The sequence below is a fragment of the Arsenophonus endosymbiont of Aphis craccivora genome (assembly GCF_013460135.1).
GTDB lineage: Bacteria > Pseudomonadota > Gammaproteobacteria > Enterobacterales > Enterobacteriaceae > Arsenophonus > Arsenophonus nilaparvatae.
Genome location: NZ_CP038155.1, coordinates 1494841 through 1725526 on the forward strand (window position 1 = coordinate 1494841; position 230686 = coordinate 1725526).

Annotated in this window: 163 protein-coding genes, 4 tRNA genes, 3 rRNA genes, 57 pseudogenes and 2 riboswitches (2 of these 229 running past the window's edge); of the genes and pseudogenes, 97 read left to right on the forward strand and 130 right to left on the reverse strand. The window is 40.1% G+C overall.

What is annotated here, in order from left to right:
* Positions 1-296: pseudogene (queD, locus tag E3U36_RS07665) on the forward strand (6-carboxytetrahydropterin synthase QueD) (it extends 68 nt beyond the left edge of the window).
* 42 nt (positions 297-338) lie between these two features.
* On the opposite strand, the pseudogene queE reads toward queD, so the two are convergent.
* A pseudogene (queE, locus tag E3U36_RS07670) lies at positions 339-1013 on the reverse strand (7-carboxy-7-deazaguanine synthase QueE).
* A 171-nt stretch (positions 1014-1184) separates the two neighbouring features.
* Here queE and E3U36_RS07675 point away from each other — a divergent pair.
* On the forward strand, positions 1185-2558 hold the full coding sequence (locus tag E3U36_RS07675) for an amino acid permease (RefSeq protein WP_180816110.1): 1374 nt from the start codon (positions 1185-1187) through the stop codon (positions 2556-2558).
* Positions 2559-2652: 94 nt separating this feature from the next.
* Here the strand turns inward: E3U36_RS07675 and E3U36_RS07680 are convergent, their stop codons facing one another.
* The 7 genes from E3U36_RS07680 to E3U36_RS07710 all read right to left on the reverse strand — a co-directional run bounded on the left by E3U36_RS07680 (position 2653) and on the right by E3U36_RS07710 (position 10554).
* Positions 2653-3441 carry an endonuclease/exonuclease/phosphatase family protein gene (locus E3U36_RS07680; RefSeq protein WP_180816111.1) on the reverse strand — a complete coding sequence of 263 codons (789 nt, stop codon included), beginning with the start codon at positions 3439-3441 and terminating at the stop codon, positions 2653-2655.
* A gap of 334 nt (positions 3442-3775) precedes the next feature.
* Positions 3776-3891 (reverse strand): 5S ribosomal RNA (gene rrf, locus E3U36_RS07685).
* A gap of 154 nt (positions 3892-4045) precedes the next feature.
* Positions 4046-6949: ribosomal RNA gene (locus E3U36_RS07690) — 23S ribosomal RNA — on the reverse strand.
* A gap of 336 nt (positions 6950-7285) precedes the next feature.
* Positions 7286-7361: transfer RNA gene (locus E3U36_RS07695), tRNA-Ala, on the reverse strand.
* A 67-nt stretch (positions 7362-7428) separates the two neighbouring features.
* A tRNA-Ile gene (locus E3U36_RS07700) sits at positions 7429-7505 on the reverse strand.
* Between the two features lie 66 nt (positions 7506-7571).
* Positions 7572-9116: ribosomal RNA gene (locus E3U36_RS07705) — 16S ribosomal RNA — on the reverse strand.
* The 16S, 23S and 5S rRNA genes sit together here with 2 tRNA genes alongside, the layout of an rRNA operon.
* Positions 9117-9630: 514 nt before the next feature.
* Positions 9631-10554: an IS5 family transposase gene (locus tag E3U36_RS07710; RefSeq protein ID WP_180816040.1), complete on the reverse strand. Its 924-nt coding sequence runs from the start codon at positions 10552-10554 to the stop codon at positions 9631-9633.
* Positions 10555-10835: 281 nt separating this feature from the next.
* On the opposite strand from E3U36_RS07710, the gene purH reads away from it, so the two are divergent.
* Both purH and purD read left to right on the forward strand, forming a co-directional pair.
* Positions 10836-12425 (forward strand): bifunctional phosphoribosylaminoimidazolecarboxamide formyltransferase/IMP cyclohydrolase, encoded by a 1590-nt coding sequence (gene purH / locus E3U36_RS07715; RefSeq protein ID WP_180816112.1) that lies wholly within the window; start codon positions 10836-10838, stop codon positions 12423-12425.
* 16 nt (positions 12426-12441) lie between these two features.
* Positions 12442-13725: pseudogene (purD, locus tag E3U36_RS07720) on the forward strand (phosphoribosylamine--glycine ligase).
* Between the two features lie 5 nt (positions 13726-13730).
* Here the strand turns inward: purD and E3U36_RS07725 are convergent.
* From E3U36_RS07725 to E3U36_RS07745, 5 genes are all read right to left on the reverse strand, one after another.
* Entirely contained in the window at positions 13731-14321 is a 591-nt protein-coding gene (locus E3U36_RS07725; RefSeq protein ID WP_238337426.1) for a DUF1481 domain-containing protein, read from the reverse strand.
* A 98-nt stretch (positions 14322-14419) separates the two neighbouring features.
* Positions 14420-14692 carry an HU family DNA-binding protein gene (locus E3U36_RS07730; RefSeq protein WP_119711947.1) on the reverse strand — a complete coding sequence of 91 codons (273 nt, stop codon included), beginning with the start codon at positions 14690-14692 and terminating at the stop codon, positions 14420-14422.
* Positions 14693-14913: 221 nt separating this feature from the next.
* Positions 14914-15501 (reverse strand): YjaG family protein, encoded by a 588-nt coding sequence (locus E3U36_RS07735; RefSeq protein WP_180817584.1) that lies wholly within the window; start codon positions 15499-15501, stop codon positions 14914-14916.
* A 74-nt stretch (positions 15502-15575) separates the two neighbouring features.
* Positions 15576-16244, reverse strand: a complete 669-nt coding sequence (gene nfi / locus E3U36_RS07740) for a deoxyribonuclease V (RefSeq protein ID WP_180816113.1) — start codon at positions 16242-16244, stop codon at positions 15576-15578.
* Between the two features lie 64 nt (positions 16245-16308).
* Positions 16309-16497: a hypothetical protein gene (locus E3U36_RS07745; RefSeq protein WP_180816114.1), complete on the reverse strand. Its 189-nt coding sequence runs from the start codon at positions 16495-16497 to the stop codon at positions 16309-16311.
* On the opposite strand from E3U36_RS07745, the gene E3U36_RS07750 reads away from it, so the two are divergent.
* Positions 16491-17414, forward strand: coding sequence for an IS5 family transposase (locus E3U36_RS07750; RefSeq protein WP_180816115.1), 924 nt, complete (start codon positions 16491-16493; stop codon positions 17412-17414). The two genes, E3U36_RS07745 and E3U36_RS07750, sit on opposite strands and share 7 nt — an antisense overlap.
* Before the next feature lie 45 nt (positions 17415-17459).
* Here the strand turns inward: E3U36_RS07750 and E3U36_RS07755 are convergent, their stop codons facing one another.
* Positions 17460-18020, reverse strand: a complete 561-nt coding sequence (locus tag E3U36_RS07755) for a PhoPQ-activated protein PqaA family protein (RefSeq protein ID WP_180816116.1) — start codon at positions 18018-18020, stop codon at positions 17460-17462.
* Here E3U36_RS07755 and E3U36_RS07760 point away from each other — a divergent pair.
* Both E3U36_RS07760 and tus read left to right on the forward strand, forming a co-directional pair.
* A complete protein-coding gene (locus E3U36_RS07760; RefSeq protein WP_180815895.1) occupies positions 18014-18937 on the forward strand; it encodes an IS5 family transposase in 924 nt (307 codons plus the stop codon). The two genes, E3U36_RS07755 and E3U36_RS07760, sit on opposite strands and share 7 nt — an antisense overlap.
* Before the next feature lie 330 nt (positions 18938-19267).
* Positions 19268-20047 (forward strand): annotated as a pseudogene (tus, locus tag E3U36_RS12680) (DNA replication terminus site-binding protein); the annotation flags it as partial.
* A gap of 52 nt (positions 20048-20099) precedes the next feature.
* Here tus and fumC read toward each other — a convergent pair.
* Complete coding sequence (fumC, locus tag E3U36_RS07775) at positions 20100-21497, reverse strand: class II fumarate hydratase (protein WP_180816117.1); 1398 nt, start codon at positions 21495-21497, stop codon at positions 20100-20102.
* Positions 21498-21665: 168 nt separating this feature from the next.
* Here fumC and manA point away from each other — a divergent pair, with 168 nt between their 5' ends.
* The 4 genes from manA to E3U36_RS13555 all read left to right on the forward strand — a co-directional run bounded on the left by manA (position 21666) and on the right by E3U36_RS13555 (position 26106).
* On the forward strand, positions 21666-22841 hold the full coding sequence (gene manA / locus E3U36_RS07780) for a mannose-6-phosphate isomerase (protein WP_180816119.1): 1176 nt from the start codon (positions 21666-21668) through the stop codon (positions 22839-22841).
* 89 nt (positions 22842-22930) lie between these two features.
* The gene (locus tag E3U36_RS07785) at positions 22931-24523 is read left to right on the forward strand and encodes a YdgA family protein (protein ID WP_180816120.1); all 1593 of its coding nucleotides are present in this window, start codon (positions 22931-22933) and stop codon (positions 24521-24523) included.
* Between the two features lie 346 nt (positions 24524-24869).
* Entirely contained in the window at positions 24870-25793 is a 924-nt protein-coding gene (locus E3U36_RS07790; protein WP_180816122.1) for an IS5 family transposase, read from the forward strand.
* 82 nt (positions 25794-25875) lie between these two features.
* A complete protein-coding gene (locus tag E3U36_RS13555) occupies positions 25876-26106 on the forward strand; it encodes a hypothetical protein (protein WP_500784361.1) in 231 nt (76 codons plus the stop codon).
* 29 nt (positions 26107-26135) lie between these two features.
* Here E3U36_RS13555 and E3U36_RS07795 read toward each other — a convergent pair.
* Both E3U36_RS07795 and E3U36_RS07800 read right to left on the reverse strand, forming a co-directional pair.
* Positions 26136-27076, reverse strand: a pseudogene (locus tag E3U36_RS07795) (bile acid:sodium symporter family protein).
* A 48-nt stretch (positions 27077-27124) separates the two neighbouring features.
* Positions 27125-28086: pseudogene (locus E3U36_RS07800) on the reverse strand (Gfo/Idh/MocA family oxidoreductase).
* A 252-nt stretch (positions 28087-28338) separates the two neighbouring features.
* Here E3U36_RS07800 and rsxA point away from each other — a divergent pair.
* From rsxA to E3U36_RS07845, 9 genes and pseudogenes are all read left to right on the forward strand, one after another.
* On the forward strand, positions 28339-28920 hold the full coding sequence (gene rsxA, locus E3U36_RS07805; RefSeq protein ID WP_180816124.1) for an electron transport complex subunit RsxA: 582 nt from the start codon (positions 28339-28341) through the stop codon (positions 28918-28920).
* A complete protein-coding gene (rsxB, locus tag E3U36_RS07810) occupies positions 28920-29534 on the forward strand; it encodes an electron transport complex subunit RsxB (protein ID WP_180816126.1) in 615 nt (204 codons plus the stop codon). Before rsxA ends, rsxB begins: the two co-directional genes overlap by 1 nt.
* Positions 29527-31287 carry an electron transport complex subunit RsxC gene (gene rsxC / locus E3U36_RS07815; protein WP_180816128.1) on the forward strand — a complete coding sequence of 587 codons (1761 nt, stop codon included), beginning with the start codon at positions 29527-29529 and terminating at the stop codon, positions 31285-31287. The genes rsxB and rsxC overlap by 8 nt, the downstream gene beginning before the upstream one ends.
* 26 nt (positions 31288-31313) lie before the next feature.
* Positions 31314-32399: an electron transport complex subunit RsxD gene (gene rsxD / locus E3U36_RS07820; RefSeq protein WP_180816130.1), complete on the forward strand. Its 1086-nt coding sequence runs from the start codon at positions 31314-31316 to the stop codon at positions 32397-32399.
* 9 nt (positions 32400-32408) lie between these two features.
* Complete coding sequence (gene rsxG / locus E3U36_RS07825; protein WP_180816132.1) at positions 32409-33035, forward strand: electron transport complex subunit RsxG; 627 nt, start codon at positions 32409-32411, stop codon at positions 33033-33035.
* Between the two features lie 5 nt (positions 33036-33040).
* The gene (locus tag E3U36_RS07830) at positions 33041-33775 is read left to right on the forward strand and encodes an electron transport complex subunit E (RefSeq protein WP_180816134.1); all 735 of its coding nucleotides are present in this window, start codon (positions 33041-33043) and stop codon (positions 33773-33775) included.
* Positions 33768-34409, forward strand: coding sequence for an endonuclease III (gene nth, locus E3U36_RS07835; RefSeq protein WP_180816136.1), 642 nt, complete (start codon positions 33768-33770; stop codon positions 34407-34409). The genes E3U36_RS07830 and nth overlap by 8 nt, the downstream gene beginning before the upstream one ends.
* Before the next feature lie 140 nt (positions 34410-34549).
* Positions 34550-36499: an exoribonuclease II gene (locus E3U36_RS07840; protein WP_180816138.1), complete on the forward strand. Its 1950-nt coding sequence runs from the start codon at positions 34550-34552 to the stop codon at positions 36497-36499.
* Positions 36500-36687: 188 nt separating this feature from the next.
* Positions 36688-36881, forward strand: a pseudogene (locus E3U36_RS07845) (YMGG-like glycine zipper-containing protein).
* Between the two features lie 59 nt (positions 36882-36940).
* Here the strand turns inward: E3U36_RS07845 and E3U36_RS07850 are convergent.
* Positions 36941-37045 (reverse strand): annotated as a pseudogene (locus E3U36_RS07850) (stress response translation initiation inhibitor YciH); the annotation flags it as partial.
* A gap of 77 nt (positions 37046-37122) precedes the next feature.
* Between E3U36_RS07850 and E3U36_RS07855 the strand changes: the two are divergent.
* Positions 37123-37977, forward strand: a pseudogene (locus E3U36_RS07855) (IS5 family transposase).
* A 57-nt stretch (positions 37978-38034) separates the two neighbouring features.
* Here E3U36_RS07855 and E3U36_RS12685 read toward each other — a convergent pair.
* The 4 genes and pseudogenes from E3U36_RS12685 to E3U36_RS07870 form a co-directional block, all read right to left on the reverse strand.
* Positions 38035-38255, reverse strand: a pseudogene (locus E3U36_RS12685) (SUI1 family translation initiation factor); the annotation flags it as partial.
* Positions 38243-38980: an orotidine-5'-phosphate decarboxylase gene (gene pyrF, locus E3U36_RS07860; protein ID WP_180817587.1), complete on the reverse strand. Its 738-nt coding sequence runs from the start codon at positions 38978-38980 to the stop codon at positions 38243-38245. The pseudogene E3U36_RS12685 and the gene pyrF, both read right to left, overlap by 13 nt.
* A gap of 44 nt (positions 38981-39024) precedes the next feature.
* Positions 39025-40194: a lipopolysaccharide assembly protein LapB gene (lapB, locus tag E3U36_RS07865; protein ID WP_180816139.1), complete on the reverse strand. Its 1170-nt coding sequence runs from the start codon at positions 40192-40194 to the stop codon at positions 39025-39027.
* Positions 40195-40200: 6 nt separating this feature from the next.
* Complete coding sequence (locus E3U36_RS07870) at positions 40201-40518, reverse strand: LapA family protein (protein WP_180816141.1); 318 nt, start codon at positions 40516-40518, stop codon at positions 40201-40203.
* Between the two features lie 535 nt (positions 40519-41053).
* Between E3U36_RS07870 and ribA the strand changes: the two genes are divergently transcribed.
* On the forward strand, positions 41054-41656 hold the full coding sequence (ribA, locus tag E3U36_RS07875; protein WP_180816143.1) for a GTP cyclohydrolase II: 603 nt from the start codon (positions 41054-41056) through the stop codon (positions 41654-41656).
* 64 nt (positions 41657-41720) lie between these two features.
* Here the strand turns inward: ribA and acnA are convergent.
* The 7 genes and pseudogenes from acnA to E3U36_RS13475 form a co-directional block, all read right to left on the reverse strand.
* Positions 41721-44336 (reverse strand): annotated as a pseudogene (acnA, locus tag E3U36_RS07880) (aconitate hydratase AcnA).
* Positions 44337-44379: 43 nt separating this feature from the next.
* Positions 44380-45303: an IS5 family transposase gene (locus E3U36_RS07885; protein WP_180816144.1), complete on the reverse strand. Its 924-nt coding sequence runs from the start codon at positions 45301-45303 to the stop codon at positions 44380-44382.
* 64 nt (positions 45304-45367) lie between these two features.
* On the reverse strand, positions 45368-46003 hold the full coding sequence (locus E3U36_RS07890; RefSeq protein WP_180816146.1) for a heme ABC transporter ATP-binding protein: 636 nt from the start codon (positions 46001-46003) through the stop codon (positions 45368-45370).
* 10 nt (positions 46004-46013) lie between these two features.
* The gene (locus E3U36_RS07895; RefSeq protein ID WP_180817588.1) at positions 46014-47000 is read right to left on the reverse strand and encodes a FecCD family ABC transporter permease; all 987 of its coding nucleotides are present in this window, start codon (positions 46998-47000) and stop codon (positions 46014-46016) included.
* Positions 47000-47823: pseudogene (locus E3U36_RS07900) on the reverse strand (heme/hemin ABC transporter substrate-binding protein). Before E3U36_RS07900 ends, E3U36_RS07895 begins: the two are co-directional and overlap by 1 nt.
* A 20-nt stretch (positions 47824-47843) precedes the next feature.
* Positions 47844-48314: pseudogene (locus E3U36_RS13470) on the reverse strand (ChuX/HutX family heme-like substrate-binding protein).
* An 84-nt stretch (positions 48315-48398) separates the two neighbouring features.
* The gene (locus E3U36_RS13475) at positions 48399-48896 is read right to left on the reverse strand and encodes a ChuX/HutX family heme-like substrate-binding protein (protein WP_238337428.1); all 498 of its coding nucleotides are present in this window, start codon (positions 48894-48896) and stop codon (positions 48399-48401) included.
* 415 nt (positions 48897-49311) lie between these two features.
* Between E3U36_RS13475 and E3U36_RS07910 the strand changes: the two genes are divergently transcribed.
* Entirely contained in the window at positions 49312-50235 is a 924-nt protein-coding gene (locus E3U36_RS07910; protein ID WP_180816040.1) for an IS5 family transposase, read from the forward strand.
* An 884-nt stretch (positions 50236-51119) separates the two neighbouring features.
* Here E3U36_RS07910 and E3U36_RS07915 read toward each other — a convergent pair.
* Complete coding sequence (locus tag E3U36_RS07915) at positions 51120-52076, reverse strand: IS5 family transposase (protein ID WP_180816148.1); 957 nt, start codon at positions 52074-52076, stop codon at positions 51120-51122.
* Between the two features lie 110 nt (positions 52077-52186).
* Here E3U36_RS07915 and fadA point away from each other — a divergent pair.
* A pseudogene (fadA, locus tag E3U36_RS07920) lies at positions 52187-53359 on the forward strand (acetyl-CoA C-acyltransferase FadA).
* A gap of 72 nt (positions 53360-53431) precedes the next feature.
* On the opposite strand, the gene fre reads toward fadA, so the two are convergent.
* From fre to pepE, 3 genes are all read right to left on the reverse strand, one after another.
* Positions 53432-54133, reverse strand: coding sequence for an NAD(P)H-flavin reductase (fre, locus tag E3U36_RS07925; RefSeq protein ID WP_180816150.1), 702 nt, complete (start codon positions 54131-54133; stop codon positions 53432-53434).
* Positions 54134-54143: 10 nt separating this feature from the next.
* Complete coding sequence (gene ubiD, locus E3U36_RS07930; protein WP_180816152.1) at positions 54144-55616, reverse strand: 4-hydroxy-3-polyprenylbenzoate decarboxylase; 1473 nt, start codon at positions 55614-55616, stop codon at positions 54144-54146.
* A 117-nt stretch (positions 55617-55733) separates the two neighbouring features.
* Positions 55734-56459, reverse strand: coding sequence for a dipeptidase PepE (gene pepE / locus E3U36_RS07935; RefSeq protein WP_180816154.1), 726 nt, complete (start codon positions 56457-56459; stop codon positions 55734-55736).
* 148 nt (positions 56460-56607) lie between these two features.
* On the opposite strand from pepE, the pseudogene rfaH reads away from it, so the two are divergent.
* Positions 56608-57093 (forward strand): annotated as a pseudogene (gene rfaH / locus E3U36_RS07940) (transcription/translation regulatory transformer protein RfaH); the annotation flags it as partial.
* Between the two features lie 22 nt (positions 57094-57115).
* Here rfaH and tatC read toward each other — a convergent pair.
* From tatC to E3U36_RS13000, 19 genes and pseudogenes are all read right to left on the reverse strand, one after another.
* Positions 57116-57880 carry a Sec-independent protein translocase subunit TatC gene (gene tatC / locus E3U36_RS07945; protein WP_180816155.1) on the reverse strand — a complete coding sequence of 255 codons (765 nt, stop codon included), beginning with the start codon at positions 57878-57880 and terminating at the stop codon, positions 57116-57118.
* Between the two features lie 9 nt (positions 57881-57889).
* Positions 57890-58420: a Sec-independent protein translocase protein TatB gene (gene tatB / locus E3U36_RS07950; RefSeq protein ID WP_180816156.1), complete on the reverse strand. Its 531-nt coding sequence runs from the start codon at positions 58418-58420 to the stop codon at positions 57890-57892.
* Positions 58381-58722 (reverse strand): annotated as a pseudogene (tatA, locus tag E3U36_RS13480) (twin-arginine translocase TatA/TatE family subunit). Before tatA ends, tatB begins: the two are co-directional and overlap by 40 nt.
* A 111-nt stretch (positions 58723-58833) precedes the next feature.
* Positions 58834-60471, reverse strand: coding sequence for a ubiquinone biosynthesis regulatory protein kinase UbiB (ubiB, locus tag E3U36_RS07960; protein WP_180816158.1), 1638 nt, complete (start codon positions 60469-60471; stop codon positions 58834-58836).
* Positions 60452-61099 carry a ubiquinone biosynthesis accessory factor UbiJ gene (locus E3U36_RS07965; protein WP_180816159.1) on the reverse strand — a complete coding sequence of 216 codons (648 nt, stop codon included), beginning with the start codon at positions 61097-61099 and terminating at the stop codon, positions 60452-60454. The genes ubiB and E3U36_RS07965 overlap by 20 nt, the downstream gene beginning before the upstream one ends.
* A gap of 1 nt (position 61100) precedes the next feature.
* Positions 61101-61856, reverse strand: a complete 756-nt coding sequence (gene ubiE / locus E3U36_RS07970; protein ID WP_180816160.1) for a bifunctional demethylmenaquinone methyltransferase/2-methoxy-6-polyprenyl-1,4-benzoquinol methylase UbiE — start codon at positions 61854-61856, stop codon at positions 61101-61103.
* A gap of 88 nt (positions 61857-61944) precedes the next feature.
* Positions 61945-63282 (reverse strand): DNA recombination protein RmuC, encoded by a 1338-nt coding sequence (gene rmuC, locus E3U36_RS07975; protein WP_180816161.1) that lies wholly within the window; start codon positions 63280-63282, stop codon positions 61945-61947.
* A 123-nt stretch (positions 63283-63405) separates the two neighbouring features.
* Positions 63406-63936 (reverse strand): DedA family protein, encoded by a 531-nt coding sequence (locus E3U36_RS07980; protein WP_180816163.1) that lies wholly within the window; start codon positions 63934-63936, stop codon positions 63406-63408.
* 378 nt (positions 63937-64314) lie between these two features.
* Positions 64315-64425 (reverse strand): annotated as a pseudogene (locus tag E3U36_RS07985) (uridine phosphorylase); the annotation flags it as partial.
* 58 nt (positions 64426-64483) lie between these two features.
* Positions 64484-65407 carry an IS5 family transposase gene (locus E3U36_RS07990; protein WP_180816165.1) on the reverse strand — a complete coding sequence of 308 codons (924 nt, stop codon included), beginning with the start codon at positions 65405-65407 and terminating at the stop codon, positions 64484-64486.
* Between the two features lie 126 nt (positions 65408-65533).
* Positions 65534-66247, reverse strand: coding sequence for a 4'-phosphopantetheinyl transferase family protein (locus E3U36_RS07995; RefSeq protein WP_180816167.1), 714 nt, complete (start codon positions 66245-66247; stop codon positions 65534-65536).
* A 338-nt stretch (positions 66248-66585) separates the two neighbouring features.
* Positions 66586-66810 carry a hypothetical protein gene (locus tag E3U36_RS08000; RefSeq protein ID WP_180816169.1) on the reverse strand — a complete coding sequence of 75 codons (225 nt, stop codon included), beginning with the start codon at positions 66808-66810 and terminating at the stop codon, positions 66586-66588.
* Positions 66810-67148 (reverse strand): hypothetical protein, encoded by a 339-nt coding sequence (locus E3U36_RS08005; RefSeq protein WP_180816170.1) that lies wholly within the window; start codon positions 67146-67148, stop codon positions 66810-66812. Before E3U36_RS08005 ends, E3U36_RS08000 begins: the two co-directional genes overlap by 1 nt.
* Positions 67149-67187: 39 nt before the next feature.
* Positions 67188-67790, reverse strand: coding sequence for a phosphopantetheine-binding protein (locus tag E3U36_RS08010; protein ID WP_180816172.1), 603 nt, complete (start codon positions 67788-67790; stop codon positions 67188-67190).
* 39 nt (positions 67791-67829) lie between these two features.
* A complete protein-coding gene (locus E3U36_RS13245) occupies positions 67830-69323 on the reverse strand; it encodes an SDR family NAD(P)-dependent oxidoreductase (protein WP_369412970.1) in 1494 nt (497 codons plus the stop codon).
* 6 nt (positions 69324-69329) lie between these two features.
* Positions 69330-75728 (reverse strand): annotated as a pseudogene (locus E3U36_RS08025) (AMP-binding protein); the annotation flags it as partial.
* Positions 75658-77271 (reverse strand): annotated as a pseudogene (locus tag E3U36_RS12995) (alpha/beta fold hydrolase). The pseudogenes E3U36_RS08025 and E3U36_RS12995, both read right to left, overlap by 71 nt.
* Positions 77187-79223, reverse strand: a pseudogene (locus tag E3U36_RS12710) (AMP-binding protein). Before E3U36_RS12710 ends, E3U36_RS12995 begins: the two co-directional pseudogenes overlap by 85 nt.
* Before the next feature lie 1124 nt (positions 79224-80347).
* The gene (locus tag E3U36_RS13000; RefSeq protein WP_255479073.1) at positions 80348-80473 is read right to left on the reverse strand and encodes a hypothetical protein; all 126 of its coding nucleotides are present in this window, start codon (positions 80471-80473) and stop codon (positions 80348-80350) included.
* On the opposite strand from E3U36_RS13000, the gene E3U36_RS08055 reads away from it, so the two are divergent.
* Positions 80467-81390 (forward strand): IS5 family transposase, encoded by a 924-nt coding sequence (locus E3U36_RS08055; RefSeq protein ID WP_180816184.1) that lies wholly within the window; start codon positions 80467-80469, stop codon positions 81388-81390. The genes E3U36_RS13000 and E3U36_RS08055 overlap by 7 nt on opposite strands.
* Positions 81391-81683: 293 nt before the next feature.
* On the opposite strand, the gene E3U36_RS08060 is transcribed toward E3U36_RS08055, so the two are convergent.
* Positions 81684-81778: transfer RNA gene (locus tag E3U36_RS08060), tRNA-Sec, on the reverse strand.
* Positions 81779-81976: 198 nt separating this feature from the next.
* Between E3U36_RS08060 and prlC the strand changes: the two genes are divergently transcribed.
* Positions 81977-84019 (forward strand): oligopeptidase A, encoded by a 2043-nt coding sequence (gene prlC, locus E3U36_RS08065; RefSeq protein WP_180816186.1) that lies wholly within the window; start codon positions 81977-81979, stop codon positions 84017-84019.
* Positions 84020-84487: pseudogene (locus tag E3U36_RS08070) on the forward strand (class I SAM-dependent methyltransferase); the annotation flags it as partial.
* Here E3U36_RS08070 and E3U36_RS08075 read toward each other — a convergent pair.
* The 4 genes and pseudogenes from E3U36_RS08075 to E3U36_RS08090 form a co-directional block, all read right to left on the reverse strand.
* Positions 84424-85495: pseudogene (locus tag E3U36_RS08075) on the reverse strand (phage baseplate assembly protein). The pseudogenes E3U36_RS08070 and E3U36_RS08075 overlap by 64 nt on opposite strands.
* Positions 85492-86813: pseudogene (locus E3U36_RS08080) on the reverse strand (DNA circularization protein). The pseudogenes E3U36_RS08075 and E3U36_RS08080 overlap by 4 nt, the downstream one beginning before the upstream one ends.
* Positions 86814-87033: 220 nt before the next feature.
* Positions 87034-87282 carry a hypothetical protein gene (locus tag E3U36_RS08085; protein ID WP_180816189.1) on the reverse strand — a complete coding sequence of 83 codons (249 nt, stop codon included), beginning with the start codon at positions 87280-87282 and terminating at the stop codon, positions 87034-87036.
* On the reverse strand, positions 87254-87403 hold the full coding sequence (locus E3U36_RS08090; RefSeq protein WP_180816191.1) for a hypothetical protein: 150 nt from the start codon (positions 87401-87403) through the stop codon (positions 87254-87256). Before E3U36_RS08090 ends, E3U36_RS08085 begins: the two co-directional genes overlap by 29 nt.
* Between E3U36_RS08090 and E3U36_RS08095 the strand changes: the two genes are divergently transcribed.
* The gene (locus E3U36_RS08095; protein ID WP_180816192.1) at positions 87397-88320 is read left to right on the forward strand and encodes an IS5 family transposase; all 924 of its coding nucleotides are present in this window, start codon (positions 87397-87399) and stop codon (positions 88318-88320) included. The genes E3U36_RS08090 and E3U36_RS08095 overlap by 7 nt on opposite strands.
* Positions 88321-88384: 64 nt before the next feature.
* Positions 88385-88588 (forward strand): annotated as a pseudogene (locus E3U36_RS08100) (SlyX family protein); the annotation flags it as partial.
* A gap of 68 nt (positions 88589-88656) precedes the next feature.
* On the opposite strand, the pseudogene slyD reads toward E3U36_RS08100, so the two are convergent.
* The 3 genes and pseudogenes from slyD to E3U36_RS08115 all read right to left on the reverse strand — a co-directional run.
* A pseudogene (gene slyD, locus E3U36_RS08105) lies at positions 88657-89211 on the reverse strand (peptidylprolyl isomerase).
* Between the two features lie 89 nt (positions 89212-89300).
* Positions 89301-89504, reverse strand: coding sequence for a YheV family putative zinc ribbon protein (locus tag E3U36_RS08110; RefSeq protein ID WP_032116374.1), 204 nt, complete (start codon positions 89502-89504; stop codon positions 89301-89303).
* Between the two features lie 26 nt (positions 89505-89530).
* Positions 89531-90184 (reverse strand): annotated as a pseudogene (locus E3U36_RS08115) (NAD-binding protein); the annotation flags it as partial.
* Positions 90185-90268: 84 nt separating this feature from the next.
* On the opposite strand from E3U36_RS08115, the pseudogene E3U36_RS08120 reads away from it, so the two are divergent.
* Positions 90269-91192: pseudogene (locus E3U36_RS08120) on the forward strand (IS5 family transposase).
* Between the two features lie 244 nt (positions 91193-91436).
* On the opposite strand, the gene fabR reads toward E3U36_RS08120, so the two are convergent.
* Positions 91437-92078: an HTH-type transcriptional repressor FabR gene (gene fabR / locus E3U36_RS08125; protein WP_180816194.1), complete on the reverse strand. Its 642-nt coding sequence runs from the start codon at positions 92076-92078 to the stop codon at positions 91437-91439.
* A 211-nt stretch (positions 92079-92289) separates the two neighbouring features.
* Between fabR and sthA the strand changes: the two genes are divergently transcribed.
* Entirely contained in the window at positions 92290-93687 is a 1398-nt protein-coding gene (sthA, locus tag E3U36_RS08130; RefSeq protein WP_180816195.1) for a Si-specific NAD(P)(+) transhydrogenase, read from the forward strand.
* 35 nt (positions 93688-93722) lie between these two features.
* Here sthA and oxyR read toward each other — a convergent pair whose 3' ends face one another.
* Positions 93723-94625 carry a DNA-binding transcriptional regulator OxyR gene (gene oxyR / locus E3U36_RS08135; RefSeq protein ID WP_180816196.1) on the reverse strand — a complete coding sequence of 301 codons (903 nt, stop codon included), beginning with the start codon at positions 94623-94625 and terminating at the stop codon, positions 93723-93725.
* Between the two features lie 623 nt (positions 94626-95248).
* Here oxyR and argE point away from each other — a divergent pair.
* Positions 95249-96349: pseudogene (argE, locus tag E3U36_RS08140) on the forward strand (acetylornithine deacetylase).
* 158 nt (positions 96350-96507) lie between these two features.
* Here the strand turns inward: argE and E3U36_RS08145 are convergent.
* Positions 96508-97425: a LysR family transcriptional regulator gene (locus E3U36_RS08145; RefSeq protein WP_180816197.1), complete on the reverse strand. Its 918-nt coding sequence runs from the start codon at positions 97423-97425 to the stop codon at positions 96508-96510.
* A gap of 742 nt (positions 97426-98167) precedes the next feature.
* Here E3U36_RS08145 and E3U36_RS08150 point away from each other — a divergent pair.
* Together E3U36_RS08150 and yfbR are read left to right on the forward strand one after the other, a co-directional pair.
* Positions 98168-99383 (forward strand): annotated as a pseudogene (locus E3U36_RS08150) (pyridoxal phosphate-dependent aminotransferase).
* A gap of 116 nt (positions 99384-99499) precedes the next feature.
* Entirely contained in the window at positions 99500-100081 is a 582-nt protein-coding gene (gene yfbR, locus E3U36_RS08155; RefSeq protein WP_032114680.1) for a 5'-deoxynucleotidase, read from the forward strand.
* Between the two features lie 65 nt (positions 100082-100146).
* Here yfbR and E3U36_RS08160 read toward each other — a convergent pair.
* The 4 genes and pseudogenes from E3U36_RS08160 to yfbV form a co-directional block, all read right to left on the reverse strand.
* Positions 100147-101976 (reverse strand): annotated as a pseudogene (locus E3U36_RS08160) (SLC13 family permease).
* A 95-nt stretch (positions 101977-102071) separates the two neighbouring features.
* Positions 102072-102737: pseudogene (locus E3U36_RS08165) on the reverse strand (sugar phosphatase).
* Positions 102738-102755: 18 nt separating this feature from the next.
* A pseudogene (locus E3U36_RS08170) lies at positions 102756-103251 on the reverse strand (YfbU family protein).
* Positions 103252-103432: 181 nt separating this feature from the next.
* A complete protein-coding gene (gene yfbV / locus E3U36_RS08175) occupies positions 103433-103888 on the reverse strand; it encodes a terminus macrodomain insulation protein YfbV (RefSeq protein ID WP_180817590.1) in 456 nt (151 codons plus the stop codon).
* A gap of 418 nt (positions 103889-104306) precedes the next feature.
* Between yfbV and E3U36_RS08180 the strand changes: the two genes are divergently transcribed.
* The 7 genes and pseudogenes from E3U36_RS08180 to E3U36_RS08220 all read left to right on the forward strand — a co-directional run.
* The gene (locus E3U36_RS08180; RefSeq protein ID WP_180816198.1) at positions 104307-105509 is read left to right on the forward strand and encodes an acetate kinase; all 1203 of its coding nucleotides are present in this window, start codon (positions 104307-104309) and stop codon (positions 105507-105509) included.
* Between the two features lie 73 nt (positions 105510-105582).
* On the forward strand, positions 105583-107721 hold the full coding sequence (pta, locus tag E3U36_RS08185) for a phosphate acetyltransferase (protein WP_180816199.1): 2139 nt from the start codon (positions 105583-105585) through the stop codon (positions 107719-107721).
* A gap of 450 nt (positions 107722-108171) precedes the next feature.
* Positions 108172-108792, forward strand: a complete 621-nt coding sequence (locus E3U36_RS08190; RefSeq protein WP_180816200.1) for a hypothetical protein — start codon at positions 108172-108174, stop codon at positions 108790-108792.
* Positions 108793-108974: 182 nt separating this feature from the next.
* On the forward strand, positions 108975-109892 hold the full coding sequence (locus E3U36_RS08200; protein ID WP_180816201.1) for an RHS repeat protein: 918 nt from the start codon (positions 108975-108977) through the stop codon (positions 109890-109892).
* 1 nt (position 109893) lies between these two features.
* A pseudogene (locus E3U36_RS13485) lies at positions 109894-110103 on the forward strand (RHS repeat-associated core domain-containing protein); the annotation flags it as partial.
* 400 nt (positions 110104-110503) lie between these two features.
* On the forward strand, positions 110504-110647 hold the full coding sequence (locus E3U36_RS08210; RefSeq protein ID WP_180816202.1) for a hypothetical protein: 144 nt from the start codon (positions 110504-110506) through the stop codon (positions 110645-110647).
* A 333-nt stretch (positions 110648-110980) separates the two neighbouring features.
* A pseudogene (locus E3U36_RS08220) lies at positions 110981-111781 on the forward strand (toxin TcdB middle/C-terminal domain-containing protein); the annotation flags it as partial.
* Between the two features lie 175 nt (positions 111782-111956).
* On the opposite strand, the gene E3U36_RS08225 reads toward E3U36_RS08220, so the two are convergent.
* From E3U36_RS08225 to E3U36_RS08235, 3 genes and pseudogenes are all read right to left on the reverse strand, one after another.
* The gene (locus E3U36_RS08225; RefSeq protein ID WP_180816203.1) at positions 111957-112880 is read right to left on the reverse strand and encodes an IS5 family transposase; all 924 of its coding nucleotides are present in this window, start codon (positions 112878-112880) and stop codon (positions 111957-111959) included.
* Between the two features lie 227 nt (positions 112881-113107).
* Positions 113108-113182, reverse strand: a tRNA-Arg gene (locus tag E3U36_RS08230).
* A gap of 141 nt (positions 113183-113323) precedes the next feature.
* Positions 113324-114247 (reverse strand): annotated as a pseudogene (locus E3U36_RS08235) (IS5 family transposase).
* Between the two features lie 489 nt (positions 114248-114736).
* Here E3U36_RS08235 and mlaA point away from each other — a divergent pair.
* The gene (gene mlaA / locus E3U36_RS08240; protein WP_238337429.1) at positions 114737-115507 is read left to right on the forward strand and encodes a phospholipid-binding lipoprotein MlaA; all 771 of its coding nucleotides are present in this window, start codon (positions 114737-114739) and stop codon (positions 115505-115507) included.
* 280 nt (positions 115508-115787) lie between these two features.
* On the opposite strand, the pseudogene fadL reads toward mlaA, so the two are convergent.
* A pseudogene (fadL, locus tag E3U36_RS08245) lies at positions 115788-117075 on the reverse strand (long-chain fatty acid transporter FadL).
* A 361-nt stretch (positions 117076-117436) separates the two neighbouring features.
* On the opposite strand from fadL, the gene E3U36_RS08250 reads away from it, so the two are divergent.
* The 4 genes and pseudogenes from E3U36_RS08250 to sixA all read left to right on the forward strand — a co-directional run bounded on the left by E3U36_RS08250 (position 117437) and on the right by sixA (position 122173).
* Positions 117437-117733, forward strand: coding sequence for a YfcZ/YiiS family protein (locus tag E3U36_RS08250; protein WP_180816205.1), 297 nt, complete (start codon positions 117437-117439; stop codon positions 117731-117733).
* A 248-nt stretch (positions 117734-117981) separates the two neighbouring features.
* Entirely contained in the window at positions 117982-119280 is a 1299-nt protein-coding gene (gene fadI / locus E3U36_RS08255) for an acetyl-CoA C-acyltransferase FadI (RefSeq protein WP_180816206.1), read from the forward strand.
* A 2-nt stretch (positions 119281-119282) separates the two neighbouring features.
* Positions 119283-121454 (forward strand): fatty acid oxidation complex subunit alpha FadJ, encoded by a 2172-nt coding sequence (gene fadJ / locus E3U36_RS08260; protein ID WP_180816207.1) that lies wholly within the window; start codon positions 119283-119285, stop codon positions 121452-121454.
* Positions 121455-121703: 249 nt separating this feature from the next.
* A pseudogene (gene sixA, locus E3U36_RS08265) lies at positions 121704-122173 on the forward strand (phosphohistidine phosphatase SixA).
* 53 nt (positions 122174-122226) lie between these two features.
* On the opposite strand, the gene smrB reads toward sixA, so the two are convergent.
* Positions 122227-122775, reverse strand: a complete 549-nt coding sequence (smrB, locus tag E3U36_RS08270) for an endonuclease SmrB (RefSeq protein ID WP_180816208.1) — start codon at positions 122773-122775, stop codon at positions 122227-122229.
* Between the two features lie 223 nt (positions 122776-122998).
* Here smrB and prmB point away from each other — a divergent pair, with 223 nt between their 5' ends.
* The 5 genes from prmB to E3U36_RS08295 all read left to right on the forward strand — a co-directional run bounded on the left by prmB (position 122999) and on the right by E3U36_RS08295 (position 126517).
* Positions 122999-123931: a 50S ribosomal protein L3 N(5)-glutamine methyltransferase gene (gene prmB, locus E3U36_RS08275; RefSeq protein ID WP_180816209.1), complete on the forward strand. Its 933-nt coding sequence runs from the start codon at positions 122999-123001 to the stop codon at positions 123929-123931.
* A gap of 82 nt (positions 123932-124013) precedes the next feature.
* Positions 124014-125096 (forward strand): chorismate synthase, encoded by a 1083-nt coding sequence (aroC, locus tag E3U36_RS08280; RefSeq protein WP_180816210.1) that lies wholly within the window; start codon positions 124014-124016, stop codon positions 125094-125096.
* 6 nt (positions 125097-125102) lie between these two features.
* Positions 125103-125645: an elongation factor P hydroxylase gene (locus tag E3U36_RS08285; RefSeq protein WP_180816211.1), complete on the forward strand. Its 543-nt coding sequence runs from the start codon at positions 125103-125105 to the stop codon at positions 125643-125645.
* A gap of 30 nt (positions 125646-125675) precedes the next feature.
* Entirely contained in the window at positions 125676-125951 is a 276-nt protein-coding gene (locus tag E3U36_RS08290) for a YfcL family protein (RefSeq protein WP_180816212.1), read from the forward strand.
* Positions 125952-126022: 71 nt separating this feature from the next.
* Positions 126023-126517 carry a GNAT family N-acetyltransferase gene (locus E3U36_RS08295; protein WP_180816213.1) on the forward strand — a complete coding sequence of 165 codons (495 nt, stop codon included), beginning with the start codon at positions 126023-126025 and terminating at the stop codon, positions 126515-126517.
* 27 nt (positions 126518-126544) lie between these two features.
* Here E3U36_RS08295 and E3U36_RS12720 read toward each other — a convergent pair whose 3' ends face one another.
* The 3 genes and pseudogenes from E3U36_RS12720 to mnmC2 form a co-directional block, all read right to left on the reverse strand.
* Positions 126545-126838 (reverse strand): hypothetical protein, encoded by a 294-nt coding sequence (locus E3U36_RS12720; protein WP_238337430.1) that lies wholly within the window; start codon positions 126836-126838, stop codon positions 126545-126547.
* Between the two features lie 63 nt (positions 126839-126901).
* A pseudogene (gene mnmC1, locus E3U36_RS12725) lies at positions 126902-127861 on the reverse strand (FAD-dependent 5-carboxymethylaminomethyl-2-thiouridine(34) oxidoreductase MnmC1).
* Complete coding sequence (gene mnmC2, locus E3U36_RS08305) at positions 127855-128493, reverse strand: tRNA (5-methylaminomethyl-2-thiouridine)(34)-methyltransferase MnmC2 (RefSeq protein WP_180816214.1); 639 nt, start codon at positions 128491-128493, stop codon at positions 127855-127857. The pseudogene mnmC1 and the gene mnmC2 overlap by 7 nt, the downstream one beginning before the upstream one ends.
* Between mnmC2 and E3U36_RS08310 the strand changes: the two genes are divergently transcribed.
* Complete coding sequence (locus E3U36_RS08310; protein WP_180816215.1) at positions 128487-129410, forward strand: IS5 family transposase; 924 nt, start codon at positions 128487-128489, stop codon at positions 129408-129410. The genes mnmC2 and E3U36_RS08310 overlap by 7 nt on opposite strands.
* A gap of 44 nt (positions 129411-129454) precedes the next feature.
* On the opposite strand, the gene E3U36_RS08315 is transcribed toward E3U36_RS08310, so the two are convergent.
* On the reverse strand, positions 129455-129637 hold the full coding sequence (locus E3U36_RS08315; RefSeq protein WP_180816216.1) for a hypothetical protein: 183 nt from the start codon (positions 129635-129637) through the stop codon (positions 129455-129457).
* Positions 129638-129842: 205 nt separating this feature from the next.
* Here E3U36_RS08315 and fabB point away from each other — a divergent pair, with 205 nt between their 5' ends.
* Entirely contained in the window at positions 129843-131063 is a 1221-nt protein-coding gene (gene fabB, locus E3U36_RS08320) for a beta-ketoacyl-ACP synthase I (RefSeq protein ID WP_180816217.1), read from the forward strand.
* Between the two features lie 92 nt (positions 131064-131155).
* Here the strand turns inward: fabB and E3U36_RS08325 are convergent.
* A pseudogene (locus E3U36_RS08325) lies at positions 131156-131713 on the reverse strand (DMT family transporter); the annotation flags it as partial.
* Positions 131714-131823: 110 nt separating this feature from the next.
* Here E3U36_RS08325 and pdxB point away from each other — a divergent pair.
* From pdxB to E3U36_RS08375, 10 genes and pseudogenes are all read left to right on the forward strand, one after another.
* Positions 131824-132954: a 4-phosphoerythronate dehydrogenase PdxB gene (pdxB, locus tag E3U36_RS08330; RefSeq protein ID WP_180816218.1), complete on the forward strand. Its 1131-nt coding sequence runs from the start codon at positions 131824-131826 to the stop codon at positions 132952-132954.
* A gap of 33 nt (positions 132955-132987) precedes the next feature.
* A pseudogene (locus E3U36_RS08335) lies at positions 132988-133998 on the forward strand (aspartate-semialdehyde dehydrogenase).
* Between the two features lie 26 nt (positions 133999-134024).
* A complete protein-coding gene (gene truA, locus E3U36_RS08340) occupies positions 134025-134813 on the forward strand; it encodes a tRNA pseudouridine(38-40) synthase TruA (protein WP_238337555.1) in 789 nt (262 codons plus the stop codon).
* Positions 134814-134871: 58 nt separating this feature from the next.
* Positions 134872-135552 carry a DedA family protein gene (locus E3U36_RS08345; RefSeq protein WP_180816220.1) on the forward strand — a complete coding sequence of 227 codons (681 nt, stop codon included), beginning with the start codon at positions 134872-134874 and terminating at the stop codon, positions 135550-135552.
* A gap of 109 nt (positions 135553-135661) precedes the next feature.
* Positions 135662-136615: an acetyl-CoA carboxylase, carboxyltransferase subunit beta gene (gene accD, locus E3U36_RS08350; RefSeq protein ID WP_180816221.1), complete on the forward strand. Its 954-nt coding sequence runs from the start codon at positions 135662-135664 to the stop codon at positions 136613-136615.
* Between the two features lie 4 nt (positions 136616-136619).
* The gene (gene folC / locus E3U36_RS08355; protein ID WP_439647293.1) at positions 136620-137909 is read left to right on the forward strand and encodes a bifunctional tetrahydrofolate synthase/dihydrofolate synthase; all 1290 of its coding nucleotides are present in this window, start codon (positions 136620-136622) and stop codon (positions 137907-137909) included.
* Position 137910: 1 nt separating this feature from the next.
* The gene (gene dedD / locus E3U36_RS08360) at positions 137911-138528 is read left to right on the forward strand and encodes a cell division protein DedD (RefSeq protein WP_180816223.1); all 618 of its coding nucleotides are present in this window, start codon (positions 137911-137913) and stop codon (positions 138526-138528) included.
* A gap of 192 nt (positions 138529-138720) precedes the next feature.
* Entirely contained in the window at positions 138721-139224 is a 504-nt protein-coding gene (cvpA, locus tag E3U36_RS08365) for a colicin V production protein (protein WP_180817594.1), read from the forward strand.
* Positions 139225-139237: 13 nt separating this feature from the next.
* Positions 139238-140747 (forward strand): annotated as a pseudogene (gene purF, locus E3U36_RS08370) (amidophosphoribosyltransferase).
* 95 nt (positions 140748-140842) lie between these two features.
* Positions 140843-141415 carry a UbiX family flavin prenyltransferase gene (locus E3U36_RS08375; RefSeq protein WP_180816224.1) on the forward strand — a complete coding sequence of 191 codons (573 nt, stop codon included), beginning with the start codon at positions 140843-140845 and terminating at the stop codon, positions 141413-141415.
* On the opposite strand, the pseudogene E3U36_RS08380 reads toward E3U36_RS08375, so the two are convergent.
* A pseudogene (locus E3U36_RS08380) lies at positions 141408-142168 on the reverse strand (TIGR01777 family oxidoreductase); the annotation flags it as partial. The gene E3U36_RS08375 and the pseudogene E3U36_RS08380 overlap by 8 nt on opposite strands.
* A 558-nt stretch (positions 142169-142726) precedes the next feature.
* On the opposite strand from E3U36_RS08380, the gene E3U36_RS08385 reads away from it, so the two are divergent.
* A complete protein-coding gene (locus E3U36_RS08385; protein WP_180816040.1) occupies positions 142727-143650 on the forward strand; it encodes an IS5 family transposase in 924 nt (307 codons plus the stop codon).
* Positions 143651-143796: 146 nt separating this feature from the next.
* Here E3U36_RS08385 and recD read toward each other — a convergent pair whose 3' ends face one another.
* From recD to rppH, 13 genes and pseudogenes are all read right to left on the reverse strand, one after another.
* Positions 143797-145635 carry an exodeoxyribonuclease V subunit alpha gene (recD, locus tag E3U36_RS08390; protein ID WP_180816225.1) on the reverse strand — a complete coding sequence of 613 codons (1839 nt, stop codon included), beginning with the start codon at positions 145633-145635 and terminating at the stop codon, positions 143797-143799.
* Positions 145635-149252 (reverse strand): exodeoxyribonuclease V subunit beta, encoded by a 3618-nt coding sequence (gene recB / locus E3U36_RS08395; RefSeq protein WP_180816226.1) that lies wholly within the window; start codon positions 149250-149252, stop codon positions 145635-145637. The genes recD and recB overlap by 1 nt, the downstream gene beginning before the upstream one ends.
* Positions 149236-152136 (reverse strand): annotated as a pseudogene (gene ptrA, locus E3U36_RS08400) (pitrilysin). The gene recB and the pseudogene ptrA overlap by 17 nt, the downstream one beginning before the upstream one ends.
* 4 nt (positions 152137-152140) lie before the next feature.
* Positions 152141-155533 (reverse strand): exodeoxyribonuclease V subunit gamma, encoded by a 3393-nt coding sequence (recC, locus tag E3U36_RS08405; protein ID WP_180816227.1) that lies wholly within the window; start codon positions 155531-155533, stop codon positions 152141-152143.
* Positions 155511-155903 carry a prepilin-type N-terminal cleavage/methylation domain-containing protein gene (locus E3U36_RS08410; protein ID WP_032114550.1) on the reverse strand — a complete coding sequence of 131 codons (393 nt, stop codon included), beginning with the start codon at positions 155901-155903 and terminating at the stop codon, positions 155511-155513. Before E3U36_RS08410 ends, recC begins: the two co-directional genes overlap by 23 nt.
* Before the next feature lie 38 nt (positions 155904-155941).
* Positions 155942-156367 carry a DUF2509 family protein gene (locus E3U36_RS08415; protein WP_180816228.1) on the reverse strand — a complete coding sequence of 142 codons (426 nt, stop codon included), beginning with the start codon at positions 156365-156367 and terminating at the stop codon, positions 155942-155944.
* A complete protein-coding gene (locus E3U36_RS08420) occupies positions 156364-156837 on the reverse strand; it encodes a hypothetical protein (protein WP_180817662.1) in 474 nt (157 codons plus the stop codon). The genes E3U36_RS08415 and E3U36_RS08420 overlap by 4 nt, the downstream gene beginning before the upstream one ends.
* Positions 156838-156849: 12 nt before the next feature.
* Positions 156850-157029 carry a prepilin-type N-terminal cleavage/methylation domain-containing protein gene (locus E3U36_RS13255; RefSeq protein ID WP_180816229.1) on the reverse strand — a complete coding sequence of 60 codons (180 nt, stop codon included), beginning with the start codon at positions 157027-157029 and terminating at the stop codon, positions 156850-156852.
* A complete protein-coding gene (locus tag E3U36_RS08430) occupies positions 157023-157328 on the reverse strand; it encodes a hypothetical protein (protein WP_180816230.1) in 306 nt (101 codons plus the stop codon). Before E3U36_RS08430 ends, E3U36_RS13255 begins: the two co-directional genes overlap by 7 nt.
* 84 nt (positions 157329-157412) lie before the next feature.
* Positions 157413-157502, reverse strand: coding sequence for a prepilin-type N-terminal cleavage/methylation domain-containing protein (locus tag E3U36_RS13260; RefSeq protein ID WP_180816231.1), 90 nt, complete (start codon positions 157500-157502; stop codon positions 157413-157415).
* A 267-nt stretch (positions 157503-157769) separates the two neighbouring features.
* Complete coding sequence (locus tag E3U36_RS08440; protein WP_180816232.1) at positions 157770-158621, reverse strand: thymidylate synthase; 852 nt, start codon at positions 158619-158621, stop codon at positions 157770-157772.
* Positions 158622-158687: 66 nt separating this feature from the next.
* The gene (lgt, locus tag E3U36_RS08445) at positions 158688-159587 is read right to left on the reverse strand and encodes a prolipoprotein diacylglyceryl transferase (protein WP_180816233.1); all 900 of its coding nucleotides are present in this window, start codon (positions 159585-159587) and stop codon (positions 158688-158690) included.
* A gap of 236 nt (positions 159588-159823) precedes the next feature.
* Positions 159824-160354, reverse strand: coding sequence for an RNA pyrophosphohydrolase (gene rppH, locus E3U36_RS08450; protein WP_180816234.1), 531 nt, complete (start codon positions 160352-160354; stop codon positions 159824-159826).
* Positions 160355-160466: 112 nt separating this feature from the next.
* Positions 160467-160578, forward strand: a riboswitch (TPP riboswitch).
* A gap of 87 nt (positions 160579-160665) precedes the next feature.
* Here rppH and thiB point away from each other — a divergent pair.
* From thiB to thiQ, 3 genes are read left to right on the forward strand one after another with little or no spacing between them, the layout of a single operon-like run.
* A complete protein-coding gene (gene thiB, locus E3U36_RS08455) occupies positions 160666-161667 on the forward strand; it encodes a thiamine ABC transporter substrate binding subunit (protein WP_180816235.1) in 1002 nt (333 codons plus the stop codon).
* Positions 161640-163244: a thiamine/thiamine pyrophosphate ABC transporter permease ThiP gene (thiP, locus tag E3U36_RS08460; RefSeq protein ID WP_180816236.1), complete on the forward strand. Its 1605-nt coding sequence runs from the start codon at positions 161640-161642 to the stop codon at positions 163242-163244. The genes thiB and thiP overlap by 28 nt, the downstream gene beginning before the upstream one ends.
* Positions 163237-163938 (forward strand): thiamine ABC transporter ATP-binding protein ThiQ, encoded by a 702-nt coding sequence (gene thiQ / locus E3U36_RS08465; RefSeq protein WP_180816237.1) that lies wholly within the window; start codon positions 163237-163239, stop codon positions 163936-163938. Before thiP ends, thiQ begins: the two co-directional genes overlap by 8 nt.
* Before the next feature lie 175 nt (positions 163939-164113).
* On the opposite strand, the gene E3U36_RS08470 is transcribed toward thiQ, so the two are convergent.
* Positions 164114-165037: an IS5 family transposase gene (locus E3U36_RS08470; protein ID WP_180816238.1), complete on the reverse strand. Its 924-nt coding sequence runs from the start codon at positions 165035-165037 to the stop codon at positions 164114-164116.
* Between the two features lie 512 nt (positions 165038-165549).
* Here E3U36_RS08470 and rapA point away from each other — a divergent pair.
* Both rapA and rluA read left to right on the forward strand, forming a co-directional pair.
* Positions 165550-168456 (forward strand): annotated as a pseudogene (rapA, locus tag E3U36_RS08475) (RNA polymerase-associated protein RapA).
* 51 nt (positions 168457-168507) lie between these two features.
* A complete protein-coding gene (gene rluA, locus E3U36_RS08480; RefSeq protein WP_180816239.1) occupies positions 168508-169155 on the forward strand; it encodes a bifunctional tRNA pseudouridine(32) synthase/23S rRNA pseudouridine(746) synthase RluA in 648 nt (215 codons plus the stop codon).
* A gap of 40 nt (positions 169156-169195) precedes the next feature.
* On the opposite strand, the gene djlA is transcribed toward rluA, so the two are convergent.
* Positions 169196-170014: a co-chaperone DjlA gene (djlA, locus tag E3U36_RS08485; protein WP_180816240.1), complete on the reverse strand. Its 819-nt coding sequence runs from the start codon at positions 170012-170014 to the stop codon at positions 169196-169198.
* A gap of 182 nt (positions 170015-170196) precedes the next feature.
* On the opposite strand from djlA, the gene lptD reads away from it, so the two are divergent.
* From lptD to apaH, 6 genes are all read left to right on the forward strand, one after another.
* Positions 170197-172536, forward strand: a complete 2340-nt coding sequence (gene lptD / locus E3U36_RS08490; protein ID WP_180817595.1) for an LPS assembly protein LptD — start codon at positions 170197-170199, stop codon at positions 172534-172536.
* Positions 172537-172619: 83 nt separating this feature from the next.
* A complete protein-coding gene (surA, locus tag E3U36_RS08495) occupies positions 172620-173921 on the forward strand; it encodes a peptidylprolyl isomerase SurA (RefSeq protein ID WP_180816241.1) in 1302 nt (433 codons plus the stop codon).
* 5 nt (positions 173922-173926) lie between these two features.
* Positions 173927-174922: a 4-hydroxythreonine-4-phosphate dehydrogenase PdxA gene (gene pdxA / locus E3U36_RS08500; protein ID WP_180816242.1), complete on the forward strand. Its 996-nt coding sequence runs from the start codon at positions 173927-173929 to the stop codon at positions 174920-174922.
* Positions 174915-175724 (forward strand): 16S rRNA (adenine(1518)-N(6)/adenine(1519)-N(6))-dimethyltransferase RsmA, encoded by an 810-nt coding sequence (gene rsmA, locus E3U36_RS08505; protein ID WP_180816243.1) that lies wholly within the window; start codon positions 174915-174917, stop codon positions 175722-175724. Before pdxA ends, rsmA begins: the two co-directional genes overlap by 8 nt.
* Before the next feature lie 23 nt (positions 175725-175747).
* Positions 175748-176125, forward strand: coding sequence for a Co2+/Mg2+ efflux facilitator ApaG/CorD (gene apaG, locus E3U36_RS08510; protein WP_180816244.1), 378 nt, complete (start codon positions 175748-175750; stop codon positions 176123-176125).
* Between the two features lie 2 nt (positions 176126-176127).
* Positions 176128-176946, forward strand: coding sequence for a bis(5'-nucleosyl)-tetraphosphatase (symmetrical) ApaH (gene apaH / locus E3U36_RS08515; protein WP_180816245.1), 819 nt, complete (start codon positions 176128-176130; stop codon positions 176944-176946).
* A 258-nt stretch (positions 176947-177204) separates the two neighbouring features.
* On the opposite strand, the gene folA is transcribed toward apaH, so the two are convergent.
* The 8 genes and pseudogenes from folA to nudF form a co-directional block, all read right to left on the reverse strand.
* Positions 177205-177699 (reverse strand): type 3 dihydrofolate reductase, encoded by a 495-nt coding sequence (gene folA, locus E3U36_RS08520; protein WP_180816246.1) that lies wholly within the window; start codon positions 177697-177699, stop codon positions 177205-177207.
* A 217-nt stretch (positions 177700-177916) separates the two neighbouring features.
* Positions 177917-179332: pseudogene (ftsP, locus tag E3U36_RS08525) on the reverse strand (cell division protein FtsP).
* A 209-nt stretch (positions 179333-179541) separates the two neighbouring features.
* On the reverse strand, positions 179542-180276 hold the full coding sequence (locus E3U36_RS08530) for a 1-acylglycerol-3-phosphate O-acyltransferase (RefSeq protein ID WP_180816247.1): 735 nt from the start codon (positions 180274-180276) through the stop codon (positions 179542-179544).
* A 50-nt stretch (positions 180277-180326) separates the two neighbouring features.
* Positions 180327-182582, reverse strand: coding sequence for a DNA topoisomerase IV subunit A (parC, locus tag E3U36_RS08535; protein WP_180816248.1), 2256 nt, complete (start codon positions 182580-182582; stop codon positions 180327-180329).
* A 36-nt stretch (positions 182583-182618) separates the two neighbouring features.
* Positions 182619-184514, reverse strand: a complete 1896-nt coding sequence (parE, locus tag E3U36_RS08540; RefSeq protein WP_180816249.1) for a DNA topoisomerase IV subunit B — start codon at positions 184512-184514, stop codon at positions 182619-182621.
* Between the two features lie 96 nt (positions 184515-184610).
* Positions 184611-185194: pseudogene (gene yqiA, locus E3U36_RS08545) on the reverse strand (esterase YqiA).
* Positions 185194-186033 (reverse strand): 3',5'-cyclic-AMP phosphodiesterase, encoded by an 840-nt coding sequence (gene cpdA / locus E3U36_RS08550; RefSeq protein WP_180816250.1) that lies wholly within the window; start codon positions 186031-186033, stop codon positions 185194-185196. Before cpdA ends, yqiA begins: the two are co-directional and overlap by 1 nt.
* A 104-nt stretch (positions 186034-186137) precedes the next feature.
* A pseudogene (gene nudF, locus E3U36_RS08555) lies at positions 186138-186784 on the reverse strand (ADP-ribose diphosphatase).
* A 220-nt stretch (positions 186785-187004) separates the two neighbouring features.
* Between nudF and tolC the strand changes: the two are divergent.
* The 3 genes from tolC to E3U36_RS08570 all read left to right on the forward strand — a co-directional run bounded on the left by tolC (position 187005) and on the right by E3U36_RS08570 (position 190493).
* Positions 187005-188390 carry an outer membrane channel protein TolC gene (gene tolC, locus E3U36_RS08560; protein WP_180816251.1) on the forward strand — a complete coding sequence of 462 codons (1386 nt, stop codon included), beginning with the start codon at positions 187005-187007 and terminating at the stop codon, positions 188388-188390.
* 217 nt (positions 188391-188607) lie between these two features.
* Positions 188608-189327: a DUF1190 family protein gene (locus tag E3U36_RS08565; RefSeq protein ID WP_180817596.1), complete on the forward strand. Its 720-nt coding sequence runs from the start codon at positions 188608-188610 to the stop codon at positions 189325-189327.
* A 5-nt stretch (positions 189328-189332) separates the two neighbouring features.
* Positions 189333-190493, forward strand: coding sequence for a glutathionylspermidine synthase family protein (locus tag E3U36_RS08570; RefSeq protein ID WP_180817597.1), 1161 nt, complete (start codon positions 189333-189335; stop codon positions 190491-190493).
* Positions 190494-190715: 222 nt separating this feature from the next.
* Here E3U36_RS08570 and E3U36_RS12730 read toward each other — a convergent pair whose 3' ends face one another.
* The 8 genes and pseudogenes from E3U36_RS12730 to E3U36_RS08595 form a co-directional block, all read right to left on the reverse strand.
* On the reverse strand, positions 190716-191867 hold the full coding sequence (locus E3U36_RS12730) for a phospholipase D-like domain-containing protein (protein ID WP_238337431.1): 1152 nt from the start codon (positions 191865-191867) through the stop codon (positions 190716-190718).
* 41 nt (positions 191868-191908) lie between these two features.
* Positions 191909-192064, reverse strand: coding sequence for a hypothetical protein (locus E3U36_RS12735; protein ID WP_238337432.1), 156 nt, complete (start codon positions 192062-192064; stop codon positions 191909-191911).
* 65 nt (positions 192065-192129) lie between these two features.
* On the reverse strand, positions 192130-192396 hold the full coding sequence (locus E3U36_RS12740) for a phospholipase D-like domain-containing protein (protein WP_238337433.1): 267 nt from the start codon (positions 192394-192396) through the stop codon (positions 192130-192132).
* Positions 192397-192671: 275 nt separating this feature from the next.
* Positions 192672-193325, reverse strand: coding sequence for a 3,4-dihydroxy-2-butanone-4-phosphate synthase (gene ribB, locus E3U36_RS08580; RefSeq protein WP_180816252.1), 654 nt, complete (start codon positions 193323-193325; stop codon positions 192672-192674).
* A 120-nt stretch (positions 193326-193445) separates the two neighbouring features.
* A riboswitch (FMN riboswitch) is annotated at positions 193446-193611 on the reverse strand.
* Between the two features lie 56 nt (positions 193612-193667).
* Positions 193668-194621: pseudogene (locus E3U36_RS08585) on the reverse strand (IS1595 family transposase).
* A gap of 69 nt (positions 194622-194690) precedes the next feature.
* Positions 194691-195272, reverse strand: a complete 582-nt coding sequence (locus E3U36_RS08590) for an AMP-binding protein (RefSeq protein ID WP_238337434.1) — start codon at positions 195270-195272, stop codon at positions 194691-194693.
* A gap of 13 nt (positions 195273-195285) precedes the next feature.
* Positions 195286-195429, reverse strand: coding sequence for a hypothetical protein (locus tag E3U36_RS12745; protein ID WP_238337435.1), 144 nt, complete (start codon positions 195427-195429; stop codon positions 195286-195288).
* Between the two features lie 547 nt (positions 195430-195976).
* Positions 195977-196900: an IS5 family transposase gene (locus tag E3U36_RS08595; protein ID WP_180816253.1), complete on the reverse strand. Its 924-nt coding sequence runs from the start codon at positions 196898-196900 to the stop codon at positions 195977-195979.
* Here E3U36_RS08595 and E3U36_RS08600 point away from each other — a divergent pair.
* Entirely contained in the window at positions 196894-197037 is a 144-nt protein-coding gene (locus tag E3U36_RS08600; RefSeq protein ID WP_180816254.1) for a hypothetical protein, read from the forward strand. The two genes, E3U36_RS08595 and E3U36_RS08600, sit on opposite strands and share 7 nt — an antisense overlap.
* A 4-nt stretch (positions 197038-197041) precedes the next feature.
* Here E3U36_RS08600 and rpmG read toward each other — a convergent pair whose 3' ends face one another.
* The 3 genes from rpmG to E3U36_RS08615 form a co-directional block, all read right to left on the reverse strand.
* Positions 197042-197209, reverse strand: a complete 168-nt coding sequence (gene rpmG, locus E3U36_RS08605) for a 50S ribosomal protein L33 (protein ID WP_180816255.1) — start codon at positions 197207-197209, stop codon at positions 197042-197044.
* Between the two features lie 11 nt (positions 197210-197220).
* Positions 197221-197457, reverse strand: coding sequence for a 50S ribosomal protein L28 (rpmB, locus tag E3U36_RS08610; RefSeq protein ID WP_032115801.1), 237 nt, complete (start codon positions 197455-197457; stop codon positions 197221-197223).
* A gap of 245 nt (positions 197458-197702) precedes the next feature.
* Positions 197703-198272, reverse strand: a complete 570-nt coding sequence (locus E3U36_RS08615) for a JAB domain-containing protein (RefSeq protein WP_180816256.1) — start codon at positions 198270-198272, stop codon at positions 197703-197705.
* 193 nt (positions 198273-198465) lie between these two features.
* On the opposite strand from E3U36_RS08615, the gene coaBC reads away from it, so the two are divergent.
* The 3 genes from coaBC to slmA all read left to right on the forward strand — a co-directional run bounded on the left by coaBC (position 198466) and on the right by slmA (position 200830).
* Positions 198466-199680 carry a bifunctional phosphopantothenoylcysteine decarboxylase/phosphopantothenate--cysteine ligase CoaBC gene (coaBC, locus tag E3U36_RS08620; RefSeq protein WP_180816257.1) on the forward strand — a complete coding sequence of 405 codons (1215 nt, stop codon included), beginning with the start codon at positions 198466-198468 and terminating at the stop codon, positions 199678-199680.
* Positions 199658-200116: a dUTP diphosphatase gene (gene dut / locus E3U36_RS08625; protein WP_180816258.1), complete on the forward strand. Its 459-nt coding sequence runs from the start codon at positions 199658-199660 to the stop codon at positions 200114-200116. Before coaBC ends, dut begins: the two co-directional genes overlap by 23 nt.
* A 114-nt stretch (positions 200117-200230) precedes the next feature.
* A complete protein-coding gene (slmA, locus tag E3U36_RS08630; RefSeq protein WP_180816259.1) occupies positions 200231-200830 on the forward strand; it encodes a nucleoid occlusion factor SlmA in 600 nt (199 codons plus the stop codon).
* Between the two features lie 70 nt (positions 200831-200900).
* Here the strand turns inward: slmA and pyrE are convergent, their stop codons facing one another.
* On the reverse strand, positions 200901-201566 hold the full coding sequence (gene pyrE, locus E3U36_RS08635; RefSeq protein WP_180816260.1) for an orotate phosphoribosyltransferase: 666 nt from the start codon (positions 201564-201566) through the stop codon (positions 200901-200903).
* A 73-nt stretch (positions 201567-201639) separates the two neighbouring features.
* Positions 201640-202356: a ribonuclease PH gene (gene rph / locus E3U36_RS08640; RefSeq protein WP_180816261.1), complete on the reverse strand. Its 717-nt coding sequence runs from the start codon at positions 202354-202356 to the stop codon at positions 201640-201642.
* Between the two features lie 118 nt (positions 202357-202474).
* Between rph and E3U36_RS08645 the strand changes: the two genes are divergently transcribed.
* From E3U36_RS08645 to E3U36_RS08655, 3 genes and pseudogenes are all read left to right on the forward strand, one after another.
* Positions 202475-203338 (forward strand): YicC/YloC family endoribonuclease, encoded by an 864-nt coding sequence (locus E3U36_RS08645; RefSeq protein ID WP_180816262.1) that lies wholly within the window; start codon positions 202475-202477, stop codon positions 203336-203338.
* A gap of 425 nt (positions 203339-203763) precedes the next feature.
* Positions 203764-203985 (forward strand): type II toxin-antitoxin system Phd/YefM family antitoxin, encoded by a 222-nt coding sequence (locus E3U36_RS08650; protein ID WP_180816263.1) that lies wholly within the window; start codon positions 203764-203766, stop codon positions 203983-203985.
* Positions 203982-204376 (forward strand): annotated as a pseudogene (locus tag E3U36_RS08655) (type II toxin-antitoxin system death-on-curing family toxin). Before E3U36_RS08650 ends, E3U36_RS08655 begins: the two are co-directional and overlap by 4 nt.
* 847 nt (positions 204377-205223) lie before the next feature.
* Here E3U36_RS08655 and E3U36_RS08660 read toward each other — a convergent pair.
* Positions 205224-206147 carry an IS5 family transposase gene (locus E3U36_RS08660; RefSeq protein WP_180816265.1) on the reverse strand — a complete coding sequence of 308 codons (924 nt, stop codon included), beginning with the start codon at positions 206145-206147 and terminating at the stop codon, positions 205224-205226.
* A gap of 110 nt (positions 206148-206257) precedes the next feature.
* On the opposite strand from E3U36_RS08660, the pseudogene E3U36_RS08665 reads away from it, so the two are divergent.
* Positions 206258-207007: pseudogene (locus tag E3U36_RS08665) on the forward strand (helix-turn-helix transcriptional regulator).
* Here the strand turns inward: E3U36_RS08665 and E3U36_RS08670 are convergent.
* Both E3U36_RS08670 and E3U36_RS08675 read right to left on the reverse strand, forming a co-directional pair.
* Positions 206978-207641: pseudogene (locus tag E3U36_RS08670) on the reverse strand (acyl-homoserine-lactone synthase). The pseudogenes E3U36_RS08665 and E3U36_RS08670 overlap by 30 nt on opposite strands.
* 354 nt (positions 207642-207995) lie before the next feature.
* Positions 207996-208919, reverse strand: a complete 924-nt coding sequence (locus E3U36_RS08675; RefSeq protein WP_180816102.1) for an IS5 family transposase — start codon at positions 208917-208919, stop codon at positions 207996-207998.
* Here E3U36_RS08675 and E3U36_RS08680 point away from each other — a divergent pair.
* Entirely contained in the window at positions 208913-209065 is a 153-nt protein-coding gene (locus E3U36_RS08680; protein ID WP_180816266.1) for a hypothetical protein, read from the forward strand. The genes E3U36_RS08675 and E3U36_RS08680 overlap by 7 nt on opposite strands.
* A 283-nt stretch (positions 209066-209348) precedes the next feature.
* Positions 209349-210326, forward strand: a complete 978-nt coding sequence (gene pfkA, locus E3U36_RS08685) for a 6-phosphofructokinase (RefSeq protein WP_180817598.1) — start codon at positions 209349-209351, stop codon at positions 210324-210326.
* Between the two features lie 70 nt (positions 210327-210396).
* Here pfkA and glpD read toward each other — a convergent pair whose 3' ends face one another.
* The 7 genes and pseudogenes from glpD to gntX all read right to left on the reverse strand — a co-directional run bounded on the left by glpD (position 210397) and on the right by gntX (position 216604).
* A complete protein-coding gene (gene glpD / locus E3U36_RS08690; RefSeq protein ID WP_180816267.1) occupies positions 210397-211893 on the reverse strand; it encodes a glycerol-3-phosphate dehydrogenase in 1497 nt (498 codons plus the stop codon).
* Between the two features lie 259 nt (positions 211894-212152).
* Entirely contained in the window at positions 212153-212911 is a 759-nt protein-coding gene (locus E3U36_RS08695; protein WP_180816268.1) for a DeoR/GlpR family transcriptional regulator, read from the reverse strand.
* Positions 212912-212928: 17 nt separating this feature from the next.
* On the reverse strand, positions 212929-213783 hold the full coding sequence (glpG, locus tag E3U36_RS08700; RefSeq protein ID WP_180816269.1) for a rhomboid family intramembrane serine protease GlpG: 855 nt from the start codon (positions 213781-213783) through the stop codon (positions 212929-212931).
* Between the two features lie 15 nt (positions 213784-213798).
* Positions 213799-214125, reverse strand: a complete 327-nt coding sequence (gene glpE / locus E3U36_RS08705; protein ID WP_180817599.1) for a thiosulfate sulfurtransferase GlpE — start codon at positions 214123-214125, stop codon at positions 213799-213801.
* 131 nt (positions 214126-214256) lie between these two features.
* A pseudogene (locus E3U36_RS08710) lies at positions 214257-215180 on the reverse strand (IS5 family transposase).
* A gap of 103 nt (positions 215181-215283) precedes the next feature.
* Positions 215284-215862 (reverse strand): Fe-S biogenesis protein NfuA, encoded by a 579-nt coding sequence (gene nfuA / locus E3U36_RS08715; protein WP_180816270.1) that lies wholly within the window; start codon positions 215860-215862, stop codon positions 215284-215286.
* Positions 215863-215920: 58 nt separating this feature from the next.
* On the reverse strand, positions 215921-216604 hold the full coding sequence (gene gntX / locus E3U36_RS08720; RefSeq protein ID WP_180816271.1) for a DNA utilization protein GntX: 684 nt from the start codon (positions 216602-216604) through the stop codon (positions 215921-215923).
* A 39-nt stretch (positions 216605-216643) separates the two neighbouring features.
* On the opposite strand from gntX, the gene bioH reads away from it, so the two are divergent.
* Positions 216644-217420, forward strand: coding sequence for a pimeloyl-ACP methyl ester esterase BioH (gene bioH, locus E3U36_RS08725; RefSeq protein ID WP_180816272.1), 777 nt, complete (start codon positions 216644-216646; stop codon positions 217418-217420).
* Between the two features lie 88 nt (positions 217421-217508).
* On the opposite strand, the gene E3U36_RS08730 is transcribed toward bioH, so the two are convergent.
* From E3U36_RS08730 to E3U36_RS08755, 6 genes and pseudogenes are all read right to left on the reverse strand, one after another.
* On the reverse strand, positions 217509-217748 hold the full coding sequence (locus E3U36_RS08730; protein ID WP_129109083.1) for a FeoC-like transcriptional regulator: 240 nt from the start codon (positions 217746-217748) through the stop codon (positions 217509-217511).
* A 4-nt stretch (positions 217749-217752) separates the two neighbouring features.
* Complete coding sequence (gene feoB / locus E3U36_RS08735; protein ID WP_180816273.1) at positions 217753-220074, reverse strand: Fe(2+) transporter permease subunit FeoB; 2322 nt, start codon at positions 220072-220074, stop codon at positions 217753-217755.
* A 59-nt stretch (positions 220075-220133) separates the two neighbouring features.
* Complete coding sequence (feoA, locus tag E3U36_RS08740; protein ID WP_032115822.1) at positions 220134-220370, reverse strand: ferrous iron transporter A; 237 nt, start codon at positions 220368-220370, stop codon at positions 220134-220136.
* A 315-nt stretch (positions 220371-220685) separates the two neighbouring features.
* Positions 220686-222103: pseudogene (locus E3U36_RS08745) on the reverse strand (helix-hairpin-helix domain-containing protein); the annotation flags it as partial.
* Between the two features lie 73 nt (positions 222104-222176).
* A pseudogene (locus tag E3U36_RS08750) lies at positions 222177-223116 on the reverse strand (IS5 family transposase).
* 103 nt (positions 223117-223219) lie between these two features.
* Positions 223220-224095: pseudogene (locus E3U36_RS08755) on the reverse strand (Tex-like N-terminal domain-containing protein); the annotation flags it as partial.
* 188 nt (positions 224096-224283) lie between these two features.
* Here E3U36_RS08755 and greB point away from each other — a divergent pair.
* The 7 genes and pseudogenes from greB to E3U36_RS08790 form a co-directional block, all read left to right on the forward strand.
* Positions 224284-224766 (forward strand): transcription elongation factor GreB, encoded by a 483-nt coding sequence (gene greB, locus E3U36_RS08760; RefSeq protein WP_180817601.1) that lies wholly within the window; start codon positions 224284-224286, stop codon positions 224764-224766.
* Positions 224767-224902: 136 nt separating this feature from the next.
* A complete protein-coding gene (gene ompR / locus E3U36_RS08765) occupies positions 224903-225622 on the forward strand; it encodes an osmolarity response regulator transcription factor OmpR (protein WP_180816274.1) in 720 nt (239 codons plus the stop codon).
* Positions 225619-226938: a two-component system sensor histidine kinase EnvZ gene (gene envZ / locus E3U36_RS08770; protein WP_180816275.1), complete on the forward strand. Its 1320-nt coding sequence runs from the start codon at positions 225619-225621 to the stop codon at positions 226936-226938. Before ompR ends, envZ begins: the two co-directional genes overlap by 4 nt.
* Before the next feature lie 271 nt (positions 226939-227209).
* A pseudogene (gene pstS / locus E3U36_RS08775) lies at positions 227210-228247 on the forward strand (phosphate ABC transporter substrate-binding protein PstS).
* Positions 228248-228343: 96 nt separating this feature from the next.
* A complete protein-coding gene (gene pstC, locus E3U36_RS08780) occupies positions 228344-229300 on the forward strand; it encodes a phosphate ABC transporter permease PstC (RefSeq protein ID WP_180816276.1) in 957 nt (318 codons plus the stop codon).
* Positions 229287-229904 (forward strand): annotated as a pseudogene (locus tag E3U36_RS08785) (ABC transporter permease subunit); the annotation flags it as partial. The gene pstC and the pseudogene E3U36_RS08785, both read left to right, overlap by 14 nt.
* A gap of 75 nt (positions 229905-229979) precedes the next feature.
* Positions 229980-230686: the 5' portion of an IS5 family transposase gene (locus E3U36_RS08790; protein ID WP_180816277.1), read on the forward strand. Its footprint extends 217 nt past the window's final position; only the first 707 of its 924 coding nucleotides appear in the window; its start codon is at positions 229980-229982; its stop codon lies beyond the right edge, outside the window.

Sequence of the window (230686 nt, forward strand, 5' to 3'; positions counted from 1 at the left end):
GCATAAATGTGGACGTTTACATGGGCACTCATTTATGGTCAGATTAGAATTAACCGGTGAAATTGATCAACAAACAGGCTGGATCGTTGACGTTAGCGATATTTCTAAAGCTTTTAAACCTTTATGGCAACAATTAGATCATCATTATCTTAATGACATAGAAGGATTAGAAAATCACTACTAGTGAAGTTATTGCACGTTGGATTTGGCATAAAATGAAACCCATTTTGCCACAATTAAGTTCGATAATGATTAAAGAAACTTGTAATGCAGGTTGTATTTATCGCGGTGAATAAACCCCGTCCTTTATTTTCAGCACCGATTGGTGCTGAGTACTATTAAGCGATATCTAGATATTTATGCATTTGAACCGATAACCGCCAATTACGTTTAATACAGGTTTCAATACAAAGCTGAGTCGCATTAGCATTTTGACTAATCGGTTGCAAACAAATATGTGGTGCAGGATGATTGGGCTAAAGCTGATTAATCAAAGATTCTAATGCATCAATATCTTTTTGGCGCCCGACAGGATGCTTAATTTCATTTGCTCGATTTAACTCTGCCGGCAATATACTAAAACCACCACGCATCGCCACTTTTGGTGATACAGTTACCCAAGTTTTTTCAGAGCAATAAATATTATGTGTCCCACTCGTCTCGATTTGGCATTGATAACCATTTTTTTCTAAATTATCAGTTCATTCGGTTAGATCATATAAACAAGGTTCTCCCCCTGTAATGACGATATGACGAGCGGTATAATTATTCTGTTCAAATAGATCAATAATTTGTTCTGAACTACACGCTGCCAACTCGTCACTTTCGATCTTTTTAGCTAAGATTATCGATAATGGCCGTTGTTGTTGCTTATTTTTAGCCCAAGTATGTTTAGTATCACACCAACTACACCCGACTGGACAACCCTGTAAACGAATAAAAATTGCTGCTACTCCGGTAAAATAGCCCTTTCCCTGTATTGTTTGAAAAATTTGATTAATTGGATAATCCATGACGTTCTCTAAAATAACTTAATAATTTGCATATTATTGCAGATATCTATCCCTAGAACACCTTTCTTTATGTTATGGTTAACAACTTGTGCTTTGTAGTTATCAAAACCATTTAGGTTGTGAACTGGGAGCATATCCAGCACATTAAAAAGAAAGATGGAAAGGCAACACATGAACAATACAAATCAACTTAAACGGGGATTGACTGGAAGGCATATTCGCTTCATGGCGCTAGGCTCTGCAATTGGTACAGGGCTTTTTTATGGTTCAGCTTCAGCAATACAGGCGGCCGGCCCAGCGGTACTGCTTGTCTATATGATTGGTGGAGCAGCAGTTTTTATGGTTATGCGAGCACTGGGTGAAATGGCCGTCGACCACCCAGTGCCAGGTTCTTTTTCTCAGTATGCTAGCCACTATATGGGGCCATTAGCCGGTTTTCTTACTGGATGGAATTATATCTTTGAGATGTTAATTGTCTGTCTGGCCGATGTAACTGCCTTTGGCACTTATATGCGCTTTTGGTTTCCTCAAGTTGAACAATGGATATGGGTATTAAGTATTGTCTTATTTATTGGCGCATTGAACTTGTGTCATGTGAAAATTTTCGGTGAAATGGAATTCTGGTTATCAATTATTAAAGTGATTGCCATTATTGCGATGATCATTGGTGGTGGTGCAATCATGTTATTTGGTTTTGGTCAAGGAACTGAACATCATGCAACTGGTTTATTTAACCTTTGGCAACATGGTGGCTTTATGCCTAATGGTGTAGAAGGAATTATTGCCTCACTAGCAATCGTTATGTTCGCCTTTGGTGGTATTGAAGTGATCGGCATTACTGCAAGTGAAGCTAAAGAACCAGAAAAAAATATCCCTAAAGCCATTAATGCTGTGCCATTGCGTATATTACTGTTTTATGGTTTAACGCTATTTGTCTTAATGTGCATTTTTCCTTGGAATCAAATTGGACAAAATGGCAGTCCATTTGTACAAATTTTTGCCAATTTAAATATCACTTCTGCCGCTAATATCTTAAATATTGTTGTCATTACAGCTGCTATAGCTGCTATTAACAGTGATATCTTTGGAGCTGGCCGTATGATGTATGGTATGGCCCAGGAAGGGCAAGCACCTCGTTCATTTATGAAAGTTAGCCTCACTGGTGTTCCCTGGATGACAGTAGTTGTTATGTCGGTAATTATGCTGATCGGCGTTTATCTCAATTATATTATTCCAAAAGATATTTTTGTAATAATTGCCTCTTTAGCCACATTCGCAACCGTTTGGGTTTGGTTAATGATCTTGCTTTCTCAAGTTGCTATGCGCCGTAAAATGAGCGCTGAAACGGCAAGCAAACTGAAATTTAAAGTACCATTTTGGCCGATTGGTCCATTCATCACCATCTTATTTATGGTGTTTGTCATCATGCTGTTAGGCTTTTTCAAAGAGACACGCGTTGCTCTGATCGTAGGAATGATTTGGATCGTCTGCTTGTCAATTACTTACTACTTATTTATTAAAAAAGAAAATATATCAATAAAATAGCATTGATAACTAACATCATTATCTGAGTGCAAACCTAATATTTAAAATAGAAATGCTAAATCAGCATTTCTATTTTTTTATTCTCTGATTAAAACTATTTGATACTAAACTTGGCAGAAATGGGATTATGATCAGAAGATTGCGTTTTAATCACTGCTGCATCCAGAAGGGTCAAACTACGATAGAAAACATAATCTAATGGGTAACCAAAGATGATAGTGCGTTCATCAGTGCCAAAATTGACTTCTTTCATCCGTAAACTGCGCGTAAAACGTTTAAGTGCATTTATACGTTGTCGACTCCAGGTATTAAAATCCCCAGCAAAAATCACTGGCCCTTGATGTCTTTTAATATGCTCCCCTATATTGTGTAGTTGCCGACTATAAATATCCACCCCAAAACTAAAATTAACCGCATGAATATTAATAATCATTAAATTTCGGCCATTATGTAATGGATAAACGGTAATTAACGCTGATTTCTGTAACCGAAGTAATGGCTCTTTTTCCCGCAATGGACAACAATAAATTGGATGAGATCTTGCTAACGTCATTACTCCAGAAGCGTGTTGAGGGAAAACAATTGCTGGCACTTGATCAGCAACTAAATGTTGAGATACGACAAAATCAATAAGTTGAGGTGAAGTTTGAGCTTCTTGTAACAGAATCAAATGTTTATCTATGACTAATTTATTTAAAACTGAATACCAGTTTGGGCGTTGCTGCTTATAAATATTCCATGAAACAATGCTTAATTCATCACTTTCTGAGAATAATGGCATCCCTATAGGTAAATCATCATCAAGCGTATATTCAGATACAGGTAAAATACGCTTTGCTGGCTGGCCAGCAATATAACGCAATGAATAAATTTTCTTTGTCACCTCAAATAACCCTTAAAAATCGAATATTTATTAATCTATCCAATACATAGATAATAGATAAAACTCATCATTTAGAAGCATAGTTGCATCTTAAAGTTCAAGAAAAATGAAAATAAAACAAATTTATAAAAATATTTATATATTTGACAAGTTTTTTAATAAACAACAAAAAGCCCTGTGATATCTTCACAGGGCTTACTTTCGATATTATTGGCGGTGCTGACGGTGCTCGAACCCGCGCCCCCTGCGTGACAGGCCGGTATTCTAACCAACTGAACTACCGCACCACCCGATTCATTTCACTAACGGTCTTTCCCATTATTATTAAATTAAAGTCTGGCAGCTCCCTACTCTCACATGGGGATACCCCACACTACCATCGGCGCTACGGCATTTCACTTCTGAGTTCGGCATGGGGTCAGGTGGGACCACCGCGCTATTACCGCCAGACAAATTCTTTTCTATTTATCCCGTCTTATTTCGCTGCCTTATAGTCTGCTCACCTACCTCAGTAGCGAACATACCTCGGCCTTCAGCAAAATCCGACCAGATTCAATCTCAAAACAAGCTAAAATTCTCTCTCTCAAAACACCTTCGGTGTTGTCAGGTTAAGCCTCTCGGGTCATTAGTACTGGTTAGCTCAACGTATCGCTACGCTTACACATCCAGCCTATCTACGTCCTCGTCTCGAACACCCCTTATAGGACATTACTGTCAGGGAAGACTCATCTTGAGGCCAGTTTCCCGCTTAGATGCTTTCAGCGGTTATCTCTTCCGCACTTAGCTACCAGGCGATGCCATTGGCATGACAACCTGTACACCAGTGGTGCGTCCACTCCGGTCCTCTCGTACTAGGAGCAGCCCCCCTCAATCTTCCTTCGCCCACGACAGATAGGGACCGAACTGTCTCACGACGTTCTAAACCCAGCTCGCGTACCACTTTAAATGGCGAACAGCCATACCCTTGGGACCTACTTCAGCCCCAGGATGTGATGAGCCGACATCGAGGTGCCAAACACCGCCGTCGATATGAACTCTTGGGCGGTATCAGCCTGTTATCCCCGGAGTACCTTTTATCCGTTGAGCGATGGCCCTTCCATTCAGAACCACCGGATCACTAAGACCTACTTTCGTACCTGCTCGCGCCGTCACGCTCGCAGTCAAGCTGGCTTATGCCTTTGCACTAACCTCACGATGTCCGACCGTGATTAGCCAACCTTCGTGCTCCTCCGTTACGCTTTGGGAGGAGACCGCCCCAGTCAAACTACCCACCAGACACTGTCCTCAGCCCGGATTACGGGCCTAAGTTAGAACATCAAACATTAAAGGGTGGTATTTCAACGTTGGCTCCATGCAGACTGCCGTCCACACTTCAAAGCCTCCCACCTATCCTACACATCAAGGCTCAATGTTCAGTGTCAAGCTATAGTAAAGGTTCACGGGGTCTTTCCGTCTTGCCGCGGGTACACTGCATCTTCACAGCGAGTTCAATTTCACTGAGTCTCGGGTGGAGACAGCCTGGCCATCATTACGCCATTCGTGCAGGTCGGAACTTACCCGACAAGGAATTTCGCTACCTTAGGACCGTTATAGTTACGGCCGCCGTTTACTGGGGCTTCGATCAAGAGCTTCGCCTTACTGCTTACCCCATCAATTAACCTTCCAGCACCGGGCAGGCGTCACACCGTATACGTCCACTTTCGTGTTTGCACAGTGCTGTGTTTTTAATAAACAGTTGCAGCCAGCTGGTATCTTCGACTGGCTTCAGCTCCGGATGCTAGACCCTTCACCTAATGCCAGCGTGCCTTCTCCCGAAGTTACGGCACCATTTTGCCTAGTTCCTTCACCCGAGTTCTCTCAAGCGCCTGAGTATTCTCTACCTAACCACCTGTGTCGGTTTTGGGTACGATTAATGATTACCTATCGCTTAGAGGCTTTTCCTGGAAGCTGGGCATCAACTACTTCACCACCTTGGTGGCTCGTCATCACGTCTCAGTGTTGTAGCAGTGCGGATTTGCCTGCACTACCCACCTACTCGCTTAAACCGGGACAACCGTCGCCCGGATAGCCTAGCCTTCTCCGTCCCCCCTTCGCAGTAACCATTAGTACGGGAATATTAACCCGTTTCCCATCGACTACGCTTTTCAGCCTCGCCTTAGGGGTCGACTTACCCTGCCCCGATTAACGTTGGACAGGAAACCTTGGTCTTTCGGCGAGCGGGTTTTTTACCCGCTTTATCGTTACTTATGTCAGCATTCGCACTTCTGATACCTCCAGCAGACCTCTCAGTCCACCTTCTACGGCTTACAGAACGCTCCCCTACCCAACAACATCTAAATGTCGCTGCCGCAGCTTCGGTGCATGGTTTAGCCCCGTTACATCTTCCGTGCAGGCCGACTCGACCAGTGAGCTATTACGCTTTCTTTAAATGATGGCTGCTTCTAAGCCAACATCCTGGCTGTCTAAGCCTTCCCACTTCGTTTCCCACTTAACCATGACTTCGGGACCTTAGCTGGCGGTCTGGGTTGTTTCCCTCTTCACGACGGACGTTAGCACCCGCCGTATGTCTCCCGTGATAACATTCTTCGGTATTCGTAGTTTGCATCGGGTTGGTAAGTCGGGATGACCCCCTAGCCGAAACAGTGCTCTACCCCCGAAGATGAATGCACGAGGCGCTACCTAAATAGCTTTCGGGGAGAACCAGCTATCTCCCGGTTTGATTGGCCTTTCACCCCCAGCCACAAGTCATCCGCTAATTTTTCAACATTAGTCGGTTCGGTCCTCCAGTTAGTGTTACCCAACCTTCAACCTGCCCATGGCTAGATCACCGGGTTTCGGGTCTATACCCTGCAACTTAACGCCCAGTTCAGACTCGGTTTCCCTACGGCTCCCCTATACGGTTAACCTTGCTACAGAATATAAGTCGCTGACCCATTATACAAAAGGTACGCAGTCACACCCTGTCGGGTGCTCCCACTGCTTGTACGTACACGGTTTCAGGTTCTATTTCACTCCCCTCGCCGGGGTTCTTTTCGCCTTTCCCTCACGGTACTGGTTTACTATCGGTCAGTCAGTAGTATTTAGCCTTGGAGGATGGTCCCCCCATATTCAGACAGGATAACACGTGTCCCGCCTTACTCTTCGAGTTCACAACACTTACCGTTTCAGATACGGGGCTATCACCCTTTATTGCTGGCCTTTCCAGACCCTTCTCCTGCGGTAAATATTGATGTTGACTCTGGGCTGCTCCCCGTTCGCTCGCCGCTACTGGGGGAATCTCGGTTGATTTCTTTTCCTCGGGATACTGAGATGTTTCAGTTCCCCCGGTTCGCCTCGTTTGACTATGAATTCATCAAACGATAGTGCATTAATGCACTGGGTTTCCCCATTCGGACATCGCCGGCTAATACGCTTCATATCAGCTTACCGACGCTTTTCGCAGATTAGCACGTCCTTCATCGCCTCTGACTGCCTAGGCATCCACCGTGTACGCTTCATTCGCTTAACCTCACAACCCGAAGGTGTCTTCTACTGTCTTTTTGTTGGGTTATGGATGCGCGTCCACCAATTCTGTGTTGGGCATTGCGCGCAATGCTCACGTACTTTAGTACGCTGCGCTTGCTGTGCGCTGGCCGCCTCGAATTGCTGACTGCTCGCTCATAACTCTTCATCATGACAACAAAAACCCAACTGATTGGAGTTTTGAGAGTTCTCCACACTATTTTTTTAATAATGTGTGTTTCAATTTTCAGCTTGTTCCAGATTGTTAAAGAGCATAATTATTCGCAGCATACTGTTGCCAGCCTGCTCTGAATAACTTTTTTTCTATTTTTATCTTGCAATATGGTGGAGCTAAGCGGGATCGAACCGCTGACCTCCTGCGTGCAAAGCAGGCGCTCTCCCAGCTGAGCTATAGCCCCATTAAGATTGTCGTATCATTACACCTTACTGCTAACCTTGCCTTTCAGCCACTTCCGTCAGCAATGTTGGTAGGCCTGAGTGGACTTGAACCACCGACCTCACCCTTATCAGGGGTGCGCTCTAACCACCTGAGCTACAAGCCTAATGATACATTCTGCTCAATCTTCATCAGACAATCTGTGTGAACACTCACATTCCATCTATCTAGGTAAGGAGGTGATCCAACCGCAGGTTCCCCTACGGTTACCTTGTTACGACTTCACCCCAGTCATGAATCACAAAGTGGTAAGCGCCATCCAAAAAGGTTAAGCTACCTACTTCTTTTGCAACCCACTCCCATGGTGTGACGGGCGGTGTGTACAAGGCCCGGGAACGTATTCACCGCGACATGCTGATCCGCGATTACTAGCGATTCCGACTTCATGGAGTCGAGTTGCAGACTCCAATCCGGACTTCGACGTACTTTCTGAGTTCCGCTTCCCATCGCTGGCTCGCCTCTCTCTGTATACGCCATTGTAGCACGTGTGTAGCCCTACTCGTAAGGGCCATGATGACTTGACGTCATCCCAACCTTCCTCCGGTTTATCACCGGCAGTCTCCTTTGAGTTCCCGACACTACTCGCTGGCAACAAAGGATAAGGGTTGCGCTCGTTGCGGGACTTAACCCAACATTTCACAACACGAGCTGACGACAGCCATGCAGCACCTGTCTCAGCGTTCCCGAAGGCACTCCTCTATCTCTAAAGGATTCGCTGGATGTCAAGAGTAGGTAAGGTTCTTCGCGTTGCATCGAATTAAACCACATGCTCCACCGCTTGTGCGGGCCCCCGTCAATTCATTTGAGTTTTAACCTTGCGGCCGTACTCCCCAGGCGGTCGATTTAACGCGTTAGCTCCGGAGGCCACAGTTTATGACCACAACCTCCAAATCGACATCGTTTACAGCGTGGACTACCAGGGTATCTAATCCTGTTTGCTCCCCACGCTTTCGCACATGAGCGTCAGTCTTTGTCCAGGGGGCCGCCTTCGCCACCGGTATTCCTCCACATCTCTACGCATTTCACCGCTACACATGGAATTCTACCCCCCTCTACACGACTCTAGCTAACCAGTCTTGAATGCCATTCCCAGGTTAAGCCCGGGGATTTCACATCCAACTTAATTAACCGCCTGCGTGCCCTTTACGCCCAGTAATTCCGATTAACGCTCGCACCCTCCGTATTACCGCGGCTGCTGGCACGGAGTTAGCCGGTGCTTCTTCTGTCGCTAACGTCAATTGCTAAGGTTATTAACCTTAACACCTTCCTCACGACTGAAAGTACTTTACAACCCGAAGGCCTTCTTCATACACGCGGCATGGCTGCATCAGGCTTGCGCCCATTGTGCAATATTCCCCACTGCTGCCTCCCGTAGGAGTCTGGGCCGTGTCTCAGTCCCAGTGTGGCTGATCATCCTCTCAGACCAGCTAGAGATCGTCGCCTAGGTGAGCCATTACCCCACCTACTAGCTAATCTCATATGGGTTCATCCGCAGGTGTGAGGCCAGAACGGTCCCCCACTTTGCTCCTTAGAGATTATGCGGTATTAGCCACCGTTTCCAGTGGTTATCCCCCGCCTTCGGCCAGATCCCCATACCTTACTCACCCGTCCGCCGCTCGCCGGCAAGGAAGCAAGCTTCCTTCCGCTGCCGCTCGACTTGCATGTGTTAGGCCTGCCGCCAGCGTTCAATCTGAGCCATGATCAAACTCTTCAATTAAAAGCTTGATGCTCAAAGAATGTTTTACTGACCGTAACGCCCTTTTGTTCAACCCGCTTTGCCGATGTTTGACCACCTTCGCCGCTGCCGTCCAAAATAACGTTACTGCATATTAGTTCATATATGAATTAACTGTTTGTCACTCTTCAAGACTTTAAAATCAAATATTTTTTGATGATGTCTTGCGAGTGCCCACACAGATTGTCTGATTAATTGTTAAAGAGCGTGCGACCTAGGCCGCGAGGTGGCGTATATTACGCTTTTCACCTGTAAAGTCAAGTAGTTATTTCTACTTTTCTTTACCATGCGTCAAGAAAATTCAATTCAATTGATTCGTTCTATACTGACTCAGTGGGGGCGCATTATAGGCAGTTTTACGCAGCTGGCAAGCTTAATTTTGCATAATTTTGTTTAATTGATTAATTAAACAGCAAAGCATTATATTATACCGAGGCTTTGTTGAATAAATCAGAATTAGCCGACAGGATGGCTCCCTCTGCTACACCTACACCTGTTATCCGATCCTGACGCTGTGTGGCATACCCAACAACGTCATACGGTTCAGCGCTTTGACCATCGCCATTGCTTCACCTACCTGAGCCTCATAGTCACGCAGCCTCAGATGGCCACCCAGCAAAGTTTTTATGCGGAACATCGCTGTTTCTGCCACTGAACGCCGGTGATAACCCACTTTCTTTTTCCACATATCATTACTCCTGCTCAGACGCTGATTCGCCACCGCATGGTTACGTTCATGGTACTTGTCCGGCCAGTATTTCGCTCCGCTTCGCGGCGGGATAAGGGGCCTGATTTTCTTTCTTAGCAACGCGTCGTGGCAGTAACAGGCGTCATAAGCACCGTCTGCTGACACTTCCCTGATTTTCCGGTGGGTTTGGTTAATCAGGCCCGGCAGTGCCTGCGCATCTGTCGTTCCGCTGAGCGATAAGTCGGCACAGATAATCTCATGAGTCACACTGTCTGCTGCCAGATGAAGCTTGCGCCACACTCTTCGTCTGTCAGCCCCATGCTGCCTGACTTTCCATTCACCTTCGCCAAAGACCTTCAGACCGGTACTGTCGATGACCAGATGCGAGATTTCACCACGCGTTGGCGTTTTTATGCTGATGTTGACGCTCTTTGCTCGTCTGCTGACCAGCGAGTAGTCCGGACAGCACAGCGGCAAAGACATGAGTTTAAAAATCGAATCAACGAAGCCCTGTAATGCCCGGAGCGACAGGTTAAACACACGCTTCATCATCAGGACAGTGGTAACAGCCATATCGCTGTAGTAAAGCGGCCGGCCACGACCTTCAGGCGAAGAACTGTCAGTCCATCCAGCGATGGCCGACTCATCAAGCCAGACCGTCAGGGAACCGCGTTGTCTGAGTGCCTTGTTGTACGCGGGCCAGTTGGTAATTTTAAACTTTTGCTTTGCCATGGGGACATGATGTTGAAACGAATTTAGCGATCAGATCCGCTAATCACCTAAAAGTTCGATTTATTCAACAAAGCCTTATACCGAATTATTAACAGAGTTATCCACAAAAATCAAATGACAAAAATTACAGCGAAATACGCAAACGTTTGCGTTACAATTGCGTTTGCGACAAAAAATATTTGATTAAAACTAGTTATTTTCGAATATCATTTGTAATAGCAAATAGCCATAAAATTTAATTAATGTTTTAAAACATTTTATTATTCCAAGGGATCTATTTCATGCCACAACTCCGCCCTATTCAGCGTGCTCTACTGAGTGTTTCTGACAAAGAAGGTATTGTTGAATTTGCTAAAGCTTTATCTCAACGTAAAGTTGAACTTATCTCTACCGGCGGTACAGCTAAATTATTGCTAGCGGCCGGGTTAACTGTTATAGAAGTTTCCGATTATACCGGATGGCCAGAAATGATGGCCGTCCGTGTCAAAACGCTTCATCCGAAAGTACATGGCGGTATTCTCGGCCGGCGCGGGCAAGATGACGAAATAATGAGACAACATCAAATTACGCCAATTGATATGGTTGTTGTTAATCTTTACCCTTTTGCAGAAACTGTTGCCAAGCCAGATTGTACGCTAGAAAATGCCATTGAGAATATTGATATTGGTGGGCCAGCCATGATCCGTTCTGCTGCCAAAAATTATAGAGATGTGGCGGTTGTGGTTAATAGTCAGGATTATCACAAAATCATCGAAGAGATGGATAATCAGCAAAACTCTCTAACTAACATGTTCCGCTTTAACTTGGCAGTTAAGGCTTTTGAACATACTGCCGCTTATGATGGGATGATTGCTAATTATTTTGGTAAGTTAGTACCTTCTTATTATGGTGAGATGAACCAGGCTTCAGGTAGATTTCCTCGTACATTGAACCTGAATTTTATTAAACATCAGGATATGCGTTACGGCGAAAATAGTCATCAAGCTGCGGCTTTTTATATAGAGAAAAATAGAGTAGAAGCCTCTGTTGCTACAGCAAGACAGCTACAAGGCAAATCGCTTTCTTATAATAATATTGCTGATACTGACGCAGCCTTGGAGTGCGTAAAAAGTTTTTCCAAACCGGCTTGTCTCATTGTCAAACACGCTAATCCTTGTGGTGTTGCGGTCAGTACTGATATCTGTGCGGCTTACGATCACGCTTTCAAAACTGATCCAACCTCTGCATTTGGTGGTATTATGGCATTTAATCGTGAATTAGATGCAAATACGGCTAAAACAATTATTGAGCGTCAATTTGTTGAAGTCATTATTGCACCTGCGGTTACTGAAGCTGCCCTCGCAATACTTGCAAGCAAACAGAATGTGCGTGTTCTGGCCTGTGGCCAATGGCATTCACCTATTGCAGGTTTAGATTTCAAACGGGTAAATGGTGGCTTATTGGTGCAAGATCGCGATTTAGGTTTAGTGACCAAAGCTGATCTACGTGTCGTTTCCAAACGTCAGCCAAGCGAACAAGAAATAGATAATGCCCTATTTTGTTGGCATGTGGCAAAATTTGTAAAATCCAATGCCATTGTTTATGCCAAAAATAATATGACAGTCGGTATTGGTGCGGGACAAATGAGCCGAGTTTATTCAGCGAAAATCGCGGCATTAAAATCGCAGGACGAAAATTTAGATCTTGTCGGATGTGCAATGGCATCTGATGCTTTCTTTCCATTCCGAGATAGTATTGATGCTGCCGCTACCGCAGGCATAACCTGTGTTATCCAACTAGGCGGTTCAATTCGTGACGATGAGATCATAGCCGCAGCTAATGAACATGATATCGCGATGATTTTTACTGATATGCGCCATTTACGCCATTAATTTAGGGAGCAATAACATGAATATTTTAATTATCGGCAATGGTGGTCGTGAGCATGCTTTAGTATGGAAAGCAGCACAATAACCTCTCGCTGACAAGGTTTATGTTGCACCCGGTAATGCCGGAACTGCACTAGAAAAAAATCTAACCAATATTAATGTTTCAATAACAGATATTACTGGATTAGTCGATTTTGCCAAAAATAATAATATTAGTTTAACGATCGTTGGACCAGAAACACCCTTAATTCTAGGCGTTGTTGATGCTTTTCAACATGCTGGTTTAACGATCTTTGGTCCCAGTCAAAAAGCAGCACAATTAGAAGGCTATAAAGCTTTTACGAAAGATTTTCTTACACGTCATCATATTCCGACCGCCACTTACCAGAATTTTACCGAAGTTGAACCCACACTCGCCTACCTAAACAAAATGGGCGCCCCGATTGTTATTAAAGCTGATGGGCTAGCCGCAGGTAAAGGCGTGGTTGTTGCTATGACTTTAGAAGAAGCCAAAAATGCTGTTCATGAGATGCTTGCCGGTAATACATTTGGCCAAGCTGGTCACCCTATCGTTATTGAGGAGTTTCTTGACGGCGAAGAAGCCAGTTTTATCGTAATGGTTGATGGTGAAAATGTCATTCCTATGGCAACAAGCCAAGATCATAAGCGTGTTGGTAATAATGATAGCGGGCCAAATACAGGTGGAATGGGGGCATATTCTCCTGCTACGGTTGTCACAGACATTATTCATCAGCGTGTAATGGATCAAATTATTTATCCTACGGTAAAAGGTATGGCGCTCGAAGATCGGCGATATCAAGGATTTTTATATGCCGGATTAATGATAGATAAACAAGGAAATCCAAAGGTTATTGAATTTAATTGTCGATTTGATGATCCAGAAACACAACCCATTATGATGCGCTTACAATCTGATCTGGTAGAACTTTGTCTAGCCGGCGCTAAAGGAGAATTAGCGGGTAAAACATCATGTTGGGATGAGCGCTGTGCCTTAGGTGTTGTCATGGCCGCTGAAGGTTATCCGGCCAATTATCGTAAAGGTGATATTATTGAAGGGAACAATGATAACCCAGCAGAAATGTGTAAAGTTTTTCACGCCGGAACAGAATTAAAACAAAACCAAGTCATTACTGCCGGTGGCCGTGTACTGTGTGTTACCGCGCTTGGAAAAACAATTCTCGATGCCCAAAAAGCAGCTTATCAGAAAGCAGAAAAAATATCCTGGACGGGTTGTTTCTATCGGGATGATATCGGTTATCGAGCACTTGCTCGTTTAAAATAAAAAATTTAAAGTTTCTTTTTTGTTGGCGCCCATAGACAGAAATTCTCATTGGCAACGAGCAATAACTCGTTGCCTTCTGGTGCTTCTAACCAGGCAATAGCCAAGTCATCTGAACTAGTCTTGGATCTTTGCAACAACCAATTTTCAGCTTGAGAGGTAAACGATGTATCACGTTTTTCACCACTACACGTTATAATTTGTCCTTGACGCCAATGACCTTGGTAAAGATGAACATTACCAGCAATAAGTGTGTTGCTCAATTCAATTAAACGCTCTGATTCAAATCGCCAGCGAAGAATATCATCCTTAGTTAAAGGAATTTTGTTATTATTTATTATGCGCTGCATAAAAATAATATGGTCATTTTGATCAAATCTTAGCTGTTGTTGCTGTTTATTTTTATAGTCAAAAGATTGATACCGAATTTGCCAAAGTTTATTTTGACGATATTCAAAGAAAGTAATGGTAGTATTTTTGTCTTGGTAAGGACTATATACAGCGACAATTACTTGATGGTTGCTTTTTTGATCATTTAAGCGCCATAACCTAACGACCCCGGCGTCAGAAATAAATCCACTTGCGCTAAATTCTGGCATTTTAGGTTTACTGGTGCAAGCGCCAAGTAAAATGAGGATGTGCCCAATCAAGAAAAGGGGTTGAATACCCCCTTTGAATATTCTCTTTCGCAACTGAATTACTTAACTGCTTCTTTCAGTGATTTTCCAGCAACAAATACTGGTACATTAGCGGCTTCAATTTTGAGTTCTGCACCTGTTTTAGGATTACGACCAGTACGAGCTGCACGATAATTAATCTTAAAAGTACCAAAACCAACGAATTGAACTTGCTCACCTTCTTTCAATGCATCTGTAATACATTCAATGACTGCTTCTAACGCACTTTTAGCTTGAGTCTTAGTCAAGTTTGCCTTTTGCGCGACACATTCAATTACATGACCCTTATTCATGTTCTTATTTACAGTCTTATTCATCAGTGATCCTTACACAGTGTGTTTATCATTTGCATATCATCGAGTACGTTGGATATGTAGAACCTATTAATTCTTAATATACGTCCCGAAAGTACTCCTCTCCACCTTCACTGTAGAGCATAGTATAGGCGAATGTGAAGCTTTAAAAGTCAGCATTTATGGTACCAAAGCACGTTTTTAAACACTATGAACGGAAATTAGGTAACCTTAATGCCAATATTGCTGATCCCTACTTCACGGAGGTCGGATTTTAATCCTTTAATCAGCGCTACATCCCGCTCTTCACAAGCGGCAAGTAAACGGTAAATCTCCCATTGAATATCCCATTCTTCTTCAATGGTAAGCAATTCTTTCAGTTCTTCATCAGACATCTCTTTACCTGTCTGAGTCATCTCAAACATTGCGATAGTTCGAATCAAAATTTTACTTACTTCAATAGCACTTTCTAATGTTTCCCCACTTAAGTAAGAATGAATTATTTCACTTAACGCAATACATGCATCAATAGCAGGATGAACTCCGTATATATCAAAATCATTTGCGACGGGAATAACTTCCTCTAACTTTTTCAACTGATTATCAAAATCAATTTTACTATCTTTAATAATCAGTGATTCCCAGATTAAATCTAAAATAATACGATAACGTATTGGATTTAAAAAGCTCGTTTGTTTACAAAACAATTGATAATTAGGATACATACGCTCACATAAACAGGCCATGAAAGTAATATGCCGCCAACTATCTAATTTTGCCAACCGCAAATGAATTGGGTTTCTTAACATTAAATTTCTACTCACTTACCTTTTACGCCGAAGTTTACCTGAAAATCAACAGGTTCCACATATTTTAAATTTAATTATGCCAAATTCTGTTTCATTCGATTAAAAAACGCTCTATTAGAAGAGATTCCATCAGCCCAACGAGTAGGTTCAGGTAAACGATAACCTTTAATACAATGCTTAACCCATAATAGTGAAGCATCTAAACTGATTTTATGGCCAGGTGAGATATACAGTGGTTTACATCTTTTTTTACTACGAAACACCCAACCAATTTGCTTATTATTATCATTCAATGGTTGGCAGCTTTCCACTATTTCATCTAAAGCTTCATGGTGACCACATAGACGACTTTTTGCTATACCTATCGTTGGAATATCTAATAAAAGACCCAAATGACTAGCTACTCCAAAACGACGAGGATGCGCAATTCCTTGGCCATCAACCATAATAAGATCGGGTTTATGTTGCAGTTTTTCCCAAACCGCCAGTAATGCAGGATACTCTCGAAAAGAGAGTAAACCTGGAATATAAGGAAATTCAGTCGGTATACGGGCAATATGATATTCAACAATAGCAAGTGAAGGCCAGTGCATAACAACCATTGCGGCTCGGGTTATAGTACCTTTTTCTTCCAATCCAACATCAGCACCAGCAATAAGATTAGGGGTAGCAAAATTATCTGTAAGAATAATTTGTTTAGCTTTTGTGGTCTGTTCCTGACGTAATAATTTGGTATCAATCATATTTATTTTTACTTAAAAAATTTTTATATAAATATATTTTATTATTTGTTTTATCACACAAAATTTAAAAAAATATATTTAAATAATTGTAAATATTTAATTTAGATTTAATAATAAATAAAAAAATATAACAATTATTATTTATCGGCATTTTATTTGTTTGGATAAACCGGCTTTGTTGAATAAATCGAACTTTTAGGTGATTGGCGGAGCTGATCGCTAAATTCGTTTCAACATCAGGTCCCCATGGCAAAGCAAAAGTTTAAAATTACCAACTGGCCCGCGTACAACAAGGCACTCAGACAACGCGGTTCCCTGACGGTCTGGCTTGATGAGTCGGCCATCGCTGGATGGACTGACAGTTCTTCGCCTGAAGGTCGTGGCCGGCCGCTTTACTACAGCGATATGGCTGTTACCACTGTCCTGATGATGAAGCGTGTGTTTAACCTGTCGCTCCGGGCATTACAGGGCTTCGTTGATTCGATTTTTAAACTCATGTCTTTGCCGCTGTGCTGTCCGGACTACTCGCTGGTCAGCAGACGAGCAAAGAGCGTCAACATCAGCATAAAAACGCCAACGCGTGGTGAAATCTCGCATCTGGTCATCGACAGTACCGGTCTGAAGGTCTTTGGCGAAGGTGAAAGGAAAGTCAGGCAGCATGGGGCTGACAGACGAAGAGTGTGGCGCAAGCTTCATCTGGCAGCAGACAGTGTGACTCATGAGATTATCTGTGCCGACTTATCGCTCAGCGGAACGACAGATGCGCAGTCACTGCCGGGCCTGATTAACCAAACCCACCGGAAAATCAGGGAAGTGTCAGCAGACGGTGCTTATGACGCCTGTTACTGCCACGACGCGTTGCTAAGAAAGAAAATCAGGCCCCTTATCCCGCCGCGAAGCGGAGCGAAATACTGGCCGGACAAGTACCATGAACGTAACCATGCGGTGGCGAATCAGCGTCTGAGCAGGAGTAATGATATGTGGAAAAAGAAAGTGGGTTATCACCGGCGTTCAGTGGCAGAAACAGCGATGTTCCGCATAAAAACTTTGCTGGGTGGCCATCTGAGCCTGCGTGACTATGAGGCTCAGGTAGGTGAAGCAATGGCGATGGTCAAAGCGCTGAACCGTATGACGTTGTTGGGTATGCCACACAGCGTCAGGATCGGATAACAGGTGTAGCAGAGGGAGCCATCCTGGCGGCTAATTCTGATTTATTCAACAAAGCCCAATAGATGCTAACCATGCAGTAAATCCTTGAGCTGACACACCAGAGACAATAAATTTTTTGATGTTCCATTTTTTTAATTCTTGTTTAGTAAACCGAATAGTTTGTAAAACAACGGCAGTCATAGGTATATCTAATGGTAATACCCTTCTTTCAGGATTATTCATAAATAACGACCAGTTCCGGGCAATAAAATCATATTGCTGATCATTTTCATTAAGAAATGTCTTGTCATCATTCGATATAACGTAGTTATTTACGATATTATTAATTGAAATAACAATAACATTAGTTCTTTCTGTAATATCAATCAGCATTTTTTTATTAAAATCTGGTGAAAAATTCTTATTATTATAACTATCTCCACTATTTATTATAATTATAATAAGAGCATATTTAGGCTTCGGTATTGTAGGAATGTATATATCAAGATTATGACGACATGTTTGTGGGGAAACTAGTTTTTCAGGGCTTTGTTGAATAAATCGAACTTTTAGGTGATTGGCGGAGCTGATCGCTAAATTCGTTTCAACATCAGGTCCCCATGTCAAAGCAAAAGTTTAAAATTACCAACTGGCCCGCGTACAACAAGGCACTCAGACAACGCGGTTCCCTGACGGTCTGGCTTGATGAGTCGGCCATCGCTGGATGGACTGACAGTTCTTCGCCTGAAGGTCGTGGCCGGCCGCTTTACTACAGCGATATGGCTGTTACCACTGTCCTGATGATGAAGCGTGTGTTTAACCTGTCGCTCCGGGCATTACAGGGCTTCGTTGATTCGATTTTTAAACTCATGTCTTTGCCGCTGTGCTGTCCGGACTACTCGCTGGTCAGCAGACGAGCAAAGAGCGTCAACATCAGCATAAAAACACCAACGCGTGGTGAAATCTCGCATCTGGTCATCGACAGTACCGGTCTGAAGGTCTTTGGCGAAGGTGAATGGAAAGTCAGGCAGCATGGGGCTGACAGACGAAGAGTGTGGCGCAAGCTTCATCTGGCAGCAGACAGTGTGACTCATGAGATTATCTGTGCCGACTTATCGCTCAGCGGAACGACAGATGCGCAGGCACTGCCGGGCCTTATTAACCAAACCCACCGGAAAATCAGGGAAGTGTCAGCAGACGGTGCTTATGACGCCTGTTACTGCCACGATGCGTTGCTAAGAAAGAAAATCAGGCCCCTTATCCCGCCGCGAAGCGGAGCGAAATACTGGCCGGACAAGTACCATGAACGTAACCATGCGGTGGCGAATCAGCGTCTGAGCAGGAGTAATGATATGTGGAAAAAGAAAGTGGGTTATCACCGGCGTTCAGTGGCAGAAACAGCGATGTTCCGCATAAAAACTTTGCTGGGTGGCCATCTGAGGCTGCGTGACTATGAGGCTCAGGTAGGTGAAGCAATGGCGATGGTCAAAGCGCTGAACCGTATGACGTTGTTGGGTATGCCACACAGCGTCAGGATCGGATAACAGCTGTAGCAGAGGGAGCCATCCTGGCGGCTAATTCTGATTTATTCAACAAAGCCGTTTTTCAGGTGACCACTCTTGAGATACCATTTTGTATTTTATAAGTTATATGTCGCCTATTGTCTCCTGCCTATATATAGAATATTTTAACGGATTGGAAGCTAATAATTGTTGATAATAGATAATAATATTTGAAAACTGAAAAAAATTTGCTGGTGATATCGAATGTTGCATATTTGAGGCAACGCTTTTAGTACAAAAACAAACGAAAAGAGTAAAAAATAGTTTTATAAGTTTTATTAATTACCTTTTGAGAACAACAAGAAAGGAGAAGAAAATAATGATATTAACCAAATAGCAATTAGCACTTTGACAGGAAAAGCTGCCTTAAACTTAGCATTAACAAACTACAATCGATTATTTATTCATGATAGCCCGCAACACATTAGTAATAAAACTGCAATAAGGTTACCTGGTGCCCTATGTTTTAATCTTTCAGTAGAAAATGATTTAGGCATCAAACAGCAACTGGAAACAATTAATAAGTTAAAAACAGAATTAAAAAATATTGTCACTCATCAATCTGGGATAAAAAAAGAGCAACGATTTGAATTTATTCACCAACAATTACATGGCTTAATTACTCTGAATGCCTATCGTAAAATCAATTATGTTGAGTCACCTAGTAGCATTAATTTTGGCTAGGCCAATAAAAATATCGTCAATAAAGTAACAAAAGAGCAAATCCTTGAGCGATTACATAAAAACTATCAATCTGAAAAAGCAATGTCGGCATATACTAAACAACAATGGCGTACTTTAATTGAAAAAGAGATCCAGGACTTAAATAGCATCTCTAATGCTGCCATATTAAAAATACAACGCCCCGTAAAAGTTCAGCCGATTGCCAGAGTTTGGTACGCGAATGAAAAACAACAAGTACAATACGCTTGCCCTCTTCCACTGTTATCATTTAGTAGTGATACAAACCATTTGACAACATTAGGTACGCTTACTGACTATGATATTAATAATATAAAAATAAAACATAAGCCAAAAAATAAAAAACTAAAATTAATTATTGCTCGATTACATCTTTATCAAGAAATTTAAGTAAAAAAACCGAGATTATTAACTCGGTTTTCTTTTTTTATAAATATAAAAACTACTTTATCATACTACTAACCATATTTTCAGGTCGCACCCAAATATCACACTCTTCGGCTGTTAAATAAGCCAGTTTTAATGCTGCTTGCTTCAGCGTCAATCCTTCTTTATGTGCTTTTTTAGCAATTTCAGCGGCTTTATCATAACCAATATGCGTATTTAGTGCAGTAACTAGCATTAATGATTCATGTAATAATTTATCTATCCGTTGGCGATTAGGCTCAATACCTTTAGCGCAATGATCATTAAAACTAAGCATACCATCCGCCAATAAACGAATTGATTGTAAAAAATTATCAATAATCATAGGGCGGAAAACATTGAGTTCAAAATTACCTGATGCTCCACCAATATTAATAGCAACATCATTCCCCATAACCTGAGCACAAAGCATAGTTAAAGCTTCACACTGAGTCGGATTAACTTTTCCTGGCATTATCGAACTACCAGGTTCATTTTCTGGGATCATAATTTCACCAATGCCACAACGCGGACCTGATGCTAACCACCTTACATCATTAGCGATTTTCATTAATGAAGCTGCTAAACCTTTTAAAGCACCATGGGCATGAACTAAAGCATCACAAGTAGCTAAAGATTCAAATTTATTAGGCGCAGTGACAAATGGTAGGCCGGATAATTTTGCAATTTTACTGGCAACTTTAATGGCATATTCAGGATGGGTATTTAAACCGGTACCCACCGCCGTTCCGCCTAATGCCAGTTCAGATAGATGCGGAATACTCTCTTCGATATGGCGGACATTATGAGCTAGCATTGCTCCCCACCCTGATATTTCTTGGCCTAACGTTAATGGTGTTGCATCTTGAAGATGCGTACGGCCAATTTTGACAATATCATTAAAGGCATCAGATTTTTGCTTAAAAATAGTTTGTAGTTCTTTTAATCTAGGTAACAGATGTTGATGTAAAGCAATAACAGCAGCTACATGCATTGCAGTAGGAAATACATCATTAGAACTCTGGCTTTTATTTACATCATCATTCGGGTGAATTAAGCGCTGCTGGCCTCTTTTCCCACCTAAAATTTCACTCGCTCTGTTCGCCAATACTTCATTTATATTCATGTTAGTTTGCGTACCAGAGCCGGTCTGCCAGACTGCTAATGGAAATTCAGCCATATGCTTATCCGCTAAGACTTCATCAGCTGCGGCGATAATAGCATTAGCCTTATCCTTTGCTATCAAACCTAAATCGCTATTTACTTCAGCTGCTGCTTTTTTAGTTAATGCCAATGCATGGATCAAGGCAACAGGCATTTTTTCCACTGAGATATGGAAATGGTGTAGCGAACGTTGCGTTTGAGCGCCCCATAGCCTATCTGCTGGGACTTTAATTTCACCCATTGAGTCTTTTTCAATGCGATATTCTGACATTATTATTATCTCCTTAGCATAAAATAATTGGATATGCATAATCCATCTTTGCAGATAAACTGATTGTACTTGAAATCATGCACTATTTTTAATTTAACATGTGAGAGATAAGCGAGTTTATTGCATTACAGTTAAAAATAAATTTTTATCAACTAAGAGCAGTATTATATGTTTAAAATGATCAATAAAATTCAACACTATGATTGGGGTAGTAAAGATGCCCTAACTAAGCTTTACCATATCAAAAATCCTCAGGATTTACCGATGGCTGAATTATGGATGGGAGCACATCCTAAAGCCAGCTCTATGGTTGCAGATTTAAATAGCCAGCAAAAAATATCGTTAGATAAACTAATCGCAACCGATCCAAGCTATTATCTCGGTGAAAAAATTGCTCAAAAATTTCATCGATTACCTTTTTTATTCAAAGTGCTCTGCGCAGCTCAACCACTTTCTATCCAGGTACACCCAGATAAAATTGCTGCCGAAGTTGGGTTTAAGCGTGAAAACGCAGCAGGAATTGCGCTCGATTGCCCTAATCGTAATTATAAAGACGATAATCATAAGCCTGAATTTATTTATGCTTTAACACCTTTCAAAGCGCTTAATTCATTTCGCCCTTTAAAGAAGATCACTAATTTATTGCTGCCGATTGCCGAAGCTTCACCAGTTATTCAACTATTTTTAAATACCCCAACAGAAACTCAACTGGCACAACTTTTTAAACATTTGTTAAGCCTGACAACAAAAGAAAAGCAGCAGCTACTTGCAGCCTTAAAATCTGTTCTACAGCAAGAAAAAGGGGAACCTTGGAACACTATAGAGAAAATGTTGCCATTATACCCTGAAGATAATGGATTATTTGCACCATTGTTACTGAATATTATTGAATTACAACAAGGTGAAGCGATGTTTCTCTATGCCAGAACGCCGCATGCTTATATTGAAGGTGTTGGTTTAGAAGTAATGGCCAATTCTGACAATGTACTGCGCGCGGGATTAACTAACAAACATATTGATATTGCTGAATTACTGGCTAATTTAGATTTCATTGCCAAATCCTGCGACACATTATTGCTACAACCGAATATACATAATAATGAATTTTGTTATCCTATTCCGGTAGATGATTTTGCTTTTTCCTTATATCTAATTGATAATCAATTGACTACGATAGCAAACAATTCTGCCACGATTTTATTTTGTGTTGAAGGTAAGATATCTATCACCTCAGAAAATCAAACTGACGAGATCCTATCTGGGGAATCAATATTTATATCTGCATCCGAAAGACAAATTATGCTCAATGGAAAAGGTAAACTGGCCAGAGTTTTTAATTATTAGCAAAAATTAAAATACATGCAAAGCTGTATATAATATATTTTATTAAATTTGATCACTTTTACCCGCTAAAATCCTTTAGGGATGGATATATGAAGAAATCGTTAGTAGCTGTAGGCGTCATTGTAATTGTTGCCGTAATTTGGACAATTAGCTCTTGGTATACCGGAAAAAAAATTGAGGGAGAGTTTGATACTTTCATTGAACGTACTAATACCACACTAAAAAATAATGCACCAGAAGCTGGTATTAATGTTAAAACAGAAAATTATCAGCGAGGAATTTTCACTTCTAACGCAGACATCATTATTGATATAAAAGAGAGCAGCGAAAGAAAAAAGACCATTGTTAAGTTTGCCACAAAAATCTTTCATGGCCCCTTTCCTATTAACAAAATAGTTAAACTTAATCTGTTACCAAGATTAGCCTCAACCACTATTGAACTGGTTAAAAATGCAACCACTGAAGAACTATTCAAATATACTCAGGAGCCAGCATTCATAACTGGTGATGTTGACGTCGGTTTTAATGAAGGCCTAGATGCAAATTTAAATTTAAGTCCACTAGACGGTAATCCTTATGGAAAAAATATAACTTTTAGCGGTGGTGCAATTAATTATGTGGGCAATACCGATCTTAAAGATATAAAAATTTCCGTTGTTAGTGATAATTTTGTTATCGGCAATAAAGAGAAAACGGAAAGCATGATCCTTAAAGGGCTCAATATCCAAAGTGATTTATCACTGACTCCGTTTAATTTCTACTCCGGCAAACAGACGCTTAATATTTCCGATATTAATGTTAATAGCGATGACATTAAATTTTCATTTAAACACTTTGCTATTAACTTAGATTCTGTACTAAAAGACGATAGCATTGACGGTAAAATTTCTTATAGCATTAATGATCTTATCGCTAAAGAACAAAACTTAGGTTCTGGAGAACTTACGTTATTAATCGAAAGAATGGATGCTAAAGCGTTTGGTAATTTCCTAAAAAGTTATAATGATGAAATTGCTCACAACTTAGCAAATGGCAACCCTCTTTATAATGCAGATACTATTTTCGCCCAGTTATTAGTTGAGAACTTACCTAGCTTGTTGAAGAATAGTCCGAGAATTGTCATCGAACCTTTTTATTGGAAAAATAGTGCCGGTCAAAGCGATATCAAAATAGATATCGATATGAAGCCTTGGACATTGAATCAACTCTCTGTTTATAGCCAAAATAACCAATACGATCAGGTCATTAAAGCACTATTCAATCATTTTAATATCAATGTTAATTTATCAAAATCGATGTTGATAGAAATGCTTACCCAAACAGAAATACTAGGCTCAGATGATAAAGTAACTACCCCGGAACAAAAAACATTATTTAGTCAGAAAGCAACTACACAAATTAGTGAATTTGAAAGTTCAGCTAAGCAAAATGTCTTTACATCACCAACAGAATACTTCCTAAGTGATGAGAAAAAAGCACAATTGAATGAAGATAGACCAATTTTGCCATGGATGCTGGTAACCAAAGATAATATGACGCTGGATATTCATTACGCCGGTGACGAACTGAAGATGAATAATCAATCATTTAAATTAGTTGAGTTTTTAATTAATATTGGCTTGATGGACAATCCATCGGCTCAGCCTGCAACAACGCCGAAAACTACCCCGCAATCAAATTAAACCTTAGTAAAATGACAAAAGCCAGTTAAGATACTGGCTCTTTTGTATCAATTTTTAATACTGAGGGTTTCTATGTTGAATAAAATTAATATCATAAAAGATCGACCTTTAATAAAACCTAGCCAGCAACATAATCAGCTAAAAACAAACTCATTAACTAGTAAAATAAAAAAAATAAAAAACTGTTTTGTAAAAAATAATATTCATATTTCAACTAAAATTGATTCAAGTAAGGCTAAATTTTATCACCAACTCATGTTACGTTTAAATCGGCTTTGTTGAATAAATCGAACTTTTAGGTGATTGGCGGAGCTGATCGCTAAATTCGTTTCAACATCAGGTCCCCATGGCAAAGCAAAAGTTTAAAATTACCAACTGGCCCGCGTACAACAAGGCACTCAGACAACGCGGTTCCCTGACGGTCTGGCTTGATGAGTCGGCCATCGCTGGATGGACTGACAGTTCTTCGCCTGAAGGTCGTGGCCGGCCGCTTTACTACAGCGATATGGCTGTTACCACTGTCCTGATGATGAAGCGTGTGTTTAACCTGTCGCTCCGGGCATTACAGGGCTTCGTTGATTCGATTTTTAAACTCATGTCTTTGCCGCTGTGCTGTCCGGACTACTCGCTGGTCAGCAGACGAGCAAAGAGCGTCAACATCAGCATAAAAACGCCAACGCGTGGTGAAATCTCGCATCTGGTCATCGACAGTACCGGTCTGAAGGTCTTTGGCGAAGGTGAATGGAAAGTCAGGCAGCATGGGGCTGACAGACGAAGAGTGTGGCGCAAGCTTCATCTGGCAGCAGACAGTGTGAATCATGAGATTATCTGTGCCGACTTATCGCTCAGCGGAACGACAGATGCGCAGGCACTGCCGGGCCTGATTAACCAAACCCACCGGAAAATCAGGGAAGTGTCAGCAGACGGTGCTTATGACGCCTGTTACTGCCACGATGCGTTGCTAAGAAAGAAAATCAGGCCCCTTATCCCGCCGCGAAGCGGAGCGAAATACTGGCCGGACAAGTACCATGAACGTAACCATGCGGTGGCGAATCAGCGTCTGAGCAGGAGTAATGATATGTGGAAAAAGAAAGTGGGTTATCACCGGCGTTCAGTGGCAGAAACAGCGATGTTCCGCATAAAAACTTTGCTGGGTGGCCATCTGAGGCTGCGTGACTATGAGGCTCAGGTAGGTGAAGCAATGGCGATGGTCAAAGCGCTGAACCGTATGACGTTGTTGGGTATGCCACACAGCGTCAGGATCGGATAATAGGTGTAGCAGAGGGAGCCATCCTGGCGGCTAATTCTGATTTATTCAACAAAGCCGTTTAAATCTTGACAGTTCAATTCAAATAAAGAATTATCATCTCAATTCACGACTTAATCAGGAATATAATTCCACGATAGAAAGTGTCGCCCTACAAGGATCGCCAAAAAACTTACATTCAACTGAAAGCTTGTCTTTACCTGTTTGCCCCTTTCTATTGAGCCAAAAACTACTACAAGTTAAGCCAATGCAATGTGAAGAAAAGACACAAAATGAGAGAGTTAAATTAAATGGCTATGTATCATCAATTAAATAAGCTGTATAATTTTCATATTAACGACTTTTTTAGCGTAGCGTTGTGCCAATAGATACCATTAATTGAATTTGATGAAAAATCATCACCGGCAGTAAAAGAATACCCACTAGATGAGCAGGAAAAAGTATATTAGCCATAGGGACACCATTAACTAAACTTTTCTTAGAGCCACAAAATACTATTGTGATCTCATCGGCTTTACTAAAACCAAAATAACGAGCGGTGTAAATATTAAATAAAATCACTATAGCAAGTAAAAAACCGCTAACAATCGCAATCATTAATAGCGACCAGCCATCAACTTTATACCATATCCCTTCAATAACCGCCTCACTAAAAGCGACATAAACCACTAATAAAATAGATGAACGATCAGAAATAGTAATTAATTTTCGATAGCGATTAATCCATTGTACCAGTAATGGCCTAATATAAATGGCAGCATAATTTGCAATAAAATAGCCCCAATATTTGACAACAACTCAATCTGTTGATGATTATCAATATCTATTAAGAAACTGACTAATATTGGCGACAAAAACACCCCTAACAAACTGGAAGCTGATGCGCTACAAATGGCAGCAGCAATATTGCCGCCGGCAACAGAAGTAAACGCAATCGCAGACTGCACTGTCGCAGGTAAGGCGCAAAGGTAAAGAAATCCGATATAAACAGTCGGTGACATCCACTCAGGTACTAACGGCTTTAACGCTAAGCCAATAATCGGAAACAAAATAAAGGTACTGCAAAAAATTAGCAGATGTAATCGCCAATGACCGATACCGGCAAAAATAGCCTGGCGTGAAAGTTTTGCGCCATGGAGAAAAAAAAGTAACTCAATGGCTATAGTCGTTAAATGTTGAAAGACGATTTTCACCTTACCTTGACAAGGAAAAAAGGAAGCAAGCATTATAGTCATTAACATAAACAGCAAAAAATAATCAATTTGTAAACGACGCCACCAACACATAACGCTTCCTTTAATATTTAAAAATATGAATAGACAAAATGAATAAAATTAAAGCGCCAGCTCTACTGTGTGTTGCATTTTTGCCGACTCGATTCCCGCTTCAATCAATTTCATCACCAAAATAGCTTCTTCGGCGCTAACTGGATTAGGTGCACCATTAGTAATTGCCTGACGAATAGCACGATAATAGAGACCATAATTACCCGGTTTAGTTTCTAATGGCTTAACGATTAGCTCACCATTTTGTAACAACGTCACATTTCCATCGTGACTATCCTTACCCCAATCTTTTGCTGTTGGTAATTGCCCTGCTTTTAAACACTCTTCTTGTGGATCGAGACCATATTTTACATAACTGCCTTCCATACCATGTAGTAGATAAATCGGCGACTCTGCTGCTGCGATGGTGGTGGCATGTAAAACAACCTTTAAGGTTGGCCAAAAAGTTGCAATACTTGATCAAGCATGTCAGGAGCCAAATCATACCATAGACCACTGCCCGCCTCTTTTGACTCTCGCCACCGTTGACGCACATCAGGCCGATAACGATCAAAATGCGATTCATAATATTTTAGCTCACCCAATATTTGATTTTCTAGCAACGATTTCACCGTTAAAAAACCTGAGTACCAGCGGCGATTGTGATAAACAGATAATAACTTACCTTTTGTTTGCGCTAATTGATGTAACGTTACAGCTTCTTGCACAGTCAAGGTAAACGGTTTATCGACGATTACATGTTTACCGGCTTCGAGTGCTTGTTTAGCCAATGGGAAATGAGTTTTATTTGGTGTTGGAATAACAATCAAAGAGACTTCTGGCTGCTCAGCCAAAAGTTGTTCAAGTGAAGCAAAAACAGGGACATTAGGCCAATCTTTTTTTACTTTTTGTTCATAACTACTTACAATAGCTGATAATTGAAATCCTTCTATTGTGGTAATAAAAGGAACATGAAAGGTTTTACAGGCAAAACCGTAACCAATCAAACCAACCTTAATCGGTTTATTCATAACTACCCCTTAAAACAATGACATATCAAACTTAAAACCATATATTACAACCAGACCAGCCGATGCATATTATTTAGCGTACCTTTTTATTTTTTAGCTGCAATCACTATTTTTCATTTTCTTAAAAATCATTAACTGACTAAAATTGACTTTCACACAAGATCGATAACCTATATGACTATCAGTTGCTATCATAGCCGACCATTTAGGTTTACAACTTCGACTGACTAAATAAAAAATTTAGGCGTTCAGATGACAGATTATTTTTTATTATTTATCGCTACCGTTTTGGTAAATAATTTCGTGCTGGTAAAATTTCTTGGATTATGCCCTTTTATGGGGGTTTCTAAAAAACTAGAAACCGCTATTGGTATGGGATTTGCTACAACATTTGTGATGACTTTAGCATCCATCTGTTCATGGCTAATGGATACATTGGTTCTAATACCGTTAGATTTAATCTATTTACGTACTTTAAGCTTTATATTAGTTATTGCTGTTGTTGTTCAATTTACTGAAATGGTGGTACGCAAAACCAGCCCGACACTATACCGTCTTTTAGGTATTTTTTTACCGTTAATTACCACAAACTGTGCAGTTCTTGGTGTCGCTTTATTGAATATCAATCAATCACATAATTTTTTACAATCTGCCGTTTACGGTTTTGCTGCTGCAGTAGGATTTTCTTTAGTAATGGTGCTATTTTGTGCCATCCGTGAACGTATCGCAGTGGCAAATGTTCCGGCTCCCTTTCGCGGTTCATCGATTGGTCTCATTACAGCCGGCCTAATGTCTTTAGCATTTATGGGATTTAGTGGTTTGGTAAAATTCTAATGAGTACTTTATTAATTGCAATCGGTGTTATTGCCGGATTTGGCCTTATTTTTGGTCTTATTTTAGGATTTGCCGTGCTTCGCTTTAAAGTAGAAGACGATCCAATAGTAGAAAAAATTGATCATATTTTACCACAAAGCCAGTGTGGCCAATGTGGCTATCCAGGTTGTCGCCCATATGCCGAAGCAATTGCCAATAATGGTGAAACCATAAATAAGTGCGCGCCCGGCGGCGAACAAGCTATGTTAAAAATTGCCGAATTACTTAGTGTAGAGCCACAAGCGCTTGATGAAGATAAATTAACACCAGAACGAAAAGTTGCTTTTATTGATGAAGCCAACTGTATTGGCTGCACTAAATGTATTCAGGCTTGCCCCGTTGATGCAATTATTGGAGCAACGCGCGCTATGCATACAGTGGTAGAAGATCTCTGTACCGGTTGTGATCTTTGTGTTGCCCCTTGCCCAACAGACTGTATTACGATGCTACCAATAAAAACCACCATCAAAAACTGGAAATGGGATCTCACCACTATTCCAGTAAAAAATATTACTACATCATCGAACTCAACACCGACCGTTACATTTGCTAGCAAGGAGCAAGCAAATGTTTAACTTTTTCAAAAAACTTACGTCAAATAAAGAAAAAATTTGGTCTTTTTCAGGTGGCATACATCCGCCTGAAATGAAAATACAATCAAGCCAAGTTCCGTTAGTTACGCTCCCTTTAGCTAATGAATTGATTATTACTATTCAGCAACATGTAGGCTCAGCGGGTGATATCATTGTTAAAACCAATGACTATGTTTTAAAAGGACAAGCATTAACTAAAGGTTGTGATCGTCAGATCCCTGTCCATGCTACGACTTCAGGTACTATTACTGACATAGCCCCTCATATAACCGCACACCCCTCCGGCCTAAAAGAGCTTTGTATTCGATTACAGCCAGATAGTAAAGATCAATGGTGTGAGCGCAAACCTCTACCCAACTACTTACAATATTCTGCTAAAGTCTTATTGTCACATATTGAGCAAGCCGGTATAGCAGGATTAGGCGGCGCAGGCTTTCCGACGGCAACAAAGTTGAAAAATGGCAATAAGTTAATTAATACGTTAATTATCAATGCCGCAGAGTGTGAACCTTATATAACCGCCGATGATCGATTAATGCAGGAGCATGCTGATGAGATTATCGAAGGTATACTGATACTGATACATATTTTAAAACCGAAAGAAGTCCTGATTGGTATTGAAGATAATAAGCCCGCAGCAATAGCCGCCTTAAAAGAAGCACTTTTAGGCCAACAAGCTATGATTAAATTACGAGTGATCCCAACAAAGTATCCTTCAGGCGGCGCTAAACAATTAACTAAGATATTAACCGGCAAGGAGATACCCAGCGGCGTTCACTCTTCGTTCATTGGTATATTGATGCAAAATGTTGGTACTGTGTTTGCGATTAAACGAGCCATTATCGATGGAGAACCATTAATTGAACGGGTGGTTACATTAACCGGCGATGCTATACAAAAGCCTGGTAATTATTGGGTTCGTTTGGGTACCCAGATCAATTTTCTATTACAACAGGTCGGTCTGGTGCCACAATCAGAGCAAATGGTTATTATGGGAGGGCCACTAATGGGCTTTACTTTGTCTGATTTAACCACTCCTATTGTTAAAATTAGCAACTGTATCCTTGCTCCTACCATAGCAGAAATCGGTGAACCTAATATTGAAGAAGCTTGCATTCGCTGTGGTCTTTGTACCCAAGCTTGTCCAGCTAATTTATTACCACAACAGCTTTATTGGTTTAGTCGAGGACAGGAGCATGAAAAAGCGGAACAATATAATTTATCCGATTGCATAGAATGTGGTGCTTGTGCTTATGTTTGCCCAAGTAATATTCCACTGGTCCAATACTATCGACAAGAAAAGGCTGAAATTAAATCCATTACTCAAGAAAAACAACGTACATCGGATGCTAAGCAACGGTTTGAGGCTAAAAAAAGCCGGCTTGAACGAGAAAAAATTCTGCATCAGCAACGGCATCATCAAGCGGCTGTTAAGCCCGAAGCAACCGACAAAGCCACAATTAATGCTGCATTAATGCGAATTAATGCACAAAAAAATCAGGCTGACAATAGTAGAACTGAACCATTGAATAACCAAGCAGCGATTGAAGCGCGTCAAGCCAGAAAAGCCCAACTGCGCACTATTCAAGCTGCCAGACAAGCAGCCGAAAGCCAATCAGTTGTAGCAACAGAAACAACAAGCGAGCAGCAGCCAGTTGATCCACGTAAAGCGGCCGTTGCCGCCGCTATTGCTCGGGCTAAAGCCAAACGTGATGCGCAGAGTAAAACTCCCTAATAATTGAACAATATATGAGCTGAAAAATGAAATTCAGACCAATACCGACTAATAGTCGGGTCAACCGATTAAAAATGACGACTTCACCCTTTACGCATGAAAACCAAAGTACCAGCAAACTCATGCTGGGGGTTGTTATTGCTGCCATTCCCGGTATTGCCTGCCAAATTTACTTTTTTGGTAGTGGAACGATTTACCAAATTTTACTCGCTATCATAACCGCATTTATTTGTGAGGCGGCAGCTTTACAGCTACGAAAATTACCGGTTATAACCCATTTAAAAGATAATTCCGCCTTAGTAACCGCCTTATTATTGGCTATTAGTATTCCAACATTATCACCCTGGTGGCTGGTAGTTTTAGGTACGGCCTTTGCCATATTAATAGCTAAACACATCTATGGCGGATTAGGCCAAAATCCATTTAATCCAGCCATGGTAGGTTATGTGGTATTATTGATCTCATTTCCTGTTCAAATGACAAGTTGGTTACCGCCGACAGAGCTTCAATCGATCCATGCCGATACTTTAGCTAGCCTACAAGTCATTTTTTCCGGCCATACCGATACAGGAGCAACTTTAAACCAATTAACGTTAGGTTTTGATGGTGTAACTCAAGCGACACCACTCGATAGCTTTAAAACGGGTTTACTAACACACTCAATTAGCCAAATACTGCAACAACCTATTTTACAAGGTTCTTTAGCTGGCATCGGTTGGCAATGGGTTAATATTGCTTATCTGTTTGGTGGCATTATTATGCTTTATCGCCGAATAATCAGCTGGCAAATTCCGCTGGCATTTTTAGCCACGCTAATATTCTGCTCATTATTGAGCTGGCTTATTATGCCATCACAATACGCTTCTCCTATGATACATCTGTTTTCAGGAGCAACCATGCTTGGTGCCTTTTTTATCGCCACTGATCCAGTTACGGCGGCAACTACACCGCGTGGTCGTCTTATTTATGGTGCAATGATTGGATTATTAATTTGGATCATTCGTGTTGATGGTGGTTATCCGGATGCTGTTGCTTTTGCGGTATTACTGGCCAATATCGCTGTACCGCTGATTGATCACTATAGCCAGCCGCGTGTTTATGGCCATAAATAAGGAGTGGTTATGCTAAAATCCATTAGACATCATGGCTTGATATTGGCTGTTTTTGCTGCCGCTACCACTGGACTGACAGCAGTGGTTTATACCATCACCAAAAGTACCATTAATAACCAGCTACTTATCCAACAACAAAAACTGTTTGATCAAATTATTGCTCCTGAATTTTATGATAATCATTTAACCAAAGAGTGTTACTTAGTAAGTAAAAATGAAGCATTAGGTAGCGAACTGCCCCATCATCTCTATATTGCCAGAAAAGAGGGAAAACCGATTGCTGCCATCATAGAAAGTATCGCACCAGATGGTTACTCAGGAGCAATAAAATTGCTAGTCGCAGCCGATTTTCATGGTAAAGTGCTTGGTGTTCGTGTACCTGAACATCATGAAACACCTGGATTAGGTGATAAAATTGATATTCGTATTTCAAATTGGATCAACTATTTCTCAGGTAAAAAAATTGACTCAGAACATAGTCCCCATTGGGCGGTAAAAAAAGATGGCGGCGATTTTGACCAATTTACTGGTGCCACCATTACACCAAGAGCAGTTATTAATGCCACTAAGCGTGCTGCCTGGTTTATACAGTCGGTGCCGCAAAAATTATCAACTTATCCAGCATGCGCAAATTAATTACAATGAATGAAACTAAGAAACTTTTTATCCAAGGATTATGGAAAAACAATTCAGCACTGGTTCAATTATTAGGTCTGTGCCCGTTGCTAGCGGTTTCTTCGACAGCCACCAATGCGTTAGGATTGGGACTGGCAACAACATTAGTGCTGTTTTTCACTAATATTACCGTCTCAACTTTTCGTCATTGGATCCCAAGCGAAATACGTATTCCAATCTATGTAATGATTATCGCATCGGTCGTCTCCTTTGTGCAGATGTTAAGTAACGCCTATGCTTTTGATTTATATCAATCTTTAGGTATTTTTATTCCGCTGATTGTTACTAACTGTATTGTTATTGGGCGAGCTGAAGCTTACGCCGCCAAAAATAATGTCTATAACTCAGCAATTGATGGCTTAGCGATGGGAGCGGGTGCCACGATAGCACTGTTTTTTTTAGGTGCCATGCGAGAAATTTTAGGTAATGGTACGCTGTTTGATGGTGCAGATTTGCTGTTAGGAGAATGGGCAAAAATATTACGTATTGAAGTTATTCATCTTAATTCTCCCTTTTTATTAGCTATATTACCCCCAGGGGCTTTCATTGGATTAGGTTTGATGCTAGCAGGTAAATATTTAATCGATGAAAAAGTAAAAATATATATTAGTCACAAACAACAGCAATCTGCGGTAAAATCGGCGGCTTTCCCCAATAAAAATCATTTAGCCAAGGATCGAGAGCAAATAAAATATGAATAAACAAAAGCGGATAGACATCCTGACTCGCTTACGTGACAACAATCCAACACCAACAACGGAGCTTGTTTTTAATTCGCCTTTTGAATTACTTATTTCTGTATTACTTTCCGCTCAAGCTACCGATATTAGTGTCAATAAAGCAACGGCAAAACTCTACCAGATTGCAAATACCGTTGAAAAAATGCTAGCCCTAGGCATCAATGAAATAAAGCATTACATAAAAACAATTGGCTTATTTAATACCAAAGCTGAAAATATTATTAAAACCTGTCAGATATTAATTGAGAAATATAATAGCCAGGTGCCAGAAAATCGCGAAGCCTTGGAATCCTTACCCGGTGTCGGCCGCAAAACGGCAAATGTGGTATTGAACACCGCCTTCGGCTGGCCAACAATTGCTGTTGATACCCATATTTTTCGCGTTTGTAATCGCACGAATTTTGCCCCAGGTAAGAATGTTATCGAGGTTGAACAAAAGTTAATCAAAGTAGTGCCGATTGAATTTAAAGTGGATTGCCACCACTGGTTTATACTACATGGCCGTTACACGTGTATTGCCAGAAAGCCACGCTGTGGCTCTTGTATTATTGAAGATTTATGTGAATTTAAAGACAAACAATACCCCACAACCTAACGATTAACTAACGAATTTTCAAGACAACTTTATATATGCCATTTATTGAAGTGACAAATATTATTATTCTGCTTGCCCATAGCACTCAACTTGAGCAAAATGTGGGTAAATTTTAATTTAACGACGCAAATACGGATAGTATGTTTCAAGATAACCCGCTGCTAGCGCAGCTAAAACAGCAATTACATGCCCAAACGCCTCGTGTTGAAGGGATTGTCAAAAGTACCGAAAAAGGTTTTGGTTTTCTTGAGGTCGATGGAACGAAAACTTATTTCATTCCACCGCCACAAATGAAAAAAGTAATGCATGGTGATCGAATTATCGCCACCATTCACACAAATAAAGATCGTGAAATTGTTGAACCAGAACAATTAATTGAGCCCTTTCTTACCCGATTTGTAGGACGTATTCAAAAAAGAAATAATGATAATCGGCTTTATGTGAAACCCGATCACCCAGTATTAAAAGAAAATATTTTTTGTCGTTCGGCGCAACATCTAGCTAATGATTTGATGCAAGATGATTGGGTAATAGCAGAAATCCGTCGTCATCCATTAAAAAATCAAGGCGGATTTCAAGCAGAAATAATCCAATATATTACCCATGGCGATGACCATTTTGCCCCTTGGTGGGTAACATTGAGTCGGCATCAATTAGCGCGCGAAGCGCCGGAAATGCAAAATTGTACCATTGAGGAGCAGACAGCAGAACGCCTTGATCTCACTCACCGCAACTTTATTACCATTGACAGTGCCAGTACCGAAGATATGGATGATGCGCTTTATATAGAGCGTATTGGCGATGATCAATTGCGTCTATTTGTTGCTATTGCCGATCCTACCAGTTATATCCCGGTAAACAGTGAGTTAGATACCATTGCCCAACAACGTTGCTATACCAATTACCTACCTGGCTTCAATATTCCGATGTTGCCACGTGAATTATCAGATAATTTGTGTTCTCTGCGTCCTAATGAGCGCCGCCCTGCACTAGTCTGTCAATTTGATATTAAACAAGATGGACAATTGGCTGATAATAGTCAATTTTGCCTGGCATGGGTTGAATCAAAAAATAAATTGGTATACGATGATGTCTCTGACTGGCTAGAACAGCAACAAGATAAATGGCAACCAGAAAATGAAATTATCAAACAGCAAATTTTATTGCTCAATGAAATGTGCGAAAAACGGGCCGCCTGGCGCCTAACTCATGCATTAGTATTTAAAGAGCGTCCTAATTATCGCTTTGTACTTGATGAGAATGGTAATGTCACGAATATATTGGCAGAGAAACGGCGGATTGCTAATCGTATCGTCGAAGAAGCGATGATTGCAGCCAATCTTTGTGCAACAAAAGTATTAAAAGATAAATTAGCAACCGGTATTTTTAATGTTCATAATGGCTTTGAACCCAGTCAAATTGATAACGTTGTTGCCATTTTGCAAGAACATGATATCGAACAAAATGCCCAAACACTGTTAACACTTGAAGGATTTTGTCGTTTATGGCGTTTATTATATGACCAACCCACTAAATTTCTAGATAGTCGAATACGCCGTTTTCAAGCTTTTGCTGAAATTAAAACTACGCCAGCTGCCCATTATGGTTTGGGATTTGATGCCTATGCAACCTGGACATGCCCTATCCGCAAGTATACAGATATCATCAATCACCGCTTTTTAAAAGCCATGATCCATCATGAGCAGCATAATATCACAAAACCTTCTGAAACTTTGATGGCAAAAATTACTGATCGCAAGCGCGCTAATCGTTTAGCTGAACGCGATGTCTGTGACTGGTTATATGCACGTTATCTAAAACCTTTCGCCAAAACTAACACTATTTTTGCTGCTGAAATAACCGACATTACTCGAGGTGGGCTCCGGATCCGTTTAACCGACCATGGCGCCAATGCCTTTATTCCGGCACCTTTTATCCATTCTGTGCGAGAAGAAATACAGTGTAGTCAAGAAGCAGGCGCTATAATTATTAAAGGTGTTGCTGTTCATAAACTTAACGATGTGATTAATGTTCAACTTGAAGAAGTTCGAATGGAAACCCGCAATATTATTGCACGACTGGTATCCTAAGGACATTTCACAGATAGCTTACTGATAATAAGCTATCTGTACAGAATAGCGGCTTTATTATTTTTGCAATTTCCTTTAGCTTGCCGAAAAATCTGATTAAAAAAAGTTGCTATCTAGGTTAATTTGAATTTAATTGATTATATCAATAGCATAGAAGAATGAAGAGTTCAAAAAAACACACATTACTGATGTTAATATCTGTCATTTCCCTCATGTCTATTACAGCCTGCTCTAATATGTCAAAACGCGACAAAAATACCGCTATTGGTGCTGGCATATGGGCAGTATAGGTGGTGCTATTCTGACTGAAGGTAGTGGATTAGGTACGGTAGGTGGTGGTGCTATTGGTGGTATAAGTGGTCACCAAGTCGGTAAGAAATAATCGCACCCAACAAACCATAATAGAGCCAGTTCATTATCTGGCTTTATTTATAAATATGATTAACCTCCGGCCAGTTTAACTTTCATTCCCTTTGCTTCTAATAATTGCTTAATAAGCTCGCGTTTATCACCCTGGATCTCAATATTGCCTTGTTTGATTGCTCCGCGGCTTTGTTGAATAAATCGAACTTTTAGGTGATTGGCGGAGCTGATCGCTAAATTCGTTTCAACATCAGGTCCCCATGGCAAAGCAAAAGTTTAAAATTACCAACTGGCCCGCGTACAACAAGGCACTCAGACAACGTGGTTCCCTGACGGTCTGGCTTGATGAGTCGGCCATCGCTGGATGGACTGACAGTTCTTCGCCTGAAGGTCGTGGCCGGCCGCTTTACTACAGCGATATGGCTGTTACCACTGTCCTGATGATGAAGCGTGTGTTTAACCTGTCGCTCCGGGCATTACAGGGCTTCGTTGATTCGATTTTTAAACTCATGTCTTAGCCGCTGTGCTGTCCGGACTACTAGCTGGTCAGCAGACTAGCAAAGAGCGTCAACATCAGCATAAAAACGCCACCGCGTGGTGAAATCTCGCATCTGGTCATCGACAGTACCGGTCTGAAGGTCTTTGGCGAAGGTGAAAGGAAAGTCAGGCAGCATGGGGCTGACAGACGAAGAGTGTGGCGCAAGCTTCATCTGGCAGCAGACAGTGTGAATCATGAGATTATCTGTGCCGACTTATCGCTCAGCGGAACGACAGATGCGCAGGCACTGCCGGGCCTGATTAACCAAACCCACCGGAAAATCAGGCCCCTTATCCCGCCGCGAAGCGGAGCGAAATACTGGCCGGACAAGTACCATGAACGTAACCATGCGGTGGCGAATCAGCGTCTGAGCAGGAGTAATGATATGTGGAAAAAGAAAGTGGGTTATCACCGGCGTTCAGTGGCAGAAACAGCGATGTTCCGCATAAAAACTTTGCTGGGTGGCCATCTGAGCCTGCGTGACTATGAGGCTCAGGTAGGTGAAGCAATGGCGATGGTCAAAGCGCTGAACCGTATGACGTTGTTGGGTATGCCACACAGCGTCAGGATCGGATAACAGGTGTAGCAGAGGGAGCCATCCTGTCAGCTAATTCTGATTTATTCAACAAAGCCTTGCTCCGCCTGAACCACATTTTTTCTTTAATTCAGCAGCAAGCATCATTAATTGATCTTTATTCAAATCCAAGCCAGTAAGCCCTTGCCTTTTCGGCCTGAGCTTTCACGTCTGATACGAACTATACCGTCGCCTTTGGTTGACACTGATTTTTTTTCTACTTCAACTATTCTGCCAGTTTCCGTCGAATAAACTAAACGCGAGTCACTCATGTTATCCATCCAATTGAACGATTAATTTGCGACAGCGTTAACACTGGATCGGCACTATGGGTAATAGGACGACCAATAACCATATAATTAACGCCAACATTAATAGCCTGCTCTGGCGTCATAATTCTTCGCTGATCATAGGATTCTGCACCAATGGGGCGAATGCCTGGCGTAATTGATAAGAAATCGCTACCACAAGCTGATTTCAGTGTTGCTACTTCGTGTGCTGAACAGACTACACCATCCAACTCACACTCCTTGGCTAATTTTGCTAGCTGCAAGGCGCGATCAGCCGGCAGTTGTGTAATACCAATCTGGTGCAGATCCGCTGGTTCCATACTGGTTAATATGGTAACCGCAATCAATAGTGGAGCATCTTTACCATATTCAACTATTGCCTCTTTAGCCGCCATCATCATTCTGAACCCACCACTGGAATGTACATTAACCATCCAAACCCCGATTTCCGCCGCTGCTTTAACAGCTTGCGCCACCGTATTAGGAATATCATGAAATTTCAAATCCAAAAAAACCTGAAACCCTCGGTTATGTAAAGTTTGAATAAATTGTGGGCCATATAAAGTAAACATCTGCATACCCACTTTCAGGCGGCAATCCTGCGGGCTGAGGTTGTCAACAAAAGATAATACCTTAGCCAGATCATGATAATCTAATGCAACAATAACCGGGGAATTAGTAGAGACAGGAAGTTTATTTTGCGTGCTGGCTATCATTTTTAACCTTTTTAAATTTAATGAATGCAATATATGTTAAGTTGTCACTGACCATCAAGGCCTTTTATTGGTTTGATCGTATCCCAAGAGCGGCATGAAGGACAATACCAATATAAAGAATGGGTAGTAAAACCACATTTGCGGCAACGGTAATCAGGTTTAGAGCGGATTTGCTCGCCAACCATATTGCGCAGTAATTCCAGACTATCTTTTGCTCTGCCTTCTTCTGCGTCTGCCAAATGATAATCGATCAGTTTATAAAACAATCGCATCGTTGGATGACGTTCAAGTTGCTGTTTAATAAATATTTGCGCTTTTTCTAGCCCTTTTCTTTTTTCAATTATTTCCGCCAGATAAAGCTGAGCAGTTGCGCCGCAATCGCCAGCAACACATTGTTGGATATAAGCTTCCCAATCATGCCAATTCGCTAAATGATGATAACATTCATAAAGCATGGTTAAAGTTTCACTGACTAAATCTCTATCTTGATCAAAAACTTGTTTAAGTACTGAAATGGCTTTTTCATATTCATCTCGGGCGATATGAATGCGCCCTTTCATAATAGAAACTCGAGTAGCGTTTTTATTTGGTTGAGCGGCTTTATTTAGTAAAAGAAATGCGCCATCAAGATCGTCACTACTCAGCTCCAATAGTGCCAGTTCGCAATAAAAATGAGCTATTTCTTGTTTAAATTGAGTATTGCCCATTTTGACTAATTTTTCGGCAACCTCGATTGCTTTATACCAATCGCTAGTTGCTTGATAAATAGTAAGTAAAGATTGTAACGCACTAAAGCGAAAATCTTGCTCATCAACTAGCTGCAAAAAAATATTTCGCGCCCGATCATAAACTCCTGCTGCTAAATAATCTCGCCCAAGCTGCTGTGTGGCTAATAGTTTCTGCTCAAAGGATAATGAGTTACTTTCAAACAAGGATTGATGAATACGGATAGCCCGTTCAATCTCCCCCCTTGAACGGAAAAGATTACCTAATGTCAAATGAGCCTCAAACGCCGAGCTATCTTCTTTAAGCATATCTAAAAACAGATCAACGGCTTTATCTTGTTGATTAGATAGCAAGAAATTGACACCAGCTACATATTCACGGGATAAACGATCAGCATTTTGTTGTTTATCTTGTTGAGCACTTCTGCGTCCCATATACCAACCATAGGCAGCGGCAATAGGCAGTAGCAGAAATAGCAGCTCTAACATAAAAAATTACCTTTTTTCATTTGTAACAACTGCCACAGTAGTATCGTGTTCACTTTGAGTTGATTCGGTTAATTGACTTTCTAAACGTTTAATCTTACGTCTTGCATTTGATAATGAAATTAATGTTTTAGCGTAAAACATCCCGCAAATAAGCCAACCCAGCAAGAATCCAACCGCAAAAAGGACGGCTAGTAATGTCGATATTGGATAGTCACCTTTAGCAATCAAATAATTAAATGTTACTATCTGATTATTGCTTGAGCCAAGTGTCACGGAAACAATAAAAATGGCTACAGCAAGTAATAACATTAAAAAATATTTCACATTTTTTCCTATTGTTGCTTAATGATAGAAAAGCGCTGGAAACACTTTTCGTTGCTTAACTTAGCATCTAAACCCAATAAAGAAAGTGAATTATATCAACACTCACCTTTTTATTTAAAATAAACATTTCAATGGTAGATAACATAATGAGTGACCACAAAAATTATCCTATAACATGTTAATGGTGCAAAAATATTTTTAATCAAAAAATTCCTTATTGAATTTATCCCATTTAACGCAATACTAGTGTTGCTGACTATTTTTTTCAATAAATGAAAAAATCTCAGAACATTTATTTATATTAGACACCGGTCTCAATCAGCAAACCTCAATCTAAATTAATAAACAAAATGTGCTTATAGTTAAAATAGTTAATTTTTTAATAATCATATTGTAGTAATATGAACATAAACTTATCTACTGATGATATCCACTAGCCTAGTAAAATATATAGGTAAAAATAATTTGATAACTATTTTTTAACGCGCTTTTCCTTAATTTTAAATCCAGAGTTTTGTTCATTATGTATAACACTATGCAGTTAAAACGTATAGCTGAAGCCAAATTACCTACTCCTTTTGGTGAGTTTCTACTTGTTGGTTTTGAAGAAATTGTTAATGGTAATAATCATATCTCACTTATTTATGGTGATATTACTAATGGAAAACCCGTTCTTTCCCGTATTCACTCGGAATGTTTGACCGGAGATGCCTTATTTAGTTTACGTTGTGATTGTGGTTTTCAACTAGAAGCAGCACTTAAACAAATTGCCGAAGAAGGTAGCGGAGTACTACTATACCATCGTCAAGAGGGGCGTAACATCGGATTATTAAATAAAATCCGCGCCTATGCTCTGCAAGATCAGGGGCTGGATACTGTTGAGGCCAATTTAAAACTCGGGTTCAAACCCGATGAACGTGATTTTACTGTCTGTGCTGATATGTATAAATTATTGGCAATAAATGAAGTTAGATTATTAACCAATAATCCTAAAAAACTAGAAATTATGAAAGAAGCTGGAATCAATGTCGTAGAACGAGTTCCTCTCATTGTTGGTCGTAATCCCAAAAATAGTGACTATCTCAATGTAAAAGCCAGCAAATTAGGTCATATTCTATCTGATAATGCGAAAAAATAATCAATCAATTATTATCAAAAACTGTCTGCTTTTAACAGAGCAGTTTTTGATGGTTTAAATCCGTTTATTTTAACATTTGACGAATAACATACTGCAGAATACCGCCATGACGAAAATATTCTAATTCAGTCATCGTATCAATGCGGCAACGCATCGCTATTGTCGTTTTCTGATCATTTTTATCAGTAATGGTTACTTTAATCATCTCGCCTGGGGTAATCGATTGCAAGCCTGCAATGTCAATTGTCTCATCACCGGTCAATTTTAACTTTTTACGGTTTACATTAGCCGGAAATTCTAACGGTAAGACCCCCATACCAATCAAATTAGAGCGATGAATTCGTTCATAAGATTCAGCAATAACCACTCTTACCCCGAGTAATAGGGTTCCTTTAGCCGCCCAGTCACGACTAGAACCGGAACCATACTCTTTGCCAGCAATAATTGCTAAAGGTATATTTTTTTGCTGATATTGCATGGCGGCATCATAGATTGCTAGCTGATTCTGTGTTGGTATATAGCGAGTAAATCCCCCTTCAACCCCAGGAAGCATCTCATTACGAATACGAATACGAATATTGGCAAATGTGCCTCTCATCATAACTTCATGATTACCTCGCCTCGAACCATACGAATTGAAATCTGTTGCTTGTACGCCATGGGACTGTAAATAATGGCCGGCTGGGCTATCCGCTTTAATATTTCCAGCTGGTGAAATATGATCGGTCGTAACATAATCACCCAAGATTGCAAGAATATGAGCAGCATGAATATCAGTGATCGGCGCCGGCGCAAGCTGCATGCCATCAAAAAACGGAGGATTACGAATATAAGTTGAATCAGGTTGCCATGAATAAGTGGCTGAACGTTTTACATCAAGTGCCTGCCATGCTTCATCACCATCAAAAACTGCATTATATTCTTTATGGAACATGTCAGATTTTACTAACTGTATTGCCTCAGCAATTTCCTGACTGGTAGGCCATATCTCTTTTAGTAAAACATTTTTACCATTTTTATCTTGTCCCAACGGCTCATCAGCAAGATTTACTTGCATATTACCCGCTAACGCATAAGCTACCACTAAAGGTGGTGATGCCAACCAATTGGTTTTTACTACTAGATGGATCCTACCCTAAAAATTTCTATTGCCTGATAGCACCGAACCTACAGTTAGATTATGTTTTTTGATTGCTTCTTCTATTGGCGCCGGTAGTGGCCATGAGTTACCAATGCAAGTGGTGCAGCCATAGCCAACTAGATTAAAAACTACTTGATTTAAATAATTAGTCAATCCCGCTTTAGCTAAATAATCAGTAACCACTTTCGAACCTGGCGCTAACGAAGATTTTACCCAAGGTTTACGCACTAAACCTTTTTCAACCGCCTTTTTAGCAAGTAATCCTGCCGTCATTAAAACACTTGGATTTGAAGTATTGGTACAGGAAGTTATCGCCGCAATAACAACCGCTCCCTCTTGTAACTGAAAATTTTTAACATCATAACTGACGGATGGCGCTGGCTCTTTGGTTGATTTATTTAATTCAAGCTCGACTGAATCTTTAAACGCATGCTGAACCTGGCTTAATTCAACCCGATCTTGAGGGCGTTTAGGCCCAGCCAGACTAGCTTCCACCGATGCTAAATCTAATACTAAGGTACTTGTAAAAATAGGCTCTTCACCTGGATGGCGCCATAATCCTTGTGTTTTAGTATAATTTTCAACTAAAGCAATTTCAGCTTCCGAACGCCCTGTTAACCGCATATAGCTTAAAGTGATTTCGTCAACCGGGAAGAAACCACATGTAGCGCCATATTCAGGATACATGTTGGCAATGGTAGCCCGATCCGCGAGCGGTAAATCAGCTAAACCATCACCGTAAAATTCAACAAATTTACCCACTACGCCATGTTTACGCAGCATTTGGGTGACAGTCAAAACTAAATCAGTAGCGGTGATCCCTTCGTTTAGTTTGCCAATTAATTTCAAACCAACTACATCTGGAATGAGCATCGAAATCGGTGGTCCCAACATTGCGGCTTCTGCTTCAATACCGCCCACTCCCCAACCTACAACTTCGAAACCATTGATCATAGTGGTATGAGAATCAGTACCAACCAATGTGTCTGGATAAGCAAACAATTTTCCTTCTCGTTCTTCATACCACACCGCCTTACCTAAATACTCCAAATTTACCTGGTGACAAATACATGTTCCGGGCGGCACAACTCTAAAACGATTAAATGCCTTTTGTCCCCAACGTAAAAATAGGTAACGTTCATGGTTGCGTTGCATTTCAAATTTTACGTTATCACTAAAGGCTTGAGGAGTGGCAAATTCATCGACCATAACCGAATGGTCAATAATTAAATCGACCGGCGATAATTGATTTACCTTATTAACATCACCACCTAATCGCTGCACAGCTTCGCGCATTGCAGCGAGATCAACCACTGCTGTCACACCAGTAAAATCCTGCATCAAAACTCGGGCTGGTTGATAGGCAATTTCACGCTCGGCATGCCCCGTATGCTGCCAATCAACCATAGTCTGCAAATCTTTTAATACAACAGATTTTCCATCCAGATGGCGCAGCAAATTTTCAAATAGTACTTTAAGTGATTTTGGCAGATTCAAAATATCACCTAACTGTTTGGCTGCAATAGGGCTTTGTTGAATAAATCAGAATTAGCCGCCAGGATGGCTCCCTCTGCTACAGCTGTTATCCGATCCTGACGCTGTGTGGCATACCCAACAACGTCATACGGTTCAGCGCTTTGACCATCGCCATTGCTTCACCTACCTGAGCCTCATAGTCACGCAGGCTCAGATGGCCACCCAGCAAAGTTTTTATGCGGAACATCGCTGTTTCTGCCACTGAACGCCGTTGATAACCCACTTTCTTTTTCCACATATCATTACTCCTGCTCAGACGCTGATTCGCCACCGCATGGTTACGTTCATGGTACTTGTCCGGCCAGTATTTCGCTCCGCTTCGCGGCGGGATAAGGGGCCTGATTTTCTTTCTTAGCAACGCATCGTGGCAGTAACAGGCGTCATAAGCACCGTCTGCTGACACTTCCCTGATTTTCCGGTGGGTTTGGTTAATCAGGCCCGGCAGTGCCTGCGCATCTGTCGTTCCGCTGAGCGATAAGTCGGCACAGATAATCTCATGAGTCACACTGTCTGCTGCCAGATGAAGCTTGCGCCACACTCTTCGTCTGTCAGCCCCATGCTGCCTGACTTTCCATTCACCTTCGCCAAAGACCTTCAGACCGGTACTGTCGATGACCAGATGCGAGATTTCACCACGCGTTGGCGTTTTTATGCTGATGTTGACGCTCTTTGCTCGTCTGCTGACCAGCGAGTAGTCCGGACAGCACAGCGGCAAAGACATGAGTTTAAAAATCGAATCAACGAAGCCCTGTAATGCCCGGAGCGACAGGTTAAACACACGCTTCATCATCAGGACAGTGGTAACAGCCATATCGCTGTAGTAAAGCGGCCAGCCACGACCTTCAGGCGAAGAACTGTCAGTCCATCCAGCGATGGCCGACTCATCAAGCCAGACCGTCAGGGAACCGCGTTGTCTGAGTGCCTTGTTGTACGCGGGCCAGTTGGTAATTTTAAACTTTTGCTTTGCCATGGGGACCTGATGTTGAAACGAATTTAGCGATCAGCTCCGCCAATCACCTAAAAGTTAGATTTATTCAACAAAGCCCTGCTAGGTTTAAATCATGTAATACACAACAGATGCCAATAGATTGTTCTCGATTTAATCGATGTAATAAACGTAAACTTTGCTGCTGATGATAGAGATCAAGTGCCGAGGTTGGTTCATCCAAAAATAAGTAGCTATTATTGGGCTCAGGCTGCCAAAGCTGAACTATAACTCGTGCTAGCTGAACACGTTGTTGTTCTCCGCCAGAAAGTTGTTGGTAATTTCGATAACGCAAGGCCAGGCAGTCTGTTTGTATTAATGCACTTTCGATAGCTTGATTGAAATAATAACTACCATAAGGAGTTCGTCCCATTGCCACAATTTCTTCAACGGTAAACGGAAAGTTGAGTTGGTTATGTTGACGCATTACCGCACGTTTACGCGATAATTTATTAATATCCCAGGTTGCCAGCGATTTCCCTTCTAATAAACAGTCTACAGTATGTGGTTTAAGAAAGCCGGTCAATAAACGTAGTAAAGTCGATTTTCCGGCACCGTTAGGACCGATAATAATACTTATTTGGTTGTGATAGAGTGACAGTGATAAATTATCAATAATATTTTGACTGTTTACGCTATAACAGAGTCGTTTTGCTGCAATAAAAGGTGGGGAAGAGCGGCACATAATTTTATTACTAACCTTGTGACTGTTTTAAAATAAGATAGAGAAAATAAGGGGCACCAATTAACCCGGTAACTGGAATTGCTGCCGGTGTGGCTATGGTACGAGCGATGGTATCAGCAGTAAGTAGTAAAGCGGCACCGGCTAAAGCACAAGCGGGTAATAACCATTTATGGTTGGTGCCAAAGCTTATTCTAATAAGATGCGGGACAACTAAACCAATAAAACCAATTATTCCACTTAGCGCAACAGCACAACCAATTAAAAGTGAGCTAAGTAGTAACAGGATAAATTTTGTTTTTTTTACTTTTAAACCGAGATAATGGGCCTCTTCATCACCTAATTGTAATAAATTAAGTTTCTTACTTTGTTGTAAGGTAATAAGTGTGGTCAGTGAGATGATGGTGGAGGCAATGGCTAATATGGCACCATTATTTTGACTTAAAGAGCCCATCATCCATAATGTAAAGCTGCGTAACTGTTGGTCATCGCTCATATAGCTAAGTACACCAATGAAAGATACGCATAATGTATTAATCGCTATGCCTGACAAAAGTAATGTTGTTAAATGGCCATTTGAATAATGGGTTAATGAAAAAATAACTATTGCAATAATAAAGCCACCAGCAAACGCGGCTATCAGATAACTATAGTCACTTAACAGTGAAGAACTGGGGAAGGGAAGAACAATAAAAAGCGCAACCCCAAGGGCTGCTCCGCTACTAATACCAAGTAAGCCTGGATCGGCTAATGGGTTACGAAATAGCCATTGCATAATAGCACCCGCAACGGCTAATGCACAGCCGACTAATAATGCCAGCAAAATACGTGGTAAGCGAATAGTTAACCAAATTTGCCAATGATTATCGGTTAATGGTAGTTGCCAAAGTGTGTTAAACGACAAAACCATTGCACCCACATTTGCCGCCAGTAAGGTAATTAAAATAACAATACAAAATAAAATGAATAAGCCCAATTTTGGATAAGCGAATTGTTGCATCATTTATTGGTTTTTTCCAAAGTATCACGTATTTTTTTCATAACGCTAGGCGTCGACAAGCCGAATCCGAGCAGCCCTAAATCATTAACGACGAGTAATGCTTTGTTTTTTCCGGCAGGTGTCATATTAATACCCGGTAATCGCTAGACTTTTTCTATTCCACCTAAAGAGCAGAGCCCTTCAAGGGTAATTAAAATCCAATTAGGTTGGCTGGCAATGATGGCCTCTTGAGAAAGTGGCAAATAACCATTAAAACCTTGCAATGCATTTTTGGCCCCGACCGTTGAAATAATACTATCTGCAGCGGTGCGTTGACCGGCGAATAGCGGTACAGTTCCATTATGGCTCAATATGAAAATGATTTTTTGTTGCAAAGGAGCAGTATTAATTAATGACAATTACTCATTAAATTTATCGATGAGTTGTTCACCTTTTTGTGGCTGGTGGATAGCGTTAGCAATGGTGCGAATTTTTTCTGGTATGGCTGCCAGAGAAGGTGTTCCTGTTACTTTTATTATTTTTACTCCTGTTTGTTGAATTTGTTTAGGACTAAATCGGGTTTAGCTTGTTCACTTGCTAAGATTAGTGTCGGGTATAGCGATAAAATGCCTTCAGCATTTAACATACGCATATAGCCTAAGTCAGGAAGCTTTAATACCGATTCTGGTTGACGACTGGTGCTATCTCGAGCAATAACCTGCTTTCCTTCATTAATGGCAAAGATAATTTCAGTAATATCCCCTCCAAGGGTAATAATGCGTTCATTTGCATGTGAATAAGGAATGAGTAAAAATATGATGATGTAGAGAAGCCCTAATTTCATATTAAGTTTAACTCCTGTCATTATATTTTAGTTAAGGTTGAAATTTGCTTTTGCCAATCTAATTGTTCAGGTTCTCCTTCGGTACGTTGACCAAATAGTTGAATGACTTGATTGCCATAGTGATCAAAAATTTCCAGGCTGGTGACTATACCATCCTTGGTTGGTTTACGTGTTACCCAACTGTTAGCGATGCCAGTTTCAATCACATTGAGGGAGAATTTTATATTTCAAACATTAATTTTTTGTAGCGCGCTTTGTTTGTCATGATAAGCCGCCAGTTTTTGAATACATCCGGTAAATATTTGCATGCATCCAAGGTTACCAACGAAGATCATAATTTCATTTTGTTGATTAAAGGCTGAGTGCAGGATGTGATAGAGAGAATGATTATTAACCTGATAAGCAAGTTCGTCGCTAACTGCGGCGAAGATTTGTTGCCGTTTGACATTATGTTTTTGCAATAATTGAAAAAATTGATGTAAATTGGTCATATTGCGCCAATCTGTTTCTAGTTGTTTTTTTACCGCTTCGTTAATATGTGGTGGTTGTTGATAGGCAGTAATAGGACGCAAATTTCATGGTGGATTGGCGGTCATTTGATATTGATTGATTAACTTATACCAAACAGCCATATTGGTTTTTTCAGTGGCATAGATCTTATGTACGGTATTACCATAATGATCAAAAACCTGAATACTGTGCTGTATATTATCTGAAAATGTCTCAGTTAAGGCAAAGCTGATTGCCCAGTGATCAAGAAAAATACGCAAATCCAGTTCTCTGGGATTAAGAACAATACCAGTCAGGTTGTTTAAACGAATATTTTTGAATTCACCGATATGGATATGAGTGGCATATTTATTATTGGTAATTGCTTTTATTTCACCTAGATTTGCTAATTCAGGTAATAATAGTGTTGGGTTTATATTTAACCGTTTAGCATCATCAGCATTTGCACATGCATAAATCAATTCTGCTTCTGTGACATTTAAATAGTTTGCCGATTCTGCCATTGATTGCAGATTATTCTGCTGTTTTGCCTGCTGGTAGCGGTTATAAAGTGAATCGTTCATACTTTCATTTCCTTATTAGGTATATTTATATTGTGTTGATCCATAATTTATTTATTACTATTACTAACCTGCTATGCCTAATGTTGGACATAGGTGTAAATTGTAGGGTCTCTCTAATTTATTAAATTTAAAATCCTGTTTGTCATTACTAATAGCTTAAATAGAAATCTTTAGCTCTATAAACCACTTGTTGCTGTAGATTGTCTGATTGTTATTATTTTGTGTGTTTTTTGCGCTAAAAAACGTATTTATAACAAAATTTTGATCTGATAGAGAGAGATTTCGCAATAAAATTAATTGCCATGAGTAAAATAAATAAGTAATTACTTATGACTTGCTAGGCTTTGTTGAATAAATCGAACTTTTAGGTGATTGGCGGAGCTGATCGCTAAATTCGTTTCAACATCAGGTCCCCATGGCAAAGCAAAAGTTTAAAATTACCAACTGGCCCGCGTACAACAAGGCACTCAGACAACGCGGTTCCCTGACGGTCTGGCTTGATGAGTCGGCCATCGCTGGATGGACTGACAGTTCTTCGCCTGAAGGTCGTGGCCGGCCGCTTTACTACAGCGATATGGCTGTTACCACTGTCCTGATGATGAAGCGTGTGTTTAACCTGTCGCTCCGGGCATTACAGGGCTTCGTTGATTCGATTTTTAAACTCATGTCTTTGCCGCTGTGCTGTCCGGACTACTCGCTGGTCAGCAGACGAGCAAAGAGCGTCAACATCAGCATAAAAACGCCAACGCGTGGTGAAATCTCGCATCTGGTCATCGACAGTACCGGTCTGAAGGTCTTTGGCGAAGGTGAATGGAAAGTTAGGCAGCATGGGGCTGACAGACGAAGAGTGTGGCGCAAGCTTCATCTGGCAGCAGACAGTGTGACTCATGAGATTATCTGTGCCGACTTATCGCTCAGCGGAACGACAGATGCGCAGGCACTGCCGGGCCTGATTAACCAAACCCACCGGAAAATCAGGGAAGTGTCAGCAGACGGTGCTTATGACGCCTGTTACTGCCACGACGCGTTGCTAAGAAAGAAAATCAGGCCCCTTATCCCGCCGCGAAGCGGAGCGAAATACTGGCCGGACAAGTACCATGAACGTAACCATGCGGTGGCGAATCAGCGTCTGAGCAGGAGTAATGATATGTGGAAAAAGAAAGTGGGTTATCACCGGCGTTCAGTGGCAGAAACAGCGATGTTCCGCATAAAAACTTTGCTGGGTGGCCATCTGAGGCTGCGTGACTATGAGGCTCAGGTAGGTGAAGCAATGGCGATGGTCAAAGCGCTGAACCGTATGACGTTGTTGGGTATGCCACACAGCGTCAGGATCGGATAACAGCTGTAGCAGAGGGAGCCATCCTGGCGGCTAATTCTGATTTATTCAACAAAGCCTGATTAATGATTAATGATTAATGATTAATGATTAATGATTATACTTAAATTATTTCAAATTTGTTGCGCTAAAAATTTTCCAAAATACCGATTAATACCGTACAATTAAATTTCATTAATTTTAACATTAGTATGATTAAATAATAATCTTATATAATTATACTATAAAGTGAAATTTTTATTGAGATAATTCTTAGTGATAAAACCTTAGAGTTATCTTAATATAATGCTTATAGATTAACCTCTTTATAAATTATTGGTTTCAATATTCCTAGCATTATTATGCAATAAAAAATCATGAAACCTACAGAATATTGCTGTGTGTAGTCCTTGCCTGTCAGCCCATGATAGGCTTTTTTTTCTATTGCAAATAGTAATATTAATGATAATCAATTGATTTATAATGATATTATTGACTTTTATTTATAAAATCTAAAGCGCATCTGCTATAAAGTAAGATACTTACCTATAAATATTCATATTTTTAATTAAACCTGCCAAATATTGATTAATAATAAAACATGCATAAACTTTACCTGTTATTCATTTACCATTCAATTGATTATCTAATACCATATATTATTATTTGATTTCTATTATATAACAGTAAATAAACCTTATTCTATATTATAATCTGGTCTGTCATCCGTCCAGCTATAATTAAACATATAATTTACAAATTTCAACGATGTTATTTTTTTTAACGTCACTGAATATAAATAAAATAGTAAAAATAACCTAAAGTTAACAATAAATAAGTGAATGGAATAACATGAAAATCAAATAAAAGTTTTGAACGATATATTGGCTTTGTTGAATAAATCAGAATTAGCCGCCAGGATGGCTCCCTCTGCTACAGCTGTTATCCATCCTGACGCTGTGTGGCATACCCAACAACGTCATACGGTTCAGCGCTTTGACCATCGCCATTGCTTCACCTACCTGAGCCTCATAGTCACGCAGCCTCAGATGGCCACCCAGCAAAGTTTTTATGCGGAACATCGCTGTTTCTGCCACTGAACGCCGGTGATAACCCACTTTCTTTTTCCACATATCATTACTCCTGCTCAGACGCTGATTCGCCACCGCATGGTTACGTTCATGGTACTTGTCCGGCCAGTATTTCGCTCCGCTTCGCGGCGGGATAAGGGGCCTGATTTTCTTTCTTAGCAACGCGTCGTGGCAGTAACAGGCGTCATAAGCACCGTCTGCTGACACTTCCCTGATTTTCCGGTGGTTTTGGTTAATCAGGCCCGGCAGTGCCTGCGCATCTGTCGTTCCGCTGAGCGATAAGTCGGCACAGATAATCTCATGAGTCACACTGTCTGCTGCCAGATGAAGCTTGCGCCACACTCTTCGTCTGTCAGCCCCATGCTGCCTGACTTTCCATTCACCTTCGCCAAAGACCTTCAGACCGGTACTGTCGATGACCAGATGCGAGATTTCACCACGCGTTGGCGTTTTTATGCTGATGTTGACGCTCTTTGCTCGTCTGCTGACCAGCGAGTAGTCCGGACAGCACAGCGGCAAAGACATGAGTTTAAAAATCGAATCAACGAAGCCCTGTAATGCCCGGAGCGACAGGTTAAACACACGCTTCATCATCAGGACAGTGGTAACAGCCATATCGCTGTAGTAAAGCGGCCGGCCACGACCTTCAGGCGAAGAACTGTCAGTCCATCCAGCGATGGCCGACTCATCAAGCCAGACCGTCAGGGAACCGCGTTGTCTGAATGCCTTGTTGTACGCGGGCCAGTTGGTAATTTTAAACTTTTGCTTTGCCATGGGGACCTGATGTTGAAACGAATTTAGCGATCAGCTCCGCCAATCACCTAAAAGTTCGATTTATTCAACAAAGCCCTTCAACAGCAAATAATAGGCTTAAGGTCGTGATCATGGAAAATGTTGTAATTATTGATAGCATACGCACCCCAATGGGGCGCTCGAAAGGCGGGGCTTTTCGCCAGGTCAGAGCAGAAGAGTTGTCCGCCCATTTAATGACGCAATTACTAAGCCGTAATCCTGCCCTCAATAACAATAAAAATGATATTGACGATATTATCTGGTGGTGTGTACAACAAACCTTAGAGCAAGGATTTAATATTGCTCGTAATGCTGCGCTATTAACAGATATTCCCCATACTGTACCCGCCGTAACGGTTAATCGGCTGTGCGGTTCTTCTATGCAAGCATTACATGATGCCGCCCGATTTATTATGTCAGGTGATGCCAATGTTGTGTTGGTCGGTGGTGTCGAACATATGGGACATGTTCCTATGACCCACGGCATCGATATCAATCGTAAACTTGCTATTCATATTTCTACCGATTCAGCTGCAATGGGATTAACTGCCGAGATGCTCGCCAGACAAAATCAAATCAGTCGCACTGAACAAGATGAATTTGCTTTACGTTCTCATCAAAAGGCAGATGAGGCAACTCATCATGGATGGTTTAATAATGAAATCGTAGCAACTGCCGGCCATGATATTGACGGCAATCTGTTTGCCATCAATCAAGATGAGGTGATTCGATTTTATGCAAATTTAGCCAGCCTGACGGCTTTACCTCCGGTCTTTGATCCTATTTCAGGCTCAGTTACCGCCGGAAATTCATCGGCGCTATCAGATGGTGCAGCCGCCATAATTGTTACCAGTGAAAAATATGCTAAAACACATGAATTAAGAGCAAGAGCTAAAATTCGATCTATGTCCGTTATTGGTTGCGATCCCACCATTATGGCATATGGACCTGTTCCTGCAACTAAAATTGCATTACAACGGGCTAATTTAACTCTCCAAGATATAGATGTTTTTGAAATTAAAGAAGCTTTTGCTGCACAAGCTCTGGCTTGTTTAAAAGATTTACAGCTTATCGATAAAATGGAAGAAAAAGTTAACATGCATGGTGGTGCGATTGCCTTAGGTCACCCTTTAGGGTGATCTGGTGCACGGATCATCACTTCTTTACTAAATATTATGGAACGGAAAGATGCTCAGTTTGGTTTAGCTACTATGTGTATTGGTTTTGGACAAGGCATCGCTACACTTGTTGAGCGGATTAAATAACTAGTCTACTCTTTATGGTATGTTGTTGCTATTTTCCCGCCCAGAAGGGAGGTTTTTTTTTTGTTATTATATTTAGATAAATTCGAATGCATCACCATAAAGATATTCAGGGCTGATCCCCCTTTCACTACAAAAACGTTCCCTCGCGATTTTTGCCATTTCAAAACGCCCGGCAATGTAAATTTCATATTTTGTAAGAGAACCAAAGTCATACAATACAGCACTCAAAACCGTACCTGTCCGTCCTAGCCAATCTGATTCAGGTTGTTCAACAACAGGAATCATTTTTACGTTGCGATATTGCTCTGAAAGAGACTGCAATTCACCCAAATCATAAAGGTGCTCTAATCTTCGTCCTCCCCAATAGAAGGTAATATCTCTATCAGGGTTTTCTTCTAATGCAGCATATAAAATAGAGCGGGTATAAGAAAATCCGGTTCCCCCGGCAATAAGAATTATTGGTTTTTTACTTCCCTGGCGAAACCAAGCTTTACCATGAGGAATATCAATATTGATACTATTTTGCGCAAAAATACGCTCCATCACCGCCATGGCATAAAGATTAAACTCTGACGCACCAATATGAAGCTCAATTAGTTTTTTTTCTGAAGGAATTGAAGCCAAGGAAAATGGACGCTTATCACGCTCATCCATAATGACCATTAAATATTGACCGGCACGAAAGGAAAATTGACCATCAGGTAATAAGCGAACGCGATAGACCGTATCAGTGATAGATTCTATAGAAACTACCTTACAACTTAATGTCGACATTCACATCCTCTCATAATTTAAAAATATCCAATTCATGCCAAATGTCATCTATCCGTTTTTTTATTTTTTCTGTCATAACAATTGGACGACCCCACTCTCGTTGTGTTTCACCCGGCCATTTATTGGTTGCATCAAGTCCCATTTTTGAACCTAAACCTGAGAAAGGTGACGCAAAATCAAGATAATCGATCGGGGTATTTTCCATCATAACGGTATCTCGTGCTGGATCCATTCTGGTTGTTATTGCCCAGATAACATCATTCCAGTCACGTGCATTAATATCTTCATCACAGACAATGACAAATTTTGTATACATAAATTGACGTAAATAAGACCAAGCCCCCATCATAACGCGCTTAGCATGCCCAGCATATTGTTTCTTTATTGTTACCACGGCAAGCCGATAAGAACAGCCCTCAGGAGGTAAATAAAAATCAACAATTTCTGGAAACTGTTTTTGTAATATAGGGACTAAAACCTCATTTAGTGCAGCACCCAAAACCGCGGGCTCATCAGGGGGCCGGCCGGTGTAAGTTGAATGATAAATAGCATCACTACGTTGAGTAATATGCGTAACGGTAAATACCGGAAATTTATCAACTTCATTATAATAACCAGTGTGATCACCATAAGGGCCTTCCGGTGCAAATTCTTCAGGATCAATATAACCTTCCAGAATAATTTCTGCACCCGTCGGTACCTCAAGCTCATTAGATATACATTTTACAACCGTTGAACGGTGTCCGCGTAATAATCCCGCAAATGCATATTCGGAAAGCGTATCTGGAATAGGTGTCACCGCGGCTAGAATAGTAGCAGGATCAGCCCCTAAAGATACTGCGACAGGAAAAGGTTTAGCGGGATATTTATTACACCATTCTTGAAAATCCAATGCCCCACCCCGGTGAGATAACCAACGCATAATCAACTTATTTTTAGTTAATAGTTGTTGCCGATAGATACCTAGATTTTGCCGTGTCTTATGAGGCCCTCGAGTAACCGTCAATCCCCATGTTATAAGTGGTGCGACATCTTCTGGCCAACAATGCATTATGGGAATACGAAATAGATCAACATCGTCACCTTGCCAAATCTGTTCTTGACAGGCTGCCGACTTTAACCTTTTAGTTGGCATATTAAGAACTTGCTTAAATTTTGGTAACTTGTCGATTAAATCAGCGAATCCATTAGGTGGATCCGGTTCTTTAAGAAACGCCAATAATTTGCCAACTTCATGCAATGCTTGGATATTTTCTTGCCCCATCCCCATCGCAACGCGTTCAACGGTCCCAAATAAATTACACAGAACTGGCATAGAAAAACCTTTAGGGTTTTCAAATAACAGTGCAGGCCCACCGGCCCGCAGAGTTCTATCTGCTATTTCTGTCATTTCTAAATAAGGATCGACTTCATAGCTGATACGCTTCATTTCTTTTTGTTGTTCTAATAATGATATGAAATCTCTCAGATCACGGTATTTCATTATATATTTTCTACTTTTTAATTTGCTGGAGCTTCATTATAAATTGTTCCATGCAGGTTACCAATCAAGGTTCAGTCTGTTCAGATTAGTGAATATTTTGAATTAATTACAATGCAATTAAATACATTGATAAGGAACCCATTTTTTTAATATTTTTGTATCAAATTGCTCTGGAAAATGTTGGTTATACTGAAAAATCTTAAATCCTTCATTTTTGCCACTAAAATAATGTAGTTCATTATCTTTAATCTGTAAGCCACTACCTTCACGTAAGGCAATAACAATTTCATGGGGATTGATCACACACAACTCAGCAATACGATCATCTCGAGTTTCTCCCATATGCCCACTAATATGACTATCAATATAGTGCGGATTAATTTGTATTGGAAATAGCCCCAAGGAAGGCATTACAACTACATTAGTTACAGGCATATCATTGGTGGTTCTTATACTAGGAGTGGCGACATTGCATCCTGCACTCCAGCCAATATAGGGAATATTACGTTCAAAAACAGCACGTTGAATAGCTACGATCAATCCATTTTCATGCAGGCATTTATTTAGCCACCAAGTATTTCCTCCACTAACTAAAATACACTCCGCTGACTCAATCGCCTCTACAGGCGACTCAAAGTGTTCAATCGAAACCACTTCAATACCTAATGATTGACTAAGCTCAGCCGCACGTTGATTATGATCACCGCGTAAGACAGCATAAGGAACTAATACTGCTTTGCGGATCTGACGACGTTGAAACATATCTTTTAAACGTGATGTTGAATAATTTAGCCATTGAGAATTCGTAGTTAATCGACCATTGCTAAGAAGAAAAATATCCATCTATCCCTACCTTTTATTAGATCATCATATAAAACTATATTAATTGAATCATAAAGAATTAATCATGCTGGTTCTGGCGACATATCTTAATAATTTATAATTTGATATAATGATAAAGTGTAATTTTATTTTTGAGTCATAACATGGAAATTGGTATCTTCTTTACTGTAACCGCGGGCAAATAGAGCGAGCAATAGAAAATCTAAAAAGACAGCATGTTATCTGCTTAACGCCAGAAGCTCAAATACAAAAAATGGTGCGAGGCAAACGCATCACAATTACTGAAGCATTATTTCCAAACTACCTTTTCGTTAAATGTAATCCTGAAGAAATCCATACCACAACGATACGTTCAACTAGAGGGGTTAGCCATTTTATTCGATTTGGCCTCTATCCTGTGATCGTACCAGATAATATTATTAATGAACTAAAATCCGCATCTAAACAAGAAATCGTGGCACCAAAGACTCCAGTATCAGGTGATACTATCATCATTACTGAAGGTATTTTTGAAGGCCCAAAAGCAATTTATTCAGAACCTGATGGTGAAAATCGTTCAGTTATTCTTCTTAATATCCTTAATCAAAATGTAGCTAAGCTAATAGATAATAAACAATTTAAGAAAAGTGATTGATTGTCATTAAAAAAATAGCGTTTTATTCTATTATTTCATTAGAATTGTTATCATCTGCTGCTTTGCGGCTCTTACCAACATAAAATCGTGACAACAACAAGCCCAATTCAAATAATAAATACATTGTTACCGCCAATATGGTCTGAGAAAACACATCTGGTGGTGTCAAAAACATACCTACAATAAAAGCACCCACAATAATATAAGGACGCTTACGTTTTAAAGAATTGGGCGTAATAACGCCTGTCCAGCAAAGTAGAATAATAGCAACTGGAACTTCAAACGCCGCACCAAAAGCCATAAAAAGTGTCATAACAAAGCTGAGATATTTACTAATATCAGGAATTAAATTCACACTTTCTGGTGTGGTTTTTACAAAAAAACCAAATGCTAAAGGAAAAACAACAAAATAGGCAAAAAGCATCCCCAGGTAAAAAAGTACACTACTGGAGACCAGTAAAGGAAACATCAAGCGCCGCTCATGCTTATAAAGGGCAGGAGCGATAAAAGCCCATAACTGATATAAGATCACTGGAATAGAAATAAATACCGCTACCATAAACGTCAGTTTAATAGGGGTAAAAAAAGTTGATGCCACATCAGTCGCACTCATGCGAGAACCGACGGGGAGCTGTTCAATCAAGGGTGCAGCAACAAAATGATAGATATCATTGGAAAAATAGACCAGAGCTAGAAAAACCACTGCAACTATAAATAAGCTATAAAGAATACGTCTACGTAATTCAATTAAATGGCTAATAAGTGGTTGAGGATCATCGATAGACATAGACTAATCTTAAACGTTAGTTTGATCAGAGCGCTTTTTTACTTTCTCTGGTGGAGATTTGAGCGTATTTTTACTTTTAGTAGGACTATCTGACGCGGTTACCAACTGATCAGTCTGTGCTGGCTGAGATGGTTCATTGGTTGTTATCGGTATTTCTTCATCTATTTTAGTTGTGCTATTTTCATCAAGATCGCTAGTAAATGCTTTTACTTTAGCCAATTCTTCTTCGATACGACTGTTCGATGATTTATAATTTTTCTTTAATAGCTCAGTAGATTCTCTCAATTCTTCCATCGATTGTTTAAGTTCCGGTGAAATGGTCTGTAATTGTGCTTTTTCTTCTGCCTTCCTCAAGGTTTCCTGCAATTCCTGCAATTTTAACTCTTGTGAGAGTTCATGCTGAACGTTAGCAACCAATGAACGCAACACACGTATCCAACCGGCAACCGTTTTGACGGCTATCGGCAAACGCTCCGGACCAAGAACCACTAGGCCAATAATCATAACCAATAACAGTTCACTAAAACCAATATCAAGCACGGTTTATACCTACTCTTTATTTTTTTACTTTCAGCCGTTTCTTTTGTCTGACTCGTCGTTGTTTTCTCAGTAATATTTTTGGGTTCAAAATCAGAATCAGTATGCTATTTTTCTGCTTTGTTACTATCATCAGTTTTACTGTGATCATCACTCATCGCTTTTTTGAAGTTTTTCAATGACTCCCCCAAATCTGAGCCGAGTGAGCGTAACTTCTTAGTACCAAAAATTAAAACAACCAGTAAAGCAATAATAAGAAGCTGACCGGGACTATCAAATGTAGCCATAGCAATTGTTGTTCCCATTGATATATACCTCTACGAAATTAGGTTCAACTATGTATAACCATATTATATACAACTAACTTTATATAAGAAACATGCAGAGCCTAAGATAAATATGTTTAAAGACAAACTTTAGCCAATTTTACCTGTTCGATACCATCCTATAGCCCATGAAATTATACCGAAACATATAAACCCAATAGCAGCAATTTTTGAATCGAAAATCTGCAATAAAGTACCACATAACAAGCAAGTTGCTCCAATTCCTAGCAAATATTGGCCTTGTCTTTGCTTTACTTGTCGCCCTTGTAGCTGTACTGCGAATTTATCGATACTATCTTGTAAATATTTATGCTGCTTAAGCGCTCCGTAAATAAGATCGGGAATTTCTGGCATTTTTTCTGCCCAATAAGGTGCTTTTTCCTTAAACGCACTAATAATCGCGGCTAAACCCATTTGTCGATGTAGCCAATCTTCAAGAAAAGGTTTAGCTGTTTTCCACAAATCTAGTTGAGGATAAAGCTGCCTTCCCAATCCTTCAATATAGAGCAAAGTCTTTTGAAGTAATACTAACTGAGGCTGAACCTCCATATTAAAACGACGGGCGGTATTGAATAAATTGAATAAAACATGACCAAAAGAAATTTCAGCTAGCGGTTTCTTAAAAATTGGCTCACAAACGGTTCGAATGGCAAATTCAAAATCTTCTACATTAGTATCTGCTGGTACCCATCCCGAATCAACATGTAATTCAGCTACCTTACGGTAATCACGATTAAAAAAGGCGATAAAATTTTCTGCCAAATAACGTTTATCTTCTTTATTCAGCGAACCGACGATACCACAATCAATACCAATATATTGCGGATCTTCAGGATGTTCTCGACTAATAAAAATATTACCAGGATGCATATCAGCATGAAAAAAGCTATCGCGAAAAACTTGGGTAAAAAAGACTTTTACTCCGCGTTCAGCTAATAACTTCATATTAATTCCCTGTTTCTTTAACGCGTTAATATCAGAAACTGGAATACCATAAATACGCTCCATAACCATCACATTTTCCCGACAGTAGTCTGAATAGACTTCAGGAATATAAAGCATGGAGCTATTTTCAAAATTACGCCTTAATTGGAGAGTATTCGCCGCCTCACGCAACAAATTTAATTCATCAATTAATGTTTTTTCATACTCTCGAACAACTTCTCGTGGACGTAAACGTCGTCCATCCGGGAAAAGAGGGAGCCAATTAGCCAGCCGATACATCAAGCCTATATCGGCTTTAATAACCGGCAATATATCTGGGCGAATAACCTTAATTACAATTTGTTTATTATTTTGTTTTAATTTTGCAGTATGTACTTGAGCAATCGATGCCGAGGCTAAGGGCACCTCATCAAAATCATCAAACCAGGTTTCAAGTGAACCACCTAATGACTGTTCTATATGTTGGCGAGCCAATCGGCCATCAAAACTAGCCACTTTATCTTGTAATAATGCTAACTGATCAGAAATTATCGTTGGAAAAAGATCGCGACGAGTAGATAACATCTGACCAAACTTAATCCAAACCGGGCCTAAATCTTGTAGAGCTAAACGTAAACGTTCACCAAGGGGTTTGTCTTTATGCTTATTTGATAACCAAAAAAAACAACGGCGTCCAATCCTTAAGGGTAAAGTAAATTTAATTTTGGGAATGAGTTCATCTAAACCATAATTTAGAAATACTCGAACGATAAAATAGAGACGTTTAATTTCTCCTGGTCTCATATTTTTCCTCCAATTTAGCTAAACGTTGTTCCAGTGCTGAAATATCTGCCACCACCTTCTCAACCTTATCAGCAAAACTGAGCACTTCCAATGTATTAGGAGACATTCGCCATTCTTCCACCAATACATTTTTAAACTGTTTTTTTTGTTGCGTTAGCAACCCATTTATTCCAACTATACCTTTTTTAACCCAACAACTCACAACTTCGGCAACAACATCACCGACATAAAGAGCAAGATCCCATTCAGTCGCATCTAGTAATGCAGACCAATGCTGCACAACTTGCATATCACCATCTATAACAACCCTACCGTCGTTGATCAGAGTCGAAAGTTGCTGTTTATCTTTAAGATGCCTCAAGGTCACTAACGCGGTTTTTATCACGCAATATGCCGGTGTTGGCCACTGGTTTACTACATCAACTCGTTGCTCAGAGAATATAAATATCAATGGTTGAGATAATTCTTTTAAATCAATCGCAAACACTTTGCCAACCAACCTTACTCTGGCTGATTTCAACGCCACTTCCTGATAAAAAAATCTATTCAACATAAGCTGTAAAAAGGAAGCAATTACGGCATATAATAGCGGCATTTTTGAATAGCTTCTGGTTGACGGGGTATCCATCTTAAAATTTGAACCCTCTGTGTAGGGCCACAATTCCACCACTCATATTGGTATAAGAAACTTGTTCAAAACCGACTAACTCCATCATTGCTTTTAAAGTGTCCTGATCCGGATGCATGCGAATAGATTCAGCCAGATAGCGATAGCTATCAGCATCTTTGACTATCATTTGACCAACTCGTGGTAAAATATGAAAAGAGTAGGCATCATAAGCTTTAGTTAATGCTGAAAAAATCGGTTTTGAAAATTCTAATACTAATAAACGACCACCAGGTTTTAACACCCTAAACATTGATTTAAGCGCTTTATCTTTATCAGTAACGTTGCGCAGGCCAAAAGAAATACTTATACAATCGAAGTAGTTATCAGGAAAAGGTAGTTCTTCAGCATTAGCCTGAACATAATTAACATTACCAACAATACCGCGATCGCGGAGCTTTTCGCGCCCCATTTTCAGCATAGAATCGTTGATATCAGCCAGAATAACCTCACCTTTTTCGCCAACTATTTTGGCAAATTTAGCGGTCAAGTCTCCAGTGCCACCAGCGAGATCTAAAATATGTTGCCCACGGCGTGCACCACTGGCTTCTATCGTAAAACGTTTCCAGATTCGATGGATCCCTAATGACATCAGATCGTTCATAAGATCATATTTGGCAGCCACCGAATGAAAAACAGCAGTAACCAAATCCGCTTTCTCATCCTTGGCTACTTTGCGAAAGCCAAAATCAGAGCTTTCTTTAATTGGATCTACCATAATTTGCGCTCATTTAATCATTATAATAATCGAAATTGTAATCATGTTTATTGTAAGATCTTATTTACGATCTAACGATTCTTCTTAATTATGATTTAGCAGTCTGTTTGCTAAATTCAATATCAATCGGGCGTTTAACTTCTATTCCTAATTCTTTTAAACTTTCCGCCTGGCTAATCAAATTACCTTTTCCTTCCGCTAATTTTTTGATCGCTGATTGATAATTCACCTGTGCTTTGTTCAAGCTCTGACCTAACACCTGTATATCATCGACAAATAACCGCATTTTGTCATACATTCTAGCAGCACGCTCGGCAATTACTTGTGCATTTTGACTCTGTCGTTCATAACGCCACAAATTATTAATTGTACGAACTGCCACCAATAAAGTTGAAGGACAAACGAGTAAAATATTATTTCTCAAACCTTCGTCAATAAGTTCAGGCGCTTCGCGTAAAGCAATCAAATAAGCCGGTTCGAGTGGAATAAACATTAATACATAATCCAGCGATCTTAACCCATTTAATTGATGATAATCTTTTCGGCCAAGTTCTTTTATATGATTGCGTACTGAATTAACATGCCCTCGTAATGCCGTTGCCCGCTGTTGCTCATCTTCGCTATTAAAATAGTGCTCATAAGCTGTCAATGACATTTTGGCGTCAATAACAACATCTTTACCTTGCGGTAGACGAATAATCACATCAGGTTGATAACGACTATTGGAGGTATTAATACTGACTTGAGTTTCAAATTCATGCCCCCGCCTTAGCCCAGAAGCTTCCAATATGTGAGAGAGAATTGTCTCACCCCAATTTCCCTGAATTTTATTATCCCCTTTTAACGCTTTAGTCAGATTAATCGTTTCTTTTGCCATCTCTGCATTTAATTGCTGAAGCTGACGAATTTCATGAGCTAGAGTATGGCGCTCACGCGCTTCCTGGCTAAAACTGTCATGTACCTGACGGCGAAAACCATCTAGTTGTTCGCGGAAAGGGGTTAATAGTGCAACTAAACTTTGACGGTTCTGCTCAGAAGCTCGACGTTCATTTTGTTCAAAAATACGATTGGCTAAATTCTCAAATTGAACATTTAACCGCTGTTCACTATTGAGTAACAGCCGCTGTTTCTCTTCAAAAGCCAGCCGTGTCTCTTCAAGCCGTGTCATGACTTCACGTAGTTCAACTTCTTGATTACGATTAATTTCCCTGTGTGACCTTAATTCTTGATCACGGTGCTCACACTCAATTTTCCAATATTCAAGATGGGTAATTTTTTCCTCATAGCTAGCTTGGATACTGTAAAAATCTCGCAATTCAGACTCTTTTTTATTCATTTTTTGCGCGATAATTAGCCAAATTAAACTACCACCAAAGAGTGTGCCGGTAAGAAAGCCAATAATTGCATATAATAACTGAATATCCACCTTGGTTTCCTTAAAATAGTCTTTATTTTATAAAATAACTTAGTGGTATACTGTATAAATGTCCAGAATAAATTTTGCTTATTTTGGTCAACAAATAGCACAGGATGAAATTTAACGGCTATTTTACCCCATCCACTGAGCAAGCCAAGATAAACCAAATACCCCTGGCGCTAAAATAGCAAATGCCCAGACCATAGCAGAAAGTAAATTAGCGAGTTGAAAATAATGTTTAGGCATAGCACAGATGCCCGCTACCAAAGGAATTACTGCCCTTAAGGGACCAAAAAAACGGCCGATAAAAACACTCCATACTCCCCAACGTTCCAAAAAAAGATGACCTCGATCGAGCATTTCAGGACGACGGGAAATTGGCCACATATGGCGTACACTGTTCTTATAATGAAAGCCAAACCAATAAGATAACCAATCTCCCAAAAAAGCACCACAGGCAACAGCTAACCATATTGGTAAAAAAGTGAGCCCATTATCACCAATTAATGCGCCTAAACCAAGCAAAAGCACTGTCGCAGGGAGTAATAATGAAATGAAGGCTAACGATTCGCCAAAAGCTAATATAAAAACAATAAAGATAGCTAATATTTGATGGTCGCGAGCAAATTCGGTAATAACATTAATAATCTCTGACAATGTCAATTTATTATTCCTATTTCAGTTAAAAATTCGTTATTATGCAGCCAATAATGTAAATTATTGTCAGATTAAAATATAATAATGCGGCAAATTTAACTTACAAAATGTTAAATTTAAGTTATTTTATTCTATGCTATTATCCGGCTATTAACATTCATTAGTTTACTAAAAAATACTAAATAACAAAAATTATCCGTTAATTTATCAAAATAAAAATTACTAAATACATTCGATAAAAAAATAAAACGAGAATTACTTAAGACAAATAAAAACAGCGATTAAATAAAAAAGATATAACAAATAAATTTATCTCTATTTTCATAAAAATAACAATTAGTTATCCTCGTTTTATCGAAAAATTAGCCAAACCTGCAGAACTTTTTAATTTAATAACCGGCGAGCAGCATCAACCACGATCCCTAAAACATTCCCTTCTGTTTGACGTAATAATGTTTCATCTGGTGTTTCTTGTTGTGTACGGTTAACAATCACGGGGCTTTGTTGAATAAATCAGAATTAGCCGCCAGGATGGCTCCCTCTGCTACAGCTGTTATCCGATCCTGACGCTGTGTGGCATACCCAACAACGTCATACGGTTCAGCGCTTTGACCATCGCCATTGCTTCACCTACCTGAGCCTCATAGTCACGCAGGCTCAGATGGCCACCCAGCAAAGTTTTTATGCGGAACATCGCTGTTTCTGCCACTGAACGCCGGTGATAACCCACTTTCTTTTTCCACATATCATTACTCCTGCTCAGACGCTGATTCGCCACCGCATGGTTACGTTCATGGTGCTTGTCCGGCCAGTATTTCGCTCCGCTTCGCGGCGGGATAAGGGGCCTGATTTTCTTTCTTAGCAACGCATCGTGGCAGTAACAGGCGTCATAAGCACCGTCTGCTAACACTTCCCTGATTTTCCGGTGGGTTTGGTTAATCAGGCCCGGCAGTGCCTGCGCATCTGTCGTTCCGCTGAGCGATAAGTCGGCACAGATAATCTCATGATTCACACTGTCTGCTGCCAGATGAAGCTTGCGCCACACTCTTCGTCTGTCAGCCCCATGCTGCCTGACTTTCCATTCACCTTCGCCAAAGACCTTCAGACCGGTACTGTCGATGACCAGATGCGAGATTTCACCACGCGGTGGCGTTTTTATGCTGATGTTGACGCTCTTTGCTCGTCTGCTGACCAGCGAGTAGTCCGGACAGCACAGCGGCAAAGACATGAGTTTAAAAATCGAATCAACGAAGCCCTGTAATGCCCGGAGCGACAGGTTAAACACACGCTTCATCATCAGGACAGTGGTAACAGCCATATCGCTGTAGTAAAGCGGCCGGCCACGACCTTCAGGCGAAGAACTGTCAGTCCATCCAGCGATGGCCGACTCATCAAGCCAGACCGTCAGGGAACCGCGTTGTCTGAGTGCCTTGTTGTACGCGGGCCAGTTGGTAATTTTAAACTTTTGCTTTGCCATGGGGACCTGATGTTGAAACGAATTTAGCGATCAGCTCCGCCAATCACCTAAAAGTTCGATTTATTCAACAAAGCCCTATTTACAGCTAAATTAAGCACTATTATCTGGAGATAAAACAATTATATTTCACTCAAATAAAGTAATAACTTGGTTGTCCCGCATTACATAATAACCTGCTATCTGGCTACCTTTTTTACGATTCTGGGTAAGTGTTTGTGTCAATTCCAACGTAATTCGTTGATGCAAAATGTCTATTTTACAAACCCTGGCTGCTTCAACACCAAAAAAATATCTGACCTCAGGGTAAAGCGCCTTGAATAAACTTTCTTTGGCAGAAAACGTAACTAATAATGCTATTTCATAATCAATACCACTATCTGCCAGCAGTGCTTGTTCATCCAACGAAGAAAAAAGATTTGCGGTCTGCCTTATTGTTAACGAAGAGAATGTCTCGATATCGACACCCGGTATCAGATCGGCTTCCTGTGGCGATACTAGTGCGATAGCATGTCCATCGGTATGGGACAGGCTACCACACCATCCTGATGGCCAAACTGGAGCACGATCCTGCCCAATACCGGGTGTGTTATTACATCCTGCAGTTCGTAGCAGTATTTTAGCCGCATATCTTACTGCAATATATTCCGCTCGACGTTTAACAACCGCTGCACTCAACGTTTGCGGAAAAGGAATAGCAAAATAGGTAAACAATGCGTCCTGATAACAGCGAATATCAAAATTGATCAAGCAGTAACGCAGACCAGGTAAAGAGGTAATCGTCCCCACCTCAAAAGATCGAATAAAAGGCAGCATTGAGCCTGTCGTGATTGCAGTGAACATTTAACAAACCATCGCTAATAACCAACAAATTAAAACGCCATAAAATAATTAATCCCGCTATTATCAATAGCAGGTTAAAAATGATTCATTTTTTATCTCCAGCGAAAGTTTTATGTTGCTTCACTATTTCTTTTCGGGTCAGCTGGTGTATGCTGCTCGCATTACTCTTTTTTAACCGATAGCCTTTCTTTCCTCTGTACTATTTGTAAGGCTGCATCCAGCGCTATATTTGCCGCGCAGAGCAAACCGTTTAGATAGCAAACCAGTGTTGCCGAGATTTGTTTTCACGTCTGCCGTCAACACTGATTGGTTTCCCAAGAAAGGCTATCCCTCGGAAGTTAAGTGACCGCATGCTCGATGCTAGGCGAATACACAGTCACGGCTCTAGCGTTGATGACAATGGCGATAATTCGGTTTAGTTGACTGAATAGTTCTTTCCCGTTGTTGCTGTTCAAAATTGAGTAGTGGTTACCTTCAATACAAATACATTCGGCGGTTTTAAGTTGCTGACGCCAGAACTGCATCGCCTTCTGGCTTTGACTAGCATAAAGCAGATAGGTCATTACTGGAGGTGGCAACCTGGAATGAAACTACGCAAGCAAGTGAGATTACGTCGGAAAGCTTGTAGCAGATTAGCTACATAATTCCGGGTAAAAGGTGGCAAATCCAACCCTTCGCTAGCTTTACCCATCATCAAAAGTTTCACCTGTGGCAGAGTAATATCATGCAGTTTGTAATTCAGTTCCTTGGCAAACCCATGCAATTGGGAGTCATCCGTTGGTGGCGTTTGCCATGAGTACGCAGCAGGCGGATCTATCATGATTAAAACCGGTTTTTTGCTCTGTAATTCTGACATAGCCACCATTTGATAGGCCAGAAGTGCGCCAAATGACCATCCCACAACTATCAGAGGACAGTTGTCTTTCAGCTGCGGCAATACCTAGCGGCAGTAAACTGCAGCTCGTTCAACAAGTGTATCTTTTGCTAGCACCTGTCCATCTAACATAGGATCCTGGATCTGAATAACACTGACCAGACTATCGAGCATCTTCAACATTTCCCTGTAGGCTAAGAGATCTCCGCCAATCGGGTGAAGTAAAACCATCTGAGCCCCAGCCATCTTGCTGATCTGCTGCGATGGTTTGGCGGTAGCCGTATCATCAGTAATAAAACGGTAAAGTGCCTCAGGTGTATCCAGTTGCATAAATTCAGCAAGTGTAAATGGGCGGGGAGATTGGGTATTCAATTCATCGAGTAAATCCAGCGCCTGCATACTGTCACCGCCCATACTCTCCCAGGAAGTATTATTGTCACTCTCTTCAATACCAAGATGTTCCGCGTACAGTTTTCGAATCAACGGTAATGAAAATTTATCCGCTAGATCAGAGCTGGCAGCCATAGATGGACGGGATGGTATGTGCTGTTGATAAAACCAGCGGGATTCAGTAAAACCGGTTGTACATACCAGTTGCTGAGTCTGCTGTGTACTCATGGTTTTATAGAGCATTTCAGCCCCTTCACGACGAGTGATACCAGTACTCAAATGCAGCAGATTATCATGACGACGCAGTCCAGCAGGAAGCTACTGCACTGCCATACCACCATCCTGCCAGATATCCCAGTTGATTGTTCGATAGCAACAGTTTTGCTGATTGGCGGCTTTGGCTGCTACCCATGCATCCAGATATCCGTTAGCACAAGCATAACTAAGCTGTCCAACACCACCATGGAGAGCCGACATAGAGGAAGCACAGATAATCCAACGCGGCTCAAGTGCTTGCAGAATTTCCAGCTCGTCGCAGATACGAATTTTTTCCTCAACAACGACAAAATCTTCAGCACTCTGATGACGCGCAATAAGCGCCCCGGCCGGCACGCCGGCACAGTGTAAAATCCCCTGTATATGGCTATAACGCTCTTGTAACAAGTGCGTTAGTGATTGTACCTCGGCGATGTTGGTGATGTCGCAACTCAGCGATTCGTACTCACACTGACCAGCTAAATGCAAAACGACAGGCTCTTTATTTACACAGCGTGAAACAAGAACAAATTGGCTATGTGGGGCAATGGCAGCAATGGCCTGTACCAATGCCTGACCGATGCCACCGCTGCCACCTAATACAAGATAAGTGCCTGATGGCAGCAGCGTAGATAACTGATGCAGTGGTTGCTCTGCCAACGGCTGATAGCTGAGCTTTAACCATCCCTTCCTGCGCCATGCATGTACCATGCCATGCTGACTTAGGCCATATCCGATAGCCACAGTCGGACTATCAGCAGAACAATCAAGAAAGGCACAATGTATCTGTGGGTGTTCCTGCATAATAACATTCAGTGCACTGGTTAACATCGCCTGTTCAGGTAGTACAGCCTCCCCCACTGCCGTACTCAATGCACTCACAGTGAGCAGATCCAATTCTAGCGTGCGATTCGACAGCCACTTGCTAGCAGCCTGTACGACATCAGTGAGACTCAACAACAGTTCAACAGCGCTCGCGCCAACAGAAGAAACCCACAGAATTTGTACATTACCTGCCGTGTTTGCTGCCTGCTGTAATAGTTGATCGGATTTTTCTTCTACTGATAACACCCGCACCTGACGAGCAGTCAGCTGTACATTATCGGGCAATCTGCCAATAACCAGACAGAGATCGGCAACCGCCATCTTATTCTGTACTGCCACTTGCCAGCAAGGAGTGTAACGCCATTGTTTAGTGGGTAGCTTTGCAGGAACTCCTGTAGGAAGTAACATAAAAGGTGCACAGACAAAGTTGGTAATAGAAAACTGCCAGCTTGCGGGATGATTATCTACCCGACTGATTGGCCAACTACTTTCCTCATCCAGCAACCAATCACGACACTGCTGAGCCTGAGTAGACGACAGCTGCTGGCTGTTTTGTAGTCTATCAATCCGCAGTAATATCTGCTGGCTATTTTGTCCCTGGGTTAACCAACTTTCCATTTCTGCCTGCGCTTTACCAAGTTCGTTCCATATACCAAGATAGCGTATTGATTGTGGTTTATGCAGTGATAAGCGTGCGCAGAGGGTAGATAAATCCAGTGAAGAGGTACGCATGACATTCAACAATTGAACGATCAGCCGTTGCAACGCCTGCGGCGTAGAAGCAGATAATGGCGCCAGACAGATCCCTGTTTGCTTAACTGAATGCGTACAGCGCTCCTGCTGTTGTGGCTCACGTAAGATAAGGTGCACATTGGTACCACCCATACCAAAACTACTAACACCTGCATAGCGTAGCTCTTCACTATTCCACTGGCGACTGGTGGCACTGGTAGTGAACGGTGTTTTATCTATTTCTAGCAATGAATTAGCGCGCTCGTAGCCTACGTTAGCAGGCAGTACTTGATGATAGAGCGCCAAAGCAGCACGGATCAGCCCTAAGATACCAGCAGCTGGACCAGCGTGACCGAGCTGACTTTTTACTGAGGAGATATGGCAGAAACCCGTTTTACTCGTTGTCGATCAGAATGCCCGGCTAAGTGCAGCAATTTCGATCAGATCACACAGCGGTGTTGCCGTGCCGTGAGCTTCAACATAACCAATTCGATCGGCAGCTATTCCGGCACGTGCGAGTGCCAAATTAATCACCTTTGTCTGACCAGCAACAGAAGGCGCGTTATATCCCGCTTTATCGCGACCATCATTGTTAATTGCACTACCGCTGATAACGGCATAAATGCGGTCATTATCGCGCCGAGCTGCCGCCAATGGTTTGAGGATCACTACGCCACACGCATTAGTCGCCAACGTGCCATCCGCCGTATCACTGAACGGATTAGTACTACCTTGTTTAGAGAAGATATGGCCAGGCGCCCATTTATATCCCTGTACTGCATCAGGATCGATATTGACACCAGCCACCACCATCATTTCAGCATCACCCATATTTAATGCATTGCATGCCTGATGCACTGCCACCAAAGAGCTTGAACACCCCGTTTGTACCGTCAGCGCCGGGCCCCGCAAGCCAAGATAATAAGCCACCTTAGTCGCCACAAAATCCTTTTGATAAGATAAACCCAAGGAAAAAGGATCGCTATTGTGATTTTCCGCACAATTTCTACGCTCTAACCAGCGTTGGTAAAAGGCATCACCTGTACTGGCTACGATGCCAACAGACACCAAATCTTCCCTGCTACTATAGCCGGCATTTTCTAACGCCTGTACTACACTCATCAACAAATGGCGTTGTTGTGGATCCATACGTTTCGCCTCTTGTGGCGAAATACCAAACCAATTTGGATCGAAGTCAAAAATACCTGATAAGGATGAACGTACTGTCACTTTACGCTCTTTATCTTCGCTATTAGTGATGATTGAAGCTCTGTCACGTTCCACCAACTCGCGAGAATCCATAACAGCACGCCAAAACTTTGCCAGATCAGCACATTGACTGACATTGATTGCCATGCCAATCTCCGCAATGGCTTCTTGGTCCGCTGAGGTTTCGTTTAATGTGGCTTGTTCAGTTACTGTCGATACGATTGAAGGTGGTGACATAGATTCACCGGCTAAAAAAGAGCTTAGCTCATCAATACTCGCATGCTCAAACAGATCATTAAGTTTGAGAGTACTAGCGCCGGCCTGAATCAATGCTACATGGATTTTTATCAGTCGTAGCGATGTTAAGCCCATAGCAAAAAATTTGGTCTGCCCACTGTTAGGCTTCCCACCAAGCTCTTTCTCTAATAAATAGTGCCAGTCTGCTACTAAGCGCTGATTTGTTGCTTTCCGTTTGATATTCGGCTGAGCACTAAGATTATCATCTGGCATCGGATACCATAACAGCCCGGCTAAACCAGCCCGGTCGATTTTGCCGCTCGGTGTCGTACTAAGTGCATCTACCACGCGGAATTCCATTTTTAAAGCACCTGCTGGCAACCACTGCTGCAATCGCTGATATAACTCCGTCGTTGACACTAGGGTCTCTGCCGATTTAAGACGCAAATAGGCTACTAATTTATCTTGCTGAGCCGTCACCGCCACTGAATGGAAATAGCCGCTTTCTAGCAGCAGTGTTTCCAACTGCCCGCATTCCACTCGGTAACCATTAATTTTGACTTGATAATCGCGTCTCTCAAGGTAATTAAGACGCCCCTGGTTATCATAATGACCTATGTCTCCGGTCAGATAAGCTAACTGATGTTGTCCGTTCAGTGAGAGCTGACAGAATTTCTGCTGATTAGCGCTGGGATTATTTTGATAGCAGGGCCATACGTGCATTCCAGTGATCGCAATCTGCCCGATTTGTTGTTGATCGGCCAGCAGTTGGTTGGTTTCATCAACGATATACACGCCACAATTATCTGTCGGATAACCGACCGGCACAGCTGTTGGCCAGTTATCATGCTCACCCTGCAAGGTATAGCTAGTGACGACGTGAGTTTCTGAAGTACCATACATATTAATAAGCCGGCAACCCGGTGATTTACGAAATAGATCCTTAATGGCCTCAGTACAAAAAAGCATCTCTCCAGCACTGACTATTTCACAAAGACAATCTGGCGCCATTTTCAACGCTTGCGCAGTCTCGGCTAAGGATTGCAAAACAATATAGGGAATATACAAGCGCTCAACGCGCTCAGTTTGTATAAATCGCAGTAAAGCATGATGGTCACGACGAAAATCCGGTGGAGGTAATAACAATGTACCGCCGGTACATAAGGTTGTGCAGATCTCATGATGAGAAATATCAAAGGAGAGAGAGGTAAACTGTAAGGTACGTGCCGGTTTGTCCAGCCCAATACCATTTTGCCACTGAATAATATTTAACATTAGGCTGTGGCGTGCTGCCAATTCTTTAGGCAATCCGGTGGAGCCAGAAGTATATACCTTATACATCAAGGTATCTGCATTAATAGCCTGATCTGGGGGCAACGGCTGCCAATTAGTCACTTGCAGATAACCGTCAATCGGGATTAACGGCAACTCGGGTTGAGCGGTTAATAATGGCGAAGCTGCATTGGCGCGATCAACCATCACGGCATCGATTCCTGCCGTGGTTAAAATATGTGGAATTAGTTTATCTGGGTAGTTCACATCCAAACCGACAAAACAAATGCCGCGATTGGCCATCGCTAAAATAGCAATAATTGCATGGCGGTCAGCATGAGTGTAGATCGCTACCACGCTGCCATAAGACAATCTCCACTGTTTACTAAGGAATATTTCCATGCGCGCTACCTGTTCCATTAAGTAGGAATAAGTTAGCGTCATCCCGTTATTATCAACCAATGCCAAAGCTTCGGGGGTCAGGTTCCTTTGATGATCAAGCCAGGCTCGCAACTTAGCAAAAGAGAGCGTCTGCTGCTGCCCCTGATTAGCAATAACAGAGGTAGCGAATGAAGGGGAAGAGGAAAACTGAGTTGAAAGTGTGTTCATAACAACTGGCTCGCAGGTTAACTTTTGTAACAGACTGATCCACTGGCTGGCAAAAAAATGAGCCTCCTCACGACTGAACAACGCCGTCTGATACTCCAGAATCACTTCTGTTGCCATCCCCTGTGGTGTCAAACAGACCAAAAATGGAAATTTGGCACTACCGATGTCTGGTACACTGCTTTTCATCTTCAGGCCTGGCAATTCAAGGCAACAAAAATCGGTATTCTCCATAACAAATACTAGGTCGAATAGCGTTTGTCCTGCCGCCTGCATAGTTGAAGCAAGTTCAGTTAAGTCTGCATAGTTCACCGTGTGATGACGGAAAATATTTTTCAGCTCTTTTCCCGAACGATCCAAGAAGCTAGCCAATGTGTCATCGGGCAATATCTGCTCATGCCATACCAGCGTATTAACTAACATACCAATGATGTTTTCACTACCTGGCAAAAAGCGACCGGCGTCAGGGAAACCAATAGTGACAGCACTCTGATTTTGCCATTGTCCCCAACTCCATCCCAACACACTGAGCAGCAATCCGGCAAACGTCATCCCTTGTTTTTTTGCCAGCACTTTAATGGCCTGAGTCGTCTGTTGGTCGATCATCAGCTGCTGACGCTCACCAGCCATATCAGCAGCGGGAATTAAACCATAGCGTCGCCGTATCGCCAGTATCTCTGGCAGCCTTGCGCGCCAAAAATTTAGGCTCTGCTTATAACTATCCTGCTGATAGTAAAGATTTAATGCTGCTGTATGGTGTAACAGTGAGTAATTTAGTGGCACAAACCCTGGTTGCTGGTTGCTGGTTGCTGGTTGCTGGTTGCTGGTTGCTGGTTGCTGGTTGTGCTGTAGCGCCGCATAACAGTGGCTCAGCTCACATAGTAAAATATTGATCGACTCACCATCAATCAGTGCATGGTGCATATTTAGCAACAGCACTCGCCGTTCACTCTCGATGGTGAGTAAACAAGCACGCAGAGCACACTTGTGACCTATATCGAAAGGATGTCTGAACCACTCTTTAGCCCAGTTGGACCAAGCAACATCGCTCACTTGTTGATGCTCAAGACTAAAATCACTTTGCGGAACAACACGTTGCATTAGCTGTTGCGAATTTATGTCAAACTCAAACAAGGTACGGAAAGCACCATGGCGTTGTACCAATATCTGTAGTGCCTGCTCAAGACTCTGCTCGTCCATCTGACCCTGAAATTCAAATTGAAAAGGCGTCGCATAAGCATAAAGACTGGGATCACGCTGCTGTAGAAACCACATGCGCAATTGTTCACTAGAAGCCACATGACTAATATCGTTATCAAGCACAATGGTTGCTTGCGCAGCAACTGGCTGTAACCTGGCTAATACCGCACTGACGTGGTTGGTATAAAGTAATTCAGCAGCTGTCACTGCCGCCTGACCTTGTGGCTCTTGCCAGGCTGATAACATTCTCATAGCTGTCAGCGAATCACCGCCATTTTCCAGTAAGGAAAGTTGCGGGTAGAAATTATCGTGGCGCAACAGACATCGCAGTGCAGCCTCAGCATCGTTTTCACTAAAAGGTTGTAACTCTTGTGACCGATTTTGCACAGCGAGTGATTGAAATAATGCCTGGCGATCAATTTTGCCATTTGGTGTCAAAGGCAGAGCTGGTAGCTTGTGCACTTGATGGGGGATCATCCAGCCGGGCACTCGTGACTTAAGAAAATCTATCAGTCGATCGACATCACCACTGACAAACGCGATTAACTCAATGGAAACCTCATTTTCACGCGTCAGCACCGCTGCCGCCTCAACATCCGGTGCCAAGAGAATATGCTGTTCCAGCTCATTGATATCAAAACGAAAACCACGAACTTTTACCTGATTATCAATCCGCGCCAACCACTCCAATTGATCCTGTTTGTTCCAGCGTACTTTGTCACCGGTGCGATAACAACTAACAGATGGTGCAGTAAAATGACCGTCGACAAACTTCTGCTGAGTGGCTTGTTCATCTGCGTAATAGCCTAGTGCCACGCCAGGACCAGAAAGATAAAGCTCACCACTTTCTACCTTGCTAACAAGTTCCCCTTCAGGTGTCAAAACCCAGCACTGAGTTTGTCCGATCCCTTGCCCGATCGGTAGCCGGTCACCTATGAAATTCTGCGGAACTGGCCAGGCAGTAGCAAAAGTGCTGCATTCCGTCGGTCCATAAACCTGGATCAGCTGAGGTGGATTTGGCATAAACTGACGGTAAAACTGGCGAACCGCTTTCGGTCTTAATGCTTCTCCCCCTACTAATAAGCAGCTTATTGAGGCCAGCAAAGGGGCGGTACCGACGACTAATGAATGAAATAGTGCAGAGGTGATAAATAACACATCGACTGGAGCAGCAGGTTTAAAATCACTGTCTGTTCCCTGATAACAGAGCATATCCGGCGTGATCATTACCGTATATGCCCCATTGGTTAATGCTGCCCAAAAATCGAAACTGAAAGCATCAAAAGCGGGAGTAGAAAGCTAGCCTCTCCCTTGGCCAGGGGCAATAGTGACATAATCTGGCTGCCAAGCCATATGCAAGCTCCCTTGGTGGCTAATTGCTACTGCTTTCGGTTTCCCGGTGGTGCCAGAGGTATAAAACAGGCAGGCACAAGTCTGCGGTGTTGAATGGTATCCCCAAAATGTAGAGATAGGACTAGCTTCAGGTAACTGACTGTAATCAATACAGCGTGTGGTCTGCGGTAAAGCACAATTTATGACAGATGATGTCAGTACCAGCGCCGGCGCTACATCTTGCAACAGTTGTTCTAAACGGGCTTTAGGTGTATCGGGTTCAACGCAAAGATAACTGGCTCCAAGCTTTACTACCGCCAATATAGCTATCGCCATATCGGCACCTTTTTGCAAATGCAGAACAATAATGTCGCCAGGTTTTCCAACTAAAACAGCCAATTTGGCCGCCAATACGCTACTCTTGTCCTCCAGTTCGCGGTAGCTCAAGCTTTGCTGTGTATCGACCCAAGTATTGGCTTCAGGCACCGCTTGAAGCCAATGGTGAAAAGCAGCAAGTAAATTTTGCGGTTTTTCGGTGTTCATATGCATACTTCCTCAACCATCTCCTGGCAATGTTCAGCCATGATATTTTCCACCATCGTCGCCACTTTTTGCACGTGAGGGGATCCATCAACGACCAATGATTACCTGAAGTGGGCAACGCAACTAATTGGGGAATAACCTGACGCCATGCTACGGCGGCACGTTCAATATCAAAGGTGTACTCTTTGTCGCGTACCTGAATTAACCAGGCACGGCCAGAAAAATGGGGAACATCAGTTATACCAGTAAGTAAGAGACGGTGATGATTGTATAAGCTGTGATAACGATCAATATCTTCTTCACGAATATCTGGAAATATACCATCAAAACGACATAATTTCTGTTTAAATTCGTCCAATCCCATTTGTGGGATACAGCGCACCATTTCGGGATAATGGTAGCCAGTATCAAACATAATAATTTTGCTATGGTGAAAACCTCGTTGTTGAATCTTACGCGCCATTAATAATACCATCAGCCCCCCTAATGACCAACCGCATAGTATATGAGGCTGACTAAGCAGATGTTCAATTTGAGTCAGTTAGTGGTCTGCCATAGCATCAAAACTGGGTAAAAATGATTCTCCCTCTTTTACACCTTGCGCCTGAATACCATGTATGCCAAGGTCACGATTGAGAGCATTAGCTAGTTTTAGATAGCAATAAGCGGTACCGCCTCCAGGATGTATACAGATAAGATGGCGCTTGCCGTCACGAAAGTTCATTAAATTGTCTGCCCGCACATTTTGCTGCTGGCTACCTCTGGTGCGTATACGTAGTAAAACCGCTAATTGCTCAATAGTTGGATAACGAATTAATTCAGTCAGTGAAAGAATTTGGCCAATCTCTTTTTCAACCATATTTACCAGTCTTAATGCATCCAGCGATGAACCACCAAGTTCAAAAAAGTGGCTATGGATATCAATCGTTACGTTAAGAAAAAGCTGCGAAAAAAGAGTATACAACTTCATCTCAATATCATTACGAGGCGCAATAAATTTGTCATTGCGCGGCAGATCAATCACCTCCATAGCCTCTAGCGCCCGCAAATCAAATTTACCGTTCACCGTCAGTGGCATTTTTTCAATTTGCTGCAGATAACGTGGAACCATATATTCTGGCAATTTATCAGCTAGCTCTTTACGTACTTGGCTGCTATCCAACGGATTATTACTAATATAAAAACCATGTAGTTCCCGATGACCGGCTTCTCCAGGCGCTATGACCACCCCAAGAATGACACCCGATACAGCTTCCAGTGCCAGGCGCACCTCTTTTAATTCAACACGATAGCCCCTGATTTTGACCAGATCATCACGCCGTCCGACAAAAATCAATCCCTCTTCACTCCAAAAACCGTAATCACCACTGCGATAAGCTCTAACCTTTTCTTTCTTAGAACCGGGAAGGCTAATTTCAACAAATGCGTTTTCATCTAAATCTGGCCGATGATGGTAACCACGCGCTAATCCCTGACCGACAAAATAGAGTTCACCAATGGCGCCATCAGGAACATGTTGCTGCTGCGAATAAAGAATATAGACCTGCATGTTGTTGGAAACCCAGCCAAGAGGAACAGGGCCCCGTTGATTTGGCGACGTACCGCATAAGCAAAACTGTAAACACACGTTTCCGCCGGACCATAGATATTAAACAAATTTTTGACCCCAGCCTGCTGGGCAGCACGCACCGCTGTAGGGTTCACAACATCACCACCAAAAATCACCGTATTAACTGTTGAAAAAAGCGCGGTCTTAACAGACTGCATGTAGCTATCAAATAATCCCGTCGCTAAGAAAATATTATCTGGTTGATAATTATCAATCAGCTTCTGCATTCGCTTTCGATCAGCAATGGCTTTTCTTTCTGGGGTAATGACCGTCGCACCATGGATCCAAGCTGACCACAACTGCAACGTTGCACAATCAAAAGTTTCATTCGCAGAATAGAGAACACGCTGTGAGACTGGCAGGTGTCGAGGCTGATATAAGGTACTCATCACTGACTGATGAGATAATGCCACACCTTTGGGGGTGCCTTTGGTACCGGAGGTAAAAATTATGTGACTCAGATCTTCAACCGACCCTTTTGGCCTCTGGCTCAAGGGAGATATGGCATCAAACAAAGACGTTTGAGCCTACTCCAGCAGAAGTGATATCTCTAATTGCGGTAATGCCAGAGCAAACATTTGGGGTTGATCGACTAACAGTAAATCGGGCTGTACCACCCCCTTCATCACTGCTTTACGCTCCTCAGGTGCACTACGATCAATACAGTAATAAATCATTCCTGCATACTGTACCGCCAAAATAGCAATCACCAACTGCGCCAGAGGTTCAATATGCAACATGACAATCATTTGACGCGGATCAGTAAACATGGCATTTAAATGATTAGCGATATGGGTTGCAATCTGGTGAAGTTGGCCATAACTCCACTGTTGACCGGTCACATCATCAATAAGCGCAATATGGTCAGGTTGTTCTAACACATGAGTATAGAATTGTTGTGCCAAAGTATGGTCAGGCCAAGCGACGGCGGTAGCATTACGTTGATCTATCTTCGCTATCATAGCCGGTGTAAGCAGCGGTAAATCGATGATACGCTGATCAGAATTTACCAACACTGTCTCTAACGCTGTTTGATATTGCACCATAAAAGCGTTAAATAGCCCATCCTGATTAATGGTTGGCGCGATATTTAACCGTAAATGGATTTCACCATTTTCTGCCTGGCAATACAGTAGTTGTAGGTCATTACTACTTTCGATAAATTCATAATTTTCGCAGACGGTGACGCCATCACTGAAACGATAGCTGTCGTTTAATGCCACCGTTTCAGCAAACATCAGATTGAACCTTTCTAATGAATGTTCTTTTTTCTGTTTACGCAACGCATTAATGATATTTGCCAAAGGGATATGTTTTGCCGCTTTCCAGCATTTACGTTGCAAAATGATTTGTTCAAATAAGTTAGACCAACTCAAATCTGCGGTAAAATGGTGACCTAAAATGACAGTGTTGACCCAACATCCGCCTTCTTCGCCGCGAGAGATCGGGCGCATACTCACTGGCGAGAGCATGAAAATATCATTTTGACCCGATAAACGGTGAAGTAAGCCAACAAATAGTGCCTGTAAAATAATATTCCGGGTTGCATTATGCTTATCCGCTAAAACCTGGATACTTTTAATAAGAGTTTCAGGTAACGATAACATTTTACTTTCTACCTTTTCATTCTTATACGAACTGTGAGGTAGCATTAATTGACACGGGTGCCCAATTAAATCTTGTGCACGTTGTTCCGCCAGCGCCAATTCTGATTGAGTTAAACTGTTTTCTGGCTGTTGATTGATGAAATAACATTCTGGCGATGCCCATTGCGGTAATGGTTGAGACTCTATTAATAATTGATAAAAGCGCTGGACATTAAACATAAACTGACGAAATGAGGTACCGTCAATAATTAGATGATGAATAACAAGATTTAATACATTCTCCATCTGCTGATCGTTTTTACCCAGATAGCATAAGCACAATTTAAATAATGGTGGCACACCAGGGATCAATAGATGTTGGTAAAGGGCATTAAGATTATCTTGGCCAGACTGCTGCGGTGAATCGTGTTGTGAAAAATCATAATATTCACCTTGTGTCGGTACCTCAAAATGGCATTTTTTTAATTCGTTTTGCTATAAAAACGTCCACTGAAAACTTCGTTGCTTTAGTGCATGGGACAGAGCCAACATAAAAATGTCACGATTAAGTTCACCTGTTAATTTTATTGAAAAAAGTGTATTGGAAATTTCAGCGTTACCAGATGATTTATCGGATAAATAAAATGCATTTTCCTACTTAGTCGCAACCCATTGTTTCATGGTATATTTTTCCTTGTATGTTGTGAGAAATGGTAATTCCACTGCCTTAATAGAGTTTTATTGATAGTAAGCAGCAGCTGGTTATTACTTTTGCTCAGCAGCAAAAAACTGCTATCAATCAGATATATGCTCAGTTAAGTGAACTTATAGCGTCACAAGTACGGTAATGGTCAGCAAATCGAGACAATCTGGTATTTCAACGCTTCTTTTTTATTTGCACAGTCAACCGACGATATCAAGCTCCTTCAAACCTTGCTTGCGCAGTGAAGTGTTAGATATTAGTAGTTTTTCGGTTGTCGCGTTACAACCTCTAAGAATTAAGAATTAAGAATTAAGAATTAAGAATTAAGAATTAAGAATTAAGAATTAAGAATTAAGAATTAAGAATTTTCATTTTTATTACCCATTTCAAACGCGATCAGTAACCTGGGACAAAATGGCAGATATCGTCAGTATTTTTAAAAATATACATACATATCATTAACCTACCATAAATAATCGTTTTAATACGTTATCTTCTTTATTGGTTTATTGCCGTGCGGGGTTTCTCATTTTCCAATTTATTTAGTGTTTTATGACCAACTAAAACTGACCACCACATTAAATTGTTAACGGAAATAACTGACCTGAACCATTCAGAGTTAATACATCGTTATAGTTCTGTCATATTAAGATAATTAAGTGTTATTTGCTTATTTTCATTGATTTTCCGATAGATAAAATCGCGGTTAAACTTAATCAAAATTCCATTAGGGAGATGTTGGTTTGTTTAGTAAATATTTAAGTGTTAGGTGGCTTTGTTGAATAAATCGAACTTTTAGGTGATTGGCGGAGCTGATCGCTAAATTCGTTTCAACATCAGGTCCCCATGGCAAAGCAAAAGTTTAAAATTACCAACTGGCCCGCGTACAACAAGGCACTCAGACAACGCGGTTCCCTGACGGTCTGGCTTGATGAGTCGGCCATCGCTGGATGGACTGACAGTTCTTCGCCTGAAGGTCGTGGCCGGCCGCTTTACTACAGCGATATGGCTGTTACCACTGTCCTGATGATGAAGCGTGTGTTTAACCTGTCGCTCCGGGCATTACAGGGCTTCGTTGATTCGATTTTTAAACTCATGTCTTTGCCGCTGTGCTGTCCGGACTACTCGCTGGTCAGCAGACGAGCAAAGAGCGTCAACATCAGCATAAAAACGCCAACGCGTGGTGAAATCTCGCATCTGGTCATCGACAGTACCGGTCTGAAGGTCTTTGGCGAAGGTGAATGGAAAGTCAGGCAGCATGGGGCTGACAGACGAAGAGTGTGGCGCAAGCTTCATCTGGCAGCAGACAGTGTGACTCATGAGATTATCTGTGCCGACTTATCGCTCAGCGGAACGACAGATGCGCAGGCACTGCCGGGCTTGATTAACCAAACCCACCGAAAAATCAGGGAAGTGTCAGCAGACGGTGCTTATTACGCCTGTTACTGCCACGATGCGTTGCTAAGAAAGAAAATCAGGCCACTTATCCCGCCGCGAAGCGGAGCGAAATACTGGCCGGACAAGTACCATGAACGTAACCATGCGGTGGCGAATCAGCGTCTGAGCAGGAGTAATGATATGTGGAAAAAGAAAGTGGGTTATCACCGGCGTTCAGTGGCAGAAACAGCGATGTTCCGCATAAAAACTTTGCTGGGTGGCCATCTGAGGCTGCGTGACTATGAGGCTCAGGTAGGTGAAGCAATGGCGATGGTCAAAGCGCTGAACCGTATGACGTTGTTGGGTATGCCACACAGCGTCAGGATCGGATAACAGCTGTAGCAGAGGGAGCCATCCTGGCGGCTAATTCTGATTTATTCAACAAAGCCGTGTTAGGTAACCTAAAACAGATGAAGCTGGAAATAGGGATTAAAATTGACTACTTGATTATTTATTAATTATCAGGTTTTACACTTAAGCACAAATTGACCTCGATTTATTGCCCACTAAGAAACGAAAAATTTATGGTAGCAGTGGCTATCTGGATAAAACCGATATCAAGATAAAAAATAGCATTCTCTTTATCAGAAAGTTGGGGATTTTTGGTGATACTAATAGTTTGAGAATGGTGGAAGACCACAGGATTCGAACCTGCCAAGGACCGCTTGCGTCCCCATCTGGATTTGAAGTCCAGCCACCCCACCGGGGACGATGATCTTCCATGGAAAAATTGGCAATCATTATAATCTTATTTTCAGAAATTCTAAACCTAGCTATTTAAACAATCTGGTAAAAAAAAGATAAAATATTTGTCTTCATATTGAACTCAGCCGTTTGTAGCCATATCTTAATCACATCTCTTATTGAATATTTAATTGTACCTATCAAGTAGTATAATCAATCACAGGATGTTTTTATTATGACAAATCCTTTACTAACGAAATCTGTGTTACCTCATTTTTCAACCATTACACCGCAAGAGGTTCTCCCTGCGATAAAAACCGTATTAGACAACTATCGGCAGACAATTGAGACCATAGTTAAAGAAAATAGCACCTTTAACTGGCACAATTTATGTCAACCATTAGAAGAAGCTAACAACAAACTCTCTCGAGCCTGGTCACCCGTAGGTCATCTCAATGCAGTAAAAAATAGCACCGAATTACGACAAGTATATGATACCTGTTTACCTATGCTATCAGAATTTAGTACCTGGATGGGACAACATACCGGTCTTTACCAAGCTTATAAATCGTTAAAAAATAGTGCTGAATTTGATACCCTCAATCAAGCACAACGTAAATCAATTGAAAATACGTTACGTGATTTTGAATTATCCGGAATTGGTTTACCAGCAGAAAAAAAGAAACGTTATGGTGAAATTGCTATTCGAATTGCCGAATTAAAAACTAAGTTTAGCAATAATGTGTTAGATGCAACGATGGGTTGGACGAAACTGATTAAAAATAGTGATCAGTTAACTGGCATACCGGAAAGTGCTCTTTTAGCAGCAAAAGCATTAGCTAAATCTAAAGGAGAAGAAGGCTGGTTATTCACGTTGGATATGCCAAGCTATCTGCCAATTATGACTTATGCTGATAATCATCAACTACGCCAAGAAATGCATCACGCCTATAATACCCGTGCTTCTGATCAGGGACCAAACGCTGGTAAATGGGATAATAGTGACATTATGGATGAAATTTTAGCCTTACGTTACGAATTAGCACAATTACTTGGTTTTAATAATTTTGCTGAAAAATCTTTAGCCACTAAAATGGCCGAATCACCCAAACAGGTTCTGGATTTTCTTACTGATCTTGCGCAACGAGCCTACCATCAAGGTGAAAAAGAGCTTGCGGAATTGACCCAGTTTGCTAAGGATCACTACGGAATTGAGAAACTTGAGCCCTGGGATCTGGGTTACTATAGTGAAAAACAAAAACAGCATAAATTTTCAATTGATAATGAACAACTACGTGCTTACTTTCCAGAACAACGTGTTATCAACGGTCTGTTTGAAGTCATTAACAGAATTTATGGTTTGACAGCAAAAGAGCGTCATGATGTGGAGATATGGCATCCCGATGTACGTTTCTTCGAATTATATAATGAACGTGGTGATTTATGCGGCAGCTTCTATTTAGATCTCTATGCACGAGAACATAAACGTGGCGGTGCCTGGATGAATGATTGTGCGGGCAGATTAAAGCATATCAATGGCAGCTACCAAAAACCTGTGGCTTACCTAACCTGTAATTTTAACCAACCTGTTGGTGATAAACCCGCGCTGTTTACCCATGATGAAGTTATTACCTTATTTCATGAGTTTGGCCATGGTTTACACCATATGTTAACCCAAATTGATGTAGCGGATGTAGCTGGTATTAATGGGGTGCCGTGGGATGCGGTCGAACTACCCAGTCAATTTATGGAAAATTGGTGTTGGCAACCTGAAGCACTTACCTTCATTTCAGGTCATTATGAAACAGGTGAACCGTTACCAAAATCAATGTTAGATAATATGTTAGCAGCCAAAAATTATCAGGCCGCAATGTTTATTCTTCGTCAATTAGAAGTCGGTTTGTTTGATTTTCGCTTACATACTGAGTATTCTCCGCAAAAAGGCGGCCAAATTTTATCAACCTTACGATCGGTTAAACAACAGGTTACTGTAGTGCCGTCACCCGAGTGGGGCCGTTTCCCTCATGCATTTAGCCATATTTTTGCCGGTGGTTATGGTGCAGGTTACTATAGTTATTTATGGGCCGACGTTTTAGCTGCCGATGCATTTTCACGATTTACCGAGGAAGGTATTTTTAATCGCAGTACTGGGTTATCATTTCTTGATAATATTTTAAGTCGTGGTGGTTCAGAGGAACCGATGGTACTGTTTGAACGTTTCCGCGGACGAAAACCTAAGCTGGATGCAATGTTACAAAGTTATGGTATTAATGTATAAATGGCAATTGATATTCAATTAATTTGTGAACCTGGCGCTTCTCAAAGCGCCTTATCGCTGATTGCTGACAAATGGCAACTTAAACACACGCCTGCTGCATTAATGGCATTAGTGCTCACACCCCAGTATTTACAATTAAAAAAATTAGACGAACCTAAATTAGGTGGCATTTATGTTGATTTTGTTTCAGGGGCAATGAGACACCGACGTAAATTTGGTGGTGGTCGAAATGAAGCTATTGCCAAAACAGTTGGCATCAAAAAATCCTATTTACCGACGATTGTTGATGCTACTGCCGGTCTTGGCAGAGATGCTTTTGTCCTTGCTGCACTAGGCTGTGAAGTCCGGCTGTATGAACGTCATGCCATAGTTGCGGTACTTCTTGATGACGGATTACAACGGGGTTACGCTGACGCTGAAATAGGAGGCTGGTTAAGACAGAGAATGACATTGCTACACGCTTCAAGCGGCGGAATATAGGCGGCTTCAGGTGCAACACGGAGTTCACAGAGTGTTCCGCCTTCGTCCTGCGTATAAACGACCTCGCTAATCACTAGTTCCCGATTGTTAAAACCTAACACGGGGTCAAAAACGATAACTCGCTGGTTAGGTTTCCACAGACTGCCGCCAACCTTGTACCGTATAAATGGTTTCATCGGTTCTGGCTGCCCGTTGCTGCGCTTCAAATTGACTCCGAGCTCGACAACTGGCCCCGGTGGCATTGCCGGATTGCTGGATATGTTGAGGGCGATAGCGCGTGATTTGGCTATCCCTGGCTCTGGCGCGTAGTGCTGTCAGCGTGGCTTCACCGTGATCAACATCATCGCCGGCCCGCTGACCTGCCACCTGATATTCCGAAAAACGTTCACGGATACTCTGCTCAGTATCACAGGTGAGAATATTCTCACCCCAGACAAGCGCAGTTGTTGCACGATCATTACCGACCGTGCCAATCAATAGATTGCCTTCTTCATCATCCCAGGCGAGCGCCTGTTGACTTCCTAACGCCTTGTTTAGCGCCTCATGGACAGTTTCTCCATAATCAGCCTGAAAAGCCTGTAGCAGCGTTTGGGGGGCTTTCTGGTTAATCACCTTAATGCCAAAGGGTTTTGCCAGTGCTGAGGCTATCTGATGCAAGGTTTTGCCCGTAAAAAGCTTGGTATGGGCAGCACAATCGATTAAATCCGCCGTCTTACTCCGGCCACTCATACCGACATTAATACTTTTTGCGTCATAGCGTATTGGGGTCGCTTCAATCCAGCCGGTCAGGACTTTATCTTGACCGATAAGGACTTCGACCAACTCCCCTTTTTTAATCCGGGGCTGTAACGGCATACTGCCTGATTCACCCGGCCACTGGCGGGTGATTTCGACATTGAAATCGCGTGATAGCCGTTCTATCCCTGCTGAAATCTGTACCCGCGTCCAGCCCCCCCATTCGCGCCCGTTGACGCGCAATATCACGTGATTACTCATCTTGCAGGTACTCTCAAAGGTTTCACTAGCATAAAGCCAGGATGATTAACTATATTTCGGCTGGTGATATCGGTTTCCCGTGCCGCATTGTCATACCAGTTGGCCGCCAGAACCAGGGCGGGTAGCACCGTTTCGGGTGTTCGAGTAACCGTTTTTTCAACTTGTGCCAGTCGTGTTGCAATATCCCGGTTGGCATCGTTTTTCACCTGTTGCAAGGCAAGGAACAGCGCATCATCAAGCGTTAATGCCTGTTCGTGCTCGATAGCCTGATTCAGGGTTTCTCGCACTGTGACCAATGCATCCCACGTGACCGCCGCGAGTCCTTCTGTGTGGCTGCCTGCCGTATGAGAAACCGCGTGTAATGCGGGATGGGAAATATTGACGTGTATCTGACGTTTTCCACGTTGATTAATCGGTAACGTGGGGGTACGTGGTGGGGGCAGTTGTGTTAATCGCCACGTAGCCTCATGGATGGCCGTGGTACGCAACAAAGCGGCAATACGATTACTGCGCATACGTTCAGCCTGAATACTGGGTCTGTCGCTTTTCCAGACGCCGCGTGGCGCTAAATCATGCCCCAGCGTGACACCGGATAGCGTCTTAATTTGCTGTGCCAGTGTTGCGGCATCCTGAATAGTACGTCTGCCAGAACGCCACATCCGCTGTATCGCTTCTATAACACTTTTACCGGATGAGCCGGATTTCAAGAGTACCGAAATATCACCGTGTAGCAGTCTTGATGCGGCGGTAATGCCGCTATCGATAGTGTCAAAAGCGTTGGTAACATGGCTGATCATGGATTTAGCCTGATTCAACGCCCCATTCTGGCTAAAATCTGCCAATCCGTTTAACCCTAAATCAGCAAAAACCGCCTCAATGCGATCATTAAGCGCGGAACTGGAAGACATCAAGGTGTAACTGGTGGCGATACCCGCAGTCGGAAAGATAATTCACCGGCTTCGACCACGCTAAAACTGACGCGGCACATGCGGCCTTCGCGTCCGCTATGGCTCACTCTAACTTCACCATCGATACAGACCGCGATTTCACCGTAATAGGGATGCACCAACGTTCCAGGCCCTGGCGTGTCGATAGCCGCAATAAGCCGATCTCTGGCCTCGAAAATATCATCACCGACCAAATAAGCGCCAATGTTAAAACGCCGTGTTGCACGCCCTAAATCTTCCGTATACGGCTTGTCCCGATTGGGGTATTCGTGAACCTGTACGCGCCGTCCGAACGTCCCCTCGTCGTCTTCTACCTGAAACGGTATGCCACGAAAAGAGGCCGGTCGGAGTTTATTTTTCCATACCGTCATCTCACCACCTTAATCTAAAAATGTTGGAAACATTTAAGTAATGAATATTGTCGCTACCAATTAAAAACTGATCTGTTATAGCCAAACGACATTATTTTGATAACAGCCAGTGATGTTTCTTTTCCAGATATGAGGGCATCGGATGTCATCATTTTTAAGTCGCTTGGCTAGACTTTAGCAGGGTGGGCCAGATTTGATTTGGTACTGACGGAATATGGTATTACCAGGGCTTGTTTTTCAGTTCAACGGTGCGAAGTTTTTCCATTACATAATTGAAATAATTATCTGCATCTATTTTATTATCGAAAGGAACTCGTTTTAGACCAATCCCATCAAACAGAATTTCAAAGGGGGAATTGGGATTTAGCTTGTTAGGATAATACTTTTTTACAAACTTCAGTTTAGATAGGCTAATAATAATGTCTTGGTTTTTGTTATCTTCACGATATTTTATTCTTGCAAATTTCATCTTTGTTACCCCTTGCGGTTTTCTTTTGGTGATAAATCAGGCTTTGTTGAATAAATCGAACTTTTAGGTGATTGGCGGAGCTGATCGCTAAATTCGTTTCAACATCAGGTCCCCATGGCAAAGCAAAAGTTTAAAATTACCAACTGGCCCGCGTACAACAAGGCACTCAGACAACGCGGTTCCCTGACGGTCTGGCTTGATGAGTCGGCCATCGCTGGATGGACTGACAGTTCTTCGCCTGAAGGTCGTGGCCGGCCGCTTTACTACAGCGATATGGCTGTTACCACTGTCCTGATGATGAAGCGTGTGTTTAACCTGTCGCTACGGGCATTACAGGGCTTCGTTGATTCGATTTTTAAACTCATGTCTTTGCCGCTGTGCTGTCCGGACTACTCGCTGGTCAGCAGACGAGCAAAGAGCGTAAACATCAGCATAAAAACGCCAACGCGTGGTGAAATCTCGCATCTGGTCATCGACAGTACCGGTCTGAAGGTCTTTGGCGAAGGTGAATGGAAAGTCAGGCAGCATGGGGCTGACAGACGAAGAGTGTGGCGCAAGCTTCATCTGGCAGCAGACAGTGTGAATCATGAGATTATCTGTGCCGACTTATCGCTCAGCGGAACGACAGATGCGCAGGCACTGCCGGGCCTGATTAACCAAACCCACCGGAAAATCAGGGAAGTGTCAGCAGACGGTGCTTATGACGCCTGTTACCGCCACGATGGGTTGCTAAGAAAGAAAATCAGGCCCCTTATCCCGCCGCGAAGCGGAGCGAAATACTGGCCGGACAAGTACCATGAACGTAACCATGCGGTGGCGAATCAGCGTCTGAGCAGGAGTAATGATATGTGGAAAAAGAAAGTGGGTTATCACCGGCGTTCAGTGGCAGAAACAGCGATGTTCCGCATAAAAACTTTGCTGGGTGGCCATCTGAGGCTGCGTGACTATGAGGCTCAGGTAGGTGAAGCAATGGCGATGGTCAAAGCGCTGAACCGTATGACGTTGTTGGGTATGCCACACAGCGTCAGGATCGGATAACAGCTGTAGCAGAGGGAGCCATCCTGGCGGCTAATTCTGATTTATTCAACAAAGCCTTTAAAAATATGAAGAAAGATTAGAAGATGTGGAAAGTAAATTATCTTTTCAAGAGATCACCATTGAAGCGCTTAATCAAGTGGTTGTCGAACAACAACTTGAAATGGTTAAATTAAAATAACATATGCAACTGGTTACTGAACGATTAAAAGCCACACAATCATCACCATTAGCGCCAATTAATGAAGAAACTCCACCACCACACTATTAAGCAATCAAAAAATCAGTGAGCCTATTTTCTCGCTGATTTATTTCAGTCTAGGTGATTATTATGCCAACTTAATGACAACCACAACCACCATGTCCATGAGAACACCCTTTATCACCATGATGCTCACCATTACAGCAACCACACTCATGACCATCCTCACTATGAACATGGCCGTGCGCTAATTCTTCTTCAGTAGCTTCCCGGATCGCGATAATTTTAACATTAAATTTTAAATTCTGACCAGCTAACATGTGATTACCATCAACGATAACCTCATCACCTTCAATACCGGTAATTTATACCGGTACTGAGCCCATATCGGTATCAACTAAGAAACGCATACCAACTTGTAACTCATCAACACCAACAAAAACATCTTTTGGTACACGTTGAACTAAATTCTCATCATATTGACCATAAGCGTCATCAGCTTGGATTTCAATATCGAAATGTTCACCGACACTGCGCCCTTCGAGTGCCTTTTCTAAACCTGAAATCAAAGAACCACGAACATGCAAATAATCAAGTGGCGCAGTGTCCAACGACTCATCAACTAATACATCATCTTCTGTTCTCACTTTATCAGCCAGGCTCACCACTAAATCTTTCGCTACTTTTTTCATTACATTTCCTACAACATCGTGGATAAAAAATTTTTCCGATTGTACAAAAAAAAGTACAGCTGTATTTAAACTTATAAAAAACATTATTTTTATTTCAAAGTAAAAATTTCTATTTGCAAATTTTTATCTTTGATATGACTATCAGATCCATCTACTGTCTGAGATTGCCTATAGTGACACTTTTTACATTCAAGGTAATCAAATGCATTTTTTTGCCAAAGCATCAGCGTATCTTGAGATTGGCACTTAGGACAAACAGCGCCAGCAATGAATCTTTTACGTATTACAGACATTCACTTTCTCGCTAATTAATCTTATGTTAATCCCAACTTTTTGGTTGTCCACGCTCTTGCGTTATTTCTATTTCAAACAATTCTTCAAGCTCTCTACGCGCTTCTTTGATTCGAGTCGCTTGGCCAATCTCACCCTCACCGGCTTTAGGCGAATTTTCTTTAAATATTTTAACATCTAGTCGACGAAAATGCTGTTTTGCTCGGTTAGCCTGATGAGGATGTATACCTAGATTTATCAATGTCCTTTCGCCCATCTCAAGCGCACTGACAAATGTCTCTCGACAAAAATCGGTCACACCATTTTCTCGTAATTGATGCGCTTCAAAACGTCCTCGTGCTCTTGCTATGATATGAAGATTGGGAAAATTAGCCTGACATAAATGAACTATCCCCATCACTTCTTCCGGATTATCGCTGGTAATAACAATCACGCTGGCTTTCGCCGCTCCGGCCGATCGCAGTAATTGCAAATCTTGCGCATCGCCATAATAAACTTTATAGCCATAGCGTCGCATCGTATAAATTGCACTGACATTTTGCTCTAATACCGTAATACGAATTTTATTGGCCATTAATAAACGACCTACAACTTGGCCAACACGTCCAAACCCTACCCAAATAACTTGTGGATCAGTATCCTCAACAAAAGGTTTTTCAATCGGCTCATTACGCACATTGTACCAGTGAGTGGCTTTGTTGAATAAATCGAACTTTTAGGTGATTGGCGGAGCTGATCGCTAAATTCGTTTCAACATCAGGTCCCCATGGCAAAGCAAAAGTTTAAAATTACCAACTGGCCCGCGTACAACAAGGCACTCAGACAACGCGGTTCCCTGACGGTCTGGCTTGATGAGTCGGCCATCGCTGGATGGACTGACAGTTCTTCGCCTGAAGGTCGTGGCCGGCCGCTTTACTACAGCGATATGGCTGTTACCACTGTCCTGATGATGAAGCGTGTGTTTAACCTGTCGCTCCGGGCATTACAGGGCTTCGTTGATTCGATTTTTAAACTCATGTCTTAGCCGCTGTGCTGTCCGGACTACTCGCTGGTCAGCAGACGAGCAAAGAGCGTCAACATCAGCATAAAAACGCCAACGCGTGGTGAAATCTCGCATCTGGTCATCGACAGTACCGGTCTGAAGGTCTTTGGCGAAGGTGAATGGAAAGTCAGGCAGCATGGGGCTGACAGACGAAGAGTGTGGCGCAAGCTTCATCTGGCAGCAGACAGTGTGAATCATGAGATTATCTGTGCCGACTTATCGCTCAGCGGAACGACAGATGCGCAGGCACTGCCGGGCCTGATTAACCAAACCCACCGGAAAATCAGGGAAGTGTCAGCAGACGGTGCTTATGACGCCTGTTACTGCCACGATGCGTTGCTAAGAAAGAAAATCAGGCCCCTTATCCCGCTGCGAAGCGGAGCGAAATACTAGCCGGACAAGTACCATGAACGTAACCATGCGGTGGCGAATCAGCGTCTGAGCAGGAGTAATGATATGTGGAAAAAGAAAGTGGGTTATCACCGGCGTTCAGTGGCAGAAACAGCGATGTTCCGCATAAAAACTTTGCTGGGTGGCCATCTGAGGCTGCGTGACTATGAGGCTCAGGTAGGTGAAGCAATGGCGATGGTCAAAGCGCTGAACCGTATGACGTTGTTGGGTATGCCACACAGCGTCAGGATCGGATAACAGCTGTAGCAGAGGGAGCCATCCTGTCGGCTAATTCTGATTTATTCAACAAAGCCTTTATAAGTCATAACAGCAAAAAATCTATCTAATGATAGCTAATATTATTTTTATTCTAAGAATATATTAAATAATATTGATATAGACAATATTTCTCTAACATTCATAATATTAAAAGTCATTTAAAAAACTAATATAGAAAACACCAATAAATAATTGCAATTTTTGGTTTACTGCAAAAAATTATTTATAATTTAATATTATGTTTTTCCTGTTCACGACGATACCAATAATAGGCTCCTCTGGCGATCATTCTAAGCTGTAAAACTAATCGTTCTTCCAAAAGCTGCCTTTTTTCCTGATCAATATCTAATGCTTCTGCCCCCGCACTAAATACTATAGTAACCATGGCTTCGGCTTCAATTTCAGTAAAATACCGAGGCATATTACTTTCCTGTTGCAAGTAGTCGGCCAATTCAGCAATAAAATGCTGAATTTCTCTGGCAACTGCCGCACGAAATTCAGCCGATGTACCTGAACGTTCACGCAGCAATAATCGAAAGGCATTCGGATTATTACCAATAAATTCCATAAAAGTAGCAACAGATGTTCGAATAACACTGCCACCTTTTGCAATACGCTGTCGTGCTTGACGCATTAATTGACGGAGCATAAGACCGCTTTCATCAACCATGGTCAATCCTAATTCATCAACATCACGAAAATGTCGATAAAAAGAAGTCGGTGCAATACCCGCTTCTCGGGCAACCTCACGTAAGCTGAGACTAGTAAAGCTACGCTCAGCACTCAATTGACTAAAAGCCGCTTCTATCAGAGAACGACGCGTTTTTTCTTTCTGCTTTGCCCTGACGCCTGTAATATTACTCACAGTAATTAATATACCTCTTCAATAATAATGTAACTAGGCTACTATACCAAATTTTAACAGATTTGCAGTGTTCTTAAGTTTAACTAGTATATAAGTAATTTCTGTTATTTATTAAAATGTAAAGCCTGAATCTTATATTTAAGCTTGATTAAAGAAGATAATGTTAATCTGAGTTGTCTATTCGTATTTACATAATAATAGGTTATACCGAATGCCACAGATTCAATTTGATACTATCGTTATTGGTTCCGGCCCCGGAGGAGAAGGTGCAGCAATGGGGTTGGTAAAACAAGGGAAAAAATTCGCAGTCATTGAACGTTATAATAAAATTGGTGGTGGTTGTACCCACTGGGGAACAATTCCTTCTAAAGCGCTTCGGCACGCGGTCAGCCGAATTATCGAATGTAATCAAAATCCATTATACAGCGATACATCCCGGCTTTTACGCTCTTCTTTCTCCGACATTCTTAAACAAGCCGAGACCGTAATTAATCAACAAACACATATGCGGCAAGGATTTTACGAACGAAATGGTTGCAAAATGTTTGCCGGTGAAGCCTCTTTCATTGACCAACATAGTTTAAAAGTTCTTTATAATGATGGTACCTACGATACTCTATATGCTGAAAAAATCATTATCGCAACAGGTTCTCGTCCATACTGTCCACCCGATGTCGATTTTCAGCATTCACGCATTTACAATAGCGATTCAATTTTAACTCTCAATCATGAGCCACATCATGTTATTATTTATGGTGCAGGGGTAATTGGCTGTGAATATGCTTCAATTTTTAGAAGATTAGGGGTAAAAGTTGATCTTATTAATACCCGTGATCACCTTCTGTCGTTTTTAGACCAAGAGATGTCAGACGCTTTATCATACCATTTTTGGAATAATGGTGTTGTTATTCGCCATAATGAAGAATATGAAAAAATCGAAGGAACAAATGATGGCGTAATTATTCATCTGAAGTCAGGTAAAAAGGTTAAAGCCGATTGTCTATTATATGCTAATGGCCGTACGGGAAATACCGATAATCTAAATTTAGAAAATATCGCTATTCCTATTGATAATCGAGGTTTGATTAAAGTTGATGCTACCTATCGTACTCATAATAAAAATATCTATGCGGTCGGCGATGTTATTGGCTATCCCAGTTTAGCTTCAGCCGCTTATGATCAAGGTCATCTCGCTGCCCGCGCGATAAAAACGGGCCACAGCGATACCCATTTAATAGAGGATATTCCTACCGGGATCTACACCATTCCAGAAATCAGTTCTGTCGGTAAAACAGAAAAACAATTGACTGCCATGAAAATTCCTTATGAAGTCGGGCGTGCTCAATTTAAACATTTAGCCAGAGCACAAATTGCAGGGATGAATGTAGGCAGTGTAAAGATCCTATTTCATCGCGAAACATTAAAAATTCTAGGTATTCACTGCTTCGGTGAGCGTGCAGCAGAAATTATTCATATTGGCCAGGCAATTATGGAGCAAAAAAGTGAAGGTAATACTATTGAATATTTTGTTAATACTACCTTCAATTATCCAACTATGGCAGAAGCATTTCGGGTTGCCGCACTGAATGGGTTAAACCGTCTGTTTTAACCCAATAAAGCTCAATATTAGTAGTAAGTAAACAATTAATTTTTACTATAGTATCGATACATTTGTTTACGAATTGCATCAGCAAACTGCTCATGACAACTTCTAAGCGGTGAGCCAGGACGGTAAATTAAAACAACCGAACGTGAAGGAACAGGGTTAATACAATCAAGATAATAAACACCATCACGTTTTATCTCTTTCGGTACAGATAAATCTGGCAATAGTGTTATACCACTTCCGGCTGCCACCATGTTACGTAATGTCTCTAAACTGGTGGCACGAAAGTGGGTATCATCTTTTGCCCCAACCTGAAAACAATATCCCATCGCTTGATCACGTAAACAGTCTCCATCTTCCAACATAAGTAATTTCTGTCCAACAAGCTCACGCATTTCAATTTCCTTACGATTGAACCATGGATGTCCTTCATAAATAGCTAATCGCATAGGTTCCTCATACAGAGGTATTTCAATAAAAGCTTCGGTCTCCTTCACTTGCGCTAATATTGCACAATCTAGTTTGCCATTATTTAATTGCGCTAACAGATGGTGTGTTTGTGATTCATGTAAATACATCTCCAATTTAGGAAATAAACGGTGTAATTCTGGAATGATGTGAGGTAAAAGATAAGGACCGATAGTAGGAATTAATCCGATGTGTAACGGGCCTGACATGCTTTCACCTTGTAAGGAAGCCATTTCCTGCAGTATTTTAACTTCTCGCAATACTGTTCTGGCTTGTTCAACTAATAATAACCCCTGCTGAGTAAACAGAACCTTTCGGCTTGTCCGCTCTAATAACATAACACCTAAATCGTCTTCCAATTTACGAATTTGACCGCTGAGGGTCGGTTGACTAACATGGCAGGCATCTGCAGCACGCCGAAAATGTTTATGCTCAGCTAATGCAACAAGGTACTCCAAATCACGAATATTCATGCCTACTCCTTCCCTAAATACAAATTTGATAGAATCAACCTATCTATTCATCATAATGGATCCAGTTTTCCTATCAACGAAAAAATTCGGCAAAAAAATTTATCTTCATAATTTATAGACAAAACGAATAAATTAAACGCTTTCGCGGTGAGTTGTTTAGCGCCAATAACTGATTCTACTAAGCAGCTAATATTTCACAACTAAGTTGCGACCATAAATCAATGCTTCAACACCCTATTTATTGAAATTCAGATTCACTAAGCATCGATTGAACACATCACCAATAAAGACTTCACTAAACTTTTATGAACAAATTAATGGTCATTGCTGAATTTAAATCGATATATTGAAATAATTATTTTATCAATAATATTATTATGTTAAAGCAAATATTTTTTTAATTCTTAAATAAAATCTTTATATCGAAATATATTAATCGACGATCCTATACGCCATTAATTTTCCTTTATCCTGTATATATTGTTGTTATCAATTAAAAGAAAAAATTTGTATCATCAATCCTCTCATTAATAAATCTTGTACACTGAACTAACATTAATTGTTGTCTTTTTATTCAATGAAATGCATGAGTACTGAAATTTTAGTCATTAAGGCTGACAACAGTGAAAAACAAACTGCCCACATTTATTGAGTTATACCGTCAATTAGTTGCCATACCATCAATTAGTTCTGTCGATGCAAGACGCGATCTAAGTAATGAAACATTAATTAATCTACTGGCAGAATGGCTTACGACACTAGGTGGTAAAATAACCATTCAACCTGTACCAGATAGCCGCCATAAATTCAATTTACTGGCTACTTTTGGCCAAGGATAGGCTGGATTACTACTTTGTGGGCATACTGATACGGTTCCTTTTGATGACTGGCGCTGGACAAAAAATCATTTCCAATTAACGGAATATAAAGACAAATTATATGGTTTAGGTAGCGCGGATATGAAAGGTTTTTTCGCTGTTCTTATTGATACTTTACGCAATGTCGATATTGATCAGTTACAGCATCCCATCTATATTCTGGCAACCGCTGATGAAGAAACCACCATGGCCTGAGCACGTTATTTTGCTGCAACTGCAGAAATTCAGCCTGAATTAGCAATTATTGGTGAACCAACTTCATTGCGACCGATTCGCGCTCATAAGGGGCATATTGCCAATGCCATTCGTATTACCGGTCAATCTGGCCATTCAAGTGATCCGGAACAAGTTATCAATGCGATTGAGTTAATGCATGAAACCATTAGTCAGTTAATTTTGCTTAGAAATAGACTAAAAACCGATTACCACAACAAGGCATTTGATATTCCCTACCCAACAATGAATTTCGGACATATTCATGGGGGTGATGCCGTAAATCGAATTTGTAGGTGTTGTGAATTACATATCGATATTCGTCCACTACCCGGTCTATCACTAAAAAATTTGGATGAATTGTTACATGCCGCACTTAAACCGATTAAACATCGTTGGCCTGATCGCTTAACTATCGAGAAACTTCATCCGCCTATTCCCGGTTTTGAATGCCCAATAAATCATAACATGGTGAAAATAATTGAAAATTTATTAGATAAAAAAGCTCAAACCGTAAATTACTGCACCGAAGCGCCCTTTATGCAAACGCGATGTCCAACATTAATATTAGGGCCAGGTCCGATAGAGCAGGCTCACCAACCTGATGAATTTATTCAACAAAGCCATTTTTAGCTATTGTCAGCTAAATAAAATAAGCTTCTATAGGGAAAATAAAAATGCACTGCTATAACTATATAAAATAGAGAAACAGTGCAGGAATAATAGCAGCCCACGCGATATTTAACTTAAATAACAACGTTAACTAAAGCGTAATTTACTAATCGTCAGATTTATAATATTTCTTTATTAATTGTCTCGCTAATCGGCTGTACTATATAAGGTGTTTTCTTATTTTTAATTGCACCAAATACAGTTAAAATAGCCTCGTTTTGCTCATTAATATTACGGTATAACCAATAACGAATTTCGGGTAAACGGGGTAAACCATCACTTGCGCTTAGTATTCTTAAATCACCAGTTTGCATTTCTAGCGGACGCGCAGTGATACCGACTTCAGAATTAACCGCAGCAAGCACTGCCGATAACGAAGCTGCTTCATACGCAATACGCCATTTGATACCAGCAGCATTAAGGGTGCTTATCGCTATTTCACGAAATGGATTGGTTTCATCCATGACAACCAAAGGGATTGGCTCATTTAATTGATGCTGAAAATCAGGTGCACAATGCCAAAGGATCGGCGCAGAACGTAACAACGTACTTGGATATTGACTCAATTCTGTGGGTATTAGTGCTAAATCAATTTCACCATTATCCAGCATTTTTTTAATAAGATGGGCGCGCTTTATGTAAATATCAACGGCCATACGCGGATATACTGATGCGATACGATTCAGCAGAAATGGTAATAAAGTATTGGTAGTGTCATCAGAAACACCAACTCGCAACTCACCTTCAGCATCATTATATGTTAGCGAAGCTGAAGCATCATCATTAGCCCGTAATATTTGCCGCGCATAACCTAATAACTGCAAACCATGATCCGTTAATAATTTATTACGGCCATGGCGTTCAAAAAGCTCACGGCCCACTAACTGTTCTAAACGCTGCATTTGTTGGCTAACGGCTGATTGAGTACGACAAACAGCTACAGCAGCTGCCGCAAATGTATTAAGATCAGCAACAGCAACAAAAGTCCTAAGTAAATCAAGATCGAGATTCATAATTGGGCGATTTGAATTTATCATTTTATTCTCTTATATCATTCCTGGTGTTTTTACGAATTTAATAGATATTAAAATCATTGATAGTTAAGAAATAAAGATAAAACCTTACATATTAAAATTTATTTCTATTAATGCAGTATTTATTACTGAGTATACACTTTTATTAACTTAAATTGTTTAATAATAAGCATGTTTTACATATTGATAAACAAAATGCCAATGAGAATGTTCTTCTTCTCGTTTTTATTAGAATAATTTTTAATTCCAGTCCTATGCCAAAATAACGATTTTTCAAACAGCAAAAAAATATGTTATTCTCAATAAAATAACTGTCAAAGATAATGCAGCTAGGAAAAACTATTAATTGATAATCAGCAACAAAACTCTATTTGCCCAGATACGGCAATAACATATTACCTTTAATTATATGTTATAAAAACAATATTTCTATCATGAAACCACCAATGGTTTGTAACAAAAAATGCACTGCCAAATCTATCAAATCTATTCACTAAGTAATTTATTCTTTGTATACTAAAAATCATCTCACACCTAAAATATAAGACTAACTTATACGATATTTTTGAATTTATTTGACCTAATTTAATTATTTAAACCAACCTTTTCTACCAAATATAAGCCTATATCTTCAAAATTTTTCCAACTAAGAGTAAAGTGTGAATATAAATATGCAGCAAAATTTCCTCATATTCTATTAACGTTGAGGTGCAAACAGAGTAAATGAATACAATAACTAAATCCAATAAATTGGATAACATATGCTACGACATTGGATAACGTATGCTACGACATAAGAGGGCCTGTTCTTAAAGAGGCCAAACGTCTTGAAGAAGAAGGCCATAAAGTTCTTAAACTTCATATTGGTAATCCAGCGCCTTTTGGTTTTGAAGCGCCGGATTAAATTTTATTTGATGTTCTACGCAATCTTACTCACTCACAAGGTTGTAGTGATTCAAAAGGAATTTACTCCGCCCGCAAAGCAATCATGCAACACTATCAGGCTAGAAGAATGCTTGACATTAATATCGAGGATATCTTTATTGGTAATGGTGTTTCTGAACTCATCGTGCAATCGATGCAAGCCTTACTGAATAATAACGATGAAATGTTAGTCCCAGCTCCTGACTATCCGCTATGGACTGCTGCGGTATCTCTTTCCGGTGGCAAATCTGTACACTATAGATGTGATGAATAACAAAATTGGTTTCCTGATCTAGATGATATTCGCAAAAAAATTACCCCTCGCACACGTGGCATCGTCATCATTAATCCCAATAATCCTACTGGTTCTGTTTACAGCAAAGCATTATTAATGGAGATTGTCGAAATCGCTCTTCAGCATCAGTTGATTATTTTTGCCGATGAGATCTACGATAAAATTCTTTACGATGATGCTGAGCATCATTCAATTGCCGCGTTAGCACCGGATCTATTAACCGTTACTTTTAATGGTTTATCAAAAACTTATCTGGTTGCTGATTTTCGTCAAGGCTGGATGGTGCTTAATGGCCCGAAAGAAAATGCCAAAAGCTATATTGAAGGCTTAGAAATATTAGCCTCCATGCGGCTTTGTGCTAACGTTCCTATGCAACATGCAATCCAAACCGCATTAGGCGGTTATCAGAGTATTAACGAATTTATCTGTCCTGGTGGGCGATTATATGAACAACGTAATCGCTCTTGGGAACTGATTAATGAAATTCCTGGGGTATCATGTGTTAAACCGCAAGGTGCTTTATATATGTTTCCCAAAATTAATATTAAAAAGTTCAATATCTCAAACGACCAAAAAATGGTACTTGATTTACTCTTACAGGAAAATGTTTTATTGGTTCAGGGAACAAGCTTTTAATTGGCCTGAACCCGATCATGTCAGAATTGTTACGCTACCTTATGTTGGCGAGCTTGAAGCTGAAATTAATAAATTTAGCCAATTCCTGCTAAACTATCGCCAATAGTTGTCCAATAATAGAACATTCTTAATCTACATTAAGGATGTTCTATTTTTTTATTTACTTGTTAATCTAATCAATCCACAATGCTTATCACTATAACAATCCCATGAGGACAGTCTATGAGTTATTTTTTTGCCCATCTTTCTCGGATGAAATTAATTAATCGCTGGCCATTAATGCGCAATGTACGTACCGAAAATATTTCAGAGCATAGTTTACAAGTTGCCTTTGTCGCTCATGCCCTTGCTTGCATTAAAAATCGAAAATTTAATGGCCAACTCAATCCTGAACGTATTACTCTGCTCGCTATGTATCATGACGCCAGTGAAGTGATCACCGGTGATCTGCCAACACCAATAAAATATCATAACCCACAAATTGCTAACGAATACAAAAAAATTGAAAAATACGCTCAGCAAAAACTTATCGCTATGCTACCAGAAGAATTACAACAAGATTTTCAGCCGATTTTGGATGATGAATATCATACTGAGGAAGAACGCGCTATCGTTAAACAAGCGGATGCACTTTGTGCTTATTTAAAATGCTTAGAAGAGCTATCTGCAGGCAATACCGAGTTTAATCTAGCTAAAATGCGACTTGAAAAAACACTTTCTGAACGTTATAGCGATGAAATGCAATACTTTATTGAAGTTTTTGTACCCGGATTTAGCCTATCTTTAGATGAAATCAGTAGCTAGTAAGTTATATAACATAGAAATAGTATTATTATCTTACTTTTTGTTACATAAAATAGGCGATAACTTTAAAATGGAAACAATTTAGGAACAATAACAATAGTGATCACCATAACTAAAACAGTAAAAGGAACCCCAAATTTAACGAAATCAGTGAATTTATAGCCACCAGGCGCCAAAATTAGAGTATTAACCGGTGAAGAAACTGGGGTCATAAAAGCCGCGAAAGCTGCAACACTTATCACCATAGCAAAAGGTATTGGCGAAACACTCATATGATTAGCAACAGCAATGGCAACCGGTGCCATTAATATTTCTGTTGCGGTATTAGAAATAAATAATCCAGTTACTGCACAAACAATAAATAAGCAAAGCAACATTATCCTCGGTCACATGCCCCCTGCAATATCTATTAGTAAATTAACAATCAAATCAATACCACCAGTTTTTTGTAATGCCAATGCAAAGGGCATCATGCCAACAATCAACATAATACTCGGCCAGTGTATTGCACGATAAGCGCTTTCCATATCAATACAGCGAAATTTTCCCATTAATAGACACGCAATCAGTACAGAAATAAAATTGGGAATTTCATCTATTGCCATCATAGTAACCATTAATATCAAACAAAAAATTGCATGTGGCGCTTGCGATGCAGCAGGAGCAACTGCCTCTACCTCAGCGGCCAAATTTGACACAATAAAATTACGTCTATCAGTTGACAATCAGCGAATTAATTTCCAGTCACCCACGATCAGTAAAACATCACCTAAACGCATTGGCTGATCAATTAATTTATCATCGATAGTTTTTCCTTCACGGTAAATGCCAACAACATTAAGGCCATAACCGCGTACGAAATTTAATTTTTCGCAATGTACTGCCTAATAACTCAGATTGCGGCGCTAAGGAGAACTCAGCCATTCCGACTTCACGCGCACGTGCGGAGAAATATTCACCTCTCAAAATCATCGGGGCCAATTTTGTTCATGACAAAACTCATTGAGATCAACCTCACTATCCAACATATCAACTAATAACACATCACGTTCATGTAACTCTGTTGCAGCTGTTACACTTAGCATAAGTCGACGAAAACGATGCCAACGCTCAATACCAATAATATTCGCACCATAACGTGTGCGTAGATGTAACTCATCGAGTGAGTAACCTATTAAGGGGGAACCTGGACAAATGGCTAAACAACGAGCACGACCTGTTAGCTTATAATCACGAATAAAGTCGTGAAATGTGCGCCGATGAGGAGCAGAACCCGCTGCAATTTCGCTGTTACCTAACCTACGACGAACCAGCCACATATAAATAATTGCCAGCAACAGCACCGCAATTCCAATCGGAGTAATGGCAAAAAATTTGAATCCGGCATAACCTTCTCTAACCAGTTCACTATTGACTATCATATTTGGTGTGGTCACTACTAACGTCATCATACCACTGATAAGTCCAGCAAAGCCTAATGGCATCATCAAACGTCCTGGTGGGATTTTCATCTGTTTAGCAACATTAAGAACAACGGGAATGAAGATGGCAACAATGCCGGTTGAACTCATAAAAGCGCCTAAACCTGCGACTGTGATCATCAAAAAAATCAGCATCTTATTTTCATTATTACCGGCTGCACCAACTAACCAGTCGCCAACTTGATAGGCAATACCAGTACGGACTAATCCCTCACTAAAAACAAAAAGTGCCGCAATTAGCAGCACATTGGGATCACTCAAGCCGATTGTTGCTTGTTTAAGAGTCAGAGTTCCACTCAATACTAAAGCCACAATGACTAATAATGCGACAACATCCATACGGATCTTATTAGTCATAAAAAGAGTGACGACTATTAGCAGTAAAATTAATACCCATACCAGCTGGCTATTCAAAATGACCTCAAATTAAGTCTATTCATCTATTCATAGGGCTCATTTGCCATAAGTAGCGTAAATTTGCCGGCCTAATTTATGAAAGTGACATATTTTTATCGCTGAGTCACCGTAACAATACCTTGGTTATCTGGTTTTGAAATATTTAATTCAGTAAATGATTTGATAATTAATGAAATTTCTTCTCGCAGTGGCATATCTGCTGGCGCATGAACAGCGATAACCTGGCAACCCCCGCATCTAAAGCAGAATAGATCCCTGCCTGCGCATCTTCAACCGCAATACAGGCTTCAGGCGGTAAATTTAGTAGTTGTGCACCAAGCAAAAAAGGATCTGGCTGCGGTTTACCGTGTTCAACTCGTTCAATCGTGACCCAGTGTTTCGGTTCCGGCAAACCTGCCGCTTTACTACGATTAAAAGCAATTGGCACTGTGCCAGAAGTCACTATTCCCCATGGAATAGCAAATGTATTGAGTTGTTCTAATAAAGCAATTGCACCAGGTAGTGCTACAATACCCGAAGTATTGGCTGCTTCTAGGTTTTCCAGCCAATAAAAAATTTCATCAATTTCAGTGTGAGGCCTTTGGCATAAAATGACGGATAGAACTGATTGCCGGTTTGCCATGAATATAGTGCAACACATCGCTTTCTGATACACCAATTCGACGGCTAAATTCTCGCCAGCAATGTTCAACATTAGGTAACGAATCAACCAGCGTGCCATCCAAATCAAATAAAAATCCCTTACATTTTAATACCATTGATACTCCTTAGATAAGTCATGCATTAATGATTTGATTAATTTCTACTGCACAAAGATGATACTGACGCGGACAAGATGTCCAAACATATTAACATTCTTAGATATTTATCCCACATAGGTGTCTGAGCATTAAAATCATCACTACCACTGACAAAATGACGGTAGCAACCCTCATTATTAATCAAAAAACGAACATAATTGAGATAATGTGCTTCCGTAACAGCATCAAAGCATAAAAAGATAACTCTTCTGTCCGTAATATCGGTTTTAGACGACAAATTTTCCCAGGAAACTTGTAAGGCATGATACATTTCCATAATATCAATGATAGTCTGGCAATTTTCTTCTGACAACTCAGTAAAATTTTTCTCTAACTCTTTTATTTGCAAGCCAAAACCATTTTCAATGATAGTTTGACAGCGTTGATAATGTTTGGCATTATCCGGATCAAGCTTGATAAGAATTTTATACTGGTTAGACAGAATTAAGCGTTGTGCATTATTCATTTCTATTATGGTTCTCCTATACTTGGAAATTTGCTAAATCATCTCATTACCGCCCTTCTTTTTATAGTAATAACTTACCTTTTATTGATCTAAAAAGGCTTTTCAAACTTTAACCATTAATAATCTATTTTGTAATGCCTATTATCTCTATTTCTGACTAGCTAACCCCATAACTATTCAAATTATGTTAAATACCATCAATAAAAGAGCGATCTAATTGTTTAAAAGCACGTTTGAACAATTCAGCTAATGCCTGATAAGTCGGTGTTCCTTTGACGGGTGTGATGGCAATTCCAGCTTGATTAAATTTTTCACTAATTTCATAAAACCAAGTTAGTAATGCCGACGGTAGTGGCGTAACTGAACGCTTACCTAACCACCATAATCCCTGCAAATGTAAGCTACAGGCAAAAAGCCCTGTCGCCACAGCCGGTCCCAGCTGACCACCTAATGCAATCTGCCAGGTAAGGGTAAAAACAGCAACAGCAGGCATATAACGAATCGCAAAGCGACTAACTGTGATCACCCGATGTTCAGGAAAAATAGGCATCAAACATTTTTCTAACGGAAATGTCTTGGCATATTGCCGGCCTAGTTTCAACTTTTGTAAGAAACCTGGGGTCGTTTCTGGTGTCGTATTCATCAATACCTCACATGACTTCAATCAATTTCTCATGCAAAATTTAAAAAAAATGTATAAAGCATAAAATCTTTTTAGTAGAATTTATAGGGCAACTTTGGTTGCCTAAGGTCACGACTTCTATAATCTATATAAAAAACTTATATCATATAAAGTTTATATTTGGTCTATTACTATGTTTTCAATCCATAATGTTAATATTATATTGCATCTTTAATACTAACATTGCAAACATAGTTATTTAGTCAATAAATACAGTGAAAATATCATAATATTGCATAAATATGATATTAATCATTCAGTATGATCCCAGGGATAAGCTAGGCTACTAGCATTCTATTGGATTGATGTTTATTAACCCTAGTCTTCCTGGTTAATCTGACAAAGAAGACTCCATGATAACGATATAGTAGGTAATTCCATGTCAAGTAAGCTGGTACTTGTCCTCAACTGCGGTAGCTCTTCCCTTAAATTTGCTATCATTGATCCGATTAACGGCGAAGAACAACTATCTGGTTTAGCAGAATGTTTTCATCTACCAGAAGCCCGTATTAAGTGGAAAATAGATGGCACTAAAAACGAAGCTGCTTTAGGTTCAGGCGCTGCTCACAGTGAAGCGATGGCTTTCATTGTCAATCAAATTCTCACCGTAAAACCAGAATTAGCGCAAGCCATTTCGGCTATTGCCCATCGTATTGTTCATGGTGGTGAAAAATTTACCAAATCGGTTATTATCAATGATGAAGTCGTTGAAGGCATTAAAGCCTCTATTCCATTTGCACCATTACATAATCCTGCTGGTCTTATTGGACTTGAAGAAGCTAAAAAAGCATTTCCACATTTAAATGACAAGCATGTCGCTGTATTTGACACCGCCTTCCATCAAACCATGCCGGTTGAAGCTTATTTATATGCTATACCTTATAATCTTTACAAAGAGCATGGTATTCGTCGTTACGGTGCGCACGGTACCAGTCATTACTATGTTTCCCAGCAAGCTGCCAAAGAATTGAATAAATCGATCGATAAACTGAATGTGATCACCTGTCATTTAGGCAATGGTGGATCAGTTACCGCGGTCGTTAATGGTCAATCTGTGGATACTTCAATGGGTCTCACACCGCTAGAAGGCGTAGTAATGGGAACCCGCAGTGGTGATATCGATCCAGCTATTGTGTTCCACCTTCACGACGCCTTGGGTATGAGTGTTGATCAGATCAATACATTATTAACCAAAGAGGCTGGCATACTTGGATTAACAGAAGTTACCAACGATTGTCGTTATGTCGAAGACAATTATGACACTAAAGCAGATGCAAAACGAGCGATGGATGTCTATTGTCATCGTTTAGCCAAATATATCGCCGCTTATTGTGCATTAATGGAAGGGCGCCTAGACGCTATTATCTTCACGGGTGGCATTGGCGAAAATTCAGCTTTAGTACGTGAATTAACCCTTAAGAAGCTATCTTTAATTGGTATTAAATATGATCACGAGCGCAACTTAGCCGCCCGTTTTGGCAAATCAGGCAAGATCACAACTGACAATAGCATTCCTGCTCTGGTTATTCCAACAAATGAAGAGTTAGTTATTGCACAGGACGCGAGCCGTCTAACGGCATAAATAGATTAGAAACTGTCAGTCTACTGATTGGCAGTTCTGAGTTAAACATCTTGCAATTGTTAAAGAGGTACTTGTGTCCCGTACAATAATGTTAATACCGACTGACATTAGTGTTGGCTTAACCAGCATCAGTTTAGGGGTCGTTCGTTCAATGGAGCAAAAAGGGGTTAGTCTAACGGTTTTTAAACCCATTGCTCAACCCCGTTTTGGTAATAAAGATCAGACAACTGAAGTATTACGCTCCCACTCTAGTGTTCAGGTCGCTGAACCACTAAAAATGAGTTATGTTGAATCCCTACTGGCTAATGATCAAAAAGATGTTTTAATGGAGGAGATTGTTGCGCGATACCATGACAATACGCAGCAGGCTGAAGTTATTCTGATAGAAGGTTTAATGCCTACCCGTAAGCACCCTTTTGCCCAATCGTTGAATTACGATATCGCTAACACACTGGGGGCTGACGTTATTTTTGTCACCGCACTGGGTAACAATACACCAGAACAGTTAAAAGAGCGCATTGAGTTAGCCCGCGCAGCGTTTGGTGGTGGACAAAATAAAAATATCACTGGAGTAATTATCAATAAACTCAATGCACCAGTTGATGAGCATGGCCGTACCCGTCCCGATTTATCAGAAATATTTGATGAATCAACTAAAGCTACAATCGCAAAAATTGACAGTAAAACGTTAGCTGACAATTGTCAGCTACCAATTTTGGGTTGTATTCCGTGGAATTTTGATCTGATAGCCACCCGTGGTATCGATATTGCGAATCATCTGAATGCCGCTATTATCAATGAAGGCGCATTACAAACCAGGCGCATAAAATCGGTTATTTTCTGTGCCCGCAGTGTGCCCAATATGGTCGAGCTGTTTCGTCCCGGCACATTGCTGGTGACCTCTCCTGATCGCCCAGATGTTATCGTATCTGCCTGTCTAGCTGCCATGAATGGTATCGAAATTGGCGCGTTACTGTTAACTGGCGGTTACCCTATTGCTAAGCCGATACACGATCTCTGTCACCGTGCTTTCGAAACGGGCTTACCGGTGCTTATGGTAGATACCAATACCTGGCAAACTTCATTAAGTCTACAAAGTTTCAGCTTAGAAGTGCATGCGGATGATCATGAGCTGATTGAAAAAATACAAAATTATGTTGCTTTGCATATCAACCAAAAATGGATAAATTCACTGACTGCTGATTATGAACGACCCAAACGGCTATCACCGCCGGCTTTCCGTTATCAATTAACCGAGCTCGCACGTAAAGCTAATAAACGTATCGTGCTACCGGAAGGTAATGAACCCCGTACGGTAAAAGCAGCGGCTATTTGCGCTGAAAGAGGTATTGCTACCTGTATTCTGCTAGGTGAACCTGATGAAATAAAACGGGTTGCCGCAGCGCAAGGAATTGAATTAGGTGCGGGGATCGAAATTGTGGCGTCTAAATCAGTACGGAAAAATTATGTTGAGCGCTTGGTTGAGCTGCGTAAAAATAAAGGCATGACTGAAATTGTTGCGCGCGAACAGTTAGAAGATAATGTGGTGTTAGGCACCATGATGCTGGAAAAAAATGAGGTTGATGGTTTAGTTTCCGGCGCGGTTCATACCACCGCCAATACTATTCGCCCACCGTTGCAACTAATCAAAACTGCGCCAGGTAGTTCAATCGTCTCCTCGATATTCTTTATGCTGTTACCTGAGCAAGTATTAGTTTATGGCGACTGCGCGATAAATCCAGACCCAACGGCCGAACAATTATCGGAAATTGCCATTCAGTCAGCCGATTCTGCCAAAGCATTTGGTATTGAACCGCGTGTGGCGATGATCTCTTACTCTACCGGTAACTCCGGTGCCGGTAGTGACGTAGACAAGGTCCGTGAAGCAACCAGTTTGGCGCAAGCAAAACGGCCAGATCTGGTGATCGACGGTCCACTACAATATGATGCCGCCATTATGGCCGATGTGGCTAAATCTAAAGCACCAAATTCACCGGTAGCCGGTCAAGCCACGGTGTTTATTTTCCCTGATCTCAATACTGGCAACACCACTTATAAAGCGGTACAACGCTCAGCTAATCTGGTTTCTATCGGCCCAATGCTACAAGGGATGCGTAAACCGGTTAATGACTTGTCTCGTGGCGCGCTAGTTGATGATATCGTTTATACCATTGCGCTCACTGCTATTCAGGCAACACAAAATCAAAAATAATGGATTTTGCTCACTAGTGAAAAAGCTGAAACACATTGTGTTTCAGCTTTTTTATTCACTATTTAATTTATTACTATTGATACTAACTAACAAAAATAAAAAAAGTGATTATCATAAAAAGGTTTTTAATATGAAATCGTTAATAAAAAGTGATATTCAATATAAATAGAATGCATCTAAAGAGATTGTAAGCCATCGAGGAATAGGCAAAAATGCCAAAGAATCAATCCATGACAAAATTAATCGGCTTCAAATAGTAAAGTTTTTTCACTCAATAATAATCAGCAAACATATTATTCGCAAATCAATCTATTCCATAACATTTGTAAATCAATTTAATACAAAATATTATTTTTAGCTAAAAATCGAATTAAAAATAGGCTTCTTAGCGCTAAGTTTTTTCACTACACTGAACAAACTCACTCACTGAATACCTATAAGTGAGTAGGGATGAATGTAACATTAATACTCTTAATTTCAACATTGGAGGTTTTATGTCTATCTCTACCTCTTCTAGCTCTAATTCATCAAGGCACTCCCACTATCAAAGTACAAGATAACCGGGGCTTAGCAATTCGAACATTAGAATTTTATCGAACAACGACCGAAGATCCCCCAGAAATACGTCTGATCCAACAAAAGTTTTCCGCTATCGGTAACCTGCTTTCCCAACAAGATCCACGACTTACTATCCCAAATTTCCTTTCTCAAACATCATTAACAGGCAATATCATCCATACTAAGAGCCAGGACAGTGGTAACTTATTCACCTTAAACGACATTGAAGGACGATCTTTTTATCAACAAGATGCAAGACATACTCAGCGTAACTGGCTATATGAATCGGCTGAATCACCGTTTATGGGCAGGTTACTTGCTATAGATGAGCAAGTCGCTAACCAACCATCACAGATCCGTGAACGCTTTATTTATGCACCAGCAACACCAGAAAGCCAAGCATATAATTTATGCGTCAAGTCATTCGTCACTATGATACCGCCGGCTGTCAACAACAACAAAGTTTTACCCTTCAAGGATATCTTCAAATTCATCAACGCCAGCTATTGCTAAATTTTTCTGAGCAAAGCGATTGGCAGGGTACAGAACAACAGTGGCAACAAAAAATAGCCCCAGAAAATTTTATTACTTGCTAAGACTATGATACTCAAGGTGGTTTACTACAACAAATTGATGCTGACGGTAGCATTCAACAACAGAGTTATAACCGCGCAGGACAGTTAATTGCACGCTTATTGCAAATTAAAGATCAGCCTCTAAAAATTGTCTTACAATCGGCTGATTACGCGGCTAGTGGACAAATCAGACAGGAAATATTGGGTAATGGCGTAGTAACTGATTATACCTATGAAGCTGAAACAGGTTATCTATTAACGGTAAAAACCTACCGTCCCGCAGATCATCCTTTGGGTTATTTAACTTTTCAGGATTTACGCTACACCTATGATCCGGTTGGTAATATTATCCTTATCCAGAATGATGCTCATGCCTCCCGTTTTTATCATAATCAAAAATACGTTGCCGAAAATCAGTACCGCTATGATACGTTCTATAAGCTCATCGAAGCGACTGGACGAGAATCCCTAACCAACCTCCCCCTTGCTGCTCAACGCTTTCTTGCCTCACCTGCTGACGCCGCCTATCAAAGCACCCCTTATACTCGCCAGTATCAATATGATGTTTCAGGTAATTTAACGACCATAAAACATCAAGGTGCTAGTCAGTGGACAAAGCATATTTATGTTTCTGACACCAGTAATCATGCTTTAGCTGACTCTTTTTTTGCATCAACTCCAAGCTTACCAATTGACGATTACTTTGATGCCGCTGGCAATCAGCTTCAGTTGCAAATTAGCCAAAATTTAGGCTGGAATAGTCGAAATCAGTTGGCTGCAGTTGTCCCAATTAGCCTGGAAATAGGGCAAAATGATAGTGAAATCTACTGTTATGACAGCCAGGGAATACGCCTGGTCAAACAGCAGCAGTATCTAGCTAGCAATGTAAGCCACATTGAAACCTGTTGTTATTTGCCTGGAATTGAGATAATTACTAATGATCTACAAACAACAGATGATCAATCACAACAGCGCAAATCCCTACGAACAGTCATTATGCAAGAAAATTTATGCGTATTGCATTGGGCTAGTGCATGATAAAACCTATCGTTATTCAGGCAAAGAACGGGATGCTACTGTGCTATATTATTATGGCTTCCGTTATTATCAACCATGGGTTGGGCGGTGGTTAAATCTAGATCCCGCAGGTATCATTGATGGATTAAATCTCTATCGCATGGTAAGAAATAATCCTGTTAATAACAAAGATATACATGGTCTAATGCCCTGGCCATGGAAGAAAAAAAATAACCAAACAACAAATAGTAATGCAGAAGCTAAACCCTCAACCAGTAGTGGAAATACTACAGCCTCCCAAAAACCATTAAACATTGTTATTGAACGTTTAGTTGATTTAATCGAAGAAGGACGATGGGGCGCAAGAGCATTAACAGGAAGTAGATTTGAAAGTACAATGAGTAAACTTTCAACCTTTTTTATTGATCTTCAACCAGAAGGCTCTTGATCAGAAGGTAAACAAATATTAATTTCGACTAAAGGATTTAATCTTCCTCCTAAAGATCTTGTTAACCAAACAAGAGAGAGTAAAGACATCTATTCTTTCCTTAAACCATATCTTGAAAGAGATATAAATTCTGAGACTTTTTGTTTACAAAATCTAACTTCTGACTTAGCTAAATGGACAACAAATGCTTTACAAAAAAACTAATGTATTAACAAAAAATATTGCTGATGATTACATAAAACGTATCGAGCGCGCCTCAGATATCGAAATCGATAAAGGAGAATTTACCAAAAATCCTGCATCTAGAGCCCCAGAAACTCAAGAATAAGAAATTCAGTATTTATATTACGCTTTAGGTTTATTTGAAAGTGAGACTGATTGGGTTGAATATGCCAAAAACATGTACTTAGACGAATATCCCTTACTTGCAAATATCAGTTATCAAAGAGCACAGCGTATCTATGAAAAAAATAGATCAAATAATGTTTACATGTAGACAATAAACCAATAATTAACATACACAAAATCACTTATTGCTTTTGAAATAAGTGATTTTATTTTAGATAAAACAGCAACGATTCTGGGCTTATCGATCATTAAAAGGCAGTCCACTGCGCAGTGAACTTTATGGTTTAGATCACAGGCCGCTGACGCCAAAAATCCTTACACCGTTACCTATTACCGCTATCAGATTAGGCAAATTCCGGCGGTGACAACGAGCAAAACCGGCTTAGCAATGGCCCCCATGTCATTAGAGCAATGGGATTACAATTATGAACGTATTGCTGAAGATCCGCTTTATAGCCAAAACGTTAATCTCGCGTTTGATGATAATAGGGCAATAATATATAATGTTGCCATCAACTATCAACGTCGACCCATTAGTATAATTCCTCCCTCCATCTGGTTGACAGACGGTGCTTTTGAGCAAAGTTACGATCCACAACAACTACTATTACGCATTAGCGAAAATCAAATCCGCTATCACAATTTAAAAACACCAGAACAGTATCGATTAAATATTGCTGATATACAGCGGACAGATATAATCACCTTACCTGCCAGCGATGTGCCAGCTGAAGGATTTTCGCTTGAATCGCTGTTAAATCCTGATGGTATTTTGAGTGAAAACACACCGCGAGAATATGCCGGACAAAGTAAAATTTACTGCCTGGAGGGTGGCGATAATAAACTAGTAGAAATCCCGACAATCCAAGCTTTAGTCGCTTTTACTGAGCTGGCCGAACTGGATGAACAAAGTTTGCTCGCATTTGAACCAGTACTTAGCACAAGTCAAATTGAAGCATATTTAACCAATGCGGGTTATATCAAAACCAAATACCTGTTCCCACGTCCAGGGGAAGAAACTGCCGATATCTGGGTCGCACGACTTAACTATATAGTGAATATTATGATGAAAAGGCTTTTTATTATCCTTATCGCCAGCGACACTCATTATTAACCGGCGCAACCAATTATCAATGGGATAAATATTACTGCGTCGTATTAAGCACTACTGATGCCGCTGGTTTCTATACGCAAGCGGATTATGATTACCGTTTTCTTATGCGTTATGGCTTTGTTGAATAAATCAGAATTAGCCGACAGGATGGCTCCCTCTGCTACACCTACACCTGTTATCCGATCCTGACGCTGTGTGGCATACCCAACAACGTCATACGGTTCAGCGCTTTGACCATCGCCATTGCTTCACCTACCTGAGGCTCATAGTCACGCAGCCTCAGATGGCCACCCAGCAAAGTTTTTATGCGGAACATCGCTGTTTCTGCCACTGAACGCCGGTGATAACCCACTTTCTTTTTCCACATATCATTACTCCTGCTCAGACGCTGATTCGCCACCGCATGGTTACGTTCATGGTACTTGTCCGGCCAGTATTTCGCTCCGCTTCGCGGCGGGATAAGGGGCCTGATTTTCTTTCTTAGCAACGCATCGTGGCAGTAACAGGCGTCATAAGCACCGTCTGCTGACACTTCCCTGATTTTCCGGTGGGTTTGGTTAATCAGGCCCGGCAGTGCCTGCGCATCTGTCGTTCCGCTGAGCGATAAGTCGGCACAGATAATCTCATGAGTCACACTGTCTGCTGCCAGATGAAGCTTGCGCCACACTCTTCGTCTGTCAGCCCCATGCTGCCTGACTTTCCATTCACCTTCGCCAAAGACCTTCAGACCGGTACTGTCGATGACCAGATGCGAGATTTCACCACGCGTTGGCGTTTTTATGCTGATGTTGACGCTCTTTGCTCGTCTGCTGACCAGCGAGTAGTCCGGACAGCACAGCGGCAAAGACATGAGTTTAAAAATCGAATAAACGAAGCCCTGTAATGCCCGGAGCGACAGGTTAAACACACGCTTCATCATCAGGACAGTGGTAACAGCCATATCGCTGTAGTAAAGCGGCCGGCCACGACCTTCAGGCGAAGAACTGTCAGTCCATCCAGCGATGGCCGACTCATCAAGCCAGACCGTCAGGGAACCGCGTTGTCTGAGTGCCTTGTTGTACGCGGGCCAGTTGGTAATTTTAAACTTTTGCTTTGCCATGGGGACCTGATGTTGAAACGAATTTAGCGATCAGCTCCGCCAATCACCTAAAAGTTCGATTTATTCAACAAAGCCCAAGAAGGCTTAACGCAAGTTCAGTGATATTAAGTTAGCGGTAAATTAGGCTATAAATATACGCAGAGTAGAGATTGCAATAAACGGTAAGAAGTATAAGAGAAGGTAAATAACTTTCTGCTAATTAAAATAAATTGCTATCAGTTTGTTAATGGCGTCCCCTGCAGGAATCGAACCTACAATTAGCCCTTAGGAGGGGCTTGTTATATCCATTTAACTAAGAGGACATAGAATTTTTTCAGTCTAAATTGCCTTGATATACTATTTATTTTACTATTAAATCCCTCTTAAAATCAACTTGTTGAAGGTGAAGGCTTTGTTGAATAAATCAGAATTAGCCGCCAGGATGGCTCCCTCTGCTACAGCTGTTATCCGATCCTGACGCTGTGTGGCATACCCAACAACGTCATACGGTTCAGCGCTTTGACCATCGCCATTGCTTCACCTACCTGAGCCTCATAGTCACGCAGCCTCAGATGGCCACCCAGCAAAGTTTTTATGCGGAACATCGCTGTTTCTGCCACTGAACGCCGGTGATAACCCACTTTCTTTTTCCACATATCATTACTCCTGCTCAGACGCTGATTCGCCACCGCATGGTTACGTTCATGGTACTTGTCCGGCCAGTATTTCGCTCCGCTTCGCGGCGGGATAAGGGGCCTGATTTTCTTTCTTAGCAACGCATCGTGGCAGTAACAGGCGTGATAAGCACCGTCTGCTGACACTTCCCTGATTTTCCGGTGGGTTTGGTTAATCAGGCCCGGCAGTGCCTGCGCATCTGTCGTTCCGCTGAGCGATAAGTCGGCACAGATAATCTCATGATTCACACTGTCTGCTGCCAGATGAAGCTTGCGCCACACTCTTCGTCTGTCAGCCCCATGCTGCCTAACTTTCCATTCACCTTCGCCAAAGACCTTCAGACCGGTACTGTCGATGACCAGATGCGAGATTTCACCACGCGTTGGCGTTTTTATGCTGATGTTGACGCTCTTTGCTAGTCTGCTGACCAGCGAGTAATCCGGACAGCACAGCGGCTAAGACATGAGTTTAAAAATCGAATCAACGAAGCCCTGTAATGCCCGGATCGACAGGTTAAACACACGCTTCATCATCAGGACAGTGGTAACAGCCATATCGCTGTAGTAAAGCGGCCGGCCACGACCTTCAGGCGAAGAACTGTCAGTCCATCCAGCGATGGCCGACTCATCAAGCCAGACCGTCAGGGAACCGCGTTGTCTGAGTGCCTTGTTGTACGCGGGCCAGTTGGTAATTTTAAACTTTTGCTTTGCCATGGGGACCTGATGTTGAAACGAATTTAGCGATCAGCTCCGCCAATCACCTAAAAGTTCGATTTATTCAACAAAGCCCTTGTTGAATACAATTAGTTTAATTTTATTGCTGATGGCTGGATTTGTGTTTAAATAGGTTTGATTCTCTGTTGCGCTATATTAGAGTAAATCGTTAAATTATTATTTTATAAATTATCATTTAGTGAATTATTTAATAAATATTGTTATTAAATGTGTTTATCCTATTTTACATTATGATGTATTTATCATTTGAGAATAATTATTATTGTTTGTTTTTTTTATATTTTGGGGCTATAACTTGGTGTTATTTATTTGTTTTTTAACCTATCCCCCTATTTAAAAATAATCGCTTGCACATTATATGCTTAGATAAATAGTGATTAAATTCGTATCATTAAATCAAAACGTAAGTAAGATTAAATTAATGAGGATATATAATTATGAATGGACAATCTATGTGAGGGTGTTTTGTTGAATAGAAAAACAAGATTTAAAACATATCGATTATGTGGTGTATTTTTTGCAGTATGGTTGATTACAAGCTGTTCTAGTACACCGACCGATAATCAACAGCGCTCTGATCCGCTAGAGAGTTTTAATCGAACAATGTTTGATTTTAATTATCATGTTCTCGATCATTATGTGGTGCGGCCAGTTGCCGTTGCTTGGCGTGATTATGTTCCTATGCCTGCACGTAATGGTTTAGTCAATTTTTTTGCTAACCTGGAAGAGCCTGCAAGTATGGTGAATAATTTTCTACGCGGTGATATTTATCAAGGAATGAAGCATTTCAATCGTTTTTTCCTAAATAGTGTTTTTGGTATGGCGGGATTGATCGATATTGCTTCAATGGCTAATCCTAAACTTGCTAAACAAGAATCTAATCTTTTTGGTAGTACTTTGGGATATTATCAGGTTGGTTACGGTCCATATGTGGTATTGCCAGGTTATGGTAGTTTTACCCTACGAGAAGATGGAGGTGACTGGGCTGACAAGGCTTACCCGATGTTAAGTTACCTTACTTTTTGGATGTCAGCCGGAAAATGGGTATTAGAGGGAATCGAAAAACGGGCACTTTTTTTAGACTCTGATGGAATACTACAAAACTCTTCTGATCCATATTTAATGGTCAGAGAGGCATATTTTCAGAATAAAGATTTTAAGGCGCAGGGAGGGGTGTTGAAGCCGACTATTAATCCTAACGCTGCTGTGATTGAAGAAGATTTGGATTCTATTGATTAGTAATAGACTGGTACATTTTAGTTTAAATGTTAATGAGTAAAAAATAACGGTGAGATAATTTATTGATTTTTATGGTCACGTTAACTTAAATCTTTATAAATTTAAAAATCAATTAATAATATAATTGTTTGCTAATTATCATTTACGATAAATTATTTAATTAGTGAATGGTGGCATCAGTGATGATATTTGGATTTAAAACTATCATCACTAAATATTTCTTACTGATCGATTTTAGCAAGGATAGCTATTGCTATCCTTTTGTATTTTTAAGAAAAAATTAGAATTTGTAGTTAAAGTTAACACCTGCTAACCAAGCGCTACCACTTGATTTAAATTCATACGCCGGTAGGGGCATACCTATTGACGGCATTTCTTCTTTGATTTTTACATGTTGTCCGTGCATGTAGGAAATGCCTACGTCAACTGAGGCATTTTCGTTAAAGGCATAAGTTGTACCGGCACTGATCCAAAAGCGATCTTGATTGGGAATTGAGATAGAGCAATTTTTAGCGGGTACTGGGCTATCATCAAAGGCAATACCGGTACGAAATGTCCAATGATCATCATGATAGTCAGTGGTGCCTAAAGCAATACGGAACACATCTCTAAAACCTTCATATTTATTAAATAAAACGCGTCCATCATCTTTTGCGGTGGCTTTCAGTTCTTTAAACTGGCTCCAACTGGTATAGGCTAAACTATAATGAACTGCCCATTTAGGGGCAACTTTATTATAGCCGGAGATTTACCAAATTTCGGGCAGATTCAGATCCAGTTTGCCGTTAACGCTATTTCCGCCTAAACCACCAGGCATTGATGGAGGAAGCTCATTACTATAGTCGCCATTAAACTTTATTTTAACTTCTGAACGATAGGTAAAGCTGTAACGATTATTCTCATCTAATTCATACAGGATACCGGCATTCCAGCCATATCCCCAATCACTACCCTTAAGTTTGGCAATTGTGGTTGCTTTAGGTAGCCCCCCCCCATATTGGGCCAAATTCCCCAATATGACGGGTAATTTTTGCATCGGCATAGACTGCATTAAAGCCTAAACCTGCACTGAAATGCTCATTAAGGCGATAAGCACCGCTTAAATTTAAGTTCAGGGTAGTTAGATCGGTTTTCCCACCAATAGTCCCAGCATTATAGTTATGATTGAATTCAGTGGCTAAACCGTAATTAGTAGTAATTGAAGTGCCAACAGCCCATTTTTCATTTACTGGAAAAATAAAATGGGCATTGGGTATCCAGGCATGAGGCGCGATATTGTTTGAACTGGTACTATTACCAGTGACAGGTGATTTTCCTTTTATATCAACGTCAGGATTAATATAAATTGCACCAAGAGAAAGCACTGGATTATTGAATAACATCATCGCTGCTGGATTGCGACTACCAACACTAGCATTATCGCCAATCGCACCTTCCCCTGAAAAAGCACGACCCAATGCAGAAGTGGAATATTCGTTTAGTTGAAAGCCAGCAGCACTGGCATTTGTCGAAATAAAACTTACAGCCATTGCCAAGATTGTATGTTTGAACAGGTTTTTCTGGTTCATAACCAAAACCCCTTAAATTATATTTATGATAAGAACGACATTGATAGTCGTAATAGAAAGGCCCGAATTGTATTGCTCCATGCCAATATGGCAAATCAGACCAGTTGACTGAGTATAGAATTGAATACTGGTTTTATTACAAGCATGTTTACTGCGTATATGTTATTTGTTTGTAAAAATGTGATTTATTTAACATAAAATTGGTGCATTAATTATGCGAAGTGATAGGAATAGAATAACAATAGGGATATTAGATCAAATAACTACTTGATATTTTATAGATTATCAGATAGTAGCTGATATTTTTTTGTTAATTAGCGTTATGATTATATTTTGTTAATGTTTATTGTTGGAAAAAATTATGTCGGATGCTAAGAATCGTTGTCATGCAGAAGAAACTGCTGCTTGCTGTTGTGTTGATGTGGGTACAGTGATAGATAATCAAAATTGTATCGCTTTTTTTGAAAAAAATTTTTTAAATCAACAAGAGGCTGAAAAAATGTTAACACAGCTAACAGAAAAAGCGCGGTCAGTTGAATCAGAGCCTTGTGTGATTGAACATCAGATTCAGCCTATTGTTGAGGGTGTTAAATTACTAGCGAGTTTTACCTTTTGTTGTGAAGCTGAAACGCTAATTTTTCAATTAAATTTGCGTTAATTGAATTTAACAATGCCTACAGATGTTTTGTAGGCATTGGGTCGTTGAGTTGTTCTCAATATTTTGACTTGTGTGACAAATAAATATTCATATCTTGTGTGCCGACTCTCAGTTTTTAATTTTTATTATTTTTCTTTCACTACATTTGAATAACAATTGATTATCAGATCAGACCTCTGTGAAGTATTGGGAATGATTAACTATAGTTTCATTTTTCATTTTTTATAAAAAGGGAAGCGAGATCTGCTATGAACTACAACGTTAAGAATACTGATCGTATCGCAATTGTTACTGGGTTACGCCTTCCTTTTGCTAAACAGGCAACGGCTTATCATAATATACCTGCTGTCGATCTAGGCAAAATGGTAGTACGTGAATTAGTTATTCGCAGTGGTATTGATTCTCAACTTATTGATCAAGTGGTTGTTGGTCAAGTAGTTCAGATGCCTGAAGCGCCGAATATTGCTAGAGAAATTGTTTTAGGCACTGGACTACCTGTTTCAATAGATGCTTATAGTATTTCTAGAGCATGTGCTACTAGTTTTCAGGTTATTACCAATATCGTAGAAAGTATGAAGGCGGGTACTATTAAGGTCGGTATTGCTGGTGGAGCGGATTCATCATCAGTTTTACCTATTGGTGTAACTAAAAAAATGGCAAGCACTCTAGTTGACCTCAATAGAGCAAAATCAATTGGCCAACGTTTGAGGCTCTTAAGCACATTAAGTTTTCGTGACTTTTTGCCAGTTTCACCAGCAGTAACCGAATATTCTACGGGTTTAAGAATGGGAGATACTGCCGAACAGATGGCAAAAACTTATCATATTAGTCGTGAAGAACAAGACGCTTTTGCTCATCGTTCTCATATCCTAGCCGCCCAGGCTTGGGATAGCGGCGTATTACAGAAAGAAGTAATGACAGCTCATATACCGCCGTTCCTCGAGTCATTATCGGAAGACAATAATGTTCGAAAAGACTCAACACTTGCTTCTTATGCAAAGTTAAAACCGGCTTTTGATCTCCAACATGGTACTGTTACCGCCGCGAACAGCACGCCAATGACTGATGGTGCAGCGGCAGTAATGTTGATGTTTGCATCAAATGCGAAAGCATTAGGTATAACTCCATTAGGTTATATTCGTAGTTATGCTTTTTCGGCTATTGATGTTTGGCAGGACATGCTATTAGGCCCTTCTTATGCAACACCATTAGCTCTTAAGTACGCGGGATTAAGTTTAAAAGATCTTACCTTAATTGATATGCATGAAGCTTTTTCTGCTCAAGTATTAGCCAATATGAAAATGTTTGCGAGCAAAAAATTTGCTCAAGAGAAATTAGGGCAATCTGAAGCGATTGGTGAAATTAATATGGAAAAATTTAATGTATTAGGCGGGTCTATTGCTTATGGCCATCCATTTGCTGCCACAGGTGCTGGTATGGTGACACAGACGCTTAATGAGTTACATCGTCGTGGCGGTGGTTTGGCGCTTACGACCGCTTGTGCAGCAGGCGGTTTAGGTGCAGCAATGATTTTGGAGGTTGAGTAGTTATGACCAATAAAAATGAAGAAAAAAACTTACCTGCAATTACTAGCTATCCTGTGTTTCATTTTTCCGTCAAACAAAACAATATCGGTGTTATTTCCATTTATGTTGCCGGCGACAAAGTTAATACATTAAAAGCTGAATTTGTTGATCAATTCTATATGATATTACAGCAAGCACAAGCAATCGTGGGTTTGAAAGGGATTATTATTATTTCAAATAAACCAGGCTGTTTTCTTGCTGGTGCTAATATTAGGATGATTTCCAATTGTAAAACAAAAGAAGAAGCAACAAGGCTTGCCATGACAGGCCAAAAATTATTTAACTTGCTTGAAAATTATCCATTACCTATTGTCGCTGCAATTGATGGGGTATGTTTAGGCGGCGGATTAGAGTTAGCGCTTGCCTGTCATGTAAGAATTTGTACTCTGTCAGATAAAACGCGTCTTGGTTTACCAGAGGTACAATTAGGATTAATACCAGGTTCTGGAGGAACACAACGTTTACCTCGTTTAATCGGTTTAGTTAATGGATTAGATTTGATTCTGACTGGTCGTCAATTAAGGCCACAGCAATCACTAACATTGGGTTTAGTCGACGATATTGTTCCAGCAGAAATTTTATTGCAAACGGCAATTAACTGGATTGATAAAGGGAGAAAAAACAAAACATGGTTGCCTCTCATGCTGCGTTTATCAGAATTACCCATTATCAGAAATATCTTATTCGCGATAATTAAAAATAAAACAAATTCAAAAAGTAAAGGTCATTACCCTGCGCTAGAAAAAGCGATTTTAGTGGTTGCTATTGGCTATGAAAAAGGTGTGCAAGCCGGACTTGAGGCAGAGGCAAAAGTCTTTGGAGAGCTGGCAATGACACCAGAATCTACCGCTTTACGAGGTCTTTTTTTTGGCTCGAGTGCGCTAAAAAGTGAAATGGGTAGTTTTGGAAAATCTGCTACAATTCATCAGGTAGGTGTGTTAGGTGGAGGCCTCATGGGAGGCGGGATTGCCTATGTGACAGCGGCTCGAGGTAAATTACCTGTTCGAGTGAAGGACATTAATAATGGAGGACTTAATCAGGCATTAAAATTAAGTTGGCAGCGCTTAACGAAGCAAGTTAAACGTAAACGCATATCTGTACAAGAGCGTGCTCAACAGATGATGTTAATTTCAGGCACATTAGACTATAAAGGGCTTGAAAAAACGCAAATTATCGTAGAAGCAGTTTTTGAAGATTTAGCATTAAAGCGTAAAATGGTACAGGAAGTGGAGGCAATGACATTAAATGAAGTCGTTTTTGCTTCTAATACATCTTCGTTACCTATCCATAAAATTGCAGAGTTTGCAAAATACCCAGAACGTATAATTGCACTTCATTACTTTAGTCCAGTCGATAAAATGCCATTGGTTGAAGTGATCCCTCATAGTAAAACGAGTAATCAGACAATTGCTACTGCTGTGACATTGGCAAAAAAACAGGGTAAAACTGCAATTATTGTTGGTGACAGTGCAGGTTTTTATGTTAATCTGATACTAGCACCCTATATTGCTGAAGCGACACGTTGTCTGTTAGCTGGTGAATCAATTGAGCATATAGATAATGCTTTAGTTAAATTTGGTTTTCCAATTGGTCCATTGAACTTGTTAGACGAAGTCGGTATTGATGTAGGCACTAAAATTATGCCGGTGCTTGTTGAACAGTTTGGCGAACGATTTTCTGTCCCTTCAGAACTTAATATTATATTGGAAGATGATAGAAAGGGACGTAAAAATGGCAGAGGTTTTTATCTTTATAAGAAAAATAAGATGAGTTGGCCGTGGAGTAAAAAACAGCGTCAAGTCGACACAACCATTTATGAGTTACTTAATATTCAACCCAAAGAAATTTTATCTGAGCAGGAAATTGTTCAGCGCTGTATTATGCTGATGCTGAACGAAGATACTCGTTGTCTTGACGAAGGTGTTATTCGGCATGTAAATGATGGTGAGATTGGTGCAGTGTTTGGAATTGGTTTTCCTCCTTTTACTGGTGGACCATTTAGATATATGGATCAACAAGGTATATCAAACATTGTTGACATAATGCATCGACTAGCACAGAAATATGGTAACAATTTTGTTCCTTGCGAAAGGCTAATGCAAATGGTTAAATCAAATAAAAAATTCCATCAGTAGTTGATTATTATTAGTAGCATCTTAAACCTTACTAATATCATGGTCTTAGGCGTAATTTCTATTTAACTTAATATAAAATTAACTTTTTTTTCGTTTTTTATGAAAATAAAGCGGTTCCTTTTTTTGTGATTTTAGTGCATAATATATGGTTGCCTTGCCCTGCATATTTTCCGACAACAACATTAGCGAGTAATGAGAGGGCTCCTATGTAGGGGGTTAGGTGAAAATATTTTACTCAAATGGTGGATTATGCAAGTTTTTATTATGCGTCATGGTAACGCAACGATGAATACAATAAATGATGAAGCAAGAGAACTTACTCTTAAAGGAATTGAAGAATCTAAATTAATGGCAAATTGGCTAGCACAACAGAATCCAGTGTTCGACCGAGTGTTTACCAGTCCATATGTAAGAGCAGTACAAACTTATCAGGCAATGCAACCAGTATTGCCCTATTCAGGCGAACAAGAAGTCTTAGCTGAACTTATTCCTGATGGTGATCCGCAATCTATTGCTAATTATTTGCAATTACTTGCCGAATGGAAGGAGGTGTAAGAACAGCATTGATTATTTCTCATTTGCCATTAGTCGGTTATTTGGTATCAGCCTTATGCCCACAAGAAATCCCTCCTATGTTTGCAACTTCTGCGATTGCTTATGTAGAGATAAATACGGAAATGCGGCACGGTGAATATAGATGGCAACGGGGACCTTCTTAAATATTGCATAGTGTTAATAAACTAGCGGCACATTTCTAGTTTTATTTTACGTATTATCTGCGCTGAGTTTCATCAGTTTCGACCAAGATAAGCAACGAGGCGCTACCACCCCAAGCTTTGGGGGCTTGATGAAAAGCAGTGATATTAGGGTGTTGAGCAAGCCAAAGGGGAATCTGTTGTTTTAAAATGTGTTTTCCATGGCCATGCATAATACAGGCACAATGGATATTATCTCTATAGCAAGCAGCGATTAGAGCTCCAATTTCTTGTTTAGCTTGTCGTTGGGAGAAGCCATGTAAATTGAGAAATAGTTCGGGAATATAATCATTCCGACGTAACTTTTTTAATTCATAGGGTTTAATATCGGGTCGTAAATATCGAATCGGTCCATCCGCTTCTAGCACCGGTTGATACTCATCTGAAAAGTAATAACTAGCATTGACTTGTTCTTGGAGCAAACGTTTTGTCACAAGTTGTGATTTTATTCGATTATGTCGTAGTGGTGGATGACTAACAATGTCATGTAATAAAGGTTTAGTCCCTGTAGTCGCCTCTTTAAATAGTTTAATTTCCTCAGCACTCAATTTGAACTTATTTTTCATTGTGATTCTATCAATCAGTTAGTCAATTATTCTGTTAAGTTTATCTTAATTTTCCTGCTATTACCTTCCTTATAAGCAGCAAGCTTTATAAGCTATTGTTAGTATTCTAATGTCAATTAATGAAATTGCTATAAAATTCCTTAACAATAAGCTGATTTGTTAAGTAGTTCGTGGCAGACTATTGGGATTAAATATATGAACTTTGTATTGGCTAGGAGGCGTTTTGGACAAGATTTTTGTTGATGAAGCGGTTGCGGAACTACATACCATCCAAGATATGTTGCGTTGGGTAATTAGTCGGTTTAATGCAGCAAATATTTATTACGGTCATGGAACAGATAATTATTGGGATGAAGCTTTACAACTTGTTTTGCCATCACTTTTTTTGCCCTTAGATATCCCTCAACAATTATGGGTTTCTCGTCTGACTTTAAGTGAACGTCATCGTATCGTTGAACGGGGGTTACGCCGTGTTAATGAACATATCCCTGTTGCTTATTTAACCAATAAAGCCTGGTTTTGCGGACATGAATTTTATGTTGATGAACGCGTTTTGATCCCACGTTCTCCTATAGGAGAACTGATTAATAAGCATTTTGCCGGTATCATTGATTATGAACCTGTAACTATTTTAGATATGTGCACGGGTAGTGGATGTATTGCTATTGCCTGTGCCTATCAATTTCCGCAAGCGCAAATTGATGCGGTTGATATTTCTGCTGATGCATTGGCGGTAGCTGAACAAAATATTGCCGCTCATGGGTTCTCTGAACGGATAGTACCTATTCGTTCAGACTTGTTTTTGAATATGCCTATGATTAAATATGATTTAATGGTTACTAATCCACCTTATGTGGATGCTGAAGATATGTCTGATTTACCAGCTGAATATCTGGTAGAGCCTAAATTAGCCCTTGCAGCGGGCTCTGATGGTTTAAAACTTGTCAGAAGAATTCTAGCTAATGCTTCACGTTTCCTAACGGACAATGGGGTGCTTATTTGTGAAGTTGGTAATAGTATGTTACACCTTATTGAGCAATATCCGGATATTCCTTTTACTAGGTTGAAGTTCGAACAGGGAGGCGATGGTGTATTCATGCTAACGCAGAAAAAACTTATTGAACATCAAGAGAAATTTAAATTATTTATCGATTAACGGGTAATTACATTTTTTTGTACAATAAAATAATTTATTAATTAATTATTGTAATAAATGATAAAAAGAGGAAACAAAGGGGATGGCAGGAAATTCGATTGGACAGCTTTTTCGTGTTACCACTTTTGGTGAATCGCATGGTTTGGCGTTAGGCTGCATTGTTGATGGCGTTCCGCCTGGTATGGAATTATCAGAAAAAGATCTGCAAACCGACTTAGATCGTCGTCGGCCTGGTACTTCTCGTTATACAACTCAACGGCGTGAACTTGATCAGGTTAAAATTTTATCCGGTGTTTTTAATGGCATAACGACAGGAACACCTATTGGTTTGTTGATTGAAAATCAGGATCAACGGTCGCAGGATTATAGTGAGATCAAAGATATTTTTCGTCCTGGGCATGCAGATTATACCTATCAACAAAAATATGGTTTACGTGACTATCGTGGTGGTGGGCGATCTTCAGCACGTGAAACGGCGATGCGTGTTGCTGCCGGCGCGATCGCAAAAAAATATTTACAACAAAAACTAGGTATAACCGTTCGGGCTTACTTAAGTCAAATGGGAGATATTTGTTGTGAACTGAAGGATTGGGATTTGGTTGAACAGAATCCTTTCTTTTGTCCTGATGCAACAAAGTTGGAGGCAATGGACGCTTTATTACGTTCATTGAAAAAAGAAGGTAATTCTATTGGTGCTAAAGTAACCGTCATTGCTGAACATGTCCCGGCTGGATTAGGTGAACCTGTTTTTGATCGATTGGATGCGGATATTGCCCATGCAATGATGAGTATTAATGCAGTGAAAGGGGTTGAAATTGGCGCTGGTTTTAAGGTGGTTACATTAAAAGGGAGTGAAAATCGGGATGAAATAACCCGTGATGGATTTGTCAGTAATCATGCCGGTGGCATCTTAGGTGGCATAAGTAGTAGTCAACCGATTATTGCCCATTTAGCCTTAAAGCCAACTTCGAGTATTAGCATACCGGGTAGAACGATTAATCGGCAAGGTGATGAGGTCGAAGTGGTTACAAAAGGACGTCATGATCCCTGTGTTGGTATCCGAGCGGTACCGATAGCAGCAGCGATGATGGCAATCGTGCTTATTGATCATTTTTTACGTCATCTGGCTCAATGTGGTGAATTAGCGTTTAATCGTACGATATAAATATTAATGAAAGAACATAATTATAATCATCTAATTAACATTTTTAGTATTTGTTTTGAGAAAGAGTATTGCACACGTTTAATTAAAGGAGATGAGGAACCTATCTATCTACCTGCAGATGATAAGATACCGTATCATCGGATTATTTTTGCTCGCGGCTTTTATGCTAGTGCTTTACACGAAATTTCCCACTGGTGTATTGCCGGAGAAACTAGACGTCAACAAATTGATTTTGGTTATTGGTATTATCCAGATGGGCGAAATGAGCAAACACAAAGCGCTTTTGAGAATGTTGAAGTCAAACCGCAAGCACTTGAATGGATGTTTTGTGTGGCGTCAGACTTTCCCTTTAATGTTAGTTGCGATAATTTGGCCGCTAATTTTGAGCCAGACCGGCATGCTTTTCAGCGCAAAGTCTATCGGCAGGTGCTGAACTACCTTACAAATGGCATTCCAGCCAGAGCTGAGAGATTTATTCAAGCTCTACAGTTGTTTTATAATATGCCTCCCTTGGTAAAGCAAAATGTCATTTGCCCCGAAGAGCTGTAAAAAATTTAGTTAGTATAAAGGAACGAAACCATGCTTGCGGAATTAGAAACACGTATTTTAACGCAAATTGATAATAATGTTGATTATGCTAGTCAAGATGAACTTTTTGATGGCGGTTATTTACGTGGACATTTGACATTAGCCATTGCTGAATTAGAAACTGAAAATAAAAATAATATTGAAGCGCTTTCAGAGCGTGTCGAAGCGAGTATTGACAAAGCAATTAAGGCGGATGAATTCAGTCCCCCTGATCAACGATTGATATTAAATACTTGGCGGATGTTGTTAGAAAATGCCGCTCGATAAGCAAAAAAGCAAATAAATTAAAACAACGTATTGTTGCACTTTTTTAAAATGGGGTAACGATGCTGGTAAGTTTGGCAGTATCCGATGAAGCAAAAAAGTTAGTCAATATTGAACGTTACGCAGCCGCCATATTCCGTCAAATTCCAGCGCTTGCTTGGGTTGCTGATGCACAAGGCAAATCCGTTAACCAACATTTAGAATTTATTGTTGATGGTGATTGTTGGGTGGCAGTTGAGCAGCAGCAGCTTGTTGGTTTTATTGAGGTTGAAGTAATGGATCAAGCTTTGCATATTTGGGAATTATCTGTTGATAGCCGATGGCAGAGAAAAGGAATTGGTAAGGCTTTACTGCAAAAAGTTATTATGCAAGCAAAACAACTAAACTGTGATCATGTTACTTTAACCACTTTTCGTGATGTTGCTTGGAATGGTGTTTATTATCAGAAATTGGGCTTCACAATTATTTCGGCTGAAAAGTTAACTCTGTCACTACAAGCTATCTTAAAAAAAGAGGTGGCTTATGGATGTACTGCATCCTCACGTTGTGCAATGCAGTACATCCTTTAATGGAGATTAAATTTTTTTGCTAGAAAGCTAATTATCCAGTTTAACCGCCCGGCCTTGTAATAATTTTCTGATCCAAAAACGGTTAGGATTGAGATTTGCCAATATATCATCGTCAAAAGGCAATGGTTCAGCAAAAATTTGACTGCAAAGTAGCTCTGCGCAAATTGGCGCACTACATAATCCTCTTGCGCCTAATGCGCCAATAACAAATAGATTGTCATGAATGGGGGCTTGCAAAATATGCTGTTGCTCACTGAGCTGTTTATCTAGCTGTGCATATTGAAGGATAAGTTGATTAACATCTGGTACATTACCCACCATCGGTAGATGATCACGTGTAACACAGCGGATGCTTTGGCGTGATGCATTTTGGCTGATATCAATTTATTTTTTCCATTCAACATCAGGCAAACAGGTTAATAAGCGAGCATGGTTTTCTTGTTGCTCCAATTTGGAATATTTTAGCGTGAGTTGATGACGTTTATAGCTAGCGCCTAAGCAATGATATTGATGATGAGTGGGTGTTATATATCCGGCATAACAGAGTGTTGTTTGCAGTTGGTTGAGTATCGGTGTGGTCGGAATATGGCTCACTTGCCAGCGAACAGCACTAACGGGTAATTTTTCCGTTTGAGAAAATAAAGGCAGTTGATGACCATTAGCGATAATGACGGTTTTATGGGTTATTTGTCGTTGCATATCTCCTTGTTTAAATAGCAACGTCCAGCCAGCGGCACTATTTTCAAGCTGAATAAGACGATGATTAAAATGACTTATTAAACCTTGTTGTTGCCCATATTGCCAACTATTGGATGTCAGCTCAGCTGGACATAACCAGCCAGCAGCTGGATAGTAGATGCCATCATGGTTAACATCAACACCACAAATGATTTGTAATGTTTGTCGAGTTTCATGGTGTGCAAAATCAGCTGGCCAATTTTTTGTTAATATTTGTTCGATTTTTTGTCGGCTTTTTACGTCATAAGCTAACTGTACTAAACCGTTCAAATCGTGAGCAAATGTGATGCCTAACTGTTGAAGTTGGGTGTAATAGCGTTTAGCAAAAGTAAAGGCGGTAATAAAAAAGCGTTCTAAACCATCGTGGTGACCAGTTAATCATGGATACAGTGCGCCTTGACGATTGCCGGAAGCATTTTGTGCCACACTGGGATCTTGGCAATATAAAGTTACCTGACTGCCTCTACGTAATAAAGCAAGAGCAGTCATCATACTGGCAATAACACCGCCAATAATGGCAATATCCTCGGTTTTTGATGCGGCTTGTCGAGAGAACCAGGGTTGTGGATTAGATTGCTGATTTGCTAGTAATTGACCGGTTAGCATTTCACGTTTACGGCCATAACCCTTGATTTTTTTACTTGAAAACCGGCTTTTTCCAATCCACGGCGAACGATACCGGCAGAAGTAAAGGTAGCAAAAGTACAACCATCACGTCCCCAATTTGCCATTGTAGTTAACAGTTGTTCACTCCACATTTGAGGGTTTTTAGCTGGAGCAAAACCGTCTAAAAACCAACTATCTATTTTATTGAAAAAATTAGATTTTAATTGAGGTAATTGTATATTTATATCGCCAAACCAGAGATCTAGAATGATTGCCCCATTTTCCATAACTATTCTATGACAACCTGATAACGAATGAGGCCATTGTCGACAAATTTGTTTAGAAAAAGTGGCGAGTTCAGGCCAACATTGATGAACTCTTAGCAAATTAGTAATGGACAAAGTATATTTTTCAAAACTGATATAGTATAAAAGTTGTAACTGGTTGTTAGGCGCTTGTTGGCGAAACTGAATAAATAACTGACAGACTGCCATAAAGTTTAGCCCAGTACCAAAACCAGTCTCTGCAATAACATATTGTTTTGCTGAGTGGCTTTGTTGAATAAATCGAACTTTTAGGTGATTGGCGGAGCTGATCTCTAAATTCGTTTCAACATCAGGTCCCCATGGCAAAGCAAAAGTTTAAAATTACCAACTGGCCCGCGTACAACAAGGCACTCAGACAACGCGGTTCCCTGACGGTCTGGCTTGATGAGTCGGCCATCGCTGAATGGACTGACAGTTCTTCGCCTGAAGGTCGTGGCCGTCCGCTTTACTACAGCGATATGGCTGTTACCACTGTCCTGATGATGAAGCGTGTGTTTAACCTGTCGCTCCGGGCATTACAGGGCTTCGTTGATTCGATTTTTAAACTCATGTCTTTGCCGCTGTGCTGTCCGGACTACTCGCTGGTCAGCAGACGAGCAAAGAGCGTCAACATCAGCATAAAAACGCCAACGCGTGGTGAAATCTCGCATCTGGTCATCGACAGTACCGGTCTGAAGGTCTTTGGCGAAGGTGAATGGAAAGTCAGGCAGCATGGGGCTGACAGACGAAGAGTGTGGCGCAAGCTTCATCTGGCAGCAGACAGTGTGACTCATGAGATTATCTGTGCCGACTTATCGCTCAGCGGAACGACAGATGCGCAGTCACTGCCGGGCCTGATTAACCAAACCCACCGGAAAATCACGGAAGTGTCAGCAGACGGTGCTTATGACGCCTGTTACTGCCACGATGCGTTGCTAAGAAAGAAAATCAGGCCCCTTATCCCGCCGCGAAGCGGAGCGAAATACTGGCCGGACAAGTACCATGAACGTAACCATGCGGTGGCGAATCAGCGTCTGAGCAGGAGTAATGATATGTGGAAAAAGAAAGTGGGTTATCACCGGCGTTCAGTGGCAGAAACAGCGATGTTCCGCATAAAAACTTTGCTGGGTGGCCATCTGAGGCTGCGTGACTATGAGGCTCAGGTAGGTGAAGCAATGGCGATGGTCAAAGCGCTGAACCGTATGACGTTGTTGGGTATGCCACACAGCGTCAGGATCGGATAACAGCTGTAGCAGAGTGGCCATCCTGTCGGCTAATTCTGATTTATTCAACAAAGCCTTGCTGAGTGAGAAAAAAAGCGATTCGGTAACTGATTACCGGCTAAGAACACATAACGCGACTCTTCTAAACCATTTTGATTAGAATAATAGACATCACCAAAGTGTCCAGAGATAGGGATATCTTGCTCGTTCCAGCTTAATTTAGCTTGGCTGATCTCATTTGTATTCACAAAATTATCTACAATATTTTAAATAATCAGCCAATTTTAACGAATTTAACCTGAGTGCGCTAGCTATCGCAAAATATAAAAGTTAGCCAAGATAATATTTTCTACAAAATTTTACCTGATCGGACTTGTTTAGCTTACAAGTGTAAGCTAAAGTAACAGGCTAAGCTCCCAGTAAATAAATTTCGACTATGAGGTAATATAAGCAATGAAGCGTGCAGTCATCACTGGTCTGGGCATTGTCTCCAGCATAGGTAACAACCAGCAAGAGGTACTGGCTTCCCTGAAAGCGGGTTGTTCTGGCATCAGGTTTTCAGAAGAATTTAAAGAAATGGGTTTACGCAGCCATGTCTGGGGTAATATTCAGCTGACGGAAGATGATATTAAACAAAAGATTGACCGAAAAATTCTTCGTTTTATGAGTGATTGCTCTATTTATGCCTACTTGGCGATGGAAGAGGCAATTCAGGACGCTAAACTGACAGAAGAGCAGATCTCAAATATTCGTACCGGTTTAGTTGCTGGTTCTGGTGGCGGTTCACCCCGTAATCAAGTGGCTGGTTCTGATGGTATGCGTGCCAAAGGATTACGTGGTGTTGGTCCCTATATGGTGACCAAAGCAATGGCTTCTGGTGTTTCAGCTTGTTTAGCCACACCGTTTAAAATTAAGGGCGTTAATTATTCTATTAGCTCCGCTTGCTCAACCTCAGCCCACTGTATTGGCCATGCAGTTGAATTGATCCAATTAGGTAAACAGGATGTTGTTTTTGCTGGTGGAGGTGAAGAACTAAGCTGGGAATTAACCTGTGAATTTGATGCAATGGGAGCATTATCTACCAAATATAATGCAACCCCAGAAAAAGCTTCTCGTACCTATGATCAGGATCGGGATGGTTTTGTGATCGCTGGTGGTGGCGGTATCGTTGTGGTGGAAGAGTTAGAGCATGCTTTGGCACGTGGCGCACATATTTACGCTGAAATTGTTGGTTATGGAGCGACTTCAGACGGTTATGATATGGTTGCTCCGTCAGGTGAGGGTGCGGTACGGTGTATGAAAATGGCATTGGCAGATGTCGAACAGGTTGATTATATCAATACTCATGGAACTTCAACGCCAGTTGGCGATACAAAAGAGCTAGAAGCAATTACTGAAGTGTTTGGTACTAATACGCCAGCGGTTTCAGCGACTAAAGCAATGACTGGCCATTCTCTGGGCGCCGCTGGGGTACATGAAGCTATTTATAGTTTGCTAATGTTAGAGCATGGATTTATTGCTCCAAGCATCAATATTGATAATTTGGATGAAAAAGCGCAAGCAATGAATATTATTACGCAACCCACTGATAAGAAATTAAATACTGTAATGTCAAACAGCTTTGGTTTTGGTGGAACTAATGCGTCGTTGGTAATGAGTAAATACCATTCATAATTACTTTAACAAGAAAAACAACAACCTACTGATAATCTATCAGTAGGTTTTTTATTGTTTTTGATATAATTAATTGATTTAATACGTTATTGTTATTTTTTATTAGTGTTACAACGGAGATGGTTAAAAAGCTGTGTCAGTGGCGTACGTAATTGCTGCGCCAAAATAACACCGAGTAGCACTACACCACCACCAATTAAATGGTAGCTGTGCATTTTTTCATTTAAAAATAGGACAGCGATAATGGCAGTAAATACCGGTGCCAGATTCATAAATATTGAAGTTGTATTAGCACCAAGTCGAAATACACCCTGGATCCATAAGTAAGGTGCAAGCAGCGAGGCGGCAATGCCGGCAAACAAGATCAAATTAATATTTGCTGCGGTAATTTCTACTGTTTTAGCCAGTAAAAAATTAGGCAATAGTAGGATCACCGCAAAGCTAATTTGGATATAAAGTGATTGCCAATTGGGTAATGGGATTGCCCAATGCTTGGTTAATACACCATATAGAGAATAAGAGAGAGCGGCGATAAACATGAGTAATTGCCCGCTATTTATTCCCTGCATAAAAAATATCATTGGATCACCTTGACTGATCAGCCAGATAAGCCCAATTAAGGATAAGAGGGTACCGATTACAATACCAATCTGGTTGTTAGGATTTATTTCATTAGCATGGCAAAATAGCACCTTGTTACCTTATCGAATAGTAAAAAACGATGGGTTAATTTTGATAAATATAATTGGGCATTAAATAAGTGAAAATATTGGTTGATGAAAATATGCCTTACGCAACACAATTGTTTCAAACAATGGGTGAAGTTAAGGCAGTTTCTGGGCGTTCAATCTCATCGTCAGAGCTAGCAACAGCGGATGCTTTAATGGTGCGTTCTGTTACTCAAGTCAATGAAGCATTACTTAAAGAGAGTAAGGTAAAATTTGTTGGTACTGCAACGGCCGGATTTGATCATGTTGATAGGCAATGGTTAGCGCAAGCGGGCATCGTTTTTTCTGCCGCTCCGGGTTGTAATGCGACAGCGGTGGTGGAGTATGTTTTTTCCGCTTTATTGGTACTGGCTGAACGTGATTGCTTTGATTTACGAGAAAAAACTGTCGGTATTGTTGGGGTTGGTAATGTTGGCAGCCGTCTTAATGCGCGTTTAAAGGCTTGGGGAGTGAATACGTTACTTTGTGATCCACCTCGTGCAGATGCTGCCGATAATATTGAGCAATTTTGGCCACTGGAAAAATTAGTTAGTCAGGCGGATATTTTAACTTTTCATACCCCGTTAAATAAATCTGGCCGTTATTCATCTTATCATTTATTAAATGAAGAGTTGCTTGCAGCTATGCCGGCAGGACGTATTTTACTAAATACTAGCCGCGGATCAGTTGTTGATAATCAGGCATTGTTAACAGCCTTAGAAAATGGTAAGAAAATCGACGTTATATTAGATGTTTGGCAACATGAACCCTCTATTTCCCTACCTTTGTTAGCTAAAGCTAGAATTGGCACGCCACATATTGCTGGCTATTCTCTGGAAGGTAAAGCACGCGGTACCAGCCAGATTTTTACCGCATTTAGCCAGTTTTTAGGCCAAGAACAGCAAATTAAACTAGCTGATTTATTACCTAGTGCAGAGTTTAATGAAATTACTTTTAGCGGTGAATTAACGCAGGCAAGTTTAAAACGTTTAGTGCATTTAGTTTATGATGTCCGTCGTGATGATGCGCCATTAAGAAAAATTGCCCATCTTGCTGGTCAGTTTGATCATCTGCGTAAATATTATCCAGAACGCCGTGAATGGTCATCTCTTAGAGTGAGTTGTAATGATGTCGATGCCGCGAATGCACTAAAAATGATAGGCTTCAATACCAAATTAATTTGATTAAGCATGCTAAGGAAATTGGAGAAAACCAACATGACAGAAGGTTGGAATATTGCACTATTAGGTGCTACTGGTGCGGTCGGAGAAGCCGTATTGATTTTATTACAAGAACGTCAGTTTCCTGTTGGTGAGTTATTTCTATTGGCCAGTGAAAATAGTGCGGGAGAAAGCATTCGTTTTAATGGCAAGCAATATACGGTTATTGATGCTCAATTATTTGACTGGACACAGGTGCAATTAGCTTTTTTTGTTGCTGGTAAGGAAGCGTCCGCTAGTTATGCAGAGCAAGCAGCGCAAGATGGTTGTATTGTCATTGATAGTAGTGGTTTATTTGCGCTGGAGCCAGATATTCCATTAGTGGTACCGAGTGTTAATCCTCATCTCTTGGCTAATTATCGTAACCGTAATATTATTGCGGTTGCTGATAGCTATGTCAGTCAATTGTTAGTCGCCGTTAAACCGCTAATTAATGTTGCCGGCATTCATCGTTTAATTTTAACCAATCTGTTTTCAGTTTAGGTGCATGGCAAAAGTGCAGTGGATGAATTGGCGGGTCAAAGTGCCAGATTATTAAACGGTTTACCCGTTGATAATGAACGTTTTATTAAGCAGCTAGCATTTAATCTATTACCATTATTAAGTGATGATGAAGGCTCTGCACCACAGGATCGCAGTTTAGTTGATCAAGTGCGTAAAATTTTACAAAATGATGGGTTATCTATTATTGTCAGTTGCTTACAAGCACCGGTTTTTTATGGCAATGCACAAGTGGTTCATGTGGAAACATTACGTCCAATGACTGTACAAGAAGCCTGGCAAGAAATTGCTCAATTTGATGATATTGAGCTAGTTTGCGAAGATGATTTTCCAACTCAAGTAACCGATGCTTCAGGTAGTGATCGATTAAGTATTGGTTGTATGCGTAATGATTATGGTGCACCTGAGATATTACAGTTTTGGTCGGTTGCCGATAATACCGGATTTGGTGGTGCTCGAATGTTAATAGAAACTGCGGAACGATTAGTGCAGGAGCAATATTATTAATGTTGGAGAAGCAACCACCTTTGTCGATGGCTAAATTTGCGTTAGGCATTGAGTATGATGGTAGCCATTATTATGGCTGGCAGCGTCAACAACAGGTAAAAAGTATTCAAGATTGTTTGGAGTTCGCGCTAACAAAAGTTGCCAATGAATCTATCCATGTTTATTGCGCCGGGCGCACTGATGCAGGTGTGCATGCGACTGGTCAGGTTATCCATTTTGAAACATCTGTCATACGTAAAGATTCTGCCTGGACGATGGGGGTTAATAGTTACTTACCATCCGACATTGCAGTACAGTGGTGCAAAATTGTTGAGCCAGATTTTCATGCTCGTTTTTCTGCCACCGCGCGTCGATATCGTTATATTATTTTCAATCATCGACTTAGACCTGCGATATTAGCCGCAGGCGTAACGCATTACCATGCCCCCTTAGATGCGGAAAAAATGCATCTTGCCGCTCAGGCATTGGTTGGGGAGCAGGATTTTACTTCATTTAGGGCTATTCAGTGTCAATCTAAATCACCTTGGCGTAATATAAAGCATGTTCATGTCAACCGTGATGGTGACTATATTGTGGTTGATATTAAAGCTAATGCCTTTGTTCATCATATGGTACGCAATATTGTTGGTAGTTTGCTGGCAGTAGGGTGTGGTGATCAGGATATTAGTTGGGTAGCAGAGCTTTTAGCATTGAAAGATAGAACAAAAGCGGCGGCGACTGCAAAAGCAGAGGGGCTCTATTTAGTTGCTGTCGATTATCCGGCAAAATATAAATTACCTACAACGATCGTAGGACCGCTTTTTTTACCAGAATAATGAATTTAATTTTGCGTTTAATTACACAGCGCTGAAGCTGTCAACTGTTGGATTTTTTATGGAATTTATTACTTTTATTATTGATTTTATTATACACATCGATCTTCATTTAGCTGAGCTGGTTGCTGAATATGGTATTTGGCTATATGCCATTCTATTTTTGATAGTATTTTGTGAAACTGGATTAATTGTTACGCCTTTTTTACCGGGTGACTCCCTATTATTTGTTGCTGGGGCATTAACGGCACTGGAGAGCAATGATCTTAATGTTCATTTAATGGTAGTATTAATAATTATTGCAGCAATTATTGGTGATGCGGTTAATTATACTATTGGTCGTTTATTCGGCGAGCGTCTATTTAGCAATCCTAATTCAAAAATTTTTCGACGGGTTTATTTGGAAAAAACACACCAATTTTATGAAAAACATGGTGGTAAAGCGATTATTTTAGCTAGATTTATACCTATTATTAGAACGTTTGCTCCATTTGTCGCAGGGATGGGAAAAATGTCATATCGGCATTTTGCTTTTTATAATGTGGCCGTGGCTTTAATATGGGTTCTATTATTTACTTACGCGGGTTACTTTTTTGGTGATTTGCCAATTGTTCAGCAGAATTTAAAATTATTAATTGTGGCAATTATTTTAATTTCTATTCTGCCGGGTATTATTGAGATTTGGCGTTATCGTCGATCATCAATAAAAGAAAAACAGGTTGTTAAACCAAAAAATAGATAGTCATTAGCAGGTTTGATCAGTTTTTTATCCACTATGCTTTGTCATTGTGGTTTAATGATTAACATAATAATGAGACTGATAATGTAATTTCAGACAGAAAGGTCTATTAATGAGCTGGATTGAAAAGATTCTTAATAAAAGCAATATTAGCCAGACCCGTAAAGCGAGTATCCCTGAAGGGGTTTGGACAAAATGTGATAGCTGCGGGCAAATACTCTATCGCGCTGAATTAGAAAGTAATTTAGCCGTATGTCCAAAATGTGATCATCATATGCGTATTTCGGCCCGTCAACGTCTGGCCTCTTTTCTTGATGAAGGAACCATGGCTGAATTAGGTAGTGAATTAGAGCCGAAAGATATTTTAAAATTTCGTGATTCCAAAAAATATAAAGATCGCATATCAGCAGCACAAAAAGCGACACATGAAAAAGATGCTTTAATCGTGATGAAAGGCTCGCTTAAAGGTATGCCGGTCATTGTAGCCGCTTTTGAATTTGCTTTTATGGGCGGCTCAATGGCTTCAGTTGTTGGTGCACGTTTTGTGCGTGCGGTAGAGCAAGCACTGGAAGATAATTGTCCGTTAGTTTGTTTTTCTGCCAGTGGCGGTGCTCGCATGCAAGAAGCATTAATGTCCTTGATGCAAATGGCAAAGACCAGTGCGGTACTGACGAAGATGCAGGAACGAGGGCTTCCCTATATCTCAGTACTTACCGATCCAACTATGGGCGGTGTATCAGCAAGTTTAGCCATGTTAGGCGATATTAATGTTGCCGAACCTAAAGCGTTAATCGGCTTTGCTGGTACTCGGGTTATTGAGCAAACGGTTCGTGAAAAATTACCACCAGGTTTTCAGCGCAGTGAATTTCTGATTGAAAAAGGTGCGATTGATATGATTGTCAGACGGCCTGAAATGAGGGACAAATTAGCCGAAATACTGGCGATGCTCACTCATCAAACCGTTCAAGATGCAAGTCAAATTGATGTTATTACCTTAGTTGACGATGATCTGGAGCCACCCTATCGTGAGAAACCCGAAATTGACAACAAATCAGATCAAAAATGAGAAGATATCTGAACCCTTAATGATACCAGAGGTAACCTCTTCTTTAGATACCTGGTTAACTTATTTAACCCAGCAGCATAGCAAAATTATCGATATGGGGCTTGAGCGGGTTGGTGTCGTCGCTCGACAGCTGGATCTTTTATATCCCGCCCCGAAAGTCGTTACTGTTGCTGGCACTAATGGTAAAGGAACGACTTGCCATACATTGGAATCTATTTTAATCGAAGCAGGATTAAAAGTCGGCGTTTATAGTTCTCCTCACCTGTTAGATTATACTGAGCGCGTTAGGATCCAGGGTAAAATGTTAGCTGAAGCTGAATTTTGTCGGGTTTTTGCCGATATTGAATCGAAACGCGGCACAACAACGCTGACCTATTTTGAATATGGCACCTTAGCTGCTTTACAGTTATTTAAACAAGCTAAACTTGATGTGGTTATTTTAGAAGTTGGTTTGGGTGGACGGTTAGATGCAACCAATATCGTCGATGCGGATATTGCTGCCATCACTAGCATTGCATTGGATCACATTGACTGGCTTGGTGGTGATCGTGAACAGATTGGCTACGAAAAAGCCGGTATTTTTCGCTCAGGGCACTATGCGGTTGTGGGTGAACCGGATATGCCGCAGTCGATTAATCAAGTGGCTCAAACCTTAGGGGCAAAGTTATTTCGTTGTGGAGTAGATTGGCAATTTGAGCTACAAAATGATCATTGGCATTGGCGATCCCATGATCACGATTTTAAACAGTTACCTGTGCCAAATGTCCCACTGGCCAATGCTGCAACCGCATTGGCAATTATTGATTGTTTAATCAAACAGTGTGATGCCATTGGGCAGGCGATATCATTGTCTACTATTCAGCAGGGATTGATTAAGGCGAAATTACCAGGACGTTTTCAAATTATCTGCGAGCAACCTTGTGTAATTTTAGATGTTGCGCACAATCCCCATGCGGCAGCTTATTTAGCCGATAGACTAGCTCGCTTACCCAGGCAGAAAAATACTAAAGTTCATGCCGTTGTAGCGATGTTAGCCGATAAAGATATAAAAAGTACTTTATCTTATTTGGCTGCGCAGGTTGATAAATGGTATCTCGCTTCATTAAGTGGGATACGCGGTGCCGATGCAGCGCAATTAGCGCAGTATGTTGAATCGCCATATCAATTTGCGACGGTCAAAGATGCCTGGTTGCAGGCTATGGCCGAGGCTGACAAACAGGACATTGTGTTGGTTTGCGGCTCATTTCATACTGTTGCAGAGGTTATGGAACTGCAGACAAAAGAGGAAAGTTGAAGTGGCCAGTAAGTTTCAAAACCGTTTGGTGGGAACGATTGTTATTGTTGCAGTTGGTGTTATTGTATTACCCATATTATTGGATGGTAATAAGAAATATAATGAGACTGAATTTGCAGCGATCCCTTTGGTGCCTAAAGCCAGCGATGAATATGAAATTGAACCTATTGCGCCGATTAATCCGAAACCACTAGCGACCTCTTCAGCGAGCGCTGCAGAAGCCATGATTTCTGAGGCCACTTCTGATTCGAAGGCCAAATCAGCAGATAGTCTGTCCGCTCAGCAACAAGCAAAGTCTAAACCAGCTGTCAAAGTTGAAAAACCAGCGCTAGTGCCAGAACATATAACTAAGTCAAATGAGAAAACTCAAGCACCGCAGGCGCAGGCTTATGTTATTCAGTTGGCAGTACTGAAAAATGCAGCAAAAGTGGAAGAAATTATTGCCAAATTACGTTTATCTGGCTACCAGGTTTATACCGTGCCATCATTACCAATTCATGGTCAATTAACTCGAATTTTTGTTGGCCCAAATGCTTCGAGAGATAAATTGCAATCCAGTTTGTCGGAATTGAAAGATTTAACCGGCTTACAGGGGCAAATACGCGGTTATAAACCGTAAAATGGGTATGTACTAATAGATAAAACATATTGATACTAAACAGTTATATTAATTATTCCTGCGGCAATCATGATTTATCTTTGCGCAGCAATTTATTGCTACTTTTCAGCAAAATATCTAACGCAAACGTTGTCTTTTTCTGCTAGAATGCGTTCGATCATGCTGAAATGTTTAATTTTTTGGATTAAAATTATGGTTTGGATTGATTACGCTATTAGTGCCATTATTTGCTTTTCGGCCTTGGTTAGTTTAATTCGTGGTTTTGTACGAGAAGCTTTGTCACTTATTACTTGGGGTTGTGCTTTTTTTGTTGCCAGCCAATTTTATCCTTATCTGGCGACTTATCTCACCCGCTGCGATGACACGCTGATTAGAAATGGTATTGCGATTGCAATTTTATTTATCGCCACTTTAATTGTGGGTGCGGTAGTCAATTATGTGATTAGCTCGTTAGTTGAGCGAACAGGATTATCAGGTACTGATCGCGTGTTAGGCGTCTGTTTTGGTGTATTACGCGGTATATTAATTGTGTCGGCAATCCTGTTTTTCCTGGATACTTTTACGCCCTTACCAAAAAGTGAAGATTGGCAACGTTCTGAATTGATACCCCAATTTAGTCATATTATTAAATGGTTTTTTGATTATTTAAAAAATGCGTCAAGTTTTTTACCTGAAAATATCACTCTGTTTGGTTGATGAGGAAAAGTAGATGTGCGGTATTGCTGGTTTTACACCAGTTAACCAATCAATTTATGATGCGCTAACAGTGCTTCAACATCGTGGGCAAGATGCTGCAGGTATTGCAACAATTGATGAAAATAAACAATTTCGCCTACGTAAATCGAATGGCTTAGTAAAAGATGTATTTGCTGCCCGCTATATGCTGCGTTTGCGGGGTAAAATGGGAATTGGCCATGTGCGTTACCCAACCGCGGGTAGCTCCAGCGCTTCCGAAGCGCAACCTTTTTATGTTAATTCTCCTTTTGGTATTACATTGACACATAATGGTAATTTGACCAATGCACATGAATTAAGAAAAACGTTATTTGAAACGGCCCGTCGTCATGTAAATACTTCTTCAGATTCAGAAATATTGCTCAATGTGCTTGCCCATGAATTGGATCAATTTGATCATTTTCCGCTGACTGCAGAAAATATTTTTACCGCTATTGCTGCGATGCATAACAAAGTTCGTGGCGCTTATGCTTGTGTTGCAATGATTATTGGCCATGGTTTAGTGGCGTTTCGTGACCCATTTGGTATCCGCCCTCTGGTGCTGGGTAAGCGCACATTGTAAGACGGTCAAAATGAGTACATGGTTGCTTCGGAAAGTGTCGCTTTGTCGCTTTAGATACCCTTGGTTTTGAGTTCTTGCGTGATGTCGCGCCTGGTGAAGCGATTTATATCACTGAACAGGGAGAACTTTACAGCTGGCAATGTGCAGAAAATTCACAATTAACCCCTTGTCTGTTTGAGTTTGTATATTTAGCCAGACCAGATTCTTTTATCGATAAAATATCGGTTAATACAGCTCGTTTGCGGATGGGGCAAAAATTGGGTGCCAAAATTGCCCGTCAATGGCAGGATTTAGAGATTGATGTTGTGATCCCGATCCCTGAAACATCTTGTGATAGCGCACTGGAAATAGCTTATATTTTGGGTAAACCCTATCGACAAGGTTTTGTTAAAAATCGTTATGTGGGACGAACTTTTATCATGCCAGGACAGCAGGAGAGACGCAAGTCGGTTCGTCGTAAACTGAATGTCAATCGAGCCGAATTCCGTGGTAAAAATGTTTTATTAGTCGATGACTCTATTGTGCGCGGAACAACCTCTGAACAAATTGTTGAATTATCACGCGAAGCTGGGGCCAAAAAGGTCTATTTTGCTTCGGCATCACCAGAAGTTCGTTTTCCGAATGTTTATGGTATTGATATGCCGTCCGCTAATGAATTGATTGCCCATGGGCGTGAAGTGGATGAAATTCGTCAACTTATTGGTGCTGATGATTTAATTTTTCAGGATCTTACTGATCTGATTGCCGCAATGAGAGAGGAAAATCCCGATATCACCACTTTCGAGTGTTCGGTTTTTAATGGGGTTTATGTTACCAAGGATATTGATCAAGCTTACTTGGATTACTGGAAAATCTGCGTAAGGACGATCAGTTAAAAGAACATAATGAGATTGAAAATTTGGAAATTTACAACGAAGGCTAACTTGTTGTTATGGTTTGAATTAAGTTAGATTTTAACGGATATCGTTAAGCTGACAATACTGAAATCTATTTTATCGTTGTTATTGAGCAAAAATGATGCAGAGAATAATTATCGGATTGACAGGCGCTAGTGGTGCAATTTACGGTATTCGTTTACTTGAAGTTTTACGTTCTGTTGCTGAGGTTGAAACACATTTAATTGTCAGTGCAGCAGCTAAGCAGACTATAGCGCTAGAGACCTCTTATCGCCTACGCGATGTTCTAGCAATGGCTGATGTTGTCTATGAAGATAGAGACATTGCTGCGGCGATTTCTTCTGGTTCATTTATTACCTCCGGTATGATTATTATGCCGTGTTCAATAAAAACGTTATCTGGTATTGCCAACAGTTATAACGATACATTAATTACGCGGGCGGCTGATGTGGTTTTAAAAGAGAAGCGTAAATTAATCTTGGGTGTCAGGGAAACACCTTTGCACCTAGGTCATTTGAGATTAATGATGAATGTCATAGAGATTGGCGCGATAATTTTTCCACCGATGCCGGCCTTTTATCATCAGCCAGAAACCGTACAGGACATTGTCGATCAAACTGTCAATCGAATATTAGATCAATATGGTATCACCTTACCACAAACCTTATTTACTCGTTGGCAAGGTATTAAGTAATGGTCTCTTGCGACGTAGTTAACAGTAATGACTCGAGTGCTTCTTTTAATTCAATATAGTGAAATTTAAATACAGCTTCTTCACTTCAAGACGCTTTGGAATCGCTTGTTGCCCACCTAACATTAACGCTGCAGATTCGCCCATAATCGATTTAATAATAAATTCTGGCGTTCTAATCACTGCCGGACGATTAAGTACTTCGGCCAGTATTGCACTGAACTGATCATTATGCACCGGGTAGGGTGAAGTAATATTAAACGCACCAGATAATGAAGGTGACTCAAGCAGGTAATTAATCGCATTGACAACGTCATCAATATGGATCCAGGGAATATATTGTTTGCCTTTGCCGATTGGCCCGCCTAATCCGGCTTTCAATATCGGTAACAATTTCTTCAGTACACCGCCTTCTTTCGCCAGTACCACTCCGGTTCGTAGCAAACAAACGCGTATTTTATCACTTTCTGCTTCTAATGCCAATGATTCCCATTTTTGGCATAGTTGGTGAGTGAATTCGGCATGTGGCATATCGGATTCAATGACAACGCTTTGTCCCTGATCACCATAATAGCTAACTGATGAACCAGAAATAAACGTTTTTGGTGGTTTTTTACTGTCGTTGATCAGTTGGCTTAAGCGTTCTGTCATTTTCCAGCGGCTTTCACACAGAATTATTTTTTGTTCCTTAGTCCATGGTTGATTTGCAATAGGTTCACCGGCAAGATTAATAATGGCATCGAAACCGGCTTTGTTGAATAAATCAGAATTAGCCGACAGTTAATCCAGCTCGATAAAACCTATCAGCTTGCTCAGTAGATTGAGATGTATTGGCAATAGTTAGAAGATATTCATTACTTTTAATTACCTCAAATAAATCATTTTCCTTTTCTTTTACCGCAAGTAGATCGATACTAGAATTTCATACTGTTTTTAATTGAGAGCTAAGTTTATTCTCTGTATTCGTAGTCGTATCCATTTGCGCAGAAGCAACCTGTTGATTAACTATTTGAGATGAATAATTCCCAATCTGAGATGTTGAATTTAACATTTTATTTGTATCCTCCCATTGGATAAGAATAACTCGCAAAGATATTTTGCAGCATCTCAAATATCAATCATTTATACTTCTAAAAAACAATCAATAGCAGAATTAAAATAATTGATAGCAATAAGTTACTAATTAATTAAAGCAAAAACTACAGTTATATATCGCAATACTTCAATTCAGTTCGCTACGGCTTTGTTGAATAAATCGAACTTTTAGGTGATTGGCGGAGCTGATCGCTAAATTCGTTTCAACATCAGGTCCCCATGGCAAAGCAAAAGTTTAAAATTACCAACTGGCCCGCGTACAACAAGGCACTCAGACAACGCGGTTCCCTGACGGTCTGGCTTGATGAGTCGGCCATCGCTGGATGGACTGACAGTTCTTCGCCTGAAGGTCGTGGCCGGCCGCTTTACTACAGCGATATGGCTGTTACCACTGTCCTGATGATGAAGCGTGTGTTTAACCTGTCGCTCCGGGCATTACAGGGCTTCGTTGATTCGATTTTTAAACTCATGTCTTTGCCGCTGTGCTGTCCGGACTACTCGCTGGTCAGCAGACGAGCAAAGAGCGTCAACATCAGCATAAAAACGCCAACGCGTGGTGAAATCTCGCATCTGGTCATCGACAGTACCGGTCTGAAGGTCTTTGGCGAAGGTGAATGGAAAGTCAGGCAGCATGGGGCTGACAGACGAAGAGTGTGGCGCAAGCTTCATCTGGCAGCAGACAGTGTGACTCATGAGATTATCTGTGCCGACTTATCGCTCAGCGGAACGACAGATGCGCAGGCACTGCCGGGCCTGATTAACCAAACCCACCGGAAAATCAGGGAAGTGTCAGCAGACGGTGCTTATGACGCCTGTTACTGCCACGATGCGTTGCTAAGAAAGAAAATCAGGCCCCTTATCCCGCCGCGAAGCGGAGCGAAATACTGGCCGGACAAGTACCATGAACGTAACCATGCGGTGGCGAATCAGCGTCTGAGCAGGAGTAATGATATGTGGAAAAAGAAAGTGGGTTATCACCGGCGTTCAGTGGCAGAAACAGCGATGTTCCGCATAAAAACTTTGCTGGGTGGCCATCTGAGGCTGCGTGACTATGAGGCTCAGGTAGGTGAAGCAATGGCGATGGTCAAAGCGCTGAACCGTATGACGTTGTTGGGTATGCCACACAGCGTCAGGATCGGATAACAGCTGTAGCAGAGGGAGCCATCCTGGCGGCTAATTCTGATTTATTCAACAAAGCCGTTCGCTACAATTAAATATTTATTATTTTTTACTTTTATCGCTATTAATAATATCAAACAAAATAACGAATAAAATGGGTTCTACTTTCATTAAAGTAAGCGCTCAGTCAAACCACTATGCCGTTCCGTTGAGGTCATTAACGCTTTAGCAAAAACATGACGCTCAGCATAAATCGTCAACTGAATTTTTGCTCTGGTAATTGCAGTATAAATAAGCTCTTTACTAATAATAGGAGTAAAAATTGGCGGTAAAACTAATGCGGCATGTTCAAATTCTGATCCTTGAGATTTATGTACTGTCATAACAAACGCAGTTTCATGCTGAGGTAAACGACTGGGTTGTATTTTTTTTATCACCCCATTAGGCAACTGAAAATAGGCTTTTAAATCTTGTTGACCATCCCGTAACATAACACCAATATCACCATTAAATAAGCCAAGAGGACGATCATTTTTGGTGATCATTATTGGGCGACCTTCATAATTTTTATTCCAGCTATAGGTAGGCCGTCGAATACTTCCTTGACGATGTAAAAGCTGTTCTAATTTATCATTTAACCCTGTAACCCCGTATGGTCCTTCCCTCAAAGCAGCTAATAAACGATAACGATTAAAAGTAGTCAGGATTTCTTCGGGATCTCGACCCGTTTTTATCATATCCAGATAGCAACGGTAACATTCAGCCGCATCAAAAAGTAATTTGCCATATTTCTCAGACGAAGTAATTGAATGAAAAGCAATATCCGCATTTTGCTGCGCTAATAGTTGCTCAACCTGTTTAATATTACCTTTGTTAATTGTAGTAGCTAGTCGACCAATTCCTGATTGCGCATCAAAACGATAACTTTTTTGTAATAAACAAATCCTATCTTTAACCTCTGGCCCATCATTCGATATAAAATCAGATAAATTACAAGCTGTGATTTTAGTCAGTTGTGCCGCTCTTTCACGACTGTATCCCGATTCTGAAAAACGACAAAGATCGCCTAGGACAGCGCCAGCTTCAACAGAAGCTAATTGATCTTTATCACCTAGCAAAATGACACGGGCATGATCTGGTAGAGCTTCAATTAATCTAGCCATCATAGGCAGATCAACCATCGATGCCTCATCAATAATTAAAACGTCTAGCAAAAGTGGATTGTCTTTGTGATAACGTAATAATTGGCTATTGGGCTGAGCGCCTAATAATCGATGCACAGTCTGCGCTTGTTCTGGCATAACCGCATACTCATCAGCAGATAAATTCAGTTTTAATAATGCATTATTTAATGATTCCGTTAATCGAGCAGCCGCTTTTCCTGTCGGCGCCGCTAGCTGAATGATTAACTTTTCATCATTTAATTGGACTAAAGTAGCTAATAACCGTGCCACTGTCGTGGTTTTTCCTGTACCCGGCCCACCAGAAATAACTGCGATCCGACTGGTTACTGCAACAGCAACAGCTATTTTTTGCCAATCTTGAGTTTTCGAGGACGCAAAAAAACCAGTTAAAATAGTCGCTAATCGCTGTTCATCAACGGTTTCTAACAAATGGCGAGAAAAAAAATCAGCCACTAGTCCTTCATCAGCCCACATCCGCTGAAAATAAAGTTTGTTATCTGATAATACTAATGGTTTTGCTGCTGATTGCGGTGCCTCACAAACTGCATTACATTGTTTAAGCTCAGAATAAATCCTGTTACTATCAGGTGCTCCTGCCATTTCCCAGAGCATAAAAGCCATTTCCGTCTGTCTACCTTCAAATAAATAAGCGGGTTCGAGCTTATCAATAAATAAACAAACATGACCTGCTCGAGTTTCAGCACTTAATATTGCAAATATTAATAACAATAATGGGGTTTCATCATCAGCTAACCGAATAGCAAGTTGTATGTCTAAACAACTAAACAAATTAAGCTCAGCAGCTCGCTTTAGTAAAGTTATCATCATTGCTCACCTCGATTAGTTGCATTAAATAACTCATCCAGGCTATTAATAAACGCATAAGGAGGAATAGTGTGATAAATACCATAACCAGGGTTTTTCGCATCAAATCCACGCAAAAAAAGGTAGATAACCCCACCAAAATGTTTTTGATAATCATAATTAGGTAAACGATTCCGTAAATAACGATGCATAGCTAATGTATAAAGCTGATACTGTAAATCATATCTATGATCAATCATGGCATTTTGTATGGCCTCCTGGCTATATGCCAAACCATTTTCCCCTAACCAATTTGATTTATAATCAAGCAGATAAAATTTGTCTTGCCAGCAAAAAACTAAATCAATATAACCTTTTAAAACGCCCGTTACTGGCTCAAAACTAAGCGGTGGACAACGTTGAGATAAAACATCATATTGATGAGTTAGCCTATCTAATGCAGATGGCAATAACAATTTTTCTATCGGTAAATGAAATTGCATTTCATTTAATTGATTCTCTGGCGTGATCGTTGACAAGCTGAGGCTATCACTAAGTAAAGGGGTGTCAAAAATATTTATTAGCCACATTTTAAGCACCGTTGCCCAATCAGCGGAAAAACCGGCTTGCTCTAATTTTTCAGCTAACCAAGACTCTTGTGGATGTTGATTAAATGGCAGTAATTCCAACAGGGAATGCAAAAAAGTTCCTGCTGTGGCCCCCTTAGGAAAGGTATGAACACTCCACTCTGCTATTTCACCTTGAACCAATGAGCTGTCACCTTGTGCATCAACGTCCATTTTAGGTGCCAAATCTTGTATAGCAATCTCAATACTTATATCACTAGCAGTAAATTTATCAGAATACATATCATGAGAGGTTAATCCTGAATAACTCGTAACCCGCCAGGTATTTTGGATCTGTCCTGTAAAATTTCGAGCCAATAACTTCACGGGTGTATTTTCTTTCGGGTACCAAGGCGATAAGTTAATATCACTAACAGGTGTGATGCTAATATTTTCACTCGCTAATGCACCTAGAGCATCACGCAATAAAGTCGCATTTTCTGGCTGTCCATTTTGCAATAAATAACCTAATGCGCTTTGATGCAAATCCGTATTACCACTTTCCCCACTAGGACGACCTTTTATTAAAGGTGCAATACCAACACTACAATGATATTTTGAGCGCGTTAGTGCAACATATAACAGCCGCAGATCTTCGGCTAAACGCTCTTCATTAGCCAGCCTGATGCTCTCTTCTTGTTGGGCCAGATCAAGACAAGTTTGAAAATTATCACGATCATGGAACGTTGCCAATTTTTGCTGCGAGAATTGACAGGCAAAAGGTAACCAAACAATCGGGAATTCTAAACCTTTAGATTTATGGATCGTACTAATACTCACCAAGTGACTATCACTCTCTAGACGTATTTGCTGATTTTCTACTAACGGATCGGGGTGATCGATCTGCTGAGCTAACCAGCGAACTAGAGCATGCTCACTTTCAAGCTGTAATTCAGCTTCTTGCAACAATTCACTCAGATGCATCACATCCATCAAGCGCCTTTCACCATCTATATTATCCATCAGTAGGTTTTCAGCAATCCGATGGTTAACCATAATAGCTCGTAATGCAGGCAAAATACCATGTCGCTGCCAAATCAATAAATAATTGGCAAACTCTTCAACCCGTATCTCCCACTGATTTTCATCTTGATTTAATTGCTCAATATCTTGCGCACTTAGTCCAACTAAACGAGTAGCTAATGCACAACGCAGCGTACGCTCCTTTTCAGGTGAGAGCACGGCTTGTAATAACCATAATAGATCGCGCGCTTCATCAGTAGCAAAAACGCTTTCTTGATTAGAAAGAAAAACTGACGAAATATTAAATTTACTTAATGCTTCTCGTATCATTACTGCTTCGCGACGACTTCTGACTAACACCATAATATCCGCAGCTGTTACCGGCTGTTTTACATCATTTCGATACAGCCAGGTTGTTCCATTCTCACCCCCTTTAAGCCAATCACAAATCTGACTAGCACACTGATAGGCCATCGTTTGTTGATAGTCCAAGGTTGAAACCGCTTCTTTATCTAAATAACAAAAATTTAAAGCTGATAATTTTGCTGTTTTATGAATAAAGGCTAAATGCTGATTTGAAGAGGCTGAATCAACTGTGTTAAAAGGTATTTGCTCAAATAAAAACGGTTTTGTTGCCCGACTGAATAATTGATTAATAGCTGCTACCATACTTGGTGAAGAGCGCCAATTAGTATCAAGAGTATATTGTGATTCAATCTGATCTTTAGCTTTAAGATAAGTAAAAATATCCGCCCCACGGAAAGCATAAATAGCTTGTTTAGGATCTCCAATAAATAACAAACCACAATGATTATGCCCCTGATAAATACGTTGAAAAATGCGATATTGTTGCGGATCAGTATCTTGAAACTCATCAACCATAACAACCGGGTAACGAGTACGGATCGTGTTAGATAATCGCTCACCACCTTCTGCATGTAGTGCCTGATCTAAATGACTTAATAAATCATCAAATCCAATCTCTCCACGTCGTCTTTTCTCTTTAACAATTGTTTGACGAACGTCAATAATCGCTTTTGAAATAATGATATCGCGTAATGTAAGTGATTGTTGCATCAAATTATCAATAGCACGAAAAACCTCATGTTCAGGTACTTGACCTGTCTGTGTTTTATCTATCAGTTCAGATTGGCAAAAACGAGCTAGTTCTTTAGGGGTTTTATAATCGACTGTTGCTGATTGAGCCCAACCAGTGACCGCGGCTATCCAACCCGGTAAATTACGGCGACTATAACTACGTTTATTAATAGCGGAATTAGTAATTAAATCAATGAAACTTGCTGAATTTAAAATCCACAACGCTTTTACTTTTTTTATCCTGTCAATTAGGGTCTGATGACGCTGTTTTATTGATTGAGCTTCAATCGATTGGTTAACAAGATTCGGAATATCGCCTTGTAAATAAGGTTTTATTTCGGCTAAAAGTGCCTCTGGGTCACTCCATTCATCAACAATAACTTTTGATATAGAATAATTAAGTGGATAGCAGCTGCAGCGCCAAAAATCAGCACAAGCCTGTTTTTGTATGGTATGTTCATCTTTTATTATTGATTGCTCAAATAGCATACCTGACTCAAAAGCATTATGCACCAACATGCGTTGACAGAATCCATGGATAGTATAAATTGCCGCTTCATCCATTTGACGTTCAGCAGCAAGTAACCATTGAGCAGCCACCTCTTTATCTGCAATAGAAGATAGTAAGATTCGGAATATTGAATTTTCATCAAAACCAATACCATCTCTAATACAGGCCATTCTCATTTGATGAATATTGTGGCGAATACGTGATCGTAGCTCATCGGTTGCCGCTTCAGTAAAAGTGACGACTAAAATCTCTTCAACACTTAATGGGCGAGAAAATGCATTTTTTTGCCCAACACCTAATAACAATCGCAAATAGATTAAAGCTATCGTATAGGTTTTTCCTGTTCCTGCTGAAGCTTCTATCAATCGCTGGCCATAGAGAGGCAAACAATAAGGATCCAGTTGATAAGCCTGTATTCGCCGATTACTCACTGAGAGCATCTACCTCAATTGGCAAAATCTTTTGTAATTCAGATGCAGTCGGATAAGTTATCCAATCTTTCAATTGAGCATAGCCTTCTTTATTAACCTCTTTTGCAATAATTTGTGAAACAAAAGCTAAACCTGTTTGTTGCAAAACGGCATTGTTATAAAAAGTTAATAGATCTTGCTGTGTAACCGTTTTCAATACTTTGATTAATTTTTTTCTGCTATCAAAAGCAAAGTTATTCCTCGCAAAATCTGGTAAAAAACGATCTATCTCCTCATAAAAAGTTTTCGGAGGCTGTTCCATTTCCGTCAATAGTGCCTTTTTGTATTGCTCAAATTCTTTTTTTGGCATTGCATTTAATTTTTTAAAGGCTAATTGATAAAAGTTTTGATAGCGTGTATTCAAATACGCAGGGGTTTTATTATTACTTTGCAATAAAAAACCTAATCCCCATTGCTCACCAAGGCTAGTAGTAAAGGCAAAAACAGCATAGCCTAATTGTTCTTGTGTCCTAAGTTGCTCAAAAAACCAAGGATGTAAAATATTGGGCAAAATATTTGATAAGACAAATCCACTATAACGATCATATCCTGTCGGAATAAATATTTCTGCTAACGCATTATCTGTACTATTTGCCTGATGTTGGAAATTTACTTTATGCTGTTTATCAACAACAATAATATCCCCTCTCCACCAATTCTTGCCTTTATTATTCAATAAATGGGCAATAGACTTAATAATATCAATGCCTTGCTTTTGTGTTAGATTGCCGAATACAATCGCTTGTAAAGCAGCATTGTTAATAGTCTCTTGACGGTAGTTTAGGATGTCATTTGCTGTGATCGTTTCCAGGGCCTTCAAGCGCTGTTCTTGCTCAAAATAAGGTACTTTTTCTAAACGTTGTTTCGGCTGCATTGCCAACTCAAAAGCTTTAAGATTATTGCTAACTTCAAGCTGTTCCCTATACCATGATTTTGCTTGTGTAACTTCGTCAGCAGAAATTGTGAAGGTAAGAAATTCCTTAACCATTTTTGTCGTCAATTCCGCTAGATGTTGAGTATAACCACTGGTTTTCAATTGCAGGCCTAAATTTGAAGATACCACCAGTTCCATTCCGGCGACGGAAGCTTGGTAACTTAATTGAGACAATTTTAAAGAGGCCAGGTATTCTAATAACGCTGCACTAACTTGAGCTTTTGCCGTTTTACTGCTCTGCTCATTACGTAAATCTATCGCAATCCCACCTTTAGGTTCATCAGCAAAATATTGACTTGGCATATAGACTACCCGCACATTTCCTTGCTCATATACCAATTATGGATGCTGATAATGACGAGAACTTTTAATTAAAGAAAAATCATCAGCAATATAAGGGTTCAATTCAGGTAACGAAAAATGCATTGCTTTTTTTAATTCAGACCATCGTTGATATTGTTGGCTGTTAATTTTATCAACTTGATAAGGAGCATTGAGAACATAGGCTTCTTTATTATGTGGTTCATTCGGTGTGATAAACCAAATTCTGGCATTATAGGGAGTTAATTCTGCTAAACGGCTGCTTATTGTTTTTGGATCAAAGCGATCAGCAATGTAATTAGCATCAAGCACATGTGCAATTGGGATATTCAACATTTGATTAGATAGTTGCTGAATATAATTCATATCACGAACAATAGAATTATGTTGAAATGAAAGCTTCAGAACATTAGCGATCTCGTTAAAATAACCACTCTTAATACCTTGTTCTTTTAATAAATCAATATAGGAAAATATTGCCGCAATAATCTTATCTCTATTTCCCAATCCCTTATCCGTTAATAAAACGTTTATTGAAAAAATGCCATTATTACGATCAACATCTGGTACAACGTCAACATTAATCTCTTCAGCAATCCCATTCTTTAGTAACCAATCAGCAAGGGTATTTTGACTTCGATGTCCTATCAAATAGCCAATATATTCATCTGACTTACTGCGAAATTCTGTTAAATTATTTGCAATACTAAATTCAAGTTGCAGAACTTTTTTAGGTTGTGCTGGCACATAATGAATTATTATTCCTTTTTCTTTATCGGTTATATCGGGTACCGTTATTTCAGGAACAATAGCCTTTCGATTTGGAATACGACCAAAAGTTTCAGCTGCGATTTTGGCTAATTGACTCAATGAGTCATTGCCATACAAAATACCTTTCATTAAATTAGCTGAGTAATAGCGATAATAAAAATTCTTGAGCTCAGTCTGTAAATGGCTACCAGGCTTATCGCTTAAGGTTGCTAAATTTCCACCAGAAAAACGTGAATTAGGATGAGCCGGATTAAGTGTTTCAGAACGCACTTGCCATAATCGCATTTCAGCGCGAGCACGTGCCATTGTTAATTCTGCATTGACTGCATTACGTTCTCGATCGGCATTTTTAGGATCAAGTAATGGCTCGGCTAATGCACTTGCCAAGTGATCTGTGGCTGCTTTTAAAGCACCATTTTCAAATTCTAAATAGTAAGCAGTAAGATTAGAAGCCGTACTAGCATTATGATTGCCACCATGTTTTTGCAAAAATTCTGATATTTCACCTGACTCAGGATAGCGTTTAGAGCCCATCAATACCATGTGTTCAAGGTAATGTGCCAAACCAAGTTGTTGATCAGGACTTTCCATTGTGCCAACTAGTAAGGTAACCGCAGCTAATGATTTACTGGCCTTCGGATCAGATATTAGCAATACAATCATATTATTAGAAAGTTTTATCGCCTGATACCCTCGAGTATCTTTTTCACTTTTGTTTATCCTATCAGGCAAAACTTGCCAATTCTGCTTAGCAAAACTTACCGTACCAAATAGTAAGAAGAGCACGACTATCATGTTTTTCATAACAACCCTTGTTACTTTAAGCATCTTATTACATCCTCTTTTTATTTTTTCTATAGATTGCCATTGGCAATAAATAAGTACGTGCCTTTTTTTGTATTGTGTCAAGCAAATTACTATCTATTTTACTGAAAGCACGACCAATATAGCTATCTTCCATTTCACCTGGCTGATTATAGGTACCTTGTAAGAAGTGGATAAGCTGCATTTTTGCTTTTCGCAAAACAGCCTCAGACTCAAAATCAAATTGTTCACTTTTTTTGTTATAGCATGACATTAACCAATTCCAGCCACTTTTATTAAAAAGTGGTAATGGCGAATTCATCCCCTCTTGATAACCATTAATGAGCTGTTGTAAATATACTTTCGCCTGATATTTGTCCACTGATTCAAAACACCATTCACTATTATCTCTTCCCCAATAGTAACTTTCACCAGATCTAACAGTTAAACAAAAAATTAAATGTTCTATCCATAGAGATAAACCATCATTAATCGTTAAATTTGCAGGACGATAACGAATAATACCGTTTTGCTGAATATTTCGTAATTGTCCAGCCAAACGAATATTCTCAAAGGGTTCGACAAATAGTTTATTAAAATATTCATGACAATTTATCTTTACTTTATCAGCTAATGGCTGCATATCTTGGATCTGTTTTTCCCAATAAATTTGACCAAAATGTTCTGCCGGTAATCCACCCGTTGCACGCAAAGTCGTTAACAGCTCCTCCAGTGACTCTTCATAAATCATCGCCTTAAGTAAGCGTTCATTATATTTATATCGTTGTAAATTATTTACAATAAAAGGCTCATCCTCCGGTAATTGTACTTCTTCATTAAAAAAATTAACTTTTAACCTTTGTTGAAAAAAAGCCCGGATCGGGTGTCGATAAAAAGAGAGTAACTGCTCTAATAATATTTCATTGTCATGTTCTATCATTGGCATTAACGTAGTACAGAATTCAGGCCGTGGATTACCTTGTTTTCTGGCTGCTGATAACCATTCACTGGCATAACTATGATGAATGCTATTAGGCAAATAATTCTCTGTCGCAAAAGGTACTCGCGTATGTTTAATCACTAAATGTTCTTTTACTCTATCAGCACTAAGATCAATATTTAAATGTTCATCACCCTCTAAACAAAAACTTTGGCTAATATAATCAAGTAATTCATTTACTAGCACCGAGGGATTATGTGCTTGATTGTCACGTATAGCATGCCCAATATAGCTAACATAAAATAGTTGAGAAGCGGAATTTAAAGCTTCCAAAAATAGATAGCGATCATCATCCCGACGCTTTCTGTCACCGCGTTGTGGCTGCTCAGCCATTAAATCAAAACCAAGTGGAGGTATTGAGCGTGGATATATCCTGTCGTTCATACCTAATAAAAACACAACCTTAAAAGGAATAGAACGCATAGGCATTAGAGTACAAAAATTAATTGCCCCTGCAAGAAAACGTTGACTGATCTTTTCATCATCAAAACAGGTTGCTAATTCATCACGAATCAGCGATAGAGGAACTATTTCTTCATATTTTGCCACTATTCCAGTCTCAATCGTTTTTTGCCATTGCTGGAGCATAAATATGAATATCGCTTCAATTTGTTCATCAGTCTCAAAAAAAGCATCTAACAGGCATTGACATAATGGCAACCATTCTGACAATTTTCTTTCCTGATTAAGTTTACTTCTCCAACTAGCCAATGAATCAATAAATGCGGCAAGCTGCCCAGCTAATTTAGCTGATAACCCTGTACATTCATTATAAGGTAAAGTTTTATTCCAAGTACCTACATGACTATCCATCACATAACCAAGCAACATTCTATTTAAACCAAAAGCCCAGGTATTTTGCCCTGTTGCTGGTAATTCCAGCATTGCAATGTTTTCATCATCAAGCCCCCAACGGATACCTGATTCGTTAATCCATCGTCGCAATAAAAATAATTCATCATCGTAAATAGAAAATCGACGAGCCAGTGCTGGCACTTCTAATAAAGCTAATACTTGTTCTGTGGTAAAACGACTTTGGGGTAACTCAAGTAACGAAATAAAAGCTTGCAAAATAGGATGTACCTGCCTGGCTTTTCTATCTGAAATAGAAAAAGGTAACCGACGTTCAGGGGACACATGACTAAACACCGCTTGGATATAAGGTGCGTAACTATCAATATCTGCCACCATTACAATTATATCTTTGGGTGTTAGATTTGGATCGTCTTCAAAGAGGCGCAATAAATAATCTTGCAATACTTCAATTTCACGTTGTGGGCTATGGCATGAATGAAATGTCAATGATTTATCTTGTTTGCTTAATTGTCTTTTTGAAAGACTATTATTATAACTCGCTTCGGTTAAACCAAGTTGCGCATGATCTTCTAAATCTAAAATATCTCGCTGCACTTGGTGCAACAAATAATCACGTGGTAAATCTACAAAGGCAGCAACTTCATTAGATAGCTCCAACTGAGACAGAAAATAGAGGTTGTCACGGCCTAATTTACCCCAAGAAGCTAATAGCAGATTAGTTAGAAATTGTTCACCTTGTTGATTAAATAACGTATCAGGCGAACTTTCTCCCTTGAAACGCGCAATTTCATGGTTATTTCGATAATTTTTTAACTTGCGTCGTTCAAGTTTTGCCAAAGAAGCATAGCTCTGAATATCTCCCCAATAATAACGACATGGATTCGTAAACATTAAATGAATATCAATATGCTGGCCAAGGGCATTTAATGCCTGCAAATAAACCGGAGGTAATGCGGCGATACCACAGATAAATACACGTTTCGGCAACCTAATATGTGAAGGCAGATTAGCATGCAAACTTTGTATAAATTGTTGATAGAGATTTGCCCGATGCCATTTAGATTGATTAAGCTTTTCCGTATACTCTGTCAACGCTAACCAAAGACGTTTTTGCCATTGCTGATTATCACTTAAACCCTCAATTAGTTGTTTTTTACGCCAGCTTTCTAACCATTGGGGACGGTAAACTAAATATTGGTCAAACAGATCCGCAATCCGAGCTGATAACTGATACAACTTACGTTTACCCATATCCTCATTAAGATATTGTCTAAGAGGCTTGAATTCAGGTTCTTGTAACAAGGAAGGTAAAATTGTCATTAATTTCCAAGTCATTGCCTTTTTGGTAAAAGCACTCTCTGATGGGATATCAGATAAAACCCGAGTAAACATGTCCCAAATAAAAGTTGCCGGTAGCGGACAAGAAATGTTAGCGGCAATTCCCAAGCTTTGCGCAAGCTCTATTTGTAGCCATTGCGACATACCTGGACTTTGAACCAAAATAATTTCTTGCTCAAACGGCTGGGTCAAGGGATTATTTTTGATCAAACTAGAAATAAGCTCTTTGTGAATATCTAATTGATTAGAATGATAAATTTGTAGCATAATCTTTTCCTGACGAACAGTACCACCTTGATGCAGCAGTTAATTGGTTATAAGGCATCTTAAATGTAACTAATATCTGCTTACAATTATCTGTAATGTTCACGTAACGATATGATAAATCAATATTTTTAGGCATATTATTTGTTATATCGGCACTAATAGAGTCAATGCCTAGCATCGCTTCTCCACTTTCAAAAAAAGTGTGCATCATGCGAAATTGCTGTGTTTTTTGCCATGCGAGAGAAAATCCAGCCATTAGATTATGAACATATTTTATTAATGCGATAGCTGAAATAGCAAATAAGGCTATAGCTACCATAACTTCGGTTATTGCCATTCCAGATTGCCTGTTAGGCTTAGAATTTTTCATTGACAAAATTCCGCTCTTTTAACTGGACAAAAATCCAATCATCCCTGTTTTAGAGGAACAAAACCAGATATGGCATTTTTATCTTTCTTAAGCCATTGATAAAGTGTAAATATAGCTTTACCCTCAAAATAAGCATGGCCAGCTAATAGATAATAATCATTTTTATAGTAACGCAAACAACTTTTAAAATTAGCGCCTAACGGTTGCAGACAAGACCATGAGGCATTTTTTTCCTTAGTCATAACCCAATGTTGATATTTTCCCCAAGCCAATGCAGACTCAGCTTGCTCAAAAAAAAGCCAATAACTGCGTTCACTTTCCAACATCTGCAATATATTATTCTGATGATGATGCAACGATTTTAACATTAATAAACTCATAGAAATAAGCATTATTATTGCCATTAATAAAACGCTCCCTTGCTGTTCAAACTTGTGAGGAAAAAACCAATTTATCAGTTTCATATCGATTGATTTCTTAAATAAATTTTTAGTTGGTATTCCCTTAATAGATCTGGATATGCTCGCGGAGATAGACTTAAAAATACAGCTAAAAAACGTTTTTCATCCATGATCACCTCTTTTAAAGCAAATTGTAAAACGATTATCTGTTTGGGATCAAATAGGTTTATCCATCCTGGCCCTTCACAATCTACTCCGCTACGGTGTATTTCCAGCTTACCTCGATGAATACGATAGATAAAGAAATCAGAAGTCTCATCTGGTGCTTTTTGCCATTTGCCATTTGCCATTTGCCATTTGCCATTTGCCATTTGCCATTTGCCATTTGCCATTTGCCATTTGCCATCTAAATTGTAATCGTAAATAAGATGAATACAGGAATGCTTTGCCTCGCCTCGTTTTTCACTAATTTTCAATGCCACTCCGACACACTCACCAAAACAATAACCTGAACGTCGAACATCTTTTTCCAACATTAATAAGAATTATCTCGCCACAATATCAAGATGATAAGCTTGATATAATCGATTGATTTGCTGCGGCAGTAATGGATATAGCGTTATGATAGCGAGAAAAACAATACTACTTATTATTAAGCTGATTAGGACTTCTATTAGAGAAAAACCTTGTTGCTTACAATTAAAAGAAATGTGTTTATTTAGCATTTAGCTATTCCCACCAGCCTTTGATTACTACATAAACGCACTCGTCCCAAACCTGAAATAATGATCGAGATCTCTGCTGATTGATTGCTAAAACATAAAGTTGTCGGTAATGCCATTCCTCTTTTACCTAGCAACAAGGTCGATATTCGACTGTAATTATGCAACACTACTTCATTATGCCTATTAATCCACTTCATCTCTGTACTTTGCTGGGTATCTTTTTTACCTTTAATTGCAACTATCAGCATCCAATTTGAAGTTTTATCCGTTTGAACTATCAATTGCCTCTCTTGATTCAAATAAGCCGCCTGCATTTGATGACGGGCAATAAAAGCGTCAACTTTTTGCGTAACAACAATTAAATGTATTTTTTGTTGATAATTTCACCACCCCTTAATGCTAACAACAGCAATCAAGGCTGCTATGGAAATCGCAATCATAATTTCAAACAGAGTGAACCCTTGTTGGCGCATATATTTTTGCCATATGTAGCACAATTAATGCAAACTATTGTTATGTATTTAGGATAAAAAAATAAATGCTCAAATAAGATAGAAGGGAAACAGATCTATTAAAAAATTGGTATTACAAAAAACTGGGGAGCAAAGATAGAAACACCTCACAGATTTTAATGTTTTTAGTAGCTATTTATTAATTAAACCATAATATTAATTAAAAACAGCAAATAAGATGGTAGTCACCTTGTTGATGCTAATGATCAAAGCAACCCATAAAAAATGTCATACCGTAAATGGATATTTAATTGCATCATGATATTGGTAACCAATTACTTCAAAATCATCACTAGTCACCCAGGTTTCAATATCTTCTAATGTTTTAATATTAGGATTACTACGTAGTTGCGGCAAAGAATAAGGAGTACGCTTCAACTGGATATCACGCATAATCGAAAGTTGATTTTCATAAATGTGAGCATTCACGATCTTATGGTAAGCCTTACCTGGTTTGTGACCCGTGATCTGAGCAACCAGTGCCAGTAAAACAAAACATTGAATTTGATTAAAGTTTAGTCCCAAAGGAACATCACAACTACGTTGATATGAAGTTAAATAAAGCGTATCAGCTAGCAGAGAAAAAGTGTGCGTATGCATACAAGGGCGTAAACAACCTAATTCAAACTCACCAGGATTGTAAAAAGTGATTATCTCGGAACGATCATCTATTCCTACCGAAAGGTTGCTAATAACTTTTTGCAGCTGATCTAAATAAGTACCATTAGGCCGTTGCCATGAACGCCCCTGAACACCATAAACTCGCCCCATGTCATCTTCACCTTTACGGTTCGGATTATTGAGCCATACCTGATTTTCATTCGCATTGGCATTCCATGTATTACAGCCAATATCACGAAATTGTACAGCGTTAGAATAACCTCTTAGATAACCTAATAATTCAGCAATAGCCGCTTTATAAAAACTTTTGCGAGTCGTAATTAAAGGAAACTGGTTATTTGCGACATCATATTCAAGATCAGCATTGATAACCGTTAAACACCGAACTCCTGTGCGTTTATTTGCTACCCACTGACCTTTATCAATAATACGCTGACATAAATCCAGATATTGTTTCATTATTATTACTCGCTTAGAATCTATTATTTAATACTATAAATAAAAACACTGTATTAAAATTTTCTGCTACTTACTCTTTTCTGCCTTGCTAGTAATGGAATAGTCCTTACAATGGCTATCTTTCTTATAGGCCCAGATCATCATTAAAATACCAATAATGATCATAGGGACTGACAAAATTTGTCCCATACTTACACCACCAAATAGCCCCAACTGCGCATCCGGCTGACGGAAAAATTCAACAAAAATACGGAAAGCCCCATAACCAATCAAAAACAATCCTGAAACACTACCCATTGGGCGTGGTTTACGAATAAACAGATTCAAAATAATAAATAAAATAATCCCTTCAAAAAACATCTCATAAAGTTGGGAAGGGTGTCGTGGTAATACGCCATACTGCTCTAAAATCGGTAATAAAGAAGGGTCTTGACTAACAATCTGAAAGTCTTCTGCTCGTGAGCCTGGGAATAACATTGCCCATGGTGTATCTAATGTTACACGTCCCCAAAGTTCACCATTAATAAAATTACCAATACGTCCCATACCTAATCCAAATGGGATTAATGGGGCAACAAAATCGGCAACTTGAAAAAAATGGCGATGAGTTCTGCGTGCATACCACCACATAACGCATATCACACCAATTAACCCACCATGAAAAGACATTCCTCCGTCCCAAACTTTAAATAGATACAAAGGATTGCTCAGGAAAGCCGGCAAATTATAAAATAAAACATAGCCTAAACGTCCACCGATAAAGACACCTAAGAAACCAATATAGAGCAGATTTTCAACTGCGTTTTTGATCCAGCCACTATTTGCTTTTCCGGCTCTCTGTTTTGCCAACCATAGAGCGAAAACAAATCCCACCAAATACATCAAACCATACCAATGAAGGGCTACTGGACCAATCGAGAATATCACAGGATCAATATTAGGAAACACAATATAACTATTATTCATCGTCTCCACTCTTTAGTTTTATAGAGCTTGATATAATTTCATGACTGCATGCGGTTTAAAATCTAATAGTATTTTATTGATTAAATTCATCAACAAATCTATCTAATGCATACTTTGGCTAGGAAATTTTCCAAAAAATAAACAAGAGTAGCTTTCACTACTCTCACTTCGCTTTCAAAACGACAAAAGTTGGCTATTAAAATAAACATAAACCTACTTTCTTTCGCTAAATTTATTTAGCCACGTTTACGCCTATAGGTATGGCTTTTATTTGATGTCATTGTACTATTTTGCAGTGACATAACCATCGGAGCAAATTCTTTCATAACACGCCGATAAACATCGCGTTTAAAAGAAACAACCTGACGCACAGGATACCAATAACTCACCCAACGCCAACTATCAAATTCAGGCGTTTTACTTGTTTGCACATTAATATTATGTTCATTACAAACCAATTGTAACAAAAACCAACGTTGCTTTTGCCCTATACAAACTGGCTTTGTGTCCCAACGCACCAAACGTTTAGGTAATTTGTAACGTAACCAGTTCCGGGTAGACGCTAATATTTTAACATCTTTACGATCCAACCCAACCTCTTCGAATAATTCCCGATACATTGCCTGTTCTGGCGATTCTTCAGGATTAATGCCCCCTTGAGGGAACTGCCATGAATGTTGCCCATAGCGACGAGCCCATAATACCTGGCCCTGCCGATTACAAATTACAATTCCTACATTCGGGCGGTAGCCATCATTGTCAACCATCTGACTACCTCGTTAAAAATTTAAAAGATAACTTATTGTTTCATACTACTCTATATGGTAAGCCTTTATCAAATATAGTATTTGCAATTATAAGATAACATCTTACAATAAGGCCATCTCAACGGGGTGCCTGCTATGATTAATATTGTTAATAGCTGGCTGAGAAAAACTCGTCTAACCTGATCCGATTAACATCGGCGTAGGGATTTGAGCCACTCTAATGATTTATTCATCAATAAATAGCTTCATTACTGTCCATTCCTCAGATCCTAGAGCATCACTTTTATTTAATTATATAGGAGAACTCAGTATTGAAGAATGTACTGCTAAAAATAGTTAGTATTGGTTTAATTTGTTGTTCAGCTTTCGCTCTTCAGGCAAAACCTATATTAACCGTTTACACTTATGATTCCTTTATCGCAGATTGGGGGCCAGGGCCTACAATAAAGCCTGACTTCGAACAAATCTGTCACTGTGAACTGAAGCTAATTGGCCTAAGTGATGGGGTTGCGTTATTAAATCGCCTTAGAATGGAAGGAAAAAATAGCCCAGCTGATATTGTGCTCGGACTTGATAATAACTTAATTGATCTAGCAAAAAAAACGGGCTTATTTACTGAAAGTAAAATTGACATCAGTCAACTGAAATTACCTATAAAATGGGATAACAATATTTTTATCCCTTACGATTATGGTTATTTTGCTTTTATTTATGATAAGACGAGGATCACCGAAGTGCCTAAAAGTCTTGATGAACTTATTAATGGCCCCCAGCCATGGAAAATTATTTACCAAGATCCACGTACCAGTACGCCAGGTTTAGGGCTATTACTTTGGATACAAAAAATTTATGGGCAAAACAGTGCTCAGGCTTGGCAAAAAATAGCCAAAAAAACCGTAACCGTTACTAAAGGTTGGAGCGAATCATATGGATTGTTTTTAAAAGGTGAAAGCGATTTTGTCCTAAGTTATAGCTCTTCACCAGGTTTTCATCTGTTAAATAATAAAAAAAGTAATTATGCTGCGGCACTATTTAGTGAGGGGCACTATCTGCAAATTGAAGTGGCTGCCCAATTAGCAACCAGCAAGCAGCCTAAACTAGCTCAACAATTCATGCAATTTATGCTATCACCAACGTTCCAAAAAACGTTGCCGACAACCAATTGGATGTATTCAGTCATTGATATACCCTTACCCGACGTTTATCAACAAATATCTGTGCCAAAAAAATCATTACAATTTAATACAGAAGATATTACTCAACATCGCAATCAATGGATCAATTTATGGCAAAATGCCGTCAGCCACCAATAGGTAGTTCACTTTGGCCTGGCATAGTTGTGTCCGGCCTATTAATCACTATTGTGGTAGTTACTTTCAGCACTTTATGGTTACATGCCCCGCAAATAAGCTGGCAAGAATTTATTGATGGCAGCTATTTATGGCACGTCATTGGCTTTACATGTTGGCAAGCATTACTATCGACCGTCTTATCCGTTATCCCTGCAATATTTCTCGCCAAAGCCCTTTTTCGACGCCATTTTCCGGGTCGGATACTGTTTTTACGCTTATGTTCGATGACACTGGTATTGCCAGTACTAGTGGCCATTTTTGGCTTATTAACCGTCTATGGTCGGGTGGGATGGATTGCTCAATTTTGTCAATGGTTAGGTATTAATTACCAATTTACCCCCTACGGCCTAAAAGGCATTTTATTAGCACATGTCTTTTTGAATTTACCATTAGCTATGCGGATGCTGTTGCTTGCGCTAGAGAATATTGCAGTTGAGCAACGTCAGCTTGCCGCACAACTAGGCATGAACCAATGGCAACATTTTCGGATTGTTGAATGGCCTTATCTTAGACGACAGATTTTACCAACATCAGCACTGATTTTTATGTTGTGCTTCGCCAGTTTTGCTACCGTACTGACGCTTGGCGGGGGGCCTGCTGCAATCACCATTGAACTCGCTATCTATCAATCATTAAGTTATGATTTTGATCTCAATAAAGCTGCTTTGCTGGCTCTGATCCAACTTTTTTGCTGTTTAGGGCTAGTATTATTAAGTCAAAAATTAAATGTCGTCTTTTCCGTCGGTGCTAGTCGACAATTGCGGTGGACAAATCCAGCTGATAGTCGATGGCAGAAATGGTGGGATACATTACTGATTAGTATGACCCTATTTTTCTTAATTCCGCCTTTCTTGGCTATTATCGTTGATGGTTTAAACTTAACTCTATTACACGTGTTACAACAGCCAGGCTTATGGCAAGCAGCCATTAATTCGATTTTTATCGCTATTAGTGCTGGGGTACTTTGTATTATTCTTACTATAATGTTGCTTTGGAGTAGTCGTGAATTACGTCTGCGCCGCTCAATACTACTTTATCGAACTTTCGAATTAAGTGGATTATTAATACTTGCAATGCCAGGCATAGTTTTAGCTACCGGCTTCTTTTTATTGCTAAATAATACTATTAATTTAACCTACTCGCCTTATAGTTTAATCATCTTGACGAATGCTTTAATGGCTATTCCTTATGCCTTAAAAATATTAGAAAATCAGATGTATGACTTAGCTGAACGCTATAATTTATTATGCCTTTCATTACAGATCAAAGGCATAAATCGACTAGCTCTAATTGAATTAAAAGCTTTGAAACGTACCATAGGACAAGCCTTCGCTTTTGCCTGTATACTCTCAATAGGTGATTTTGGTATTATTGCACTGTTTGGTAATGAGAACTTTCGTACCCTACCTTATTATCTCTGTCAACAATTAGGCTCTTACCGTAATAATGATGCGGCAGTTACCGCGTTGTTAATGCTATTACTTTGTTTCAGCTTATTCAGTTTATTAGAATATTTATCAGGAAAAGAGCATGATTAAATTAGATCAACTTGTCTATTGTTATGAAAATCTAACAATGCAGTTTGATTTTCAAGTAAATAGAGCTGAAAGAGGGGCTATATTAGGCCCTAGTGGCGCAGGAAAAAGTACTCTACTGGATTTGATCGCTGGATTTCAATATCCCAAACAAGGGGAAATTTGGCTAAATAGCCAAAATCATACTGCTACACCACCAGCCAAGCGGCCAGTTTCTATCCTTTTTCAGGAAAATAACCTCTTTTCTCATTTAACTGTTTGGCAAAATATTGCGTTAGGCATTTCACCAAATTTAAGATTAGAAATAGCTCAACATCGCGCAGTAAAACAGATCATAGAACAAGTTTCTCTTAATAATTGTATCACTCGTTTGCCTGCACAAATATCAGGCGGACAACGCCAACGTACTGCGTTAGCTCGTTGTTTGATCCGCCAAAAACCGATTTTATTGTTAGATGAACCTTTTTCTGCTCTCGATCCAGCTTTACATAATGAAATGTTAACATTACTTAAACAGGTGTGTGATGAACGCCAATTAACCTTACTGATGGTTTCCCATAATTTGGAAGATGCTAGCCAAATAGCAACTCGGTCTATCGTAATTGCAGATGGAAAAATTGCCTATGATGGTCAACCAGATTGTTTAATTAATGGATTAACACCCGCAAGTAAACTGCTGGGTATATCTCATTTTTGACATTATTTATAATAATTAATTATTAATTCACACTTTGGCAAATAATTGGATGGTATTTTTCGACCTTTATAATACTATTTGTTGTATTAATACTAAGACTACTTTTTCTAATACAAAGAGGCTTTGTTGAATAAATCAGAATTAGCCGCCAGGATGGCTCCCTCTGCTACAGCTGTTATCCGATCCTGACGCTGTGTGGCATACCCAACAACGTCATACGGTTCAGCGCTTTGACCATCGCCATTGCTTCACCTACCTGAGCCTCATAGTCACGCAGCCTCAGATGGCCACCCAGCAAAGTTTTTATGCGGAACATCGCTGTTTCTGCCACTGAACGCCGGTGATAACCCACTTTCTTTTTCCACATATCATTACTCCTGCTCAGACGCTGATTCGCCACCGCATGGTTACGTTCATGGTACTTGTCCGGCCAGTATTTCGCTCCGCTTCGCGGCGGGATAAGGGGCCTGATTTTCTTTCTTAGCAACGCATCTTGGCAGTAACAGGCGTCATAAGCACCGTCTGCTGACACTTCCCTGATTTTCCGGTGGGTTTGGTTAATCAGGCCCGGCAGTGACTGCGCATCTGTCGTTCCGCTGAGCGATAAGTCGGCACAGATAATCTCATGATTCACACTGTCTGCTGCCAGATGAAGCTTGCGCCACACTCTTCGTCTGTCAGCCCCATGCTGCCTGACTTTCCATTCACCTTCGCCAAAGACCTTCAGACCGGTACTGTCGATGACCAGATGCGAGATTTCACCACGCGTTGGCGTTTTTATGCTGATGTTGACGCTCTTTGCTCGTCTGCTGACCAGCGAGTAGTCCGGACAGCACAGCGGCAAAGACATGAGTTTAAAAATCGAATCAACGAAGCCCTGTAATGCCCGGAGCGACAGGTTAAACACACGCTTCATCATCAGGACAGTGGTAACAGCCATATCGCTGTAGTAAAGCGGCCGGCCACGACCTTCAGGCGAAGAACTGTCAGTCCATCCAGCGATGGCCGACTCATCAAGCCAGACCGTCAGGGAACCGCGTTGTCTGAGTGCCTTGTTGTACGCGGGCCAGTTGGTAATTTTAAACTTTTGCTTTGCCATGGGGACCTGATGTTGAAACGAATTTAGCGATCAGCTCCGCCAATCACCTAAAAGTTCGATTTATTCAACAAAGCCGAAATTAAGCAGATAATTTTAATAGATGTGATAAAAATATTTATCCTCCAGTAAAAAATTTTAAATAACATAGCATTTTTATTTCTATGCTTTATTTTTATCAATATTAAATTAGCCATAACATCTATATAATTTTCTTTATATATTAGTTAATTATAAATTAATGAGCAAAAACAGTAGGATGCAGAATAATAAAAAATGGTGAGTTGTTCTTTTTTTCATCTGCTTAATACCTGAACATTCTCTGTTAAAACACAAATAAATAATAATATCTTATAAAAAAGCATTTTTATAGGTGACTATTGGCACCGCATTTATTAACATACAGTCCTTTCAAAAAGAGATTAAGATATTGTTTTATGATTAATATAATTACTCTCTTCAAAATGAACAACCCATAATTTTCTCAAATATACGGATAAACTGAGTTAAAATTTATGCCATTTATTCTTGGTCAACGATGGATAAGCGATACAGAAAGTGAACTTGGATTAGGTACCGTGGTAGCTATTGATAGCCGCATGGTTACAGTAATTTTCCCTGCAAGTGGAGAAAATCGCCTTTATGCAATAAATAATGCACCAATTACACGCGTTATGTTTAATGAAGGCGATCTGATCACCAGCCATGAAGGCTGGCAGTTGAGAGTTGAAAATGTACAACAAGACGAGGGAGTACTTGTCTATACAGGAACTCGTATCGATTCTGATGAAAAAAACGTCAGCCTGCGCGAAGTGTTTCTTGATAGCAAGTTAACTTTTAATAAACCACAAGATCGTTTGTTTGCCGGTCAACTTGATCGAATGGATTGTTTTGCATTACGCTATAGCGCCTTGCGTTTCCAATACCAACACTTTGGTCACCAAATCGGTGGACTAAGAGGTATGCGTGCCAATTTGATCCCTCACCAACTTTATATTGCTCAAGAAGTAGGTAAAAGCCACCATCCACGTGTTTTATTAGCGGACGAAGTTGGATTAGGCAAAACTATTGAAGCAGGAATGATCATTCATCAACAGTTACTTGCTGGACGTATTGAACGAGTACTGATTATCGTACCTGAAAGTTTGCAACACCAATGGTTCGTCGAAATGCTACGTCGTTTTAATTTGCGTTTTTCGCTGTTTGATGACAGCCGTTATACCGAATCATTACACGATAGTGAGAATCCTTTTGAAACAGAGCAGCTGGTCATCTGTTCTCTTGATTTCGTTCGCCGCAATAAAAAACGTTTTGATCATCTGCTAGAAGCCAGCTGGGATATGATGGTTGTTGATGAAGCCCATCACCTGATATGGAGTGAAGAGTCGCCTAGCCGCGAATACCAAGCTATCGACACGCTGGCTCAGCAAATTCCTTCAGTGCTGTTATTAACCGCTACCCCTGAACAGCTGGGTCAAGAGAGCCATTTTGCTCGCCTACGTTTACTGGATCCTAATCGCTTTCATAGCTATCAACACTTCATTGAAGAACAACAAAATTATAGCCCGGTTGCCGAAGCCGTTAGTTTGTTCCTTTCTGGTGAAAAATTAAATAATAAGCAGCAAAATTTACTAACAGAATTAATTAAGGAGCAGGATATTGAGCCTCTTCTTAAAGCCAGTAACAGTGATAATGAAGAAAGTAAAAAAGCACGTCGCGAATTGATTACCATGTTGATGGATCGTCATGGAACGAGCCGTTTACTATTTCGCAATACCCGTAATGGCGTTAAAGGCTTTCCTCGGCGTGAATTACACGCTATTAAATTACCTTTACCCCCACAGTACCAAACGGCGATTAAAGTTGCTGGCATCATGAATGCTCAGAAATCCGTTGATATCAGTGCGCGGGAGATGCTCTACCCTGAACAAATCTATCAGACGTTTGAAGGTGAAAATGCAACTTGGTGGAATTTTGATCCCCGGGTTGAATGGCTAAAGCATTTCTTAACAACTCATCGGCAAGAAAAAGTTTTAGTTATCTGCTCTCAAGCAACTACTGCCTTACAATTGGAACAGGTACTAAGAGAAAAAGAAGCGATCAGAGCGGCCGTTTTTCATGAAAATCTATCATTACTCGAACGGGATCGGGCGGCTGCCTATTTTGCCTCCCAAGAACAAGGTGCCCAGGTATTACTATGCTCTGAAATTGGCTCTGAAGGACGTAATTTCCAATTCGCCAACCAGTTAGTTATGTTTGATGTGCCTTTTAATCCTGATTTGCTTGAGCAAAGAATTGGGCGTCTGGATCGTATCGGTCAAAATCGGGATATCCAAATTAGCGTACCTTCCCTTGAAAATACTGCCCAAGCTATTTTGCTACGTTGGTATCATGAGGGGCTTGATGCCTTTGAGTATACTTGTCCAACTGGTCGCGCTATTTATGATCAATATTATCAGCAACTGGTTGAGTATTTGGCTAAACCCACCGTCCTTGATAACTTTGACGATTTTATTAAAGCTTGCCGAGCTAAACATAACCAACTCAAAACCCAATTAGAGCAAGGGCGCGATCGCTTATTAGAAATGAATTCTAATGGTGGCGAAATTGGTCAAGATTTAGCCAAACAAATTGCAGAACAAGATAATAGTATTGATTTGATTAATTTTTCATTAAATTTGTTCGATATCATTGGTATTAACCAAGAAGATCGCAGTGATAATCTGATCGTTCTTACGCCTGCTGAACATATGTTGATACCTGATTTTCCTGACTTGCCGCAAGATGGTTGTACTATTACCTTCGATCGTACTCAAGCATTGTCTAGAGAAGATACCGCATTTATTAGCTGGGAACACACGATTATTCGTAATGGTATGGATTTGATCCTTTCTGGCGAAATTGGCAGTTGTGCTGTGTCTTTATTGAAAAATAAAACCTTACCAGTCGTTACACTACTTACTGAATTAATTTATGTTGTTGAGGCACAAGCACCCAAAAATCTACAAGTCACTCGCTTTTTACCGCCAACGCCAATTCGTATTCTAATGGATTTAAAAGGTAATGATCTGGCTAAGCAAGTAGAATTTGAAAGTTTTAATCGTCAGCTAAATACTGTGAATCGCCATACTAGTAGTAAACTGGTAAATGCCGTACAAAAATAGGTACATAACATACTGAAACTTTCTAAAGCCATAATAGAAAAAGAAGCAAGTATGTTGATTGCCGAAGCAAAAACACAAGCGGATAAAATATTATCGTTAGAGTATTCGCGATTAGAGGCATTAAAATCTGTCAATCCGAATATTCGTCCTGATGAATTAAGCGCTATTGAATATGAACGCCAACAATTATTGCTCAATATTGATCAAGCTAATTGGCGATTAGATTCTATACGCCTGGTGACTGTTACCCATCAGTAATTATTTATCACCAGAAACAATAAAGTTTTTGGCCACGTTGGAGCAACTGATATGTTTTACAATCCGCCTATCGATCCCTGGCTACACGTTATTTATCAAGATCAGCATATTATTGTGGTGAACAAACCTAGTGGTTTGTTATCAGTACCTGGTAAAGCCGCCGAACATAAAGACAGTATTATGACACGGGTTCAGGCGGATTTTCCAACAGCTGAATCTGTTCATCGCCTTGATATGGCAACCAGCGGAGTTATGGTCGTGGCATTGAATAAAAGCGCAGAAAAAGAGTTAAAACGTCAATTCCGTGAAAGAGAGCCACAAAAAATTTATCAAGCAAGGGTTTGGGGTCATATTACCAATAAAAAAGGACTTATTGATCTGCCTCTGATCTGCGATTGGCCTAATCGGCCTAAACAAAAAGTGTGCTTTACAACCGGTAAACAAGCACAAACTAAATACGAAGTGTTAGCTTATGAAGAACAAACAACGCGAGTTAAACTTGTTCCGATTACAGGTCGCTCACATCAACTACGTGTTCATTTGCTGTCACTGGGTCATCCTATTATTGGTGATCGATTCTATGCTCATCAAGCAGCGCTAATACTCTCTTCACGTTTACAATTACACGCAGAAGCGCTTTACATTACGCACCCAGTTTATGGGTCACCTATCCACTTCACGTGTAAAGCCGATTTTTAACAGCTGGAAAATTTATTCAACTAACGTTTAATATTATATACTATTTAAAGTGACGCTCTTTTTTAATTAAATCATAAGCTAATTGAATGGATTGTGCTTTTTGTTTGGCAATTTCCATCATTTCTGGTGGTAATCCTTTAGCAACCAATTTATCTGGATGATGTTCAGCCATTAATTTACGATAAGCACGTTTAATTTTGGTTTGTTCATCATCAGGTTGCACACCTAATACCTTACAAGCATCCGCTAATGTTGGTCCTTGCGCAGTATGTCGATAGCGATTGGAACCATAAGAATAGTTACTACTATGCTCAAACCGTCGACCGCCTTCCATCATATGTAAGAATTGTTCAAACTGATTATATGAAATGCCTAACTCTTCAGCAATAATAAACAGTACTTTTCGCTCATTTGGATGTAAAGCTCCATCGGCAAAAGCAGCTTGTATTTGAATTTCCAGAAACATCTGGATAAGATCAAATCGACCGAAACAAGCTCGGCGTAATTTTTTCAGCGTTTGTCTGAGAGGAAAATTTTGTTCCTTACCTTCTCTAAATGCATTTTGTGCTGAAATTCTGGCATCACCATGCAACTGCATTCTATCCATCAGGTTTTTTGCTAGTTGAATATCAACTTCAGTGACTCGGCCTTTTGCTTTCGTTAAATGGCCTAAAATCTGAAATGTGCTGACAAAAAAAAGTGCCTGACGGCTCTGCTTAGTGCCTGTTTTCTCTAAATTTTGCTGTTCTGATGCTTTATCATATGCATGACCGATAATGAAACCGATGATAACACCCCAAATATGAGTGCCAGACATGATCCCCAACATAACACCAATAATTTTTCCCCAATACCGCATAAACTTCTCAATTCCCCAATGCCCTGAGTATAATTTTGCATTATCATACTACTCATTATACTCTGTGCCTAATAACCTGAATATATAGCTGATGGTTTTATACAGACAAGAGCCGTTAAGTACGTTAATTGTTGAACTTTTGCCTACACGATAATATCGATGAAGGAACTACATACAGAATGATGAAAAAAAGTCACCCGACACTACTTGCTACCATGATTTGGATAGCTATTCATAGCCAACAGGCCCATGCTGATCTAACAGAACAATGCATGCTAGGGGTACCGGTATATACTAAACCCATCGTGAAAGGTAATCCCAATGATCTACCCATCCATATCACCGCAAAAGATGTGGCTGGTGAATATCCTCATTTCATCGAGTATAAAGATAATGTAGATATTCAACAAGGTAACCAGACTCTCACCGCCGATGAAGTTAAATTGACCCAAACAGAGACGACAAGTAAAAATCCATTACGTACGGTAGTAGCAACAGGAAATGTACATTATGATGATCCACAAATCATCCTAAAAGGGCCAAAGGCATGGTCAAATCTTAGTAATAAAGATACCGATGTCGAAAAAGGTGACTATTTGATGGTCGGGCGTCAGGGTCTCGGCTACGCAAATAAAATGAAATTACGCGGAGAAAATCGATACACCATTTTAGAAAAAGGCATGTTTACTGCCTGCCTTCCAGGTAATGATAGCTGGAGCGTTGTTGGCTCAGAAGTTATTTTAGACCGCCAAGAACAGGTTGCCGAAATATGGAATGCACGTTTTCGCATTGCTAATGTACCTGTTTTTTATAGCCCTTATTTAAAATTACCGATTGGCAATAAACGTCGATCCGGTTTTCTACTACCTCATGGTAGTTATTCTAAAGGTTCAGGCTTAGACTTTGCGCTACCCTTTTACTGGAATATTGCACCTAACTACGATGCAACCATTACACCACAATTTATGACCTTTCGTGGCGTAAAACTGAATAACGAGTTTCGTGATCTGACAATTGCTGGAACCGGTACCGTTGCCGTTGATTGGCTAAAACACGACCGCAGTTATATTAAAGATAAAAATAGTGGCAAGTATCCCGCTCGTGATAGTGATGATCGCTGGCTTCTATATTGGGGTCATTCGGGCGTACTCAATCAAGTATGGCGTTTTAATATCGATTATACCAAAGTCAGTGATCCAAAATATTTCACCGATTTTACCTCTAAATATGGTAATAGTACTGACGGCTATGTCACTCAGAAATTCAGTGTCGGTTATGCACAACCTAACTGTAATGCAACCTTAACACATAAACAGTTTCAGGTTTTTGTCGATTCACCGAATAGTAAAGCTTACAAAACTGAACCGCAATTAGACCTAAATTTTTATAAATATGATCTGGGGCCATTTGATCTGAAAACTTATGCCCAAGCAGCGCATATTACTAGTGTTGGGGCCAATAATCATGATGCCACTCGGTTACATATCGAGCCAGAATTGAACCTACCACTAGCAAATGATTGGGCCAGTATTAACAATACTGTAAGGGTAATGGCAACTTATTATGATCAGGATATCCCTGACAAATTGGCTAATGGCACGCTAAAAAAACATGTTACTCGTGTCTTACCGTCAGTAACTTCTGATGCGAAACTGGTTTTCGAACGTGACCTGCTGACAAATAGCAATTATGTACAAACGTTAGAACCTCGGGTGCAATATCTTTATATACCTTATCGCGACCAAAGTGATATTAATAATTATGATTCATCCCTGCTACAGGCTGACTATAACGGTTTATTTCGTAACCGCATTTATAGCGGCTTAGATCGTATCGCTTCAGCTAACCAATTAACGACCGGTATCACTACGCGTATTTATGATGAAGAATTAACCGAACGTTTTAATTTTTCTGTCGGACAAATATACTATTTTGAGCGGTCCAGAACTGAAGATTCCAATTTACCAATTGAAGATAAAAGTAATACCGGTTCATCATTATGGGCCGGTGATACTTATTTACGCTTAACGGATAACTGGGGACTGCGTGGTGGGCTCCAGTATGATAGACGGCTGGGTGATATTACAATGGGGAATGTTGTGACCGAATATCGCCTGGATTCAGATCGTTTAATTCAGCTAAATTACCGCTTTGTCGATCGCGATTATATTCAAGCAACAGTTAGAAGCGCACCAGCCTTTCAAAAAGGAATTTCTCAAATGGGGGTGGTCGTGAGTTGGCCTTTAGGTGATCGCTGGGGTTTTGTTGGCTCATACTATCATGATCTAAAAGAAAACCAACCCGCCAGTCGATTAATCGGTTTACAATATAGTACGTGCTGCTGGTCAATTAATATGGGCTATGAGCATAAAATCGTCGGCTGGCAACAACAAAACTTCAATAGTGACTATGATAATCGCTGGTCAATCAATGTGGAACTAAGAGGCCTAAATAATAATCATAATTTGGGAAGTCAGGATATGCTTGCTAGTGGTATTTTACCTTCTCAAAGAGCCTTCTAATAAAATTGATATTTTCAACTATCAAATAGAAGAAACCTGAAATAGGATCAAACCTTAATATAATCGAACAAAATGAGAACTTTATGAATTATTGGAGAAAACTGATTATTGGCTTGTTGTTCACTGTTAGCACTACCACACTGGCCGCGCCACAACCATTGGATAAAGTGACTGCTATTGTTAATGATGGCGTTGTGCTACAAAGTGACGTAGATAATATGCTAGATATAGTAAGAATAAACGCCAGAAATGCAGGACAACAAATTCCTGATGAAAATGCATTACGTCACCAAATATTAGAACGCTTGATCATTGACAAAATTATTATGCAAATAGCCGAAAAAATGCAGATCCAGATCCCTGATCAAGCAATAGATGCTACTATCGCCAATATTGCAGCCCAAAATAGATTAACGGTTGGCCAACTACAACAACGATTGTCAATGGATGGTATCAATATACAAAATTACCGCAGCGATGTTCGTAGAGAAATGATGATCGCAGAAGTACGTAATAATGAGGTTCGTCGACGGATAACCGTTCTGCCGCAAGAAGTAGACTCACTGGCTGCCCAACTTAATTCACAAGCTGGACAAGATGCTACTGTTAACTTAAGCCATATTTTGATCCCATTACCAAAAAATCCAACTAATGAACAAAGTCAATCAGCGATGGCTACGGTAAATAAAATTATCGCCCCATTAAAGCAAGGCGCTGATTTTGGTAAGCTGGCCATTACTTACTCTGCCGATCCTAATGCTTTAAAAGGCGGGCAAATGGGCTGGAGTAAAGTTGAAGAATTGCCAACCGTTTTTGCTCAACGAATTCAGCATGCTAAAAAAGGCGATATCATTGGACCTATACGTTCTAGTGTCGGTTTTCATATCCTAAAACTTAATGATATACAAAGTGTCAATATGCCGATTTCGGTTACCGAAGTGAAAGCTCGCCATATAATTATTAAATTTTCACCTATTATGAATAGCGAACAGGCATATGGAAAAATACAACAAATTGCACAGCAAATTAAAACGGGTCAACTAACCTTTGCCGAAGCAGCTAAAAAATATTCACAAGATCCTGGCTCTGCATTACGTGGCGGTGAACTTGGCTGGAATATGCCCAATGTTTATGATCAAGCATTTCGTGATGGTTTAATGCGTTTAAATAAAGGTGAAACAAGTCAACCAATCCAGTCCTCTTTTGGCTGGCATCTTATTCAGCTGGAAGATACTCGCCAAGTAGATAAAACCGATGTAGCCCAGAAAGATCATGCCTATCGTCTATTATTCAATCGTAAATTTAACGAAGAAGCGCAAATTTGGATGCAAGAACTACGCGCATCTGCCTATGTAAAAATTCTTAATGATAGCGATGCACAGTAATCTTTATGGAAAAAAAAACTAATACTATCGTTCTCACCCCCGGTGAACCGGCCGGGGTAGGCCCTGATCTTTTGATCCAACTCGCTCAACAAAATTGGCCGGTTAGATTAGTTGCTTGTGCTGATCCAGACCTGCTAATAAGCCGAGCCGATCAACTCGGCTTAGAATTAGAATTAACTATTTATTCGCCAGGAACTCCGAATAACAACCAAGATGCCAAAACATTGACCGTGTTACCAATAAAATTACCTGCGCCGGTTAAAGCAGGCCAACTTAATAAACGAAATAGCACTTATGTAATAGAAACACTTAGCCGCGCCTGCGATGGCTGTATGACTGGTGAATTTTCAGGATTAGTTACCGGCCCTGTTCATAAAGGAATTATCAATGATGCAGGTATTCCCTTTACCGGGCATACTGAATTTTTTGCTGACAGAAGTAAAACAAAAAAAGTCGTCATGATGTTAGCGACAGAAACATTGCGTGTTGCGCTAGCAACAACCCATGTACCTCTCAAACAGGTTCCCGCTGCAATTACTTTTCAAAGCCTACAAGAAGTTATTTATATTTTAAATGAAGAATTAAAATCTAAATTTGGCATTACAACACCCGCCATCTATATCTGTGGATTAAATCCTCATGCCGGCGAAGGCGGACATATGGGACATGAGGAAATCGATACTATAATCCCAGTTATCGAGAAATTGCGTCATGAAGGATTGCAGCTTTATGGCCCTTTCCCGGCGGATACTCTATTCCAACCCAAATATCTGAACCAAGCTGATGTGATTTTAACTATGTATCACGATCAAGGTCTGCCTGTGCTAAAATATCAAGGTTTTGGCCACGCGGTAAACATTACTTTAAGCTTACCCTTTATTCGTACATCGGTTGACCATGGTACAGCGATAGAGCTAGCAGGAAGTGGGCAAGCAGATGTTAACAGTTTTATAACCGCCTTAAAATTAGCTATTAGCATGATACAAAATAACAATGAATAAACGAATCCATCAAGGGCACTTTGCCCGTAAGCGCTTTGGGCAAAATTTTTTAACTGACCCATTTATTATTGACAATATGGTTACTGCTTTTAACCCAAAGCCTGATCAAGCTATTGTTGAAATTGGCCCGGGTCTAGGCGCCCTAACATTACCTATTAGTGCACTTATAGAGAATATGACGGTAATCGAGTTAGATCGTGATCTGGCCGCCCGTTTAGCGGCACACCCTGCGCTAAGTGCTAAACTAACAATTATAGCAAACGATGCAATGACGATTGATTTTGGCGCAATAGCGAAAGAAAAGGGTCAACCCCTTAGAGTGTTCGGTAATCTTCCTTACAATATTTCAACTCCGCTAATGTTCCATCTTTTTACATATACTAATGCTATTGCTGACATGAATTTTATGCTACAAAAAGAGGTTGTAAATCGCTTAGTCGCAGGACCGAATACTAAAGCATATGGTCGCCTTAGCGTTATGGCGCAATATTATTGTCAGATAATCCCTATCTTAGAAGTACCGCCGTCGGCTTTTTCACCTGCGCCAAAAGTGGATTCAGCTGTCGTGCGTTTAATTCCTCATCAACGAAACCCTTACCCTATTTGTGATGTCAAATTATTAAGTCGTATTACTACACAGGCATTTAATCAACGACGTAAAACTATTCGTAATAGTTTAAGTGATTTATTTAGCGTGCAAGATTTTGAGCAATTAGGTATTGATCCAAATTGTCGCGCTGAAAATATTTCAGTAGAAAATTATTGCAAGTTAGCCAGCAAATTGGCTAAAACCTCTCGCTAATAGTGATAAACTTTGGGGGCACTATGCTAAATGAACCTAACATCTGTATACAAGTTCAAAGTGTCTATATTGAAAATCAATCTTTCCCGGAAGAAGCCAGATTTGTTTTTGCCTATACGGTTTCTATTCGCAATCTAGGCCGCACGCCGGTACAGCTAATAAGTCGCTATTGGTTAATTACCAATAGTGATGGTAAACGTACCGAAGTACAAGGACAGGGTGTGGTAGGAGAGCAACCTATCATTCAACCAAGCGCCGAATTTCGTTATACCAGTGGTGCTATTATAGAAACGCCAATGGGAACCATGGAGGGCCATTATGTGATGTTAGATAATGATGGTAAAAATTTTTATGTTGATATCCCAGTCTTTCGTCTTGCTATCCCAACAGTTATAAACTAATTATGGCTGCTTATCTTATAGGAGATATTCACGGTTGCTATCGTGAACTTAAAGCACTTCTCAAACAAGTGAAATTTGAACCACAAAAGGATGTTTTATGGCTCACCGGTGATCTAGTATCCCGAGGCCCGGATTCACTCAAAGTTTTACGTTACATTAAAACATTAGGCTCATCCGTAAGAATGGTACTAGGTAATCATGATCTCCACCTTATCGGTGTATATGCCAATATTAGCCATAATAAACCCAAAGACAAACTGAAAAAATTACTGACAGCGTCTGATGCTGATGAATTAGTTAATTGGTTACGACGTCAACCATTATTACAAGTTGACAATAAGAAAAAAATCATCATGGCACATGCTGGGATCACACCACAATGGGATTTAGCAACAGCACAGATGTGTGCCAAAGAAGTAGAGGCTATTCTTAGTAGTGATAGCTATCCTTTATTTATCGACTCCATGTATGGCGATATACCGAACAACTGGTCACCCAATTTAACAGGGTTATCCCGTTTACGCTTTAGTACTAACGTCCTGACTCGTATGCGTTATTGCTTTCCTGACGGTCAGTTAAACATGACCTGGAAAAATAAACCTGAAAACACACCTCCTCCTTTAAAGCCTTGGTTTGATCTGCCGCGAAAAATACCACCAGAATATGCCATTATTTTTGGTCATTGGGCTTCCCTTGAAGGGAAAGGAACACCTGAAGATATTTATGGGCTTGATACCGGTTGTTGCTGGGGAGGAAAATTGACTTTATTACGCTGGGAAGATAAAAAATATTTTCACCAGCCTGCATTTACCAAAAGATAACTAATACTATGCTTATTTTGCTATGCAACAAATAATGGAATATAAGTAATAAATTAATTAATTTTGTTTTAATATGACTAAAATAATAGCTATAAAAACTATTTGAATAGACCCTTATTTATAAATATTTGACTTAAATTATTTAATTAAGAATACAAATTTAATTTTTATTTATATATTTAACATCCACTAATTCAAATTAATAATAAAAAACCGAAGTATTAGCCTTCGATTTTTTATTACCACCAAGAATCGCTCTTAGCTTTGTGAACGGCGTTCTAATATTTCAAAACAATAATTATGAGAATTTTTATCATCTGCTTCATGGTATTCAGTAAATACAGAGTCCCACTCATTAGGCTCATAAACAGGAAAATAGGTATCACCAATCACTTCCGCATCTATATGCGTTAAATAAAGACAATTCGCCAGAGGTAAGAATAATTCATAAATTTTTCCCCCGCCTATAATCATTATTTCTTCTGCTTCTCCTGATGCAGCTAGTGCCTCATCAACTGAGTTAACCCAAACAACGCCATTATCATCACTCGAATGAGTATGACTAAGAATAATATTCAAACGTTGAGGTAAAGGTTTACCTATAGATTCATAAGTTATACGTCCCATTATAACTGGCTTATTTAACGTATTACGCTTCAACCAGGCTAAATCACCGGATAACACCCATGGCATGTTATTTTCCAAACCAATCACCTGATCCGCCGCCATTGCTGCGATTAAACTAATATTCATTAGGTTACCATATTGGCATAATAGAAAATTGGATTTTACATTTAATAAATCCAATCACTCTTCGATAAATCTACATTTTTATAAAAACGATCAAATTATTAATTACTATTATATAGATAATTTTCAATAATAAATAACAATCGAAATAACAAAACATAAAATAATACAATCACTTTTTTATAATCAGCTACAAAATATTCTATATAATAGAAATAAATTAAGTTGATGAATTGATCACCATCTGCGCAACTGAGCCTTTATCCGCTTTCTCTAAATTTTGACTAAAATACAAAAAAGGAAAATGATCATAAGACGGTTGTAGCATATTAACTAATAATTCACTTTATCCATTGATCCATACTGTATCTTTCCAGCCATAATCTTCCGGCCCTGGTACAACGCCATTATGATTAATAACTTTGAAACGAACACCTTCAATATGAAATGCTTGCGGCTCATGCGCTTTTACCGTCCAGCGTTCCCATGCTCCCTGCTGGGTGATTAAGTCAATACGATTTACATCCCGCATCATACCATTAAGGCCAAAAGGTTTGCTAAGGATCACTTCACGATTACGGATCGTCGACGTGATTTGGCTCGTGTCATTAACTAGAGTCTCTGGTAAATTATCTGTTACTAAGGATAATAATCCTGAAGAACAAATGGTTAAAAATTTGGTTGAATTTAATAAAGTTGACGGTTCGAAAAGTCCTTTAATACGATCCATAACCGCTGCTGCTCTTCCAGCAGTTATCGTCAATAACTCTGTTTTGGACATATCAATCAACATTTCTCGACGCTCGCCAGGCGCCATAGGTAATCTTTCGATACTTACTGGAGCCGGTAGCAGCCCTTGATCACTACCTATCAAATAAAATGGCCGCTTATCACTGATTTCCAATATATAACGCCTTGAATTTGATGCATTAAGCAGCCGTAAGCGGAGCCAGCCGCGAGCAACTTTAATATACGGCTCCTGCACACCATTAACTAATAAAGTATCACCTAAAAAACCTTCAGCTGTTGCTTTATAGTGAGGTGCGCCAAAACTATCTAGCCGTTTATCTTGCATAATAATAGGAAAATCATCAACACCGTAATGATTAGGAATATTTAAATTCTTACTGGTTTTATCTGACACAATCCACATACCAACCAAGCCATCATGAATTTGTTTTGCCATCTTGCCAGGTGTATTAGCATGATACCAACAGGTCGCAGCCGGTTGACGGATCGGCAGTACCGGCGACCAATCAACATTGGGTGACATTAATCTTGCCGCCCCACCAATTTTAGTTCCGGGAACTTGCAACCCACTGACTGTCATAGCTACTTCTTTAGAAAGTCGATTGCTATATACCAATTTCAAATCACTACCATTTTCTACTCGAATGGTTGGCCCCAAATAATAACCATTACAACCAATAGTATTAGTGCGATGGCTACCATCAAAAGACCAATAAGATTTTTTCAACGTAAGAAACAGCGGTTGACCAACATGAGATTCCAATAAAGATGGGATTGGCAATAATGGATACCCTTCATTTTTTTCTGCTCTAACCGCAGCAGTAAGCATAGAAACACTCATAGCTATACTTGATAGCTTAAGAAATCGACGCCGACTTAGTGACATATCTTCTCCACAAAATCATTAATAAGCTAGCGCCATTTATTGTTCATCCAGGAAAGATCCTTATCTTACTATCCGCTAGTAATTGTATTATCACAATTGTTTGATAACTATATTCCATTAAGACGATAGATTGATACAATGCCAAATATTAATATATTGTTAAATATGACAATTTAGAAACTAATTTGCTTAAAAAATGAACTTAACCTTTATTTCATTTTTTGTTCTATTTCTGCCACTTCTTTATTTAATTCTGCAATTTTAACTTTGAATAAATCATGGCAATATTCTGCTAATTCACGCACGTTTTCCCGATTATACTTTGTTGTATCAATAGGCGGTAGCATTTCGACAATCACTACTCCATTATTCCAACGATTCAGTTTAATGCGCCCTTCTGTTTCAGATAAACAGACTGGTACTATCGGAACCCCAGCTGCAATTGCTGCATAAAATGCACCGGTTTTAAATGGTAGTAAACCTCGACCACGACTACGGGTTCCCTCAGGAAACATCCAAACAGAAATTTTTCTTTTTTTTATCTGCTTAACAACCTGTGAAATGGTATTGTGCGCTTTAGTTCGATTAGCCCTATCAATAAGAATATTACCGGCCAACCAATATAGTTGACCGAAAAAAGGGATAAATACTAAGCTCTTTTTTCCAACAGTAACGGTATTTGGCTGTACTGCATTTGACATAGTTACCATATCATAGTTATTTTGATGATTACCGATATAAATACTGGGACCGTAATCTTTCGCTTCAGAAGGCACCCGATTAATAATGTTAATACCAAAGACATAAGATAATTTGCCAAACAGTCGGCCAAAGCGCATAACATAGTGTGGATTTCTTGGACTTAATAAGCAATAAAAACAACCTAACACGCAAACCAATATCGTAAATAGGATCACAATAATAATACGAACAATAGCTAACATATTTACCTCAAGTAATAAGTAACTTCACACACCTATAAAAAAATCAAAAATTATCCATTACTGGGAGGAGTTACTTCTATACGTTCAATACTCTGTAATCCACGAGGTAATGAAGAACCTTTACGACCTCGTGCAGCACGATATTTTTGCAAATCTTCTGGATTTAATTTCAGTTTTCGTTTGCCAAAATAGAGGGTAATTGAAGACTGAGGCTGCAAAAACATTAACCAAACTAGCAAATCCTCTCTGCTGGCTGATTGAGCCGCTGCAATATTAATAATTTTATTGCCTTTACCTTTAGAGAGCTGAGGGAGATCACTAACAGGAAATATTAACATTCTTCCTGCGTTAGTAATTGCCAATAATAAATCTTGCTGTTCATTATTGACTTCTAATGGCGCCAGTACCTTTGCATTATTAGGTAAGGTAATTAATGCCTTACCTGCTTTATTTTTTGCCACTAAATCGCTAAAAGTACAAATAAAACCATAACCTGCATCCGATGCTAACAAATATTTTTGTTCTTCGGGAGCAGTCAATACATGTTCAACCGTTGCGCCAGGTGGTAATGCCAATTTACCAGTAAGTGGCTCTCCTTGTCCGCGGGCAGAAGGAAGATCAAGCGGATCAAGGGAATAACTACGTCCAATACTATCAAGTAAAACAACCGGTTGATTCGTTTTGCCCCTTGCTGAGCTACGGAAACCATCTCCGGCTTTATAGTTAAGATTAGTCGGATCAATATCATGGCCTTTTGCGCTTCTCACCCATCCCATAACAGAAAGAACAATAGTAACCGGCTCAGAAGGCAAAATATCATGTTCATTCATGGCTTTTGCTTCAATACGCTCCTTAAGTGGTGAGCGACGATAATCACCATAAGTCTGGGCATCGGTTTCAATTTCTTTCTTGATCAAGGTGTTTAAACGACGCTCAGAGCCTAAAATAGCTTGCAGTTGATCACGCTCTTTAGCTAATTCATCTTGCTCACCACGTAATTTAAATTCCTCCAGTTTAGCCAAATGACGCAATTTAAATTCCAGAATAGATTCAGCCTGAGTTTCTGAAAGCGCAAAACTGGACACTAATACTGCTTTAGGCTCATCTTCATTACGGATAATATGGATAACCTCATCTATATTAAGATAAGCTATTAATAAACCCTCAAGGATATGTAAGCGTTTTAATACTTTTTCTAAACGATGATTTAAGCGATTACGTACGGTTTCTCGCCTAAATAATAACCATTCATTTAAAATTTCTACCAGTCCTTTAACTGCCGGACGATTATCCAGACCAATCATATTCAAATTGACCCGATAACTTCTTTCTAGATCGGTCGTGGCAAATAAATGTGTCATCACTTGTTCTAAATCAATCCGATTACTTCTAGGTACAATCACTAAACGTGTTGGATTTTCATGATCTGATTCATCACGTAGATCTTCTACCATCGGTAATTTTTTGGCACGCATTTGTGAAGCAATCTGCTCCAACACCTTAGCACCTGAAACTTGATGAGGTAGTGCAGTAATAACGGCATTGCTATCATCCATTTCCCATACAGCACGTAACCGAATAGAACCACGGGCTGTTTGGTAAATTTTTTGAATATCTTCTTTTGATGAAATAATTTCTGCTTCTGTTGGATAATCAGGAGCGGGAATAAAACCCATCAACATTTTAAGATCAGCTTTTGGATTTTCCAGTAAAGCAATTAACGCGCTTGCTACCTCACGAGCATTATGCGGCGGAATATCGGTCGCCATACCAACGGCAATTCCTGTCGTGCCATTTAGCAGAATATTGGGTAATCTTGCCGGTAGTGTTTTGGGTTCGGTTAATGTTCCATCAAAATTAGGTGTCCAGGATACCGTTCCCAATCCTAATTCACTGAGTAGCGTTTCAGCATATTTTGACAATCTTGACTCGGTGTAACGCATCGCAGCAAACGATTTAGGATCATCAGGGGCTCCCCAGTTTCCCTGACCATCAACTAATGGATAACGATAGGAAAATGGTTGTGCCATCAATACCATGGCTTCATAACAAGCGCTATCACCATGAGGATGATATTTTCCCAATACATCACCGACTGTACGAGCTGATTTTTTATACTTAGCGGCATTACTCAAACCAAGTTCAGACATGGCATAAACAATTCGTCGCTGAACAGGCTTTAACCCATCACCAATAAATGGCAATGCTCTGTCCATGATGACGTACATGGAATAATTGAGATAGGCATTTTCGGTAAAGGTATAAAGTGGTTGCTGCTCTACACCATCGTGAGTTATCTCACTCATTCATTTGATTCCTTAATCTATGGTTAACAGTATCGATTACACTTCAATTTCTATCGCATCGCCTTTATCTTGTAACCAATTTCGACGATCTTCTGCCCGTTTTTTCGCCAATAACATATCCATCATCGCTAGTGTTTCTTGATAATTCTCATCATTAATAATGAGCTGCACTAAACGTCGTGTATTGGGATCAAGTGTGGTTTCACGTAATTGAGTCGGATTCATTTCGCCTAACCCTTTAAAACGCTGGACATTCGGTTTGCCACGCTTATAGCTTAGTCTGTCGAGAACCGCGGTTTTTTCACCTTCATCGAGCGCATAATAGACTTCTTTACCTAGATCAATACGGTATAAGGGTGGCATAGCAATATAAATATGGCCTGCTTTTACTAAAGCGGAAAAGTGGCGAACAAAAAGCGCGCAGAGTAAAGTTGCAATATGCAATCCATCTGAATCTGCATCGGCAAGCACACAAATCTTACCGTAACGGAGTTGGCTAAGATCATCGCTGTCTGGATCAATACCAATAGCTACTGAAATATCATGGACTTCCTGTGAAGCTAAAACCTCATCGGAAGAGACTTCCCAAGTATTCAATATTTTCCCTCTTAGCGGCATAATCGCCTGAGATTCTCGATCACGAGCCTGCTTAGCCGAGCCGCCGGCTGAATCTCCTTCAACTAAAAATAGCTCAGTAAAATTAAGATCTTGAGAAGTACAACCAGCTAACTTGCCGGGTAACGCAGGCCCGCTGGTCAGTTTCTTGCGCACGACTTTTTTCGCTGCTCGCAGACGCCTGTGTGCACTTGAAATGGTGAGTTCCGCTAATTGCTCAGCTTCTTGAACATTTTGGTTTAACCACAAACTAAAAGCATCTTTTACTACACCGGAAACAAACGCAGCACTCTGGCGAGAAGAAAGACGTTCTTTGGTTTGGCCGGCAAATTGTGGATCTTGCATTTTGACTGATAAGACATAAGCACAGCGTTCCCAAATATCATCACCTGTCAATTTAACACCGCGCGGAAGTAAATTACGGTATTCACAAAACTCCCTCATCGCATCCAGTAAGCCCTGGCGTAACCCATTAACATGGGTACCCCCCTGTGGGGTTGGAATAAGGTTAACATAACTTTCGGTTAATAGTTCTCCACCTTCTGGTAACCAAAGCAGAGCCCAATCGACCATTTCTATTTGGCCGGCAAAATTACCAACAAACGCTTTCTCAGGTAAAGTCACTAAGCCGTTCATTGCTTCCATTATATAGTCGGTCAAGCCATCGTTATAACGCCATGTCTGCTCAGTATTATTTATTTTATCCTTAAAGACGATTTCAACACCAGGGCATAGCACAGCCTTGGCTTTTAATACGTGCACTAAACGCGAAATGGAAAAGCGTGGGTTGTCAAAAAAATGGCTATCAGGCCAAAAACGGACACCGGTACCGGTCGTGCGTTTAGCACAACTACCAATAACCTCAAGTTCCTGAACTTTTTCACCATTTTCAAAAGCAATTCGGTATATTTGGCTATCACGACTAACAGTTACTTCAATACGTTTTGATAATGCATTGACCACTGAAATACCAACACCATGTAGCCCGCCAGAAAATTGATAATTTTTATTAGAAAATTTTCCCCCGGCATGTAACTGCCCCAAAATCAGCTCTACAGCCGGTACCTTCTTTTCTGGATGAATATCAACCGGCATACCTCGGCCATCATCAATCACTTCCAGTGACTGATCTTCATACAAGATTACATCGATACGTTTAGCATAACCGGCAAGCGCCTCATCCACGCTATTATCAATTACTTCCTGTGCCAGGTGATTTGGTCGAGAAGTATAGGTGTACATGCCTGGGCGACGACGTACAGGTTCTAAACCACTGAGGACCTCGATTGCCTCTGCATTATAACTAGATTGAGTCATATTATTTTCTGCGGTAATTGACGATTAATTAGGCAAATAAATGCTTAGATACTGATGATAATAACAGTCATTTAGCTATTTTGGATAATTTTTTACTTATTTTGTCTTTGCCAAAGCTAAAAAACGCATAATTTGTGGAAAATAGTAGTCAAATCCAACAAAAGCATGGTTACCTCCTGGCGCTATTGTTTGCTTACACTCCATAAGATAAGGTAACAGCTTGACGATAGTCCAATATTTCATCACCTGTTTATTGTAATAGCCAAATCAAATCAGGCGCGGTTAATGCATCAATTTGTATTGCTTGTAGTTCATTAAATGGTGGGATTGTAAAATGTAGCGTTCCTTTGTATAAGGATTGACTTGCTCACCTAAATACTGCTCAAACAAATCAAAAGGACGTACCGCTGGATTGACAACCACAGCGGGTAAATTAAATTTCTGCGATAACCAAATAGCAAAATAACCGCCCAATGAAGAACCTAACAACCCAATCTGCTCTCCCGCATGGGCTGCTACGAGATTATGTAATAACTCAATCGCTTCTGCTGGATAACAAGGAAGCTGGGGTATCAACATATTAACTGCTGGATGTTGTCGCTCTAGCCAAGTTTTTAAGCTATTTGACTTCTGCGATAAGGGGAACTATTAAAACCATCTATATAAATTAATGTTGACATTAATAACCACCTGAGTCGAAATCTGGGCGAAATTTATCACTATCCAATCTGAAAACTTGTGTATCCAACACATTTTCACCGTTATCATTGATAGAAAGATCAAGATAACGCCACCCCGGTGCCATTGTATCTAATGTGAAATTAGTACAATGAGGTTTAAATTGTATACAGGTTGATGGTGTTGCCATCATACGAACCCCTTGCCAATATTCATCTATTTCTTGGTGAATATGCCCACATAAAATCGCTTTAACTTGTTGATATTGATTTAAATAGTCAGCCAAAATATGAGAGTTACGCAAGCTATGTTGATCAAGCCAGGTACAACCCGAAGGCAAAGAATGATGATGTAACATTAGTAAATGACTACGCTCCCTGTATGCATCAAAACAGCGTTTCATCCATAACAACTGTTGCTTAGATAATTTTCCATGCACAACACCTTGAATTTGGCTGTCCAACATTAGGATTTGCCAATTATCATTAATTAGCACCTGCTTAGAGGGTAAAATTCCTGCTTGTGCTAAAGTAGCAACCATTGCCGGTTGATAATCATGATTGCCAGGCAACCAAACACAAGGAGCAGATAACCGTTTGATCCCTTCCGCAAAATGCTGATAAGCTGATGCCGATTGATCTTGAACCAAATCACCGGTAGCAACAACCAAGTCAACATTTTCATGGCACGCTAAAATTGCATCAATTACTGCATGAAAACTACCAAAAGTATTGACGCCAAGTAGAGTATCATCAACATTAGCAAAAAGGTGAGTATCGGTAATTTGCAAGATCCTCACCAGTCTTTTTTGCTTTGTTGTTAATTTAAACAGACTATCCAAGCAATTTCCTTAGTTTCTACCTACTTTATACGTTATTTTAACATTAATACTTTATTAATCTCTGTAGGCTGATACACACTTCTTTTTCATGTTATGACAAACCGTTATTTTAAGTTCTTCAACCAGTTATTTTTCAACCTAAGATGATTTAATTGTAACCATTGTATTGCGATTACGGTAGCCGCATTATCAATTACCCCTAACTCCATCCATTTATAAGCTTGTTAACGACTAACAACATGGATACGAATATCTTCATTTTCACTGCTTAATCCATGTACACTGCCGGGTTTGATAGCAGATGCATCAATTTTACCGATATGAACATAAATACGCTCAGTTGTACCCACGGGCTGGTAAGATAACTTAGAGCATAGTAACAACGCTGAATGGTAATACCCGCTTCTTCTTTTGCTTCGCGACGAACTAGCTGTTCTAAGTTTTCATTTTGTTCTACCATGCCAGCAATAACTTCTAACAACCACGGTGTTTCGCTCGTATCCATCGCCGGGATCCGTACTTGTTCAACTAACACTACCTTATCAAGACAGGGATCATAGGGTAAAATAACGCCAGCATTACCCCGCTCCAAAACTTCTCGCCGAATTTCCTGGCTCCAACCACCATTAAACAACTTATGTCGAAAACGGTATTCAACAAAACGAAAAAAACCATTATAAAGATCGAATTTAGCGGTAATTTCCACATTATTTTGGCTAAACTTGAAAGGTAAATTTTTTTTATCGCTCATAGAAACTCTCTGAATTTATATGCACTAACTGACAAAAAGTGAGACTTGTATAACGTTTTTTAAGGAAATTAGCTTATCAATAATGTAGCATTGGCCATATTTAACATGATAGATGGCACAAACAGCTACCATGGAATAATGACATATTCTGCTAAAATTAGCGGTGTTCATGTTTTTCTGAGATAACTAAAGCAAAAAATTGTATAATCAAGGAATCAGAATGAAAAAATTTATCTCTCTTTTTATCACCATTAGCCTAGTTGGACTAAGTGCCACTGGGCAAGCTGAAAATTTATTGCAAGTCTATCAGAAAGCAAAAGAAAGTAATCCGGATTTACGTAAATCGCTAGCAGAACGTAATCAAGCATTTGAAAAAATTAATGAATCTCGTAGTCCTTTGCTACCACAATTAGGTTTAGGCGCAAATTTCACCTATAACAGCGGTTATCGTGATAATCGTGACACGGAGAACAACCAACTTGGAGCCAATCTGAAACTCACCCAAACCATCTTTGATATGTCAAAATGGCAACAGTTAGACATGCAGGAAAAAACCGCCGGTATTGCAGATGTCACTTATCAAACTAACCAGCAAAAATTAATTCTTGAGACCGCCGCAGCTTATTTTGACGTATTCCGTGCTATTGACTTATTAGACTATATTGAAGCACAGAAAAAAGCCGTTTATCGCCAGTTAGATCAAACAACCCAACGTTTCAACGTAGGATTAGTCGCGATTACCGATGTACAAAACGCCCGCGCTAATTATGACAGCGTATTAGCTCAAGAAGTATCGAGCCGTAATCAATTAGAAAATTCGCTGGAAAAGTTACGTCAAGTTAGCGGCATCTATTACAGTCAATTAGCGGCTTTAAATATTGCTCATTTCAGTACCCAGACACCCGCACGAGTAGAGAAGCTATTAAAAGATGCTGAAACACGCAACTTAAGTTTACTTAGCGCCCGTTTATCACAAGATCTGGCGCGAGAAAATATTCGTTATGAACAATCAGGACATTTACCTACCCTTGGATTAGAAGCGTCAACCGATGTTAGTAACACCCAGTATCATGGTAGTGCTAATCAACAAATATGGAATAGAAATGGTCCTAGCTATACTGGCCAAAATAGTGTCGGATTAACGTTGAGGGTGCCTTTATATACAGGTGGCCGAACTAACTCACGCATTGAGCAAGCACAGTATGGTTATATTAGTGCCAGTGAACAGCTTGAAAGTACTTATCGCAATGTTATTCAGATAGTACGCTCTTCCTATAATAATGTGATTTCTTCTATTAGTAGCATTAAAGCCTACCAACAATTGGTTGTTTCAGCACAAAGTTCGTTAGATGCGATGGAAGCAGGCTATCAGGTCGGCACTCTGACTATCGTGGATGTATTAAACGCAACAACAGCCCTTTTTCAGGCGAAACAGAATTTAGCCAATGCACGTTATGATTATCTGATTAATGATCTGAAAATTCAGTATGCCCGTGGGACTTTAAATGAAGGCGATCTGCTCCGTTTAAATAGTAGCTTAGGAAAAACATTATCTACCTCACCGGATGCTATTATCAATCCGATGAGTGTTCCGCAAATACACTAAATAAATAACCCACTATTAATACCCATATATTGTGGGTATTTTTTATTGTAACGAAAGTTAATTAGAAAAGTTGTATTTTTACCACTTAAAATAAATAATCAGGTTGATAGCCATCTTTCTATCCGTTTTATGCTTTAATTTCCAGCGTAATTACCCTATTCTATCCTAGTTTCACGATTTTTATTTTGACCTTTAGGATAGGTAAATGATGATGAAAATAAAGCGCACGAAAAATATTAATCAAGGTGCTTTTCGCAAAAGCTGGCGCGTCTACCGCTTAGCACCTGTTGCCCTAGCTATTAGTACGGTATTTATGTTGTCCGCTTGTGAGCAAAGCGACGAAACCGTCTCTTTATATACTAACGCAGAGGATTGTGCCCAAAAAAACCCTGCTCAAAGTGAACAATGTTCGCTGGCTTATAAAAATGCATTGCAGGAAGCGGCTAAAACTGCACCTAAATATGCGACACGTGAAGACTGTGTGGCCGAATTTGGGGAAGAAAAATGTACTCAGGCTCCCACTCAAACCACAACTACAACCCAAACTGCATCTCAAGCTCAAGCTGGTTTAGCGACAGAAAATCAAGCTAGTCGACAAAGTGGTAGCTTCTGGATGCCATTAATGGCAGGTTACATGATGGGACGTCTAATGGGTGGTGGTACAGCTGCGCCAGCCCCTGCAGCGCAACCTCTCTTTAGCTCAAGCAATCCTGCAAGTCCCGCCAATGGAAAATTTGTTGATGCTAGTGGCAAAAACTATGGACCGGCTGTAACGGGAGGTAGAACTATGGCCGTACCTCCATCAGCTCTTGCTCCTAAACCGGCAACTACCACCACTATCACTCGTGGCGGTTTCGGTGAATCATTCGCTAAACAACAGACTCGCATGCAGCGTCAAAGTGCCACAACGCCTTCTCAGCGTTCTATGGGAGGTTGATAGCGATGATAAGGATGCCCATCACTGAACGCACTGATTGGAAAGAAAAGGCAGCTGAATTTGGTTTTCATTTTCACACCTTATACGGTGAACCTTACTGGTGTGAAAATGCCTATTACCAATTTACTATGCAACAAATCGAAGATCTTGAAGCAACCACCGCTGAATTACATCAAATGTGCCTGCAAGTGGTCGAAAAAGTGGTTAGTAACGAGGAATTATTGATAAAATTTCAGATCCCTAAACATTGTTGGGAATTTGTTAATCACTCATGGAAAACTAACCAACCTTCACTTTATTCTCGATTGGATTTAGCTTATGACGGTAAAAGACCTGCAAAATTATTAGAAAATAATGCAGATACACCAACATCTTTATATGAAACCGCATTTTTTCAGTGGATTTGGTTAGAAGATCAAATCAATGCTGGCAATTTGCCAGCAAATGCTGATCAATTTAATAGCATACAAGAACAACTTATTGAACGCTTTGCGTTTTTGCGTGAATCATTTGGTTTTAACTGGTTACATTTCAGCTGCTGCCAAGATAGTGACGAAGATCGCGGCACCATACAATACCTACAAGACTGTGCTCACGAAGCCAATATTCCCACCGAATTTCTCTATATTGATCAAATCGGTTTAGGTGAAAAAGGAAAGTTTACCGATCCTAATAACCAAGTTATTAGCAATCTGTTTAAATTATATCCTTGGGAATTTATGTTTAGAGAGATTTTTTCTACTAAGTTAGCAGATGCTGGCGTAAGGTGGTTAGAACCTGCTTGGAAAAGCATTATTTCTAACAAAGCATTACTACCTATGCTATGGGAAATGTTTCCTAATCACCCCAATTTGTTACCGGCCTTTTTTGCAGAAGCTAATCCGCCAAAACTGGACAGCTATGTAATCAAACCTATTTTTTCACGAGAAGGAGCAAATATTCGTATCATCGATAATGAACGTAAAATTGCCTCAGTAGATGGTCCATATGGCGAAGAGGGGATGATTATTCAACAATTTTATCCGCTACCAAAATTTGAAAATAACTATACATTAATCGGTAGTTGGCTGGTAAATGATCAACCGGCAGGAATTGGTATTCGAGAAGACAAACAATTAATTACCCAAGATCTATCCCGCTTTTACCCGCATCTTATTCTAAATTAATCCATGCAACATAAGAACAAGATAATGATAAAGCAATCATTATCTTGCTATTTTTACTATTATGACTAATGAGTTGAAAAATAAACAAGTAAAATTCCATTGCCAGCTAATTATTTACAAACTATTTTTTGTCTAATTGGCATTGCCAGATGAACAATACAAATCTTGATTTAACTTGGGAAAAACATGGGGACTTGAGTATTTCCATACCTGCTGCCAATATTATGCAATTAATTCTTCCACCGCCTTTTTGCCTTCTACCACATAATTAAACTCAGAAAGATGACCTGGATAAAGATTGTCAGAGCCGACAACATATAGTTCATCGTCAATAATCATTAACTTGGCATAATTTGCCGGAGCAGCCGGCACCTTAGGGTAAATAAACCCACTGCCTTCAATGGTTGACATAAGAGAACTACCAATTATACCTCGTAATGGCGGCTTTTTTGCCAGAGGCTGCTGCTTAAGCGTGGCGGTATATGCCGCCAAATCGAGATTCGGCCATTGATAGGTTTTTCCCTCCGTAGTTTGCTGTTCTGATAGCCTATCAGTGAAAAAAAAGGGCGCTATCAATACTTGCTTCAATGCATCAGCAAGATCGCCATTTTCATCACGCAATAATTCATCGGTATCAAGATCATGAGTGATGTAATATTTTAACAATTCAAAGGTTCGTTCAGCACCGGAGCCAAAAGAGTATTGATCACCCGCTGCCCCGGCGGCGGCATCCAAAGGAGACACAACCACATGGAGTTGTAATGATTTATTAGCAAGCAATGCTTCAATAAGCCACCGGCAAACAGTATGATCAACCCATCTTTTTTTCCATGCACTAATTAAATCTTGCTGCGAGATCCTAATCATATAGCGGGCATTTTTAATCAGATGTTCTTTCATAATTTCTGAGCCGTGATGATAATCGGTATTCATATTAGGTCTAGTCCAGTATTTGCCAACAGACAATATCCTATCAGCTCGCTTATATTCTTCGATTTTACTATAGTCGTCTCCCTTTGCTCCGCATTGATTATCAATATCTTCATGCAGCTGAAGCAGATATTTTTGCTGCTCGGTTACCGACATCATCACAACTGGATCTTGTAGTGGATCTTCCAGTTTTCCTTGTAATTCACTGCCAATCTGCCATGACATACTTTTTACATCAAAATATTCTTTCTTGAGCAGATCACTATTGCATAACCACATTTCATTTAAGTAACACTGAGCATCAAGCGCTGCCGCTCCATAAACAATAACGGATACATCATGCACCGGAGGATAATTTCTGAATAAATCCATATTCAAATTATGCCCCCCTACCAGAGATTCAATCCCATCAACAGCAATGATCTTGGTATGATTCCAGGTCATTCTGGTATCATTAATTGGCAGAAAATCCGGAAAAAGGTTTTTTATAAAAGAATTGTCATTCCTTCATCAAGGCGGAACAAGCGACTTATCCAAATTTCAGGCATTAATTCCCAATCTTGCGCTCGTGATTGAATAAGTTTTAATAGCTCATCTTTAAAAGCAACGTAATCAAAGGGACCTGTTTCTACCGCCGACACTCCATTTAAAAATACTGTTGGCGACTGACCAAAAAGAAAACGAAATTGAGTTGGTCTGGTTCGCCCTATTTTTTTGACAACCCATTATCAATCGCCTGCAATATAATTTTACGCCAATCAGCATCAGGGCTGTTAAGTGAAGAAATATCACAGCGGTAACGTGCTTTTTTGATTATCTCAATGATAGCTGTCGCAAACTCTTGCGGGCGCTTAAAAGAATGGGGCATAATTTGTTCATCGAATGAGATTCCCCAAGCGTGCGGAGTATCCATTAGGCGAACATAATTTGGACCACTAAGACGATGAAAATATTTTTTAAGCTTTTCCAACAAATTATCTATCTGACTCATGTTTAAAATTCCTTTTAAAATATGATGATCATGATGGAATATTTGAAATAATATAGAGCTGCCAATTGAAACAATCCGGTTTTACCGGCAAAACAAATTTACGCATCATTCTTCAATCGCCATAGTTTTCCATTATGGCGATATATTTCAATATGGCAGGAATTTGAGAGAAAACTTTCCAGTATTGAACATACTGGTTTAAGCATAAAACTCAGATAGGATAAAATTCAATCACTAGAAATAGCTTATTCAAACTGCTAACCTGCTTTTTTGGGAAATTGCTGACGATAAGTTACCAAATCCTCAATAGTTATTACCGGCATATCATGTTGCTTGGCAAAGATAAGTACTTCTGGCATACGGGCCATGGTACCATCGTCATTTGTTAACTCACATAAAACACCTGCTGGCTTAAAACCGGCTAAAGTCACCAAATCAATGGTAGCTTCGGTATGACCACGACGCTGCAATACCCCTCCTTCTTGGGCTCTCAACGGAAAAACATGTCCAGGCCGATTAAGATCGGTCGGTTTTGCATCATCGGCAATTGCTTTACGGATAGTCATTAAACGATCACTGGCTGAAACGCCGGTTGTTACACCTTCAGAAGCCTCGATGGTAATAGTAAATGCGGTTTGGAATTGACTAGAATTTTCTTCAACCATCATCGGTAATGCTAGCTGCTTACGGCGTTCTTCCGTTATACAAAGACAAACAATTCCACTGCCATGGCGGATAGTTAATGCCATCTGTTCAACAGTCATAGTTTCAGCAGAAAAAATAATATCGCCCTCGTTTTCACGGTCTTGGTCGTCAAGTACCATAACACCTTTACCTTGACGTAATGCCTTAAGAGCACGTTCTATACGTTCGATCGGATTGCCATACGTGGAAAGTGACGTCTGATTCATGGTAAAACCTCATCAATAAATACTAAATTACCAGAACCAGGGCAAACGTGGGAGTATAAAAAATCAAATCCGTATCTTAAAAATCTGCACACAATTGGCAGGCCTCAAAACTACAGATATCGTTATTCTCTCCCATCCGGACTATAACCGTCGGTTCCAGAATCTCACTGGATCTGCTGACTTCCATCACAAAATGCTATAATGGAACGCTCGCGGACTTAATTATTCAATTAACAGAATAAATATCACCGCCGGTGGAGAATTTCACTCCGCCCTGAGATAAACAGCTAAACTATATCGTGAATATAATTCTGTAGCAATCAACAATAACAAAATATATAGCTATGTCTGCGTTAAATGTTGTACATCGAACAGGCCCAAGGCTTCTTGCAGTAAAATCACAGGATTGATTAGGATTTTATGGCACTCAAGTATGCGTCTCCAGCCCAGATAATGCGTAAGGTACCTGGTGGCGACCCCATGAAACGAGCGCATCCAGTTTTTCAGTCTGCTGTCGTAGGCGTTAACATTCTGAATATGAAAAGGTCCATTGACCCTGCGCGTCTGCCTGAGGTTTACCGGGCAATGTGGTATTCCCTGTTCCCGGGCCACGTGGGCATAGATCTTCGTACTGTCGGTGCAAAGAATCGCATCCGCGTCGATCAAGGGCGCTAACCGCTCTCCGACATGCCGAATGTCAAGTTTATCCAGCTGGAAGTCGGCATGTTGACCGCTACGATCCTGAACCACCAGTACGGGGATCTGCTCGGCGGATATCCCCCGCAACCTGGCTTTTCCTCCCCGTTTTCGAGGAGGTCGTGGAAGTCCCCTATTCCCTTTGAACGACTCAAGGAAGAAGGTTTCATCAGCTTCGACGATACCGGACGCATGAACTGCCTGATGTCCGGCAATCTGCTTCAGAAATCAGTGTCGCCAGCGGAACGCTGTATCCTTGTTTATGCCACAGCCTGTTGCGGCCTTGCGTACACTCAGACTCTGAATCAACATATCAGCATAATCCAGCCAAAGATGCCGCTTTCGTAACCGGGCCATTGGCGTACCTGTCATTGGGTTACAGGTTTTACCACAGTATTTGCAGCGATAGCGGGGAAGACCACTACTGAATCCCCACGGTCGTAATGCCCACAGATGGCAATGTAGGCAGTTATTCGGTGTAGTTCTCAACACATCCGGGAGAGGTTTGTCTACTGAAAGAGAGGCTTTCACCTGCTCCCGCTGCTCATTATTAAGGCTGGAAAGCTTGGAAATCCAGCGATCAAACTGAATCGCGTCCATGATGTATACCTATCGTAGGAAGAAATCATGATCAGTTTAGCCCACAACCACAATTTACGCAGACATAGCCTAAAAAAAACAGTGCAACCAATTGCCTTTTTGTCCTTGTTGAGCCAGTGCTACATGACGTTTACCTTGACTAAGCGCCCAATTGAAAAGCTGTCTACGAAGCCAAGACGCTTTGGCAACTTTCTGATTTATGGCAGCATAAACTTTTTCATAAAAACGAGGCACCGCGCACATCACAGTGGGTTTTACTACAACCATAGCTTCTCTAACACTTTGAGCATCTGTTAAATAGACATTTTGTGCGCCAATATGCATAACATAGAAACTCCAAGCTCGCTCAAAAACATGAGAAAGTGGTAAAAAACAGAGTGAAATATCTGACTCAGTTAATGTTAAGCGTTTATCATGTAAATAAAGTTGAGCCGCCATATTGGCATAATCAAGCATCACACCTTTCGGCTCACCGGTGGTACCTGAAGTATAAATTAATGTAAATAAATCACTTAATTGATGTTGTGCAATCCGCTGTTTCAATTCTGCCAAAAATAGGGTTGAATATTTCGCTATTAATGCAGATAGAGGGTAAGCTTTTGGGCAATCAGAAATATCAATATCTTCATTAAAAACAATAATATCAGTCAATTTAGGACAAAATTCAAATAGCGACATTTTCTTGTGCTTTCACGCCTAATTCAAGTAATGCTAAAGAAATAGATTCTGTTTTTTGTCCAATTTCTTGCCATGTTAATTGTCTTTGATGAGCTGCTGACCATTCTCTAAAAGCAACTCTTTTAGCCAAAGTTGGCGAATTAATCTTTTATTGAAACTGGTTAACTAAATGATAAGAATGCAAATTCTCAATAGTCAAAATATATTCCCTTAGTGAACTTTTATTTACCAAATATAATTATTTAATGACAACAGGTTATATATGCTAAAGTTATAAAAAATAATTTCAGCGTACAGCTGTTAGCTAATAGCGGCATTATACATAATTGCTGGATAAAAAAAGAGGCTTTAATGAAATTAAAAAACACGTTCACGCCAAATCCACACTAACGTATCAATGACTTGGCATAAAAGTGCTTTTATAAAAGAAAATATTTTATATATCAATTTGATAATTGTAATGGGATAATTTACAAACTATCTTTAATTCAAACGTTATTATCTATTCCTGTCGACGTATTTGCAGAATATACGAAAAAATATTCTATTTATTAGTTACTCAGTTGTCCTAATTGCGTTTTCATCCACTTATGCCCTTTGTCACGAGTTGTGGATTCATGCGGCTTTGTTGAATAAATCAGAATTAGCCGCCAGGATGGCTCCCTCTGCTACAGCTGTTATCCGATCCTGACGCTGTGTGGCATACCCAACAACGTCATACGGTTCAGCGCTTTGACCATCGCCATTGCTTCACCTACCTGAGCCTCATAGTCACGCAGGCTCAGATGGCCACCCAGCAAAGTTTTTATGCGGAACATCGCTGTTTCTGCCACTGAACGCCGTTGATAACCCACTTTCTTTTTCCACATATCATTACTCCTGCTCAGACGCTGATTCGCCACCGCATGGTTACGTTCATGGTACTTGTCCGGCCAGTATTTCGCTCCGCTTCGCGGCGGGATAAGGGGCCTGATTTTCTTTCTTAGCAACGCATCGTGGCAGTAACAGGCGTCATAAGCACCGTCTGCTGACACTTCCCTGATTTTCCGGTGGGTTTGGTTAATCAGGCCCGGCAGTGCCTGCGCATCTGTCGTTCCGCTGAGCGATAAGTCGGCACAGATAATCTCATGAGTCACACTGTCTGCTGCCAGATGAAGCTTGCGCCACACTCTTCGTCTGTCAGCCCCATGCTGCCTGACTTTCCATTCACCTTCGCCAAAGACCTTCAGACCGGTACTGTCGATGACCAGATGCGAGATTTCACCACGCGTTGGCGTTTTTATGCTGATGTTGACGCTCTTTGCTCGTCTGCTGACCAGCGAGTAGTCCGGACAGCACAGCGGCAAAGACATGAGTTTAAAAATCGAATCAACGAAGCCCTGTAATGCCCGGAGCGACAGGTTAAACACACGCTTCATCATCAGGACAGTGGTAACAGCCATATCGCTGTAGTAAAGCGGCCGGCCACGACCTTCAGGCGAAGAACTGTCAGTCCATCCAGCGATGGCCGACTCATCAAGCCAGACCGTCAGGGAACCGCGTTGTCTGAGTGCCTTGTTGTACGCGGGCCAGTTGGTAATTTTAAACTTTTGCTTTGCCATGGGGACCTGATGTTGAAACGAATTTAGCGATCAGCTCCGCCAATCACCTAAAAGTTCGATTTATTCAACAAAGCCCTTTGTTTTATATATCCAAAATACTATATAAAAAAACCAGCTTGCGCTGGGTTTTTTATTAAGAAGTTATTTAATTTTAGCTTCTTTATAAATCACATGCTGACGAACAACTGGATCGAATTTTTTCATTTCCAATTTTTCAGGCATAGTACGTTTGTTCTTCGTTGTAGTATAGAAGTGACCTGTACCTTCAGAAGAAACCAGTTTAATTTTATCGCGAATACCTTTAGCCATTCTTTAGCTCCTTAGTATTTCTCACCACGGGTGCGAAGCTCAGCAAGAACTGCGTCGATCCCTTGTTTATCGATTATACGCATGCCTTTTGCTGACACACGAAGCTTTACGAAACGTTTCTCAGATTCAACCCAGAAACGGTGAGAGTGCAGGTTTGGCAGAAAGCGGCGTTTAGTTGCATTCATTGCGTGTGAGCGTTTGTTACCACTCATCGGGCGCTTACCAGTAACTTGACAGACTCGTGACATGTCTATTTCTCCAAAAATATAATCAGCTCGAGCTTTATATCGGGAATGACTGCCTCGTCAGACTTGGAAGCCTATCTCAGCAAATTTTCTTAATATAAAAAATAACTTAACTTCAGTAAAACTCACTGAGATAGGCTCTTCTTGTCAAACCCGAGATCCTAAAAGGTGGCGTATTATACGCCCTCTAGCGCTTTCACTCAAGCCCAGAACTAATAAAGTTGCTATTTATTAGTCAAAGTGTGGTACTAGAGTAGACCAAGTTCGACAAATGAAAGGCATTTTTTATGAGTGAAGACAAAATGGTCAAGCAATTTTATATCTATCAAACGGCAAGCATTAGCAATTTTTTCGGTGACAATTTTATCCGCTAAACTGGGCTCTTGGTTACCCGAAGGATGATTATGTGCAAGAATAATGGATACTGTATTTACTTTAACCGCCTGCCTTAAAATTTCTCTATCCTGTCCAAGATAAAAATCGAGTAGATATTTTTTCAAGTGCTTAGGACTTCTCATAATACTTTGATTAATAAGTTGTTGTGTAAAGAATCGTTTAGCGACTTCACCAATCGCTTGTAATTGTGAATACTTACAAACTCCTAATCCCTTGTGCGCTGAAAATTGTTGATAATCAGCAGTTAATAGTTTGTGCAACGAGCCAAATTCTTTTAATAAGTTTTCAGCCAATATTAAAACCGGAAATCCAGGCAATCCTGTGAGAAGAAAAATGGCCAAAAGCTCTTGGTCACTTAATGATGATGCCCCATAAGCTAAAAGCTTTTCTCTAGGTTGAAGTGCATAATTTATTTCGTCCATATGTTTTTCCTGTCTATTTCCTTGTAGCTTTGACAGGTTACAGCATGCCAAAATATGGGCCAAAATTTTCTAGCGTAGTTGCGGAGCGTTTTGCAAAAAAGTTTTTTTATAGATAAAAATTGATGGTATTCTCACCTAAACTTCAGCTTATGGTAATATCAGTAGACTCATCATTTGAATTTGGATATATATGATGGCAGAACTTACAGGTAAACATATCGTACTTGGCATTAGTGGTGGTATTGCTGCTTATAAAACACCAGAATTAGTTCGTCGTTTGCGTGACCATGGTGCAATTCTACGTGTGGTAATGACGAATGCCGCCAAATATTTTATTACACCGTTGACGCTACAGGCTGTTTCGGGCTATCCAGTTGCTGATGATTTATTGGATCCTGCCGCAGAGGCTGCAATGTGTCATATTGAATTAGCTAAATGGGCAGATTTAATTATTTTAGCGCCTGCAACTGCAGATTTGCTGGCTCGTTTATCCGTTGGTATGGCGAATGATTTATTAACAACGGTCTGTTTAGCTTCAGAGGCAACAATAGCTGTCGTACCGGCAATGAATCAGCAAATGTATCGCGCTAATATTACTCAGCAAAATATTGCAATACTTAAAGAACGCCATGTTTTAGTTTGGGGCCCAGATGAAGGTAGTCAAGCTTGTGGTGATGTTGGCCCTGGTCGAATGTTAGAGCCGTTAGCTATTGTTGAATTAGCTAAGAATAGTTTTCTGCATAAGCTAGATATGGTAAACCTGCATTTAGCAATTACTGCGGGGCCAACACAAGAAGAAATTGATCCCGTTCGTTTTGTGACTAATCATAGTTCAGGGAAAATGGGTTTCGCGATAGCACAAGCTGCTGCAACACGAGGGGCTAATGTAACACTTATTACCGGTCCAGTTAATTTACCAACACCTGCAGGCGTTAAACGTATTAATGTTGTCAGCGCGTTGGAAATGTATAGTCAAGTACATAATATAATTGATAAACAAGATATTTTTATTGGATGTGCCGCAGTTGCTGATTCTCGACCAAAAGAGTTTACAAAAGAAAAAATTAAAAAGCAGGCAGATGAAATTACTCTGACATTGGTAAAAAATCCTGATATTGTGGCAAGTGTTGGTAAATTGACTAAAAAGCGTCCTTATGTCGTTGGATTTGCAGCAGAGACACAAAATGTGGAAGAATATGCCCGTAATAAGCGTACCCAAAAAAATCTGGATCTTATTTGTGCAAATGATGTTTCATTAGCTGATCATGGGTTTAATTCAGAAAGCAATGCCTTGAATTTATTTTGGGAAGATAAAGAGATACATTTACCACATAGCCATAAATTAGAGCTTGGTCACCGTTTACTCGATGAGATACTTCAACGTTATGAAGAAAAAAATAGACATTAAAATTCTTGATCCTCGTGTAGGAAATAAATTTCCGTTGCCAACTTATGCGACAGAAGGATCTGCTGGGTTAGATCTACGAGCTTGCTTAGATCAGGCTATTCAATTAGAACCAGGTCAAACTGAGCTATTACCTATAGGATTAGCAGTGCATATTGCAGATCAACAATTAGCTGCAGTCATTCTTCCTCGTTCAGGTTTAGGACATAAACATGGTGTTGTATTAGGAAATTTAGTCGGTTTAATCGATTCTGATTATCAAGGTGAATTGAAGGTTTCAGTCTGGAATCGTGGTGATACAAGTGTTACTATTGAACCTGGTGAGCGTATAGCACAAATGGTTTTTTTACCAATTGTTCAAGTTGAATTTGATCTGGTACAAGATTTTGAAACGACAAAACGAGGTAGCGGTGGTTTTGGTCATTCAGGTCGTCAATAATAATCTTGTTATTTATAAAATATTATAAATTTATTAAATTTTGTGCTTTATAAATGATGAAAGGCAAGGATTGCGTGGTCTGTTTTGTTGTTTTATCAGGGGTCTTGTTTCGCCATGGCAGGAAAAGAGATAACAAAGAAGAAAAACAGGCGTGAGGAAATCTTGCAGGTGCTTGCGCAAATGTTGGAAACGAGTGATGGTAGTCAACGCATTACCACAGCTAAGTTGGCAAGTCATGTTGGTGTATCTGAAGCAGCACTTTATCGACATTTCCCTAGTAAGGGAAAAATGTTTGATAGTCTTATTGAATTTATTGAAAATTCTTTAATTTCACGGATTAATCTGATTCTGCAAGATGAAAAAGATACCATTAGGCGTATTCGGTTGATTTTAATGTTGATACTCGGTTTTGCAGAGAAAAATCCTGGCTTGACACGAATAATGACGGCACATGCGTTGATGTTTGAGCAAGTTCAGTTACAAGATAGGATTAGCCAATTATTTGAACGTATCGAAGCGCAATTTAGACAGGTTTTAAAGGAAAGAAAAATACGTGATAAGCAAAGTTTTAGTTATGATGAGAGCTTATTAGCATCTCAATTATTAGTGTTTTGTGAGGGGATGCTATCACGTTTTGTACGTTCAGAATTTCGGTATTGCCCAACTAAAGAATTTGATGCACGCTGGCCTATGATCTTGGTGCAGTTACAATAATTAATTCTACTACTCACTCCGCCTGATATTTGGGCGGAGTTTTTTTTATGTTAGTGGGTTAATAAAATTGCTAATTTTTTATTTGTTCAGAGGGAGTGATACCGTAATTCTCACGATAAGCTTTCATAGTAGCTAAATGGGTTGACATATTCGGATTTTCACTTAAATAATTAATTAAATCATTCAAAGTGATAATAGAAAATACCTTGCATTTGAATTTTTTTTCGATTGCTTGGACGGCGGATAGATTCTTTTCACCTTTCTCCTGACGATCTAGACTTAATATAACAGCACTAAGTTTAGCTTTATGTCGCTTAATTATTTCTGCAGATTCTTTGATTGCAGTTCCTGCTGTAATAACGTCGTCAACGATCACAACGTTTCCTTTTAATGGGCTACCGACTAATTCCCCACCTTCCCCATGTTTTTTAACTTCTTTACGATTAAAACAGTAAGGCTTATCGAAGTTATAATGCTCAGATAGTGCAACTACCATGGTTGTTACGATCGGGATACCTTTATAGGCCGGACCAAAAATAATGTCACAAGTAGGATTATGATCCATCAACGCTTGGGCATAAAAATGACCGAGTGCAGCTAAATCTTTTCCTGTATTAAAGAGGCCAGCATTGAAAAAATAGGGGCTCTTACGACCAGATTTCAACGTAAATTCACCAAATTCCAATGCTTTTTTTTTCATGGCGAGTTTAATAAATTCGCGCTGATAACCTTTCATTAAATTGTCCTCTTTAATTTATTCTCACTTTAATTAATCGCTATAAAAAGACCGTTAAACCGATGATTAAAATTTATTGTTCTAATGCTTCTTTTTGGGCGGTAAAAATAATTTGTAAACCATTTTTTGCTAAAGAAAGCAGTGATAGCAGCTCTTCATGACTAAATGGCTCACCTTCGGCAGTACCTTGAATTTCGATCATTTTACCATTATCCATCATGACAACATTCATATCTGTTTCTGCGGCAGAGTCTTCAATATATTCTAGATCACAAATAGGTTTGCCATCCACTATGCCGACAGAAACCGCAGCAACCATCGATTTAAGTGGGCTTTTTTTCAATTTTCCTTCTGCGACCATTTTATTTAATGCGTCAGTTAAAGCGACACAGGCACCAGAAATTGCAGCGGTACGAGTCCCTCCATCAGCCTGAATAACATCACAATCTAGTGTAATGGTATATTCACCTAATTGCTTTAAATCAACGGCGGCACGCAGAGAACGGGCAATAAGGCGTTGTATCTCCATGGTGCGACCCTTTTGTTTGCCTTTTGCGGCTTCGCGTATATTACGAGAATTTGTTGCCCGTGGTAGCATACCGTATTCCGCTGTTATCCAACCTTGTGATTGGCCTTTTAAAAAGCGGGGAACGCCTTCTTCGACTGTGGCGTTACATAATACTTTGGTATCACCAAATTCAATCAGAACAGAGCCTTCGGCATGTTTAGTATATTGGCGGGTGATTTTTATAGGGCGCACCTGATTAGCTTCTCTATTCTCTGGACGCATGGTGTTATCTCCTTAGTTAAACAATGTTGGTGGCGCATTATACGTTCTTCGACATTGAATGCCTATCCTATGGTTTCACTCAAGGTTATAATTTAATTTTTATTTATAGGAACGAAATATGATCCATAGTATGACCGCTTTCGCACGACGAGATATAAAAAGTGAATGGGGAAATTCGGCTTGGGAGCTGCGTTCCGTTAATCAACGTTATCTTGAAACTTATATTCGCTTGCCGGAACAATTTAGAAGTCTGGAACCTGTTATCCGTGAGCGTCTACGTGCCAGATTAACCCGAGGGAAAGTAGAGTGTAGTTTACGTTTTGAACTTAGTTCACATCAACAGAGTGAATTAGTACTGAATGAAGAGTTAGCTAACCAATTGATTAGAACTGCTAACTGGGTAAAAAAGAGTAGTAGTGAAGGAGAAATTAATCCGTTAGAAATTCTTCGCTGGCCTGGTGTTATGTCGGCTCAAGAACAGAATTTGGATGTTATTTGTACGCATTTGCTTAAAGAATTAGAACTTGCTTTAGATGATTTTATTCTCAATCGGGAAAGCGAAGGCAAGATGCTAAAAATAATGATTGAGCAACGGCTAGATGCTGTTTGTCAGGAAATTCAAGCGGTTCGTCGTCAAATGCCTGAAATTTTAAAATGGCAGAGTGAGCGCTTACAAATAAAATTAGAGGAGGCAGAAATTCAGATAGATAATAATCGATTAGAACAAGAGCTTCTCATATTAGCGAAACGTATTGATGTTGCAGAAGAGCTTGATAGGCTGGATGCTCATGTCAAAGAAACACGTAATATTCTTACAAAACAAGAAGCTGTTGGCCGTCGGTTAGATTTTATGATGCAGGAGTTTAATCGTGAAGCTAATACCTTGGCCTCAAAGTCTATTAATAGGCAAGTGACTAATTCTGCTGTTGAATTAAAAGTATTAATAGAACAAATGCGTGAGCAGATTCAAAACATCGAGTAGATTCTCAAGTAAATTCACTAAATATCATAACTTGCAACTAATACTAATAAGCCAGTGCGAATACTGGCTTTTTTAATTCAACAAGTTTCATATGATATCACCAAAGTGCACATTATTGGTGTACTTAAAAGGGTACTTAGTTGGTTTTAAGTACACTAATTTAAGGACACCCTCAATAAAATCGATAAAATATGTGAAAACTGAACGACATATAAAAAAGAACATGGATATGAAGTGGAGAACTCTTTGTAAGATGCTCAGACGGTAGTGAGCTATATTTTATTTTCCAAGCTAATAAAAAAATAAACAAGTATTATATACGTCAATTTCAATGTCTAATGGCCCCATCACTCATTTCTTTTCATATAGTTGCACTATACAGATGTTCGACGTAAAATTTAAATGTACACTTTAGGAGACATATCATGCGTACATACACTTCCACTCAAGCCCGCGCCAATATCTCAGAAGTGATTGATGCTGCCACTCATGTTGAACCCGTTGAAATCACCCGCAGGGATGGAAGTTCAGCAGTAGTTATCAGCAAGGCTGAATTCGAGGCATACCAGAACGCTAAGCTGGATGCGGAGTTTGATGTGATTATACAGCGCCATGGGCATACTGTAGAGGCATTGACAAACCGATGATATGGGTCAGCGCGCACAGGAAGTTATTGCTTTTCATGACCGTATATTGCAATGGCTTTCCGGCGTTGCTGGTATGCCGGATCCTAGCAGAGCAGAAGCTCTTATTTACCGGGTACAAAATCGTGCACATTATGACGGTGTTACGGATATTTTTGAGTTGGCTGCCACTTACTGGATTGCTATCGCCAGAGGTCACATTTTTAATGATGGCAATGAGCGTACCGCGTTTTTTGTGACCATGACTTTCCTCTACCTCAACGGTATCAATATCCGAGATAACGACAATACTTTGGAAAATTTAACGGTAGAAGCTGCTACCGGAGAAAAAACTGTTGATCAGTTAGCGCAGCAGTTACGTGAGTTAGTAAATCGTATCGAGCCAATTGGTTGAATAGTCATTGTTTTTCATGTAATTAATCAAAAATTAGTTTAGTAAAAATATAATCAAATAATATTAGTATTAAGCCACTATTCAGTACTCAAAATCATACTAGTTTATTAAATTAAGGTGTTTTTAAAATTGTTAACGTGGCTAAATAACGCACTTGTATTGCTATGGTGTTGTTTTTTTAAAAAGATATTGTTAATTAGTGACAGAATATTGAAAAATTCAATCATGATAAGCATCTATCGAAAAAATATTGTTTATTTAGCACATTTATTTTCATAAAGAATAAACCATTCATAATGTTTTTATATCGTAAAATTCTTAGATAATTTTAATATGTAGGATGTTCGATATATAACTAAATGAAATTTATAGAGCAATTGAGGTATAGATTAAACTGATTTTTAGAATGAAATATGGCTAATTAGTCGATATATTGATTTAATTATAAATAAATTTGTAAGCAAAAGTTTATTTCTTTGTTAAGGTTAATATATTGATATATAAGTAAAAATTAAAGTCTTGCGAAGAAAACGTGAGTTATTAGCGGCAAATTATGATTAAAAAAAGCTATAAAGCCAGCAGAGACATCTTGCTTCTGCTGACCATATGGCTTTATGATATTGAGAAATAAATTTCCCTGGTGTTGGTCAACTTGGCAGGCTGACCTTACATGAGGTCAGGTTTTTTTATTGTTTTTATATAAATCTAATAGTGACTTTACCCTTTTTTATGCTTCGATTGTAGTTAGACTTAAGTCTAGTTTTGTACTATACTTTTGTCCTGACACAGAGGGCTTTGTTGAATAAATCAGAATTAGCCGACAGGATGGCTCCCTCTGCTACAGCTGTTATCCGATCCTGACGCTGTGTGGCATACCCAACAACGTCATACGGTTCAGCGCTTTGACCATCGCCATTGCTTCACCTACCTGAGCCTCATAGTCACGCAGCCTCAGATGGCCACCCAGCAAAGTTTTTATGCGGAACATCGCTGTTTCTGCCACTGAACGCCGGTGATAACTCACTTTCTTTTTCCACATATCATTACTCCTGCTCAGACGCTGATTCGCCACCGCATGGTTACGTTCATGGTACTTGTCCGGCCAGTATTTCGCTCCGCTTCGCGGCGGGATAAGGGGCCTGATTTTCTTTCTTAGCAACGCATCGTGGCAGTAACAGGCGTCATAAGCACCGTCTGCTGACACTTCCCTGATTTTCCGGTGGGTTTGGTTAATCAGGCCCGGCAGTGCCTGCGCATCTGTCGTTCCGCTGAGCGATAAGTCGGCACAGATAATCTCATGAGTCACACTGTCTGCTGCCAGATGAAGCTTGCGCCACACTCTTCGTCTGTCAGCCCCATGCTGCCTGACTTTCCATTCACCTTCGCCAAAGACCTTCAGACCGGTACTGTCGATGACCAGATGCGAGATTTCACCACGCGTTGGCGTTTTTATGCTGATGTTGACGCTCTTTGCTCGTCTGCTGACCAGCGAGTAGTCCGGACAGCACAGCGGCAAAGACATGAGTTTAAAAATCGAATCAACGAAGCCCTGTAATGCCCGGAGCGACAGGTTAAACACACGCTTCATCATCAGGACAGTGGTAACAGCCATATCGCTGTAGTAAAGCGGCCGGCCACGACCTTCAGGCGAAGAACTGTCAGTCCATCCAGCGATGGCCGACTCATCAAGCCAGACCGTCAGGGAACCGCGTTGTCTGAGTGCCTTGTTGTACGCGGGCCAGTTGGTAATTTTAAACTTTTGCTTTGCCATGGGGACCTGATGTTGAAACGAATTTAGCGATCAGCTCCGCCAATCACCTAAAAGTTCGATTTATTCAACAAAGCCGACACGGAGGTTATTATGTATTTTGGGGGGAATTACTGGATGTCAAAGGCGTTTTTATTGATAATGATACGATAAATAATGTAATACAAAACTACTTAGATAAAGAATTAGCTGTTTTTGGGAAATTTAGGTATGCATATATAATCCTGAATAAAAGAAATCCAGCGGAAATGTTTGCGATAACAAATTATCCAGATAAGTGGGTTGAGATATATAAGGAAAGGAATTATCAACAAATAGATCCCGTTGTTATCTTTGCTCTTAATAGAGTTTCTCCTTTTCAGTAGGACGAAAGTTTGTCTGTCAATTCTAATGTTGATTTCTCCAAAATTTTTAATATTTCAAAAGATTATAATGTTGTAAATGGCTATACTTTTGTATTACACGATTATAATAATCGCCTTGCTATGTTATCAATTGTCATGATCAGTTCGGAAGTTGTGGAAATAGAAAAAAGGATAAAAGATCATAAAAATGATTTGCATATGCTTCTTCTTGATGTTCATGAAAAAATCACCTCTCTGTATCGAGAGATGATTAGACGAAACTATCAGAACCCAGCAAGTGGAAAAGATTGTTTTTCACCCCGCGAAAATGAAATTTTATATTGGGCTAGTATGGGAAAAACTTACGCGGAAATTGCAACCATACTAGGTATAAAATTGGGTACAGTAAAATTTTATATTGGCAGTGTTGTGAAAAAATTAGGCGTTATGAATGCTCAGCATAAGCATGCAATAAGACTCGGTGTAGAATTAAAACTCATTACGCCTATCTCCGAATGACGGATATATAAATGGCCATTTTTTTAAATTATTATTAACAAGTCTGTCATAATGGCTCCTTATTTTTCCAATTAGCTTATTTTGATTTTTAGAATCTATAGGCAAAAGCAGTAGATAAACTTTTTCATTTTTCTCTGATAAACCTTGTTCGATGATTGAAACCTCCCAACCGGATCGCTCTACTACTTTTAACATACCATGGCTGATAATAGTAAGAATCCCATCATAATCGCCTTTTTGCGCATAATTAATCATTGCTACTAGACATAGTATAAAAAAGACAGGATGTTTGTCGCAATTTAGATCTTTTGTTCGGTCTTTGGCCACGAAAAAGGGCTTGATTCAATATAGTTTACTTTAGGGAGATTGAGATGCTTAAAAAAAGGGGCAAATGTGCCTGTGATCATATTAGGAAATTGCATTTCAATAAATCTAACACTACAGATGATGGTGTTACTTCTTACGCCAAATAGATAGTTAGCTTTGTCATTATCATATTCATCAAACTCCATACCATTAATACAATTAACTGCCCAGTTAAGGCGATCTTTAAATGTTTCTTTTCTTAGCGTAAATAATTCTTTTGATTTTTTTCAGTCAAAAGGTTGTAGTTCACATCGAATATTTCTAACATTTTTTCTCCATTATTTCATTTACTCGCAGATCCTATATTTAAAATTACTAAAATATTTCTATCTAGCGATACTATTTTTCGATTTCCACTATCGGTAATAATGCCTATTATATTTTGCCTTCTCTGTAATTTTTTGTACACTAGTGGTGTTAAGTTTATATATGCGTTTTTCGATGTAACTAACTGACTTATAAGGAATATTTTATGGGAAGTGCAAATCGGAGGTGTAAATTAATCGGACAGTTTTTAATTAAAAGTTAAAAATTTTTATAGATAAAGTTAGCTATATTAAAAAGACGGCTTTGTTGAATAAATCAGAATTAGCCGCCAGGATGGCTCCCTCTGCTACACCTGTTATCCGATCCTGACGCTGTGTGGCATACCCAACAACGTCATACGGTTCAGCGCTTTGACCATCGCCATTGCTTCACCTACCTGAGCCTCATAGTCACGCAGCCTCAGATGGCCACCCAGCAAAGTTTTTATGCGGAACATCGCTGTTTCTGCCACTGAACGCCGGTGATAACCCACTTTCTTTTTCCACATATCATTACTCCTGCTCAGACGCTGATTCGCCACCGCATGGTTACGTTCATGGTACTTGTCCGGCCAGTATTTCGCTCCGCTTCGCGGCGGGATAAGGGGCCTGATTTTCTTTCTTAGCAACGCATCTTGGCAGTAACAGGCGTCATAAGCACCGTCTGCTGACACTTCCCTGATTTTCCGGTGGGTTTGGTTAATCAGGCCCGGCAGTGCCTGCGCATCTGTCGTTCCGCTGAGCGATAAGTCGGCACAGATAATCTCATGATTCACACTGTCTGCTGCCAGATGAAGCTTGCGCCACACTCTTCGTCTGTCAGCCCCATGCTGCCTGACTTTCCATTCACCTTCGCCAAAGACCTTCAGACCGGTACTGTCGATGACCAGATGCGAGATTTCACCACGCGTTGGCGTTTTTATGCTGATGTTGACGCTCTTTGCTCGTCTGCTGACCAGCGAGTAGTCCGGACAGCACAGCGGCAAAGACATGAGTTTAAAAATCGAATCAACGAAGCCCTGTAATGCCCGGAGCGACAGGTTAAACACACGCTTCATCATCAGGACAGTGGTAACAGCCATATCGCTGTAGTAAAGCGGCCGGCCACGACCTTCAGGCGAAGAACTGTCAGTCCATCCAGCGATGGCCGACTCATCAAGCCAGACCGTCAGGGAACCGCGTTGTCTGAGTGCCTTGTTGTACGCGGGCCAGTTGGTAATTTTAAACTTTTGCTTTGCCATGGGGACCTGATGTTGAAACGAATTTAGCGATCAGCTCCGCCAATCACCTAAAAGTTCGATTTATTCAACAAAGCCTAAAAAGACATAAAAAGCGTTTTATTGATAGCGCTGGTTTAAGAAAAGTAATCTATATATTTATAGTATAAAAAAAATTAAACTATCTATTAAGATAACTGAATTATCCGCTAAATATATAATTTATTAACATAATGATTAGCCATTTTTTTATTTAATTATTCTCATGATAGCATTTGCAATATTTATACTAAATTTTACCTTTATCAAAGAAAGTTAATAATTTAAGCATTCGGTAAAAGTTTTATCCTATAATGTAGTAAGAAGAATCAATTCAGCCAGTTATAGCCATAAGCGAAATGAATGAAATTATGGTTTTTATACTTATGGCAATATATTAAATCAGAGGTCACCATGAACAAAAAAGGAATAAAAAAAGTTGGCGTTTTAACCAGTGGTGGTGATGCGCCAGGAATGAATGCTGCTATTCGTAGTGTTGTGCGCATGGGACTTTCTGAAGATTTAGAAGTGTATGGTATCTATGACGGCTATATGGGACTTTATGAAAATCGAATAAAAAAACTCAACCGTTTTAGTGTTTCTGATATTATTAATCGCGGCGGTACTTTCTTAGGTTCTGCCCGTTTTCCTGAATTTTGTGATAGTGAGAAGGTAAGAACCCAAGCTATTGAGAATATGAAAAAACATAATATTGATGCCTTGGTTGTCATCGGTGGAGATGGCTCTTATCGTGGCGCAAAGAAGATCACTGAAGCGGGCTTCCCTTGTATAGGTGTACCCGGAACTATTGATAATGATGTTGCCGGTACTGATTATACGATTGGTTATTTTACCGCTTTGGATACTATTGTTGAGGCAATTGATCGTTTACGTGATACCTCAACTTCCCATAAACGTATTTCGATTGTTGAAATAATGGGGCGTCATTGTGGTGATTTGACTTTATCCGCGGCTATTGCTGGCGGCTGTGAGTTTGTGGTATTGCCCGAAATACCTTTTGATAAGGAAGAGTTACTGACAGAAATTAAATCTGGCTTAGCAAGAGGTAAACGTCATGCAATTGTTGCCATTACTGAACATATTTATGATGTTAATGAATTGGCAAAATATATTGAAAAAGCAACGGGGCATGAGACACGAGCAACGGTTTTAGGCCATATTCAGCGAGGTGGTAGCCCAGTTGCGAGTGATCGAGTTCTGGCATCCCGTATGGGTGCTTACTCTATGCATTTACTTTTACAGGGGTATGGTGGGCGCTGTGTTGGTATTCAAAATGATAAACTGGTTCATCATGATATTATTGATGCAGTTGAAAATATGCAACGTAAGTTTAAGCAGGATTGGTTAGATACGGCGAAGAAACTTTATTAACTGCTTTGAGCGGGTTGTAGCTGATAAAGTTTCGATATAAGCCTCATAAATTTATGAGGCTTATATGGTTTTATTGCGTGATGGTTGTATTTTTAGTCAACCATTGCGTTATTCGTTGTTTCTCATCATCATTGAGCCACATACCTAATTTGGTTCTGCGCCAGATGACATCATCTAACTCTGTAACCCATTCATTTTCGACTAAATAACGTAATTCAGCTTCGTATAAATTGTGGCCAAAAGCTTCACCTAGATCTGATAACGATTGTTCTTGTTTTAAGATCAAATTGCTATTACTACCGTAAGTGCGGGCATATCGCAATGCAATGCCTTCTGGTAACCATGGGTAGCGTTTACGTAATAGTTGGGCATAACCGTCACGATCACAGCCTTTGATATCACCACCAGGTAGCTTTGCTTCTTTAGTCCACGCTTTACCGGCATTAGGATAGTAATTAGCTAATTTATCTATCGCATGTTCTGCAAGTTTACGATAGGTGGTTAATTTACCGCCGAAAACAGATAGTAAAGGTGCTTTTCCTTGTTCATCATGGATGTCGAGGGTGTAATCACGTGTAATAGCTTGAGGTGAATCAGATTCATCATCACATAATGGACGTACCCCAGAGTAAGTCCAGACAATATCTTGCTGTGTTAGCTGTTTTTTGAAATGATCGTTATAAACTTTTAATAAATAATTGATTTCATTATTATCTATGTGAACATCTTTTGGATCACCTGTATATTCGACATCGGTAGTACCGATAATAGAAAACTCGTCCATCCAAGGTATAACAAAGACAATACGATGATCTTCATTTTGTAAAATATAAGCTTGTGAGCCATCGTGTACACGAGGTACAACAATATGGCTACCTTTAATTAGCCGGATACCGTAGGGAGATTTTAATTGTAACCCTTCATCAAAGAAAGATTTAACCCAAGGTCCTGTTGCGTTTACTAATCCTTTTGCTTGCCAAGTTTCTTTTTTTCCCGTACGTAAGTCTTCTGCTTCTACGACCCACAGCCCATTCTCACGCCAGGCTTTCGTCGCTTTAGTGCGAGTTCGAACTTCACCTTTATGTCTGAGAATTTCTTGTGCATTGAGGACAACTAAGCGTGCATCATCTACCCAACAATCTGAATATTCAAAACCTTTTGTCAATTCTGATTTTAAGACAGAGTTTTTCCCAAATTTTAGTCCTTTACTTCCGGGTAGACTGGTACGTTTACCGAGGTGATCATAAAGGAAAAGGCCAGCACGTATCATCCCAGCAGGACGAAGATGAGGTTGATGAGGTAGGCGAAAACGCATAGGGAAAGCGATATGAGGAGCGAGCTTAAGCAAAACTTCACGTTCGTCAAGCGCTTCACTAACTAAACGAAATTCATAATGTTCTAAATAGCGTAATCCGCCATGGATTAGTTTGGAACTAGCAGAAGAAGTTGCGCTAGCAAGATCTTGAGCTTCTAATAGTAATACTGATAATCCTCGACCAGCAGCATCAGCGGCAATACCTGCACCATTTATACCACCACCTAGCACAATTAAATCTTTTGTTTTCATGCGTCCCCCAATGTTCGAGATTGCTCAAATATGTTCGTTTTCGCTCACAATGTTAATCAAATTAGATTCTAAAGCCAACTATTATTAAGTGAAGAAAAACCATTAAATTGAAGCTATTTATCATTTATTGGAAAAATAGAGAAAAAATAGCAAACTAATTAAGAAAATGAGTATTAATCTGGAGAGAATATTAGCTTATTAAGAAGTATAGCCACAGAATAGAGCAGGAAATAAGAAAATCTCCTGCGACAAGTGAGCATTAGCATATTTCAAGTGTTACATTATGATGCTCAATCATTTTGTGAATGTTTGCAGGAGGGGCTTTGTCAGTAAAAAGATAATCAATCATCTCCATACTACCTAGGTTAACCATTGCATTGCGACCAAATTTTGAGTGATCAGTAACCAACATAACGCAACGAGAATTTTCAATAATCGCTTTTTTTGTTCGTACTTCATGGTAGTCGAATTCGAGTAATGAACCATCTCCATCGATACCACTAATGCCTAAAATACCATAGTCTAGACGGAATTGAGTTATAAAATCTAAGGTTGCCTCACCAAAAATTCCTCCATCACGGCTGCGAACTTCTCCTCCTGCTAAGATCAGACGAAAATCCTCTTTTGCCATAAGTAGGGTTGCAACATTAAGATTATTAGTGACGATCCTTAAATTTTTATGATCCAGCAAAGCATAGGCGACAGCTTCTGGTGTAGTACCGATATCAATAAATAGTGTAGCTCCATTGGGGATTTGGCGCGCAACATGTTGAGCAATCCGTTCTTTTTCGCTCGACCACATCATCTTGCGATCGTGGTAAGCTGTATTAACAGAACTTGAAGGAAGCGCTGCACCTCCGTGATGGCGCTGAATTTTATTTTTTTCCGCTAGTTCATTGAGATCACGACGGATAGTTTGTGGGCTGACATTGAAATATTCAACTAACTTTTCAGTACTTACATAGCCTTGAATACGGGCAAGTTCGATAATAGTATCATGGCGTTGAGTTTGCTTCACAAAAACCTCAAGTATCACTATATGTATTGGTCATGTTTGGTATTATTTGGTTTATGTCTATTATCCCATAATCCCATTAATAAACCGATAATTAACCCGGCAGTGTGTGCCGTGTTAGCTATTTTCATGCCAAAAATATCAAAGTAACCAAGAAATAACCATAAAACAGCAAATATCATTAACCCTCTTGGAATAGAAATACCTTTTTCTGGGTGACGTTCACCGGTTAACCAAACGTAGCCAATCAGCGAAAAAACTACACCGGAAAGACCACCAAAAGCAGAGCCACTAAAGAGCGATTGCCCCCAATTACTAAAAAGAGCTGATACAATAGCAATGACAAATAGTTTACCTGTACCCAATTGGCGTTCTACCTGACTACCTAAATACCACCACCACATTAAATTAAATAGAATGTGCATCAACGAAAAGTGAAGTAGGACGGGGGTGAATATTCGCCAGATTTCCGTGTACTGAGTACTTGATGGCCAAGCAAGATAAGCCATTAAGGCGTCATTACCGGAAATTAACATCCAAATATAAATAAAAATAGCTAAAAAGAAAACGATGATGGTTAGTGGGCCAGATTGTTTTTTTAAATAATCAACAGTGAGATAATTACGGTAGCCAAATTTTTTATCAATATGTCCCGTTTGCCAACTTGCTGCCTGATAACGTGAATTAAGAGGATCTTGCATAAACAGCTTTAGTTCTTGCTGCACTTGATCGAACTTATTTTCATCATGTAGCCAGAGATCAAAAAATTTTCCCTGTGGTTCTGCGCGCATTTCGATAACAATGTTTTTCATCGCCATATAATCAATAAATGCTTGTGCTAATCTAGGATTTGCTATAGAAATTAAATGGATCATAACCAGTTATATCGCTTACGAGAGTGAGTTGATGGTGTGTGGGTATTCTCTCAACCATGCTTCAAAACCACCGTTTATGCTATAAACAGTTTCGAAGCCCATATTAACTAAATATTGTGATGCGCCTTGGCTACTATGGCCATGGGAACACATTATCATTACCGGCGATTCGAAGTCTGTTTGCTTAATAAAGTTATTTAAGGTCTCATTCGTGAGATGGTAAGCGCCTTTAATATGCGCTGAATGAAAACTTTGTGGGTCACGAATGTCGACCATGATGATGTCACCTGTTTGCCAAATTTTATAGGCTTGTTCAACTGTAATTAATTGAAAATTATCCATAGTAATCTGCACAATATTATTTTACATTCGGAAAAACAAGATACTCTTTGTACTTTTAAAGAGTATCCATCATTGGGCTTTGTTGAATAAATCAGAATTAGCCGCCAGGATGGCTCCCTCTGCTACAGCTGTTATCCGATCCTGACGCTGTGTGGCATACCCAACAACGTCATACGGTTCAGCGCTTTGACCATCGCCATTGCTTCACCTACCTGAGCCTCATAGTCACGCAGGCTCAGATGGCCACCCAGCAAAGTTTTTATGCGGAACATCGCTGTTTCTGCCACTGAACGCCGGTGATAACCCACTTTCTTTTTCCACATATCATTACTCCTGCTCAGACGCTGATTCGCCACCGCATGGTTACGTTCATGGTACTTATCCGGCCAGTATTTCGCTCCGCTTCGCGGCGGGATAAGGGGCCTGATTTTCTTTCTTAGCAACGCATCGTGGTAGTAACAGGCGTCATAAGCACCGTCTGCTGACACTTCCCTGATTTTCCGGTGGGTTTGGTTAATAAGGCCCGGCAGTGCCTGCGCATCTGTCGTTCCGCTGAGCGATAAGTCGGCACAGATAATCTCATGAGTCACACTGTCTGCTGCCAGATGAAGCTTGCGCCACACTCTTCGTCTGTCAGCCCCATGCTGCCTGACTTTCCATTCACCTTCGCCAAAGACCTTCAGACCGGTACTGTCGATGACCAGATGCGAGATTTCACCACGCGTTGGCGTTTTTATGCTGATGTTGACGCTCTTTGCTCGTCTGCTGACCAGCTAGTAGTCCGGACAGCACAGCGGCAAAGACATGAGTTTAAAAATCGAATCAACGAAGCCCTGTAATGCCCGGAGCGACAGGTTAAACACACGCTTCATCATCAGGACAGTGGTAACAGCCATATCGCTGTAGTAAAGCGGCCGGCCACGACCTTCAGGCGAAGAACTGTCAGTCCATCCAGCGATGGCCGACTCATCAAGCCAGACCGTCAGGGAACCGCGTTGTCTGAGTGCCTTGTTGTACGCGGGCCAGTTGGTAATTTTAAACTTTTGCTTTGCCATGGGGACCTGATGTTGAAACGAATTTAGCGATCAGCTCCGCCAATCACCTAAAAGTTCGATTTATTCAACAAAGCCCCATCATTGGCAAAAATTAGTAATTCTTTTAATAATAAGAGTGATCACCACGCTGATGTTCGGTTAAATCTTTTACTCCTTTTAATTCGTCTGGGAACATATTTAGCAACTGTTTTTCAATACCTTCTTTTAAGGTAATATCAACCATTGAACAGCCATTACATCCTCCACCGAATTGTAGAATTGCATATCCATCGTCAGTGATTTCCATCAATGAAACCCGTCCTCCATGGCCTGCTAATTGAGGGTTAATTTGTGATTGAATAACATATTCAACTCGTTCAATCAGTGGAGCATCGTCAGCCACTTTTCGCATTTTAGCATTAGGCGCTTTTAGGGTAAGTTGAGAGCCTAATTGATCCGTTACGAAATCGATTTCGGCCTCTTGCAGAAAAGGTGCGCTAATTTCATCAATATAAGCTGAAAGTTTATCAAATTTAAATTCAATATCCGTCGCTTCGATAGCATCAGGAGGACAATAAGAGACCCCACATTCTGCAGAAGGTGTGCCAGGATTGATGACAAATACGCGAATTTGTGTATCAGGTTCTTGATTTGCCAATAGTTTGGCAAAATGAGCTTGTGCTGCTTCAGTAATATTAATCATAATCGATGCTCAAGTTTATCATTTTAGTATGTTTATCATACGCTCTTTTCCTTACTTTCTACAAGGTTCTGCATATTGCCCAGGCTTGAACTGAGTTTGCTCCAGCACTAATCAGCAACTTAGCAACTTCATTCATTGTTGTTCCTGTTGTAATGACATCGTCAAATACGGCAATATGGCGATCTTGAAACGATTTTTTTACCCTAAAAGCTTTACTAAGATTTTTGGTACGTTTTTTAGCAGAAAGTTGAGTTTGCGGTAATGTAGCACGAGTGCGAATAATTGAATTAGTTTGAAATTGGCATCCTAACCAATAAGCTAATTGAGTTGCTATTACACTGGCTTGATTAAATCCACGTTGCCAATGTTTACCATGATGCAGTGTGATCGCTATTATGATATCTGGTTTACGCCAGCGTTGTTGGCGATATCCTTGTTGCCAATAGAGTAGAAATAAGCGTGCAAGGATAAAGGCGATTTGCGTTATCTTTTCATATTTGTACTGCTGTATTAGCTTGCTTAATGGTGGTATATAGGGAGTAATGGCGACAAGATTGTGCCAATAGGGTGGAGTTTGTAAGCAGCGACCGCAAGCAAGGGTGAATTGTTCAACGGGTAAAGCACAGCGATGACAAACTCGTTTTAGATAAGGCAAATGTTTTAAACAGTAGTGACAAATGCCATGAAAGCGATATTTTAGTGTTTGGTGGCATAGCCAACAATACCCAGCCATTGTTAACATAATGATGTCCTTTTTTATACCTGTAAAGCGAGAATAACTATGACGACACTGTTTTGGCAGCAGTTGGGTAAAGGAAAACAAGATATTGTGCTATTGCACGGATGGGGATTGAATGCAGAAGTTTGGCGTACCATTGAAGTGGAATGTGGTTCTCATTTTCGTCTCCATCTAGTTGACTTACCTGGCTATGGTCGTAGTAATCTTTTTCTACCGATGTCGCTACAACAAATGGCAGAGGTAATTTGGCAGAAAGCGCCCAAGCAGGCTATTTGGTTAGGTTGGTCGTTAGGCGTACTGATTGCTAGTATCATCTCACTTAACCATCAAGCTGAAATAGCAGGTTTAATAACAGTGGCTTCATCGCCCTGTTTTGGACAACAAGAAAATGGGCCAGGCATTAAACCTACGGTACTTAAGGGGTTTGAACGACAATTACAGGTTGATGTTCATCGTACAGTAGAACGTTTTCTTGTATTGCAAACATTGGGCACTAAAACAGCTAATGGCGATATACGATTATTAAAATCGGTGATACTAGAGCAGCCGTTACCTTCTGTTGCCGTGTTAAACGCAGGTTTGGAAATTTTGCGAACAACTGATCTACGGCAATCTTTATTAACCTTAAATAAACCTTTTTTGTGTATTTATGGTGACCTTGATAGCTTAGTACCAAAAAAAATAGTACCAATGCTGGATAAATGGTTACCAAATTCGCCTGCGGTGGTAATAAAACATGCCGCCCATGCCCCTTTTATTTCTCATCCTAATCAGTTTATTCAATTGTTAGTCGATTTTTTGGGTCAATTGGAGAAATGAATATGGGAAGTCAGAATAAAAGCAAAAATATTCTTTATACTAATCGAGTAAGCGATAATTTTAATAAATTATCGCTTACTTGCATAAATTAGAGAGAAGTAACTTGATAAATTTTTAGGTTACACTTTTTTATTTCTGGACATTGCTTACAACTATGGCCCGTTAAACAGGATGATTGATCAATTTGTTCTAATTTTCCCATGGCTGCTAATTTATCTAACATAGCCTCAATCATAGGTAATGAAGCAGAGAATTTCTGACTAATTTGGTAAGCATCCGTTCTGCCATACAGCGCAACCATATCTCTGACTTGCAATAAACTGATCATCTCATTACCTATAGTGGCATGAACCACTTTGGCTGTGGTTACATTTATGGACATTATGATGGAGTTTTAGTGTTATGCGTTTACGTGAATGGCGCAACAATGCAATTAACAGTAAGTTAAACACGACGAGCATCCCAATAACCCACGCGCTATATTGTGGATGTTGTGAGAAAGTGGCTATTTGGTAGAACAAGGCAGAAACCGAATAAGCAACATTCAAGCCCCATAGAATAGAAAATGTCATCCAGTTTCGATTAGTTTCACGGGCAATGGCTCCTAATACAGAAATGCAAGGCACATAAAGTAGAACAAAGATTAGATAGCTATAGGCTGATAAAGACGAACCGAATCGTGCTGCCATAGCGCCCATTGTACTGCTATCCATATCACCATCACCTTTACTGGCTTCAATAGTATTGGATAAGACACTTAAACTGAATGTTTCTTTTAGACTATCCCAAGTTTCATTAACCGCATCTTCTAATTCATCTAACAGATTAAATTGCTCGGCATTAAAAGGTGTTTGAGTAATATTTTCGGCGGTGTACAGTGTATTCAATGTGCCGACTACCACTTCTTTAGCTAACGCGCCCGTAATAAGTCCAACGGTTGCTTGCCAATTATCATCATTGATACCGATAGGTTTCAATAACGGGGTAACGGTTTTACTTACTGACGCTAATGCTGATTGGTTAATATTATCAACGACTTTACCGGACAAAGAAAAACTATTAAGTGCCCCAATAATCATACTGGCAATAATAATCACTTTTCCCGCTCTTAAGACAAAGCCTTTCAATCTTTGCCAGGTCTGTAATAGTAATGTTTTTAAGTGTGGTACATGGTAAACCGGTAATTCCATGATAAAAGGGGAGGATGCGCCCCGTGCAACAGTATATTTCAATAACAACCCGGTTAGGATGGCAATGACAATACCTAATAAATAAAGAGAAAAAACAATACTTGCGCCATTTTTGCCAAAAAAAGCGGCCGCAAAGACAGCAAAAATAGCCAGCCTGGCGCCACAAGACATAAAAGGCGCCATTAAAACGGTGATTAATCGTTCACGAGGAGTATCTAGTGTCCGTGCACCCATAATAGCAGGCACATTACAGCCAAAACCGACAATCAAAGGAACAAAAGATTTACCAGGCAGACCTAGTGCTTGCATCAGTCTATCCATGACAAATGCTGCGCGTGCCATATAACCAGAGTCTTCCAATACAGAAAGGAATAAATACATTAAACCAATTTGGGGAACTAATGGCAAAACAGTGTTGATACCACCACCTACCCCTTGGGCAAGGAAAACCGTCAACCATTGTGGAAAGTTAAAAGTATGGCCAATCGATTGAATTCCATGGATGAAAATGGCTTCTGAGCCACCTTCAAAGAGCGGTTGTAATGCACCACCAATATTGATAGCAAGTATGAACATCAAATACATGATAAAAAGAAATATCGGCACCCCAAACCAGCGATTAAGTACTATGTTATCAATAAATTGCGTTAAGGCATTCGGTTTTGCCGTTTCAGTATTAATCACTGCTTCGCAAAGGCTGGCAATAGTTTGATAGCGTGCATCAGCGATGATGAGCGCAGGCTCTTCGTGTTGTTGAGATTGTAAATGGGTTCTAATTTTATCTAATTTATCAGTGGAAATAGCGGCACGTTCCAGGCTATATATATCACCTTCTAAGATTTGTAGTGCTAGCCAACGGCGCTGTTGATAATTGAATTTATTATGGTCGATAATTTGAATTAAATTTTCCACTTCGGTGAGCAAAAAATCGGGATAGCGGATGAGGGTTGAAATAAGATTATTACTATGTTTATCAATCGCTTGTTTTAATTTGCTAATACCTGTTGCGCGAGTCGAAACTAGAGGGATAACAGGGCAGCCTAGGCGTGTTTGAAGTTCCTCAATATTAATATGAATATTTTGGTTTTCGGCAATATCCAACATATTAAGCGCAACGATACAAGGCACACCTAATTCAATAAGTTGTAATGTTAGATAAAGATTACGCTCGAGGTTAGCGGCATCGATAACATTTATCAACATATCCGCTTCGCCACTTAGGATGAAATGACAGGCAATTTGCTCATCGAGTGAGGTCTTTTCTGATATAGTGGTTAGTGAATAGGTGCCAGGCAGGTCAACTAATTCAATCTCATATTCCGAGGTTGCAAAGCGACCAGCCTTTCGCTCAACAGTGACACCAGACCAGTTGCCAACACGTTGGCGAGCGCCTGTTAATTGATTAAAAAGTGTCGTTTTACCGGCGTTAGGGTTGCCAATAAGGCCAATAGTTAATGGTTTCATAGTTTTGGTATCAGATGAGTAATAAGCAATAGGCTATTTAGTTATCATAAAAAATATTTTTATACCGCTTGGTTGCCGGCATCGTCCAAATTTAATAACGCAAGATCTTTTTTTCTTAAGATCAAATTCATACGGCGAGTTTCGATTTGAATAGGATCACCAAGCGGCGCTATACGAATAACGTTAAAAAAAGATCCAGGTAACATACCTAAAGAAAGTAACTTTTGACGGTAAGCTGGATTTATTTCTGCTGAAAATCCGACAATTTTGTATCGATGATTAGGAAGAATTGACATAGACACTTCCACTCTAGAGCCAAAAAAAACAAAGATACCGCAAATGGGTACCAGACGAATAGTAAAATTAATGAAAAATATTATCATTCTCATATTAATAATGATAATCATCATTATATGCTACTCGAATTAATTTAGCGCTTTTTTTAAATGACAGCAATTGATATTGATCAATAGTTCTCTAGAGAGTGAAGTATTGGCATCAAAATTAGTGTTAATTCATTAGTTTTTATTAAAAAAACCATTTTCTAAAATTGAATATGCTAATAGTCTGATGTTAGATCAGACTATTAAATATATAATATATATTAACAATTAACGCTTTTTATTGAGTGCCGCCGCCAGTGCATCACCCATTACACTATTAGAGAATAGCGTATTGTTGCGTTGGGATGTTTTAGTTGAACTAGCTGAGGAGGCATTTTTGCCTGTCTGTGGCTTATTACGATGTTGTTGTGGCGTATCTGCTGTTTTCTCATCCAGACGCATGCTTAATGCAATTCGTTTACGGTTTAAATCAATATCGATAACTTTAACGGTGATAATATCCCCTGTTTTGACTAGAAAATGAGGATCTTTAATAAATTTATCGGACAGAGAGGAAATGTGTACCAAACCATCCTGATGAACGCCAATATCGACAAACGCACCAAAATTGGTCACATTGGTCACCGAACCTTCTAATATCATACCTACTTTAAGATCTTCCATGGTTTCAATGCCATCGATAGAAGTGGCTGTTTTAAATTCTGGCCGCTGATCTCGTCCAGGCTTTTCTAATTGTTTTAGAATATCATTTACCGTCGGAATACCAAATTTGTCTGTAGTAAACAATTCTGGTTTGAGATTATTAAGCACGCTAGTGTTACCCATAATCGTTTTTAAGGGTTGCTTAGTGGTTAATAAAATCTTTTCTACAATCGGATAAGCTTCAGGATGAACTGTTGAGGCATCGAGAGGATTATTCCCTGCCATAATGCGTAAAAAGCCCGCACACTGCTCAAAAGCTTTTGTACCAAGACGTGTAACTTCCAATAGTTGTTTGCGGTCATTAAAGCGCCCGTGTTCGTTACGCCAATTAACGACATTTTGCGCAATCGCTTTACTTAGTCCTGCAATATGTGAAAGAAGAGCAACAGAGGCGGTATTTAGATCAACACCGACTGAGTTTACACAATATTCAACTACCGCTGTCAATTTTTGAGCTAGTAAAGTTTGGTTAACATCATGTTGGTATTGACCAACACCAATTGATTTGGGATCAATTTTTACTAATTCGGCTATTGGATCTTGTAAACGGCGGGCAATAGAGACTGCGCCACGTAAAGAGACATCGAGTGCTGGAAATTCTTAAGCCGCTAACTCAGATGCCGAGTAAACTGAAGCGCCAGATTCACTAACAATTACTTTCTGGGCGGTAATTTGCGGGTACTGTTTTTTAACTTCGGCAAAGAAGCGTTCAGTTTCACGTGAGGCATTACCATTACCAATAGCGACCAAGGCAACTTTATATTTCTCACATAAGGATGCAATAGTCGTTGCAGATTTAGCTGCTTGTCCTGTGTGAGGATAAATCGTATCTGTGGTAATGAGTTTGCCTGTCGCATCAACAATAGCAACTTTGACCCCAGTGCGTAAACCAGGATCTAATCCCATGGTGGTATGCATACCAGCAGGCGCTGCCATCAAAAGGTCACGTAGCGTAGATTACGGGCGAAAACATGAATCGCTTCTTATTCTGCTTTTTCACGGCTTTGTTGAATAAATCAGAATTAGCCGCCAGGATGTCTCCCTCTGCTACAGCTGTTATCCGATCCTGACGCTGTGTGGCATACCCAACAACGTCATACGGTTCAGCGCTTTGACCATCGCCATTGCTTCACCTACCTGAGCCTCATAGTCACGCAGGCTCAGATGGCCACCCAGCAAAGTTTTTATGCGGAACATCGCTTATGCGGAACATCGCTGTTTCTGCCACTGAACGCCGGTGATAACCCACTTTCTTTTTCCACATATAATTACTCCTGCTCAGACGCTGATTCGCCACCGCATGGTTACGTTCATGGTACTTGTCCGGCCAGTATTTCGCTCCGCTTCGCGGCGGGATAAGGGGCCTGATTTTCTTTCTTAGCAACGCATCGTGGCAGTAACAGGCGTCATAAGCACCGTCTGCTGACACTTCCCTGATTTTCCGGTGGGTTTGGTTAATCAGGCCCGGCAGTGCCTGCGCATCTGTCGTTCCGCTGAGCGATAAGTCGGCACAGATAATCTCATGATTCACACTGTCTGCTGCCAGATGAAGCTTGCGCCACACTCTTCGTCTGTCAGCCCCATGCTGCCTGACTTTCCTTTCACCTTCGCCAAAGACCTTCAGACCGGTACTGTCGATGACCAGATGCGAGATTTCACCACGCGTTGGCGTTTTTATGCTGATGTTGACGCTCTTTGCTCGTCTGCTGACCAGCGAGTAGTCCGGACAGCACAGCGGCAAAGACATGAGTTTAAAAATCGAATCAACGAAGCCCTGTAATGCCCGGAGCGACAGGTTAAACACACGCTTCATCATCAGGACAGTGGTAACAGCCATATCGCTGTAGTAAAGAGGCCGGCCACGACCTTCAGGCGAAGAACTGTCAGTCCATCCAGCGATGGCCGACTCATCAAGCCAGACCGTCAGGGAACCGCGTTGTCTGAGTGCCTTGTTGTACGCGGGCCAGTTGGTAATTTTAAACTTTTGCTTTGCCATGGGGACCTGATGTTGAAACGAATTTAGCGATCAGCTCCGCCAATCACCTAAAAGTTCGATTTATTCAACAAAGCCCTTTTTCACGTAAGGTGCCCATCAATTATGTTTCAAGATGTAACAGAATTTTAACTCGCCATGTCCAACTGATAACGGCTTTTCGCCATTTATCTGCTGGTGCATTATTTAAATGTAAGCCAAAGTGTTGGGTAATAATTTCTTCACAATAACTTTCTTTTGGTGGTGATTCAAATTGTGGATCGGCATTAAGTGATAATTGTAAAATACCCTCGTTACGGCCACGAAACATAGCAAGTGCACGGTGGGATGGGATATGCGAAATAAGCTCATGGTGATCAAAATAGTCGCTAAATTTTGCACCTATGGTTTCTTTACCTTCAATAACTTTTGCCGTTAAATGGGCATTTTTCCACAAATAATTACGAATTTTGCTAAGTAAATTTGCATCTTCAGCGAAGCGTTCCATTAAAATATAACGAGCAACATCGAGCGCAGCTTTAGTGTCATTAATATTTTTTTGTGGATCAATAAAGGTTTCAGCTATCTGCTCTGGTATATGTTGGGGCTCATTCCATAACCGCTTTGCGAGTGGCTCTAAACCTGCTTCAATCGCTACTTGGCCTCGTGTCCTACGTTTTGGTTTATAGGGTAAGTAGAGATCTTCTAGCTCAGTTTGATTAAAAGTGTTATTAATCGCCTGAGCAAGTTCAGCCGTAAGCTTTCCTTGTTCATTAATCGATTTTAGGATAGTTTGGCGGCGCTCGTTTAATTCACGTAAGTAACTTAAACGTGTTTCAAGTTTACGTAGCTTGTTATCATCGAGTCCTCCTGTTACTTCTTTAAGATAACGGGCAATAAAAGGAACAGTATTTCCTTCATCAAGTAATGTAATGGCTGAAAGTATTTGCGCTGGCGTTGTATCTAATTTATGTGCAAGAATTTTGCTTAAGGATTTATTCATCATTTTAGTTTCTTCAATACTTAAATAGGACGCAATTAACGACTTATGTGCGCATTTATACGTGTTGAAAACAATAATTTCCAGTTAACATTATATTTGGATATTAGAACTTGATGTAGTGAACGAAAACTTTTTTTGAATTATATATAGTAATTAGTTTAAATTAAGGTTAATCATACTGAGTTTTTATTGTGAAAAATAATTATATTACTCGTGAAGGGTGGGACAACCTCAAACAAGAGTTGAAGTTTCTTTGGCGTGAGGAGCGGCCGAAAGTCACTCAAGCTGTATCAGAGGCAGCGGCGCTTGGTAATCGTTCAGAGAATGCGGAGTATATTTATGGTAAAAAGCGATTACGAGAAATTGATCGACGTATTCGATTTTTATCTAAACGTCTTGAAGTATTAAAAATAGTTGATCCCGATCCTCGGCAGGAAGGTAGAGTTTATTTTGGAGCTTGGGTAAAACTACAAGATGAAAATGGTGGTATTAAAGTTTTTCGTTTAGTTGGAACAGATGAATTTAATCCGGCTAAAAAATGGATTTCTATTAATTCACCAGTGGCAAGGGAATTATTAGGTAAACAAATTGATGATGAAGTTACGGTGAATACGCCAAATGGTATTCTTACTTATTGGATATTAATTATCAAGGAATTGAGTTGTAAATGATATAAAATTAAAAAAATCAATAAAATGTAAATATTAATCTAAAAAAGCCTAATAGGAATTAGTTATATTATTATTGTCTTATTTGTTATTCAGACACTATATATAGGGATCTTAAAAATATTTGTGGAGTCAAAAAATGCAAGAAAATCATAAAATTCTTGTTGTGGATGATGATATGCGTTTGCGCTCTTTACTGGAGCGTTATTTAACTGAACAGGGTTTTCAAGTTCGTAGTACCGCCAATGCTGAGCAAATGGATCGTATTTTGATGCGTGAATCTATTCATTTGATTGTACTGGATTTGATGTTACCCGGTGAAGATGGCTTATCTATTTGCCGTCGTTTAAGGAGTCAAAATAATCCTATCCCAATTATTATGGTAACAGCAAAAGGTGAAGAAGTAGATCGGATTGTTGGATTAGAAATTGGAGCGGATGATTATATACCTAAACCATTTAATCCTAGAGAGTTATTGGCTCGTATTCGCGCCGTATTACGACGTCAGGCAAATGAGCTGCCGGGTGCGCCGGCACAGAACGAGGCGGTGATTCGATTTGGTAAATTCAAATTAAACCTAGGAACAAGGGAAATGTTTCAAGATGATGAGTCTATGCCATTAACCAGCGGTGAGTTTGCGGTTTTAAAAGTGCTGGTTTCATATCCACGTGAGCCTCTATCTCGTGATAAATTGATAAGTCTTGCTAGAGGGCGTGAATATAGTGCGATGGAGCGTTCGATAGACGTGCAGATTTCACGTCTTCGTCGAATGATTGAGGATGATCCTACTCATCCACGTTATATTCAAACGGTTTGGGGGTTGGGTTATGTATTTGTACCAGATGGTAGTAAAGCATGAAACGATTGCGTTTTTCCAGACGTAACACGTTTTATCGTTCATTATTTGTTATTGTTACTTTACTGTTTGCTAGTTTAGTCACCAGCTATTTAGTTGTGCTTAATTTTGTTGTAATGCCGAGTCTTCAGCAGCTTAATAAAGTCTTAGCCTATGAAGTGCATACGTTATTAACAGAGAAAATTGAATTGCAAGATGGAAATGCAATTTTAATGCCGCCATCATTTAAGAAGAAAATCTATAAAGAACTGGGTATTAATTTTTATACCGAGTCGCGTGCTATGGCAAAAGGCTTACGTTGGGCAAGACATTATGAGGAATTAAGCCAGCAGATGGCGGAATATATGGGTGGCAAGGCGGATGTTCGTCTTGAAATTGCCAAAGATCATCCTTTTTTATGGTTAAACTCTTATCTTGCCCCAAATGTTTGGATAAGACTGCCTTTAACTAAAATAGGACAGAATCAGTTCGCCGTTGTATTTCGTTATACATTGGCTATTTTTTTAACCATTTTTGCTGTTACATGGCTTTATATTCGTTATCAGAGTATACCATTATTTGTATTAGAAAGCTATGCCAAGCAAATGGGAAAAGGTGTCATGGTTCCAGCAATCAAGGAAGAAGGTTCATTAGAAATACGTTATGTCATCCGCTCTTTTAATCGTATGTCGTCAGGAATAAAAATGCTGGAAAATGATAGAACGATATTAATGGCAGGCGTGAGTCATGATTTGAGAACTCCGTTAACCCGGATCCGTTTAGCAACAGAAATGATGAATGAAAAGGATCAATATCTAGCAGAATCAATTAACAAAGATATTGAAGAGTGTAATGCTATCATTGGGCAGTTCATGGACTATATATGTACAGGCAGGGAAATGAACATGGAGTTTTGTGACTTGAACAAAGTCCTACTTGACGCTGTTAATGCTGAGAGTAGTTTCCTGTCTAATATTGAGACGCAGATTAGTTCATCACCTATCATTATTAATGCTAATGTAATTGCCATAAAACGAGCAGTAACCAATATGCTGGTTAACGCCATCCGCTATGGGAATGGTTGGGTAAAAGTCAGTAGTGATGTGATAAAAGATCATGCCTGGTTTCAGGTTGAGGATGATGGAGCAGGAATTAAAAAAGAAAGTATTCAACATCTTTTTCAACCTTTTGTGCAAGGTGAAAGGGCAAGAAGTAATGGTGGTACAGGACTAGGATTAGCAATTATTCGCCGAATTATTGATGCTCATGATGGTGAAATTATTATAGATAAAAGTAAACGGGGAGGGTTATCTATACGGGCAACTTTACCATTAATGTAAAAATAAAAAGCTATATTTTTATTTAGCCGTAATTTAACAGAAATTTTATTATATTTTATGAAATCATATAATTCTTTGATTTTGAAAATTTATTATATCGATATATAAGGCTATATTTTTAAATAAATTGATTATTTATTTAACAGTCATAAAACTGTCATAAATAATACATCTTTCTGTCATCTAACTAACCTATTTTTTCCTCGTATTTTTTAACTCGCTACAATTAACAGAGTAATTTGTTTCTCTTTCATCTCAAATAGGAGAGATTATGAAATTGATGCGTTCTATCATCGTTAATATCATAGCCATGTTTTCTTTGACGGCCATGTCAGCTTTTGCGGCAACAAGCCTTACTGGCGCTGGTGCCACATGTCCCGCGCCAGTTTATGCAAAATGGGCAGATAGTTACCAAAAACAGACCGGCGATCAGATTAACTACCAGGGGATGGGTTCATCCGGTGGGGTAAAACAGATTATAGCTAAAACGGTCGATTTCAGTGCTTCAGATGCGCCTTTAAGTGATGAAAAACTCAATCGAGAAGGACTCATTCAATTTCCAACTGTGATTGGTGGTGTTGTTCCAACAATCAATATTTCAGGTATTCAATCTGGACAATTGATATTAGATGGCAAAACATTGGGTAACATTTATTTAGGTAACATTAAAAAATGGAATGACCCAAAAATTGTTGAATTAAATCCAGGTTTAGCATTGCCAGCACAAAATATTACCGTTGTTCGCCGTGCTGATGGTTCATGAACGACTTTTGTTTTTACCAGTTATCTGGCTAAGGGGAATGCTGATTGGAAAAGTAAGATTGGCACGGGTTCTACGGTTAGATGGCCAACTGGCATTGCTGGAAAAGGTCATGAAGGTGTTGCTGCCTTTGTTCAGCGTCTGCCTGGTGCTATTGGCTATGTAGAATATGCTTACGCTAAACAGAACAAATTAGCTTATACCAAATTAATTTCTGCTGATGGAGAAGCGGTGTCGCCAACAGCCAGTAGTTTTAGTGCCGCTGCTAAAAAAGCTGATTGGACTAAAACCTTTGCACAAGATCTGACTAATCAGGTAGGCAAAAATTTCTGGCCAATTACTTCTGCTACTTTTATTTTATTACATAAAGAACAAAAAAATATTGAGAAGGCGAAAACAATATTCGCCTTCTTTGACTGGGCATACGATAAAGGCGCTGAACAGGCTAAGGCTTTGGCTTATGCTACCTTGCCGAACGAAGTTGTGGCCCATATTAGGGCGGCATGGAACAGTAATATAAAAGACGCTAATGGTAATTCTGTATATTGAATTGAGTGTGGCATCAGCTGATAGCAAAAATCGCGCTCTATTATAAATGAACGATTATCCACTTGTTATATAAGGGGATTAAAATGAGAAAAAACAATGGCTGAGAAGTTAACGACATATAAAGCACCGGGAAAAAAAGGTGATATTATTTTTGGTGCTCTCGTTAAACTAGCTGCACTAATTACACTGTTAATGTTAAGTGGAATTATTATTTCTTTGATTATTGCATCGTGGCCAAGTATCAAAAAATTTGGCTGTTCTTTTCTTTGGTCAAAGGATTGGGATGTTCCTGCCCAGGAATTTGGTGAGTTAGTGACCATTTATGGCACGGTAGTAACGTCGTTAATTGCATTGATCATTGCAGTGCCTGTCAGTTTTGGCATAGCTTTATTCTTAACAGAATTATCACCAAATTGGTTAAAGCGCCCGTTAGGTATTGCGATTGAATTATTGGCGGCCATACCTAGTATTGTTTATGGCATGTGGGGATTGTTTGTTTTTGCGCCACTATTTGCCACTTATTTTCAAGAGCCGATTGGTAACGTTTTGGCAGGTATACCAATTATTGGTGAATTATTTTCAGGCCCGGCTTTAGGTATCGGCATTTTAGCTGCTGGCGTGATCCTGGCAATTATGATTATTCCTTATATTGCTTCAGTGATGCGGGATGTTTTTGAACAGACCTCAGTTATGATGAAAGAATCTGCTTATGGTATTGGCTGCACGACTTGGGAAGTTATCTGGCATATCGTATTGCCCTATAAGCGTAATGGTGTGATCTGCGGTGTGATGTTAGGGTTAGGGCGAGCTTTAGGGGAAACAATGGCAGTCACTTTCATTATTGGTAATACTTATCAGCTAGATAGCTTTTCACTTTTCATGCCAGGAAATAGTATTACCTCTGCGTTGGCAAATGAGTTTGCTGAAGCGGAAAGTGGATTACATACCGCTGCATTAATGGAGTTAGGCTTAATTTTATTTGTTATTACTTTTATCGTGCTTGCGTTTTCTAAATTGATGATTATGCGTTTAGCCAAAAATGAAGGGCGCTAACATGGTGACGGCAGATACAACAAAAACTATTGATATTAAACAACGTCAACGTCGTCAGGCATGGCGGAGACAAAAAAATCGGATTGCACTGTTGCTCTCGATGATCACCATGGCATTTGTTCTGTTTTGGTTAATTTGGAGCTTATTTACAACGTTAACCAAAGGGGTTGAAGGCATGTCCTGGAGTTTATTTACTGAAATGACGCTACCACCAAATTCTACCGGTGGTGGATTAGCCAATGCGATTGTAGGTAGTGGTTTGCTGGTTTTATGGGCTACGGTGTTAGGCACACCCCTTGGCATTATGGCGGGTATTTATTTGGCTGAATATGGACGTCTTTCTTGGCTGGCAGAAATAATTCGTTTTATTAATGATATTTTGCTGTCTGCGCCATCAATTGTGGTTGGATTATTCGTTTATATGATTATCGTTGCCAGAATGCAGCATTTTTCTGGTTGGGCAGGTGTTATTGCTCTGGTCTTGTTACAGATCCCGATTGTTATTCGAACAACGGAAAATATGCTAAAACTGGTGCCAGATAATTTACGTGAGGCAGCTTATGCTTTAGGTGCACCAAAATGGAAAATGATTTTATCAATTACCGGCTTTGTTGAATAAATCGAACTTTTAGGTGATTGGCGGAGCTGATCGCTAAATTCGTTTCAACATCAGGTCCCCATGGCAAAGCAAAAGTTTAAAATTACCAACTGGCCCGCGTACAACAAGGCACTCAGACAACGCGGTTCCCTGACGGTCTGGCTTGATGAGTCGGCCATCGCTGGATGGACTGACAGTTCTTCGCCTGAAGGTCGTGGCCGGCCGCTTTACTACAGCGATATGGCTGTTACCACTGTCCTGATGATGAAGCGTGTGTTTAACCTGTCGCTACGGGCATTACAGGGCTTCGTTGATTCGATTTTTAAACTCATGTCTTTGCCGCTGTGCTGTCCGGACTACTCGCTGGTCAGCAGACGAGCAAAGAGCGTCAACATCAGCATAAAAACGCCAACGCGTGGTGAAATCTCGCATCTGGTCATCGACAGTACCGGTCTGAAGGTCTTTGGCGAAGGTGAATGGAAAGTCAGGCAGCATGGGGCTGACAGACGAAGAGTGTGGCGCAAGCTTCATCTGGCAGCAGACAGTGTGACTCATGAGATTATCTGTGCCGACTTATCGCTCAGCGGAACGACAGATGCGCAGGCACTGCCGGGCCTTATTAACCAAACCCACCGGAAAATCAGGGAAGTGTCAGCAGACGGTGCTTATGACGCCTGTTACTGCCACGACGCGTTGCTAAGAAAGAAAATCAGGCCCCTTATCCCGCCGCGAAGCGGAGCGAAATACTGGCCGGACAAGTACCATGAACGTAACCATGCAGTGGCGAA

Excerpts from the sequence above, each read along its gene's own strand:
- E3U36_RS08210 (WP_180816202.1), top strand. The coding sequence starts at position 110,504 with ATGCTTTACAAAAAAACTAATGTATTAACAAAAAATATTGCTGATGAT.
- rsmA (WP_180816243.1), top strand. The coding sequence starts at position 174,915 with ATGAATAAACGAATCCATCAAGGGCACTTTGCCCGTAAGCGCTTTGGG.
- E3U36_RS08410 (WP_032114550.1), bottom strand. The coding sequence starts at position 155,903 with ATGAAAAATTCTAAGCCTAACAGGCAATCTGGAATGGCAATAACCGAA.
- E3U36_RS08055 (WP_180816184.1), top strand. The coding sequence starts at position 80,467 with ATGGCAAAGCAAAAGTTTAAAATTACCAACTGGCCCGCGTACAACAAG.
- rph (WP_180816261.1), bottom strand. The coding sequence starts at position 202,356 with ATGCGTCCAGAGAATAGAGAAGCTAATCAGGTGCGCCCTATAAAAATC.
- E3U36_RS08415 (WP_180816228.1), bottom strand. The coding sequence starts at position 156,367 with ATGAAACTGATAAATTGGTTTTTTCCTCACAAGTTTGAACAGCAAGGG.
- tolC (WP_180816251.1), top strand. The coding sequence starts at position 187,005 with ATGAAAAAATTTATCTCTCTTTTTATCACCATTAGCCTAGTTGGACTA.
- E3U36_RS13260 (WP_180816231.1), bottom strand. The coding sequence starts at position 157,502 with ATGCGCCAACAAGGGTTCACTCTGTTTGAAATTATGATTGCGATTTCC.
- envZ (WP_180816275.1), top strand. The coding sequence starts at position 225,619 with ATGAAACGATTGCGTTTTTCCAGACGTAACACGTTTTATCGTTCATTA.
- apaH (WP_180816245.1), top strand. The coding sequence starts at position 176,128 with ATGGCTGCTTATCTTATAGGAGATATTCACGGTTGCTATCGTGAACTT.
- sthA (WP_180816195.1), top strand. The coding sequence starts at position 92,290 with ATGCCACAGATTCAATTTGATACTATCGTTATTGGTTCCGGCCCCGGA.
- E3U36_RS08095 (WP_180816192.1), top strand. The coding sequence starts at position 87,397 with ATGGCAAAGCAAAAGTTTAAAATTACCAACTGGCCCGCGTACAACAAG.
- E3U36_RS12720 (WP_238337430.1), bottom strand. The coding sequence starts at position 126,838 with ATGGTGGGTAATGTACCAGATGTTAATCAACTTATCCTTCAATATGCA.
- E3U36_RS07790 (WP_180816122.1), top strand. The coding sequence starts at position 24,870 with ATGGCAAAGCAAAAGTTTAAAATTACCAACTGGCCCGCGTACAACAAG.
- E3U36_RS08190 (WP_180816200.1), top strand. The coding sequence starts at position 108,172 with ATGAATGTAACATTAATACTCTTAATTTCAACATTGGAGGTTTTATGT.
- parE (WP_180816249.1), bottom strand. The coding sequence starts at position 184,514 with ATGACTCAATCTAGTTATAATGCAGAGGCAATCGAGGTCCTCAGTGGT.
- E3U36_RS08470 (WP_180816238.1), bottom strand. The coding sequence starts at position 165,037 with ATGGCAAAGCAAAAGTTTAAAATTACCAACTGGCCCGCGTACAACAAG.
- E3U36_RS13475 (WP_238337428.1), bottom strand. The coding sequence starts at position 48,896 with ATGAACGATTCACTTTATAACCGCTACCAGCAGGCAAAACAGCAGAAT.
- E3U36_RS07730 (WP_119711947.1), bottom strand. The coding sequence starts at position 14,692 with ATGAATAAGGGTCATGTAATTGAATGTGTCGCGCAAAAGGCAAACTTG.
- dut (WP_180816258.1), top strand. The coding sequence starts at position 199,658 with ATGAAGAAAAAAATAGACATTAAAATTCTTGATCCTCGTGTAGGAAAT.
- nfi (WP_180816113.1), bottom strand. The coding sequence starts at position 16,244 with ATGATTGATACCAAATTATTACGTCAGGAACAGACCACAAAAGCTAAA.
- folA (WP_180816246.1), bottom strand. The coding sequence starts at position 177,699 with ATGAATATTAGTTTAATCGCAGCAATGGCGGCGGATCAGGTGATTGGT.
- E3U36_RS08085 (WP_180816189.1), bottom strand. The coding sequence starts at position 87,282 with ATGAAATTTGCAAGAATAAAATATCGTGAAGATAACAAAAACCAAGAC.
- oxyR (WP_180816196.1), bottom strand. The coding sequence starts at position 94,625 with ATGAATATTCGTGATTTGGAGTACCTTGTTGCATTAGCTGAGCATAAA.
- E3U36_RS08000 (WP_180816169.1), bottom strand. The coding sequence starts at position 66,810 with ATGACCTATCTGCTTTATGCTAGTCAAAGCCAGAAGGCGATGCAGTTC.
- gntX (WP_180816271.1), bottom strand. The coding sequence starts at position 216,604 with ATGTTAACAATGGCTGGGTATTGTTGGCTATGCCACCAAACACTAAAA.
- yfbV (WP_180817590.1), bottom strand. The coding sequence starts at position 103,888 with ATGAATACGACACCAGAAACGACCCCAGGTTTCTTACAAAAGTTGAAA.
- slmA (WP_180816259.1), top strand. The coding sequence starts at position 200,231 with ATGGCAGGAAAAGAGATAACAAAGAAGAAAAACAGGCGTGAGGAAATC.
- rpmG (WP_180816255.1), bottom strand. The coding sequence starts at position 197,209 with ATGGCTAAAGGTATTCGCGATAAAATTAAACTGGTTTCTTCTGAAGGT.
- E3U36_RS08645 (WP_180816262.1), top strand. The coding sequence starts at position 202,475 with ATGATCCATAGTATGACCGCTTTCGCACGACGAGATATAAAAAGTGAA.
- E3U36_RS08675 (WP_180816102.1), bottom strand. The coding sequence starts at position 208,919 with ATGGCAAAGCAAAAGTTTAAAATTACCAACTGGCCCGCGTACAACAAG.
- ribB (WP_180816252.1), bottom strand. The coding sequence starts at position 193,325 with ATGAATCAGACGTCACTTTCCACGTATGGCAATCCGATCGAACGTATA.
- E3U36_RS08570 (WP_180817597.1), top strand. The coding sequence starts at position 189,333 with ATGATAAGGATGCCCATCACTGAACGCACTGATTGGAAAGAAAAGGCA.
- feoB (WP_180816273.1), bottom strand. The coding sequence starts at position 220,074 with ATGAAACCATTAACTATTGGCCTTATTGGCAACCCTAACGCCGGTAAA.
- lapB (WP_180816139.1), bottom strand. The coding sequence starts at position 40,194 with ATGTTAGAGCTGCTATTTCTGCTACTGCCTATTGCCGCTGCCTATGGT.
- bioH (WP_180816272.1), top strand. The coding sequence starts at position 216,644 with ATGACGACACTGTTTTGGCAGCAGTTGGGTAAAGGAAAACAAGATATT.
- E3U36_RS07890 (WP_180816146.1), bottom strand. The coding sequence starts at position 46,003 with ATGTGCCGCTCTTCCCCACCTTTTATTGCAGCAAAACGACTCTGTTAT.
- E3U36_RS07750 (WP_180816115.1), top strand. The coding sequence starts at position 16,491 with ATGGCAAAGCAAAAGTTTAAAATTACCAACTGGCCCGCGTACAACAAG.
- nth (WP_180816136.1), top strand. The coding sequence starts at position 33,768 with ATGAATAAACAAAAGCGGATAGACATCCTGACTCGCTTACGTGACAAC.
- E3U36_RS07910 (WP_180816040.1), top strand. The coding sequence starts at position 49,312 with ATGGCAAAGCAAAAGTTTAAAATTACCAACTGGCCCGCGTACAACAAG.
- ubiB (WP_180816158.1), bottom strand. The coding sequence starts at position 60,471 with ATGAGACCAGGAGAAATTAAACGTCTCTATTTTATCGTTCGAGTATTT.
- rsxD (WP_180816130.1), top strand. The coding sequence starts at position 31,314 with ATGAAATTCAGACCAATACCGACTAATAGTCGGGTCAACCGATTAAAA.
- rsxB (WP_180816126.1), top strand. The coding sequence starts at position 28,920 with ATGAGTACTTTATTAATTGCAATCGGTGTTATTGCCGGATTTGGCCTT.
- E3U36_RS08180 (WP_180816198.1), top strand. The coding sequence starts at position 104,307 with ATGTCAAGTAAGCTGGTACTTGTCCTCAACTGCGGTAGCTCTTCCCTT.
- lgt (WP_180816233.1), bottom strand. The coding sequence starts at position 159,587 with ATGAATAATAGTTATATTGTGTTTCCTAATATTGATCCTGTGATATTC.
- djlA (WP_180816240.1), bottom strand. The coding sequence starts at position 170,014 with ATGCGGTATTGGGGAAAAATTATTGGTGTTATGTTGGGGATCATGTCT.
- E3U36_RS07710 (WP_180816040.1), bottom strand. The coding sequence starts at position 10,554 with ATGGCAAAGCAAAAGTTTAAAATTACCAACTGGCCCGCGTACAACAAG.
- recD (WP_180816225.1), bottom strand. The coding sequence starts at position 145,635 with ATGATAACTTTACTAAAGCGAGCTGCTGAGCTTAATTTGTTTAGTTGT.
- truA (WP_238337555.1), top strand. The coding sequence starts at position 134,025 with ATGGCTAAATTTGCGTTAGGCATTGAGTATGATGGTAGCCATTATTAT.
- surA (WP_180816241.1), top strand. The coding sequence starts at position 172,620 with ATGAATTATTGGAGAAAACTGATTATTGGCTTGTTGTTCACTGTTAGC.
- manA (WP_180816119.1), top strand. The coding sequence starts at position 21,666 with ATGTTTAAAATGATCAATAAAATTCAACACTATGATTGGGGTAGTAAA.
- E3U36_RS08310 (WP_180816215.1), top strand. The coding sequence starts at position 128,487 with ATGGCAAAGCAAAAGTTTAAAATTACCAACTGGCCCGCGTACAACAAG.
- E3U36_RS08345 (WP_180816220.1), top strand. The coding sequence starts at position 134,872 with ATGGAATTTATTACTTTTATTATTGATTTTATTATACACATCGATCTT.
- yfbR (WP_032114680.1), top strand. The coding sequence starts at position 99,500 with ATGAGTTATTTTTTTGCCCATCTTTCTCGGATGAAATTAATTAATCGC.
- accD (WP_180816221.1), top strand. The coding sequence starts at position 135,662 with ATGAGCTGGATTGAAAAGATTCTTAATAAAAGCAATATTAGCCAGACC.
- fumC (WP_180816117.1), bottom strand. The coding sequence starts at position 21,497 with ATGTCAGAATATCGCATTGAAAAAGACTCAATGGGTGAAATTAAAGTC.
- E3U36_RS13245 (WP_369412970.1), bottom strand. The coding sequence starts at position 69,323 with ATGCGTACCTCTTCACTGGATTTATCTACCCTCTGCGCACGCTTATCA.
- glpD (WP_180816267.1), bottom strand. The coding sequence starts at position 211,893 with ATGAAAACAAAAGATTTAATTGTGCTAGGTGGTGGTATAAATGGTGCA.
- E3U36_RS08650 (WP_180816263.1), top strand. The coding sequence starts at position 203,764 with ATGCGTACATACACTTCCACTCAAGCCCGCGCCAATATCTCAGAAGTG.
- E3U36_RS08250 (WP_180816205.1), top strand. The coding sequence starts at position 117,437 with ATGTCGGATGCTAAGAATCGTTGTCATGCAGAAGAAACTGCTGCTTGC.
- rpmB (WP_032115801.1), bottom strand. The coding sequence starts at position 197,457 with ATGTCACGAGTCTGTCAAGTTACTGGTAAGCGCCCGATGAGTGGTAAC.
- E3U36_RS07915 (WP_180816148.1), bottom strand. The coding sequence starts at position 52,076 with ATGGCAAAGCAAAAGTTTAAAATTACCAACTGGCCCGCGTACAACAAG.
- E3U36_RS08145 (WP_180816197.1), bottom strand. The coding sequence starts at position 97,425 with ATGATAAATTCAAATCGCCCAATTATGAATCTCGATCTTGATTTACTT.
- pyrF (WP_180817587.1), bottom strand. The coding sequence starts at position 38,980 with ATGATAGCCAGCACGCAAAATAAACTTCCTGTCTCTACTAATTCCCCG.
- E3U36_RS07995 (WP_180816167.1), bottom strand. The coding sequence starts at position 66,247 with ATGTTCACTGCAATCACGACAGGCTCAATGCTGCCTTTTATTCGATCT.
- rppH (WP_180816234.1), bottom strand. The coding sequence starts at position 160,354 with ATGGTTGACAATGATGGCTACCGCCCGAATGTAGGAATTGTAATTTGT.
- E3U36_RS07785 (WP_180816120.1), top strand. The coding sequence starts at position 22,931 with ATGAAGAAATCGTTAGTAGCTGTAGGCGTCATTGTAATTGTTGCCGTA.
- fadJ (WP_180816207.1), top strand. The coding sequence starts at position 119,283 with ATGACCAATAAAAATGAAGAAAAAAACTTACCTGCAATTACTAGCTAT.
- fabB (WP_180816217.1), top strand. The coding sequence starts at position 129,843 with ATGAAGCGTGCAGTCATCACTGGTCTGGGCATTGTCTCCAGCATAGGT.
- pfkA (WP_180817598.1), top strand. The coding sequence starts at position 209,349 with ATGAACAAAAAAGGAATAAAAAAAGTTGGCGTTTTAACCAGTGGTGGT.
- E3U36_RS08595 (WP_180816253.1), bottom strand. The coding sequence starts at position 196,900 with ATGGCAAAGCAAAAGTTTAAAATTACCAACTGGCCCGCGTACAACAAG.
- E3U36_RS08440 (WP_180816232.1), bottom strand. The coding sequence starts at position 158,621 with ATGAAACAATATCTGGATTTATGTCAGCGTATTATTGATAAAGGTCAG.
- recB (WP_180816226.1), bottom strand. The coding sequence starts at position 149,252 with ATGCTCTCAGTGAGTAATCGGCGAATACAGGCTTATCAACTGGATCCT.
- E3U36_RS07760 (WP_180815895.1), top strand. The coding sequence starts at position 18,014 with ATGTCAAAGCAAAAGTTTAAAATTACCAACTGGCCCGCGTACAACAAG.
- fadI (WP_180816206.1), top strand. The coding sequence starts at position 117,982 with ATGAACTACAACGTTAAGAATACTGATCGTATCGCAATTGTTACTGGG.
- nfuA (WP_180816270.1), bottom strand. The coding sequence starts at position 215,862 with ATGATTAATATTACTGAAGCAGCACAAGCTCATTTTGCCAAACTATTG.
- thiQ (WP_180816237.1), top strand. The coding sequence starts at position 163,237 with ATGATTAAATTAGATCAACTTGTCTATTGTTATGAAAATCTAACAATG.
- coaBC (WP_180816257.1), top strand. The coding sequence starts at position 198,466 with ATGGCAGAACTTACAGGTAAACATATCGTACTTGGCATTAGTGGTGGT.
- fre (WP_180816150.1), bottom strand. The coding sequence starts at position 54,133 with ATGTCGACATTAAGTTGTAAGGTAGTTTCTATAGAATCTATCACTGAT.
- E3U36_RS07830 (WP_180816134.1), top strand. The coding sequence starts at position 33,041 with ATGAATGAAACTAAGAAACTTTTTATCCAAGGATTATGGAAAAACAAT.
- pstC (WP_180816276.1), top strand. The coding sequence starts at position 228,344 with ATGGCTGAGAAGTTAACGACATATAAAGCACCGGGAAAAAAAGGTGAT.
- rsxG (WP_180816132.1), top strand. The coding sequence starts at position 32,409 with ATGCTAAAATCCATTAGACATCATGGCTTGATATTGGCTGTTTTTGCT.
- E3U36_RS07675 (WP_180816110.1), top strand. The coding sequence starts at position 1,185 with ATGAACAATACAAATCAACTTAAACGGGGATTGACTGGAAGGCATATT.
- E3U36_RS07725 (WP_238337426.1), bottom strand. The coding sequence starts at position 14,321 with ATGCCAGAATTTAGCGCAAGTGGATTTATTTCTGACGCCGGGGTCGTT.
- smrB (WP_180816208.1), bottom strand. The coding sequence starts at position 122,775 with ATGAAAAATAAGTTCAAATTGAGTGCTGAGGAAATTAAACTATTTAAA.
- E3U36_RS07840 (WP_180816138.1), top strand. The coding sequence starts at position 34,550 with ATGTTTCAAGATAACCCGCTGCTAGCGCAGCTAAAACAGCAATTACAT.
- lptD (WP_180817595.1), top strand. The coding sequence starts at position 170,197 with ATGAAAAAAAGTCACCCGACACTACTTGCTACCATGATTTGGATAGCT.
- pyrE (WP_180816260.1), bottom strand. The coding sequence starts at position 201,566 with ATGAAAGGTTATCAGCGCGAATTTATTAAACTCGCCATGAAAAAAAAA.
- E3U36_RS08290 (WP_180816212.1), top strand. The coding sequence starts at position 125,676 with ATGCTTGCGGAATTAGAAACACGTATTTTAACGCAAATTGATAATAAT.
- E3U36_RS07965 (WP_180816159.1), bottom strand. The coding sequence starts at position 61,099 with ATGGATACCCCGTCAACCAGAAGCTATTCAAAAATGCCGCTATTATAT.
- cvpA (WP_180817594.1), top strand. The coding sequence starts at position 138,721 with ATGGTTTGGATTGATTACGCTATTAGTGCCATTATTTGCTTTTCGGCC.
- E3U36_RS08385 (WP_180816040.1), top strand. The coding sequence starts at position 142,727 with ATGGCAAAGCAAAAGTTTAAAATTACCAACTGGCCCGCGTACAACAAG.
- parC (WP_180816248.1), bottom strand. The coding sequence starts at position 182,582 with ATGAGTGAGATAACTCACGATGGTGTAGAGCAGCAACCACTTTATACC.
- E3U36_RS07990 (WP_180816165.1), bottom strand. The coding sequence starts at position 65,407 with ATGGCAAAGCAAAAGTTTAAAATTACCAACTGGCCCGCGTACAACAAG.
- E3U36_RS08730 (WP_129109083.1), bottom strand. The coding sequence starts at position 217,748 with ATGATCAGTTTATTGCAAGTCAGAGATATGGTTGCGCTGTATGGCAGA.
- pepE (WP_180816154.1), bottom strand. The coding sequence starts at position 56,459 with ATGGATATTTTTCTTCTTAGCAATGGTCGATTAACTACGAATTCTCAA.
- rluA (WP_180816239.1), top strand. The coding sequence starts at position 168,508 with ATGTTTTACAATCCGCCTATCGATCCCTGGCTACACGTTATTTATCAA.
- ompR (WP_180816274.1), top strand. The coding sequence starts at position 224,903 with ATGCAAGAAAATCATAAAATTCTTGTTGTGGATGATGATATGCGTTTG.
- E3U36_RS08660 (WP_180816265.1), bottom strand. The coding sequence starts at position 206,147 with ATGGCAAAGCAAAAGTTTAAAATTACCAACTGGCCCGCGTACAACAAG.
- E3U36_RS08615 (WP_180816256.1), bottom strand. The coding sequence starts at position 198,272 with ATGGACGAAATAAATTATGCACTTCAACCTAGAGAAAAGCTTTTAGCT.
- thiP (WP_180816236.1), top strand. The coding sequence starts at position 161,640 with ATGGCAAAATGCCGTCAGCCACCAATAGGTAGTTCACTTTGGCCTGGC.
- tatC (WP_180816155.1), bottom strand. The coding sequence starts at position 57,880 with ATGTCTATCGATGATCCTCAACCACTTATTAGCCATTTAATTGAATTA.
- ubiE (WP_180816160.1), bottom strand. The coding sequence starts at position 61,856 with ATGGTAGATCCAATTAAAGAAAGCTCTGATTTTGGCTTTCGCAAAGTA.
- aroC (WP_180816210.1), top strand. The coding sequence starts at position 124,014 with ATGGCAGGAAATTCGATTGGACAGCTTTTTCGTGTTACCACTTTTGGT.
- E3U36_RS07885 (WP_180816144.1), bottom strand. The coding sequence starts at position 45,303 with ATGGCAAAGCAAAAGTTTAAAATTACCAACTGGCCCGCGTACAACAAG.
- E3U36_RS12730 (WP_238337431.1), bottom strand. The coding sequence starts at position 191,867 with ATGACCTGGAATCATACCAAGATCATTGCTGTTGATGGGATTGAATCT.
- ubiD (WP_180816152.1), bottom strand. The coding sequence starts at position 55,616 with ATGAAATACCGTGATCTGAGAGATTTCATATCATTATTAGAACAACAA.
- E3U36_RS08375 (WP_180816224.1), top strand. The coding sequence starts at position 140,843 with ATGCAGAGAATAATTATCGGATTGACAGGCGCTAGTGGTGCAATTTAC.
- ribA (WP_180816143.1), top strand. The coding sequence starts at position 41,054 with ATGCAGTTAAAACGTATAGCTGAAGCCAAATTACCTACTCCTTTTGGT.
- apaG (WP_180816244.1), top strand. The coding sequence starts at position 175,748 with ATGCTAAATGAACCTAACATCTGTATACAAGTTCAAAGTGTCTATATT.
- E3U36_RS07735 (WP_180817584.1), bottom strand. The coding sequence starts at position 15,501 with ATGTTAAGAAACCCAATTCATTTGCGGTTGGCAAAATTAGATAGTTGG.
- E3U36_RS07895 (WP_180817588.1), bottom strand. The coding sequence starts at position 47,000 with ATGCAACAATTCGCTTATCCAAAATTGGGCTTATTCATTTTATTTTGT.
- purH (WP_180816112.1), top strand. The coding sequence starts at position 10,836 with ATGCCACAACTCCGCCCTATTCAGCGTGCTCTACTGAGTGTTTCTGAC.
- rsxC (WP_180816128.1), top strand. The coding sequence starts at position 29,527 with ATGTTTAACTTTTTCAAAAAACTTACGTCAAATAAAGAAAAAATTTGG.
- recC (WP_180816227.1), bottom strand. The coding sequence starts at position 155,533 with ATGCTACAAATTTATCATTCTAATCAATTAGATATTCACAAAGAGCTT.
- E3U36_RS08285 (WP_180816211.1), top strand. The coding sequence starts at position 125,103 with ATGAAAGAACATAATTATAATCATCTAATTAACATTTTTAGTATTTGT.
- prlC (WP_180816186.1), top strand. The coding sequence starts at position 81,977 with ATGACAAATCCTTTACTAACGAAATCTGTGTTACCTCATTTTTCAACC.
- pdxA (WP_180816242.1), top strand. The coding sequence starts at position 173,927 with ATGGAAAAAAAAACTAATACTATCGTTCTCACCCCCGGTGAACCGGCC.
- feoA (WP_032115822.1), bottom strand. The coding sequence starts at position 220,370 with ATGTCAATTCTTCCTAATCATCGATACAAAATTGTCGGATTTTCAGCA.
- E3U36_RS08110 (WP_032116374.1), bottom strand. The coding sequence starts at position 89,504 with ATGTCTGTAATACGTAAAAGATTCATTGCTGGCGCTGTTTGTCCTAAG.
- E3U36_RS08225 (WP_180816203.1), bottom strand. The coding sequence starts at position 112,880 with ATGGCAAAGCAAAAGTTTAAAATTACCAACTGGCCCGCGTACAACAAG.
- E3U36_RS13255 (WP_180816229.1), bottom strand. The coding sequence starts at position 157,029 with ATGCTAAATAAACACATTTCTTTTAATTGTAAGCAACAAGGTTTTTCT.
- E3U36_RS08530 (WP_180816247.1), bottom strand. The coding sequence starts at position 180,276 with ATGTTAGCTATTGTTCGTATTATTATTGTGATCCTATTTACGATATTG.
- rsxA (WP_180816124.1), top strand. The coding sequence starts at position 28,339 with ATGACAGATTATTTTTTATTATTTATCGCTACCGTTTTGGTAAATAAT.
- glpG (WP_180816269.1), bottom strand. The coding sequence starts at position 213,783 with ATGATCCATTTAATTTCTATAGCAAATCCTAGATTAGCACAAGCATTT.
- glpE (WP_180817599.1), bottom strand. The coding sequence starts at position 214,125 with ATGGATAATTTTCAATTAATTACAGTTGAACAAGCCTATAAAATTTGG.